201 protein-coding genes and 2 pseudogenes (2 of these 203 cut by a window edge) are annotated in these 230686 nt (G+C 44.4%); 81 read left to right on the forward strand and 122 right to left on the reverse strand.

The window, feature by feature from the left end; genetic code table 11:
• The 4 genes from QUF19_RS12805 to zipA all read right to left on the reverse strand — a co-directional run.
• Nucleotides 1-505, reverse strand: the 5' portion of a protein-coding gene (locus tag QUF19_RS12805; protein ID WP_286294360.1) for a multidrug transporter. The gene continues 887 nt to the left of window position 1, outside the view; the window shows 505 of its 1392 coding nt (coding positions 1-505); its start codon is at nt 503-505; its stop codon lies beyond the left edge, outside the window.
• Nucleotides 486-641, reverse strand: a complete 156-nt coding sequence (locus QUF19_RS12810) for a hypothetical protein (RefSeq protein ID WP_004734257.1) — start codon at nt 639-641, stop codon at nt 486-488. The genes QUF19_RS12805 and QUF19_RS12810 overlap by 20 nt, the downstream gene beginning before the upstream one ends.
• A 390-nt stretch (nt 642-1031) precedes the next feature.
• Complete coding sequence (ligA, locus tag QUF19_RS12815; protein WP_286294361.1) at nt 1032-3044, reverse strand: NAD-dependent DNA ligase LigA; 2013 nt, start codon at nt 3042-3044, stop codon at nt 1032-1034.
• Between the two features lie 92 nt (nt 3045-3136).
• On the reverse strand, nt 3137-4195 hold the full coding sequence (gene zipA / locus QUF19_RS12820; protein ID WP_286294363.1) for a cell division protein ZipA: 1059 nt from the start codon (nt 4193-4195) through the stop codon (nt 3137-3139).
• 229 nt (nt 4196-4424) lie between these two features.
• On the opposite strand from zipA, the gene cysZ reads away from it, so the two are divergent.
• From cysZ to crr, 5 genes are all read left to right on the forward strand, one after another.
• Complete coding sequence (cysZ, locus tag QUF19_RS12825; protein WP_286294364.1) at nt 4425-5183, forward strand: sulfate transporter CysZ; 759 nt, start codon at nt 4425-4427, stop codon at nt 5181-5183.
• A 223-nt stretch (nt 5184-5406) separates the two neighbouring features.
• A complete protein-coding gene (gene cysK, locus QUF19_RS12830; protein ID WP_017061934.1) occupies nt 5407-6375 on the forward strand; it encodes a cysteine synthase A in 969 nt (322 codons plus the stop codon).
• 302 nt (nt 6376-6677) lie between these two features.
• The gene (locus QUF19_RS12835) at nt 6678-6935 is read left to right on the forward strand and encodes an HPr family phosphocarrier protein (RefSeq protein WP_004734263.1); all 258 of its coding nucleotides are present in this window, start codon (nt 6678-6680) and stop codon (nt 6933-6935) included.
• Between the two features lie 137 nt (nt 6936-7072).
• The gene (gene ptsI, locus QUF19_RS12840; protein WP_017106090.1) at nt 7073-8797 is read left to right on the forward strand and encodes a phosphoenolpyruvate-protein phosphotransferase PtsI; all 1725 of its coding nucleotides are present in this window, start codon (nt 7073-7075) and stop codon (nt 8795-8797) included.
• A gap of 106 nt (nt 8798-8903) precedes the next feature.
• Nucleotides 8904-9413 (forward strand): PTS glucose transporter subunit IIA, encoded by a 510-nt coding sequence (crr, locus tag QUF19_RS12845; RefSeq protein WP_004737851.1) that lies wholly within the window; start codon nt 8904-8906, stop codon nt 9411-9413.
• 619 nt (nt 9414-10032) lie between these two features.
• Here crr and QUF19_RS12850 read toward each other — a convergent pair.
• The 4 genes from QUF19_RS12850 to QUF19_RS12865 all read right to left on the reverse strand — a co-directional run bounded on the left by QUF19_RS12850 (nt 10033) and on the right by QUF19_RS12865 (nt 14170).
• Nucleotides 10033-11166 carry a flagellin gene (locus tag QUF19_RS12850; RefSeq protein WP_004736189.1) on the reverse strand — a complete coding sequence of 378 codons (1134 nt, stop codon included), beginning with the start codon at nt 11164-11166 and terminating at the stop codon, nt 10033-10035.
• A gap of 297 nt (nt 11167-11463) precedes the next feature.
• Entirely contained in the window at nt 11464-12597 is a 1134-nt protein-coding gene (locus QUF19_RS12855) for a flagellin (RefSeq protein ID WP_286294432.1), read from the reverse strand.
• A 122-nt stretch (nt 12598-12719) separates the two neighbouring features.
• Nucleotides 12720-13643 (reverse strand): Dyp-type peroxidase, encoded by a 924-nt coding sequence (locus QUF19_RS12860; RefSeq protein WP_286294433.1) that lies wholly within the window; start codon nt 13641-13643, stop codon nt 12720-12722.
• A gap of 65 nt (nt 13644-13708) precedes the next feature.
• Nucleotides 13709-14170 carry a DUF2919 domain-containing protein gene (locus QUF19_RS12865; protein WP_286294434.1) on the reverse strand — a complete coding sequence of 154 codons (462 nt, stop codon included), beginning with the start codon at nt 14168-14170 and terminating at the stop codon, nt 13709-13711.
• Nucleotides 14171-14279: 109 nt separating this feature from the next.
• Here QUF19_RS12865 and QUF19_RS12870 point away from each other — a divergent pair, with 109 nt between their 5' ends.
• The gene (locus QUF19_RS12870; protein WP_286294436.1) at nt 14280-14624 is read left to right on the forward strand and encodes a DUF2956 domain-containing protein; all 345 of its coding nucleotides are present in this window, start codon (nt 14280-14282) and stop codon (nt 14622-14624) included.
• A gap of 12 nt (nt 14625-14636) precedes the next feature.
• Nucleotides 14637-14981 (forward strand): DUF4156 domain-containing protein, encoded by a 345-nt coding sequence (locus tag QUF19_RS12875; protein WP_286294437.1) that lies wholly within the window; start codon nt 14637-14639, stop codon nt 14979-14981.
• An 80-nt stretch (nt 14982-15061) separates the two neighbouring features.
• Here QUF19_RS12875 and QUF19_RS12880 read toward each other — a convergent pair whose 3' ends face one another.
• Nucleotides 15062-15349 (reverse strand): winged helix-turn-helix domain-containing protein, encoded by a 288-nt coding sequence (locus QUF19_RS12880; protein ID WP_029223467.1) that lies wholly within the window; start codon nt 15347-15349, stop codon nt 15062-15064.
• A 205-nt stretch (nt 15350-15554) separates the two neighbouring features.
• Here QUF19_RS12880 and QUF19_RS12885 point away from each other — a divergent pair, with 205 nt between their 5' ends.
• The 4 genes from QUF19_RS12885 to QUF19_RS12900 all read left to right on the forward strand — a co-directional run bounded on the left by QUF19_RS12885 (nt 15555) and on the right by QUF19_RS12900 (nt 18075).
• Nucleotides 15555-15902 carry an ArsC family reductase gene (locus QUF19_RS12885; RefSeq protein ID WP_017110361.1) on the forward strand — a complete coding sequence of 116 codons (348 nt, stop codon included), beginning with the start codon at nt 15555-15557 and terminating at the stop codon, nt 15900-15902.
• A 97-nt stretch (nt 15903-15999) separates the two neighbouring features.
• The gene (gene dapE, locus QUF19_RS12890) at nt 16000-17136 is read left to right on the forward strand and encodes a succinyl-diaminopimelate desuccinylase (RefSeq protein ID WP_286294441.1); all 1137 of its coding nucleotides are present in this window, start codon (nt 16000-16002) and stop codon (nt 17134-17136) included.
• A 46-nt stretch (nt 17137-17182) separates the two neighbouring features.
• A complete protein-coding gene (locus tag QUF19_RS12895) occupies nt 17183-17857 on the forward strand; it encodes a M15 family metallopeptidase (RefSeq protein ID WP_139685956.1) in 675 nt (224 codons plus the stop codon).
• Nucleotides 17858-17865: 8 nt separating this feature from the next.
• Nucleotides 17866-18075 (forward strand): DUF2897 family protein, encoded by a 210-nt coding sequence (locus QUF19_RS12900; RefSeq protein WP_017107222.1) that lies wholly within the window; start codon nt 17866-17868, stop codon nt 18073-18075.
• A 165-nt stretch (nt 18076-18240) separates the two neighbouring features.
• Here QUF19_RS12900 and bamC read toward each other — a convergent pair whose 3' ends face one another.
• Together bamC and dapA are read right to left on the reverse strand one after the other, a co-directional pair.
• Nucleotides 18241-19287 carry an outer membrane protein assembly factor BamC gene (bamC, locus tag QUF19_RS12905; protein ID WP_017107221.1) on the reverse strand — a complete coding sequence of 349 codons (1047 nt, stop codon included), beginning with the start codon at nt 19285-19287 and terminating at the stop codon, nt 18241-18243.
• 48 nt (nt 19288-19335) lie between these two features.
• Nucleotides 19336-20214, reverse strand: a complete 879-nt coding sequence (gene dapA, locus QUF19_RS12910; RefSeq protein ID WP_029223468.1) for a 4-hydroxy-tetrahydrodipicolinate synthase — start codon at nt 20212-20214, stop codon at nt 19336-19338.
• Between the two features lie 375 nt (nt 20215-20589).
• Here dapA and QUF19_RS12915 point away from each other — a divergent pair, with 375 nt between their 5' ends.
• Nucleotides 20590-21132 carry a glycine cleavage system transcriptional repressor gene (locus QUF19_RS12915; protein WP_102435049.1) on the forward strand — a complete coding sequence of 181 codons (543 nt, stop codon included), beginning with the start codon at nt 20590-20592 and terminating at the stop codon, nt 21130-21132.
• A gap of 12 nt (nt 21133-21144) precedes the next feature.
• A complete protein-coding gene (gene bcp / locus QUF19_RS12920) occupies nt 21145-21615 on the forward strand; it encodes a thioredoxin-dependent thiol peroxidase (protein ID WP_017079430.1) in 471 nt (156 codons plus the stop codon).
• A 157-nt stretch (nt 21616-21772) separates the two neighbouring features.
• Here bcp and QUF19_RS12925 read toward each other — a convergent pair whose 3' ends face one another.
• Nucleotides 21773-22849: an AI-2E family transporter gene (locus QUF19_RS12925; protein ID WP_286294448.1), complete on the reverse strand. Its 1077-nt coding sequence runs from the start codon at nt 22847-22849 to the stop codon at nt 21773-21775.
• Nucleotides 22842-23081 carry a sulfurtransferase TusA family protein gene (locus tag QUF19_RS12930; RefSeq protein ID WP_076656902.1) on the reverse strand — a complete coding sequence of 80 codons (240 nt, stop codon included), beginning with the start codon at nt 23079-23081 and terminating at the stop codon, nt 22842-22844. Before QUF19_RS12930 ends, QUF19_RS12925 begins: the two co-directional genes overlap by 8 nt.
• Nucleotides 23082-23258: 177 nt before the next feature.
• Between QUF19_RS12930 and bepA the strand changes: the two genes are divergently transcribed.
• From bepA to QUF19_RS12950, 4 genes are all read left to right on the forward strand, one after another.
• On the forward strand, nt 23259-24713 hold the full coding sequence (bepA, locus tag QUF19_RS12935) for a beta-barrel assembly-enhancing protease (protein WP_286294452.1): 1455 nt from the start codon (nt 23259-23261) through the stop codon (nt 24711-24713).
• Between the two features lie 125 nt (nt 24714-24838).
• Nucleotides 24839-25189 carry an arsenate reductase (glutaredoxin) gene (gene arsC / locus QUF19_RS12940; protein ID WP_286294453.1) on the forward strand — a complete coding sequence of 117 codons (351 nt, stop codon included), beginning with the start codon at nt 24839-24841 and terminating at the stop codon, nt 25187-25189.
• Between the two features lie 6 nt (nt 25190-25195).
• On the forward strand, nt 25196-25789 hold the full coding sequence (gene wrbA / locus QUF19_RS12945) for an NAD(P)H:quinone oxidoreductase (RefSeq protein ID WP_286294455.1): 594 nt from the start codon (nt 25196-25198) through the stop codon (nt 25787-25789).
• On the forward strand, nt 25786-26223 hold the full coding sequence (locus QUF19_RS12950) for a DUF2069 domain-containing protein (RefSeq protein WP_017107212.1): 438 nt from the start codon (nt 25786-25788) through the stop codon (nt 26221-26223). Before wrbA ends, QUF19_RS12950 begins: the two co-directional genes overlap by 4 nt.
• A 114-nt stretch (nt 26224-26337) precedes the next feature.
• Here the strand turns inward: QUF19_RS12950 and QUF19_RS12955 are convergent, their stop codons facing one another.
• On the reverse strand, nt 26338-27597 hold the full coding sequence (locus QUF19_RS12955) for a DUF2066 domain-containing protein (protein ID WP_286294462.1): 1260 nt from the start codon (nt 27595-27597) through the stop codon (nt 26338-26340).
• A 277-nt stretch (nt 27598-27874) separates the two neighbouring features.
• Here QUF19_RS12955 and QUF19_RS12960 point away from each other — a divergent pair, with 277 nt between their 5' ends.
• Entirely contained in the window at nt 27875-29113 is a 1239-nt protein-coding gene (locus tag QUF19_RS12960) for a uracil-xanthine permease family protein (RefSeq protein ID WP_017107211.1), read from the forward strand.
• Nucleotides 29114-29274: 161 nt separating this feature from the next.
• Here QUF19_RS12960 and upp read toward each other — a convergent pair whose 3' ends face one another.
• Nucleotides 29275-29901 (reverse strand): uracil phosphoribosyltransferase, encoded by a 627-nt coding sequence (gene upp, locus QUF19_RS12965; protein ID WP_017060716.1) that lies wholly within the window; start codon nt 29899-29901, stop codon nt 29275-29277.
• A 169-nt stretch (nt 29902-30070) separates the two neighbouring features.
• Between upp and purM the strand changes: the two genes are divergently transcribed.
• On the forward strand, nt 30071-31111 hold the full coding sequence (gene purM / locus QUF19_RS12970; protein WP_286294468.1) for a phosphoribosylformylglycinamidine cyclo-ligase: 1041 nt from the start codon (nt 30071-30073) through the stop codon (nt 31109-31111).
• Between the two features lie 120 nt (nt 31112-31231).
• Nucleotides 31232-31918 carry a phosphoribosylglycinamide formyltransferase gene (gene purN / locus QUF19_RS12975; RefSeq protein WP_286294469.1) on the forward strand — a complete coding sequence of 229 codons (687 nt, stop codon included), beginning with the start codon at nt 31232-31234 and terminating at the stop codon, nt 31916-31918.
• A gap of 119 nt (nt 31919-32037) precedes the next feature.
• Here purN and QUF19_RS12980 read toward each other — a convergent pair whose 3' ends face one another.
• The gene (locus tag QUF19_RS12980; protein WP_017079424.1) at nt 32038-32883 is read right to left on the reverse strand and encodes a class II glutamine amidotransferase; all 846 of its coding nucleotides are present in this window, start codon (nt 32881-32883) and stop codon (nt 32038-32040) included.
• Nucleotides 32884-32948: 65 nt separating this feature from the next.
• A complete protein-coding gene (gene lpcA / locus QUF19_RS12985) occupies nt 32949-33524 on the reverse strand; it encodes a D-sedoheptulose 7-phosphate isomerase (RefSeq protein WP_017063379.1) in 576 nt (191 codons plus the stop codon).
• A 327-nt stretch (nt 33525-33851) separates the two neighbouring features.
• On the opposite strand from lpcA, the gene fadE reads away from it, so the two are divergent.
• Nucleotides 33852-36317: an acyl-CoA dehydrogenase FadE gene (gene fadE, locus QUF19_RS12990; RefSeq protein ID WP_286294475.1), complete on the forward strand. Its 2466-nt coding sequence runs from the start codon at nt 33852-33854 to the stop codon at nt 36315-36317.
• A 221-nt stretch (nt 36318-36538) separates the two neighbouring features.
• Here fadE and QUF19_RS12995 read toward each other — a convergent pair whose 3' ends face one another.
• Entirely contained in the window at nt 36539-37786 is a 1248-nt protein-coding gene (locus QUF19_RS12995) for a TIGR03503 family protein (RefSeq protein ID WP_102435057.1), read from the reverse strand.
• Between the two features lie 9 nt (nt 37787-37795).
• On the reverse strand, nt 37796-38584 hold the full coding sequence (gene dnaQ / locus QUF19_RS13000) for a DNA polymerase III subunit epsilon (protein ID WP_170960633.1): 789 nt from the start codon (nt 38582-38584) through the stop codon (nt 37796-37798).
• Between the two features lie 56 nt (nt 38585-38640).
• Here dnaQ and rnhA point away from each other — a divergent pair, with 56 nt between their 5' ends.
• Nucleotides 38641-39105 carry a ribonuclease HI gene (rnhA, locus tag QUF19_RS13005; RefSeq protein ID WP_004734327.1) on the forward strand — a complete coding sequence of 155 codons (465 nt, stop codon included), beginning with the start codon at nt 38641-38643 and terminating at the stop codon, nt 39103-39105.
• Nucleotides 39106-39183: 78 nt separating this feature from the next.
• Here rnhA and QUF19_RS13010 read toward each other — a convergent pair whose 3' ends face one another.
• Nucleotides 39184-39966 (reverse strand): class I SAM-dependent methyltransferase, encoded by a 783-nt coding sequence (locus QUF19_RS13010; protein WP_102435059.1) that lies wholly within the window; start codon nt 39964-39966, stop codon nt 39184-39186.
• 53 nt (nt 39967-40019) lie between these two features.
• Here QUF19_RS13010 and gloB point away from each other — a divergent pair, with 53 nt between their 5' ends.
• From gloB to QUF19_RS13025, 3 genes and pseudogenes are all read left to right on the forward strand, one after another.
• A complete protein-coding gene (gloB, locus tag QUF19_RS13015) occupies nt 40020-40778 on the forward strand; it encodes a hydroxyacylglutathione hydrolase (RefSeq protein WP_102361945.1) in 759 nt (252 codons plus the stop codon).
• A gap of 70 nt (nt 40779-40848) precedes the next feature.
• Complete coding sequence (locus tag QUF19_RS13020) at nt 40849-42420, forward strand: LysM peptidoglycan-binding domain-containing protein (RefSeq protein ID WP_286294482.1); 1572 nt, start codon at nt 40849-40851, stop codon at nt 42418-42420.
• Nucleotides 42417-43108: pseudogene (locus QUF19_RS13025) on the forward strand (YIP1 family protein). Before QUF19_RS13020 ends, QUF19_RS13025 begins: the two are co-directional and overlap by 4 nt.
• Before the next feature lie 128 nt (nt 43109-43236).
• Here the strand turns inward: QUF19_RS13025 and QUF19_RS13030 are convergent.
• The 21 genes from QUF19_RS13030 to rpsB all read right to left on the reverse strand — a co-directional run bounded on the left by QUF19_RS13030 (nt 43237) and on the right by rpsB (nt 66005).
• The gene (locus QUF19_RS13030; protein ID WP_286294484.1) at nt 43237-44079 is read right to left on the reverse strand and encodes an endonuclease/exonuclease/phosphatase family protein; all 843 of its coding nucleotides are present in this window, start codon (nt 44077-44079) and stop codon (nt 43237-43239) included.
• A 61-nt stretch (nt 44080-44140) separates the two neighbouring features.
• Nucleotides 44141-44479, reverse strand: coding sequence for a nitrogen regulatory protein P-II (gene glnB, locus QUF19_RS13035; protein WP_004738609.1), 339 nt, complete (start codon nt 44477-44479; stop codon nt 44141-44143).
• Between the two features lie 130 nt (nt 44480-44609).
• A complete protein-coding gene (locus QUF19_RS13040) occupies nt 44610-44921 on the reverse strand; it encodes a c-type cytochrome (protein ID WP_286294503.1) in 312 nt (103 codons plus the stop codon).
• Between the two features lie 58 nt (nt 44922-44979).
• A complete protein-coding gene (gene tilS / locus QUF19_RS13045) occupies nt 44980-46326 on the reverse strand; it encodes a tRNA lysidine(34) synthetase TilS (RefSeq protein WP_286294504.1) in 1347 nt (448 codons plus the stop codon).
• A gap of 124 nt (nt 46327-46450) precedes the next feature.
• Nucleotides 46451-47410 carry an acetyl-CoA carboxylase carboxyl transferase subunit alpha gene (accA, locus tag QUF19_RS13050; protein ID WP_004734336.1) on the reverse strand — a complete coding sequence of 320 codons (960 nt, stop codon included), beginning with the start codon at nt 47408-47410 and terminating at the stop codon, nt 46451-46453.
• 45 nt (nt 47411-47455) lie between these two features.
• A complete protein-coding gene (gene dnaE, locus QUF19_RS13055) occupies nt 47456-50935 on the reverse strand; it encodes a DNA polymerase III subunit alpha (RefSeq protein WP_286294508.1) in 3480 nt (1159 codons plus the stop codon).
• Between the two features lie 159 nt (nt 50936-51094).
• Nucleotides 51095-51715 (reverse strand): ribonuclease HII, encoded by a 621-nt coding sequence (rnhB, locus tag QUF19_RS13060; RefSeq protein ID WP_286298894.1) that lies wholly within the window; start codon nt 51713-51715, stop codon nt 51095-51097.
• Nucleotides 51716-51748: 33 nt separating this feature from the next.
• Nucleotides 51749-52945, reverse strand: coding sequence for a lipid-A-disaccharide synthase (lpxB, locus tag QUF19_RS13065; RefSeq protein ID WP_286294510.1), 1197 nt, complete (start codon nt 52943-52945; stop codon nt 51749-51751).
• Between the two features lie 123 nt (nt 52946-53068).
• Nucleotides 53069-53857 (reverse strand): acyl-ACP--UDP-N-acetylglucosamine O-acyltransferase, encoded by a 789-nt coding sequence (gene lpxA, locus QUF19_RS13070; RefSeq protein WP_248372466.1) that lies wholly within the window; start codon nt 53855-53857, stop codon nt 53069-53071.
• A gap of 1 nt (nt 53858) precedes the next feature.
• On the reverse strand, nt 53859-54311 hold the full coding sequence (fabZ, locus tag QUF19_RS13075) for a 3-hydroxyacyl-ACP dehydratase FabZ (protein WP_017107190.1): 453 nt from the start codon (nt 54309-54311) through the stop codon (nt 53859-53861).
• Nucleotides 54312-54404: 93 nt separating this feature from the next.
• A complete protein-coding gene (lpxD, locus tag QUF19_RS13080) occupies nt 54405-55436 on the reverse strand; it encodes a UDP-3-O-(3-hydroxymyristoyl)glucosamine N-acyltransferase (RefSeq protein ID WP_102361938.1) in 1032 nt (343 codons plus the stop codon).
• A gap of 5 nt (nt 55437-55441) precedes the next feature.
• Nucleotides 55442-55942, reverse strand: a complete 501-nt coding sequence (locus QUF19_RS13085) for an OmpH family outer membrane protein (RefSeq protein ID WP_029223473.1) — start codon at nt 55940-55942, stop codon at nt 55442-55444.
• A gap of 27 nt (nt 55943-55969) precedes the next feature.
• Entirely contained in the window at nt 55970-58375 is a 2406-nt protein-coding gene (bamA, locus tag QUF19_RS13090) for an outer membrane protein assembly factor BamA (RefSeq protein ID WP_017107187.1), read from the reverse strand.
• Between the two features lie 48 nt (nt 58376-58423).
• Nucleotides 58424-59782 (reverse strand): sigma E protease regulator RseP, encoded by a 1359-nt coding sequence (rseP, locus tag QUF19_RS13095; RefSeq protein WP_286294520.1) that lies wholly within the window; start codon nt 59780-59782, stop codon nt 58424-58426.
• The gene (gene ispC, locus QUF19_RS13100; protein ID WP_286294522.1) at nt 59779-60987 is read right to left on the reverse strand and encodes a 1-deoxy-D-xylulose-5-phosphate reductoisomerase; all 1209 of its coding nucleotides are present in this window, start codon (nt 60985-60987) and stop codon (nt 59779-59781) included. The genes rseP and ispC overlap by 4 nt, the downstream gene beginning before the upstream one ends.
• 50 nt (nt 60988-61037) lie before the next feature.
• Complete coding sequence (locus tag QUF19_RS13105) at nt 61038-61880, reverse strand: phosphatidate cytidylyltransferase (RefSeq protein WP_192889230.1); 843 nt, start codon at nt 61878-61880, stop codon at nt 61038-61040.
• Nucleotides 61881-61895: 15 nt separating this feature from the next.
• Nucleotides 61896-62648: an undecaprenyl pyrophosphate synthase gene (gene uppS, locus QUF19_RS13110; protein WP_102314158.1), complete on the reverse strand. Its 753-nt coding sequence runs from the start codon at nt 62646-62648 to the stop codon at nt 61896-61898.
• Between the two features lie 98 nt (nt 62649-62746).
• Nucleotides 62747-63304, reverse strand: a complete 558-nt coding sequence (frr, locus tag QUF19_RS13115) for a ribosome recycling factor (protein WP_029225913.1) — start codon at nt 63302-63304, stop codon at nt 62747-62749.
• A gap of 97 nt (nt 63305-63401) precedes the next feature.
• The gene (gene pyrH / locus QUF19_RS13120; protein WP_009847418.1) at nt 63402-64133 is read right to left on the reverse strand and encodes a UMP kinase; all 732 of its coding nucleotides are present in this window, start codon (nt 64131-64133) and stop codon (nt 63402-63404) included.
• A 156-nt stretch (nt 64134-64289) separates the two neighbouring features.
• Nucleotides 64290-65135 (reverse strand): translation elongation factor Ts, encoded by an 846-nt coding sequence (tsf, locus tag QUF19_RS13125; RefSeq protein ID WP_017107181.1) that lies wholly within the window; start codon nt 65133-65135, stop codon nt 64290-64292.
• 138 nt (nt 65136-65273) lie between these two features.
• A complete protein-coding gene (gene rpsB, locus QUF19_RS13130; RefSeq protein ID WP_032500394.1) occupies nt 65274-66005 on the reverse strand; it encodes a 30S ribosomal protein S2 in 732 nt (243 codons plus the stop codon).
• A gap of 458 nt (nt 66006-66463) precedes the next feature.
• Between rpsB and map the strand changes: the two genes are divergently transcribed.
• From map to QUF19_RS13145, 3 genes are all read left to right on the forward strand, one after another.
• Nucleotides 66464-67342, forward strand: a complete 879-nt coding sequence (map, locus tag QUF19_RS13135; protein ID WP_286294531.1) for a type I methionyl aminopeptidase — start codon at nt 66464-66466, stop codon at nt 67340-67342.
• A gap of 138 nt (nt 67343-67480) precedes the next feature.
• Nucleotides 67481-70102 (forward strand): bifunctional uridylyltransferase/uridylyl-removing protein GlnD, encoded by a 2622-nt coding sequence (gene glnD, locus QUF19_RS13140; RefSeq protein WP_102435073.1) that lies wholly within the window; start codon nt 67481-67483, stop codon nt 70100-70102.
• A gap of 164 nt (nt 70103-70266) precedes the next feature.
• Nucleotides 70267-70650, forward strand: coding sequence for a DUF3461 family protein (locus tag QUF19_RS13145; protein WP_017107178.1), 384 nt, complete (start codon nt 70267-70269; stop codon nt 70648-70650).
• A gap of 125 nt (nt 70651-70775) precedes the next feature.
• Here QUF19_RS13145 and truC read toward each other — a convergent pair whose 3' ends face one another.
• Together truC and QUF19_RS13155 are read right to left on the reverse strand one after the other, a co-directional pair.
• Nucleotides 70776-71534: a tRNA pseudouridine(65) synthase TruC gene (truC, locus tag QUF19_RS13150; protein WP_286294532.1), complete on the reverse strand. Its 759-nt coding sequence runs from the start codon at nt 71532-71534 to the stop codon at nt 70776-70778.
• Nucleotides 71525-71839: a YqcC family protein gene (locus QUF19_RS13155; RefSeq protein ID WP_286294534.1), complete on the reverse strand. Its 315-nt coding sequence runs from the start codon at nt 71837-71839 to the stop codon at nt 71525-71527. Before QUF19_RS13155 ends, truC begins: the two co-directional genes overlap by 10 nt.
• An 87-nt stretch (nt 71840-71926) precedes the next feature.
• Here QUF19_RS13155 and QUF19_RS13160 point away from each other — a divergent pair, with 87 nt between their 5' ends.
• Complete coding sequence (locus tag QUF19_RS13160; protein ID WP_286294535.1) at nt 71927-72967, forward strand: DUF3549 family protein; 1041 nt, start codon at nt 71927-71929, stop codon at nt 72965-72967.
• Between the two features lie 98 nt (nt 72968-73065).
• Nucleotides 73066-73374, forward strand: coding sequence for a DUF3301 domain-containing protein (locus QUF19_RS13165; protein WP_019821602.1), 309 nt, complete (start codon nt 73066-73068; stop codon nt 73372-73374).
• Here the strand turns inward: QUF19_RS13165 and QUF19_RS13170 are convergent.
• Nucleotides 73340-73858 carry a GNAT family N-acetyltransferase gene (locus tag QUF19_RS13170; RefSeq protein WP_192889235.1) on the reverse strand — a complete coding sequence of 173 codons (519 nt, stop codon included), beginning with the start codon at nt 73856-73858 and terminating at the stop codon, nt 73340-73342. The genes QUF19_RS13165 and QUF19_RS13170 overlap by 35 nt on opposite strands.
• A gap of 767 nt (nt 73859-74625) precedes the next feature.
• Between QUF19_RS13170 and QUF19_RS13175 the strand changes: the two genes are divergently transcribed.
• From QUF19_RS13175 to QUF19_RS13185, 3 genes are all read left to right on the forward strand, one after another.
• Nucleotides 74626-74913: a hypothetical protein gene (locus QUF19_RS13175; protein WP_102435078.1), complete on the forward strand. Its 288-nt coding sequence runs from the start codon at nt 74626-74628 to the stop codon at nt 74911-74913.
• A 38-nt stretch (nt 74914-74951) separates the two neighbouring features.
• Nucleotides 74952-75395, forward strand: a complete 444-nt coding sequence (locus QUF19_RS13180; RefSeq protein ID WP_004734361.1) for a YaiI/YqxD family protein — start codon at nt 74952-74954, stop codon at nt 75393-75395.
• 119 nt (nt 75396-75514) lie between these two features.
• Complete coding sequence (locus tag QUF19_RS13185; protein ID WP_286294541.1) at nt 75515-76270, forward strand: MipA/OmpV family protein; 756 nt, start codon at nt 75515-75517, stop codon at nt 76268-76270.
• A gap of 105 nt (nt 76271-76375) precedes the next feature.
• On the opposite strand, the gene QUF19_RS13190 is transcribed toward QUF19_RS13185, so the two are convergent.
• The 3 genes from QUF19_RS13190 to QUF19_RS13200 all read right to left on the reverse strand — a co-directional run bounded on the left by QUF19_RS13190 (nt 76376) and on the right by QUF19_RS13200 (nt 78734).
• On the reverse strand, nt 76376-77962 hold the full coding sequence (locus QUF19_RS13190) for an AbgT family transporter (protein ID WP_102435081.1): 1587 nt from the start codon (nt 77960-77962) through the stop codon (nt 76376-76378).
• A gap of 386 nt (nt 77963-78348) precedes the next feature.
• Nucleotides 78349-78474 carry a type B 50S ribosomal protein L36 gene (ykgO, locus tag QUF19_RS13195; RefSeq protein ID WP_081008126.1) on the reverse strand — a complete coding sequence of 42 codons (126 nt, stop codon included), beginning with the start codon at nt 78472-78474 and terminating at the stop codon, nt 78349-78351.
• The gene (locus tag QUF19_RS13200; protein ID WP_004734366.1) at nt 78474-78734 is read right to left on the reverse strand and encodes a type B 50S ribosomal protein L31; all 261 of its coding nucleotides are present in this window, start codon (nt 78732-78734) and stop codon (nt 78474-78476) included. Before QUF19_RS13200 ends, ykgO begins: the two co-directional genes overlap by 1 nt.
• A gap of 124 nt (nt 78735-78858) precedes the next feature.
• On the opposite strand from QUF19_RS13200, the gene tsaA reads away from it, so the two are divergent.
• From tsaA to QUF19_RS13230, 6 genes are all read left to right on the forward strand, one after another.
• Nucleotides 78859-79554 carry a tRNA (N6-threonylcarbamoyladenosine(37)-N6)-methyltransferase TrmO gene (gene tsaA, locus QUF19_RS13205; protein ID WP_286294545.1) on the forward strand — a complete coding sequence of 232 codons (696 nt, stop codon included), beginning with the start codon at nt 78859-78861 and terminating at the stop codon, nt 79552-79554.
• Between the two features lie 101 nt (nt 79555-79655).
• Complete coding sequence (locus QUF19_RS13210; RefSeq protein WP_286294546.1) at nt 79656-81374, forward strand: proline--tRNA ligase; 1719 nt, start codon at nt 79656-79658, stop codon at nt 81372-81374.
• A 216-nt stretch (nt 81375-81590) separates the two neighbouring features.
• Complete coding sequence (locus QUF19_RS13215; protein WP_286294547.1) at nt 81591-82286, forward strand: tellurite resistance TerB family protein; 696 nt, start codon at nt 81591-81593, stop codon at nt 82284-82286.
• A 204-nt stretch (nt 82287-82490) separates the two neighbouring features.
• On the forward strand, nt 82491-82694 hold the full coding sequence (locus QUF19_RS13220) for a YaeP family protein (RefSeq protein WP_102435085.1): 204 nt from the start codon (nt 82491-82493) through the stop codon (nt 82692-82694).
• Between the two features lies 1 nt (nt 82695).
• Nucleotides 82696-82887, forward strand: coding sequence for a DUF4250 domain-containing protein (locus QUF19_RS13225; protein WP_102435086.1), 192 nt, complete (start codon nt 82696-82698; stop codon nt 82885-82887).
• A 233-nt stretch (nt 82888-83120) separates the two neighbouring features.
• On the forward strand, nt 83121-83447 hold the full coding sequence (locus QUF19_RS13230; protein WP_017107167.1) for a hypothetical protein: 327 nt from the start codon (nt 83121-83123) through the stop codon (nt 83445-83447).
• A gap of 331 nt (nt 83448-83778) precedes the next feature.
• Here QUF19_RS13230 and glyA read toward each other — a convergent pair whose 3' ends face one another.
• The gene (gene glyA, locus QUF19_RS13235; protein ID WP_017106297.1) at nt 83779-85029 is read right to left on the reverse strand and encodes a serine hydroxymethyltransferase; all 1251 of its coding nucleotides are present in this window, start codon (nt 85027-85029) and stop codon (nt 83779-83781) included.
• Nucleotides 85030-85376: 347 nt separating this feature from the next.
• Between glyA and QUF19_RS13240 the strand changes: the two genes are divergently transcribed.
• Nucleotides 85377-85979, forward strand: coding sequence for a YitT family protein (locus tag QUF19_RS13240; protein WP_102435087.1), 603 nt, complete (start codon nt 85377-85379; stop codon nt 85977-85979).
• Between the two features lie 180 nt (nt 85980-86159).
• Here QUF19_RS13240 and treC read toward each other — a convergent pair whose 3' ends face one another.
• The 5 genes from treC to gmhB form a co-directional block, all read right to left on the reverse strand.
• Nucleotides 86160-87845, reverse strand: a complete 1686-nt coding sequence (gene treC, locus QUF19_RS13245) for an alpha,alpha-phosphotrehalase (RefSeq protein ID WP_286294556.1) — start codon at nt 87843-87845, stop codon at nt 86160-86162.
• A gap of 140 nt (nt 87846-87985) precedes the next feature.
• Nucleotides 87986-89410, reverse strand: coding sequence for a PTS trehalose transporter subunit IIBC (gene treB / locus QUF19_RS13250; protein ID WP_286294557.1), 1425 nt, complete (start codon nt 89408-89410; stop codon nt 87986-87988).
• 204 nt (nt 89411-89614) lie between these two features.
• Nucleotides 89615-90559, reverse strand: coding sequence for a trehalose operon repressor TreR (treR, locus tag QUF19_RS13255; protein ID WP_102435091.1), 945 nt, complete (start codon nt 90557-90559; stop codon nt 89615-89617).
• 87 nt (nt 90560-90646) lie between these two features.
• Nucleotides 90647-90988 carry an MliC family protein gene (locus tag QUF19_RS13260; protein ID WP_286294558.1) on the reverse strand — a complete coding sequence of 114 codons (342 nt, stop codon included), beginning with the start codon at nt 90986-90988 and terminating at the stop codon, nt 90647-90649.
• A 77-nt stretch (nt 90989-91065) separates the two neighbouring features.
• Nucleotides 91066-91617: a D-glycero-beta-D-manno-heptose 1,7-bisphosphate 7-phosphatase gene (gmhB, locus tag QUF19_RS13265; protein ID WP_017110402.1), complete on the reverse strand. Its 552-nt coding sequence runs from the start codon at nt 91615-91617 to the stop codon at nt 91066-91068.
• A 240-nt stretch (nt 91618-91857) separates the two neighbouring features.
• On the opposite strand from gmhB, the gene metN reads away from it, so the two are divergent.
• The 3 genes from metN to QUF19_RS13280 all read left to right on the forward strand — a co-directional run bounded on the left by metN (nt 91858) and on the right by QUF19_RS13280 (nt 94441).
• Nucleotides 91858-92892, forward strand: coding sequence for a methionine ABC transporter ATP-binding protein MetN (gene metN / locus QUF19_RS13270; RefSeq protein ID WP_102435093.1), 1035 nt, complete (start codon nt 91858-91860; stop codon nt 92890-92892).
• Nucleotides 92882-93565, forward strand: a complete 684-nt coding sequence (locus QUF19_RS13275) for a methionine ABC transporter permease (RefSeq protein ID WP_004734372.1) — start codon at nt 92882-92884, stop codon at nt 93563-93565. The genes metN and QUF19_RS13275 overlap by 11 nt, the downstream gene beginning before the upstream one ends.
• A 66-nt stretch (nt 93566-93631) precedes the next feature.
• Entirely contained in the window at nt 93632-94441 is an 810-nt protein-coding gene (locus QUF19_RS13280) for a MetQ/NlpA family lipoprotein (protein WP_102384777.1), read from the forward strand.
• 92 nt (nt 94442-94533) lie between these two features.
• On the opposite strand, the gene QUF19_RS13285 is transcribed toward QUF19_RS13280, so the two are convergent.
• From QUF19_RS13285 to QUF19_RS13295, 3 genes are all read right to left on the reverse strand, one after another.
• Nucleotides 94534-95739: a carbohydrate porin gene (locus tag QUF19_RS13285; RefSeq protein ID WP_286294577.1), complete on the reverse strand. Its 1206-nt coding sequence runs from the start codon at nt 95737-95739 to the stop codon at nt 94534-94536.
• 395 nt (nt 95740-96134) lie between these two features.
• Nucleotides 96135-96911 (reverse strand): Zn-ribbon-containing protein, encoded by a 777-nt coding sequence (locus QUF19_RS13290; protein ID WP_102435095.1) that lies wholly within the window; start codon nt 96909-96911, stop codon nt 96135-96137.
• A 244-nt stretch (nt 96912-97155) separates the two neighbouring features.
• The gene (locus tag QUF19_RS13295) at nt 97156-106857 is read right to left on the reverse strand and encodes a VCBS domain-containing protein (RefSeq protein ID WP_286294579.1); all 9702 of its coding nucleotides are present in this window, start codon (nt 106855-106857) and stop codon (nt 97156-97158) included.
• 366 nt (nt 106858-107223) lie between these two features.
• Between QUF19_RS13295 and QUF19_RS13300 the strand changes: the two genes are divergently transcribed.
• The 3 genes from QUF19_RS13300 (at nt 107224) to QUF19_RS13310 (ending at nt 111169) form a co-directional block, all read left to right on the forward strand.
• Entirely contained in the window at nt 107224-108537 is a 1314-nt protein-coding gene (locus QUF19_RS13300; protein ID WP_102435096.1) for a TolC family outer membrane protein, read from the forward strand.
• A complete protein-coding gene (locus tag QUF19_RS13305; RefSeq protein WP_286294582.1) occupies nt 108537-109148 on the forward strand; it encodes an OmpA family protein in 612 nt (203 codons plus the stop codon). The genes QUF19_RS13300 and QUF19_RS13305 overlap by 1 nt, the downstream gene beginning before the upstream one ends.
• Before the next feature lie 362 nt (nt 109149-109510).
• The gene (locus QUF19_RS13310; protein WP_286294584.1) at nt 109511-111169 is read left to right on the forward strand and encodes an ABC transporter substrate-binding protein; all 1659 of its coding nucleotides are present in this window, start codon (nt 109511-109513) and stop codon (nt 111167-111169) included.
• A 104-nt stretch (nt 111170-111273) separates the two neighbouring features.
• Here the strand turns inward: QUF19_RS13310 and syd are convergent, their stop codons facing one another.
• Nucleotides 111274-111819 (reverse strand): SecY-interacting protein, encoded by a 546-nt coding sequence (syd, locus tag QUF19_RS13315; protein WP_102435099.1) that lies wholly within the window; start codon nt 111817-111819, stop codon nt 111274-111276.
• A gap of 131 nt (nt 111820-111950) precedes the next feature.
• Between syd and queF the strand changes: the two genes are divergently transcribed.
• The 6 genes from queF (at nt 111951) to QUF19_RS13345 (ending at nt 120929) form a co-directional block, all read left to right on the forward strand.
• A complete protein-coding gene (queF, locus tag QUF19_RS13320) occupies nt 111951-112796 on the forward strand; it encodes an NADPH-dependent 7-cyano-7-deazaguanine reductase QueF (RefSeq protein WP_286294585.1) in 846 nt (281 codons plus the stop codon).
• Nucleotides 112797-112854: 58 nt separating this feature from the next.
• On the forward strand, nt 112855-115113 hold the full coding sequence (locus QUF19_RS13325; RefSeq protein ID WP_286294586.1) for a tetratricopeptide repeat protein: 2259 nt from the start codon (nt 112855-112857) through the stop codon (nt 115111-115113).
• Between the two features lie 118 nt (nt 115114-115231).
• Nucleotides 115232-116797 carry a GGDEF domain-containing protein gene (locus tag QUF19_RS13330; protein ID WP_286294587.1) on the forward strand — a complete coding sequence of 522 codons (1566 nt, stop codon included), beginning with the start codon at nt 115232-115234 and terminating at the stop codon, nt 116795-116797.
• 353 nt (nt 116798-117150) lie between these two features.
• Nucleotides 117151-118515, forward strand: a complete 1365-nt coding sequence (gene ppnN / locus QUF19_RS13335; RefSeq protein WP_102435103.1) for a nucleotide 5'-monophosphate nucleosidase PpnN — start codon at nt 117151-117153, stop codon at nt 118513-118515.
• 219 nt (nt 118516-118734) lie between these two features.
• Entirely contained in the window at nt 118735-119508 is a 774-nt protein-coding gene (gene xni, locus QUF19_RS13340; protein ID WP_281053421.1) for a flap endonuclease Xni, read from the forward strand.
• Between the two features lie 180 nt (nt 119509-119688).
• A protein-coding gene (locus tag QUF19_RS13345) for an IS3 family transposase (RefSeq protein ID WP_434784918.1) occupies nt 119689-120929 on the forward strand; the annotation gives its coding sequence in 2 pieces (ribosomal slippage) (nt 119689-120061 and nt 120061-120929; 1242 coding nt in all).
• 96 nt (nt 120930-121025) lie between these two features.
• Here the strand turns inward: QUF19_RS13345 and QUF19_RS13350 are convergent.
• The 8 genes from QUF19_RS13350 to pomA form a co-directional block, all read right to left on the reverse strand.
• A complete protein-coding gene (locus QUF19_RS13350) occupies nt 121026-123056 on the reverse strand; it encodes a TonB-dependent receptor plug domain-containing protein (RefSeq protein WP_286294589.1) in 2031 nt (676 codons plus the stop codon).
• 420 nt (nt 123057-123476) lie between these two features.
• Nucleotides 123477-124568: a 23S rRNA (cytidine(2498)-2'-O)-methyltransferase RlmM gene (gene rlmM / locus QUF19_RS13355; RefSeq protein ID WP_029223477.1), complete on the reverse strand. Its 1092-nt coding sequence runs from the start codon at nt 124566-124568 to the stop codon at nt 123477-123479.
• Nucleotides 124565-124963 (reverse strand): DUF423 domain-containing protein, encoded by a 399-nt coding sequence (locus tag QUF19_RS13360; protein ID WP_004734382.1) that lies wholly within the window; start codon nt 124961-124963, stop codon nt 124565-124567. Before QUF19_RS13360 ends, rlmM begins: the two co-directional genes overlap by 4 nt.
• The gene (locus tag QUF19_RS13365) at nt 124953-125576 is read right to left on the reverse strand and encodes an alpha/beta fold hydrolase (protein WP_286294591.1); all 624 of its coding nucleotides are present in this window, start codon (nt 125574-125576) and stop codon (nt 124953-124955) included. The genes QUF19_RS13360 and QUF19_RS13365 overlap by 11 nt, the downstream gene beginning before the upstream one ends.
• Nucleotides 125569-126477, reverse strand: coding sequence for a transcriptional regulator GcvA (locus QUF19_RS13370; RefSeq protein ID WP_017106275.1), 909 nt, complete (start codon nt 126475-126477; stop codon nt 125569-125571). Before QUF19_RS13370 ends, QUF19_RS13365 begins: the two co-directional genes overlap by 8 nt.
• A 673-nt stretch (nt 126478-127150) precedes the next feature.
• Nucleotides 127151-128599, reverse strand: coding sequence for a tRNA uracil 4-sulfurtransferase ThiI (thiI, locus tag QUF19_RS13375; RefSeq protein ID WP_065110890.1), 1449 nt, complete (start codon nt 128597-128599; stop codon nt 127151-127153).
• 326 nt (nt 128600-128925) lie between these two features.
• Nucleotides 128926-129873: a flagellar motor protein MotB gene (locus tag QUF19_RS13380; protein WP_029223478.1), complete on the reverse strand. Its 948-nt coding sequence runs from the start codon at nt 129871-129873 to the stop codon at nt 128926-128928.
• A 15-nt stretch (nt 129874-129888) separates the two neighbouring features.
• Nucleotides 129889-130653, reverse strand: a complete 765-nt coding sequence (gene pomA, locus QUF19_RS13385) for a flagellar motor protein PomA (RefSeq protein WP_017106271.1) — start codon at nt 130651-130653, stop codon at nt 129889-129891.
• A gap of 297 nt (nt 130654-130950) precedes the next feature.
• On the opposite strand from pomA, the gene xseB reads away from it, so the two are divergent.
• The 3 genes from xseB to dxs are packed head-to-tail and all read left to right on the forward strand — an operon-like array spanning nt 130951 to nt 134003.
• A complete protein-coding gene (xseB, locus tag QUF19_RS13390; protein WP_004734405.1) occupies nt 130951-131193 on the forward strand; it encodes an exodeoxyribonuclease VII small subunit in 243 nt (80 codons plus the stop codon).
• Between the two features lie 20 nt (nt 131194-131213).
• The gene (ispA, locus tag QUF19_RS13395; protein ID WP_286294606.1) at nt 131214-132098 is read left to right on the forward strand and encodes a (2E,6E)-farnesyl diphosphate synthase; all 885 of its coding nucleotides are present in this window, start codon (nt 131214-131216) and stop codon (nt 132096-132098) included.
• Between the two features lie 21 nt (nt 132099-132119).
• Complete coding sequence (gene dxs, locus QUF19_RS13400) at nt 132120-134003, forward strand: 1-deoxy-D-xylulose-5-phosphate synthase (RefSeq protein WP_286294607.1); 1884 nt, start codon at nt 132120-132122, stop codon at nt 134001-134003.
• A 129-nt stretch (nt 134004-134132) separates the two neighbouring features.
• On the opposite strand, the gene QUF19_RS13405 is transcribed toward dxs, so the two are convergent.
• The 16 genes from QUF19_RS13405 to vcdP form a co-directional block, all read right to left on the reverse strand.
• Nucleotides 134133-134492: a putative quinol monooxygenase gene (locus QUF19_RS13405; RefSeq protein WP_102437309.1), complete on the reverse strand. Its 360-nt coding sequence runs from the start codon at nt 134490-134492 to the stop codon at nt 134133-134135.
• Nucleotides 134493-134542: 50 nt separating this feature from the next.
• Nucleotides 134543-135049 carry a phosphatidylglycerophosphatase A gene (gene pgpA / locus QUF19_RS13410; RefSeq protein WP_108110896.1) on the reverse strand — a complete coding sequence of 169 codons (507 nt, stop codon included), beginning with the start codon at nt 135047-135049 and terminating at the stop codon, nt 134543-134545.
• The gene (thiL, locus tag QUF19_RS13415; RefSeq protein WP_286294608.1) at nt 135049-136023 is read right to left on the reverse strand and encodes a thiamine-phosphate kinase; all 975 of its coding nucleotides are present in this window, start codon (nt 136021-136023) and stop codon (nt 135049-135051) included. The genes pgpA and thiL overlap by 1 nt, the downstream gene beginning before the upstream one ends.
• Before the next feature lie 115 nt (nt 136024-136138).
• Nucleotides 136139-136606: a transcription antitermination factor NusB gene (nusB, locus tag QUF19_RS13420; protein WP_004734399.1), complete on the reverse strand. Its 468-nt coding sequence runs from the start codon at nt 136604-136606 to the stop codon at nt 136139-136141.
• Nucleotides 136606-137076: a 6,7-dimethyl-8-ribityllumazine synthase gene (ribH, locus tag QUF19_RS13425; RefSeq protein WP_004734398.1), complete on the reverse strand. Its 471-nt coding sequence runs from the start codon at nt 137074-137076 to the stop codon at nt 136606-136608. Before ribH ends, nusB begins: the two co-directional genes overlap by 1 nt.
• Before the next feature lie 280 nt (nt 137077-137356).
• On the reverse strand, nt 137357-138466 hold the full coding sequence (ribBA, locus tag QUF19_RS13430) for a bifunctional 3,4-dihydroxy-2-butanone-4-phosphate synthase/GTP cyclohydrolase II (RefSeq protein ID WP_017060784.1): 1110 nt from the start codon (nt 138464-138466) through the stop codon (nt 137357-137359).
• A 108-nt stretch (nt 138467-138574) separates the two neighbouring features.
• Entirely contained in the window at nt 138575-139231 is a 657-nt protein-coding gene (locus tag QUF19_RS13435; protein ID WP_004734396.1) for a riboflavin synthase, read from the reverse strand.
• A gap of 84 nt (nt 139232-139315) precedes the next feature.
• A complete protein-coding gene (gene ribD / locus QUF19_RS13440; RefSeq protein WP_286294613.1) occupies nt 139316-140440 on the reverse strand; it encodes a bifunctional diaminohydroxyphosphoribosylaminopyrimidine deaminase/5-amino-6-(5-phosphoribosylamino)uracil reductase RibD in 1125 nt (374 codons plus the stop codon).
• 10 nt (nt 140441-140450) lie between these two features.
• The gene (nrdR, locus tag QUF19_RS13445; RefSeq protein WP_004734394.1) at nt 140451-140900 is read right to left on the reverse strand and encodes a transcriptional regulator NrdR; all 450 of its coding nucleotides are present in this window, start codon (nt 140898-140900) and stop codon (nt 140451-140453) included.
• A gap of 155 nt (nt 140901-141055) precedes the next feature.
• Complete coding sequence (locus QUF19_RS13450; protein WP_286294614.1) at nt 141056-142306, reverse strand: glutamate-5-semialdehyde dehydrogenase; 1251 nt, start codon at nt 142304-142306, stop codon at nt 141056-141058.
• Between the two features lie 111 nt (nt 142307-142417).
• The gene (gene proB, locus QUF19_RS13455) at nt 142418-143602 is read right to left on the reverse strand and encodes a glutamate 5-kinase (RefSeq protein WP_434784911.1); all 1185 of its coding nucleotides are present in this window, start codon (nt 143600-143602) and stop codon (nt 142418-142420) included.
• Nucleotides 143603-143678: 76 nt separating this feature from the next.
• Nucleotides 143679-144068, reverse strand: coding sequence for a sigma factor-binding protein Crl (crl, locus tag QUF19_RS13460; RefSeq protein WP_017091097.1), 390 nt, complete (start codon nt 144066-144068; stop codon nt 143679-143681).
• 144 nt (nt 144069-144212) lie between these two features.
• Nucleotides 144213-145466 (reverse strand): esterase FrsA, encoded by a 1254-nt coding sequence (frsA, locus tag QUF19_RS13465; protein ID WP_286294616.1) that lies wholly within the window; start codon nt 145464-145466, stop codon nt 144213-144215.
• A gap of 89 nt (nt 145467-145555) precedes the next feature.
• Entirely contained in the window at nt 145556-146020 is a 465-nt protein-coding gene (gene gpt, locus QUF19_RS13470) for a xanthine phosphoribosyltransferase (protein WP_017084190.1), read from the reverse strand.
• 84 nt (nt 146021-146104) lie between these two features.
• Nucleotides 146105-147394, reverse strand: coding sequence for an NCS2 family permease (locus QUF19_RS13475; protein ID WP_076668253.1), 1290 nt, complete (start codon nt 147392-147394; stop codon nt 146105-146107).
• 519 nt (nt 147395-147913) lie between these two features.
• Complete coding sequence (vcdP, locus tag QUF19_RS26545) at nt 147914-148000, reverse strand: small protein VcdP (RefSeq protein WP_016767614.1); 87 nt, start codon at nt 147998-148000, stop codon at nt 147914-147916.
• A 456-nt stretch (nt 148001-148456) separates the two neighbouring features.
• On the opposite strand from vcdP, the gene QUF19_RS13480 reads away from it, so the two are divergent.
• A complete protein-coding gene (locus QUF19_RS13480) occupies nt 148457-149929 on the forward strand; it encodes an aminoacyl-histidine dipeptidase (RefSeq protein WP_286294617.1) in 1473 nt (490 codons plus the stop codon).
• Nucleotides 149930-150265: 336 nt separating this feature from the next.
• Here QUF19_RS13480 and QUF19_RS13485 read toward each other — a convergent pair whose 3' ends face one another.
• On the reverse strand, nt 150266-150805 hold the full coding sequence (locus QUF19_RS13485; protein ID WP_102339886.1) for a DUF3332 family protein: 540 nt from the start codon (nt 150803-150805) through the stop codon (nt 150266-150268).
• Nucleotides 150806-151076: 271 nt separating this feature from the next.
• Here QUF19_RS13485 and QUF19_RS13490 point away from each other — a divergent pair, with 271 nt between their 5' ends.
• Nucleotides 151077-152123 carry a succinylglutamate desuccinylase/aspartoacylase family protein gene (locus QUF19_RS13490; RefSeq protein WP_102437294.1) on the forward strand — a complete coding sequence of 349 codons (1047 nt, stop codon included), beginning with the start codon at nt 151077-151079 and terminating at the stop codon, nt 152121-152123.
• 134 nt (nt 152124-152257) lie between these two features.
• Here QUF19_RS13490 and QUF19_RS13495 read toward each other — a convergent pair whose 3' ends face one another.
• Complete coding sequence (locus tag QUF19_RS13495; RefSeq protein ID WP_102437292.1) at nt 152258-152572, reverse strand: DUF3622 domain-containing protein; 315 nt, start codon at nt 152570-152572, stop codon at nt 152258-152260.
• Nucleotides 152573-152934: 362 nt separating this feature from the next.
• On the opposite strand from QUF19_RS13495, the gene QUF19_RS13500 reads away from it, so the two are divergent.
• Nucleotides 152935-153942, forward strand: a complete 1008-nt coding sequence (locus QUF19_RS13500) for an adenosine deaminase (RefSeq protein WP_286294618.1) — start codon at nt 152935-152937, stop codon at nt 153940-153942.
• Between the two features lie 126 nt (nt 153943-154068).
• Here QUF19_RS13500 and QUF19_RS13505 read toward each other — a convergent pair whose 3' ends face one another.
• Nucleotides 154069-155253 (reverse strand): NnrS family protein, encoded by a 1185-nt coding sequence (locus tag QUF19_RS13505; protein ID WP_286294620.1) that lies wholly within the window; start codon nt 155251-155253, stop codon nt 154069-154071.
• A 288-nt stretch (nt 155254-155541) separates the two neighbouring features.
• On the opposite strand from QUF19_RS13505, the gene QUF19_RS13510 reads away from it, so the two are divergent.
• Nucleotides 155542-156096: a gamma-glutamylcyclotransferase family protein gene (locus QUF19_RS13510; protein ID WP_286294621.1), complete on the forward strand. Its 555-nt coding sequence runs from the start codon at nt 155542-155544 to the stop codon at nt 156094-156096.
• A gap of 114 nt (nt 156097-156210) precedes the next feature.
• Here the strand turns inward: QUF19_RS13510 and QUF19_RS13515 are convergent, their stop codons facing one another.
• A complete protein-coding gene (locus tag QUF19_RS13515) occupies nt 156211-156543 on the reverse strand; it encodes a tRNA-binding protein (RefSeq protein WP_102437284.1) in 333 nt (110 codons plus the stop codon).
• A gap of 152 nt (nt 156544-156695) precedes the next feature.
• Nucleotides 156696-158480 (reverse strand): SgrR family transcriptional regulator, encoded by a 1785-nt coding sequence (locus tag QUF19_RS13520; protein ID WP_286294622.1) that lies wholly within the window; start codon nt 158478-158480, stop codon nt 156696-156698.
• A gap of 406 nt (nt 158481-158886) precedes the next feature.
• On the opposite strand from QUF19_RS13520, the gene ptsG reads away from it, so the two are divergent.
• Both ptsG and QUF19_RS13530 read left to right on the forward strand, forming a co-directional pair.
• The gene (ptsG, locus tag QUF19_RS13525) at nt 158887-160296 is read left to right on the forward strand and encodes a PTS glucose transporter subunit IIBC (RefSeq protein ID WP_286294623.1); all 1410 of its coding nucleotides are present in this window, start codon (nt 158887-158889) and stop codon (nt 160294-160296) included.
• Nucleotides 160297-160673: 377 nt separating this feature from the next.
• The gene (locus QUF19_RS13530; RefSeq protein ID WP_286294624.1) at nt 160674-161675 is read left to right on the forward strand and encodes a substrate-binding domain-containing protein; all 1002 of its coding nucleotides are present in this window, start codon (nt 160674-160676) and stop codon (nt 161673-161675) included.
• Nucleotides 161676-161814: 139 nt separating this feature from the next.
• Here the strand turns inward: QUF19_RS13530 and galM are convergent, their stop codons facing one another.
• From galM to galE, 4 genes are all read right to left on the reverse strand, one after another.
• Nucleotides 161815-162894, reverse strand: a complete 1080-nt coding sequence (gene galM / locus QUF19_RS13535; RefSeq protein ID WP_286294625.1) for a galactose-1-epimerase — start codon at nt 162892-162894, stop codon at nt 161815-161817.
• 137 nt (nt 162895-163031) lie between these two features.
• Nucleotides 163032-164192 (reverse strand): galactokinase, encoded by a 1161-nt coding sequence (galK, locus tag QUF19_RS13540; RefSeq protein WP_286294626.1) that lies wholly within the window; start codon nt 164190-164192, stop codon nt 163032-163034.
• Between the two features lie 193 nt (nt 164193-164385).
• Nucleotides 164386-165438 (reverse strand): UDP-glucose--hexose-1-phosphate uridylyltransferase, encoded by a 1053-nt coding sequence (locus QUF19_RS13545; RefSeq protein WP_286294627.1) that lies wholly within the window; start codon nt 165436-165438, stop codon nt 164386-164388.
• A 281-nt stretch (nt 165439-165719) separates the two neighbouring features.
• On the reverse strand, nt 165720-166730 hold the full coding sequence (gene galE, locus QUF19_RS13550) for a UDP-glucose 4-epimerase GalE (protein ID WP_286294628.1): 1011 nt from the start codon (nt 166728-166730) through the stop codon (nt 165720-165722).
• 395 nt (nt 166731-167125) lie between these two features.
• Between galE and ebgR the strand changes: the two genes are divergently transcribed.
• The 7 genes from ebgR to ygjK all read left to right on the forward strand — a co-directional run bounded on the left by ebgR (nt 167126) and on the right by ygjK (nt 179512).
• Entirely contained in the window at nt 167126-168109 is a 984-nt protein-coding gene (gene ebgR / locus QUF19_RS13555) for a transcriptional regulator EbgR (RefSeq protein WP_286294629.1), read from the forward strand.
• Nucleotides 168110-168433: 324 nt separating this feature from the next.
• Nucleotides 168434-171550: a beta-galactosidase subunit alpha gene (gene ebgA / locus QUF19_RS13560; RefSeq protein WP_286294630.1), complete on the forward strand. Its 3117-nt coding sequence runs from the start codon at nt 168434-168436 to the stop codon at nt 171548-171550.
• A gap of 3 nt (nt 171551-171553) precedes the next feature.
• The gene (locus tag QUF19_RS13565; RefSeq protein ID WP_102437264.1) at nt 171554-172006 is read left to right on the forward strand and encodes a beta-galactosidase subunit beta; all 453 of its coding nucleotides are present in this window, start codon (nt 171554-171556) and stop codon (nt 172004-172006) included.
• Between the two features lie 168 nt (nt 172007-172174).
• Nucleotides 172175-173599 carry an amino acid permease gene (locus QUF19_RS13570; protein WP_286294631.1) on the forward strand — a complete coding sequence of 475 codons (1425 nt, stop codon included), beginning with the start codon at nt 172175-172177 and terminating at the stop codon, nt 173597-173599.
• Nucleotides 173600-174197: 598 nt separating this feature from the next.
• Nucleotides 174198-175631 (forward strand): amino acid permease, encoded by a 1434-nt coding sequence (locus tag QUF19_RS13575; protein ID WP_102437260.1) that lies wholly within the window; start codon nt 174198-174200, stop codon nt 175629-175631.
• Between the two features lie 419 nt (nt 175632-176050).
• Nucleotides 176051-177115: a protein YgjJ gene (gene ygjJ, locus QUF19_RS13580; RefSeq protein WP_286294632.1), complete on the forward strand. Its 1065-nt coding sequence runs from the start codon at nt 176051-176053 to the stop codon at nt 177113-177115.
• A 15-nt stretch (nt 177116-177130) separates the two neighbouring features.
• On the forward strand, nt 177131-179512 hold the full coding sequence (gene ygjK / locus QUF19_RS13585) for an alpha-glucosidase (RefSeq protein ID WP_286294633.1): 2382 nt from the start codon (nt 177131-177133) through the stop codon (nt 179510-179512).
• 174 nt (nt 179513-179686) lie between these two features.
• On the opposite strand, the gene QUF19_RS13590 is transcribed toward ygjK, so the two are convergent.
• From QUF19_RS13590 to QUF19_RS13605, 4 genes are all read right to left on the reverse strand, one after another.
• Nucleotides 179687-182827 (reverse strand): beta-galactosidase, encoded by a 3141-nt coding sequence (locus QUF19_RS13590; RefSeq protein ID WP_286294634.1) that lies wholly within the window; start codon nt 182825-182827, stop codon nt 179687-179689.
• A gap of 169 nt (nt 182828-182996) precedes the next feature.
• Entirely contained in the window at nt 182997-184223 is a 1227-nt protein-coding gene (locus tag QUF19_RS13595) for an ABC transporter substrate-binding protein (protein ID WP_114633945.1), read from the reverse strand.
• 187 nt (nt 184224-184410) lie between these two features.
• On the reverse strand, nt 184411-185262 hold the full coding sequence (locus tag QUF19_RS13600; RefSeq protein WP_004734435.1) for a carbohydrate ABC transporter permease: 852 nt from the start codon (nt 185260-185262) through the stop codon (nt 184411-184413).
• Complete coding sequence (locus QUF19_RS13605; RefSeq protein ID WP_102437246.1) at nt 185262-186182, reverse strand: carbohydrate ABC transporter permease; 921 nt, start codon at nt 186180-186182, stop codon at nt 185262-185264. The genes QUF19_RS13600 and QUF19_RS13605 overlap by 1 nt, the downstream gene beginning before the upstream one ends.
• Before the next feature lie 296 nt (nt 186183-186478).
• Here QUF19_RS13605 and QUF19_RS13610 point away from each other — a divergent pair, with 296 nt between their 5' ends.
• The 3 genes and pseudogenes from QUF19_RS13610 to QUF19_RS13620 all read left to right on the forward strand — a co-directional run bounded on the left by QUF19_RS13610 (nt 186479) and on the right by QUF19_RS13620 (nt 189929).
• Nucleotides 186479-187561, forward strand: a complete 1083-nt coding sequence (locus QUF19_RS13610) for an ABC transporter ATP-binding protein (protein WP_286294639.1) — start codon at nt 186479-186481, stop codon at nt 187559-187561.
• Between the two features lie 277 nt (nt 187562-187838).
• A complete protein-coding gene (locus tag QUF19_RS13615; protein WP_286294640.1) occupies nt 187839-189179 on the forward strand; it encodes an MATE family efflux transporter in 1341 nt (446 codons plus the stop codon).
• A 447-nt stretch (nt 189180-189626) separates the two neighbouring features.
• Nucleotides 189627-189929: pseudogene (locus tag QUF19_RS13620) on the forward strand (DUF1330 domain-containing protein).
• Between the two features lie 238 nt (nt 189930-190167).
• On the opposite strand, the gene QUF19_RS13625 reads toward QUF19_RS13620, so the two are convergent.
• Both QUF19_RS13625 and QUF19_RS13630 read right to left on the reverse strand, forming a co-directional pair.
• Nucleotides 190168-191865, reverse strand: coding sequence for a solute:sodium symporter family transporter (locus tag QUF19_RS13625; RefSeq protein ID WP_286294643.1), 1698 nt, complete (start codon nt 191863-191865; stop codon nt 190168-190170).
• A gap of 99 nt (nt 191866-191964) precedes the next feature.
• A complete protein-coding gene (locus QUF19_RS13630; RefSeq protein WP_286294644.1) occupies nt 191965-194067 on the reverse strand; it encodes an alpha-galactosidase in 2103 nt (700 codons plus the stop codon).
• 248 nt (nt 194068-194315) lie between these two features.
• Between QUF19_RS13630 and QUF19_RS13635 the strand changes: the two genes are divergently transcribed.
• Together QUF19_RS13635 and QUF19_RS13640 are read left to right on the forward strand one after the other, a co-directional pair.
• A complete protein-coding gene (locus QUF19_RS13635; protein WP_286294645.1) occupies nt 194316-195389 on the forward strand; it encodes a LacI family DNA-binding transcriptional regulator in 1074 nt (357 codons plus the stop codon).
• Nucleotides 195390-195663: 274 nt separating this feature from the next.
• Nucleotides 195664-196785: a phosphatase PAP2 family protein gene (locus QUF19_RS13640; protein WP_286294646.1), complete on the forward strand. Its 1122-nt coding sequence runs from the start codon at nt 195664-195666 to the stop codon at nt 196783-196785.
• Here the strand turns inward: QUF19_RS13640 and QUF19_RS13645 are convergent.
• A complete protein-coding gene (locus QUF19_RS13645) occupies nt 196772-197701 on the reverse strand; it encodes a LysR family transcriptional regulator (RefSeq protein ID WP_286294647.1) in 930 nt (309 codons plus the stop codon). The two genes, QUF19_RS13640 and QUF19_RS13645, sit on opposite strands and share 14 nt — an antisense overlap.
• A 100-nt stretch (nt 197702-197801) precedes the next feature.
• Between QUF19_RS13645 and chrA the strand changes: the two genes are divergently transcribed.
• Nucleotides 197802-198947 carry a chromate efflux transporter gene (gene chrA / locus QUF19_RS13650; protein ID WP_286294648.1) on the forward strand — a complete coding sequence of 382 codons (1146 nt, stop codon included), beginning with the start codon at nt 197802-197804 and terminating at the stop codon, nt 198945-198947.
• A gap of 131 nt (nt 198948-199078) precedes the next feature.
• Here the strand turns inward: chrA and QUF19_RS13655 are convergent, their stop codons facing one another.
• From QUF19_RS13655 to QUF19_RS13725, 15 genes are read right to left on the reverse strand one after another with little or no spacing between them, the layout of a single operon-like run.
• A complete protein-coding gene (locus QUF19_RS13655; protein ID WP_102450339.1) occupies nt 199079-200095 on the reverse strand; it encodes a tetratricopeptide repeat protein in 1017 nt (338 codons plus the stop codon).
• Nucleotides 200092-201063, reverse strand: coding sequence for a type II secretion system F family protein (locus QUF19_RS13660; protein ID WP_102437225.1), 972 nt, complete (start codon nt 201061-201063; stop codon nt 200092-200094). Before QUF19_RS13660 ends, QUF19_RS13655 begins: the two co-directional genes overlap by 4 nt.
• Before the next feature lie 3 nt (nt 201064-201066).
• On the reverse strand, nt 201067-202032 hold the full coding sequence (locus tag QUF19_RS13665; protein WP_102437222.1) for a type II secretion system F family protein: 966 nt from the start codon (nt 202030-202032) through the stop codon (nt 201067-201069).
• Nucleotides 202033-202042: 10 nt separating this feature from the next.
• Nucleotides 202043-203494, reverse strand: coding sequence for a TadA family conjugal transfer-associated ATPase (locus tag QUF19_RS13670; protein WP_286294649.1), 1452 nt, complete (start codon nt 203492-203494; stop codon nt 202043-202045).
• Nucleotides 203495-203526: 32 nt separating this feature from the next.
• Complete coding sequence (locus tag QUF19_RS13675; RefSeq protein ID WP_017076273.1) at nt 203527-204741, reverse strand: AAA family ATPase; 1215 nt, start codon at nt 204739-204741, stop codon at nt 203527-203529.
• Nucleotide 204742: 1 nt separating this feature from the next.
• On the reverse strand, nt 204743-205243 hold the full coding sequence (locus tag QUF19_RS13680) for a TadE family protein (protein WP_017076274.1): 501 nt from the start codon (nt 205241-205243) through the stop codon (nt 204743-204745).
• Nucleotides 205243-205671, reverse strand: a complete 429-nt coding sequence (locus QUF19_RS13685) for a TadE/TadG family type IV pilus assembly protein (RefSeq protein ID WP_065110856.1) — start codon at nt 205669-205671, stop codon at nt 205243-205245. Before QUF19_RS13685 ends, QUF19_RS13680 begins: the two co-directional genes overlap by 1 nt.
• 2 nt (nt 205672-205673) lie before the next feature.
• Nucleotides 205674-206939: a pilus assembly protein TadG-related protein gene (locus QUF19_RS13690; protein ID WP_286294655.1), complete on the reverse strand. Its 1266-nt coding sequence runs from the start codon at nt 206937-206939 to the stop codon at nt 205674-205676.
• 14 nt (nt 206940-206953) lie between these two features.
• On the reverse strand, nt 206954-207223 hold the full coding sequence (locus QUF19_RS13695; RefSeq protein WP_102437216.1) for a hypothetical protein: 270 nt from the start codon (nt 207221-207223) through the stop codon (nt 206954-206956).
• Nucleotides 207213-208670, reverse strand: a complete 1458-nt coding sequence (locus QUF19_RS13700; protein ID WP_286294656.1) for a type II and III secretion system protein family protein — start codon at nt 208668-208670, stop codon at nt 207213-207215. Before QUF19_RS13700 ends, QUF19_RS13695 begins: the two co-directional genes overlap by 11 nt.
• 8 nt (nt 208671-208678) lie before the next feature.
• Complete coding sequence (gene cpaB / locus QUF19_RS13705; protein WP_017110456.1) at nt 208679-209428, reverse strand: Flp pilus assembly protein CpaB; 750 nt, start codon at nt 209426-209428, stop codon at nt 208679-208681.
• Nucleotides 209421-210770 carry a DUF8689 domain-containing protein gene (locus QUF19_RS13710; protein WP_102437212.1) on the reverse strand — a complete coding sequence of 450 codons (1350 nt, stop codon included), beginning with the start codon at nt 210768-210770 and terminating at the stop codon, nt 209421-209423. The genes cpaB and QUF19_RS13710 overlap by 8 nt, the downstream gene beginning before the upstream one ends.
• Before the next feature lie 39 nt (nt 210771-210809).
• On the reverse strand, nt 210810-211340 hold the full coding sequence (locus tag QUF19_RS13715; protein WP_102437210.1) for an A24 family peptidase: 531 nt from the start codon (nt 211338-211340) through the stop codon (nt 210810-210812).
• Between the two features lie 4 nt (nt 211341-211344).
• A complete protein-coding gene (locus tag QUF19_RS13720) occupies nt 211345-211497 on the reverse strand; it encodes a hypothetical protein (protein WP_017108790.1) in 153 nt (50 codons plus the stop codon).
• Nucleotides 211498-211509: 12 nt separating this feature from the next.
• Nucleotides 211510-211689 (reverse strand): Flp family type IVb pilin, encoded by a 180-nt coding sequence (locus QUF19_RS13725; RefSeq protein ID WP_017088257.1) that lies wholly within the window; start codon nt 211687-211689, stop codon nt 211510-211512.
• A 192-nt stretch (nt 211690-211881) separates the two neighbouring features.
• Here QUF19_RS13725 and QUF19_RS13730 point away from each other — a divergent pair, with 192 nt between their 5' ends.
• Together QUF19_RS13730 and QUF19_RS13735 are read left to right on the forward strand one after the other, a co-directional pair.
• Nucleotides 211882-212625, forward strand: a complete 744-nt coding sequence (locus QUF19_RS13730) for a helix-turn-helix domain-containing protein (RefSeq protein WP_286294661.1) — start codon at nt 211882-211884, stop codon at nt 212623-212625.
• Nucleotides 212626-212708: 83 nt separating this feature from the next.
• Nucleotides 212709-214397 carry an AMP-binding protein gene (locus QUF19_RS13735; protein WP_286294662.1) on the forward strand — a complete coding sequence of 563 codons (1689 nt, stop codon included), beginning with the start codon at nt 212709-212711 and terminating at the stop codon, nt 214395-214397.
• Between the two features lie 122 nt (nt 214398-214519).
• Here the strand turns inward: QUF19_RS13735 and QUF19_RS13740 are convergent, their stop codons facing one another.
• From QUF19_RS13740 to QUF19_RS13755, 4 genes are all read right to left on the reverse strand, one after another.
• Entirely contained in the window at nt 214520-215902 is a 1383-nt protein-coding gene (locus tag QUF19_RS13740; protein WP_286294663.1) for a vWA domain-containing protein, read from the reverse strand.
• Nucleotides 215903-215913: 11 nt separating this feature from the next.
• On the reverse strand, nt 215914-216471 hold the full coding sequence (locus tag QUF19_RS13745) for a TadE/TadG family type IV pilus assembly protein (RefSeq protein ID WP_017108786.1): 558 nt from the start codon (nt 216469-216471) through the stop codon (nt 215914-215916).
• A gap of 11 nt (nt 216472-216482) precedes the next feature.
• Nucleotides 216483-216977 carry a TadE/TadG family type IV pilus assembly protein gene (locus QUF19_RS13750; RefSeq protein WP_017108785.1) on the reverse strand — a complete coding sequence of 165 codons (495 nt, stop codon included), beginning with the start codon at nt 216975-216977 and terminating at the stop codon, nt 216483-216485.
• A gap of 525 nt (nt 216978-217502) precedes the next feature.
• Nucleotides 217503-217694 carry a hypothetical protein gene (locus tag QUF19_RS13755; RefSeq protein WP_286294664.1) on the reverse strand — a complete coding sequence of 64 codons (192 nt, stop codon included), beginning with the start codon at nt 217692-217694 and terminating at the stop codon, nt 217503-217505.
• Between the two features lie 99 nt (nt 217695-217793).
• Between QUF19_RS13755 and QUF19_RS13760 the strand changes: the two genes are divergently transcribed.
• Nucleotides 217794-218699 (forward strand): LysR substrate-binding domain-containing protein, encoded by a 906-nt coding sequence (locus QUF19_RS13760; RefSeq protein ID WP_286294665.1) that lies wholly within the window; start codon nt 217794-217796, stop codon nt 218697-218699.
• A 56-nt stretch (nt 218700-218755) separates the two neighbouring features.
• Here QUF19_RS13760 and QUF19_RS13765 read toward each other — a convergent pair whose 3' ends face one another.
• On the reverse strand, nt 218756-218962 hold the full coding sequence (locus tag QUF19_RS13765) for a DUF1127 domain-containing protein (protein WP_286294666.1): 207 nt from the start codon (nt 218960-218962) through the stop codon (nt 218756-218758).
• 103 nt (nt 218963-219065) lie between these two features.
• Between QUF19_RS13765 and QUF19_RS13770 the strand changes: the two genes are divergently transcribed.
• The gene (locus QUF19_RS13770; RefSeq protein WP_286294667.1) at nt 219066-220016 is read left to right on the forward strand and encodes a LysR substrate-binding domain-containing protein; all 951 of its coding nucleotides are present in this window, start codon (nt 219066-219068) and stop codon (nt 220014-220016) included.
• Between the two features lie 45 nt (nt 220017-220061).
• On the forward strand, nt 220062-220274 hold the full coding sequence (locus tag QUF19_RS13775) for a VF530 family protein (RefSeq protein WP_286294668.1): 213 nt from the start codon (nt 220062-220064) through the stop codon (nt 220272-220274).
• 231 nt (nt 220275-220505) lie between these two features.
• Here QUF19_RS13775 and fusA read toward each other — a convergent pair whose 3' ends face one another.
• Together fusA and radA are read right to left on the reverse strand one after the other, a co-directional pair.
• A complete protein-coding gene (gene fusA, locus QUF19_RS13780) occupies nt 220506-222593 on the reverse strand; it encodes an elongation factor G (protein WP_017106964.1) in 2088 nt (695 codons plus the stop codon).
• Between the two features lie 234 nt (nt 222594-222827).
• Complete coding sequence (gene radA, locus QUF19_RS13785) at nt 222828-224210, reverse strand: DNA repair protein RadA (RefSeq protein ID WP_102437794.1); 1383 nt, start codon at nt 224208-224210, stop codon at nt 222828-222830.
• Nucleotides 224211-224371: 161 nt separating this feature from the next.
• Between radA and QUF19_RS13790 the strand changes: the two genes are divergently transcribed.
• Entirely contained in the window at nt 224372-226720 is a 2349-nt protein-coding gene (locus QUF19_RS13790) for a PilZ domain-containing protein (protein WP_286294674.1), read from the forward strand.
• 127 nt (nt 226721-226847) lie between these two features.
• On the opposite strand, the gene serB is transcribed toward QUF19_RS13790, so the two are convergent.
• Complete coding sequence (gene serB / locus QUF19_RS13795; protein ID WP_286294675.1) at nt 226848-227828, reverse strand: phosphoserine phosphatase; 981 nt, start codon at nt 227826-227828, stop codon at nt 226848-226850.
• 109 nt (nt 227829-227937) lie between these two features.
• Here serB and QUF19_RS13800 point away from each other — a divergent pair, with 109 nt between their 5' ends.
• Nucleotides 227938-228549 (forward strand): YtjB family periplasmic protein, encoded by a 612-nt coding sequence (locus QUF19_RS13800; RefSeq protein ID WP_286294676.1) that lies wholly within the window; start codon nt 227938-227940, stop codon nt 228547-228549.
• A 245-nt stretch (nt 228550-228794) separates the two neighbouring features.
• Here QUF19_RS13800 and deoD read toward each other — a convergent pair whose 3' ends face one another.
• Both deoD and QUF19_RS13810 read right to left on the reverse strand, forming a co-directional pair.
• Entirely contained in the window at nt 228795-229514 is a 720-nt protein-coding gene (gene deoD / locus QUF19_RS13805) for a purine-nucleoside phosphorylase (RefSeq protein ID WP_286294677.1), read from the reverse strand.
• A 63-nt stretch (nt 229515-229577) separates the two neighbouring features.
• On the reverse strand, nt 229578-230686 hold the 3' portion of the coding sequence (locus tag QUF19_RS13810) for a phosphopentomutase (protein WP_286294678.1). 112 nt of this gene lie beyond the right edge of the window; 1109 of the gene's 1221 nt are visible here — the last part of the coding sequence; the start codon falls outside the window, past its right edge; its stop codon occupies nt 229578-229580.

Raw genomic sequence — 230686 nt, forward strand, 5'->3', positions numbered from 1 at the left:
CAAGTTTCGCTGTAACGCTATCACCAAACTTGAATTTAGCATTTGCTGTAGCAAACGAAACGCCGTTATCAGTACAGTCAGAATCCCAAGTACCTGAACAGCCGCTATCAGAAGGGTTCTTATCATACGGGTTATCAACACCCCAGAAGTTCATCTCATGGTCTGGACCACCATTGTTCCACATATCAAATGTTGAATAGATAACAACATCGGCACCCGCAACACCACCTACATAACCAGAGTTAAAGCCTAAATTAGCAAAGACAGAACCATGATCCAAGTTAGTGGTCTTCTTCGTGTTGTTACCATTCGCATCGACATTACCGCGATCACGAGCACGCATCATGAAGTTGAGGTTGCCGCTAATTGTAGATTCAGAGAAGAACTCAGATACTTCACCAGAATACTCAGGGCCGATTGGATCTTCAGCCATAGCTGGAGCAGCAGAAAGTGCACCTACCATTGCTGCAGTAATCGCAGATACTTTAAAAAATTTGTTTTCCATGGAATAAAACTCCTAAAAATGGATATAGCTGTTTGAATATTCCCCGCCTAAAGTTGGCCGCCGTAGAGAGAAATACCTTTTCTTGTTTGAGAACCCTAAACTCTGAATTCTCTATTTCCTTTCTGGTTATACACATCATGTGCATCCATGGCATTAAGACTAACTTCGCCCTCAAAAAGATCAATGAGAACTTAATTTTCATCTAAAAAAATATGAGTTGGTGCAAATTTAGTAGGTACTTAGTGATCCAGATCGACAAATAGAAAAATCCTCACCAAAACAAAATCAATACCAATAAATTCAACAACTTGAAGAAATATTCACTTTATAAAAATAGATATGACTCGCAATTATGATACAACTGGAATGGTATTTCATTAATGTTGAGCGGCATCACTGTCCCTTTTTGAGAGTTCGTATAGGTACAAAATTCTCAACAATTAAAAAGACATCTAATTTGCAGCAGACACAAAAAAAAGCACTCCCTTTAAAGGAGTGCTTTTGAGCTTTTTTTACCTTGGTTTACTTACGAAATAAGTGCAATTAGATCTTCTTCTGTTCTTATTTCGATACCTAAATCTTGTGCTTTAGTCAGTTTAGAACCAGCCGCTTCACCCGCGAATAAGATATCCGTTTTCTTAGACACGCTACCGGTTACTTTTGCACCTAAAGCTTGCAACGCGGCTTTCGCTTCACTGCGCCCTAATTTAGACAGTGAGCCCGTCAACACAACCACTTTACCTTCTAACGGTAGCTCTTGGTCATCCGCAACAGCTTCGATTGCAGGCCAGTTAACACCAAGCTCTAGCAACTGCTCGACTACGGCTCTGTTTTTCTCCTGCGAGAAGAAGCTCGTGAGGTGACTTGCGACGATGTCACCAATATCTGACACTTCAACCAACTGTTCATGGGTTGCTGCTTGAACCAACTCCAGCGTCTTAAAGTGTTGAGCTAAGTTCATAGCCGTCGCTTCGCCCACTTCTCGAATCCCTAGAGAATAAAGGAAACGCGCTAATGTCGTATCTTTAGCTTTATTAAGCGCACTCACTACATTCTGTGCCGATTTAGGCCCCATTCTATCAAGAACCGTAATCACGCCCGCACTTAACTTAAAGAGATCAGCTGGAGTTTCTACCATTTCACGGTCGACAAGCTGCTCTATCACTTTTACGCCAAGGCCATCAACATCCAACGCCTTTCTAGACACAAAGTGCTTAAGCGCTTCTTTACGCTGTGCCTGACACACTAAACCGCCAGTACAACGCGCTACTGCTTCGCCTTCGACGCGCTCAACGGCAGAACTACACACAGGGCAAGCATCCGGGAATACAATATCTTTTGCCGACTCGGGACGACGATCGAGCACCACAGCCACAATTTGAGGGATAACGTCACCAGCGCGACGGATAATCACGCTATCGCCTACCTTCACACCTAAACGAGCGATCTCATCGGCATTGTGTAGCGTGGCGTTACTCACCGTCACACCACCGACAAAGATAGGTTCAAGCTTAGCAACGGGCGTAATAGCGCCTGTTCGGCCTACTTGAAACTCAACATCGTTAAGCAGAGTGATCTCTTCTTGAGCTGGGAACTTATAAGCAATTGCCCAGCGAGGTGCTCGTGCAACAAAGCCGAGAGTTTCTTGTGCGGCAATGTCGTCAACCTTAATCACCACCCCATCAATTTCATAAGCGAGAGCATCACGACGAGTCATGATATCTTGGTAGTACGCCTTTACATCCTCAAGCGAGCTTAGCTGCTTAGTTTCAGGACACATAGGCAAACCCCAACCTTTCAACTGCAGAAAGCGTTGATAGTGGCTATTTGAAAGCTCAGCGCCCTCTACAACACCGACACTGTATGCGTAGAAAGCCAAGGGACGTTTAGCTGTAATACGAGAATCTAGCTGACGTAGACTACCTGCGGCAGCATTACGTGGGTTCACAAAGACCTTCTCGCCTTTCTTCAATGCCAGCTCATTCAATTTGTCGAAGCCCGCTTTTGGCATAAACACTTCGCCACGTACTTCGATACGTTCTGGCCAGCCTTCGCCTTGTAACTTAAGCGGAATCGAGCTGATCGTACGCACGTTTTCAGTAATATTTTCGCCCGTCGCACCATCACCACGCGTCGCTGCCTGTACTAAGGTGCCGTTTACATAGAGTAGGCTCACAGCTAAACCATCAAGCTTAGGCTCACAACAGAAGGTCTTTAGGTTCGCAGTTGGCGCTCGATCAGACATGCGCTTGTTAAATGCATCTAAATCATCGTCAGAGAATGCATTGTCGAGCGAAAGCATTGGGATTTCATGAGCCACTTGCGTAAACCCATCTAAAGGCTGCCCACCGACACGTTGGCTAGGCGAATCCACCGTCACAAGCTCTGGATTCTCTTCTTCGATTTTTAGCAACTGTTGCATTAATCGATCGTACTCAACATCAGGAACCTCGGGGCTATCTTCTACGTAATAACGAACGGCATGATAGTGCAGAGTTTCTCTTAACTGCTCTAAGGTAACTTGAATCGATTCTTTCATATCATTCTCTGTCGTGATTGAAATATCAAAAAGGGCTCCCTTAGGAGCCCTTTTCTATAAATATAGATTATTTATAAGGCTAAACAAGACGGCTAGGCATTGGCTGCCGTCATAAAGTCTCTGATTTGTTTACGGTAGTCAGACAAGCGATTGGGTGTCATTAAGTTACGTGACTCGTCCAAAACGTTTCCGCCCATATCATCTGCAATCTTCTGAGCTGCACTTAGCATTACATTGAAGTTCTGATCAGCTTGACCATAACAAGGCAGCGTCATGAAGAACGAAATACCTTTCGTTGTAAAATCAGCAGGATCATCATGTTCTAGCGTTCCCGGCTGCATCATGTTCGCAACACTGAAAATAACTTTTGGCTCATCGCTAGATTGTGCAAAGCAGTGGTAGATAGACATCTCACCATAAGTTAAGCCGTTATTCTCCATGCTACGGAAAAGTTCAGTACCTACGAATGGGATTTCTCCAGCACAGTGAACATTGAGAACAATAACGTCTAGGCCAAGTTCTTCATCTGGCTTAGCTTCTTCAGTAGGCGCTGCGTTTTGTGGAGCAACGACTTCTTTAGCAACGTCTACGTGAGTAACAAGCGGTTCACTTGGCGTCAGTGCTTTGTTGGGAGCTAGCGGCTCAGTAACGGTATCAGTACTTTCTGCAAACGAACCGTATTGCTCTTTAAAACCGGCGTGGTTTTCTTTTTGTTCGTCAGTCAATTCGAAGTTTGGAACCTCAGGTTCGGCGACTTCTTCGATCTCTTCTGGCTCACTTTCGATCTGAACTGGCTCTTCTTTAACACTGAAAGAAGGAAGATCATTCAATTCGATGTCGTCTTCGATAACTTCTTTCGTTTGTGGTGCTGTTAGTGGGTCAGAGTCAATCAGCGGATCCGTAGCAGACGGTGAAACCGCAAAGTCCGGCTCTTTACGCTCTTTTCTGATTATCTCAAAATCATCTTCTGGGGCGAATGAACGGTTTGGGATCGTTTCAGACTCATCTAAGCTATCGTTATCAAGCTTACCAAGCGGCTTATCTCCAAACTTTGCTTTCCCTTCTTTTTTACTCGTCCATAGACCATGGAACAATAATGCGGCGATAGCTAACGCGCCAACAATAATGAGTACAAATCGCAATTCCTGCATTTTTCGCTCTCAGCTTTCTTAGTCAACTAGCTATATAGAAGCTGTCACTAAGTTGGGTTAATTTGGCCAATCTCACTACTCTATCAAAAGTAGCCACTGTTTTAGAACAACTTAATACAATTAGTTCCTTACATGGTGTGATTTTCGCCACGCTTTTTTTCTTAATTTCGGTCGAGTACACTAGGGATGTTTGCTATTTAACCAAATTCACATGTGACCTAATTTAAATATGACTATTGAATCCATTCCACGCTCAGGCTTTGGCTATTTTATTTTCGGAATAAAAATCGCTTTGTCACCGAGTATTCGTAAGTTTGTTTTACTTCCACTCATCGCTAACGTGTTACTCGTTGGTGGTGCTTTGTTTTATATCTTCTCCAACCTCAACACTTGGATTGAAGGATGGATTGGTGCATTGCCAAGCTTCTTGTCGTGGTTGTCATACATTTTATGGCCGCTACTGGTCATAACCGTCTTGGCCACATTTTCGTATTTCTTTAGCACGCTCGCTAACTTCATTGCTGCGCCGTTCAATGGATTACTCGCAGAAAAGGTAGAAGAGCTGCTTAGTGGCAAAAAAGTAAATGACGATGGTTTTCTTGATGTCCTCAAAGATACGCCACGTATATTAGCGAGAGAATGGCGCAAGCTTGTCTACGTTCTGCCAAAAGCGATAGGTTTATTCCTACTTTTGTTAATTCCAGCACTAGGACAAACCGTTGCACCGTTTTTATGGTTCATCTTCACTGCCTGGATGCTCGCTATCCAGTACGCTGATTACCCATTTGATAACCATAAAATCAAATTCGATGATATGAGAAATATTTTGAAACAAAAACAAGGTAAGACCTACAGCTTCGGCGCGCTTGTTTCTGTGTTTACGACAATCCCTATTTTAAACCTCATCGTGGTACCTGTTGCTGTTTGTGGTGCCACAGCCATGTGGGTTGTTGAATTCAAAGAACAAGCATTACACTCTCGTCGATAAACGAGCCAACTTACCTTTCCGCGCCTATCTTTTGAGGATTCACTTACCAATAAAGATAGGCGTGAACTCTGCTACATATCTATATGATATAACTTTTTAATCCTTTTACCTTTTTTTCAAGTTGTTTAATCTAAATTCAAGCTGAACAAACATCGAAAGACACTAGACGGTAAAGTGATTGATATACTACGTTTAGTTCTGTCATTAAATGAAGGAATATCGCATGAGCAAGATCTACGAAGACAACACCCTAACGATTGGTAACACACCGCTAGTCCGCCTTAACAAAGTAAGCAAAGGTAACGTCCTAGCTAAGATCGAAGCTCGTAACCCAAGCTTCAGTGTTAAGTGTCGTATCGGTTCAAACATGATCTGGGAAGCAGAAAAAGCAGGAACTCTGAAACCAGGTATCGAACTTGTTGAACCGACCAGTGGTAACACCGGTGTTGCTCTTGCATTCGTAGCAGCGGCGCGCGGTTACAAGCTAACGCTGACTATGCCTGAGTCAATGAGCCTAGAACGTCGTAAGCTGCTTAAAGCGCTTGGCGCAAACCTAGTGCTAACTGAAGCACCAAAAGGCATGAACGGCGCGATTGCTAAAGCAGAAGAGATTGTTGCTTCAGACCCAGACAAGTACCTACTACTACAACAGTTCAACAACCCAGCGAACCCACAAATTCACGAGCAGACAACGGGCCCGGAAATTTGGGAAGCAACAGACGGCGAGATCGACGTGTTTGTAGCGGGTGTTGGTACGGGCGGTACTATCACTGGTACAAGTCGTTACATTAAAGGTGAAAAAGGCAAAGCCATCACTTCAGTAGCGGTTGAACCAGCAGAGTCTCCAGTTATCGCACAAGCGCTTGCAGGCGAAGAAATCAAACCTGCTCCGCACAAAATCCAAGGTATTGGTGCAGGTTTCATCCCCGGAAACCTCGATTTAGAGATTATTGACCGAGTTGAATCGGTAACTTCTGAAGAAGCGATTGAGATGGCTCAACGCCTAATGAAAGAAGAAGGTATCCTTGCTGGTATCTCATCTGGCGCAGCTGTTGTTGCAGCAAACAGAATCGCAGAACTACCTGAATTTGCAGGGAAAACTATTGTTACCGTACTACCAAGCTCTGGTGAACGTTACCTGAGCACAGCCTTGTTTGCAGGCATCTTTACGGAAAAAGAGAACCAACAGTAATATGTGGTCAAATCAATTTTTCGTCCAAAAAAGCCCCGTTTAGGGGCTTTTTTGTTGATCCCTGCCCCACCTTTGGTAATATCAGCTCTGTTTTATTTTTCGCTTCAAAATAAAAGAAGCAATAAACAGATTCTGAAAGTCATGAGTACTCAACAAAAGACGACCATGGCTGGATAAAAATTTATAATCAGTCTAAGTTCTAACACGAACATAGCGTACTAGCCTCTAGCGAACTTACGTTAAAGCAGTTAAGCTGAACTGGTTACAAACTTACAAAAAATAAATTAATTGGGGTATATCAAATGTACGAGAAGCAAGTAGAAATCACAGCAGAAAACGGTCTTCACACACGTCCAGCTGCACAGTTCGTTAAAGAAGCAAAATCTTTCGATGCTGACATCACAGTGACTTCTAACGGCAAAAGCGCTAGCGCGAAAAGCCTGTTCAAGCTACAAACTTTAGGCCTAGTAAAAGGTACTAACGTTACTATTTCAGCTGAAGGCCCTCAAGCTCAGCAAGCAGTAGACCACCTAGTTGCTCTTATGGATCAACTACACTAATACGGTCTCCTTCTTTCAAAGCCATTTTGCACAGAAAAGTGGCTTTGTTCGAAATAGATAGCGATAAGCGCGACATTTAGTCGACGACTTAAAGTCACACATTCTCCCGTTTACAGTTGAACAACTAAGGTAAGGCTATGATTTCAGGCATCCTAGCATCTCCTGGTATTGCTTTCGGTAAAGCACTACTACTTCAAGAAGATGAAATTGTCCTAAACACTCAATCTATCTCAGACGATCAAGTTGAAGCAGAAGTTCAGCGTTTTTTTGACGCTCGTAACAAATCTTCTCAACAACTTGAAGTTGTAAAGCAAAAAGCACTTGAAACTTTTGGCGAAGAAAAAGAAGCAATCTTTGAAGGCCATATCATGCTGCTTGAAGATGAAGAGCTAGAAGAAGAGATTTTAGCACTCATCAAGAAAGACAAAATGCACGCAGACAACGCGATCTACACAGTGATCGAAGAGCAAGCTGTTGCACTAGAGTCACTTGATGATGAGTACCTAAAAGAACGTGCGACTGATATCCGTGATATCGGTACTCGCTTCGTTAAAAATGCACTAGGCATCAACATTGTGTCTCTAGCAGATATCAATGAACAAGTTATCCTAGTTGCTTACGACCTAACGCCATCTGAAACTGCACAAATCAACCTAGACTACGTTCTTGGTTTCGCTTGTGACATCGGCGGTCGTACATCTCATACTTCAATCATGGCACGTTCACTTGAGCTTCCAGCTATCGTTGGTACTAACGATATCACTAAGCAAGTTAAGAACGGCGACATGCTTGTGCTAGACGCGATGAACAACAAGATCATCATCAACCCTTCTGACGCTGAATTAGCAGAAGCTAAGAAAATCAAATCTGATTTTGAAGCAGAAGCGGCTGAACTAGCAAAACTTAAAGACCTACCAGCTATCACGCTTGATAACCATCAAGTAGAAGTTTGCGGCAACATCGGTACAGTTAAAGACTGTGACGGTATCTTGCGCAACGGTGGCGAAGGTGTTGGTCTGTACCGTACTGAATTCCTATTCATGGACCGTACTGCACTTCCTACTGAAGAAGAGCAATACGTTGCTTACAAAGAAGTAGCGGAAGCAATGCACGGTGAGTCAGTGATTATCCGTACAATGGATATCGGTGGCGATAAAGATCTTCCATACATGGATCTTCCAGAAGAAATGAACCCGTTCCTAGGCTGGCGTGCAGTACGTATCAGCTTGGATCGTCGTGAAATCTTACGTGACCAACTACGCGGCATTCTTCGTGCATCTGCACACGGTAAGCTACGCATCATGTTCCCAATGATCATTTCTATTGAAGAGATCCGTGAACTGAAAAAAGCAATCGAAGAGTACAAAGTTGAACTTCGCGCTGAAGGTCATGCATTCGATGAAGACATCGAAATTGGCGTAATGGTTGAGACTCCAGCAGCAGCTGCAATCGCACACCACCTTGCTAAAGAAGTCGCTTTCTTCTCTATCGGTACTAACGATCTAACGCAATACACTCTTGCAGTTGACCGTGGTAACGAGATGATTTCTCACCTTTACAACCCACTATCTCCAGCGGTTCTTCTTGTAATCAAGCAAGTAATCGATGCTTCTCATAAAGAAGGCAAATGGACAGGTATGTGTGGCGAGCTAGCAGGCGATGAGCGTGCAACTCTACTTCTTCTTGGTATGGGTCTAGATGAGTTCTCTATGAGCGGTATCTCTATCCCTAAAGTTAAGAAAGTAATCCGTAACTCTAACTTCGCAGAAGTTAAAGCTATGGCTGACGAAGCACTATCTCTACCTACAGCTGCAGAAATTGAAGCTTGCGTAGAAAAGTTCATCGCTGAGAAAACTCAGTAATCACCAAGAGCTTAATAAAGTTAGACGGCTAAAAATAGTCGTCTAATTTGTTAGATTGGTATAGTATATTCTACAGAATAAAACTAAACGTTAGGAGCATGACACAATGGGTCTGTTTGACAAACTGAAAAAGCTAGTATCTGACGACAGCGCTGACGCTGGTGCAATCGAAATCATCGCACCTCTATCTGGCGAAATCGTAAATATTGAAGATGTGCCAGATGTTGTTTTCGCTGAAAAAATCGTTGGTGACGGCATCGCGATCAAACCAGCTGGCGACAAAATGGTTGCTCCAGTTAACGGTACTATCGGTAAGATTTTCGAAACTAACCACGCATTCTCTATCGAGTCTGACGACGGTGTTGAGCTTTTCGTTCACTTCGGTATCGATACTGTTGAACTTAAAGGCGAAGGCTTCACTCGTGTAGCTGAAGAAGGTCAATCTGTTAAAGCTGGTGACACTATCATCACTTTCGACCTAGCGCTTCTAGAAGAGAAAGCGAAATCTACACTTACTCCAGTTGTTATCTCTAACATGGACGAAATCAAGGAGCTGAACAAGCTTTCTGGTTCTGTAACTGTTGGCGAAACTCCAGTTCTTAAAGTAACTAAGTAATTTCGATTACTTAACTGCTTTAATTAAAACGCTACCTAAGGGTGGCGTTTTTTGTGCCTACTATATTGATCCAGCCGCTTAACCAACGGTTCTGACTGCCGCTCTTCACCTCGTTGTAGACAGCCCCTCAATAAGCCACAGCAATACCAATCCTTAATTACCAACTAACCCACCCTACTTTGTTATTAAACCAAGTTAAACGCCATTCTAGGCGCTGCTCCTGCATGTTAAATCATAAGGGATGACTTTCGACCACAACAAAAGCCCTGACATCTAATTCGAATCAAGTTGCCACCAAAAGAGATCCCTGATATCTCGTTCTACTCGATTCTGAGATGACGACCAACGACTTCGATTCAAGTAGGCAATGAGTCAAATACCTCTCTATACCGTCATTCCCTACAGCGAGGGACGAGCGTGATAGGGAATCACGTTTTTGCTCCTTTCAGTACTACGGTACTTTCTCCAACGACACCCTTAACTAAATAACAGGCAATAAAAAACCCAGCCGAAGCTGGGTCTGTTTAGCGCTCATCTCTCACCACGAGCTAATTTGTGGAAGCCTAACGTCAACGTTTATGAGCAACAACGCTTTTAGTCAACGTGGCTTTTTAATCGATTAACCTAGTAGGCTAAGTGCCGAGTTCGGAGCTTGCTTCGCTTGAGCAAGAATCGAGCTTGAAGCTTGAGAAAGGATCTGAGATTTAGTCATCTGAGTCGTTTCTTTCGCGAAATCGGTATCTTTAATACGGCTCTTAGATGCGTTAACGTTCTCGTTAATGTTGTCTAAGTTGCTGATAGCGTGGTCGAAACGGTTTTGGAAAGCACCCAGTTCAGCACGGTGGCTGTCTACGTACTTAAGTGCCGCATCGATTACTGCTACAGACTCTTGTGCACCGCCAACTGATGTTACGTCGATAGTATCAACCGTTACATCTTTGCCAGGTTGCATGCCTAGTTCGCCAGCAAGGCTGCCAGAGAATGCCACTTCGCCTTCAACTTTGTTGTTACCAGTAAACATTTGTAGCTTACCGTCTTCAGTTACAGACGCTTTAACAGAGTCTTGTTGACCGTTGATGTAAGTTGCTAGCTCTTCGATGTCGTCGCCCGCTTTCGCAGACACATCGATTTCTTGTGCTTGGCCGAAGTTATCAGTGAACGACATTTTTAGGTCGTTTGCGCCAGCTTGAACGTTCCAGTCTTTGTCTTTCGCGTTCTCAGTTTGGTAGCTCTTACCACCCATCTGAGCGTTATCAGAACGCATGTCTTTCAGTTGAAGCATTACCGCTTCACCGTTATCCGCACCGATTTGGAATGATTTCGTACCGTGAGTACCGTTAAGCAGTTTGTTACCACCAAAAGACGTGGTTTCCGCAATACGGTTCAGTTCGTCGTTTAGTGCTGTTACTTCTTCTTGAATCGCTACACGCTCAGATTTTGAGTTTGAGCCGTTTGAAGATTGTAGAGACAAATCACGCATACGTTGCAGGATGTTTGTTGTCTCGTTCATTGCACCTTCAGCAGTTTGTGCAATTGAGATACCGTCGTTCGCGTTACGAACAGCAACATCAAGACCACGACTCTGAACGTTCAAACGGTTCGAGATTTGTAGGCCCGCAGCGTCATCTTTCGCGCTGTTGATTTTAGAGCCTGAAGCTAGACGCTCCATTGATGTTTGTTGTGCGCTGTTTGCGTTGTTTAGGTAACGTTGTGCTGTCATCGCTGAAACGTTGGTATTTACATTCACTGCCATGGTGACTTCTCCAATTGATTTTCCGGTATAGCGGTTTCCGACGTCTCGGAAAACCAAGTAGTTATCTCTAAGTTACTATTAATAACGGCGTGAATACTGAAACCTTTAGGAAAAAAACAATAAAATTAAAGAAATAGCGAGAAAGCGGAAGAAAGCGTGACTAGCCGTAAAATTATCAAAAAAAGATGAGAAAAACGCTAAAGTTGTCGAGATGTCAGTCGAGCGAAAAGTTGTATTTTTATTAACCAAAGGGCTTTAGTTAAGCTGAATTACCTTTATGAAATTCGAGGCGATTTATTAACCCAGTAAGGTTAAAGCAAGATTCGGCGCTTGCTTTGCTTGAGCCAATATTGTGGTACTCACTTGCTGCAGTATTTGCTGCTTGAGCATTTGAGTGGTTTCTTTGGCGTAGTCGGTATCTTTGATTCGGCTGTTGGATGTAGCCAAGTTCTCATGAACGTTTTCGAGATTGTTTATTGCATGGTCAAAGCGGTTTTGCATCGCGCCGAGTTCGGAGCGGTGACTATCCACATACTTCATCGCTGTATCCAAAATAGAGACAGCACGCTGCGCGCCACCCACATCGGTCACATTGATGTCATCGACTGATTCGTAATAACCCGCCGACATCGAAAGCTCACTGGCTAACGAACCTGAGAAAGAGATCGTGCCGGCCGTCTCTTCGCCTGACATATAGATCTGAAGCTGTCCTTCATCATTAACTGAAGCCGAGATCTGATCCGTTTGACCATTAATGTAAGTCGCCAACTCTTCAATATCATCGCCCGCTTTCGCGTTGATGGTTATCTCTTGTGGCTGACCAAAACGGTCGGTAAACGACATCGTCATATCATTCTGGTTGGATTTGACTTCCCACGAGTCACTTGCCATGCCATTGGCGACATAGCTAAAACCACCCATGTTGATGTCATCGGTACGCATGTTTTTCAAACCTATCTGCACCGCTTCACCAGAACTGCCACCGATTTGAAATGACGAGCTACCAAAGCTACCGTTAAGGAGTTTTTTACCGCCAAACGAAGTCGTTTCAGCAATTCGATTCAACTCATCATTTAAGGCGGTCACTTCTTCTTGAATAGCCGTCCTTTCCGACTGGCTATTCGAACCATTACTCGCTTGCAGCGACAAATCTCGCATGCGTTGCATGATATTAGTGGTTTCATTCATCGCTCCTTCTGCCGTCTGCATAATGGAGATTCCATCGTTCGCATTTCGAACCGCGACATCAATGCCGCTCATCTGCGCTTCTAATCGATTCGAAATTTGTAAGCCAGCCGCATCGTCTTTTGCACTATTAATACGACTCCCTGAAGCTAAGCGCTCCAAAGATTGGTTCAGCATGTTGTTGGCGTTCGACAGATTCCTCTGAGCCACCAGCGCTGAGACATTTGTATTAACAGTTATAGCCATAGACCTTCACTTACAAAAAGATGAATAAAACTCACGATTGCTCTTATATCGACCAATCTATCTAAAGCTTTAATAAAAAAGGAGCCCTGAGGCTCCCTTTGTTTATTCTATTTTGAGACGATTTACTTAACCGTTAATGCACTCAACATGTCAGTTGAAGGAGCAAAGTAGTAAGCGCCTGTCACCGCTTTAGTAAAACGCAGCAGTTGGTCTGTTTTACCATCTGTCACGCCGTACATGCTCTCTAACATCGCATCAAAGTTATGACGGACATTACAGTAAGCAATGAACAATAGGCCGTGATCGCCCGTTGCTGTACCGTAAGGCAAGCTGTGACGAACAATTTTAAGGCCCTTGCCTTCTTCTTTGATATCCACACGACCAACGTGAGACGCCGCAGGAACATCGTCTAGCTCAATTGAATCGGGCTTAGTGCGACCAACGACTTTCTCTTGTGCCGATACATTCAATCGGTTCCAAGCAGGTAGGTTATGCACAAAACGTTGCACCATCACATAACTACCGCCAGCAAATTCACCCTCAGGTACAATCGCCACTTCAGCGCGCTGTGCGTCTTTCGGGTTTTCTGTGCCATCAACGAAATCGGTCATGTCACGTGAATCTAGGAAGCGGTAACCGTAGGTTTCATCAACCACTTCAACGTCTGCCGCTACTTCAGATAGCAATTTACGTAGGATGAAGAAATGCAGATCGTGTCGATTTGAATGACAATGAATCAGAACATCAGACAATGTGCTCGGTGCTGTGATATCACCTTCACCAAGCGCTGGGAAATCAATGAGGTCAGACGGAGCAGCTTGCTCGAACTTATCCCAAAAAGCCTTTGAGAACGCAACCGACGCCGTTAAGTTCGCATCTGGTTGAGTTTGGTTGAGCTCTTCGATTAGCGAAGGAATCTTTTGAATTTCTGCTAGTACGTTAGCAGTGTTAGCATTCACTTTTAATTGAACGTAAAGAGCAAAAGGCCCAGCTTCTGGCAAGATAGCACTTTGAACGTTAGGCTGCTCATTTGAGACATTAAGCATAGATTATTCCTTCCAGTTTTAGCTTCTAAGTATAATTGTGAATGGGACAAATGTTTTGATGAGAATCAGTCTTCGTGCTCAACCACTTTAAAGCAATCCCTCGCGGCATGACTATTGGTTAGAAAAAGCGCTAACCACAGGAGCAACAACAAGGTGATGCCGTTTGACCAGCGGAACCATCCGTTATCCAGATAGATTAAATAAATGGTATGAGACCCCTGTGCCAAGATAGCCATCATGGTGACCCAACGCCCCCAAGATACAACTTTATTGAGACGCTTTCTCTCTGGTGTTCTGAGCCCAAACAACCACATCAGTAGCAAGCTAGGGACACTCAAAGCAATTCCGACATAAAACATCTGGTGATCTGGATAGATGATCTCGAGGATATCCGTTCCCGACTCTCGGCTTGCGCCCGCAACAATGAAAACGACCAAGGCTTTCGCAAGAAACAGCCAACCTAACCATAGTAAGATTGGGGCTTTCAAAAAGCCGTGTTTGTCGTATTGTTCTATGGAGTACCGCACAAATCTCACTTTCACTTATTTTCAAACCAACACTTTAACGCAAATCATTCATACTTAACTAGGTTTGCGTTATCTTATTGGTTAATCCGTTTTAATTATCGAACTCAGTATGAAAAATAAAACTAATACACCGTCTGTTGAATCTCAACAAGAAGCACTGAAGATAGCCAAAGCGACGCAAAAACCAGCTCAAACCAAAGAACACACAAAGTTGATTGCTCAGGGTATCGAGAAAGGCATCGCACTTTACAAGAAACAGCAAAAAGAACGCAGTCGCCAAGCTGATAAAGCAAAAAAACGCGTACAGAAAGAGAAGCAGACTCAACAAGCTAATCTAGACGAAGAGAACAATGTAGACGCAAGTATTGAAACAACATCAAATCACGCCAGTAAATTGCCGTGGTTACTATTGATCGCAAGCTGGGTTGGTTTCGCGATTTATTTGATGAAATAGCAGGGTTAACGTATGAAAAAGGAATTAGTCGCTTTAGCTATGACTGGCATATTATTAGGGTGCACGACACCGACGACAGTCCCACATAGCGAAGCTGACCAAGTACAAATGGATTATCACGGACTGATTGATATCAACAAGTGCGAGTACAAAGGGGAAGTCACAGGCAGCGAAGGCCACTGGTACAGCTACCTATTCTTCCCAAATGACACTCTGATTCAAGGCGCAATGAACGAATTAAAATCCAACGCCATTGAATTAGGAGCAAACACCATCATATTTACCCTTCCCCAAGACTTTAGTACTTCCGTCACTATGCTTGGTACAGCCTACCTGTGTAAGAGAGAAAGTGTGTAAGAGAGAAAGTTAATCAGTAAATCGGCATCTCGTTATGGTTTGATTTTACGACGCCCAAAAGAAAGCCAGCTTTCGCTGGCTTATGCACTAAATCCAAGGCTTGTTGCTATATCGCCTTTACGTTCGATAACCCATTGACTATCAAATGGCCCCCAGTCGGATAACTGGTAATAACCATCATTATGACGTCGCCCATCTTGAACAAACATAAGTTCGATACCGATCCCCGGTAACGCCTTGAGTACATCTTGAATAGTACGACGAGGCCAACCCGTTTTTTCGATGAGTTTAGGCACATTTGGCCTATCAAGGCTTTCCACTAACAATGCTAAATATAGCCGCCTTGCAAAAACAGGACTCAACTCCATTGACACCTCCTATATATGTGCAACTCAATTATTTCTTTTTTCGCTGACAACATGTTGAGGCTGATCAATAAGTCTCCAATAGTGACATTTTCTTACTGTTTTTTTTCACTCTATGAAATATTCCTCACTCTATTTTGTCTGAATTGCAGCTTCCTGATAGGATTCAACTCATAACAACGAAATAAAATCACCCAAAGGAAGAATAATGACTATCACTATGTTTGGCATTCCGAACTGCGACACCATCAAAAAAGCAAAAAAATGGCTAGAAGCTGAAGGTATCGAGTTCGAATTTCACGATTATCGTAAACAAGGCATCACTGAAGAGTTAGTAACAAGCTTCTGTTCAGAGCTTGGTTGGGAGTTGGTGCTAAACAAACGTGGTACGACTTATCGCCAACTTACTCAAGAACAAAAAGACACGCTAACGGAAGAAAAAGCCGTGGCTCTGCTTGTTGAACAACCAGCAATGATTAAGCGCCCAATCTTGAAAGTGGATGGCAAGCTTCATATTGGCTTCAAAGCTGACCAATACGCTGCTATTTTCGCATAATCAGCAGTATTAGAACAAATAACAAAGCGTTGAACCTCCCCTGTTCAGCGCTCAACAATTAATGACTAGACGTTTTATTTAAACAAGGAATTCAAGGATGACAGATAGCCCAACTTTGGCTCTGGCAAAAGACCTCATTAGCCGTCAATCGGTAACCCCTGAAGATGCAGGTTGCCAAGACCTGATGATTGAACGCTTAAAAGCATTAGGCTTTGAAATCGAAGTGATGGTATTTGAAGATACGACGAACTTCTGGGCTCGCCGTGGTACAGAAGCGCCTCTATTTGCTTTTGCTGGCCACACAGATGTTGTACCTGCAGGCCCAATTGAGCAGTGGAACACTAAACCATTCGAACCGACTATTGTAGATGGTTTCCTACATGGTCGCGGCGCGGCAGATATGAAAGGTTCTCTAGCTTCAATGATCGTTGCGGTAGAACAGTTCATCGCTAAGCACCCTGATCACACAGGCTCAATCGGTTTCCTTATCACGTCAGATGAAGAAGGTCCTTTCATCAACGGTACAGTACGTGTTGTTGAAGCGCTGATGGCTCGTGGCGAGAACATCGACATGTGTATTGTGGGTGAACCATCAAGTACTGAGTACGTCGGTGATGTCGTGAAAAACGGCCGTCGTGGTTCTATCACTGGCGATCTAACGGTTAAAGGCACACAAGGTCATGTTGCTTACCCTCACCTAGCGAACAACCCGGTACACAGCTCTCTGCTTGCGATCAACGAACTAACAACGACCGAGTGGGACAAAGGTAATGACTACTTCCCGCCGACCAGCTTCCAGATCCCCAATGTAAGTGCGGGTACTGGTGCGTCAAACGTAATTCCTGGTGAATTTAATGTTCAGTTTAACCTTCGCTTTAGCACAGAGTTAAATAACGACGTCATCGTTGAGAGAATCACAACTACACTCGACAAGTACGATTTCGAATACGATTTGAAATGGACATTCAATGGCGACCCGTTCTTAACAGACGCAGGCTCACTGCTTGATGCTATTGTGGATGCCGTTGGCCACGTTAATGACGTAAAACCAGCACTACTGACTACAGGTGGTACATCTGACGGACGCTTTATTGCGCGCATGAAGGGGCAAGTGGTAGAACTAGGTCCAGTTAATGCAACCATTCACAAGGTTAACGAATGCGTGAAAGTAGCTGACTTAGAGAAGCTAACCGACATGTATGAAAGAACACTAGTGAATCTGTTCGCTAAATAGTTCTTTCATCAGCTATTGATAGCATCCAATTATTGAGAGACGCGTTATGACACCAGAGCAGCTTACCGGACAATCAGATTCTCATCTGGAACCTAGCCTGATTGGCACCAAGACCTTCTTGGTCCACAGTGACGTCAAAGATGATCTGAACAACTTGATTGAAGCTGCTCAACTCGCTGGTTTTAAAATGGAGATTGCCAGTGGCTTTCGCGACTATGAAAGGCAATCTCTGATTTGGAACCGCAAGTTTTCTGGTCAAGCACCGATATTAGACTCAGAAAGCCAACCACTGGATGCTTCAACACTCAGTGAACATCAAAAGTTGTCGGCGATCCTGAGATGGTCTGCGCTTCCTGGGGCGAGTCGTCACCATTGGGGTTGTGACTTTGATGTCTTTGCTCGTAATCATTTACCTGAAGGCGCGCAACTACAGCTGGAACCATGGGAATACCTTACTGGCCACCAGCAAGCGTTTTACCAATGGCTTGTTGCCAATGCATCTCAATATGGGTTCTTCTTTCCTTACAGCCAAGACCTCGGCGGTGTGGCGATAGAACCTTGGCATATTAGCCACCGTAAAGTTTCACAGTTGTGTTTATCACAGTTATCTCCCACTTTACTTGGCAAGCAACTCCAATCTAAGCCAATATTAGGGTATGAGATAATTATGGAGCAGCTAGACGAGATCTATGCGCGCTTCGTGGCGAATATCAGTCATTAGGAGCGCTTATGTTGGAGTGGCTTACAAACCCTTGGGTTATCATCATCATCGTGGTTAGCGTTGTGGTGGGTAATATTGCTGCGCTCAAACAGACCGCCAATATGGATCTGACAGGTCGTAACAAAACAGAGAAAGACTTAGACAAGCTCAATCAATTGGATAAACAGAACCAAGAGAAAGCTCAAGAAGATAAGTCCACAGAGAACAAAGACACTTAACCTAATGCCTTTGATACTCTAGCTCCAACAAGTCAGTTGTGTTGTTATCCCTTGCTAGCAAATAAACAACACAAATAGACAACAGATAGATAAAACGCTGACAAACAGACATAAAAAAGAGGACACAGTGTGTCCTCTTTTTATTTGTCAAAATCAGCTCAGGGCTTATTCCGCTTTTGCTTCTTTCTTATCTTTGGTTTGATCAGCAACGTGTGCCAATACCGGAACCATTGACTTCAGTAGCTCTTCTTCTACTGGCTTACCTGATGCATCCGTTACGTTAATTGACGTACGGTTACCAAGATCACCAAATAAGAAGGTGTAAGTACCTGGCGCTAGATCAATAGGTTGTAGGCCAATTGTTTCCCAGAATTCATCATCAGGCGCTGCGTATTTCGCTTTCACGGTACCTTGAGACTGGTTACGCTCTTCAAGCTCGAAGCCCATTTGAGGTAGCAGTTCAGGCAAGCGTTGCCACAATACGTTGTAAGGCGTACGCGCGATAATCACAGGGAAACCACTGCGGTCAGCACCCATTGAAATAGGGATACGTTTCACTAACTCTTGCGCTTTCAGTGCAGCTTCAGCACGAAGATTTTCATCGTACTTAGCCATCACAAGGTTCGTTAGGAACGCGTTGTAACGCTCTTTATTGGTTGCCGATACAGGTTTCTCTTCAGAACCTTCACGCCAATCAATCAGGTTAATCTTGAAGCCATGACGATTGTTCGCTTGGAAACGAGAGATAGAATAGCGGCTGCCAATCTCTACTTCTTCGTCTTCAGAAACCCAAGTTACCCAATCGGTCTCAATGTCGTTCTCTGATTGCTCACGAATGCCAATGCCACGCTGAGCTAGCATGTCTACCGCGGTTTGCCACACTCGGTCCGCTTCTTCAGCACGAAGAAGCCATAGTGTCACTTCACCGTTTTGACGCTCAGCTCGAGCACCTGGGATCAGTTCAAGAACCTGTTGAGGCGGACGAATATCCACTTGACGACCTGTACCACCACTGAATTCACCGCTTGGGATATCAAAATTTGGGTAGAACTGAGGTTGAGCATCTTCAGGCAATTGCCATTGTGAAAACTCAGGTGTTTCTAAGTATTCGAAATCATCTTTGGCTTGGCGACGTTGAGTCGGGCTGCCAGAACATGCTGTAAGAACGAAAACAGCCAGTGACCCAATCACTAGCTGGTGAGAATACTTCATTTATACTCCTAAATGCCGAAGGTTCGCTTCGGCATCATTTCATACGTTTTAGTAAATACACGCTTCAGTCATTGCTTGAGCAACAACAGGTTGAGCTGGCTTTGACAATTCAGTCAGCGGTAGACGTAAGCCACCTTCAGCAATCAGACCCAATTTGTGAACCGCCCATTTTACGGGAATAGGGTTAGATTCAACGAACAAGTTTTTGTGAAGAGGCATCAAACGCTCATTGATCGCTTCTGCTTCTTCAAACTTACCTTCTTTCGCTAGTTTGAACATGGTTGCCATATCAGCAGCTGCAACATTATTGGTTACAGAGATAACACCATCACCACCACGCTTAACAAATTCTAGACCTGTTAAGTCATCACCACTTAGTAAGATAAAGTCTTCGCCACAAAGTTCACGGTGAATTGCAATTCTGTCGAGATCACCCGTCGCATCTTTAAGTGCAACGATGTTTTCGATCTCAGCAAGGCGAGCAACCGTTTCTGGTAACAAGTCAACGGCAGTACGACCCGGAACATTGTATAGGATTTGTGGAACGTCACTAACTTCAGCAATCGCTTTGTAGTGTTGGTACAAACCTTCTTGAGTCGGTTTGTTGTAATAAGGCGTTACGCTCAGGCAACCAGCAATACCAGAACCGTTCAACAAACGGCTGAATAACACTGATTCGTGAGTGGCATTTGCGCCTGTACCTGCGATAACAGGGATACGACCATCGGCAAATTCAACGATCTTATTGACGACTTTGACATGCTCTTCAATAGTGAGCGTAGAAGACTCACCTGTTGTGCCAACCGCAACCAGACCATCACTACCTGCAGCAACATGGTACTCAACCAACTTTTTAAGGCTGTCGAAATCCACTTCACCATCTGTATTAAATGGCGTAACTAGCGCAACGATACTTCCTGAAAACATGTCTATCTCCCTTAATTTATTCTTTTTGCATGTTACTGTAAGCCGATCAATAAACACAAGACATTAAAGTGGCTTACTGGCAACAACTGCATTAAATATTGTCGTATGTTTGAGGTAAAACGACTTCTAACGTCGTTCTATCTGAAAATTTAGGTCATCTACGCTCAATCTAACGGATAGGGCCAAACTAGATGTCAGTAACAGGTAAGCTGTCGCAGCGCAGCGTTATCTTGTTTTTTTAGCCTCCTCGATATTCCTAACATTTGTTGCGCACCGGAAGGCGAACGCCTGATAAAAGCCCCCCTCGCACACTTATTCCTCTTGTTAACTGTGCTAACATGCATGCATCAATGGAATATATAGAGACGTGATTTTATGACTCAACATCTAGTAATCACAGCTGTGGGCACTGATCGCCCAGGTGTATGTAACCAAGTGGTTCACTTGGTCACCCAATCAGGCTGTAACATTATTGATAGCCGCATCGCCCTATTCGGCGAAGAATTTACGCTTATCATGCTACTGTCTGGAAAGGCAAACAACATCACTCGTGTTGAAACCACTCTGCCTTTGCTCGGTCAGGAGCACGACTTGATTACGATAATGAAGCGCACCTCAACTCATGATGTGATTGAGAACTCTTATACCGTAGAGGTCTTCGTTGAGTCAGAAGATAAAATCGGCCTTACCGAGCAGTTCACTCAGTTCTTTGCTGACCGCAACATCGGACTCGACTCGCTGAGCGCCCGAACCATCAATAAGTCCAAGGTTCAGCTCGACAACGACCAATTCCATATCTCTATTACCGCTTCTGTGCAATCAGAATGTAATTTGATGCAGCTACAAGAAGAATTCGACGCGCTGTGTCAGAGCCTATCCGTACAAGGCTCGCTCAACTTTATTAAAAACAGTCTCTAAAAAGGAAATGTCATGAATACGCTAACGGCTGGTGTTCCAGCACCTGCTTTTTCTCTTCCAGATCAAGATGGCAATATCGTATCTCTTGGTGACTTCAAGGGTAAAAAAGTACTTTTCTACTTTTACCCAAAAGCAATGACCCCAGGTTGTATCGTGCAAGCGGAAGGCCTGCGTGATATCAAAGCACAACTTGATGACCTCAATGTCGTGGTTTTGGGTGTGAGTGTTGATCCAGTCAAACGCCTACCAAACTTCGTTGAGAAAAAATCTCTGAACTTCACTCTATTATCAGATGAAGACCACAGCGTTGCTGAACAGTTTGGCGTTTGGGGCGAGAAGAAATTCATGGGCAAAGTATACGATGGTCTGCATCGTATTAGCTTCCTCATTGATGAAGAAGGTCAGATTGAACACGTCTTCAACAAGTTCAAAACCAAGACTCACCACGAAGTGGTTTTAGATTACTTCAACCCAGAAGCTTAATCTCGATTTCAGAGAGTTGATTCTCTAAGTTCATACCTAGCGAATCTAAATACACCACTCATTAAGCCAAATGTAAAAAGGCGACTATCATCGATAGTCGCCTTTTTTATACTTATTCAAATTAATAGCTTGTTCAATTACTATTGGCTTTCAGAGGCTACTGCTGATGTTCAGGGTCATCATCGAGAGCATGACTCGGTAAGGCATTCCAAACCGCTTTCACTAACGTCGCCAGCGGGATTGCAAAGAACACGCCCCAGAACCCCCACAGTCCACCAAACACCAATACCGCAACAATAATAGCGACTGGGTGCAGGTTCACTGCTTCAGAGAACAGAACCGGAACCAACACGTTACCATCTAGCGCTTGGATGATGCCGTACGCAAGTAACAGCCAGTAGAACTGAGGTTCTAGCCCCCATTGGAACAAACCAACAATCGCCACAGGTACCGTTACCGCTGCCGCACCGATATAGGGAATCAATACAGAGAAACCAACCGCGACCGCTAACAAGACTGAATAGCGAAGATCTAAAATCGCGAAGGTTACATAACTCACACCACCAACGATTAAAATCTCGAGAACCTTACCGCGAATGTAATTGGAGATTTGCTGGTTCATCTCTACCCATACTTTGGTCGCCAAACGACGATTTCGAGGAAGCACTCCACTTGCCATTCTGATCATCTCTTCTTTATCTTTCAGTAAGAAGAAAATCAGCAGCGGTACAAGAATCAGGTAAACCGCCAGTGTCGCCAAGCTGACAAGAGACGCTAAAGAACCTTTAACAACGCTTTCGCCAAAGCCTAATGCTTTGTTCTTCGCGTTAGACATAACTGACTCAACAATCTGCAAGTTAGCCAGTTCAGGGTAACGCTCTGGAATCGTCGCGATGAACTTTTGTAGGCTGCCATACATGCTTGGAATATCATTGATTAGGTTGCCCACTTGCTCCCAAATGGTCGGTACCAAACCAAATATCGCCAATAGCATCACGCTAAAAAATATTAGGATAACCAACATCACCGACGGTGTTCTTGGAACACCTAACCGTTGAAGTTGGGTAACAGGCCACTCAAGCAAGTAAGCCAACACAATTGCCACCAATAATGGCGCAATTAGGTGACCAAAGAAGTAGATCGTAATAAAGCCGAATAGAATGATGGCAACCAAACTGACAGCATGGGGATCAGAGAAACGTCGTTTATACCAACGATTGACCATTTCAAGCATCTGACTGCAATTCCTTTTTAGTGACGAGGAGATGATGGTAATTAGAGCAAACCTCAGTGATGACGTCATAGGCTTGCTTAGACAAAAAAGTAACAATATCTTTCATCGAGCTATTATCAGAGACATAAATTGACAATGACTGTCCGACTTCTAACTTTACACTGTGACGCTTGGCTAATAATAAAGCCATTGGACATCGCTCTTGGCGTAAATCTAGAATATTAGGTGTCATTCTTGGGCTCGATGCTTATTATAAGGGTCGTATTGTAATCTGTTTTTGAAAACGCGCCATCATTCATTCACTACCTTCATGATAGCGCACGCACTTGGTAAAGGTTAAATCAGATAAAGAACCAATTTGCATTGCACTTGTCTTACTGTCAGATGAAACGGAGTATTACTGACTAATATGTTTAAACGCGCTCGTTCAATTGCTTGCTTATGCATCGCAGCCACATTAAGCACACCAACGTTGGCGAATACCAATGGTTTGGAGCTACCGGATATCGGCACCGCTGCTGGCGGCACACTCACTATCGACCAAGAACTTATCTATGGTGATGCCTACATGCGCATCATCAGAAGCAGCCAGCCCATCGTCAACGACCCTGTTCTCAACCAATATATCGATACGCTCGGCCATCGCCTTGTCGCGAACGCGAATGATGTAAAGACCCCTTTCCAGTTCTTTATGATCCGTGACCGCAACATTAACGCCTTCGCTTTTTTTGGCGGTTACGTGGCGCTGCACTCAGGTCTGTTCCTGCATGCTCAATCAGAAAGTGAACTCGCCTCGGTATTAGCGCACGAAATCGCGCACGTTACCCAACGTCACTTAGCACGTAGTATGGAAGACCAAGCTCGTCGTTCTCCTGCGACTATCGCAGCACTTGCAGCTTCTGTATTACTGGCAATTGCAGCCCCTGAAGCGGGTATTGCTGCATTAACCGCAACAACGGCGGGTAACATGCAAAGCCAAATCAACTACACCCGTAGTAATGAAAAAGAAGCCGACCGCTTTGGTATCAACACGCTCGCAAAAGCTGGATTCGATGTAAATGCGATGCCACGTTTCTTCGGTCGTTTGGCTGATGAATACCGCTACGCAAGCACACCACCACCAATGCTGCTAACTCACCCATTACCAGAAGACCGAATCACAGATTCTCGTGCCCGTGCTCGCAGTTATCCGCCACTTAAACTGGCTCCTTCATTAGATTACCACCTAGCGAGAGCTCGTATTGTCGCGCGCTATGCGGGTATCAACAATGATGCGGCCTTAGATTGGTTTGAACGCAAACTGAAGAAAGCACCGAAAGCCATGGTGCCTTCATTAGAATATGGCCAAGCACTGGTTTATCTAGATTCTAAAAAATTGGATAAAGCTGAGCCGATTCTGACCAAGCTCATCAACAGCGATCCAACCAACCTGTTTTATTTAGATGCAATATCAGATCTGCACATTGAACAGAAAAAGCCTGAGATTGCGATTAAAGAACTTGAATCAGCACTGGTTCGTCAACCAAACAACTCGGTTCTGACCATTAACTACGCCAATGCGCTGATTGAGAATGAAAATTTCCCAGAAGCCGTTCGCGTATTACAGCGTTACACGCACGATAATCCGAACGACACCAATGGCTGGCACCTACTTTCAAAGGTAAATACGAGCTTAGGTAATAGCGACGAAGATCTTGCCGCTCGCGCAGAAATTTTGGCACTGCAAGCCAACTGGAACAAAGCGATTCAGTACTACACGCAGGCCAGCCAAATCGCAGAGCTCGGCAGCCTAAAACAAGCACGTTATGATGCTCGAATTGACCAGTTAATGATTCAGCGCGAACGTTTCTTATCGCTGCAATAAGCTTGTTTTATTAGCCGTCATTCTTGGTAAAAGAATAAAAACAACGCTCAACATTACATAATAAAGAAGCCATTCAGGTGGCTTCAACTGAACAACTAAATCAAAAATAATAATGAGGAAGAACCATGTCTGTCGTGATTTATCATAACCCACGTTGCTCAAAGAGCCGTCAAACTCTCGAACTACTTGAAGCAAACGGCGTACAGCCTGAGGTTATCAAATACCTAGACACACCTTTAACTGTCGAACAGCTTAAAGTGCTTTTCACTCAGCTTGGTTTTACCAGCGTGCGCGAGATGATGCGCACTAAAGAAGCAGATTACAAAGAAGCAAATCTTGGTGATGCAGCGGTGACTGATGAAGCTCTTTTCTCAGCAATGGCAGCAAACCCAAAACTGTTTGAACGCCCTGTTGTTGTCGCGAACAACAAAGCAAAAATTGGTCGCCCACCAGAGCAAGTACTAGAGATTCTGTAAGCCAATATGAGCATTAACATTCTTGTTCTCTACTACAGTCGCCACGGCAACACACAAGCGCTAGCAAGACAAATCGCACGAGGGGTTGAATCTATCCCGAACTGCGAAGCCATGCTGAGAACGGTAAACGACGTGTACACGGTAGAAGAGCAGCCTGATTCGCGTTATCAACCGACAGATCCTATCGCGACCTTGCAAGAGCTTCGTTCTTGCGATGGTTTAGCACTAGGCAGCCCAGTTTGGTTCGGCAATATGGCTGGGCCAATGAAGCACTTTTGGGATAGCACGACATCAATGTGGATCAATGGCGATCTCATCGATAAGCCAGCTTGTGTCTTTACTTCTTCCTCATCACTGCATGGTGGTCAAGAGACGACACAGCAAAGCATGATGCTGCCTCTACTTCACCATGGCATGTTAGTCGTGGGAATCCCCTACTCAGAACCTGCGCTGCACACCACTCAAACCGGTGGCACACCCTACGGTGCAAGCAGTACTGGAGAGAGCGCTTCATTAAGCAAAGAAGAAATTGAGTTAGCGCAGAACCTAGGTAAACGCTTATCACGCATAGCTATCAACCAGAAGGGAATCTCTCAATGATGTATATGCCAGAAACGGCTATGTCTCCCAAAACCAAGCTCTTTCGCTACCTAGCGTTAGCAGGTAACTTGCTGCTTTTATTTTGGGTAGTGGCTTGGCAGATGACGCTTTCACCGCACCCGCACCTTAGCAATGTCACACTTGCGATTGCTTGGGCTGTACCGCTGTTACTGCCATTACCGGGCATTCTAGCAGGCAAGCCTTATACGCACGCTTGGGCGAATTTCGTCTTAATGCTCTACTTCCTACACGCGTTAACGATTATGTATGTAGACGGTGGAGAGCGTTTGTTAGCAGCTGTAGAACTACTCCTGACTAGCCTAGGCTTCGCAGGTAATATCTTGTTTACCCGTTTTAGAGCCAAAGAGTTAGGTATTAAGCTTAAGCGCCTTTCTGAAGTAGAAAAGAAAGAGAAAGCGAAATTCGAGCAATAATATTGATTCGATGCTTTAGAGCTTACATAACACCAGAACAACAAAAAGCCCTGCGAGATAACTCTTGCAGGACTTTTTCATAATGTCATTTCAATCAGTCATTTTGGTAGACGATTACGAGCGAACCCATTCATATACTAGGCTTGGCTTAGCGTGTACTGGTGCTGTTACAGTAAGTTCTTCTTCACCAGATTCGTCTAACGTTACATCAGAAGTACCTGTTGGCTCAGCATCCGTAGATACCTCACTGCCTTTAATCACCTGAACGCTTGAGTCAATCTCGCTACTCTCAGCATCAACAGCGTCTGTTGAATCATCGCCGACAGACATGGAGTTGTCTTGCGTTTCAAATTCAGGGCTCACTTCAGGTTCAATGTAAGACTCTTCAACCTTCGCGACTTGGCGAATGCTTTCAACTTCTTGCTCAAACTCTTGTTGAGTCGACAATAAGTGAATTCGGAAGGTCACTTCGTTGTTTTGAATCTTAAGGATATCTAGGCTTGCCACTGAGTTTAAACGCTTAAGTGCACTCTCCAACTGGAAGAAATCTTGCGCGTTATTCAGGCTAATAAACTGCGTTAAGATTGATTCCGAAGATTCACTCGCAACCGTTACTGCGCTCTTACTCGCGTAGTAGTTACTGATTTGGTCAACAAGCTTCTTAGAAGTCGTCGCACTGTTGCCCGATACTGAACCACTGACTGGCGATTTTGGTGCGCTCGTCAGTTGGTTTGGTTTTTGGTCATACAGAGTCCAGCGTAATCCAGAAGATTGAGCCTTAATCACCAATACAGCATCAACCGGGTAACGCTGACTCGCTTTGCTGATTGGCGTAACAAAGCTACCCCAAAGATCAGAGGTCGCAATACCAGTAATATCGTCAAAATCACCGACTGGTAACGTCAGGGGTAAGCCGCGCTCTTTTGCGTTCGCTTGTAAGCCTGCAGCCAACTGTGAGTTCGAATGTTCCCACACAATGTTCTTGTCGTAGTTCTGCTCTTCTACTAGCCAAACAAGGATGTTTGAACGCGTGTCAGGCCAGTACGGCAACTGTGCTTGCGTCAATAGAGAACGGATTTGAGCACCGTTAAAACGCATACGCAACGTTGATTGGTCATTGCTCTCGCCAAAACTCATTTGAGACATGTACTGCGAACTCTTACGCATCGCCTTTTGAATCGTCTCATTCGAAGCGACATCGGTTTGGCCAGTCGCACGTATTAATACCTGCTCCATACCTGTATTTCTTGCCACTTGCTCTGGCTGTTTGTTTTCAGCGTTAATCGCAACTTCAGCACTAAAAATATCTACTTGAGTTAAGGCATAACTCGGAGAGGCTAATAGTCCCATCAACAACAATGCTATGTAGCGCATACTGATCCTAATATTCAAATCTTGTGCCTAGATGATAAGCAACTATGGATTGAGGGGCAAGGTCGATAGCGCCCACTGTGTTTAATAACCTTAAAATATCACCTGGCCATGATAAATCGCTCACTTATAAACTGAGTTTTTCGGGCGACGATGGATATAAAACATCACTAAGATAAATAAATTTGATCTATTTGGTGTGGCAATCGATTGCTAAGTGATAGAATCCCGCGAATTTTATTTTTCACTTTTCATATAACGACCATTTTAAGGACATAACATGAAAAATGCTCTGCAAGGTGCGCAAATGCTGTTTGTAGCGTTTGGTGCGCTTGTACTGGTGCCGCTACTAACAGGACTTGATCCCAACGTTGCACTCTTTGGCGCAGGTATCGGTACCCTTTTATTCCAACTTATTACACGCCGTTCAGTACCAATCTTCTTAGCATCTTCTTTTGCATTCATCGCCCCTATCATGTTTGGTATTCAAACTTGGGGTGTAGGTGCAACCATGGGCGGCCTAATGGCAGCCGGTGTTGTGTATGTATTAATGGGTGCGTTGATTAAAGTACGTGGCGTAGCCTTCATCCATAAGCTGCTTCCACCCGTCGTGGTTGGCCCTGTGATCATGGTGATCGGTTTAGGTCTTGCTCCTGTTGCGGTAAACATGGCGCTAGGTAAAACAGGCGACGGTGCAGTCCAGCTTATCGATGCAGACGCAGCATTGTGGATTTCATCTATTTCATTGCTAGTGACGATTGTCATCAGTGTGTTCTCGAAAGGCTTCCTTAAGCTACTACCTATCTTTGGTGGCATTGTCGCGGGTTACATCACAAGCTTGGTTTACGGTGTCGTTGATTTCACACCAGTTGCCCAAGCTGCTTGGTTAGCTCTACCTAACTTCACCGCGCCAGAGTTCAATATCAACGCTATCTTCTTTATGGTGTTTGTTGCGATTGCACCGGCCGTTGAACACGTTGGCGACATGCTTGCTATCTCTAACGTAACCGGCAAAGACTACCTTAAAAAACCAGGTCTACACCGCACGATCACAGGTGACGGTGTGGCGACGATTGCAGCTTCTATGCTGGGCGCGCCACCAAACACAACCTACAGTGAAGTAACAGGTGCGGTAATGCTGACGAAAGCATTTAACCCAGTAATCATGACTTGGGCTGCAGTAACAGCGATTGTTCTAGCACTGGTTGGTAAGTTAGGTGCTCTACTTCAAACGATTCCAGTTCCTGTAATGGGCGGCATCATGATTCTACTGTTTGGTTCAATCGCAACAGTCGGCCTGAACACCCTAATTCAGAGCAAAGTTGACCTACACAAATCACGTAACCTTGTGATTGTCGGTATTACTCTAGTATTCGGTATTGGCGGCATGGCATTTGGCATCGGTGACTTTAGCCTTCAAGGCGTAAGCTTATGCGGTATCGTGGCGATTCTACTGAACCTAGTCCTTCCTGAAGAGCTAGGCGACAACACCGTTGTAGATAAAGCGCAAATAGACTAACTGCAAATCAACGAACTAATAGAGGCTTGTTATACTCAGTAAAGAGCATCACAAGCTAGCAAGATCAAAAAAGGGAGAGCATCGAATGCTCTCCCTTTTTATTAATACGGCTAATTCAGCAAGTTAAGAAACGGTTTAGAGTCACTTACGCTGAAACCGAATTACTTAGTACCGAAGATCTTATCACCAGCATCGCCAAGACCAGGAACAATGTAGCCCTTGTCGTTTAGCTTCTCATCGATTGCAGCCGTGTAAAGCTCAACGTCTGGGTGCGCTTTTTCTAGAGCAGCGATACCTTCAGGAGCCGCTACAAGCACAAGAATCTTAAAGTGCTTACAACCTTTCTCTTTCATTAGGTCGATCGTTGCAATCATAGAACCACCTGTCGCAAGCATTGGATCTACCACTAGAGCAATACGCTCGTCGATGTTAGATGCAAGCTTGTTGAAGTATGGTACTGGCTCAAGCGTTTCTTCGTCACGGTAGATACCAACAACGCTGATACGTGCACTTGGGATGTGCTCAAGAACGCCGTCCATCATGCCTAGACCAGCACGCAAGATTGGCACTACAGTTACTTTTTTACCTTTAATTTGGTCAACTTCAACTGGACCGTTCCAACCATTAATAGTTACACGCTCAGTTTCAAAGTCTGATGTCGCTTCGTATGTTAGAAGGCTACCCACTTCTGTCGCTAGCTCACGAAAACGCTTAGTGCTAATCTCACCTTCACGCATCAGGCCAATTTTATGTTTTACTAGCGGGTGTTTCACTTCAACAACTTTCATTTCCAACTCCGGCAATATTTAAACAAACCTGTAGATTATACACGAACTCTAAGGTTATTTCAGAATCTTTATTCTAATAAAAAAAACCGCGCAAACGTTTGCTCTTGGTAATCAAGCCCTGTTAGAATAGCGCCGTTTTCACATCCAACTTAAGTTCGAGGACTATCCCGTGAGTGGTAATACTTCTTCTCTAAGCTACAAAGACGCTGGTGTTGATATCGACGCAGGTAATGCACTAGTAGACCGTATTAAAGGTGCCGTTAAACGCACTCGTCGCCCTGAAGTAATGGGCGGTATTGGTGGCTTTGGCGCCCTATGTGAACTTCCAACGAAATACAAAGAGCCAGTGCTTGTTTCAGGTACTGATGGTGTTGGTACTAAACTTCGCCTTGCTTTGGATATGAAAAAACACGACACCATTGGTATCGACCTAGTGGCAATGTGTGTGAACGATCTAATCGTTCAAGGTGGTGAGCCGCTATTCTTCCTAGACTACTACGCAACAGGTAAGCTAGATGTAGATACAGCAGCAGACGTTGTTTCAGGTATTGCTGAAGGTTGTGTTCAAGCAGGTTGTGCACTAATCGGTGGCGAAACGGCTGAAATGCCAGGCATGTACGAAGGCGACGACTACGACGTTGCTGGCTTCTGTGTTGGTGTTGTAGAAAAAGCTGACATCATTGATGGTACTAAAGTAGCAGCAGGCGACGCACTTATCGCTGTTGGCTCAAGCGGTCCACACTCAAACGGTTACTCTTTGATTCGTAAAGTTCTAGAAGTTTCTGGTGCTGATAAAAATGAAGAACTAGAAGGTCGCACTATCGGTGAGCACCTACTAGAACCTACTAAGATTTACATCAAATCGGCACTTAAGATGATTGCAGAGCATGACATTCATGCTATTTCGCACATCACAGGTGGTGGTTTCTGGGAAAACATCCCACGCGTACTTCCAGAAAGCACTAAAGCAGTGATTGATGGCAAGAGCTGGGAATGGCCTGCTATTTTCAGCTGGCTACAAGAGAAAGGAAACGTGGAGACATTTGAAATGTACCGCACTTTCAACTGTGGCGTAGGTCTAATTGTTGCTCTACCTAAAGATCAAGCAGACGCTGCTGTTGAACTACTGAAAGCTGAAGGCGAAAACGCTTGGGTTATCGGTGAGATCGCAAACGCTGAAGCTGGCGAAGAGCAAGTTGAAATTAAATAAGTGATACGTTCACTTACTTAGTTAATAAATGAGGACCTATTGGTCCTCATTTTGCTATTTAGCCCGCAGAAAACCTTAGTTTATGTAGGTAAATTGTAAATACTTTAGTTAACCAATCGCATGACCCACTCTATGAAGAACAGCCATTCTATGAATAACAGTCACTCTAAGAAAAACATCGTCGTTTTAGTCTCAGGAAGCGGAAGCAACTTACAAGCTATTTTGGATGCCTGTGACAACCACACGATTGACGCCTCTGTTAAGGCCGTTTTCTCAAATAAAGAGGATGCTTTTGGTCTAGAGCGCGCAAAATCAGCAGATGTTGACGCTCACTCGGTGAATCCAAAAGAATTTAACTCGCGTGAAGAGTTTGATCATGAATTGATGGTTCAGATCGATGCTTACCAACCCGACCTGATTGTACTCGCTGGCTACATGCGCATTCTGAGTTCAGAGTTTGTTCGTCATTACGCGGGTAAAATGATCAATATCCACCCTTCTTTGTTACCTAAATATCCAGGGCTGCACACCCACCAGCGTGCTATTGATGCTCAGGACAAAGAGCATGGCACCAGTGTCCACTTTGTTACCGAAGAGCTCGACGGTGGCCCTGTAATCTTACAAGCTAAGGTACCAGTATTTGAAGGGGATGATGCCGACATGCTAGCAAGCCGAGTGCTCACCCAAGAACACTGCATTTACCCTATGGTCTGCAAATGGTTCGCGGAAGATCGTTTATCAATGGCAAACGGACAAGCAATCTTAGACGGTAAACCATTAGGCAAGCACGGTTACGCAGAAGAGTAATTCGTCAGAAATCAAATCAAATCAAATCAAATCAAATCAAAAAAAGGCCGCTTACTGATTTATTAGTTCAGTAAGCGGCCTTTCTTTTATGCGTTTCAAAATAATACTATTCGGAATACTTAGCTCAATGGCTCAGTTGGTGCTTGGCTTGCAACCTTTTTAGGTGCGTAAGCAACATCTTCCAACGCTTTATGGTTATTGCCGATCAGCTCACCAAAATGAAACAGTGCGTATTCGCCTGGCTTCATCCTAAACCACTCTTCATTGCATGTTAGAGGCTGTGTTGCAACGACCGTAACCACATCATTTGGCGTAGTCTCTTCTTGGAAGTTTATCTCAACGTCTTCATCAATCAGGCTAGCATTACCAAAAGGCGCACGTCTTGTTATCCAGTATAAGTGATTCGTACAGTAGGTCATGACGTACTCACCATCGCTGAGTAGCATGTTAAAGACGCCTTTCTCACGCAACTGGTCACAACATTCCGCAACAAAGCGAAACATGCCTTCCATGTCTTGTGGTGGTTCAGGAAAACGATCTTCTAGTTGTTTCACTAACCAACAGAAAGAAAGTTCACTGTCGGTCTCACCGACAGGTCTGAAACGTCCACTAACCAGATCATCGTAATCCGTTAATTGGCCATTGTGAGCGAAGGTCCAGTATCGCCCCCAAAGCTCACGGGTAAATGGGTGAGTATTTTCTAGATTAACGCCACCACGATTGGCTTGACGGATATGACTGACAACAGCTTGGCTTTTAATTGGGTAGTTTTGAACTAACTCAGCAATCTTTGATTCACAGCTAGGGTTAGGATCTTTGAACGTTCGAAAGCCCTTCCCCTCATAAAAGGTGATTCCCCACCCATCACGATGCGGTCCGGTATTACCTCCACGCTGCATCAGGCCGGTGAAACTAAAACAAATATCAGTTGGCACATTCGCGCTCATACCGAGCAATTCACACATGGTTTAATCTACTCCCTTTTAAAACCAATGGAGCCTAAGCTGGGCTCCAAATGTCTGTAAAACTATTATTCCATTTCTTTTTCGACAAGCTGAATCACAATGTGAATGATCTTAATGTGAATCTCTTGGATGCGGTCAGCGTAACCAAAATGCGGAACTCGGATTTCGATATCAGCACAACCTGCCATTTTACCGCCATCTTTACCGGTTAGCGCGATGGTTTTCATGCCTTTAGCTTGAGCAGCTTCAATCGCTTTCAAAATGTTGGCAGAGTTACCTGAAGTCGACAAACCAAACAACACGTCGCCCTTACGACCCACGGCTTCTACATAACGAGAAAAGACATGGTCGTAACCAAAATCATTACTGACGCAAGATAAATGACTCGGATCTGAAATCGCAATACCAGCGTAGCCTGGGCGATTTTCACGGTAACGACCAGTTAGCTCTTCCGCGAAGTGCATCGCATCACAGTGTGAACCACCGTTACCACAAGAAAGCACTTTGCCTTCTTGTTTAAATGAGTCAGCAATCAATTTTGCCGCAGCTTCAATTTGAGCGATATTGTGGTCATCGCTCAAAAACTTGTTAAGAACGTCAGCAGCTTCGTTCAATTCACTTTTGATTAGGTCTTGGTACATAAGGCTTATCTCTTATATTTTTTGACGCAACTTGAAGTGCGTGAAATGAGAACTGAGGGTTTTCCCCTCTTTATCACTGAGTTTACCCACAAACATGAAATAGTGTCGATACTTAAGCCAAAAGATTGCCACCTTAATTAACCTCTCACTGCAGAACCGTCCAATTATTCACCACCAACCTCTCACAATTAGAATTTTAACTCTATTAAGATCACTTTTTACCCAATTTAGAGTTTTACAAATATTTAATATTTTGTTTACACTTAACTGGTTAGACCTCTCACCTAAAATCATAACGATAAGTGATCTCTGAAAAGGAAATCGATCATGAACATATTGCTCTCCCTACTTGCCATGACAACCATCTTTGGTGTCTGCCTTTACCATAGAGTTAGTCTGGTACGTGCTTTAATCGTATTAACCGGGTCAATGGTTGTACTGACATTGTTTGGCGGCGTAGCTGTCACTGGCTGGCTTTGTTACCTTTTGGCCGTTGCAATGCTTGCTGTACCTGCAATTCGTCAAACCATCATCAGCCAAAAAGCGCTTTCTTTGTTTAAGAAAGTACTCCCGGCAATGTCTCAGACAGAAAAAGAAGCATTGGAAGCGGGTACCGTTTGGTGGGAAGCTGAGCTGTTCAAAGGCAAGCCAGAATGGAAGAAGTTGCAAGACATTGCAGACCCTAAGTTATCTGAAGCTGAACAAGCCTTTTTAGACGGGCCTGTAAATCAGGTTTGTGAAATGGTGAACGATTACCAGGTGACGCATGAGTTAGCGGATCTACCACCAGAAGTTTGGCAATTCCTAAAAGACCACAAATTCTTTGCCATGATCATCAAAAAGAAATACGGCGGTTTAGAATTCTCAGCTTACGCTCAATCTTTGGTTCTACAGAAGCTAACGGGTGTTTCGAGCGTATTATCATCGACCGTTGGCGTACCGAATTCACTAGGCCCTGGTGAGCTATTGCAACACTACGGCACAGAAGATCAAAGAAACCATTACCTGCCGCGCTTAGCTGAAGGTAAAGAGATCCCTTGTTTCGCACTGACCAGTCCAGAAGCAGGCTCAGACGCTGGCTCTATCCCTGATTACGGTGTGGTTTGTAAAGGTGAATGGGAAGGTGAAGAAGTATTGGGCATGCGCCTAACTTGGAACAAGCGTTACATCACCTTGGCGCCTGTCGCGACTGTTTTGGGCTTGGCCTTTAAACTGCGTGACCCAGATGGCCTACTTGGTGACCAAAAAGATCTTGGTATCACCTGTGCGCTTATCCCAACAGATTTGAAAGGTGTTGAGATTGGTAATCGCCATTTCCCACTCAATGTTCCATTCCAAAATGGTCCAACTCAGGGCGACGACATCTTCGTACCGATCGATTTCATCATTGGTGGTCAGAAAATGGCAGGCCAAGGCTGGCGTATGCTGGTTGAGTGTTTGTCGGTTGGTCGTGGTATCACGCTGCCTTCAAACTCAACAGGTGGCATCAAGTCAGCAGCGCTGGCAACCGGTGCTTACGCTCGCATTCGTCGCCAGTTCAAACAACCGATTGGTCGCATGGAAGGAGTTGAAGAGCCACTAGCACGCCTAGCGGGTAATGCATACGTAATGGACGCTGCGAGTAACTTGACCGTTGCAGGTATCGACCTTGGCGAAAAGCCTTCAGTTATCTCTGCTATCGTTAAATACCACTGTACTCACCGTGGTCAACGCAGCATCATCGATGCGATGGATATCGTCGGTGGTAAAGGCATTTGTTTAGGTCCATCAAACTTCTTAGCGCGTGGCTACCAAGGTTCGCCAATCGCGATTACCGTTGAAGGTGCAAACATCCTGACTCGTTCAATGATCATCTACGGTCAAGGCGCGATTCGTTGTCACCCTTATGTTCTAAGCGAAATGGAAGCGGCTTATTCTGAAAGTAGCGATGCACTGGATAAGTTTGATTCTGCGTTAGCTGGCCACGTTAGCTTTACGCTCAGCAATCTCGTTCGCAGTTTGTGGTTTGGTTTAACCGATGGCCGCGGTTCTGATACGCCAACGCCAGCCAATAAAACCGACAAACAAACACAGCGCTATTACCAAAAATTGAACCGCTACAGCGCTAACCTAGCGCTACTGTCTGATATTTCAATGGCAGTGTTGGGCGGTTCTTTGAAACGTAGAGAGCGTCTATCTGCAAGACTGGGCGACATCCTAAGTCAACTGTACTTAGGGTCTGCAACACTTAAGCGTTTTGAAAGTGAAGGCAGCCACGCTGAGGATCTACCGCTAGTACATTGGGGGATGCAAGATAGCTTACGTCAAACTGAAGTCGCGATTGATGAGTTCCTAGCAAACTTCCCTAACCCGGTAATTGGTCGTCTACTTCGTGTTGTGTTAATGCCATTTGGTCGTATTCGCCGTGCACCTAATGACAAACTTGACAGCCAAGTAGCGAACATCCTGCAAACACCAAGTGAAACTCGTTCACGTATTGGCCGCGGTCAATACTTAGAAGCAACGGAATACAACCCTGTTGGTAAGATCGAGAAAGCACTAGAAGTGATTCTGCAAGCCGAACCTTTATTCGATAAAGTTTGTAAAGAGACACATCAAAAACGCGCTTTCTTGAGACTCGATCTTGTTGCTCAACTAGGACTTGAGAAAGGTATTCTAAATGAGCAAGAAGCCGCGTTGCTTGTTAGCGCAGAAGAGCACCGTCTGTACACGATTAACGTTGACGACTTCGCGCCAGAGGAACTCGCAGCAAAGTCACAATACCCAGGTCAATCGATTGATAACGTAGCCTAGCCAAAGTATCAGTTGTAGCGGTATGTAATTAAGCAACTCAGTTACGAAACCAGATACACGAGATAGACCAAAAGTAAAAACGGGACTCATAGAGTCCCGTTTTTTTATATCTCAATCAAGTAGTCGCAATGTTACATCCATGAGCAGCTTATATCGATGAGCTACTTACATCGAAGAGCTAAAGCGAACGCTGAATGAACTCGTCAGCGACGACTCCTGTTTTATTTAGGAGCTCTTAGCTGCATCTCAGGCTGAGCTTGTTTCTTTGCCGTCACTTTACGAATCACAAACCAGATCAACAAGCCCAATAGAATCGCGACAACATTACCGATAGCAATAATGATCATACTGCGTTGTCGGTCATCTTCACGTTTCTGAAGAATCATCAACTCTGTCGCAATACGTTTTTGCTCGGCTAGCGCTTCTTCTTGAAGGCGTCTTGACTCCGCTAAATCGATATCTTCAACAACGCTGTATGATTGCTCTGTAATTGGAAAGATCAGTGGACGTTGACTTGAAGCATCGGTGGCGTAAACCATTCCTGACCAACTATAAATCCCCAAATCACCATTGTAAGGCACCTCTAAAGGCACTTTCATCGCATCGACTTCAGCTTGGCCTTGCTTATACGTTACATACTCATCAGGGGCTTTATGCTCAACATGAACGGCTAATGAGCTTGGGGCTATCATGCCCGGTTCACCTGATACGACAATAGTATGAGGCAGCCCTTCTTTACGAGACTGAATAAACGTCGTGGTGAGCGGTGTTGGGTAGACCAATACCTCTTGTTCTTGTGCTCGAAGGAACACACCATTACCAGAAGTAATACGCGCGCGGTATTTACCCGGCTCAATATCAATCGGCAACGACACAGTAAAAACGCCATCTCCGGCTTGTTCATCAAGACCACTGCCATCGTCGGCAAACTCGCCCATCACAACCGGAACGGGGCGCGCCTCTCTCACCAAAGATTCTTCATTTTCAACGAACTTAGTAAAAGTGACCTTAAGCTTTACACGATCTAAAAAATCACGCAGCACCAAAGGCTTGCCGTCAGAGGTCAAACGAGCCGTAAATTTAATGTGTTCGGTTTGGTACAGTTTGTCAGGGAAGTCATTGGCATCTAAAACAAGGTGAGACAATAGCTTGATGTTGTTCTTAGGTGAGACCTTACCAACCGCCTGCCAAGGGCCTGGCATCGGATTGTCGATAGATATGATGTCCATTGACGACTCTTCGTACCAACGGACATTATCGGCATTGCGCCAAGCGTAGTATTTCTTGCCGTCAGGGCGAACCAAAACGACAGGTTTAGAGTTATCGGCTCGATAAATCACAAAGGTGACTTGTTCAATACTGGGATCAACGCGAAAGCGGTTGTCCAATAAACTCATTACGGATTCCGTTGCCGCATGTAAGCTAAAGCTTAACAGCAATAAGTAACCGGTAGCCAATACCCTTAACATACTTTCTCCCTACTGACGCCAGAGACAGCTTCCGCTTTTCTCGACGAGGTCTAAACGACTTTGATGCGCTTCTACTTCATCGGCCGTAGCTCGTAAAACCTTTAGGGATTTTCGACCACTTTCTGCTCTTCGGATGCTTTCTGCACCGCCATCTTGTTGGCCAGCGTTAAATTGCAGCGAAGTTTGTCCACCTGTCATCAATAAATAGACGTCAGCTAGAATCTCCGCATCGAGTAAAGCGCCGTGGAGAGTACGGTGTGAATTATCAATACCATAACGGTCACATAAGATATCTAGGTTATTTCTTTTACCTGGGAATATCTTTTTCGCCATCGCCAAGGTATCGGTAACTTTACAGTAGTCATCCGTTTTACCAATCGCAGGGTTAAGCTTCTCAAACTCATAGTCCATAAAACCCGTATCGAAGGGCGCATTGTGAGCCACCAGCTCAGCACCTTTGATAAAGTCGAGAAACTCTTTGTGTATATCTTGATACTCAGGCTTATCTACCAAGAACTCATCAGTAATACCGTGAACGCCAATCGCCTCTTCTTGAATGGCACGATCGGGCTTGATGTAGACGTGGAAATGACGTCCGGTCAATCTACGGTTGATGATTTCGACGGCACCGATCTCTACGATGCGATGGCCCATGTAGTGAGGGCCACCTTCCGTGTTCATACCGGTTGTTTCGGTATCGAGTACAATGATGCGCTTGTTTTCTGCGTTCGCCCCATTTTCTGATTTGGAGTTCGCTGCTGCGTCAACGCTTTGTTCTGGAGTGCTACTGGTATTCATAAGGATATCTGTGTCAGACTATGCCGATAATGTGCTTGAGGTAATAGTATCAAATCATGACGAAACAAGTTGAAATTTTCACTGATGGTTCTTGTTTAGGCAATCCAGGTCCTGGTGGCTATGGCATCGTACTTCGCTATAAAAAAGTCGAAAAGACACTAGCAGAAGGCTTCACACTGACGACCAACAATCGAATGGAAATGCTCGCCGCAGTCATTGCGCTTCAAGCACTCAAAGAACCCTGCTCAGTGATTCTAACAACAGATAGCCAATACGTACGTCAAGGTATCACCCAGTGGATCCATAACTGGAAAAAGCGTGATTGGAAAACAGCTGATAAGAAGCCGGTTAAAAACGCCGACCTTTGGCAACGGCTAGATAAAGAGACCGCGCGTCATAGCGTTGATTGGCGTTGGGTAAAAGGACACGCAGGGCACAGAGAGAACGAAATGTGTGATGATTTAGCAAGAAACGCAGCGGAAAATCCGACTCAAGAAGATACGGGGTATCAGCCAAGCTAATCGTCTTTTAAACTAGACGTACATTTCAAAAACTGGTTTATGATTGCTTAAACTAATTAATAGATGAAAAGCCGACTACTAGTCGGCTTTTTCTGTTTTTAGCGGATATGAAGCCTTGTTTGAATGCTGCGTGGGACGGCTATTGGTTCTAAAGCTTGCTCCAACAGGAGAAAAGCGTCGTTTAAGGTGCCAATGAGGCTTAATCGGTTTGAGCGGGTAAGTACGCTTACGAGCAACAATAAAATATTGGCTTCCCGCAAAGGAAGCACAGCCACCCAAGCTGTTCTCTAACCACGTCCACACTGCCTGATATTTACTCATAGGAAACAGCGCATAGGTATCGCAATGAATCACTTCATAGTTCAATACCCCTAACCAGTCTTTAATTCGGTTTGGCGTATACATACGTCCACTCCAAGGCAAACTATTCTTACGCCAAGGCAGTAAACTTGCGAGTCCGGTAATACTAAACGGATTGAAGCCAGTAATGATGATATAACCATCGTCCATCATTACTCGATCGACCTCTCTCAATAATCGGTGAGGGTCGTTGCTATAATCTAATTGATGACTGAGCACCACAACATCAAAGCTTTTCTCTAAAAAGGGTAAATTATAGCCATCCGCTATCACATTATGTAATGGGTTCTGGATATCTAGGTTTACTTGATGTTGAATGTTGCATGTGCAGCTAGAAATCTCACTACTGAGGCCGCCGAGCTTGAGCATATGGTAACCAAATAGCTTTGGACACCACTCATCGAGTCGAGTTTGAATAGATTCTCTCAACCAGTCCCCATTGTGCAACTGTGCCCAAGTGTAAGGACACTCAAACTTTTTTCTGCTACGTGCTGGCTTCATCAATAATCTGTCTCACTTATTCTGTCTCACTAAAAGTGACTGGAGAACCAATAATGTTACATATCAAAAGCATACCTGCATTTAACGACAATTACATCTGGCTGATTGAAAATAGCGATCGCCGTTGTGCTGTCGTCGACCCTGGTGATGCTGCTCCAGTATTAGAGTACTTAGCACATCATGAGCTAACTTTAGATGCAATCTTGATTACACACCACCACCATGATCACATTGGTGGCGTTCCAGAATTAGTCAGACAATTCCCAAGCGTAGACGTCGTTGGCCCTAGAAATGAGCCAATTCCAACCCTGACTCATCCAGTCGATGACGGTGACCAGTTGGAGCTGTTTGGAGAAGTGTTCCTCGTGCTAGGGCTTAGTGGCCATACTGCAGGACACATTGGCTATGTGGGTGATGCTAAGCTATTTTGTGGTGATGTGCTGTTTTCAGCAGGCTGCGGCCGAATCATGGAAGGCACACCACAACAGATGTTTGATGCACTGAACAAGATCACAGCGCTACCTCAAGAAACCGAAGTCTATTGTGCACACGAATACACAGCCGCCAATATCGCTTTCGCACTGGCTGTTGAACCTGATAACCAACATTTGCAGCAATATCGCGACCAAGTGAACCGACTGCGCGCGCAAAATAAGTCGACCATCCCCACAAATTTGAGACAAGAGAAGTTCGTGAACCCTTTCTTACGTTACACCGAACCAAGTGTAATCAAATCAGTCTCTAACCGCACCGAAAACACCGATCCTCTGTCAGTGTTCACCGCTTTACGTACGTGGAAGAACGAATTTTAACAAATCCAGACTTGTCACTCATAGGGGGTGGCAAGTATTATCATCGGCCGTTTATTAAAAAGGCTGTAACATGCGAGTTAAGTACAGCTGGGCTTTGGTACTACTACTTTCTGGTTGCCAATTAACTCAGTCAGAGAATCCAGACCAAGCTTCCGAGCAAACCAACACATCTCCTACTAAAGAAGTTTCTCAAACGAACGTTTCATCAGAAGCGACCAAAGAAGAACCAAAAGTTGAAGCACCTGTCGTTACCCCACAAACACAAGAAGATGTTTGGAAACGTATTGCGATGCAACTTGAAATGGAAGTACCCGACCAAAAGAAGGTCGATTACTACCGAACTTGGTATCTAAAGCACCCTAGTCATCTAAAAACCGTCTCACAACGTGCTGAACCCTTCCTTTATCTAATCACAACTAAGATTGAAGAAAAAGGCTTACCACTAGAATTGGCATTGTTGCCGGTTGTAGAAAGTTCTTTCGATGCGTTCGCCTACTCTCATGGCAGCGCTGCAGGTCTATGGCAATTTATTTCTGGCACAGGCAAAGATTACGGACTAGAACAGAACTTCTGGTACGACGGTCGTCGTGATGTCGCCGCTTCTACCGACGCTGCATTGGATTTCCTGTCAGACCTTAACAGACGTTTCGATGGCGATTGGAATCATGCCATTGCTGCCTATAACAGTGGCGGTGGTCGTGTAAGCAGTGCTATCCGCAAAAACAAGAAGCTGGGTAAGCCAATCGACTTCTTCTCTTTGGATTTACCAAGAGAAACCAGCAGCTACGTGCCAAAACTACTTGCACTGGCTGACGTGATTGCCAACCAAGAAAAGTATGGCATCGACATTCCTGCAATCCCTAACAAGCCGGTATTGACTCTGGTTAACCCAGACGAACAACTTGATCTGGCGATTGCGGCAAACTACGCAGGCATTCCGGTAAAAGAGCTGCAAGGCTACAACCCAGCTTATAACCAATGGGCGACGGCACCAGAAAAGCATCAGCAATTATTGCTTCCTCTAAGCTCTGTTGAGAAGTTCAACAAAGAAGTGGCGGCCAATAAAGGCAAAGGCATGAAGTTGGTGCGTTATAAAGTGCAATCTGGCGATAGCATCAGCGTCCTAGCGAGTAAATACAACACCACCAGCAAAGTGATTCGTTCTGCAAACGGGATGAGCAACAACAATATCCGTATTGGTCAGCACCTACTTATCCCAACCTCAACCAAAGACGACAAAACGTACGCACTAAGCGCTTCAAACCGCCTAGCAAGCACACAGTCGAAGAGTCGAGGCCAATATAAGCTAAGCCATACGGTAAGAAGTGGAGACAGCCTGTGGACGATTGCACGCGCAAATAAGGTGTCTCACCAATCACTGGCTAAGTGGAATGGCATGGGACCACGCGACACACTGCGTATTGGTCAAGAACTGGTCATTTGGAAGAATGGTTCAGATGGTGCCATCATCCGCACTATCTTTTATAACGTAAGATCGGGTGACACAGTCAGCGGTATTGCATCAAAGTTCAAAGTAAAAAGTACAGATGTTGTAAAATGGAACACTTTGCAGAACAAAAAATACCTACAGCCAGGACAGAAACTGAAGCTGTATGTTGATGTAACTAAGGTAAGTGTATGAACCCGTCAAGTAACCCACTCGTCATGCTGTTGGATATTTTCCGAGCACCAACAGCTTGTTTCTTAGCGCTTTATCAGCGAAGTGCTTGGGGATGGCAACCCTACGTCGTATTAATACTCAGTCCATTTTTATTTTGGGGTGCCTATTTTTCGAATGTAGATTTTGCATGGTTGAGCGCAGAGTTGTCACAACAACTTGCTCAAACTAACCCGGATCAATTGGCGTTACTTGACAGCAATACCCTACTCGCGAGTGAAATCATCAGCGATGTGTTTGGCCGAACGTTAACCATCGCTCTGTTGGCGTTTTGGTTTAACCTAGCAACCAAACCAAACCAAGCCAACATCAGCACAGTTACTGGCGATGGTTTGCAGCTTCGTCTGTTGTGATGTTCCCAGCTGTTTTAGGTGATGTGGCGAGCTACGCAAGCCTAATACTCAAGCACGGACATGTGATGAACTACGCTGCTGACTTGAACAGCTTAAACGGCTTAATCAAGTTACCGCTCACTAGTGACTGGTCGCAGTTTGCTAGCTCATTACCACTATTGCTGCCATGGTACATCGTGCTGGGTTATGCCGCGGTATTAACATGGACTGAGTTTGAACGCGGGCAAGCGCTTGTGATTTCAGGCTTACCATGGGTTGGCTATTACCTAATCTGGGCTCTCTACATTTTAATATTTTAAGTTGAAGAGATAAGGCTAGCGAAAACTCTCTAGCCTATTTATTCCATAAAACTACCCAACGTAACCACAGTGTGAATGGCAAACAGCTAAGCTCCTATGACTAATAGCCAATAGCCAATAGCTTCTTACTATTTAGCCTTAAAGGTCACTCGCATAGGGTTATGATCAGAAGCGTCCGTGATGGGCGCTTTTGCTTTTTCTACTTCTAAGCCACGATAAAACACATGGTCTAGCACCAACCCCGTAATAAATTGGGTGCGGTTATCGGGTTCAAAAGCGACCTCTTTCAAGCCTACCTTTTCCAGTTCAGTTTTTAATACAGAAAAGCGCGCCTCACTCCAACTGTTAAAGTCGCCAGCAAAAACGACAGGCCCACGATATTGCTGCAGGTTATCAGTCAAGCTCTCGAGTTGAGCTTCGTAATCTTCAGTACCAAACGTAAAGTTCACCGCGTGGATATTGATGATCGCTAACTCTTCACCATTGCTCAACTGATAACGAGACCAAAGCGCCGATTTAGGCAGTTGAAGCCAAGGCTCTTCATGAGTATAAGCACAAGCTTCGATCGGCAAATGTGTCGCTAGATTGAGTACACCAGCACTTTGCTCAAAGGCTTCGAACGCATTCACTCGAGTACTTCCCCACTGGCCACTGGTCACCCATTGACGAAGCCCTTCTGTCATACTCGCTTCTTGCAATAAAACCAAATCGCTTCCTGCCGAAAGTTTATTTAACTCACTCTGCCAGTTACTGCGGTTTTGCTTGTAAATATTCCACACGGTGAGGCTCAATCCGTCAGACACATCAATCGCCTTCGGTTTCGAGTTTTGGTAGCAGCTATAAATATCGTTGCTAGTGTTTTGAGAGGAAGTGATCAGATTCGGTTTATTCGGGATCACGAAGATAATATGAAAACTAGCAACAGCAAGTGTTATCAAGACTGCGATAACAATGACGGTTTTCTTAAACATACAGCACCCTACCAGAAATGAAAAAGGAGCGATAAACGCTCCTTTTAGGGTAATAGTTTTTTTATACGGCGTCTTCGTCTTCTTCGCCAGTACGAATACGTACCACACGTTCAACGTCAGTAATGAAGATCTTACCGTCGCCGATTTTACCTGTTTGCGCTGTTTCGATAATGGTATCAACACATTGGTCAGCCACTTCGTCAGTCACAACAATTTCCAATTTCACTTTAGGTAAAAAGTCGACCATGTACTCTGCGCCGCGGTATAGCTCAGTATGACCTTTCTGGCGTCCGAAGCCTTTAACTTCAGATACTGTCATACCCGTAATGCCCACTTCTGCAAGTGCTTCACGTACATCATCAAGTTTGAATGGCTTGATAATGGCTTCAATCTTTTTCATGTTCATCCCTTAAACTGTGCGAATGGCTCATTATCGGTTAGCTATAGTAAACATTCAATGAAAAAAGCCAGAGCTTTAAAGCTCTGGCTCGAAATTTATCATCTTGTTTAATCAACGCTTTGCGAAGATTTTACTTAAGGCTTGCGTAGTAAGCAGCTAGATTCGCGATATCTTCATCACTCAGCATGGAAGCTTGAGCCTGCATTACAGCAGCCAAACCGCCGGTACGCTGACCATTCTTATATGCGTTAATTGATGAAGCTATGTATTGCTCGTTTTGACCTTTAAGGTTTGGGTAACCTGGGATCATTGCGATACCGTCTGCACCATGACATGCTGCACAGATTGCTGCTTTAGCTTGACCCGCAGCAACATCACCCGCCAGAGCGTTACCACTCAATAGTCCAAATCCAAGAACTAATCCTAGTGTAATTTTCTTCATTGCATATTCCATTAATTATTTTTATTAAAGTGACGTCGAATTGTGACACAAACTTTTTTTACTTGCTCCAAAGCGCTTCACAATCTTGACCTTCGTAGTTTTTATCTACGAATAAGCCCATAACAGCGATCACTCGATCGCCATCCATTAATATTGGCGTTCTGCGTCTCAACCAACTCGGCACTTGGTATTCTTGAAAAAGTTTTTTGAGCTTTCTGCTATGCCCGCGCCCAACAGGGTGAGCCGAGAGTCCCTCAGGGTTAAAGATGACTCGTAGTGCTCCTTGAACACCCGTCAGGCTAAAACTTTGCGCATCACGGCTGTTAGTAACAGCATCACTCGTCACTGACTTTAAGTGGATTATTCCTAAGCCATCTGGCAACTCTAAGTTCTCACCAATCGAGAGGCCACTTTGCCAGCTCGACAAATCTTTGGTGTCTTGTACCAAATATAGCTGATGATTAAAGCGTCTAACTTCGGCATCATTCAATACCAGCTTAGGGTTGGCGTCAGCCTGAGCACATGCGACTTCATCCCAAATAAGCTTGAGCTGTTTTTGACTCGGCATCGATTGCTTACAGTGGCTAAGCCACATTCTTATCAGCCGTGCTCGTAACAAATCAGAATGTTGAGATAACGCCTTAATGCTTAAGCTTTGGCTTTGGCTTTCACTGCTACTTAGTGCTTTCTTGAAATGTGATTCAAGCAACTCATCGAGCAGTAACTCTTGCTCTGCGCAAAGCTGAGCACTGCGACTGACCGATTCCCGAAAGCTTGGCCAGCGATTTGTTAATGTTGGCGCGACTTGATGGCGAATGAAGTTTCTGTCAAAGCGCAGATCCTGATTACTCTCATCTTCGACCCAAGTTAAGCCCTTATCGCGCGCATATTTTTCAATATCCGCTCGAGTCACCGACAACAAAGGTCTCACAATGAACGCCTCTCCAAATGGCATCACTTGAGCCATTGAAGAGAGTCCTTTCGGGCCACTGCCACGTTTTAACGCCAACAAGAAAGTCTCAAGTTGGTCGTCAATGTGCTGGCCTGTAGCAAGCACATCATCTTGTCTGATGTGCTGTTGAAGAGCTTGGTATCGAGCATCTCGAGCAAGCTTTTCAATGCTCTCACCACTGTTGATATCTAGCGAGACCCTTTCTACTGCTAACGAAACCGACAAAGCATCACACCACTCTTGGCATTGATTCGTCCAGCAATCGGCATTGTCGCTTAGACCATGGTGAACATGTACCGCTCGGCACTCAATGTTATGCGTTTTCGCGTACTGCGCAGCTAACTCTAACAAGACTCGAGAATCAACACCGCCACTGAAAGCCACGATCAACCGACTAGGCTTGAGTGCACTGTGATGAAGTACCGATGTGAAGGTTTCGATTAAGTGAGTCATGAGCGAGTGAACCATGAGAGTAGGTTTGAAGAGGGAATGTTCTAATAATAAAAAAGGGTTGGCACTGAGTCCAACCCTTTCATCATCTTGTTACTTGAAGCTACCTCATTTCAAGGTACGCTTATCAGCAGTAACCGTAGCTCATTAGGCGTTGGTAACGACGCTCAAGTAGTGCTTCGTTATCAAACTGCTCTAGCTCTTCTAGCTGTTTAACTAGCATGTCTTTCATGTTCTGAGCCGTTTGTACTGGATCGCGATGCGCGCCACCTAGAGGCTCAGGAATGATTTCGTCGATAAGCTCAAGATCTTTCAGACGAGGAGCAACTAGGCCCATCGCTTCAGCAGCTTGTGGTGCTTTATCTGAATCACGCCACAAGATTGAAGCACAACCTTCTGGAGAGATTACTGAGTACGTAGAGTACTGAAGCATGTTCACGTAGTCGCCAACACCAATCGCTAGTGCACCACCTGAACCGCCTTCACCAACAACGTTACAGATAACTGGTACAGATAGGCCAGCCATAACTTTAAGGTTCTTTGCGATAGCTTCAGATTGACCGCGTTCTTCAGCACCAACACCTGGGTATGCGCCCGCTGTGTCGATGAAAGTAATGATTGGCATGTTGAAACGCTCAGCCGTTTCCATTAGGCGAAGTGCCTTACGGTAACCTTCTGGCTTTGGCATACCAAAGTTACGAATCACTTTTTCTTTAGTCTCACGACCTTTCTGGTGACCAATAACCATAACAGGACGACCATTTAGACGAGCCATACCACCCACAATTGCTTTGTCGTCAGCGAAAGCGCGATCGCCCGCCATCTCTTCAAATTCTGTGAAGGCATGCTCCAGGTAATCTTTGGTGTACGGACGTTGCGGGTGACGAGCAAGTTGAGCTACTTGCCATGCACCTAAGTCACTAAAGATTTTCTGTTTAAGCTCTAAGCTTTTTTTCTCTAGTTGTTCAATTTCTTTGTCTAGATCTACCGCTGTGTCACCACCGTGACGTGAAACGTCACGTAGCGCTTCGATTTTTGCTTCAAGTTCAGCGATAGGCTTTTCAAATTCTAGAAAGTTCAGGCTCATCTATGAATCCTTGTTGATTCAGCTCCACAATCATGGAGCTAAATTTTAGTTAAATTCGAGTTCTACTTGGCTATTTCCAAGCAGCTGTTTTAATTCGTCTAGTAATGTATCACTTGGCGTCACACGCCATTCTGTGCCCAATGTTAACCGCGCTCTAGCGTCGGCACGCTGGTAGTATACATTGACTGGGACCGTTCCGGCTCTATAAGGTTCTAAGATTTGACTAAATCGTTCAAAAAATTGACCATTAATTTGGGATTGGTCGATAGATATCGACACCCCACGAGCATATTTCTCACGGGCGCTTCCTAAGTCCATGACCTCGCGCGCGGACATTTTAAGCCCGCCATTGAAATCATCAAAGCTGACCTGTCCAGAAACGACCACTATTTTATCTTTTTCGAGCAATTCAGCGTAGCGATCGAGCGCATCCGAGAACAACATCACTTCCATTCGCCCCGATCGGTCGTCGAGGGTCATCAAACCAATTCGAGTTCCGCGCTTCGTGGTCATTACCCTAGCAGCAATTACCAAGCCTGCAATCGTTAAAGACTGATCACGACGTGTCGGCGTCGCATCTTTCAAGCGACAGCTTGTGTATTTCGCGAGCTCTTTAATGTACGCATTAACCGGGTGACCAGTTAAATACAAACCTAACGTCTCACGCTCACCTTCAAGCCAAACCTTTTCAGGCCACTTCGGTACTTGGGTGTACTTGTGTTCCACCTCTTCCGGAGCGTCGGTCAAAACACCAAACATATCCGATTGACCAAAAGACTCAGCGTGGTGATGTTGGCTTGCCGCCTTAACCGCATCTTTCAATGAGGCCATCATCGCTGCTCGGTGAGGACCTAATCTATCTAAGGCGCCCGACAGAATCAACTTTTCGATAACACGCTTGTTCACTTTTTTCAGATCAAGTCGTGCACAGAAGTCGAACAAGTCTTTAAAGTAACCGCCCTTGTTACGCGCTTCAATAATGGCTTCAATTGGGCCTTCACCCACCCCTTTTATCGCACCGATACCATAAACAATCGCGCCATCTTCATCGACATTAAAGCGGTATAAACCAGAGTTAATATCAGGTGGAAGAAGCTTGAGCTTCATACGGAAACACTCATCGACAAGGCCAATAACCTTCTCGGTGTTATCCATATCCGCGGTCATTACTGCCGCCATGAATTCCGCAGGGTAGTGCGTTTTGAGCCATAGCGTTTGATAAGAAACCAGTGCGTATGCAGCCGAGTGAGATTTGTTAAAGCCGTAGCCCGCAAACTTCTCTACCAAGTCAAAGATCTTCATGGACAGTTCGCCATCAACACCATTGGCTTCAGCACCTTCTTTGAAGGTACCACGCTGTTTTGCCATCTCTTCAGGTTTTTTCTTACCCATCGCACGACGCAGCATATCGGCTCCACCAAGCGTATAACCTGCAAGGATCTGAGCGATTTGCATTACCTGTTCTTGATACAGGATGATGCCGTAAGTCGGTTCTAATGTTTCTTTTAACGATTCGTGTTGCCACGTTTCATCAGGGTAAGATACCGCCTCTCGTCCGTGTTTACGGTCGATAAAGTTATCTACCATGCCTGATTGCAGAGGACCCGGACGGAACAAGGCCACCAATGCGATGATATCTTCAAAACAGTCGGGCTGTAGACGCTTGATCAGGTCTTTCATACCGCGAGATTCCAGCTGGAATACCGCCGTCGTTTCAGAGTTTTGTAATAAGTTAAATGACGCTTGATCATCCAGAGGAATCGATTCAATACGAACCGGAGCCTTACCCTCTTTAGCCAAACGCGGGTTCACTAGGCCTAACGCCCAGTCGATGATGGTCAGTGTACGCAGACCCAAGAAGTCAAACTTAACCAAGCCAGCAGTTTCTACGTCATTCTTATCGAATTGCGTTACTGGGAAGTTACCTTCAGCATCGGCATAGATAGGTGCAAAATCAGTAATCGTGGTCGGTGAGATTACAACACCACCTGCGTGTTTACCTGCGTTTCGCGTACAACCTTCTAGAATTCGACATTTATCAATCAGCTCACGAACTTCTTCATCACCATCATAGAGTTCAGGCAATGCAGGCTCAGCGAGGAATGCTTTCTCTAGCGTCATACCCGGATCAGGCGGAACCAGCTTAGAAATACGGTCAACGAAGCCAAATGGGTGGCCTAACACACGACCCACATCTCGGATTACCGCTTTCGCCGCCATGGTACCAAAAGTGATGATCTGAGATACCGCATCACGACCGTACATTTCAGCCACGTGATCAATAACTTGGTCACGCTTATCCATACAGAAGTCGATATCGAAATCGGGCATAGATACACGTTCTGGGTTCAAGAAACGTTCGAACAGCAAGTCGTATTCAAGTGGGTCAAGATCGGTGATATCCAATGCGTAAGCCACCAAAGAACCGGCACCAGAACCACGACCAGGACCTACTGGCACGTCGTTATCTTTTGACCACTGGATGAATTCCATTACGATCAAGAAGTAACCAGGGAAACCCATGTTGTTGACAACTTCGAGCTCGATCTTGAGTCGATCATCGTATTCAGGCCTGCGTTCAGCTCTGACTTTTTCATCAGGGAATAGAAACGCCAAACGTCGCTCAAGACCTTCTTCTGATTTTTTAATCAGGAAGTCTTCAATCGCCAAACCTTCGGTCGGGAAGTTAGGCAAAAAGTATTCGCCCAATCGAACGGTGACATTACAACGCTTAGCGATCTCAACACTGTTTTCCAGAGCTTCAGGAATGTCTGAGAAAAGCTCACACATCTCTTCTTCGCTACGTAGATACTGTTGTGGACTGTAGTTTTTCGGTCGACGTGGATCAACCATGGTAAAGCCATCGTGAATCGCCACACGAATTTCATGAGCGTCAAACAAGTCTTCAGAAATAAATACCACTTCGTTGGTCGCGACAACTGGCAGGTCTTCTTGCTCGGCCAGTTCCAGCGCAAAGTGCAGATAAGACTCTTCATCCGGACGTCCTGTACGGATCAGCTCCAGATAAAATCGGTCGGCAAAGTATGTTTTGTAAAACTCGACACTACTTGCAACCAACTCACGGTTGCCTTTTAGCAACGCCTTACCAATCTCACCTTCTTTCGCACCCGATAAAAGAATCAAGCCTTCGGCATGTTCAATCAGCCACTCTTTATCAATCACTGGTTGATGCTGTACATGGCCGCGAAGGTAAGCTTTTGAAATCAATAACGTTAGGTTGTTGTAACCTTTGTTACTCGTTGCAATAACGGTGAGTTTAGTCAATTCGTCGCCAAACTCTGGAGATTGCATCAGGAAGTCAGCACCAATAATGGGTTTAATCCCGCACCCGTGGGCAGTACCGTAGAACTTCACCAAACCACATAGGTTAGTAAAGTCGGTCAGTGCTAGTGCGGGCATACCCATCTCAGCAACTTTCTTAACCAGTGGTGGTACCTTTGACAGGCCATCAACCATAGAGAAGTCACTGTGTACGCGAAGGTGAACAAATTTTGGATCTGACATTATTTTTCCTGAGTTCTAGGCTTGAGCCTAGGATTACAACTGTGTGTATTCTATTTTTTTCTACTGCAAGTAGGCAACTTTATTCGATAGCCCGCTCCAATCAATAAGAAGCCACTATCAATAAGAAGCCAGAGCAATATAAAGTTTAATCAACGCGCTCTAATCAATGCCAAGAATACGTTTTACTGGCTTAAAGCTTTTGCGGTAATGCTCTGTGACACCATGTTTTTCAATCGCTTCGAAATGCGCCTTGGTCGGGTAACCTTTATGTTGAGCAAAACCAAACTCTGGATGAAGTTTATCAAGTTCTTCCATCTCTTGGTCACGAACCACTTTAGCGATGATAGACGCTGCGCTGATTTCAGCAACTCGCAAGTCCCCTTTCACAATAGCCAAACCATCCATAGGTAATTCTGGAACACGGTTACCATCGATCAGAGCCATGTCTGGCTGAATGCTAAGCCCTGCAATGGCACGCTGCATCGCTACCATGGTTGCTTGTAGAATATTTAACTCATCAATTTCTTGTGGAGAGCAACGACCCACCGACCATGCCAGTGCTTTCTCTTTTATCTCAGGAAGCAGCATAAGGCGCTTCTTCTCAGACAATTTTTTTGAGTCGTTTAAGCCTTCAATGGGATTATTAGGATCGAGGATAACGGCCGCAGTCACGACATCACCCACTAATGGGCCACGACCTACTTCATCCACACCAGCAAACAACTGGTAACCTTGAGGGTATTCAAACGGAGGAAGCTCTTTTTTCTCTTTTACTGCCATCATTATTCTCTTAATGTTCTGTAAACAAGCGCTTTATGACTCAACAAACGGTCGGTTAATCAGTTTCAATACCGCGTTAGCCGCTTGTTTATCCGCGTCTTTACGGATCCAGTGATGCATTTCAGTAAAGCGCTCAATCAGTGGAGTATTATCCGTTGAAAGCATCTTATCGACCGATGGGAAAAGGTAATCTGGGTGACACTCTTCAAGAATGTGTTCTTTTACGATTTCTTCACCCGCTAGGATATTCGGTAACGAGACAAATTCTGTGATCGACAATTTCTTCACGATATAGCCGGTGAGCTTGTTGACCTTGTAGCCTACAACCATCGGACGCTTAAGCAACATACATTCAAGCGCAACGGTACCAGAAGCTAATAGAACTGAGTCGGAAGCGGTAATTACGTTTCTCGCAGTATCTTCAACTAGCGTGAATTCCAACTCAGGCGCCGTCGCTTGCCAGATCTCGATAAACTGATTCTTACGCTGCTCATTAACCAAGGCAACAACAAAATTAATATCAGGGTACTTCTGCTTAATACGCTGGCAGGTCTCGATAAATGGTTGAGCAATCAAGCTCATTTCACCACCACGGCTACCCGGTAATACCGCTAGCCACTGCTTATCTTGATCTAAGCCCAACAGTTCTCGAGCGTCTCGTTTACTCGGCTCCAAAGGAATCGCATCCGCCAACGTGTGGCCAACGAATTCACAGGCAACGTTATATTTATCATAAAACGCTTTTTCGAATGGCAGGAAAGCTAGGACTAAGTCAGTTGCCTTATCGATTTTAAAGATACGCTTTGGACGCCAAGCCCATACTGAAGGACTCACGTAATGCACTGTTTTGATGCCAGCGTTCTTAAGATCTAACTCAAGTCTCAGGTTGAAGTCAGGCGCATCAATACCAACAAACACATCGGGTGGATTTTGAGTGAAATACTTAACCAATTCCGCTTTCACTTTGAGTAAACGAGGCAAACGTCCAAGTACTTCAACCAACCCCATCACAGCAAGCTCTTCCATTTCGAAAAGAGACTCACAACCAAGGGCTTTCATCTTGGGGCCGCCAATACCGACGAACTCGGCATTTGGGTATTGTGATTTAATCGCTTTAATAAAGCCTTCACCCAATGTGTCGCCAGAAAGTTCCCCAACAACGATGCCCACACGCAGTGGCTCGTTCGAAACAAAGTTCGAGGTGTTAGTTTGTGTATCTTGCTGTGCCATAGTTTTCCCTTCTAGCCTAAAGCAAAAAAGACCGCCTAATGAGTAGCGATCTTTTTGTTATACCAATCTGAATAAGTAATTATTGTCATACTTGCGCTGATTGGTACACAATCACATCAAGTATTAACGAATAATACCGCGCTCAGAGTTCTCTAGCATTTCTAGCATAGGAGTAACCGAAGTAAACTCTTTCGCCATTTCAACTAAAGCCGCTTTCGCTTCTTCAAGTGTTTTACCTGAACGGTATAACTCTTTGTACGCTTTCTGTAGTGCACGAATCTCTGGTTTCTCAAACCCGTTACGCTTCAAGCCAACAAGGTTCAAACCAAATGGAGCTGCGTGGTTACCTTGAGCAAGTACGTAAGGGAGTACATCTTGAACAACCGCAGAACAACCGCCAATGTACGCATAAGCGCCAATTGAACAGAACGGGTGAATCGCAGACAGTGCCATTACACCAGCGTAGTCGCCAACCGTCACGTGACCGCCAAGGATAGCGTTGTTACCAATGTGAGTGTGGTTTCCAACGATTACATCATGCGCTACGTGAGCGTTTACACAAAGTAAGTTGTCGTCACCAATCACTGTGGTTGCTTTATCTTGAGTCGTACCACGGTGGATCTGAACGGCTTCACGAATCACGTTGCGATCACCGATCACTACTGTTGTTTCTTCGCCGCCATACTTCTTGTCTTGGTTTTCTTCACCAATCACAGCATGCGGGAAGATACGGTTTTCTTTACCAATGGTTGTGTGACCTTTAATCACAACGTGCGACATAATTTCTGTGTCGTCACCAATAGTCACAGTACCAGCAATGTAAGTGAAAGGCCCAACCGTCACGTTAGCACCGATAGTTACATCACCTTCGATTACTGCTGCCGGGTGAATTTTCGCTGTTTCATGAATCATATTAAAACTCTCTACGAGCACATTTAAGTTCAGCTGAACACACTACAGCGCCGTCAACTTTAGCCACACCGTTAAATGATGCAATACCACGACGTTCTTTTAGGAACTCAACTTCGATAACCAATTGGTCACCAGGTACCACTGGCTTACGGAATTTTGCTTTATCGACACTTGCGAAGTAGTAAAGTTCGTTGCCAGAAGGCGCACCAAAAGATTTAAATGCAAGAAGACCTGTAGCTTGAGCCATTGCTTCTAAGATCAACACGCCCGGGAATACAGGAAGCTGTGGGAAGTGCCCTGTGAACTGAGGCTCATTAACAGAAACATTCTTAATCGCGGTCAGTGTTTTTTCTTTTTCAAAGCTAGTCACACGATCAACCATTAAGAATGGGTAGCGATGAGGTAATAGTTCCTGAATTTCAGTAATGTTCATCGTTGTCTGTTCAGTAGTCAAAGTCGTATTCCTATATATATTCTTTATTTAATTAGAAGGATTATAAACGAAAAAGACTCGCTGTACGCGAGCCTTTTATTAGAAATGCTGGAATTATGATTCCGCGCTCTTCTCGATAAGTTTTTCAACGGTTTTCAAACGCTTGTTCATTTCATCAATTCGATGTACACGCGTTGCTGTTTTACGCCAATCTTTGTTTGGCTGTAAAGGAATACCTGAAGAGTACATACCTTTCTCAGTGATGCTGCGCATTACCATCCCCATACCGGTGATTGTAACGCCGTCAACGATTTCAATGTGACCATTAATCACACAACCGCCACCAATAATACAGTACTTACCTATCGTAGTGCTGCCAGCCACAATAGTACCACCCGCAAGGGCTGAACCATATCCGATGTGAACATTGTGAGCAATTTGTAGTTGGTTATCTAAGATAACGTTGTCTTCAATCACTGTATCGTCCAACGCGCCACGGTCGATGGTAGTACACGCGCCAATTTCTACACGATTACCAACGCGAACCGAACCGACTTGAGGGATCTTAACCCACTCACCTTTCTCGTTCGCATAACCAAAGCCATCAGAACCAATCACGGTACTTGATTGAATCAGACACGCAGTGCCAATGATCACTTCATGATAAATGCTTACATTAGCCCAAAGCTTAGTGCCTGCGCCAATTTGAGCATTCTTACCAATAAAACAACCAGCACCAATGATCACGTCATCACCAAGGACAACACCAGATTCAATCACAGCATTTGCACCAATAGACACGTTTTGTCCAATGGTTGCATCACCAGAGATTGAAGCTGAATCAGCGATAGCCGCAGCCGGTGCAGGGGTAATGTCCAGCGCTTGAGCAACTTTAGCAAAAGCAACATAAGGGTCATTAACCACTATTACATTGGTTTTACACAGTTCGCGTTCACTCTCTTTAACCATAATAGCGGATGCTTTACAGTCACCTAGGTGTTTGCTGTACTTCACGTTAGAAAGGAACGTAATGTTTCCTTCTAGCGCTTTATCCATAGGAGCAACCGCTGAAACAGTAATAGTACCGTCTCCGTGTAGCTCTCCCCCGGTAATCGTTGCCAGTTCGGCTAAAGTCAGATTCTTCATAAAACTTATTTCAGTGCTTTAATTACTTTCTCAGAGATGTTGTATTCTGGCTTGCCATATTGCAGAGCTTGAATATCAACAATCATGTCGTAGCCTTCTTTCTCTGCAACTTTTGTTACAGCATCTTGAATCACTTTGAATAGCTTCTGCTTCTCTTGTGCTTCACGACGTTGGCTTGCTTTTTCTAGTGCTTGAGCTTTGATTTTGTACTTGCTGTCGAGTTGACCAACTTCGATACGAAGCTTTTCAATTTCATCAGGACCTAGCAATTCACCATCACGCTTAAGCTTTTCGATCTTGGTCTTCGCTTCAGCTTGGATGCTTTGAAGCTCAGCCGCTTTATCTTTGAACTCTTCCTGCATTTTTTGAAGAACAACTTCACGCTGAGGTAGAGCCTGGAATACTTGTGCAGTGTTTACATAACCCACTTTTTGCGCAGCTTCTGCAGCTGTTGCAAAGAAAGAAGAGCTAAGAACTACAAGGCCTAAACCTGCTGCTTTAATCATATTTTTCAAAATATTGTCCTTTAAATATTAGAAAGTTCTACCAATGGTAAATGTGAAGAATTCCTCATCATCACCTTCGTAAATTTTAACTGGTTTCGCTAGAGAGAAAACCAGTGGGCCCATCGGAGACATCCACTGAAGGGCTGCACCATAAGATGAACGGTAATTGGTTGGATCTGAGTAATCGTAGTAGTACTGGCTGCCACTGTTAGGTGCGCCACGGTCTACGAACTCGGTATCCCATACACTTGCCATGTCGAAGAAGACACTGGTTCGAATTTGGCTACGCGCTTCATCAGAAGCAAACGGTGTAGGTACAATTAACTCTAAACTCGCCAAAGCAACCGCGTTACCACCAACCGAGTCATCGGTAGCAGAATCGTATGTAGGGTTGTTACCCGTGCTGTTTCCGTAAACGGCTTTTGGACCAGCTGAGTTAGAACCAAAGCCACGCAGCGTCGTAAAACCACCCGCGTAGTAGTTCTCGTAGAATGGGAACAAGTTATCATTACCATCCGTTTGACCATAACCATTACCATAGCCTAATCGGCCACGCATCAATAGTGTGAACTCATGCTTTTTGGTCAGCGGGATGTAATGTTTTACATCGTACTGCGCTTTGAAGTACTTAGCATCAGAGCCCGGTACCGTCATTTTAGCAAAAGCACGTTGGTGGTTACCTTCTGTAGGGAAGAAACCACGGTTAAGGTTGTTACGAGTCCAAGAAATATTGATATCGAAGTCATCGGTTAGGATGTGTTCGTCACCATATTGGTCAATACTTCTCGCGAACTGTTCAACTTGGATATAAGTCGGAACGTTACCGATCTTGTTGTGCGTGTAGCCTACGCCAAATTCGATACGGTTAAGCTCATCCACAGGGAAACCCCATGTTAGGCTCGTACCATAACTTTGGTTGGTATAGTCGACGATACCCGCTTCAGATGCTTCAAACTCGTTGTAGAAGATCTTACCGCCCAAACTCACACCATCAAGGTTCCAGTATGGGTCACGGTAGTCCAAGCTCACGTTCTTTTGGTAATCGTTCATCATTGCGCTTACGCCAACGCGGTTACCAGAACCAGCAAAGTTGTCTTGTTGTAGACCAACTTGGAAGCTCACACCCGATTCAGTACCGTAGCCGACACCAAAGTTAATGCTGCCTGAGTTTGCTTCTTTAACGTTGTAAACCAAATCAACTTGATCGTCACTACCAGGAACACGTACTGTTTGTACATCAACCGTTTCGAAGAAACCTAGACGGTTAAGTCGGCTCTTACCTGTATCAATCGATCGAGAGTTAAGCCAGCTGCCTTCCATTTGACGCATTTCACGACGTAGAACTTCATCTTTAGTCGAGTTGTTACCCGTAAATCGAATATCACGAACGTAGATACGGCTGCCCGCTTCGACATTGATAACAAGCGAAACTTCTTTGGTCTCATCATCGAATTCAGGAATAGTACGAACTTGTGGGTAGGCATAGCCTGACTCACCAAGAATTCGCTTAACGCCTTCTTCTAAAGACGTTACAGAAGAGCCGTTGTACGTGTCGCCATCTTCAAATGGCACTAATGCATCAAAGTCAGCCTCACGGCCAATTAGCTCACCACGAAACGCGACATCTTTAACTGTGTATGCTTCGCCTTCATCAATACCCAGCGTGATGTAAACGCCTTTCTTGTCTGGAGAGATCGCTACTTGTGTCGAATCCACCTTAAACTTAAGGTAACCACGGTCAAGATAGTAAGATTTCAGAGCTTCGATATCACCCGCTAACACTTGCTTCTGGTATTTTTCATCGGCAAGGAAGTTCCACCACGCAACATCTACGTTTAGGTTAAAACGGCTAAGAAGTTCAGCATCAGAATAGACTTCGTTTCCGATAAAGTTGATTTGCTGAATCTTCGCAGATACGCCTTCAGTGAACACAAACTTAAGGTCAGAACGGTTACGTGGCAATGGAGTCACAACCGCTTTTACTGTCGCGTTGTATTTACCTACGCTGTAATAAAAATCTTCTAAGCCTTTCTCGATGTTACTCAGCGTTGTACGGTCAAGCGCTTCACCTTCACGAACACCAGATGCATCTAGGTTCTGTTGAAGTTGCTCTTCTTTAATCGCTTTGTTACCCGAGAATGAAATGCTTGCGATGGTTGGTCGTTCTTTTACTTGAACAATCAATACACCTTCATCACGGAGTACTTTAACGTCCTCAAAGTTACCGGAAGCATATAATGCACGAATGATCTCAGATACATCGCCTTCTTCTACTTGATCGCCAATACGCACCGGCATTTTCAGTAGAGCAGCACCAAGTGCAACACGCTGTAAACCTTCGATCTTAATATCTTGAACTACAAAGTTTTGTGCTCCGTTCGCAGCCACACTAGTGGCCAATAGACTTGCGAACAGAATTTGCTTAATCGCCATACTTATTCTAATTATTCCTTGCTACTAACAATGTCTGTAAGAAACCATTTACAGACGAGTAAAATCGTTAAATATTGCCAGAGCCATCAAAGAGAAGATAATTGCACTTCCCAGTCGATACCCTATCTCCTGAACTTTCTCAGGAACGGGCTTACGAGTAATGGCTTCAATAGCGAAAAAGAGCAAATGTCCGCCATCAAGCATAGGCAGCGGAACCAAATTAATGATACCTAAGTTAACACTGATCAAAGCCAAAAAGCCCAAGAAGTAAACCAGACCATAATCGGCGGTTGTACCTGCACCTTTGGCAATCGAAATTGGGCCACTTAGGTTATTTAAGCCAACATCACCAACGATGAGCTTTTTAAGCATTGTCAGCGTCAAACCAATGATCTGACCTGTTTTATCAAATGCTTTTCCTACAGACTCAATTACACCAAATTGTAACTCAAAGCGATAATCTTCTGGCCATTCTGCGACTTCTGGAGCAATACCCGCATAGCCGATTGTTGAACCATCAGAAAGCTCGCGACTTTTTGGAGTAAGAACCAATTGCTGCTTCACACCATTTCGCAACACGCTGACGTTTATCGAGGTTTCCGGATTCGCTCGAATTAACTCAACTACCGATTGCCACTGTTCAATAGGTTGATCATTAATTTCGACAATTTTATCACCCGCTTCGAATCCTGCAGAGTATGCAGCACCGTCTTCAATAATTTGAGCGAGCGTTGTCGATATTTCTGGCGAATACGGTCTAAAACCAAGCGTTGTCATTGCAGATTCAGTTTCTGGGTTAAACGACCAGTCTGAAATGTCCAATGTCATTTGTTGCTCAAAGCCAATATCATCTGGAGAAGAAACCGTTACAGTCATGGATTGATCACCAATATGTGATATCAAACCCATGTTTACTGATTCCCAATCTGCGGTTTTGATTCCTGAAATAGATTTAAGTTCCATTCCACTTTCAATTCCGGCTTGTGCCACGATAGATTGAGGAATGACTTCTCCAATTACCGGTTTAACCGCTGGTACACCGATCAAAAATACTAACCAATACGCAAACACCGCAAAGATAAAGTTAAATGCAGGACCTGCACCCACTATCGCTGTTCGTTTCCATAACGGCTTCTTATCAAAAGCGTATTGCTGCTCTTCGTCAGAAAGGTCGTCAACACGACCATCAAGCATTTTAACGTAGCCGCCTAATGGAATCACTGACAAGCTGTATTCCGTGCCATCACGGCCAACTTTGCTCCAGATTGATTTACCAAAACCAATCGAAAATTTTTCGACTTTTACACCACAACGGCGAGCAACCCAGAAGTGTCCAAACTCATGAACAGCGACCAGAATGCCAAGCGCTACAATAAAAGATGCGAAGTTCCACAGAATTCCACTCATGCTAGCTGCTCTTTAATAAATTGAATGGCTATTTGACGAGACATATTATCGAGCTCAAGAAGGCTTTCCAAGCTATCTAAGCCCTCAGAGTTATATTGTTCACATACTTTGCTCATAACATGCTCGTTAATGATAGCAATATCGGTAAACTTCACTTGATTGTTCAAGAAAGCATCGACTGCAATTTCGTTTGCCGCATTAATTGCTGTTGTCGCATGCTGACCTAAGTAGCACGCTTCGATCGCTAATCTCAAACATGGGTAACGAGTTAAATCAGGCTCTAAGAATGTCAGCTCGCCAATCTTAGTGAAGTCCAACGGCTTAACACCCGCTTCAGTACGATCAGGGTAAGACATAGTCAGAGCGATGGGTGTCGCCATATCGGGTTCGCCCATTTGAGCCAGTACCGAGCCATCTTTGTACTGAACCATAGAATGAATCACAGACTGAGGATGGATAATGACTTTGAGTTGCTCTTGAGAGGCATTAAATAACCACTTAGCCTCAATGTACTCTAAGCCTTTATTCATCATAGTTGCTGAATCAACAGAGATCTTAGGTCCCATTGACCAGTTAGGGTGTGCAATAGCACGCTCAGGCGTAACGGATTCAAGCTCTGCAACATCGGTATAGCGGAAAGGACCACCAGAACCCGTCAAGAGAATATTGTTGATACCGTTCTCTTCCAGATTACAACGACCTAGATTGGTTTGTACGTTTTGCGGTAGGCATTGAAAGATAGCATTGTGCTCACTATCTACAGGAAGTAGCTCAGCGCCATATTTTTCTACTGCGTCGATGAACAGCTGCCCTGACATTACTAAGGCTTCTTTATTAGCCAGTAAGATACGTTTGCCAGCTTTAACTGCCGACATAGTAGGAAGCAGACCTGCCGCCCCAACAATCGCGGCCATTACAGTATCGACTTCTTTTAAAGAAGCGACCTGACACATCCCTTCAGGGCCAGAGAGTACCTCTGTTTTAGGATGGCTGGCAGACAAAATTTCAGCTAATCGAGACGCTGCATCTGGGCACGCCATAGCTACATAGCTAGGGTTCCACTTTTCAACTAACGCCAACATCTTGTCGACATTCGAACCTGCTGCTAGTGCGACAACTGAATAGAGCGTCGGGTTTTTCTCGACCACTTTCAGTGTACTTGCACCAATAGAACCTGTAGCACCAAGGATAGTTAGATTTCGCATCGCATATGACCGTAGAAATGTAATAAAGGGCAGAATCACTGCCCTTTCTATTAGAATGCTAAATAAAGCAGAGCAAAGACAGGGAATGCAGCCGTTAAGCTATCTATTCTATCAAGTATACCACCATGACCAGGAATCAGATTACTGCTGTCCTTGACCCCGGAAACACGCTTAAACATGCTTTCAACAAGATCACCAAGAACAGAGATAACAACCGTCACGAGGGTGATAACAATCATGTGAAGAGGACTGGTAAACTGGATATCAAACAAATCAGCAAAGATCCAAGCCACGATCACCGCAGTAATAATACCGCCAATAAGACCTTCAATCGTCTTATTTGGGCTTACCGCTGGCGCCATCTTACGTTTACCAAAACTCTTACCTGAGAAGTATGCGCCGCTATCTGCAGCCCACACGAGCAAGCAAACAAACATCACTAGCTTTGCACCATGGTAAGGATCTGCATCGATACCGTTAGCACGCAGAATCACCACACTCCAAAAGAATGGCAGCAGAGTAAGTAATCCAAAGCCGTGTCTAAGAATAGAAGAATCTTTCCATGCTGGCATAGACTTAGGATAAGTCACCGCCATACCACTCGCTATCACCCACCAAATCGAGCCAATACTAAGAATGGCGTAGTGAGCACTAGAAAGGTTGTTAAGGCTAAATGCATCAAAAGGGATAAAAGCAAAACTGGCAGCACTAACCACAACCGTTGGAATCAACGCTAAATAGCGCGATTTGCTTTCAACAAACTGAGTCCACTCCCAAAAGCCCAATAGCGTAATGACCGCTAATGAAAGTATAAATGTGGGAAGTGATAACTCGAAAATACCTAGAATAACTAGGGGAGCCAAAATCAACGCCGTAATAATTCGTTGTTTCAAACCAAAAAATCCTTATTAACTGTCCATCAGAGCTTTAATCTGCTCACCAGTGCATCCAAAACGACGCTCACGGTTTACAAACCAAGTCACAGCTTCTACTAAGCTGTCTTCATTAAAGTCTGGCCAGAATTGTTCAGTGAAATACATTTCAGCGTAAGCCAATTGCCAAAGCATAAAGTTACTAATGCGACATTCACCACTGGTGCGAATCAGCAGATCAACCTCAGGAATATCAGACATTGTTAGGTGCTGTGTAATCATAGCTTCATCAATGTCTTCTACATTAATATCACCAGACTTTACCTGCTGAGCAATAGAGGTCATTGCTTGCTGAATATCCCATTTACCGCCGTAGTTAGCAGCAATATTGATAACCATACCGGTATTAGCGCTAGTCAAAGCCTCAGCTTCTTCTATCTTCTTTTGTAGTCGATCATTGAAACGACTTTTATCACCAATAACACGAAGTTGTAGATTATTTTTATGAAGCTTTTTTACTTCACTAGAGAGGACTGAGATAAACAGTTCCATCAAAATACCGACTTCTTCTTCTGGTCGACGCCAGTTCTCGCTGCTAAATGCAAAAAGTGTAACAGCTTTGATGCCAAGTCTGGCAGCAGAAGAGATGGTTTTTCGAACGGCTTGAACACCGTTTTTATGGCCAAAGACGCGAGGCTTGCCCTGAGCTTTTGCCCAGCGGCCATTACCATCCATAATGATAGCAATGTGTTTAGGAAGAGAGTCTGTGAACGCTTGAGAATTATGCATAAAAGAGTGAATCAAATTCTAATAGTCGAACAGAGTAGCATAAAAAAACGCTGAACAGTGAGTACAGCGTTTTTCCGGTAAGTAAAGAATATGGGAAATTAAACTTCCATCAACTCTTTTTCTTTCGTCGCTAGAACTTCATCTACGTTCTTAACAGCAACGTCAGTTAGCTTTTGAATTTCGTCTTGTGCTTTACGATCTTCATCTTCAGAAATTTCTTTGTCTTTCAAAAGTGCTTTAAGATCGCCATTCGCGTCACGACGGATGTTACGGATAGCAACACGGCCACCTTCAGCTTCGCCACGAACGATTTTAACTAGGTCTTTACGACGCTCTTCCGTTAGCGGTGGAAGTGGAACACGGATAACTGTACCAGCAGACATAGGGTTTAGGCCTAGGTCAGACGACATGATTGCTTTTTCAACAAGAGGCGTCAGTGTTTTATCAAATACAGTGATCGCTAGAGTACGTGCGTCTTCAGCAATAACGTTAGCAACTTGGGTCAAAGGCGTTGGTGCACCGTAGTACTCAACAGTCAGACCAGAAAGTAGGCTCGGGTGTGCACGACCTGTACGAATCTTTTGCAGGCTGTTTTTTAGTGCATCAACACTTTTTACCATGCGCTCTTGAGCGTCTTTTTTGATTTCGTTAATCACAATTTCACCTTGATTATGTTCTTTCTTCAAGAAAGCTTTTTATTTGGAGTGATAAGGATAAGCTTACCAAAGCATAAACCTCAGTAAGCCCGAAAAATTAGTCAGCATCGCTGATTAATGTACCTTCAGTTTCACCCATAACCACGCGGCGTAGTGCGCCTGGTTTATTCATGTTAAATACACGGATTGGCATTTTGTGATCACGTGCTAGCGTAAATGCAGCCAAATCCATTACTTTCAATTCTTTCTCAAGAATCGTGTTGTAAGACAAAGTATCATACAGCTCTGCGTCTGGGTTTGCTACTGGGTCAGCAGTAAATACACCATCTACTTTCGTCGCTTTTAGAACTACGTCAGCTTCGATTTCGATACCACGTAGACACGCAGCAGAATCTGTAGTGAAGAATGGGTTACCAGTACCTGCAGAGAAGATCACAACGCGACCTTGACGTAGTTGGCTGATTGCATCTGCCCAGTTGTAATCGTCACACACACCTTTAAGAGGGATAGCAGACATTACACGTGCGTTTACGTAAGCACGGTGTAGAGCGTCACGCATTGCAAGGCCGTTCATTACCGTTGCAAGCATACCCATGTGGTCACCAACAACGCGGTTCATACCTGCTTCAGCAAGGCCTGCACCACGGAAAAGGTTACCGCCACCGATAACAACACCTACTTGAACACCTAGTTCAACCAATTCTTTTACTTCTTGAGCCATACGATCAAGGATCGTCGGGTCAATACCAAAACCTTCTTCGCCTTGTAGTGCTTCACCGCTAAGTTTTAACAGAATACGTTGATACGCCGGTTTAGGGTTCGTAGTCATGGAGTTTACCTTCCAAAGAGTTGATGATTAACAGTCATGGATAAAAACTGATTAGCTCAGTTCGCATTCATAACAGCTAAAAGCCAAAAATAATCCACTATTCATAAAAAGACCGCAGCATTTGCCACGGTCTTTTTTCAATCAATACGCTAAGGATTAACCTTGTTGTACCGCTGCAACTTCGTCTGCGAAGCTCATTTCAGCAGCTTTCTCGATACCTTCACCAACTTCTAAACGAACGAAGGTAGTAACTGATGCGCCTTTCTCTTTAAGAATGTCAGCAACAGTTTTCTTAGGTTCCATGATGAAAGCTTGACCAGTAAGAGATACTTCGCCCGTGAATTTCTTCATACGGCCGATAACCATTTTCTCAGCGATCTCTTGTGGTTTGCCTTCGTTCATAGCGATTTCTACTTGAACAGCTTTTTCTTTTTCTACTACGTCAGCAGGTACGTCAGATGGGTTAACGTACTCAGGCTTAGAAGCAGCAACGTGCATAGCGATGTGCTTAAGCGTTTCAGCTTCGCCTTCACCAGCTACAACAACACCGATTTTCTCGCCGTGACGGTAAGAAGCTAGTGCAACACCTTCAACAAGCTCAACACGACGGATGCTGATGTTCTCACCGATCTTAGTTACTAGAGCGATACGTGCATCTTCAAATTTAGCTTGAAGAGCAGTGATGTCTAGACGTTCAGCTAGAGCCGCTTCAGCAACTTCGTTAGCGAATGCAAGGAAACCTGCATCTTTAGCTACGAAATCAGTTTGGCAGTTCACTTCAAGAAGAGCAGCAACGCCAGCTTCTTCTTTAATGATGATTGTGCCTTCTGCAGCAACGTTACCAGCTTTTTTAGCTGCTTTCGCTGCGCCAGATTTACGCATGTTTTCAATTGCTAGCTCGATGTCGCCTTCAGCAGCAACAAGCGCTTTTTTACATTCCATCATGCCCGCTGCTGTGCGTTCACGAAGTTCTTTAACTAGAGCTGCAGTTACAGTTGCCATTCTCTATTCCTTAGTAAATTCTAAAAAAGATAAAAAACAGGGGCCTAATTAATTGGCCCCTGATATTGACTGTATTCAGTCCGTTAAGCCATCGATTATGACCGCTTAATATGAACTAAATATGGCTCAGAGCCGCTATTATTCAGCTTCTACAAAACCGTCTTTTTCAGCAGCTACAGCAGCAACATCTTTGTTACGACCTTCTTTAACCGCGTCTGCAGCAGCGTTTAGGTAAAGCTGTACTGCACGGATTGCATCATCGTTACCTGGGATAACGAAGTCAACGCCGTCTGGGTTAGAGTTAGTATCAACTACAGCGTAAACTGGGATACCTAGGTTGTTTGCTTCTTTAACTGCGATGTGTTCGTGATCAGCATCGATAACGAATAGAGCGTCTGGAAGGCCGCCCATGTTCTTGATACCACCAAGAGATTTCTCTAGCTTCTCCATTTCACGAGTACGCATTAGAGCTTCTTTCTTAGTAAGCTTGTCGAAAGTACCGTCTTGAGCTTGCGCTTCAAGTTCTTTCAGACGCTTGATAGACTGACGAACAGTTTTGTAGTTCGTTAGCATACCGCCTAACCAGCGGTTGTTAACGTAGAACTGGTTGCTGTTGATAGCAGCTTCTTTAACAGCTTCAGATGCAGCGCGCTTAGTACCAACAAAAAGAACTTTACCTTTCTTCTCGCCAACTTTAGCAATTTCAGCTAGAGCTTCGTTGAACATTGGTACAGTTTTTTCTAGGTTGATGATATGAACTTTGCTACGAGCGCCAAAGATGAATGGCTTCATTTTTGGGTTCCAGTAACGAGTTTGGTGACCGAAGTGAACACCAGCTTTAAGCATATCGCGCATTGATACAGTTGCCATTTTAAAATCCTCTATGGGGTTAGGCCTCCACACTCCCCATGAATCCGACCCCTAACAACTAACCACTTTTTCAGCCGTTATCTGTGTTGTTGAGGCACCCCGGAACATGTGTCGGAATGTGTGTGATTTAAAGATATAAGTTAGTGGACACGAAGCTTGTTTCGCCAATTGGAGAAAACAGTCCTGATGTCCGGCGCGCTTTATACCATATTTTGTCCATCTATGGCTAGAAAAAAATATAAAAATGGCGGTTGCTATACTGATCTTTGACGCTGTATTTCTCTTATAAATAGTATCAATAACGCAAGAGGCAATCGGCTTAAAGTTGAACACTATTCAATCACGCTTAGTAGTATCCACCAGCATTATATGGGTATCAGAATGTTGCGCTAAAATGCTGCACTGCTAGAATACCCCCAATATGCACACTTAGGTGCTACCAAATTAAGAGATATGCAATGGCTGTAAAAATTAAAACTGCTGAAGAAATTCAAAAAATGCGCGTTGCCGGTAAGCTGGCTTCTGAAATTCTAGAGATGATTGAACCTCATATCCAAGTAGGTACAACGACAGAAGAACTGAATAAAATCTGTCATGAGTACGCTCTAGAAAGAGGCGCATACTCAGCACCACTTGATTACCACGGTTTCCCTAAGTCAATCTGTACGTCTATCAATCACATCGTATGTCACGGTATTCCAGCATCACAAGATGAGACTGGTAGTACAGGTCAATTCAAACCTGCTGTATTGAAAGATGGCGATATTCTAAACGTTGATATCACTGTGATTGTTCCTGATGACGAAAATGCTGACCTAAGCACTCGTCCGCAAGGTTACCACGGTGACACATCTAAGATGTTCCTTGTGGGTGAAGTTTCTCCAGCAAACAAACGTCTATGTATGGTTGCTCAAGAAGCACTTTACGAAGGCATGCGCCAAGTAAAACCAGGTGTTCAGCTTGGTCAAATCGGTACGGCTATCGAGAAGTACATCAAAACAAACAATAAGAACAACCCACGCTCTAAGTTCTCTATTGTTAAAGATTACTGTGGCCACGGCATCGGTTCTGAGTTCCACGAAGATCCACAAGTGGTTCACTACAAAAACAGTGACCGCACCGTACTGAAAGCTGGCATGTGTTTCACAATCGAGCCAATGATCAATGCTGGTAAGTTTGGCTGCCGTCTTGATGACGAAGATAGCTGGACAGTGTACACAGCAGACAGCAAGAACTCTGCACAGTGGGAACACACGCTGGTTGTAACGGAAACAGGTTGTGAAGTACTAACACTACGCAGCGACGATACAATTCCACGTATCATGAAGAACGCTTAGTTCAACAAGCTGAATACATCAGACTTTTAAAAATATCCCCGCATTGTCGGGGATATTTTTTATCTGCGTAATTTCGATTTTCCATCACCTTCTGTTAAATTGTTAAATACTCTCATTTGCTTGCACGGATAGCAGACTATGCCTTATCAATGCCCTATTACGTTCAATGACGAACAAATTGAAATCTGCGAATTAAAAAACCAACTCGAAATCTTCACGCAGTATCAGAAAGATGAATTTCTCAATCATCACCCAGTGACAGACTTAGTGCTTCTACGCTCTGAATATATGGATCTGCTCCTCAACCGATTATGGGATCATTTTGGATTCAGCAAACTGCCTCATATTGCGTTGGTCGCTGTGGGTGGTTATGGTCGCGGCGAACTACACCCGTTATCCGACATTGATATCTTAATCGTATCGCAAAAGACGCTGCCTCCAGCGCTTGGTGAAAAAGTCAGTCAGTTCATCACGCTACTTTGGGATTTGAGACTCGAAGTTGGCCATGCGGTGCGTACCATTGCCGAGTGCATTGAGATTGGTAGTGACGATTTAACGGTAGCGACCAACTTGCAAGAGTCGCGCTTACTGTGTGGTAGTGAAGATACCTTCCAAGAGCTGAAACTAAAGATTCATTCCGATTCATTTTGGCCAAGTGAGACGTTTTACAAAGCCAAGATTCAAGAACAAAGAGAGCGTCATGCTCGCTACCACGACACCACCTACAATCTAGAACCGGACATCAAATCAACACCCGGCGGGTTAAGAGACATCCATACTCTGAGTTGGGTAGCACGTAGACACTTTGGTGCTACCTCTCTACTGGAGATGAGCAAATACGGATTCCTCACCGATGCTGAATATCGTGAGCTCGTTGAATGCCAAGATTTCTTATGGCGCGTTCGCTTTGCATTGCATATCGAACTGCGCCGTTACGACAACCGTCTTACCTTCGCGCATCAGGCTCAAGTAGCCGAACACCTTGGTTATACCGGTGAGGGCAATCGTGGCGTAGAAATGATGATGAAGGAGTTCTACCGCACACTTCGTCGTGTAGCAGAGCTCAACAAGATGCTGCTTAAATTGTTCGACCAAGCGATCATTAACGGCGGTCAAACACAAGAAGCCGAGATTCTCGACAACGACTTCCAACGTCGTGGATCACTGATCGAAGCGCGTAAGCCTGCCCTATTCCAAGCGCGACCAGAAACGATTCTCGATATGTTTATCCATATCGCGAATGACTCGACGATCGAAGGGGTAAGCCCACCAACCTTGCGACAACTGCGTACGGCACGTCGCCGGTTAAACCGCTTCCTGCATACCATTCCTGAAGCCCGTGACAAGTTCATGGACTTGGTTCGTCACCCAAATGCACTGCACAAAGCTTTTAGCTTGATGCATAAACTGGGTGTGCTATCGGCCTATTTGCCACAGTGGAGTCAGATTGTTGGTCAAATGCAGTTTGACCTGTTCCACGTTTACACCGTAGATGAGCACAGTATTCGTCTGCTCAAACACATCAACCGTTTTAACCAAATTGAAAACCACGATAAGCACCCAATTTGTTGTGAAGTGTACCCGCGAGTTCAGAAGAAAGAGCTGCTGATCCTCGCCGCTATCTTCCACGACATAGGCAAAGGTCGCGGTGGTGATCACTCGGAAATCGGCGCCGTTGAGGCTTACTCATTCTGTATTGAACATGGGTTATCAAAACCAGAAGCAAAACAAGTTGCATGGCTCGTTCAGAATCACCTATTGATGTCAGTGACTGCTCAACGCCGTGATATCTACGACCCTGATGTCATCACAGAGTTTGCTAAAAAAGTCCGTGACGAAGAATCATTAGAGCTACTGGTGTGCTTAACCGTCGCCGATATCTGTGCGACTAACCCTGAATTATGGAACAGCTGGAAACGTACCCTGCTAGCCGAGCTATTCCACTCTACACAGAGAGCACTACGTCGTGGCTTAGAAAACCCCGTCGATGTCAGAGACCGTATTCGTCACAATCAGCAGATGGCATCAGCTCTGTTACGTAAAGAGGGGTTCACTGCTCGTGAGATTGAAGTGCTTTGGCAACGTTTCAAAGCCGATTACTTCTTACGTCATACACACAAGCAAATCGCTTGGCACTGTGAGCACTTACTTCGTCTAGAAGACCCAAGCCAACCGTTAGTTTTGATCAGCAAGAAAGCGACACGTGGTGGCACTGAGGTGTTTGTTTACTGTAAAGACCAAGCTGCACTTTTTGCGACCGTAGTGGCTGAGTTGGATAGACGTAACTTCAACGTTCATGACGCACAGGTCATGGTCAGCAAAGATGGCCATGTTTTGGATACCTTTATCGTACTCGATCAACATGGTGAAGCGATTGATGAAGCGAGACACAAAGCCGTGGCTAAACATTTAACTCATGTTCTGGCTGATGGTCGTCCAACTAAAATTAGAACGCGCAGAACGCCGCGTAACTTGCAGCACTTCAAGGTGAAAACTCTGGTCGAATTCCTACCGACCAAGAGTAAGAAACGCACCTTAATGGAACTCAGAGCCCTGGACACGCCGGGATTACTGGCTCAAGTTGGTGCAACGTTTGCTGAGTTAGACATCAATTTGCACGGCGCTAAAATTACCACCATCGGCGAACGTGCAGAAGATTTGTTCATTCTGACCAGTGAAGCGGGAGGAAGGTTGTCTGAAGAGCAGGAACAAGCACTGAGAGAAAGATTAACGGAGCATGTTTCGGAACTCGCGCCCTAAAAAGAGAATCTAATTATCAGATAAGTGTGGGTAAAGATAGAGAGCGATCTTGCCCACAACTTACAATCAATTCCCATATATCAACTATCTAGCTCGTCGTTAGGCTGCTACATTGATCAAGTCAATTACATAAAAGTATTACATTCATAAACTAGAGGTCGCTTATGTATCCAAACCTCACTGGCTTAGGTATCCACGAACCTAAACAGATTGAACGTTACTCCCTTCGCCAAGAAGCTCACAAAGATATTCTTAAGATTTACTTCCGTAAACAGAAAGGCGAACTGTTCGCGAAAAGCGTTAAGTTTAAGTATCCACGACAAGTGAAAAGTGTGCTTGTTAGCGGTGGCAACAATCAATACAAAGAAGTGACCGAGATAAACCGTAATCTCACACTTGTAATTGATGAGCTCAATAAGATCACCAAGCCGATTCCAACCGCAGAAGTTGATGTGAAACAGAAAATTCTTACTGACTTACGCCACCTAGAAAAAGTGGTATCGAGTAAGATCGCAGAGATCGAAGCGGATCTAGAAAAGCTAAAATGATCCCGAGAATAGACAACTAACAACCACATTAGTTGTTCCACTCAGATCACACAGACATTAAAAAGGGCTGATATCACTATCAGCCCTTTGTTTTTCTACTGTCTACGTTGACTAGACACGTGTGTTTACTTAGACAAACGCGCTTCCGTATTCACTAAGTGGGTATCCCACTCAAAGGTTTCAAACAACCTTAACCACGTTTCATCTAGATTGGCCTTCATCACCAACTCTTCTTTAGTAAAAGGGTGGATGAAACGCAACTCAGAAGCATGCAGCAACAGACGGTGCGAATCTAAATCATCACGAAACAGTCGGTTATGCTTACCATCACCATGTGAAGTATCGCCTACAATCGGGTGTCTTAGGTGAGCCATATGACGACGCAGCTGATGTTTACGTCCTGTCTTTGGCATCATCTCAACTAAGCAATAACGACTGGTAGGAAAACGGCCTGTTGAATACGGCACTTCGACTTTCGCTAACGGTTCGTAAACGGTGACGGCTTCTTGTGGTTCTTTATCTTCTTTCGCGAACTTGTCTGCGATCTTATCCAACTCGACCTTGAGTGCATAGTCGAGCGTATCACCCTCTTCTATCCAACCACGGACAATCGCATGATAAGTCTTTTGCATCTCATGGTTGGCGAACATCGGCATCACCTGTGAAGCAACCTCACTCGACAATGCAAACACCAACACACCCGATGTTGGTCGGTCTAAACGATGCAGAGGAAATACGTGCTGACCAATTTGGTCACGCAGTGTCTGCATAACAAACTGAGTCTCGTGTTTATCCAACCATGAGCGATGCACTAGCATACCCGCAGGCTTATTCACCGCGACAAAATACTCATCTTGATAAATGATCTCTAACATTACGCGCATACCTCATCAATGCTCAGAATCGTCACTAGCAGTTCAGCTTTGTCTGCCTCATATTTCCACACTTCACCAAAATAAGGATGAATCGCAAAGCCTTTCGGTAGGCTCATTTTAGCATCCATCATTGCGTTGATCTTTACGATAAAGATCCACTGCAACCACTCTTCTGGCTGTAGCGAGTCAATCGCGAAAGGTTCAGCACTGGCCAGAGCTTCGTCCGAAGGTGGAACATCACTCCACAGAGAACATTGGCGCATTTGTTGTTCTAATTGTTGAAGTAAAAGAGGTAACTTTGTGGCAGCTGTCATTTTTCACCAAGTTATTTATCTAGTGACCTTGAAATTGGGGCATAGAGTACCATCTATTTAGGAAAGAAAGTTAGGAGCTTTATTACTATGGAAACCATTCACACGCTCACTCAGTTGCTAAAGAATAGCGGTTGCCAATACGACATCTACGACCTAGGTCGTCGTATCCAGAAAATCGACAACACCCTATTCTCTGATGTTGAGCAGGGCAAACAGCCATACCCGTTTCCACTTCAGAAACAAGCTCACTTAGCGATTAGCTACTGGAACGAACACAAACAGCCATGGATTTGGTTTCTAAAATTCAAACTGGACGAAAGAGGCTTATTACATCAAGGCGATGTGGGTAATTTTCTTAAGTTTGTTATCGAAGCAATGGGTACACGTTTGAACGGCGATATCAGCGAAGAGCAACAACAAAAGCTGTCAAACAACCCTTATACCTTCAAACCTTCTGAAGACAAAATGGCCGTATTCCATAGCCAAGTAAGAGCTGGTTTAGACCTTGCGACGAGCCAATATTACGAACACGCTCAACATTACTTCACTGGTGAGCTTGGTTGGGATAACTGGAAGACTGTTGGTCTACAAGGCATCACAGATATGTGCGCACGTTTAGACAGCCAACAAAACGGTGTTGCGATTCGTAAAGCCATCAATAAGCTGCCATCAGAACCGCTATACGCGACGTTAGGTGCGCTTGAGCATACACAAATCAATGACAAACTCGCGCAACGCTTACAAGAGCTTGCAGAGAGTGAGATCGCAAGTAAAGAGCCTGATTTGTTCTTACTTTCAGCCTTGGTTCGTGCCCTTTCAGGTGCAGAACAAGGGGTCGCGAATAACATCATTAATCAAGTTCTAGCTAGCCCTCGCTTAAGCCACCAAGAAGTGTTGATTGGTTTAGCCGGTCGCAGCTGGCATGCACTACAAGATCCTGCGATTGCTGAGCAATTCTTGCTGCGTCTCGCACAAACGGGCAATCAAAACCTGTTCAATCAGTTATTTGCAGATTTAGTGATGATTCCGACACTAAGAATGGTATTTTTACCCTTGTTGAATTCGAACCCATCACCTGAGCTCGCAAACGCATTGATTGAGTTACAACAAGCGGCTAAGTCGCAATAACGGACTGACGACTAATTCAAGAGCGGGCTTGCTCTATAGCTCGTTGAAATACGCTGTAATGACAATTGGAATAGAGATGAAAAGGAAGTATGGATTAAATGATAGATAACTTATTGGCTATTTTGTTTCTGTGCTTCTTTTGCTTTTTATTTTGGCAGCAGCGCAGGCAATCCGAGCTTGCGAAAGCTGCCATTGCGAGAAAGTGTAAAGAGCTAGACCTACAATTATTAAGCGTCGCCTTCAGTGGTCATAAACTTAAGATGCGCCATGAGCTAACCACGATTTGGCGCTGGCATACTGTGTACCAATTTGAGTTTTCCGCATTAGGTGATGACCTGTACCAAGGAAAACTGACGATGGTCGGCTTCCGCTCTATGCGGTTTGAGCTACAGCCTCATAGAATGTAACGTCGCAATACGCGGTATAACTATATTCATGAAAAGGGCCAAACTGATCTTGTTTGGTCTCTTTAAATGCAAAGCCTAACTTTTCGAGTAACTTAATCGATGGGTTATGACCGACATTAACAGTCGCGACCACATTCGTTAAGTGCTCTTCAAAGCACACCAAACTAAAGAAAGGTTTTAGCACTTCGCTTGCAAGGCCTTGATTCCAAAACTCCTTGTCTAGAATAAATCCCAGTTCATGCTTCCCTTCCTCAGACGAAACAAACAAATGTCCAAGGTATTCACGAGTCTGGTTATGAATAATGGCACGACAAAAACCGACGTTGTCGTTCAATATTTCTTGAAATAGGTGTTTTGCAGAGGCAATAGAATGCGGCCCGTTCATTTCAGCACGATTAATGGGGCAGCAATTCAACTTGATAAAGTCGTGTTGTAGCTGTTCAGTATAAGGTACTAACAGCGTTCTTGAGGTTGCTATCGTCATAAAACACTCCTTGTGTTGACCATTAGCAGAAAAGCAGATGTTGCGCTCTTAGATAAAAGCTCCTGAATTAAAAAGAGCCCTAGATAGAGAAAAGCCTCAGATAAAGAAAAGCCCCGACACCGAAGTGTCAGGGCTAGGGTCTTACTCGCAGCAGTCCGGCTACTAATAAATGCTCCATGCATCATCCATAATAGTGGCTGTAATCCTTCAGCTCTTTCCTTTACTTCGCCGTCCTAGCGGTGTCCAATCATCCTGAAAGCTAACAATCCTAGTTAGCGCACATCACTTGTTCCGTGAGCGGTGTCCTTTACATCGTCCTGATGCTAATCCAACCCTTTAAATCCTAAAGGTGTCCATTGTCATTCCGTTGCAGCTAACTTCCTGTTAACTGACTGTATCCCTACAATGTCCTTACGCTCCATGCTTGACTACTCAATCCTAAGTAACCAAATCTTCATCCTGAAGATAACCAAATCCTTGGTGCTTTCCTGTTCCGTGTCAGAATCCTTCCGACAAGGTTTAATTTACGCGATTTAGGATTTCGGACAATAGATTTGCATCACATTTTGAATTCAAGAAAGTTGTTAATTATATAAAACAATTAAAATTCAAACACTTGGCTATATGCATATCAATTTCTCTAGAGAACTATTTGTGTTATCTCACAGCCTTTGTAAGAGATCTCTCACACGCGATGGGCGGTTTTATGATTCGCTATCATTCACTGGAGCGAGTAAAATGACAAAATACTAAAAATGGAGGTCAACATGCTAACAAAAGATGTGTCTGAAGAGTTGAAATCAGTGCTTGAAGGACTGCAAGCGCAAGGGAAAGAGCCGACAGTTGCTTTAGTTAAAGCTCGTATGAGCACATCCGTTCCGATGCCAGCTTTAATCATGACTATCAAAAGCTGGAAAAGTGCGAATCGTGTACCTAAAGTGGAAGTCGCGACACAAGAAGAGCCGGCACTTGATCGTGTTAGCCAACTGGAAAAGCAAATCCTTGAACTTACCGCTCGCGTTGCCACGCTTGAGGCTAAGTTAACTGAACAATAAGTTGACCGATAAATAAGCTAACAGAGAAATAGAACACTATGAAGATATGGGTTGATGCGGACGCTTGTCCCAAGGTTATCCGAGAAACAATCGTACGCGCAGCTGAACGCACAGGGGTCGAATGTACCTTTGTCGCGAACCATTTGGTTCCCGTTCCCAAGCGTAATAACATTCACTCAATTCAAGTACCAAGCGGATTTGATATTGCAGATGATGAAATCGTAAAACGCACTGAACCCGGCGATCTAGTGATTACCTCTGACATCCCTCTGGCTGATGAAGTGATCACCAAAGGTGCGCTTGCTTTAAGCTCTCGCGGCGAGCTCTACACCAAAGAGACCATTAAAGCACGTCTCAACATTCGTGACTTTATGGATACCATGCGTTCAAGCGGTATTCAAACTGGCGGACCAAGCACCCTTTCTCAAACCGACCGTCGTGAGTTCGCAAACCACCTCGATCGCCTGCTCGCTAAACGTTAACCGCAGTCATTTCTAATGACGACAACTTTAGAAATCGTCACTTAGTCGATACAACCCCGATGAAATTTTAATCGACATACTCCGTTCTTGATATTTATTACAATAACGGAGTATTGCTTATGATTCGTCGAATCGCCCTCTCGCTATCCATTGTTTTTGGCAGCACCCAACTTTCTTTTGCTGATGAAGGCTTTGCCGATGAACACTTTGCTGGTCAAGAGTACGGAATCATCGGAGGCAGCATCACCTATGGTGAAAGTGTTTTCTCGACTAAAAGTGCCCCTCAATTTGGCGCGACACCTAACCTATTCTATTCAGGTCCAAAAGGCTTTATCGATGGTAGCTTAGCCAATTGGCAACTGCTGCCTTACGTCGGGTTATCTGGAAATTGGCGCTTTGCTGAAGTGTCAGACACTTTCGTGAACCTACCTAACGGCATTCAAGATAGAGATGGTAATGGAGAGCTGGGGATAACCTTAGGAACGGTAGGCGCACGCCTCACCTACTTACACGACGTGACTTCAGAACATGATGGCTACGAAGTTCAGCTTCACCTAGGCAGAACGTTAGAAACCTGGACGCAGCCATTCACCATTACACCCTACCTAGAAGTCGATTATCGTGATAAGAAACTGTCCAATCACCTGTATGGTATTTCTAACACCGAATCTTCTGCCTCAGGGTTAAATCAGTTTGATGCGGGTTCGACGTTTGTTTATCAAGCGGGGTTAATCGGGCTCTATGAGTTCACGCCAACTTGGATTGGTATCGCTCGAGCAGACTTGATTCATCACGACAGCGACAGCGCGTTGATACAACGAGACTTGGGCTGGTCATTCGAACTAGGCGTTACCTATCGGTTTGCAGGATTGTAAGTTTACTGACTCAAACAAAAAGAGCCTGCATCAATGCAGGCTCTTGGGTATATCGTCTTATATTCAGTTAATAAGCGAATCGAAATGTTCGCCTATCAAAGTTCACTAAGGCGTGTAGTACGTTGCAGCGCCTGGACCTACTGGTAGACCGAATACGAATACCCATAGGTAGAACAAGATGCTCCAACCGAACATGAATACCATTGAGTAAGGCAACATGGTTGCGATCAGTGTACCAATACCAAGGTTCTTCATGTAGCGAGTCGCTACGGCAAGGATAAGACCGAAGTAGCTCATCATTGGTGTAATGATGTTGGTTGTTGAATCACCGATACGGTAAGCCGCTTGAATCGTTTCAGGTGCGTAGCCTACTAGCATTAGCATTGGAACGAAGATTGGTGCCGTTACTGCCCACTGTGCAGAAGCTGAACCGATCATCAGGTTAATGAAGCCACACATTAGGATGAATGCGAAGAACAACATTGGACCCGTTAGGCCGATATCCTGAAGGAATGTTGCGCCACCTACAGCGACCACTTGACCAAAGTTCGTCCACTTAAAGAAAGCAACAAACTGTGCAGCAAAGAATACAAGAACGATGTACATGCCCATTGAAGACATAGACGTTGCCATTGCATTAATCACATCACGGTCATTCTTCATTGAACCGGTAATTTTGCCGTAAACAAAACCAGGAATAGCAAAGAATACAAAGATAAACGCTACGATACTTTTCAGGAATGGAGAGCCTGAAATCGTGCCCGCCTCTGAACGTAGAACACCGTCAGCAGGAACAACAGTCCAAGCTAAAAGCGCACTCACGATTAATACAGCGACACCCGCAAGTCTAAGGCCTTTCTTCTCAATAGCAGTAAGCTTACCCATTGAGTCATTTGAAAGATCTTCAGACGCGTCTTCGTCATTGTATTTACCCAGTTTAGGTTCAACAATCTTCTCTGTTACCAATGCACCGGCAATCGAGATAAAGAAGGTCGAAATAAACATGAAGTACCAGTTTGATTCAGGGCCAACAGAGTAAGATGGATCAAGCATTTGTGCTGCTGTTTCTGTAATACCAGAAAGCAGTGGGTCAACCGTACCAATAAGTAGGTTTGCAGAATAACCACCAGATACACCAGCAAATGCTGCCGCTAGACCTGCTAATGGGTGACGACCCAATGAGTGGAAAAGCATTGCTGCAAGAGGGATAAGTACTACGTAACCCAGCTCTGAAGCCGTGTTAGAGATAATACCGGCAAATACTACAGTTACAGTAACCATGCGCTGAGATGCGCCCATTACCATGCCGCGCATTGCCGCAGATAATAGACCTGAGTGTTCAGCAATCGCAACACCTAGCATTGCAACAAGCACAGTACCAAGTGGCGCAAAGCCAACAAAGTTCGAAACTAGATTCGTTACGATGAGTTGTAAGCCTTCAGCATTAAGTAAGCTTACAACGTGGATCATGCCATCAGCAGCACGACCGCTAGCACCTTCTGGGCGAGGATCCATTACAGATACTTCGAAGTAACCAGCAATTCCTGAAGAGACTAGGATTGCGACACAGAAGATTGCGAAAAGAGTGATTGGGTGGGGTAAAAGGTTCCCCAAATATTCAACGCCATCGAGAAAGCGGGTAAAAATAGGTTTCTTTGGCGAGTTGTTTTTTATTGAAGCTGATGAACTCATCAGTTCCCTCCTTGTAGTGATTCCTGTGCAATTGTGACAAAAATGTTCAAATTGCCAGCGCAGAGTACGCGACAAAATTATCAATTAGAAATTCAAAATGTTACAAAATGTGTAACAAACGACGACTTTTAACTCTATTTGAACAATTAATTAGCAAATAAATCTATATTAAATACAAAAACTAGATTTATAATTCACAACTACGCATTCACTAGAAATATAACTCACAATATAACCCATTGATTCACTTGAAAATAAAACACATCGTACGCTAAATGCACACTCGATATCCGGTCAAGTTCCTCTCGAAGGAAAAGAAAAACAGACAAATGAATGAAGTTTGACTTTCCCCTCGTTTTTACACACGCGTCACATCATATTGACGGTTATTTTTGAACCGCTTTAAATCTTGGATTGGATTTACAGATGACATAGTGACGCCCTCTACGCTTAACGATCTGGCAATCGGGGTGACGGCTTTTCGCACTTTTAAGTGATTTAATAACTTTCATTACTTAGCTCCCTTACCTAATTGACCAAAGCGACGAGTAAAGTTAGCAACACGTCCCTCTTTATGTAGCACTCTCTGTTTACCTGTATAGAAAGGATGCGATTTTGCAGACACTTCAATCGTGAAATAAGGGTAAGTATTACCATCTTCCCATTCGATAGTACGCTCTGTTTTCAAGGTTGAGCCAATCAAGAAGTACTCATCAACACTGGTGTCGTGGAACACCACTGTACGGTAGTCCGGGTGGATATTCGGTTTCATTGTATTTCCCTAAATAATTAAATTGATACGTTATAACATTGCAAATGATAATTATTATCAAAAGAAAAACAAGCGATTTTATGATATTTTTCCGCCATAGATCGTAATTAGAGAACGTCCACTCATGTACTCCATTGAACCTATTGGCTTTATAGAGTCTCCTTATAAAGAGAAGTTCGCGGTACCAAGGCAGCCTAGATTGGTGCCGACATCTACCTCCAGAGTCAGGCTGGTTGACGCGGCAAACTGTCTTGAGTCTGTTCGTGATATTGAGCAATTTAGCCATGTGTGGTTGTTGTTTTTGTTCGATAAGAACCTTGAAGCAGGCTGGAAACCAACCGTGAGGCCACCTCGACTGGGCGGTAATGAACGCATTGGTGTCTTCGCATCGCGTGCCACCTTTAGGCCGAATGGAATTGGCATGTCTGCGGTTGAACTAAAAGGTGTATCTCAAGAAAAGAGACAAACTTGGTTGGACTTGGGCAGTGTTGATCTCGTTGACGGCACACCTATCATCGACATCAAACCTTATATCCCCTACTCGGATTCGATTCCCGATGCACTCGGAGGGTTTGCCGCCGATGAACCTGAAGTGTTAGATGTGAACTTCTCGCAGCAAGCTCAAAGTAAGCTGTCTGGTCACCCACAGGCGCGCCATATCATTCAGGTGATCAAAGAAGTGCTAGGCCAAGATCCACGCCCCGCCTATAAGAAAGGCAAGCCAGACAGTAAAGAATATGCGGTAAATTTGTTCGATCTTAACGTGAAATTCGTTGTTGAAACGCTTTTCATCAATGTTACCGACATTGAACGCTTTTGAGATCCCAAATAGGCTGATATTATATGCGGCTATATCAGACTTGCTGTCGTCACTAACTGCAGCAAATTTTCTTTTATCAATGATGAAACGGATACCATAGAATGCGTACCAGTAACTACCTTCTTTCTACTCTGAAAGAGACTCCAAACGACGCAGAAGTTATCAGCCACCAGCTGATGCTACGTGCAGGTATGATCCGTAAGCTAGCTTCAGGTTTATATACTTGGCTACCTACTGGTCTACGTGTACTGCGTAAAGTCGAAAATATCGTTCGCCAAGAGATCGATAATGCAGGTGCCGTTGAAATCTTGATGCCCGTAGTTCAACCGTTTGAGCTTTGGGAAGAGACTGGCCGTTCTGAAAAGATGGGCCCTGAGCTACTTCGTTTCACAGACCGTCACTCTCGTCCGTTCGTTCTTAGCCCAACAGCTGAAGAAGTAGTGACGAGCTTAGTACGTAACGAGATCAGCTCTTACAAACAGCTACCTCTAAACCTGTACCAAATCCAGACTAAATTCCGTGATGAACGCCGCCCTCGTTTTGGCGTAATGCGTGCACGTGAATTCTCTATGATGGATGCGTACAGCTTTGATATCGACAAAGAAGGCTTAGAAAAGTCTTACCAAGCGATGCACGATGCTTACTGTAAAGCATTCGACCGCATGGGCCTTGAGTACCGTCCAGTATTGGCAGACTCTGGCGCTATCGGCGGCAGCGGCTCTCAAGAGTTCCACGTTCTTGCTGAAAGCGGCGAAGACCTAATCGCATTCTCTTCTGAATCTGATTACGCAGCGAACATCGAGAAAGCAGAAGCACTAGCTCCTACTGAAGAAGTTGCAGCGCCAACTCAAGAGATGGAACTGGTTGATACGCCAAACGCAAAAACAATTGCTGAGCTTGTAGAGCAACACGGTCTAGCAATCGAGAAGACCGTTAAGACTCTATTCGTTAAAGCGTCTGATGAAGTAGAAGCAGATATCATTGCTCTAATCATCCGTGGTGATCACGAGCTTAACGAAGTGAAAGCAGAAAACCTTCCACAGATCGCTTCTCCACTAGAGATGGCTTCTGAAGAAGAGATTCGTGCACTTGTTGGTGCCGGTCCTGGTTCACTAGGTCCTGTTGGCCTAGAGCTTCCATTCATCGTTGACCGCTCTGTTGCTGTAATGAGTGACTTCGGCGCTGGCGCAAACGTAGACGGTAAGCACTACTTCGGTATTAACTGGGGTCGTGACGTTGAGCTTGCTCAAGTTGAAGACCTACGTAACGTTGTTGAAGGCGACCTTAGCCCATGTGGTCAAGGTACTATCCAGCTTAAGCGTGGTATCGAAGTTGGTCACATCTTCCAGCTAGGTAATACTTACTCTAAAGCAATGAACTGTAACGTGCTTGGTCCTGATGGTAAGAGCGTAATCCTAGAAATGGGTTGTTACGGTATCGGTGTTTCACGTGTTGTTGCATCTGCTATCGAGCAAAACCACGATAAATTCGGTATCACTTGGCCAGACGCACTAGCGCCGTTCCAAGTTGCTATCGTACCAATGAACATGCACAAATCTGAGCGCGTTAAAGAAGCCGCTGAGAAACTATACGCTGAATTAACAGCTATGGGTATCGAAGTACTATTCGATGACCGTAAAGAGCGTCCAGGTGTTATGTTTAAAGATATCGAGCTAGTGGGTATTCCTCACACTATCGTTATCGGTGATCGCAGCATGGACGAAGGTAACTTCGAATACAAAAACCGTCGTACCGGTGATAAAGAAGTTATCGCAATGGACACGGTTATCGAGCACCTTAAAGCTCAACTAGCAAAGTAATCCTATTGCTTGCTAGCTGATAGATAGATAGTTAGTTAGTTAGTTAGATAGATATTGAAAGGCTGCCATTAGGTGGCCTTTTTTGTGCCTGTCGTTTCTCTTCAAACTCCCTTCTATTTATCAGTAGAGTAAATAACGTAAGTTAATCCCCTGTTCATCTTTAAATCCGTATATTGGTTTCAACTACTCTTTGACACATTTACATTGGAGGTATCGATGGATATCAAAAGCTTACTTAACCAAGCACTTAAATCAGATCTCGTTAAACAAGGTACTCAGAAGCTTTCCCAAGGATCTTCGAGTTTAAGCAGCCTTTCTAAAAGCAGTAACAGCGATGGCAAGAGTAGCAGTAAGAGCACACTAGGTGCCTTCGGTGCAGGTGCTGTTGGTGGTGGACTGTTAGGTGCGTTAATGGGTTCTAAGAAGACCAAGAAAATGGGTAAGAAAGCGGCTGGCATTGGCGGCGCAGCAGCACTGGGTGCTTTGGCTTATAAGGTCTACAACGACTATCAGTCTAAACAAGGTCAAACACCGAATATCGAACAGGCTCAATTTGATGAAAATGATGCAAACCACAGCGTTCTGATTCTACGATCGATGATAGCCGCGTCTAAAGCCGACGGGCATGTTGATGAAGAAGAGATGGCTAAGATAGAACAAGCCGTCGAGAACATGGGCGCAGATTATCAGCTGACCAAATTGGTGTCTGAAGAATTGCACAAGCCACTCGATCCAAGCGAGACCGCTCAGCTAGCAACCTCACCTCAACAAGCAAGTGAGATCTACTTAGCCTCTTTAATTGTGGCTGACGAGCAGAACTTTATGGAAAAGGCGTACCTCAAAGAGTTAGCTAAGCAACTCAACCTTGCTGATGAAGTTACTTATCAGCTTGAACAGCAAATATCCGGCTAATCAGTAGATACTAAGCTGCTCAATAAGTACCCGCGAATCGTAAAGATCGACCTAAATGACAAGCTAACCAAGTGATATATCGAGCATCAACAAAATGAGATATTGAGCAAGGACAAACTAACTCTGAACTTAATCAGATCCACTTTGTTTTTGCTTATCTCTATGTGTATATTGAGATCAGTTATCATTTGGTTAGGTATAAAAATGAAAGTATACGATTGTTGTGATTTGGTGCGTGAACTGTATTCTCAAATTGGCAGTGGCGACCAAGGCTATATTCCTAAAGCGATCACCTGCGCTGTAAAAACATTGAATGACCTTGCTGCGGATGAGTCTCTTCCTAAAGAAGCAAGAGATAGCGCTGCATTTGCCGCAGCTAACCTACTGATCTCAGATTTCGAGGACTAATATGAACCTCGCTAACTTTGAAAAGATGGATCCTGTAATGTTGATGAGCATCGTCAACATGAAGCTGCGTGACGACTTCGGTGGTGATTTGGATCGAGTAGTCAACTTCTACGAAATCGACAAAGCCGCATTAATCGCGAAACTCGCGTCGGCTGGTTTTGAGTTCCTTGCCGAAGCCAAACAGTTTCGATAATTAGTTAAAACAAACTTCCTATTAAAAGACCAACCTCTGTGTTGGTCTTTTTTTGTTGGTGATACGTAATAAGTAATCAGGCAGTAAACCCGTTATAAATTATCTGTCTGCACCTATACTTTTATATCTTAGAGTCAACGAACGCTCCTTGAACCGAAGCGTATTGTTGTATAGGCTACCTCAAATAGCATATAAAACTCATCATTCAACTTGATGATAGTGAAGGATTAACAATGAAAAGACTCGGACTTTTAGCCGTTATCGCAGCCACACTCACCGCCGGTTGCGCTTCAAATACTCAGCAAGACAACTTTCGTGAAGCCTCTTTTGAGCTGTGTAATACCGAAGTCGATATCTACTCTGTCAGCCATGATGAAAGAGTACGCATCGTCTGCTCTGATGGCTCTAAATTCGCTTTAAGCAGCGAAGATACGCTAGAAGTAATGCGTGATATCAACATCGATTACTGTGATGGCGAAGGCCTAGGCAAGTTCAATGAAAGCCGCAAGTACTACTCGTTCAAGTGTAAGTCAGGCACCTTGCTCAGCATCAAAAAGTAGAATAGACACAAGCAAACGACAAAGGGTTAATGTGAAAGCATTAGCCCTTTTTAGTACCCGCTCTTTATTACTTAGATAGATAACCTTCAAACGTAAAAAAGGCTCCTATACAGGAGCCTTTCAAATCATATTTTCAATCAAATAGCTTTAGTTCAAGGAAAAGGTGCAGAGTTTACAAACACCTTTATCTAGAAACAAAAAGGCCCCTATACAGGAGCCTTTCAAATCGCATTTTTCAATCAAATAGCTTTAGTTCAAGGAAAAGGCGCGGAGTTTACGAATATAAATGAGCACCTTTGACACAGAAATTAAGCTATTTGAGCCAGAAAAATTAAGCGTAAACAGGTAGACGCTTACAAATTTCTAGAACTTTTGCTTTCGTTGCTTCGATAACAGACTCATCGCCCATGTTATCAAGGATGTCACACATCCAGCCAGCAAGAGCTTTCGCGTCTGCTTCTGAGAAACCACGGCGAGTAATAGAAGGAGAACCGATACGGATACCAGACGTAACGAACGGGCTACGTGGATCGTTTGGTACTGAGTTCTTGTTAACTGTGATGTTAGCTGAACCTAGTGCTGCATCTGCTTCTTTACCTGTGATGTCTTTGTCGATTAGATCAACGAGGAACAGGTGGTTCTCTGTAGAACCTGAAACGATGTTGTAACCACGCGCTAGGAATTCAGCAACCATTGCTTTTGCGTTAGCAACTACGCGAGCTTGGTATTCTTTGAACTCTGGCTCTAGAGCTTCTTTGAACGCTACTGCTTTACCAGCGATAACGTGCATTAGAGGGCCACCTTGGCCGCCTGGGAATACTGCTGAGTTAAGCTTCTTGTAAAGATCTTCACCTTCGTTAGAAAGGATAAGACCACCACGAGGACCAGCAAGCGTTTTGTGCGTTGTAGTCGTTACAACGTGAGCATGTGGAACTGGGTTAGGGTAAACACCTGCAGCGATAAGGCCAGCAACGTGCGCCATATCTACGAAGAAGTAAGCGCCTACTTTGTCAGCGATTTCACGCATGCGCTTCCAATCACAAACTTGAGAGTAAGCTGAGAAACCACCGATGATCATCTTAGGTTTGTGCTCAATAGCTAACGCTTCCATCTCTTCGTAATCGATTTGGCCAGCTTCATCGATACCGTAAGGAATGATGTTGTAAAGCTTACCAGAGAAGTTTACTGGAGAACCGTGAGTTAGGTGACCACCGTGCGCTAGGCTCATACCAAGAACCGTATCGCCAGCGTTTAGTAGCGCCATATACACAGCGTTGTTCGCTTGAGAACCTGAGTGAGGCTGTACGTTCGCGTATTGCGCACCAAATAGTTCACATGCACGTTCGATTGCTAGAGTTTCAACTTTATCTACGAACTCACAACCACCGTAGTAACGCTTACCAGGGTAACCTTCAGCGTATTTGTTTGTAAGTTGAGAACCTTGAGCTTCCATTACACGTGGGCTTGTGTAGTTTTCTGAAGCGATAAGTTCGATGTGCTCTTCCTGACGAAGAGTTTCTTCTTGGATAGCTGCGAATAGATCCGCATCGTAATCAGCAATGTTCATGTCACGCTTAAGCATCTGTATCTCCTGACTCAGATTGTACTGAAAGTTTCAAAAAAACCACACAACGACCGAAAGCAAACGTTTCCGTCACCGTTTTGATGTGACGCATTCTACATAATTTGATCTAGGTCATAAAGAGCTAATTGCAATTTTATCATGCAGTTTTTTCATAATCACATATAAGATTCATCATGGTTATTAAGCATATCCAACCAAAGATGACGCTTACTGTCAATTTTACGATTTACACCCTGTAAAACGCAGATTACATAGGTTTACCTTAATTTTGCCCCTCTAGCTACCGAAAGCTAAGGTTTTTCTCTACTATGCTCGCCTTTATTGGATAGGTAATTATAAAAACGATGGAAAAACACACACGTAAAGAAGATTGGGTAGCAATCCTCACTGGTACGTTTTTAGTGGCGTTAGGCGTCTTCTTTTTACAGTCAGCAAACCTGCTTACTGGTGGCACGACTGGCTTGGCTCTGCTTTTGAGTCAATTTACGCCAGTAACCTTTGGTATTCTGTACTTTATTGCTAACTGTCCATTCTATCTATTGGCATGGAAACGATTTGGCCGTCACTTTGCAATAAGCAGTGCCATCTCCGGCGCTTTAGTGTCTGTGTTTGCCGATCATTTATACTTGGTGATTTCGTTAGAAGTTCATAATGAGATTTATTGTGCAGTCGCTGGCGGCTTATTAATGGGCTTAGGCATGCTGATCCTATTCCGTCATCGCTCAAGCTTGGGTGGCTTCAACGTATTGTGTTTGTTCATTCAAGATCGCTATGGTATCTCGGTAGGTAAAACCCAAATGGCCATTGATGCCTGTATTTTGTTTGCATCCTTCTTCTTTGTATCGCCTTGGGTAATTGCCGTTTCTGTATTGGGTACCGCTGTGCTGAACATTGTATTAGCAATGAATCACAAGCCTACTCGTTATTCGGTCAACTACGCGTCTTAGAGTTCACTACCTGTTCTATCGTCACTGGCTACTCGACACTCTAGTTTCTAGCAGACTCAAGGCACGATAATCCAGATATAACTAAAACAAAAAGGCTTTGGGGAGCACTCCAAAGCCTTTTGTAAAAGCCTAAATCTTTAGGGGGACGTAAGAATTAGGTTTGTTGAAATAGAAACAAGATTAATCTTCAATAAAAAGAATCCGCGTCTCATAAGGTCGTAATACTTGGTGATGAGACTTAACTGAACTCTCGCTCACATGATAATTGGACAACAGGCTCTTAGCCTTCATCATCTCAAAACGCTCAGGTAAAACGCATTCCGTTTCTTCACCATAGTAGTTGTTAATACAAACCAAAGTCTGGTTATCACTTTCGCGAGAATACGCAAATACCGAAGAGTGCTCAGGCAATAGATCTTGATAGTTGCCATGAGTAATCACGGGTACTTCTTTACGTAACTCAATCAAGCTCTTGTAGAAATAGAAAACAGAGTCTTTATCTTCCAATGCTTGCTCGGCGTTGATCTCAGTGTAGTTATTCGCAACATCAAGCCATGGCTGTGATTGTGAAAAGCCTGCGTAAGTTTCATCGTTCCATTGCATTGGCGTACGAGAGTTATCACGAGATTTTTGCGCTAAAATCGCCATCATATCCTGATGAGCCACACCATCACGGTTAACCATGATGTCGTACATGTTGGTGCTCTCTACATCACGATATTGGCTGATGTCGGTATAACCAGGGTTAGTCATACCAATCTCTTCGCCTTGATAGATATAAGGCGTGCCTTGCATCATGTGCACAGAAGCAGCCAGCATTTTAGCCGACTCAACACGATATTGTTTATCGTTACCCAAGCGGCTCACGACTCTTGGTTGGTCATGGTTACACCAAAACAGTGCTCCCCATCCTTTACCGTTCAAGCCCGTTTGCCAGTGATTGAAGATCGACTTGAGCTGTAAGAAATCAAACGGCGCATTGGTCCACTTCTCACCATTGGTGTAATCAACCTTAAGGTGGTGGAAGTTAAACACCATCGATAACTCACTGTTATCAATGTTTGAGTATTGCTGACAATGTTCTAACGTGGTTGAAGACATCTCGCCTACGGTCACACTGCCGTATTTCTGGAATACCGCTTCACTGATCTCTTTTAGATATTCATGCACACGTGGGCCATCGGTATAGAAACGACGACCATCACCAATATCATCATTCGGGAAATCTTGCTGCTTTGAAATCAGGTTGATCACGTCCAAGCGGAAACCATCAACGCCCTTCTCAGCCCAGAAGCTGATAACGTCTTTTACTTCTTCACGTACAACCGGGTTCTCCCAGTTGAGGTCGGCCTGTTCTTTCGCAAATAGATGTAAGAAATACTGACCAGTTGCATCATCCATTTCCCATGCATTACCACCAAACTTAGATTGCCAGTTGGTTGGTGCTTGACCGTTTACTGGGTCTTTCCAGATGTAGTAATCGCGGTATGGGCTGCTTTTGTCACCCAATGCAGACTGAAACCATGCATGCTCTGTTGAAGTATGGTTTACCACGATATCCATCACGATACGGATACCACGTTGATGCGCTTCAGCCAGCAATAAGTCGAAGTCTTCCATGGTGCCGAATTGAGGGTTAATCGCGTAGTAGTCTGAGATATCGTAACCATTGTCGATCATGGGTGACGCGTAAACTGGGGTTAGCCAAATCGCATCCACGCTCAAATGTTTGAGGTAATCCAGTTTCGAAATGATCCCTTTGATATCGCCAGTGCCTTTACTGCCACTGTCACAAAAACTCTTTGGGTAGATTTGATAGATGGTTGCGGTTTTCCACCAACTTTCATCATGCTCAGTCATCGCCATCTCTAACACTCACTTACCAGAAAATATAAATAAAAAATCACCATGTGAATCATGGTCGAATAGCCGTTATAACTAAAAGAAAAAGCTATAACTAAGAGAAAAAGCGATGACTCACTTGAAGTCATCGCTTGCTAAATGCATTACGCGTTGGCGGTTTCTAGCTCGCCTTTCATCTGTGCTCGTTTATAGAAGAACAATGTCAGCGTTATCGGCAGTACAACCGCCACCAGCATCGCGACTAAGTAAACCGACCAATATTGAGGTTGAATCGATAAGATACCCGGTAAGCCACCAACACCGATACCATTCGCCATCACACCTGCACTACCACAGATTGCAGCCGCTGCAGCACTACCGATCATTGCGCTCAGCATTGGGAATTTGTATTTAAGGTTGATGCCGTACATCGCAGGTTCCGTTACACCTAGGTAAGCAGAGATTGCTGCTGGTACCGAGATGTCTCGTTCACCTTCACGTTTACTCAAAATAATGATGCCGACAACCGCTGAAGCTTGTGCGATGTTTGATAGCGCGATCAAAGGCCAGATTGGTGTGCCGCCTAAGTCTTGCATCAGTTGTAGATCCACAGCGTTGGTTGTGTGGTGAATACCCGTAATAACCAAAGGTGCGTAGAGGAAGCCAAAGACCACTGAACCAAGAATCGCGAAGTCACCAGTCATTGCCACTTTAGCCGTGAATGCCACACCATCGCCTAGCATACGACCGAATGGGCCAATGAAAGCGTGCGCTAGAATCACAGACAAGATAATCGAGACAAATGGCACGACAACAAGGTAGAGATAAGAAGGAACAATGCGCTTAAGGTTGGTCTCAATGAAGGCCAAAGCCACACCCGCTAACATCGCAGGGATCACCTGAGCTTGATAACCGACCTTCTCAATCACGAACAAGCCAAAGTCCCACACCTCAGGTACCGATTTACCAATCATGTAAGCGTTCATCAACTGTGGAGAAACCAAGGTCACACCGAGCGTAATACCCAAAATAGGCGTTCCGCCGAGTTTCTTAACTGTTGCCCAACACACACCAACCGGTAGGAAGAAGAAAATCGCTTCGCCAATCAACCATAAGAAAGAGTGAACGGTTGCCCAGAATTGGCTGATTTCAACCAAGGTTTTGCCGTCGAACATGCGAATGTCGCCAATCACATTACGGAAACCAAGAATCAAACCACCAGTAATAATGGCAGGCAGTAGTGGTACGAAAATTTCGGCTAAATGGGAGATACCACGTTCAAGGAAGTTCATGTTCTGGCGAGCAGCCAACTTCGCCTCATCTTTTGATGATGCATCTTTGCCAGTTTGCTCAATCAGAAGTGCGTACACCTCATCAACCTCGGTGCCAATAACCACTTGGAATTGACCTGCGTTAGTAAAGCAGCCTTTTACCAGCTTAAGCTTCTCTAGTTCTGCTTTGTTCGCTTGTTCCGTATCGTTCAATACAAAACGCAGTCGAGTCAGACAATGGCTAACACTCGCAATATTCTCTTTGCCACCGACTAACTCGATAAGACGCGCAACGTCTTGCTTCGCTATCTTACTCATACTACCCCACCCTGGTTTCATTCAATTACTCATCTAAACCATGCAGCTATAACCACTCGGATTTAGATTAATGGGAACATTCCCAATTACGGTTATTATAATGCCCACATAAATGATAAATTAAAATGGGAACAGTCCCATTAATTGAAAGAGATCACACTCTAATTTTAATCTAAGCAGTTCAATTTCGCTTGATTGAGTGGATTATAGAATCGGAGATTGAGTGTGATGAGAGATCTCTGAATTGCCTAAAAGCTGAGATATCAATAGATTAGCGGCCAACTTGCCTGCAGATTGATACCCGGGATCAATGCTAAATACTCGCGGGAACAAGAAAGAGAGAAGATCATTGCCACCGACACCGGTCACCACCACATCTTCACGTTGTAGCTCTTGTAGACGTTTGATTACGCCAAGAGCCAATGTGTCACTGGCACACACAATCGCTTGAGTCGCAGGAGCAAGCACCTCATCCACCAACTGATAAGCACTTTCATGATGAAGTTGACCAGTACGATAGTTGGCGATCGAGCCTGTGACTTCACACCAATCCAGGTAGGCCTTAAGACGAAGCTCACCGGTTGATTTATCGCTAGGATCAACGCCAATGAAGCCAACATCAGAGATCCCCTGATCCGATAGATGCGTTAACGCACTATTGATCACCTGTTGGTTATCGTAGTTAATCGACGTTACGTTCTCGGTATCCAGAGCAATCACTACGGCTTTGTGTTCCCAAGCTTCGATTGCAGGAATATCGCAGTCAGTAAAGCCAAACACAATGATGCCATCTACATTGCGACGCTTAAGAACCTGAAGATGCTCATTGGCTTTTTCTCTATCTAACTGACTTTCCATGATCACCACGTCGTAATCCGCTCGATATAACTCAGCCAGCATGGTGCTAACCGCTTTATTTTCAGAGGGAGAGTCCAGACGAGAAATGATGACACCGATGACTTTTTGACTGCCACCACGCATCGACTGCGCAGACTTTGAAGGCGTGTACCCAGATTCTTGAATTACTCTCTCCACCCTTTCACGGGTTTCAGGTTTCACTTTTGGATCATTGGTCAGAACGCGTGATACGGTTGACTTACCAACACCGGACAGCTTAGCAATATCGAGAATAGTGAGTTTTTTGCTCATAAAAAGTCTAACGTTAAAGGGAAGAGAAGAAAAAGTGAGGGCTAATCCCTCACTTAACTGTTTGTAAATCCTAGCGGTTACTATGACTTACTTTTGGCAATTTCGATAGACGACACGACCAAGTTCTAGACGTGCGTTGTCACCTTTAGTACGTAAAGTGACGCTGTTAATCAGTTCCGAGGTTCCATCATCTAAGATGTATTTCGTCCCTGAACCTGCTGGAACTTGAGTCAGACGGTATTCATTCTCAGGGAGACGTAATACCGCTTTTTCATTATCAAGGTAAGCCACTTCAAACGAAACGTCAGACTCACATTGATAAGTCACGAATTGATTATCCGATGTTGCGCTCTCAGTCTCAGGAGCTGCTGATTTAGAGCACCCGACTAATGCAACTGAACATAGAGATGCTACTAACATAGCTTTCATACTTCGTTCCTCATCTTTATATAGTGGGCAAATATAGTGAACAACACTCATTTGCATACTGAGCGATAGGTCTGTGTTTAGCCTTTCAAATATGCTGGTACATCTTTAATACTATCCAGCACGACACTGGCAAGTGCCTCACCCTTTTCAGTCACGGGTTTACCGGTTCTCACCAACACTCTAGTACCAACACCAGCGGCTTCTGCTGCCATCATGTCTTCAGCTTTATCGCCGATCATGACAGAGTTCGCCATATCAATTTTCAGAAAGTCACGAGCAGAAATGAACATACCTGGTTTAGGCTTACGACATTCACAATCTTGTTTGTAGTCGCCAATGCCGTGTTCAGGATGATGAGGACAGTAATAGATACCATCTAACTCAACGCCATTATCGACAAAGTTCCAATCCATCCACTGTGTCAAAGAAAGAAAACGATCTTCGCTAAACTTGCCACGAGCAATACCAGATTGGTTGGTCACAAGTACCAGTAAATAGCCCATATCTTTAAACGCTTTCGCCGCTTCAAATACACCATCGATGTATTCAAAGTCATGCTCATCATGTACGTAGCCGTGATCAACGTTAATCACACCATCACGATCTAAAAAAACAGCCGGTTTAGACAAAATTCAGTTCTCTATCAACTCTCTATTAATCATTAATTATTACACGCTTTATTTGCTTCATCACTATCTATTTAGTTTTGCGTTCGTTAACGATTTGTTTCTAACCTAGCAACACGATCGACGTTTAGCCGTCTAGACGTAAAAATATCTATTGACTTAGATCATAGAACACCATAGCATCGTCTGTAAATCGAACGAGCTATCGATATATTATTCTGTTTTACCTGCACGAGTTTCCCTATGATTAAAGTGAATCAAGTCAACAAGGTTTTCTATCAAGGCACTAAAGAAATCAATGCCTTAATTGATATCAACCTCCACATTCCTCAAGGTCAAATCTTTGGAGTCATTGGCTCTTCAGGTGCAGGCAAAAGTACCCTAATCCGCTGTGTAAACATGTTGGAAGCCCCGACCTCAGGTGAAGTGATTGTTGACGGTATTGACCTAACAAAACTCAGCAAATCAGAACTCAGCGAAGCGCGTCGTAACATCGGCATGATCTTCCAGCACTTTAACCTGCTGTCTTCTCGTACTGTATTTAACAATGTAGCACTGCCTTTAGAGCTTGCCGGTAAAGATAAAGCGGTTATTGAGGCGAAAGTCAGTGAGTTACTTGACCTTGTAGGCCTATCAGACAAGCGTGATACCTACCCTGCGAACTTGAGTGGCGGTCAAAAGCAGCGTGTTGCGATTGCTCGCGCACTGGCATCTGACCCGAAAGTATTGTTGTGTGATGAAGCGACCAGTGCACTGGACCCTGCAACGACTCAATCTATTCTTGAGCTACTGCGTGAAATCAACCGCAAGCTGAACATCACTATCCTGCTTATTACTCATGAAATGGATGTAGTGAAAAGCATTTGTCACGAAGTGGCGATCATTGGCGGTGGTGAATTAGTAGAGAAAGGCACTGTCGGTGACATCTTTGCACACCCTAAGACAGAACTGGCGCATCAATTTATTCGCTCAACCTTGGATCTGACGATTCCTGAAGATTACCAAGCACGCTTGCAAGAAACTCGCGTAAACAGCAGCTACCCGTTGGTACGTCTTGAGTTTACTGGCGCAACCGTTGATGCACCGCTAATGACACAAATTGCACGTAAATTTAATATCGATGTCAGCATCTTAAGTTCAGACCTAGATTACGCAGGCGGCGTTAAGTTCGGCATGATGGTCGCAGAACTGTTCGGTAATGAAGCCGATGATAATGCTGCTATTCAATTCCTACGCGACAACAATGTAAAAGTAGAGGTACTTGGTTATGTCCTTTAGTTTCAACGAGATTGCTGACTGGATCAGCCTTAACGGTAACCTTCTATTAGGCGCAACAGGCGAAACACTTTACATGGTTGCAGTAGCGGGCATTGTTGGCTTCGCTGTCGGTATCCCATTAGGCGTGATTCTACACACGACTAAAAAAGGTGGTCTGTTAGAGAACACCAAGCTAAACAAAATTCTCGGTGCGGTTGTGAACGTGGGTCGTTCAGTGCCTTTCTTAGTACTGATGGTTGCGATTATCCCACTGACTAAGATGCTGATTGGTACCTTCATCGGTACAACAGCAGCGATTGTTCCATTGACGATTGGCGCTATCCCATTCGTGGCTCGACTTATCGAAAGTGCGCTACTTGAAGTACCAACAGGTCTAGTAGAAGCGGCTCAATCAATGGGCGCAACACCAACACAAATCATCAATAAGGTTCTGCTTCCTGAAGCACTACCGACTATCATCAACTCAGTAACGATTACATTAGTAACGCTGGTGAGCTACTCAGCAATGGCAGGTACCGTAGGTGGTGGCGGCCTAGGTGATGTCGCGATTCGTTACGGATTCCACCGTTATGATGTGACTATCATGGCTGTGACGGTAGTGATGTTGATTGTGCTGGTACAAATTATTCAATCAATCGGTGATTCATTAGTTCGCCGTGTTGACCACAGATAACGACTTACAGACCACACTCAAAGTCGTCTGAACCAAATTAAATAGAGTTATTAAAAGGAGATTATTATGAAATTTAACCTTAAAGGTTTACTTACTATCGCAGCAGCAGCATCAGCGCTAGTACTAGCAGGTTGTGGTGACAAAGAAGTCGACACTTCTAAAGTAAAAGTTGGCGTAATGGCAGGTGCTGAAGCACAAGTTGCTGAAGTTGCAGCTAAAGTAGCAAAAGAGCAGTACGGCCTAGACGTTGAACTAGTGACTTTCACGGATTACGTAACACCAAACGCAGCACTGGATGACGGCTCTATCGACATCAACGCATTCCAACACGCACCGTACCTAGATCAGCAAGTGGCTGACCGTGGTTACAAGCTAACTATTGCTGGTAACACGTTTGTTTACCCAATTGCGGGTTACTCTAAAGAAGTGAAATCTGTAGACGAAATCCAAGACGGTGCTCGTATTGCGGTACCTAACGATCCAACTAACCTAGGTCGTTCTCTGCTTCTTCTTGAGCAACAAGGTCTACTTGAGCTTCGTGAAGGTGCTGGTCTTCTAGCTACCGTTCGTGACATCGTTAAGAACCCTAAGAACCTAACAATTGTTGAACTAGACGCGGCGCAACTTCCTCGCTCTCTAGATGACGTAGCACTGTCTATCATCAACACGACTTACGCGAGCTCTATCAACCTGACTCCGCAAAAAGACGGTATCTTCGTTGAAGACAAAGATTCTCCATACGTAAACCTAATCGTTTCTCGTGAAGACAACCTAAACGCTGAAAACGTACAGAACTTCGTTAAAGCTTACCAAACTGAAGAAGTATACAACGCAGCTTCTGATATCTTCCAAGGTGGCGTAGTTAAAGGTTGGTAATCACCTAAACTACAGCATCGTATAGATACCCGAAGGGGCTGACTCAACGTCAGCCCCTTTTTTATTGATTGCCATTGGCTAAAAGAGTCAGCTTACCACCAAGCTTCCACTTGCATGCCAACACTCATTTCGCTGTTTTTACCTTCACCGAAGGCATTGTCGTTTTCAGCATCGTTTAGGTAAGTCGCAAAAATACGAAATTCAGGACGCGACCAAAAACCCACTTGCGGTACCCAAGCCTGAGCCACAGTAAACTTGCCACCCGCCCCATCTTGGTTATTAATGGTTTCAACAAAACCACCAATTTCAAGGATGGTACGCATGCGCTTGTCCCACTTGTAAAGCGGACGAATGACTGCACTGAAAGAGTCATCATCGCTATTATTCGCACCCACACCCGTCGACATGGCATAACGAACAGTATGGCCAAACTCGATGTTCTCACCAATCGCAAGCACACCCCAGTTAATCAATCGAAAGCCCTCGGCGTCATTATTGTTTGCATCACGTACGATGCCCTTACCGGTACCAAAGGTTGTCATCTGCTCGGCATAGCCAGAGTTAGCGACTTGAAGAATGGTTTTGTTGAAGCCACCAGTAAGATTTTGATTCAAGCTTGCCGTTAGCATTATGCTGTCATCCGCATCCACCGTTTGACCTTGTTTTTCATTGGCGAAGTTCATATCAATACCGACCTCAAGATCCGCATTGTTCCACAGTGGAATTCCTGCATAGCGCACGTCAGCAATCATGGCTGTCGTCTCTTTGCCATCAAAAACATCGCCCGTCACGGTGTCTTGAATCAAAGCGACCGATAATTTACCTGGGCCCATATTGATGTGCTCTACGCCAGCACCAATACCACTGACATCCCAGTAGTAATTATCAACGATGTGTACATCATGACGCTGGTAGTAGCGCTCACCCGCCCAAATTCCAATGTCCTTATCTTCAAAAAGCCCGACCGCTTGAACATTCAATTGCACCACATCAACGCTTTTATCCGCGGCGTTCTCATCTTGGCCTTGCCAGTACGACAACATGGAATCAACTAAAAATGAAACGTCGTCCTCGGCATACACCTCTTTTCTAAAACCAAACTCACCATACAGGTCATTTTCGTTGCCGAGTCGGCCAACTTTACTCACCTCCCATTTGCTATTTGATCCACCTTCATTACTCAGGCCAACGCCGCCGCGCATGTAGCCATTGAACTCCAATGGCGTGGTTTCATCAGCGTATAAATTAGGTGTAAGTAAAGCAGTAGAGAGTGCAGCAGCAATAGGTAACAGTTTCATCGTCCATTCCTTTAAGATCTAGAATTACGTTATTTTTATAAATGGGAACATTCCCATGGGACCGGTCCCATTTATATTGAGAGGAATATAAATTGGAAGAGAACTGATTGATTACTGTGATCCAGTTAACTATTGAAATGATCAAAAGTTGATGGGTGTGGAATTATCTTGGTGAATACTTGAGGGCTACAGAGCGAGAGATAAAACACAGAATGGACGTGTTTAAGTACTAAATTCGTTCGACCAGATTGGTTTTCCCAATACTGATAAACGATCAAAATTAAGGGATAAAAAGAGAAATAAACGGGAAGCTAGCAGGGAGAAAATCAGAGGAACAAGTATCGAAATATTGGCTCATACTTCGATACCTTGAATCTAGAATAGAGCGAAATGGATTACTTAATATGATCCCAAGAGATGTTTGATACCAGACGGCAGTCGTCACACTTGAAATAGAAAATGTCGTGGATCGGCGCATCTAGCAGCCATTCACCACCACATTGCGGACATTTGCGCTCTTTTTCAGCTTTTAAGCTAATGCCACCCACACGGTATAAGTAGTAATACGTTGGGATCTTAGTGAGATACTCAATACGCCCTCTTAAACCCCAACCACGTTTGAACAATACGCTTTTGGTATCACTGATCTCAGTTAAAGTGGCGTGTTCAGCACGACAACCACCACCCATTTGGACTTCATCGCAGGCCTGCCATTCGGTCTGCCATTTCAACACGGCTTTATGGTCGCCATTAAAAGTCGGTGGATTGCGGTACAAAGGGATCGGCAATAAGCTGTCACCACTGCGCAGCGGTGAACAGGTATGAACAAACGTCGTGTACAACACCTGCCAGCTCGGCTCTTCGTCTTCAGCCACTTCTTCAGAGTTAAGATCTCGACCCAGCAAACGCATTTTAGGCGTAAGTAGACTCGCATTAGACAAGCGATCAAAACACACTTTCACGAAATCTGAGTGATTACGTGGGTGTAAGCTGTCTTGCTCAGGGCACACAACGCGAACATAAAACTCACCGTCACCCATCACGATTGGAAACTCACGCCCCAACACTTGCCCGTTATAACGAAGTGCATCCATCAAGCCATTAACTGCCTTGTCGACAGCGCTTACCGTTGTGTTATCAAAACACTCAAATTGAAGTTCTAGTACGTACATAATTTACTATATGTGGTTCTATTAATAGCGTCATTATAACGACTATTTATACGGTTGTACTTAGCTTAATAATACGGATGACTCTGAATCAAATAAACATTCGCTTATGGCTTAACCTTACAGCTTGAAAAACTAGAGCTGGCAGTTATAAATGGGCGTCACAGTAATGAACATATTATCGTCAAGCAAGTAGAAAACCAAGAGGTTGGCTTTCTACTTCATTCAACACAAACTAAACCACTTTTTACGTAAAAGTTTGTTGTTGGAACAGCTGTTCTACAATTTCATTGGATGTTGACATAGCGCTCATATCAAATCCTGATAAATCTAAGTTGGTCATCCCAACTGTAACAGATTGGCCAGATTCCGATTCGATCGCTAACTCAATATTACTATCCGCAGATAATGAGGCTGTAACATGCTCTAGTAGCACTTCCATATCAGCAACATCATCTCCAGTCAGGTCAAGAAGGTCTGTGAGGTCAATATTGTCATGACCAAAAGTGAAATCAGTAATTGTATCGCGTGACAAACCATCCACTGAGCCTTGCTCAAAGACAAAAGTGTCTTTGCCCTCTCCCCCCGTCAATATGTCATTACCTAAGCCACCAATGAGCACATCATCACCTTCACCGCCAAGTAAAAAATCATCTCCTTGGTTGCCATGTAAGGTATCACTGCCTTGCTGGCCGAGTAGAATATCAATACTTTCAGAACCAAGAATCGTATTACCTAACTCATCGCCAGAGAGTGTCACACTATCTTGAATGACAGGGGTTGATCCTTTTTCGGTTAGAACTAAGCTAAATACATTGTCACTGTTTTGCCCTTTACCGTCCGTAACCTCAAAAGCAAAATTCATATTTATTTGTTGACCATTCGACAAATTAAAGTTCTCGTCTTGGGTAAAGTTATAACTGCCGTTTGAGTATACTTCCAAGACACCAAACTCTGTTGTCACACTCAGAACACCATTTTCACTAGCAACAGAAGAGGTCACATCGGGTGGCGTATCAAAGCCCATAAACTCGGTATTCATCAATCTAAAGTCATTAGCTTGAGTAGACACCTGTAGCGTATCACCATCGGGGTCGAAGCTACCCGACAATAACTCACCAGCAATAGGCTCCGGCGTATAATGTTTAAGCAGTTGTCCTAAACTTTCTCCAGAGTCTACATATACGACAGTATCAGTAATGCCATTCATTGCATCCGCAACATTTTCGTCACCACGCGTCGCAATACCAATACCATAAACAGAAGCTTGGTTATCTTGAACATATTGCTCCCAGCGGTCACTTAGGTCATCAGCAACCACAGCCCCGTCTCTAGGGTTCGGAGCTCCATCTGACATGAAGAAGATCGAATCATGACTCTCGATTGGCTGCTCTTTAAGTAAAAGATCCCAATCCAGTTCACCTTGAGCGTTTAGGCCATCCTGCCACGGGAAGCTATTAGAACTATCACTTGGTTCCATTACGGCTTCCAAGGCATCATTGTAATCGGTGTTCATTCCTCTATTGTCGATCCAGCACCACTCATTCACATACTTATTGACATCCGTCAGATAAGTAATGTCTGTCGGTTCACGTCCATCCAGTTCCGGCGGACGTGTCATCTCAAGGACGTCACCAAGTTCAAACCAACTTTGCTCTTCAGTTTCACCTGCAAACTTAACCAAGCGAATGTAGCTATTTGAAGCTCCACCTTGTTGTATTAGATCTTCAACCATTTCATGTAGAGCTTCTGCTGCCTTATACGCTCTTGACTCTGTACGTGAAGCAAGAACTTCATCCGGTAAGTCATTATCTCTATACGTATTCGTCCCATCAAAAGTCCGTGTCATACTGCTAGAAACATCAAACACAACTGTAATCTTATTGATAGGTTTCTCTTCTACTTCAGCAAAACCAACTACTGCGGTGTTCTCCGGCGCCCTATTTTCAACGACATTCAGAGTAACTGTAGTTTGATCTAAGTCGCTGCCATCACTAGCTTCTACGATCAATTCATGAGCTGAAGAAAGATCAAAATCTAAAGCGTCTGAATCTTTTAACCAAATATCTCCCGTATTACTGTCTATGCGGAATTTGTCACTATCATCCCCTTTAAGGGTATAAGTGATCGTATCGTTGTCAGGGTCAAATGCTGCAACTTTGCCAACCAAAATTCCGCTTTCATGTTCAGCAACGTCAAAACTAATGGTGTCGGTGGTTGCTAAGCCGTGTCCATCAGAACCTCGAATCTGATCTTCATCATTTGGAGAAATAAATTCTGGGGCTCCGTCTTTGATATTTATTGTAATATCGTTAGTTGCAATGTCACCATCAGCATCAATGACTTTGAATGCAAAGCTTTCACTTTGATCACCATCGACATTATTCGCTTTATAGTCATACCAACCATTTTCAAAATTAATCGTTAACTGGCCAAAGTTCGTTTCTACTTCAAGCAGAGAATGTTCAGAAACTTGTGAAGATATCCCATTAACACCCGTTTTCGATACTGTGCCTGTTTGTTTATCAAACTGGTAATTTTCACCTTTGATTTCAATAGAATTAACCCATTGAATTTCACCGCCAACTTGTGAAAAAACATCACTTTGAACTTCACCAGGAACGGTAGTCACTAAAACATTCTCTACATTTGACTCGTCAACAACTAATGCAGAACCAGAACTAGTCGCCACTGGTTTGAGATAATTCAAAGAAGCACTATCGCCAATACCAAGCGCCCAAATATTATTAAAGGTATGCCCATTAGCTGACACTCCATTTTCCATCGCTAATTCGAGAATCAACTTTTCTTCGGCATCTGTCGGCGCCACTCGACCAGCTAACAAGTCATCATAATGTGATTGGCTGCTAAAATGCGTCGGGTCTAAGTCATCCATTAAGCTTGTTCGAGCTTGAGAGGAATAGAAATCTTGACGAGTCCAGCCACTGAAATCTGAAGGCTGTCCATCAGAGATAAAGTACAACTGGGTATTAGAACCCGCGACTTGGCTAGAAAAACTATCAGCTGAAACAATGTCTTCAACCTGCTCAATCGCTTCATAATAGGGTGTCCAACCAGATGGAGATACAGTAGCAAAGAAATCTGTAATGTCTTGCTCTGACTCGATCCAACTAGAGATTTTACCGCTTGGAGAACCAGAGTGAGTAGCAATTTGGAACTTCACATCTCCCAGTTCATGGTATTTCTCAAACATACTTTTTATTGAAGTTTGTGCAAGATCCCATCTTGTCGTTTGCACGCCATTTGAATCCAGAACGGTATCCTTCATAGAGTCAGATGCATCTAGTGCAATCACGACCGAGTTAGACTGAGGTTGAACATCTTTTATCGTATGTTGATGAACCCCAGCTTCAGGAACAACATCAACCACTTCAATATTTAGCTGAGCTTGCTCCACTTGATGACCGACATCTAGCGAGATATTTAAATCAAGCATCAATGAATCATTACCCTGTTCTAGATGGTCAAGTGCCGCATGTTGCGATACTTGATACTCACCAGTAACCTGATCAATCTTTGCCGAAAGCACATCAACTCGATGACCATTAACCTCAGTAAACGCACTAAATTCTGTTTGGTCTTGAGAAAGTTCAAACTGGACTACCAGACCGTTACTCGTTAAACCAGAAAGATCTTGTGTACTATCGAATCGATACTCCGCGTCTTCCGCTGAACCAAGATCTGCATCAAGTTCACCTTCGACAAATACGGTCTGATTCGCACCTAAGTCAGATTCTTCAAGAGTAACTGATTCATTATCAAGTGAAATAGATTCTCCGATTATGGTAACGGTGACGCTGGCCGTATCCTGCAACCCATCCTCATCTTGAATAGTGTACTCAAACTCTACAGTTTTAACTTCACCTGCACTTAATGATTGCTCTGTTAACGGTAAGCTATCTAGGTACTTTTCTGCATCAAAAACAAATTGACCGTTTTGAAGCGTTATATAGTCCGCCTGTGGATAATCAACAATAGTTAACTCATCGTTTTCTGGATCACTATCATTGGTGAGCACATCTAAAGTTAATAGGCCGGTTCCGTGTGTGTGATAATTACTATCGAAAGACGTCAAATCAGCAGACACTTCAGTAACGAAATATTCGGAACCTTTAGGGTCAATAACCCCATCTTTGTAGCCAATTGCAGACAACTCAATCGTATCAAAGTACCGTCCGGAGGCATCAATAGAAACTAATTGGCTACCACCACGATTTCCTTCAAATATGCCTGTTGCAATTAATTCACCCTCAAAATAGGCTTTCCATACGCCTTGCTCAATACCTGGTTCCCAGCTTCCATTGTTTGTATCTGTCCATAAGTTTTTAACTTCAACTTGAGCATGATTAGCAAGTTGATTATTAGCAAAAGTGAAACTCATCGCTTCACTCTTCTGAGTTGCATCATCGTAACCAATTTGGCCAGATTGAACACGATCAGAAGGGTTATCAAGATCAGAATGTACACCGTACTTATTGTCACCATCCCCGGTGTAATCTGCCAAAGTTGCATCTGCAACTTTTTCTCCAGTTACACTGTCAATTACATAGACATCGACTTTGATATCGTTGCTGGTTATCCAGTTCGATGAATCTAATGTTTTGGTTTCAGTCGTAATGCCTTTGTCATCTAGAGCGGTTGGACCTTCATTAACGTCACCGACTTTTATATGTACTTGAGCGGTATCTGTCTCTCCAGACTCATCGGCAACGAGCACATCTACACTGTAGCTTTCATTGTCTTCGTAGTTGAGTGATACACCAGATTTCAACGAAATTTCACCAGATACAGCATCAATCTGAAAGAGGTCGGTATGATTGTTCAGAGAATAGGTCAATTGACTTGCGCTATCGATGTCAAATGCCCCGACCTGACCAACAGCTTGACCTGGGCTATTTTCAAGCACAGAGAATGAATAAACATCATCATCAACGAGTCCCAAACTGTTTAGGCCATGCGAGTCGTTGTTGCCACTGACAAATTCAGGCTTATCATCTGAGCCCGTGATGGTCACGGCAATCTCATGCGTGCTGCCATCCGCAGTTTCTACCGTGAAGGTGCGGACAATTGGAGTCGAGTCGGTATCCAGCGCTTGGACATCCGCGTGGTCATTGTTGAGTGTGTACGTCCACTCACCGTCCGCATCGATACTGAACGTGCCGTAGTTGTCATCTTGAACATCGGTCTGCGCGGTAAACACCGCTTCGTCTAAATCGGGATCGTCAACATTGAGGTTGCCACCCGTGGTTAGGGTTACGTCTTCTTGCACGGCGCCTTTATCATCACCCGGAACACTTGGGGTGATAACCGCCGCGTCGTCTGAGCCCGTGATGGTCACGGCAATCTCATGCGTGCTGCCGTCGGCAGTCGCAACCGTGAACGTGCGAACAATTGGAGTCGAGTCGGCGTCCAGCGCTTGGACATCCGCGTGGTCATTGTTGAGTGTGTACGTCCACTCACCGTCCGCATCGATACTGAACGTGCCGTAGTTGTCATCTTGAACATCGGTCTGCGCGGTAAACACCGCTTCGTCTAAATCGGGATCGTCAACATTGAGGTTGCCGCCGGTCGTTAATGTCACGTCTTCTTGCACTGCGCCTTTATCATCACCCGGAACACTTGGGGTGATAACCGCCGCGTCATCTGAGCCCGTGATGGTCACGGCAATCTCATGCGTGCTGCCATCCGCAGTTTCTACCGTGAACGTGCGAACAATTGGAGTCGAGTCGGCATCCAGCGCTTGGACATCCGCGTGGTCATTGTTAAGTGTGTACGTCCACTCACCGTCCGCATCTATACTGAAGGTGCCGTAGTTGTCATCTTGAACATCGGTCTGCGCGGTAAACACCGCTTCGTCTAAATCGGGATCGTCAACATTGAGGTTGCCGCCGGTCGTTAGCGTCACGTCTTCTTGCACTGCGCCTTTATCATCACCCGGAACACTTGGGGTGATAACCGCCGCGTCGTCTGAGCCCGTGATGGTCACGGCAATCTCATGCGTGCTGCCATCTGCAGTCGCGACCGTGAAGGTGCGAACAATTGGAGTCGAGTCGGCATCCAGCGCTTGGACATCCGCGTGGTCATTGTTGAGTGTGTACGTCCACTCACCGTCCGCATCGATACTGAAGGTGCCGTAGTTGTCATCTTGAACATCGGTCTGCGCGGTAAACACCGCTTCGTCTAAATCGGGATCGTCAACATTGAGGTTGCCACCCGTGGTTAGGGTTACGTCTTCTTGCACGGCGCCTTTATCATCACCCGGAACACTTGGGGTGATAACCGCCGCGTCGTCTGAGCCCGTGATGGTCACGGCAATCTCATGCGTGCTGCCATCCGCAGTTTCTACCGTGAACGTGCGAACAATTGGAGTCGAGTCGGCGTCCAGCGCTTGGACATCCGCGTGGTCATTGTTGAGTGTGTACGTCCACTCACCGTCCGCATCGATACTGAACGTGCCGTAGTTGTCATCTTGAACATCGGTCTGCGCGGTAAACACCGCTTCGTCTAAATCGGGATCGTCAACATTGAGGTTGCCGCCGGTCGTTAATGTCACGTCTTCTTGCACTGCGCCTTTATCATCACCCGGAACACTTGGGGTGATAACCGCCGCGTCATCTGAGCCCGTGATGGTCACGGCAATCTCATGCGTGCTGCCATCTGCAGTCGCGACCGTGAACGTGCGAACAATTGGAGTCGAGTCGGCATCCAGCGCTTGGACATCCGCGTGGTCATTGTTGAGTGTGTACGTCCACTCACCGTCTGCATCGATACTGAAGGTGCCGTAGTTGCCATCTTGAACATCGGTCTGCGCGGTAAACACCGCTTCGTCTAAATCTGGATCGTCAACATTGAGGTTGCCGCCGGTCGTTAGCGTCACGTCTTCTTGCACTGCGCCTTTATCATCACCCGGAACACTTGGGGTGATAACCGCCGCGTCGTCTGAGCCCGTGATGGTCACGGCAATCTCATGCGTGCTGCCATCCGCAGTCGCGACCGTGAACGTGCGAACAATTGGAGTCGAGTCGGCATCCAGCGCTTGGACATCCGCGTGGTCATTGTTGAGTGTGTACGTCCACTCACCGTCCGCATCGATACTGAAGGTGCCGTAGTTGTCATCTTGAACATCGGTCTGCGCGGTAAACACCGCTTCGTCTAAATCTGGATCGTCAACATTGAGGTTGCCGCTGGTCGTTAGCGTCACGTCTTCTTGCACTGCGCCTTTATCATCACCCGGAACACTTGGGGTGATAACCGCCGCGTCGTCTGAGCCCGTGATGGTCACGGCAATCTCATGCGTGCTGCCATCCGCAGTTTCTACCGTGAACGTGCGAACAATTGGAGTCGAGTCGGCATCCAGCGCTTGGACATCCGCGTGGTCATTGTTGAGCGTGTACGTCCACTCACCGTCTGCATCGATACTGAAGGTGCCGTAGTTGCCATCTTGAACATCGGTCTGCGCGGTAAACACCGCTTCGTCTAAATCTGGATCGTCAACATTGAGGTTGCCGCCGGTCGTTAGCGTCACGTCTTCTTGCACTGCGCCTTTATCATCACCCGGAACACTTGGGGTGATAACCGCCGCGTCGTCTGAGCCCGTGATGGTCACGGCAATCTCATGCGTGCTGCCATCCGCAGTCGCGACCGTGAACGTGCGAACAATTGGAGTCGAGTCGGCATCCAGCGCTTGGACATCCGCGTGGTCATTGTTGAGTGTGTACGTCCACTCACCGTCTGCATCGATACTGAACGTGCCGTAGTTGTCATCTTGAACATCGGTCTGCGCGGTAAACACCGCTTCGTCTAAATCTGGATCGTCAACATTGAGGTTGCCGCTGGTCGTTAGCGTCACGTCTTCTTGCACTGCGCCTTTATCATCACCCGGAACACTTGGGGTGATAACCGCCGCGTCGTCTGAGCCCGTGATGGTCACGGCAATCTCATGCGTGCTGCCATCCGCAGTTTCTACCGTGAACGTGCGAACAATTGGAGTCGAGTCGGCATCCAGCGCTTGGACATCCGCGTGGTCATTGTTGAGCGTGTACGTCCACTCACCGTCTGCATCGATACTGAAGGTGCCGTAGTTGCCATCTTGAACATCGGTCTGCGCGGTAAACACCGCTTCGTCTAAATCTGGATCGTCAACATTGAGGTTGCCACCCGTGGTTAGGGTTACGTCCTCTTGCACTGCGCCTTTATCATCACCCGGAACACTTGGGGTGATAACCGCCGCGTCGTCTGAGCCCGTGATGGTCACGGCAATCTCATGCGTGCTGCCATCTGCAGTCGCGACCGTGAACGTGCGAACAATTGGAGTCGAGTCGGCATCCAGCGCTTGGACATCCGCGTGGTCATTGTTGAGTGTGTACGTCCACTCACCGTCTGCATCGATACTGAACGTGCCGTAGTTATCATCTTGAACATCGGTCTGCGCGGTAAACACCGCTTCGTCTAAATCTGGATCGTCAACATTGAGGTTGCCGCTGGTCGTTAGCGTCACGTCTTCTTGCACTGCGCCTTTATCATCACCCGGAACACTTGGGGTGATAACCGCCGCGTCGTCTGAGCCCGTGATGGTCACGGCAATCTCATGCGTGCTGCCATCCGCAGTTTCTACCGTGAACGTGCGAACAATTGGAGTCGAGTCGGCATCCAGCGCTTGGACATCCGCGTGGTCATTGTTGAGCGTGTACGTCCACTCACCGTCTGCATCGATACTGAAGGTGCCGTAGTTGCCATCTTGAACATCGGTCTGCGCGGTAAACACCGCTTCGTCTAAATCTGGATCGTCAACATTGAGGTTGCCACCCGTGGTTAGGGTTACGTCCTCTTGCACTGCGCCTTTATCATCACCCGGAACACTTGGGGTGATAACCGCCGCGTCGTCTGAGCCCGTGATGGTCACGGCAATCTCATGCGTGCTGCCATCTGCAGTCGCGACCGTGAACGTGCGAACAATTGGAGTCGAGTCGGCATCCAGCGCTTGGACATCCGCGTGGTCATTGTTGAGCGTGTACGTCCACTCACCGTCTGCATCGATACTGAAGGTGCCGTAGTTGCCATCTTGAACATCGGTCTGCGCGGTAAACACCGCTTCGTCTAAATCTGGATCGTCAACATTGAGGTTGCCACCCGTGGTTAGGGTTACGTCCTCTTGCACTGCGCCTTTATCATCACCCGGAACACTTGGGGTGATAACCGCCGCGTCGTCTGAGCCCGTGATGGTCACGGCAATCTCATGCGTGCTGCCATCTGCAGTCGCGACCGTGAACGTGCGAACAATTGGAGTCGAGTCGGCATCCAGCGCTTGGACATCCGCGTGGTCATTGTTGAGTGTGTACGTCCACTCACCGTCCGCATCGATACTGAACGTGCCGTAGTGGCCGTCTTGAACATCGGTCTGCGCGGTAAACACCGCTTCGTCTAAATCTGGATCGTCAACATTGAGGTTGCCACCGGTGGTTAGGGTTACATCTTCTTGTAAATCACCTTTATCACTTCCAGTGATAATAGCGGCTACTGACTCAGGAATAACATCAATCGTAGAATTCAAAACAGTGTTCAACGTGACTTGTTGAGCTTCAGTCAGCCCCTTGGTCTCAAAGAACGTTTTCGCTAAAACTTCCACCCCATCCCTTTCAATACTTCCAGAGGTTATCAAACTAGAGCCACTAACATCTCCAGCCGCGGTTGCAAATTCACTCCCCAATAAAGTAGGATCTAAGCCGTCTTCAAGAGCATTGAATAACGCAATAACATCAGGTGATATGTCAATATTTTCGTGTTGATCAACAAACGTAATTTCAGGTTCTTTATTACCGTCAAAGGTTTCGACAATAATTTCACCAGGAAATAACTGCTGTCCAGGTTCGACTACTTTAATTTTACCATCTAAACCAATAACAACATGCGTTTCTACTGCTAACTTCATTCTGTCGACCACTGCTCGTACCCCTTAGAAATCATCGATTAGATTCATCAATCAAACCCAACACAACAAGCTCATTTATTGACAATAAAAATAACTGGGTAATTTATCATCAAACAGCCCTTATAAAACACGCACTTTTATAGGCCTAAATTTTCATGTTTTAAATTTGTTTTATTTTTATTCAAACAATAATATTTTATTAAGACATTAACAATCGAAGAAGTGACATATATTTTTCGATTAAAAATAAGTTTGTCAGTTGAAATAGCCTAAAAAATGAATGCCCCCCCTTAAGCATGGTCATTCAACCTAAATCAATAAAAACAAATAATGATTTAAATATTATTAACAAATTGGAGAATTTCTTTGAAGCTAATTTACTGTAGCTTACTGTGCTGTGGGCTTTTATTACCACTACCTTCTTGGGCACAATCGTTAGAGCAAGCGATATCGCAAACCTTTGCTACAAATCCAGAAATAAAAAGTGCGTTTAATGAATATATAAGCAAACGCTATTTAATTGATGCCTCTACAGGAGCCTATAAACCAAGCTTAGATTTAGATGCAGGGATAGGATATGAAGCAATTAATCCGGCTTCCGGAATCGCTCGCGGATCAACTGAAATGACACGTAGAGAAGCAGCTCTTACGCTAAATCAGTTGATATGGGATGGTTCAAAAACTCTGAATGATATTGATCGTGTCTCCGCAGATGCCGAATCAATTCGACTACAGCTATTATCGAATGCACAAAATACAGCACTCGACGTAGTAAGAATTTATATTGAGACTATTGAAGGCTTTGAGATTCTCGCTCTATCGGAAAGTAATCTTGCGACACACGAAAAGATATACATCGACATAAAAAAGCGTACTGATTCAGGTATCAGTTCAACTGCCGATCTTACTCAAATAGAAGCACGTCTAGCAAAAGCTCACAGTAATTTAATCGCAGCTGAAAACAACTTGATTGACTCAAAAACTACTTTCATTCGCCTTGTTGGCGAAGCGCCTCAGTCACTTGTTTTTCCTCGAGCCGATAAAAACTTTATCCCATTAACGTTAGAGCTAGCTCAAGAGCAAGCCTATGAATCTCATCCTGTTATTAAAATATCACAAGTGGATGTTGAGTCTGCGAAATTTCAATATAAACAAAGCCAGTCGAACTACTTTCCAACCCTTTCATTTGAAGCTAAACAGAGCTGGAAGGAGGATGCTGGAGGAATAAAAGGTAGTAGCGATGAAACAACAGCGATGATACGACTTAATTATAATCTTTATAATGGAGGTCGAGATTCAGCTAAGAGTTCAGAAATGGCTTACCAATTAAACAAAGCCAAAGATTTACGGGAGAGAGCATATCGCGCAGTTAAAGAAGAGCTAGAACTGTCTTGGAGCGCTTTAGAAATGACATCTCAACAAAAGGTGTTCCTAGCAGATCATGTGGACTCAGCTTCCGAAACCGTCATTGCTTACGAAAAACAATACTTAATAGGCAAACGTACTTTGCTCGATCTTTTGAATACTGAAAATGAACTTTTCGAGTCACGAAAAGGTTACGTAGAAGCCAAATATTCCGAACAATACGCAAAATATAGAGTCCTTACCTCCACAGGCAACCTATTGAATGCATTGAGAGTTAACTTACCCAAAGAGTGGACAGATAAGGTGGATTACTAATGTACAAACAAACCATTTTTTGGTCTTTTCTATTTTTTACTTTTAACATTCAAGCAAGTGATGAGATTAGTTACATCCCAACCCCTAGTGTAAGTCAAGTTGCAGACCAGTTTGACCAAGATAGTGATGGGGTCATAAATGAAAGAGACCTTTGTCCAGATACCCCTCAATTTGCTGAGATAGACAATGATGGATGTGGCAGCCTTGTTGAGACAGAGGATTCATATGTTATTCGAATCTTATTCAATAATGACTCCGATACAATAAATTCAATTTATGATCAGCAAATCGAAGGTATGGTTAACTTTTTAAAGCAGTATCCGAATACCGCAATTGAGATTCAAGGTTACGCCAGCAACGTCGGAAACCACCAATACAACATGACTCTATCAACACGTAGAGCTAAACAAGTTCGTAACAAAATAATAAATTTAGGTATAAAAGAAAGTCGAATAAGGATTATAGGCTTCGGTGATACTCAACTAAGTTCACCAGGTATTGATGAAATTAGCCATGCTCTAAATAGAAAGGTTACAGCCACAGTCGTAGGGTATAAAGGTGAAGTAAAAGAAGAGTGGAATATATTTACAACTCTTCCCAAAGCACATTAATTCAATAAGATGGAATGTTCTGCATTCCATCTGTTGTCTCAATATTGAGAAATTAACGAAATAAACATTAAAATATTGGTAATCAATATATTTATTACAATCAACAAAACAACACAGACATATTAATTTTATTAACTATGAATTATAAACAGTCACTTTTATCACTACCTTATCATTAGTAAAAAACAATATGAAACTAACAGTACATACAAGCAACCTCATTGCTACCTGTAAAATTTAACAATATAAACGGAAATGTACATGTACTCCCTAAACTACATTTAGGTTAATTAAAATATAGTTCCACGCTTGCATTAAATTTACACCAAAGCCAAAGAAAAACATTATACGGCGATCAAAACATGACTGAGACATGCCTTCGTAGGCTAAACCAATTATTGAGCCACTATGAGCATTCAATACTTTATGATGTAAACTTAGACGATCTAGAAAATGTCTTTGCCACCTCTCGACGTAACACTTCAAATATTCTAAAAATCTTAGGAGATTGCAATTGGATTTTATGGAAACCAGGTATAGGGAGAGGAAAAAATAGCACAATACAAATAACTGTGTCGATGTACCAAGCTATCTATCAAACTCTTAGTCGTGAACTCGTATCAAGTAACTTTGATGCCATTGCTAAAATCTTGTGTACCCATCAAGAAATAGCGGCCAATGCTCTGAACCATGCGATGCTAGAGGCCAATAGGAACAAAGAAAAGTCGCATTCTCTAGTGATATCCCAATACCCTTGGGTTGATGAACTAAACCCCACTTTAACTTACCGATTTTCAGAGCTGCAAGTAACTCGTAGCCTTTACGACACCTTACTTATAGTGAATAAGCAGGGAAAATTAGAGGCACAACTAGCATATGATTACAAAGTCGAAGGAAAACATATTTACCTCTGGATCCGACCAGAGGTGACTTGCCATGATGGCCTCCCTCTAACTATAAATGATGTAATCTATAGCCTAAAAGTACTCAAAAACACTCGAGGCCCAGTTAACCTCTTATTCCAGCAAGTTGAAGATATCTATTTTTCAGAATCTGAAGGAGCTGTTTGCATGCTGTTAGAAAGTGAGAACCCTCTTTTTTTGTACTGTCTCGCTATAGCTAATGCTTCGATCATTACCAGCCGCAATATTTCCTTTTCTAAGAAGAAAGCTATACCAATAGGTACTGGTCCATTTTCACTATCTTGTTGGGATCAAGACAAAATAATACTAAGAAAAAACCCGCATTATTTTTCTAAAAGCGCTTTACTTCAAGAAATCACACTCTCACATCAAGAAAGCAAAATTGAGCACCTTGTACGTTACAATCACCCAGATCTCGAAACGGAAAATCACCTAATTCAAGCCTTTTCGTACGTGGCATACAACATGCGTAATAATAGTGATATATCCCCCAGCATCATCCAAAACCTTTTTAAGTACCTAAAATCAATTCGGAATCAATATAGCGTAAGCGAAAATTTACATCCTATGACACTAAATGAATCTTCGTCATGCTCTATAAATCCGATTTCGACACCTATTTTGAATGGAAATTTAGTGTTCGCGCATCCTAAATGGACAATCAAGTACCTTGAAAATATTTCTAACTGGATAATTCAAAAGATATCCGAAACAGGTATATCGGTAGAAGTCGTTATCTTATCTAATGCTAGCGCACCAGAAATGATTCGGGACAAAGCAGACCTTCTTTTTGTGGAAGAAGTTGTTGAACAGCCTTTGGAGTATGGTCTTTATGAGTGGATGTTAACTAGTACTGCGATTCGATTTATCTACCCTTACGAACAGCTTTTAACACATGCATCAAATCTACATCAGCGGTTAGTTGCTAAAGAGCAGCAGCAACAGCTGATCAAGATGTTTGATCAACTATGTACTGAAGATGTTTTGCTTCCACTTTTTTGGGGAAAAGAAGAGGTTGTCCAAGCGAAACAAGTCAATGGGCTTTATATCGATAAGTCAGGGTACAGTGATTTTTATAAACTTTGGATAAAAAGTTAACCAATAATACACTCAGTCGTCAACCTAGACTTAGGTTGACGACGTTACGCTTCGAGTTTGCTCGAAGTGGTGCTTCACTAAGCGGTACATGAGATGAGATCACATCATACCGCTGGTTGTAACTTTTCTAAGAATTCTGCCAATGTCTCGGCTAGTACATCACGATTTTTGGTGCCTAAGCGCTCTAGAATCACGTTACCCGTCAGGTTACAGATAGAGATAACATCCAATTCAGCGTCAGTCGCTGCGATGAAAACTGTTGGCTTTAACTTCAAACGACGTTGGGTCACTAGGTGACCTAAAATATTTTCTTGCAGGCATTCGAAGTCTTCATCACTCCAAATCTGTAATAACGTCAGATCGTTACCATCAAAGGTTGCGTTCATATCTGCGCTGTATTGTGCGCCGTAGAAAGTTTTGATGTCTTCATGCAGCGTCAACTCGATACCTGTTTCAACGTTAGTGAAATCAGCGAATTGCTCACGTGGATAGTTTTTCCATAACACGGCATCGCCGCTCTTTTCTTCTACGCAAGGCGACACAATATCCACCAACTCCTCATTGCGAGGTAAACTTTGGTGTTGCAGTTGCCACGCGTCAACGTATCGCTGACTAAAAGAAAGTAGTGCGTCTTGAGCACGTTGAGTCATGAAAATCTCCTAAACACAAAATAATAAATAGAATCGGGGACCTTTCCGTGCCGATTAAGCGATGACTTAATGACAGGGTAATGGGGATTCAGTAAAATCGACCCCATTCTAATCGAATTTGAAACGAAAGTATGAGCAAATATTCTGACGCAAAAGAGCTAGCGGGTTTAACCCTAGGCCAAAAAACTGAGTACTCTAACCAATACGATGCAAGTTTATTGCAGCCAGTACCTCGTAGCCTGAATCGTGATGACCTTGCGCTAAACGGTGACCTGCCTTTTGTTGGCCATGATATTTGGACGATGTACGAACTTTCGTGGCTAAACAGCAACGGCCTACCACAAGTGGCTGTGGGTGAAGTTTTCATCCCAGCAACCAGCCCAAATTTAATTGAATCAAAATCTTTCAAGCTTTACTTGAACAGCTACAACCAGACTCAATTTGAAAATTGGAACCAAGTCACTGAACGTCTTACTCAAGATCTGTCGGCATGTGCGGGCGAAACGGTGATTGTGAACGTAAACTCAGTAACGGATTACACCAACCAGCCTATCGTAACGATGGAAGGCGACTGTATCGACAACCAAGACATCCAAATCGCCAGCTACGATTTTGAAGCGTCACTGCTTGAAGGGGCTGCTGGAGAGCAAGATGTTGAAGAAACACTGCACAGCCACCTGTTGAAGTCGAACTGTTTGATCACCAACCAACCGGATTGGGGCAGCGTTGAGATCGCATATTCAGGTAAGCAAATTGACCGTGAAGCTCTGCTACGCTATTTAGTTTCTTTCCGTGAGCACAATGAATTCCACGAACAATGTGTTGAACGTATCTTCACTGATATCATGAAATACTGTGGGCCATCGAAGCTAACCGTGTTCGCACGTTACACGCGTCGTGGTGGTCTGGATATCAACCCATACCGTTCAACAGAGCAAGATAGACCAAGCCACAATAAGCGTATGGCTCGCCAATAATCAGGCGCAAAGCACTTACTCTTATTTGAAACTATCCAATCTTTAAAGGGACATTGAAATGCGTTGGTTATACGTTGTTAGTCTATTTATTTTAAGCTTCAGTACATCGGTCAATGCGTCGGTCTACTCGTCGGCGTTACTCAACGAGGCTAACAACCTTGTAGAGATTGAGCCGAGCCAAGCAAAACAAATGGCCAACAGTTACCTAACGCTGCGTGTCCTTTCTGATCAACGCGAGAAAAGCCCATCAGCGATTTCTCGCGAAGAGACTGACTCTTCGATTCGAACGCCAAACAGCAGCATCGATGCCTACAAAATCTTAGCGAAGGCTGAGTACAACCTTGGCCATACTCACACTGCCATTCAGCACATCGAAGAAGCCTCTGCACTTGCGAAGACTTATAAACTTGAATATCTGAAGCTTGATCTGCAAATACTGAAAGTTAGATTGCTTTGGCTCAGTGATAAAAAGTCGACGAAAGCAAAAACTGAACTCGCCAGTATTGAAGCGAGCCTAGAATCCGTCAACAAAACGCTGCGACTAACGGAAGGCATCACCTATCGGTTAATCATGTTGAAGGCGGAGATCGCCTCTTATGAAAACAAAATCGACGAAGCCGAAAAGTACTACCAAGAGGCAAAAACGTTCCTAGATCAGCGCTACTCTGAAAAAGTCACCATCGATTACCATATCTCTGTTGGTGAGTTTTACCTGACCCACAAAGAATATAACCACGCGCTCTCTGAATTGTTGTATGGCTACTGGAAATCAGTAGAAGGCAACCTGAGCTCACGCTTGGCTAAAGTAAACCGCCTGCTTGCGCAGCTTTTCTTCGAGCGACAAGTTTTAGACAAAGCGCTAGAACACCTTTCTCAAGCCGCTGATTTTTATGATAACTTCGAAAATTCGCCCGTCTTAGCGCAAGTGCTTAAGAAAATGGGTGATGTGTACTTCTTCCAAGGCAAATACAACCTTGCCCTCGTGCATTTCTTCAACGTTCTTGATCACGAAAGTACTGACCGAGATATCCACCAAGTCATTGATATTCGACTCAGTTTATCGGCAACCTATCTGCGTCTTTATAACTACCCATTGGCCGAGCAATACCTAACACGCGCCCTTGAACTGCTTGAATACACAGATATTCCCAAGCTAGAAGGTCGTGCTGCATTGCTCTCTGCAGGGCTCGCTTATCACCTTCAGCAGAGTGAGGATGTGATTAAACATGCCACTCGCGCACTGGAGATCTCGCGCCAGGTTGAGAATATGCGCCTTTCGCAGCGTTCATACTACTTACTCTCTTTGGGTTATGAACAGGCAGGAAAACCGCAACAGGCTTTAGAAAACCTTAAGCAGTACAATAGCTTGGTTTCTTTAGAACAACAGAAGCTGAACCGCGTTGGTGAAGATGCTTTCCGCCAACAGAAAGAGTTCGCCGAGCAAACTCTGCATTATGCCGGACAGGCCCAAGAGCTAGAAAAGTACAAACTGGAACATCGTAAGTTCCAGAAAATATCGTTCGCCCTATTTTTGTTCAGCATTATCTTGTTCTTCTTTGTGCTGCGCCGTGGTTACCTCATTCAAACCTTGGCCAAAGAAGTCGACTCACTGCGAACAGACTTGTTTACACACTCGCGTTCTAAGCTGCCTAATCTCAGAATGCTGAATGCGAAGCTGTCCAACTCACTAGAACAAACCAGCCAGACCTTCGAACAGTGGCAACTTGGCGAGCTCATTCATGAACCATTGAATGACCGTCTGCGCTTCGTGATGATTGACTTACCTTTCCTACGTAACATGTATACGCAGAACGGTTATAAAGCGGGTCTAGAGTTAGAAGACGCTTTCGGTGAGTTCCTAAAATCAAAGCTTGAAGGCCCAGCTCGTGTCTATCATTTCTCCGACGCGAACCTGCTTTACATCGAACCTAACTCAGACCGAGATTCGTCACCCGAGGCGATGTTTAAAAAGATTCAATCTTGGATTACCAACTTTGAACCGAAGCGTAATATCAACCGAACAATTCGCATGGGCATCGCTGACTACCCATTCTTGCCTAGAGCTTACACCGCGATTAACGACCAAGAGTTGTTAGATGTATTGTTAATGTCGACGAACCTAGCGCGTGAAATTAGTCTTAAAGAGCGAAGCAGTCAATGGGTGTATCTCAAAGCCATTGATAATGCGCCCGCAGCAAGCCTTGCAACAGGTAACATAAGAGAAGCTTGTAAACATGCGATTAATCAAGGGTTAATAAAAATACAATCGTCCTACCAGAATGAGGACAACATCAAAAAAATGCTAAAAGATGACTGATTTGCGAGCGGTTGAGACCTGCAACTCGTGACCTTATTTTCAGTTTTGTTATTATCGATGCAATGGAATTTCATCTAAATGATCGTGATCGGTCTACTCGGCGCTAATTAATACATCTATGGGCATTCTCGAACAAGACATTCACGCGCAACTCCACCAGCTGAAAGTTCAGTTGGAACAAGTTCGTTTGACACAGAGAGACACCTCGTTCAAGTTTATTAGAGAGCAAAAAGTTCTAAAGCGTATCGTCACATCATTAAGTGACGCGTGTGTTGGAAGTAACGAACACTTAGATGAAAACCTTATTGCCCTGCGGGAAGAGCTAGAAAAGCAAAAAGACATCAGCTCAATGATCCCAAAGTTGGCAGTCTTAGAAAGGATGCTCAAGCAGAAAACGTTGGCTATGGATAAACAGAACGGATATCTGGACGATAGCATTAAGCATAGTGGTGAAACGCTACAACGCATAACTGGTCTTCCAGCGCAGTTGAAACGCGACCTACGAAACTTACTTAGCTTCTCCGAATGCAATGGCAGTCAGAAAGTTGACCACGCCATGAAGCTTCTCAGTATTTATGAGCGTGCCATAAAGATTATGGCGAACAACTCTCGCACTCATTTTGGCGATACGGCTCAATCTCCTGAGCAAGAATTACTTTCGGACCTTTCCACAGAATTACAGCACTTGATCACTGAACTCGACTTCGAGGGTGAATCAGGTGACTTACTTATCGATATTCGAGCAAAGCTACTGCTGGGTGTTTCAACACAAAACCTACTTGAGTTGTCACTTCAGATCCTCAAACTGGTGATTGAAGGCACTAATTTAGAGCGTAAGAAATCCGAACAGTTTATCGACCAGCTCAATGCATCACTCTCTTCGAGTATCAAAACAGCAGACCAAAATACCGATCAAAGCCAAAGCTATTTTGAACACCGCCAAGGCCTTAACTCAGAGTTAAGCGACCTTGTCGTCAAAAGCCAAAGCTCGGTTGATAAAGCCACTGACATTACTGTCTTGAAACAGTCGATCAATCCGCTGCTTAGCGAGATAGCCTCCCTGTCAGAGCGACTCAATCATGCAGAGCAAAAAGAACAAGCTTTGATCGAGAGAATGAGTTACGGAAAAACTCAATTAGACTCTCTCTACGAAGTGACCCAAGACTACAGAAAACGTCTTGAAGATCAGGCTCAGCGTATGCTGCTTGATCCACTCACTAAGGTCTACAATCGCACCGCTTTTACCGATCGCTTGGAGCTTGAGTACCGTCGTTGGATTCGCGCGCAACACTCGCTGCGAGTCGTGCTATTAGACATCGATAATTTTAAAGCCATTAACGATAGCTTTGGTTATACCGCGGGTGATAAAGCACTTAAGATCATCGCAAGAACCATCACCAAAGAAGTCGGTATTACTGATACTGTGGCTCGTTTTTCTGGTGAAGAGTTCGTCTTGTTACTCCCAGAACAAACGGATGAATATTGCCATCAGGTGATTCAAAACATTCAAGCTCAAGTTAGCCGCCTACCTTTTAAATTCCGCGACCAACAGATCACGATTACTCTTTGTGCGGCAAGCACTCAGTTTAAAGAATCTGATACACCGGAAGAAGTGCTAGAGCGATTAAATAAGACGCTGAATAAAGCAAAACAACGTGGTACCAACCAACTCATATCGCACTAAGCCAGCCCAACGTTTAATTTATTTCATTTTTTCAAATACTTATCACATACCAATTCCCTCAATGTTTGCTAAGCTAATGATTAACATTCGCTTAACAAGCATTTTTGACAAGCAATACGTATATAAGCTTTTAAGTCTCTGTATATATGAACCTAAGAATCAGTGTATACGTACTTAAGCATCTGTATATAGGCTCTTAAGCCATTCTAACTAAGTCATTAAGCAACGCTGTCGTAACCGTTTCGTCTGGTTAACTCTCTCACCTTTAACCAAACACTTTCAACGTTTGCTTCTCACTCTCGAGCCAGAGGGTCACTTCAACGTCCCCCTGCTCTTTTCAACAAGGAGGCACTATGATCACTCATATCAGCCCTGCCGGTAGCATGGATTTACTCTCTCAACTTGAAGTTGAGCGTCTTAAGAAAACCGCGTCTAGTGATCTGTACCAACTGTATCGTAACTGTACGTTAGCGGTACTCAACTCGGGTAGCCACACCGACAATTCCAAAGAGTTGCTCGACAAGTATCAATCGTTTGATGTTGAGGTCGTGCGCCGTGAGCGTGGTATCAAGCTCGAACTGAGCAACCCGCCAGAGCACGCCTTTGTCGACGGTGAAATCATCAAGGGTATCCAAGAGCACCTATTCTCCGTGCTGCGTGACATTGTTTACGTCAACATGCATTTAGCCGATAACCAAAGGCTGAACCTAACCAATGCGACTCACATTACCAACCTCGTGTTTGGTATATTGAGAAACGCTGGAGCACTCACACCCGGCATTGAGCCGAACCTGATTGTGTGTTGGGGTGGTCACTCAATTAATGCCAGTGAATACCAATATACTCGCGAAGTGGGTAATGAATTAGGCCTACGTGAACTGAACATCTGTACCGGTTGTGGACCGGGTGCAATGGAAGGTCCGATGAAAGGCGCGGCGATTGGTCACGCTAAACAGCGTTATACAGACCATCGTTACTTGGGGCTTACCGAGCCCTCAATCATTGCTGCTGAGCCACCAAACCCAATCGTCAACGAACTGGTGATCATGCCAGATATCGAGAAGCGTCTTGAAGCATTCGTTCGTATGGCGCATGGCATCATTATTTTCCCGGGTGGTCCCGGCACTGCCGAAGAGCTGCTGTATATCTTAGGGATCATGATGCACCCAAATAACGTCGACCAACCTATGCCGATTGTATTAACGGGTTCAAAAGAGAGTGAAGCTTACTTCCGTTCGATTGATAAATTTATCGGCGAAACCTTGGGTGAAGAAGCACAAAAACACTATGAGATCGTGATTGATGACCCAGCACGCGCTGCGAAAATAATGAAGCAAGCAATGCCAGATGTGCGCTCTCACCGTAAAGAGACCGGCGATGCTTATAGCTACAACTGGTCGCTGCATATTGAGCCTGAGTTCCAATTGCCATTCGACCCTACCCATGAGTCTATGGCGGCACTCGACCTGCATATGGATCAGAAAACAGAGAGTCTTGCAGCGAATTTACGTAAAGCGTTCTCTGGGATCGTGGCAGGTAACGTCAAAGCCGAAGGCATTCTTGAAATCGAGAAACATGGTCCATTCTTGATTGATGGCGACAAAGAACTGATGACCAAGATGGATCGACTGCTGAATGACTTTGTTGAACAGCATCGAATGAAACTGCCAGGCGGTACGGATTACGTTCCTTGCTATAAGATCGCACCGAGTAACTGATCGACCAAGTAACGGTTATATCTAACGACTGACGTACCAAGTGACTGATAGCAAAGCACTCATTGATCTTAAGGCCTTCATCAGCCCGCGGTCAGAGCTAGTAAGGGATAAAGCTAATCAAGTTATGGCGTTTACGTCGCTAACGTTTCAACTCACCAAGTGATACGTTACTATAAGGGGCTAGCAGCCCCTTTTTTATTGCCTATTTAGTGGAAACTTATGTCTATCCATCTTGTTATTATCGATGCCTTAAACCTCATCCGACGCGTGCACTCTGTTCAGCCGGATCCCACCGATATTACAAGAACCATCACCACAACGGCTCGCACACTAAACCGAATCCTAAACGAATCACAACCCACGCACATCATCGCGGTATTTGATCATCATCTACAAGATCGAGGCTGGCGCGCTGAGGTACTGCCTGCCTATAAGCAAAACCGCAAGCCGATGCCAGAGCCTTTAATGAAAGGGCTCGATGCGATTCAGCAAGCATGGTGGGAACTCGGTATTGATTCATTGCTTTCAGACGGCGATGAGGCAGACGATCTAGTAGCAACACTCGCGAAGAAAGTGGCTGACCACGGTGAAAAGGTCACGATCATTTCTACTGATAAAGGCTATTGCCAACTACTATCACCAACGCTACAGATCCGTGATTACTTCCAACATCGTTGGTTAGATAAGCCCTTCATTGAAGCTGAGTTTGGAGTTAAACCTGAACAACTGGCAGATTACTGGGGATTAACGGGCGTTAGTTCAAGCCAAGTTCCGGGGATCCCAGGAGTTGGCCCAAAAGCTGCCAAAGAGATCCTAACCACGTATCCAGATATTGAAGCGGCATTCTTAGCTGAAGATTTACCGAAAAAGTATCGTAAGAAGTTCGATGAGCATATCGAGTCAGCTCGCGTATGTAAGCTCGTTTCAGCACTCAAAACAGACATCGATTTGGGCTTTAATCTGCAAGATATTCGCTACGAAGCGGTGTCTTAATTCGACGTTACAAGCTCAATCGCTAAAAAGCTCACCGTTAGAGATAGATCAACTATAAATCAATACAATAGCTTAAAAAACCAGTCATTAGAAAGTAGAAAAGCCTTAGTCTGAACTAAGGCTTTTTTTGGTTTCAACTATGTCCCGTCCTGAAATGTGTTTACACATTGAGGACTAATGATGACCATTCCAAATAAACACCACGTTAAGCGCACTCAGCGTGATTACACACTAGGCTTTAAATTACAGGTTGTAGACGCCATCGAAAAGGGCGACATGACCTATAAACAAGCCCAATCAATTTACGGCATACAAGGTCGTTCGACTGTTCTTACTTGGTTAAGAAAGCATGGCAAAATGGATTGGACTACCAACCCAAGGAAGAACACGATGCCTAAATCACCGAGAGCGAATGAAACGCCTGCCCAAAAAATAAAACGACTTGAACAAGAACTCGAAGATGAACGTCTCAGATGCCTTCTTCTCAATAGGGTTGTTGATATTCTTGATGCTGAGCACGGGATGTCGCTAAGAAAAAAGTATATAGCGAAGGAGCAAGAAGCCTTCAAAAAGAGAAGAAAGTAAGCTTAAGTAAAGCTTGTTCATTGCTCAATATATCTCGTCAGTGTGTCTATCAGAGAGAAAAGCGTGAGACCACTCGTCAGGCTGTGCTTGCTCCTGTGAAAGGGATGGTGCTTGAGATAAGACGATTCATGCCTCGGCTGGGAGCTCGTAAGCTCTATTTCTTACTGAAGCCGAAGTTGATAGCTAAGGGAATAAAACTTGGCCGTGATGCTTTGTTTAATTACCTCAGAGAAGAGCGCTTACTCGTTAAGCCGAAACGAAGTTACACCAAAACAACGAACAGCAGACACTGGATGAAAAAACATCCGAACTTGCTAAAAGAAGTCGTTCCGTCAAAACCAGAAGAAGTTCTGGTGAGCGACATCACTTATGTTCAGTCAAACGAGGGCGTTCACTACTTGTCATTGGTTACCGATGCCTTCAGCCGTAAAATCATGGGGTATGAAGTTAGCAATGAAATGAAAGCGAGCGATGTTGTGAAGGCTTTAGATATGACGGTAAAAACTCGATGTTATTGTCATGCGACAATCCATCACTCAGATAGAGGGCTTCAGTATTGCTCAAACCTCTATCAAGAGAAACTTAAAAAGCATGGTATAACTCCATCAATGACTGATGGTTATGACTGCTACCAAAACGCGTTAGCTGAGCGGGTCAATGGTATCCTCAAGCAAGAGTTCTTGCTTACTCAGTGCAAAGATCTTCGCGAGTTGAAAACACTTGTTGAAGAGTCAATATATACGTACAACGAAATGAGGCCACATCTCAGCCTAGGTATGAATACGCCAAATAAGATGCATGAAAAAAGCCAGCAACTTGCGTTACTGGCTTACTAAAATCGTCAACGTATTTTAGGACGAGACACTAAGACGAAACATGTCGCTTATATTGACTAACTTCTATTTCTAGAATGACTTGCAGTAAAGAGTGGATTAGAAGCTATAAGCGATTGAGGCTTTGAAGTTACGACCTGCTTCGTAGCTGGTGTACTTATCTGAACCCCAAGAGATACCAAAGCCAGTATGCTCTGCGTATTTCTTATCGAATAAGTTATCAACACCAAGGTTCATCTCTAGATCCTTAGCAAATGTTGGCGTGTAAGCCGCCCAAATATTGTGTGTGCCGAAGCCTGCACGTTTGATCTGTTCACCATCTTCATCCGTGTAATCATTACCAGGAACAAAGCGAGAGTCCCAACCAAACACAAACTCACTGTTCAGGCTGTAGTTGAAACCCGCCTTGAAATTGTGAATGCCTGTTTTACTCATATGGCTAGTTTTACCATTTTCTAGATCTTTCTGGTCACCATCGGAGTACGAGTGGTTAGCATAAACACTTAGCGCATCTAGCTGATAGCTTAATACCGTTTCAACACCCCACACTTCAACATCATACTGGTTAGCTAATGTTGAGTTGTTCTTGGTTGGGTGCATTTGATTATCAAGGTTGTAGGTGTAAGCTGTGAAACCTAGAATGGCGTAATCCGCCGCAAGTAAGCTTGTCAGTTCGTAATCAAAACCCGCTTCGTAGTTATTACCTGTCATCGCCTTAGTATCAGACTGGTCAACGTCGGATGCCGCTTTCATCGTTAGCGTTTCTGGCAGTGATGCACCTTTAAACAAACGACCGTAACCAAGACGAAGTTTTAGGTTGTCCGTGGTTTGGTATTCCCCCTTGAACTTTGGAGACAGCTGGTCGAAATCACCCGTGTATACACCACCCAGCTTATGAACGTCGTAACGCAGACCTGTGGTTAAACGGAAATCGCTGAATTCATACATATCTTGCACGTAAAGGCCGTACGCTGTAACCGTGCCGCCATCCATACCGTACTTCTTGGTTTCACCTTGCTTTGAACCGCTTTGATAAACGCCATCGCCGGCATCAATCCATTGTTCAGCTTTGTAACCATCAAGGCCGTAAGTAAGCTCATGCTCACCAACCCAAGAGCTATTACGAATGTCACCACCAATGGTCGTCACGTTGTATTCACGATCAGGAATAGCAATTGTGCCGTCTTTAATCCAATCGCCGTTCGCGTCTTTGTCCCAAGCAGTGTCAATAAGCGCGTCACGATCCATGTACTGACGGTTGTAGTAGACGTTAGTTTTCAGATGAACCAAATCACTGCCTGCATCGTATTCGTGCTGCAGTGTCACAGTATCGCGGTTTAGAGAGTGGTAGTTGTGCTCGTCGTCAGCATACAGTGCACCGGCCTTCTCACCAGAAAGCTGACGCTTACCGCCATCACTGTATCGGTTGAACGTTAATTTGAATTCGTTCGCATCATTTGGGATGAAAACAACCTTAGCCAATCCAGACTTCAGCTCACCCTGCTTTGAGGTTACCGCTTTCTGATCGGGAATATGCAGGTCACCATCTTCTGAGTAGTTAGCAATACCCATGAACTGTAGTTTGTCGTTCACTTTTGCGTACACAGCCACGTTAGTTGCAAAGCGCTCGTAAGCCGTTTGGTAGCTTGTTTTTACTCGAGCGCCAATACTTTCACCTGGCTTAAGAAGGTCGCTCGGGTCTTTCGTCTCGTAGCTAAACGAACCGTTGATCGCACCTGAGCCAGATAGCGCAGAGTTACCACCGAGTTCAATTTCGGCGCGTTTAAGCATCGCAGGATCAATCGCTTGGTCGCCTGAGTGGTGGAATAGCTGACCTTCTTGACGAGCACCATCAATGGTCACTACGGAAAATTTATCTTCCATACCACGTACAAACACTTTTCGAGAGTAACGTGCGTTTCCGTCTACCGTTACGCTAGGCATGGTGTTCAGAACATCTTTGATGTCCGATGCTTGTTTCTTTTCAAGGATATCTGAATTGATTTCTGTCTGAACAAGTTGATCAAGAGCGGAACCGATAACGACAACGGTTTCTGTTTCGTCTGCAGCAAGGGCAGTAAATGAAGTCAAGGCAACCGTAACGGCCACTGATAATGCTTTAAGTTTCATATTGTGTTTTTATAATTTATAGAATCAAGTGAGGAAGCGTGAATATTACACACTTTGAATGATAATTCTTATCATTTACATTCTTTACTTACATTCACTTACTTATAATAAAATCACTTTTGGCTAGAATGTTCTTGTCGTAAAACTTACTTAGTTTTGCCGCTGAATTATTAATTAAATCCTGCTTCGTATCACCCCTGAATTAGGTAGCCGTAAGTCTCGATCTCTTACGGCTTTTTTAACTGATGATCGCAGAGGTTAAAGCATAAATCGGCGACGATGACCAAGCGACCAACCAAAAACGTCACCATCTATACCACCAAATTGCAGATACAAAAAATGCCCCATAAAGGAGCATTTTATTGGCCACTGATAGACCGATTAATGACTGATATTAGTCACTCTTCACTGCACTAACAATTAGTACGGTGAGATATTCGAAAGTGACTGAATATGAACCGTGATCTCTTCGCGATCATGATAAAGGTGCTTTGCCTGCATCTTGAATTTAACTTTGTTATCGATAAGGAACTGTTTTAGGTTCTCGATATCTTGCAGTACTTCATCGTAGCGACCTTTCATTGGCAGCTTAAGGTTGAACAGTGCTTCTTTCGCCCAGCCTTTGATGATCCACTCACCCATTAAGTGAGCAACACGTGCAGGTTTCTCAACCATGTCACAAATAATCCAAGTTACGTTCTTACGATCAGGTTCGAACTTAAAGCCATCCACCATGTGGTGCTTAATTTGACCCGTTTCCATTAGGCTATCTGCCATCATGCCGTTATCGACACAGTGAACAAACATAGAGCGCTTAACCAATTGGTAAGTCCAACCACCTGGACACGCACCTAAATCTACGCCCCACATACCCGGAGCCAGACGCTCGTCCCACTCATCACGAGGGATGAATACGTGGAATGCTTCTTCTAGCTTCAATGTAGAGCGGCTTGGCGCATCTGATGGGAATTTCAAACGAGGAATGCCCATGAAGAACTGTGAGTTGTTGGTTGGGTAAGAGTAACCAACAAAGCAGTGACCCGGCGCAATAAAGCATAAATGAAGCACTGGCTTCTTAGCGTTATCTTTCGCAGTCATCAGGCCTTTACCACGCATTGCTTGACGCATCGGCACGGTAAACTTACGGCAGAACTTCAAAAGCTCTTTCGCTTCATTGGTATCTGGCGTTTCAATACGGATATCACCACAACGTGGGAAACCTTCTTTCTCAGAAAGCGCCTCAAGAATTGGAGAGATACGATCGTCTGTTGGGAGATCTTTGATCTCAACAGCAACCGCTAACATTTGACGAGCAAAGATCAGTGATTGGAAATCAACTTCTTTGATCAGCTTATCGGCTTCGCCAGCTTGATAACATTCAAACAATACAAAGCCTGTATTGCTCTTTAAGCGAGGAAAACCAAACACTTCCAGTTGTGTTGCCTTGTCTTGAATTTCGCCAGCACATTCTTTTTCAAAACCAGAGCGACAATAAAGTAGTACGTGTTTCACTGAGTTACCTCTTTTATATTCAAAGCAGCGAAGGAGAAGACTCCCCAACCAATGATAAATAGTAGACCACCAAACGGTGTTATAGGGCCAAACCATTTTATTCCTGTCAGTGCTAGCCCATAAAGGCTGCCACTAAAACAAAGGATGCCGATGATAAAGCAAATTGCCGCAATGAAAAAATATTTTTGTGATTTAGCGCCAAGTTTCATCTGTAGCAGAGCGCCACACGCCAATATCGCGAGCGTATGGATAAACTGGTACTGAACACCGGTCTCAAACACACCTAACAGATACTCAGGTAAAATCGCTTTCAACCCGTGAGCCGCGAAGGCGCCAAGCATCACAGCAATCGCGCCAGAGATGCCAGCAAACGTTAGTAAATACTTACTTCTCATTGAGCACCTCTTTGATAAACGCTGATAACTTCTCAACGGTTAACGCAATATTCTGCTGTTCGGTGTAACCAGAGCTCTTGCGTGGCTTAAAGCTGTGGTCGCCATCGGGAATAAACTCAACACGAATTGAATCCGACAAATCGAAATCAGCGAACTCATCACGCTTACCAAAGGTATCGCGCTCGCCCTGTAGAATAAGGCACGGCTTTGTTAACTCAGCCAAGTGCTCACCTTTGTATTTCTCTGGTTTGCCTGGAGGATGAAAGGGAAAACCCAAACATGCCATTGCTGCCACCTTATCAACTTCAGACAAATGGCTCGCCATACGTCCTCCCATCGACTTGCCGCCAATGACAAGCTTGTCGGCATCAACCTGTTCGATAACCTCTTGGTAAGCTTCAAGCAGCCTAGGCGCTCTGTCAGGTGGACGACGCTTGCCATCTTCAGCTCTCTTAATCATGTAAGGGAAATTGAAGCGAATCACTCGTATTCCTTTAAATGCCAACCCTTTGGCTACCGACTGCATGAACTCATGATCCATACCTGCACCGGCGCCGTGCGCGAAGACAAAGGTTACTGGGTTGTCTTCACCATCAATAATTAGGTTACTCATCGAGTAAGTCCTCTTGTTCGCTTTGTGCTTTCGCTAACATCCAATCTCGGAAGGTCGCAATACGTCCCATGTCGGCCTGTTTCTCATGACACACCACATAGAAGGCATTCTTACTCACCAACACTTCATCAAATGGAGCCAACAAGCGACCGGCCTCGATTTCAGGCTGAGCTAAAACGTTGTTCCCCAGAGCGATACCTTGCCCATGGGCAGCAGCTTGCAACACCATGGTCGAGTGGCTAAAGATAGGGCCGTGATTCACGTTAACGCCATCAATGCCATTTTGTTTCGCGAACTGTTTCCAATCTTTTCGAGAGGTATCGTGCAGTAGCGTATGGCATGCCAAATCGCTTAACGATTCTAGAGGTTTCGTTCCGAGCAATACCGACGGTGAGCAAAGAGGAATTAAGTATTCTTGGTAAAGCTTATCAGCTCTAAGCCCCGACCAATTGCCTCGCCCGTAGTAAATAGCCACGTCTACGTCATCCGTTAGCGAGCCTTCATCCATATCTACGGCTTTGATTCGCACATCGATATCCGGTTCTTGCTGATTAAAGTCAGCCAACCTTGGTACTAACCATTGAATCGCAAAACTTGGCGGTAAGCTGATGGTCAATGCGCCCTTCTCGCTTCGCTCAAGCACCTTGTCTGTCGCCTCAGCCAAAGAAGTGAAGATATCTTTAATATCTAAGAAGTAGCTTTGACCCTCTTCAGTCAGCAACAAAGAGCGGTTTCTTCGGCGAAAGAGCTTTAATGACAAGAATTCTTCAAGCGCCTTAATTTGATGACTTACTGCAGCTTGAGTAACAAATAACTCTTCTGCGGCACGCGTAAAACTCAAGTGTCGAGCCGCGGCTTCAAACACTCTCAAGGAGTTTAATGGGGGTAATCGACGAGACATAGTTACTCTCTAAATTGGCATTAGTTTTTTTTATCTGAAACATTATAATTTGTCCATTGCCTAGCGGCCAGAGAAATTCTATATTTCATCCCGCAGCAGCTAGCCTGAACGGCTTGATTCTCTCCAGAATCAATTGGTTTAGCTCCTGCGATGTTGTGTTTGCAAACTCGTACTTTTCGAGTTGGGTAGAGTTCTACCAAATGTTTTGTTGCAGTTCCATACTGAAACGAGGCATATACTTCCTGTATTTATTTTGACCTGTCTGTCAAATTGGTTTGCACCGCCTTTAAGGCGGTGTTTTTTTATGCCCAAAGCAAAATAACAACAAGTTTATCAATAGCTGTGCTAATTAATCTTTATTATTTTTCATCGCTAATCACAGAATCAGACACCCACTCAAATAATCAACTGAACACATACAAATAGAACCACTGAGTTGCACTAAAAAGTAACAGAATACTTCAAGATACTCACACTTCTTCAGTTACATATAAATCCGTTTAGAGCTCACCATTTCTATCAATCAAAAATTTTAAAGCTGAGCATGACGATAGCACGCCCAAACTCACGCCTCTGTCTGACTACTGTAAATCATTCATAATAGAAAATAAAAAAGCCGCTTACTTTTCAGTAAGCGGCTTTGCAAAATGATTAACGGTTGGTCAACACACCACTATGGGCGGTAAACCTTAACGTTGTGGAAGCCTTGCTCTTGCAAGTAAAGCGCTTGCAGACGGCTCATGACACCACGATCACAGTACAACAAGTACTCTTTCGATTGGTCTAGGTCACCAAACTGAGTTGAAAGCTTGAAGAACGGGATGTGTTTGATTTCAACACCATCGATTTCTAGTGGGCTTTCGTCTTCTTCGTCTGGGCTACGGATATCTAGAACGACAGCGTGCTCAGCAACGGCTTGAACTTGCTCCACTTCTGGTGCCTGTTCTTGGCTCTCTTTCTCGATATCACGAATATCCATAATACGAGCGTTCTCGATCACTTGATCCAGCACTTCGAAGTTAAACTTAGCTTCTTCCGCTTCTAGTTTGCCTTTCTTCGCTTTCACTGTTGGCTTCTTAGAGATAACACCACAGTACTCAGGCATTACTTTAGCGAAGTCTTCAGTACCAATCTTACGAGACAGGTCGATGATGTCTTCTTTGTCCCAGTTGATCAGCGGACGAAGGATCAAAGTATCCGTCACGTTATCGATATGACGTAGGTTAGTTAGCGTTTGGCTAGAAACCTGACCCAATGCTTCACCCGTTACTAGAGCTTCGATACCGAAGCGCTCTGCAACCATACCACCAGCACGCATGAACATACGCTTAAGAACAACGCCCATTTGGCCGTCTTCAACGTTCTCAAGGATCTCTGCAACTACAGGTTCAAAATCGATAGAGATGAACTTCACCTTTGCAGATGAGCCGTATTTATTCCATAGGTAGTGAGAAACTTGCTTAACGCCAATCTCGTGAGCAGGGCCACCAAGATTGAAGAAACAGTAATGCACCTTAGAACCACGTTTGATGTGTAGGTAGCTCGAAACGCCAGAGTCAAAACCACCAGAGATCAAGCTCAGTAGATCTTCTTGAGTACCTAGAGGGAAACCGCCTAGGCCTTTATGACGTTCAATTACTTGGTTTAGCTTGTCGTTCTCGACTTCAACTTTAACGGTAATATCTGGGTTTTTCAGTTTTACTTTTGCTGAGTCAACCGCTTGGTTTAAACCACCACCTACGTAGCGTTCTAGCTCGATAGAGGTAAAGTCATGTTTACCACGACGCTTAGCTCGCACAGAGAAAGTCTTACCTTCAATAAGACTGCGGCTGCGCTCAAGAACTTGCTCGTAAATATCGTGCAGGTCTTTAAATTCTGATTGCTGAACCTCAAGGGAGTGATGAATACCCGGAGTTTGCGTCAATACTTCGAGTGTTTCTTTGAAGTATTTATCGCTCTCAGACGTCACTTCGATGTGGTCGCGACGGTTGAAGACAGCCACAGACTCAGTACGACGCTGAAGAATAGTACGAATATTACGTTCTAGAATCTTTGTGAAGCGCTTACGCACCGATTCACTTTTTACAAAAATTTCCGGGTGGGGCTTAACAATAAATTTCATAGTACTTTCACGCCAATAAGGTTCACAATTTTAATAGGTTCATCACCACGTAAAAGGTCATTTCACATAGTTATTGAAGCAATAATAGATCAATATTAAATCTAAGGGCGCGAATTATACATGAGAAAGTCAAACAAGGAAAAGAGTGCGTGCTTTGGTGCCATTAATAAACTCACCTTGGCGACAAACTACCGTCTCGATTTCATCCAAGCTCATTTCTCGATATCTTCTCTTGTCTGCTTGTTACAAACACTTTTGTGTATCACACAAAGAAAAAGCCCAATCTACGACAGATTGGGCTTTGGAATGCATATTCTTGATAAAGACTATTCAGCGATTGCTGGGACTTCTTCGCTATAGAGCGGCTCACCCTGCATGATACTGATCTCTACGCGGCGATTAAGGCTACGTTGCCATTCTGTATCGTTGGACTCGACAGGCTCTGTATCGGCCATACCACGCACTCTCAAACGTTGATGAGAGAAACCACGGACCTTTTCCATTTCTTGAGCAACAGACACCGCACGTTGCGATGATAAGTCCCAATTAGAACGGTAAAGCTCAGAATCAAGTCGCTGGTTATCGGTGTGTCCTGAGATTCGAACAATACCTGGCACATCTTTAACAAGCTCAGCAACCTGTCGAACTAGTGGTCGGAACTTAGGCTGTAGGAAAGCAGAACCCGATGGGAATGCACCCTTCTCGCGAATTCGAATCACAATCTGCTGGCCAAGATTTTCAACTTCAATCGCACCTTGGTCGATCTCTCGCTCAAGTGCTTTCTTGATGCTTTCCATCAAGGTTTCCATCTCTTGCGATTGAGCCTCAGCTTGCTGCTGTTGCTGGTCTGACTCAGAGTTTTGATTGTCGTGAGTCGACACCTCTGGAGACTTACCTCCGGTCATCTTGCCTTGGTCACGCATCGTACCACCAGCACGCTCAGATTCACCTTCATGAAATTCTAGCGTTTGCTGAGTAATATCAATGGTTTGCTGCATGATCACGTCAATCGGTGTCGGCTCTGGGCGACCAGGGCGGAACTCTTGTGCAATGATGCTAGTGCCTTTAGGAATGTCTTTCACTTCCAAGCGGTTTTGAACACCGAATGCAAACTTCATCGAGCCGGCAATCTGCTTGAACTTCAATACGTCCATCTCAGAAAACGAGAGCAGCAGTACGAAGAAACACATCAGCAGTGACATTAAGTCAGCAAATGTTCCCATCCATTGAGGTAAACCGGGAGGGGGACATTTACATGGATTGTCTTCATCCATCTTCATTCTTCCCCCTTAATCAGTTTCACCATCAAGACTACGCTTACCTTCGTTCAGGTAACTCTTCAGGTAACCGTCAATCACTCGCGGGTTTTGACCATCTTGAATGGCTAATACACCGTCCATTACCAAGCGGCGGTTTAGCGTCTCCTGATCTCGGCGCAATGCAAGCTTGTCTGCGATTGGGAAGAACACCATGTTCGAAAGAATCGCACCATAAAGAGTCGTTAAAAGTGCAACTGCCATCGCAGGGCCGATCGCTTTAGGATCATCCATGTTCGAAAGCATCGCAACCAGACCAACCAAGGTACCGATCATACCCATCGCAGGGGCAACATCACCGAATGCAGAGAACACTTTCGCGCCCTGTTCGTGACGCTCTGTGGTTAACGCAATGTCTTTTTGCAGTGCCGCACGCACCACATCACCATCATGGCCATCGACCAATAGATCGATGCCCTTTTGCATGAAGCTGTTGCTGATTTCCATCTCTTCAAGTGCTAAGAAACCACCTTTACGTGCTGCGTCAGCCATCTCTACAACTTTAGCGATAAGATCTTCAGGCTCGTCAGCTTTAAACATAAATGCTTTGCCAGCGATTTTGGTCGCACCAAAGAATTGTCCCATGGTGAACTTCATCAGAACAACAAACGTTGAACCACCAACCACGATCAAAATGGATGTCGTGTCATAGAACATCCCGAGGCTTCCACCTAGGATCATTGCCATGATTACAAAGGCAAATCCACCAATCAAACCTATTAGGGTTGCTAAATCCACTGAGCACTCCTCATGCTTTTTTGTAGCTCTATGTCGACGATAATCTTCTTATCGGCCAGACTATAAGATCTTTTAGTAAATTCTTGGCCTAAGTATCACACTTTTAGTTTTTTGATCACAACTATTACCCGCTTTGCTCTTATCAACCAGTCATAAACTCGATAAAGGTAGGGTTATTAGATGAAAGTGGCTTGAAGCCTCTTAAAAACGAACTTTCTAGCAAAATTTATTGGTTACATTTGACCATATCAACGGCCTAGGGTAACGTTCGTTCATCTTTCCAAACGCAGATTTATTATGGCTACTAAGAAACCTGAAAATATGAGCTTTGAAGCGGCTATCGAAGAGCTTGATGGCTTGGTTGATCAACTAGAAAATGGTGATCTAGCTTTAGATGATGCGCTGAAAAAATTCGAACGAGGCATCTCCCTCGCTCGTGCTGGTCAAAGTAAACTAAACGACGCTGAACAGCGTGTTAGCATCCTACTGCAAAATGATGAAAATGCAGAACTGAGTGACTTTAACCCACAACCTGAATAACGAATTGTATGAGACCCCCTATGATCGAGACGTTATTGTCTTATCAAGCACGTAATAACGAGCAACTGAACCTTTGGCTTGATCGCCTGCCACACCAAAATCAGAACCTAATCAACGCGATGCGTTATGGGTTACTTTTAGGCGGCAAACGCGCACGTCCATTTCTTGTCTACATTACTGGGGACATGCTCGGTTGCACCGCTGAAGAACTCGACACTCCAGCTTCAGCAATCGAATGTATTCATGCCTATTCTCTGATTCACGACGACCTTCCAGCAATGGACGACGACGAACTGCGTCGTGGCCACCAGACTTGTCACATCAAATACGATGAAGCAACGGCAATTTTAACGGGCGATGCACTACAAACTCTCGCGTTTACTATACTTGCGGAAGGCACATTAAGTGCTGACGGGGAAAGCAATCGCGTTCGAATGATTCAACGCCTAGCAGAAGCCTCTGGTGCACAAGGTATGTGTATTGGACAAGCGCTTGATATTGAAGCTGAAAATCGCTCTGTCACGCTAGAAGAGTTAGAAGAAGTTCACCGTAATAAGACTGGCGCTCTAATGAAGAGTGCGATTCGTTTAGGTGCTCTGGCTGCTGGCGAAAAAGCGTTTGAAGTGATGCCTCAATTAGACAAGTACGCCGATGCAATCGGGTTAGCCTTCCAAGTTCAAGATGATATTTTAGATATCACTAGCGATACCGAAACTTTGGGCAAACCACAGGGCTCTGACCAAGATTTGAACAAAAGCACCTACCCTTCTTTGTTAGGTTTAGAGGGCGCTCAAGAAAAAGCGCAAACTCTGCTACAGGAAGCGCTTCAAGCTTTGGCTGCAATCCCATACAATACCCAGTTACTCGAAGAGTTCGCCCGATACGTCATCGAGCGCAAGAACTAAGACAATAAGCGCGTATTACCTATGACTCTTGATATATCAAAGTACCCAACTCTTGCTTTGGCTGATAAGCCAGAGGATTTGCGTCTACTTCCAAAAGAGACGCTTACACAGCTTTGTGATGAATTACGCACCTATCTTCTTAACTCAGTGAGCCAGTCAAGTGGTCACTTAGCGTCAGGCTTAGGTACGGTAGAGCTAACAGTGGCTCTACACTATGTGTACAACACACCTTTTGACCAGTTGGTTTGGGATGTTGGCCACCAAGCATACCCGCACAAAATTCTAACGGGTCGTCGCGACCGCTTGTCGACTATCCGTCAAAAAGATGGACTGCATCCATTCCCATGGCGTAAAGAGAGTGAGTACGACACGCTTTCTGTTGGTCACTCTTCAACATCGATCAGTGCCGGACTCGGTATGGCGATCAGTGCGAAGAAAGAAGGCAAGAATCGTAAAGTCGTCAGTGTGATTGGTGATGGCGCAATTACTGCTGGTATGGCATTTGAAGCCATGAACCACGCGGGCGATATTCACAATGACATGCTGGTTATCCTTAACGATAACGAGATGTCGATTTCTGAAAACGTAGGTGCTCTGAACAACCATCTAGCTCAAGTTCTTTCTGGCAGTCTTTACACGTCAATTCGTGAGGGTGGCAAGAAAGTGCTATCGGGCGTTCCGCCGATTAAAGAGCTCGTTCGTCGTACAGAAGAACATCTAAAAGGCATGGTTGTCCCTGGCACCATGTTTGAAGAGTTAGGCTTTAACTACATTGGTCCAGTTGACGGTCACGATGTAAATGAGCTGATTAAAACGCTGAAGAACATGAGGGACCTAAAAGGCCCTCAGTTCCTGCATATCATGACTAAGAAAGGCAAAGGCTACGAGCCAGCTGAAAAAGATCCTATTGGCTACCACGGTGTACCTAAATTCGATCCTGCGCATTCAAGTCTGCCTAAGAGCACTAGCTCTAAACCAACTTTCTCTAAGATTTTTGGCGACTTCCTGTGTGATATGGCCGCGCAAGATCCTAAGCTGATGGCAATCACGCCTGCAATGCGTGAAGGTTCTGGCATGGTACGTTTCTCTAAAGAATACCCAGAACAGTACTTCGATGTAGCAATTGCTGAGCAACACGCTGTGACGCTAGCAACTGGCATGGCGATTGCGGGTGATAAGCCGATTGTGGCTATCTACTCGACTTTCCTACAACGTGGCTACGATCAACTGATCCACGATGTTGCCATCATGGATCTACCGGTTATGTTCGCGATTGACCGTGCGGGTCTTGTCGGTGCAGATGGCCAAACACACCAAGGTGCGTTTGACTTAAGCTTTATGCGCTGCATTCCAAACATGGTGATCATGGCACCAAGCGACGAAAACGAATGTCGTCAAATGCTATACACTGGCCACCAGCACACAGGTCCAAGTGCCGTTCGTTACCCTCGCGGTAATGGCATGGGTACAGAGATTCAAAGTGAATTTACTGCGATTGAGATTGGTAAAGGTCGTATCGTTCGCGAAAGCGAAAAAGCAAAAGATGGCTCGAAAGTCGCTATTCTGAGCTTTGGTACTTTCCTTGAAAGTGCACTTCAAACGGCTGACGCTATCGATGCGACGGTTGCTGACATGCGTTTTGTGAAACCGTTAGACGAAGCTTTGATCAAACAAATTGCTGCTGACCACGATGTACTTGTGACAATCGAAGAGAACGCGATTGCAGGTGGTGCCGGCGCGGGTGTGATTGAATTCTTGATGCAAGAAAAGCTACTGATGCCAGTATTGAACCTTGGTCTACCAGACAAGTTTATTGCTCAAGGTACTCAAGGCGAACTGCATGAAGAGCTTGGCTTAGATGCGAAAGGTATTGATAAGTCTATCTCTGACTACCTTGCTAAATAGCTTTCACCAGCAAACGGCATAAGCTAAAAAACAAAAAAGGTTGGCCCTAGGGTCAACCTTTTTAGTATCTGCTAACTCGTTAGCTAAACCTCATATCGCTCAACTAACTTTCGCTAACCCAACCTTATTTCAGCAACAAGGTTTAAGTACTGGTGCGTCGTAATTCTCTGGTTCATCAGAGTAGATAGCAACGTTAAAGTTCTCAACCAAGCCTGTCTCTTCAACACACTGCTCTTGGAAGAACTGTTGAATCTCACGGCGTTGGCAATGCGCTTCAAACGCTTCGTTGTCTGCCCAGATCTCATTGAAAGCAATCGGGAAGCTCTGGCCTTCAGCAAATGGGCTCTGAATGTGACGAGTCACTGTGTATTGAATACAACCATCTTCACGCAGAGTGTTTGGCTCTAGTGATTTTAAAACCTCAAACAGTTCGTTCAGTTTGCCTTCTTTTGGCTGAAATTGAGCGATACAGTAAACCTTCTTAGACATTGTAATTCCTTGTTTTTCTCTATTATTGTTCGTTCTTTGGGTATTGATTCTTAAACGAGCCAGCCTGAAAAATGTGCCACGGCATACAGCGAAATCGCCGCCATAATACCCGCCACAATATCATCAATCATGATACCTAAGCCGCCGTGAACTCGCTTGTCTAACCAACCAATTGGCCAAGGCTTTACCATATCGAAAAAACGAAACAGCACGAAGCCAGCGAATAGCCATTTCCAATCATTAACAGGAATACCCAACAACGGCACCAGGCCCATGGTAATCCAAAAGCCTGCAAACTCATCCCATACAATAGAGCCGTGATCGTGCACGCCCATGTCATCAGAGGTCACTTGGCATATTTTGATACCAATAATACAGCTCACAATCACAAGAATGACATAAATAGGAAAAGGTAACTGAACCAGCAATAGATAAAATGGAATCGAAGCAAGCGTGCCCATGGTGCCGGGAATAATAGGCGATAAGCCACTGCCAAATCCTGTTGCCAATAAATGCCAAGGATTTTTAAGAGAGATTGCAGAAAGTGGATTTGTCATCAATTAACCTTAAAGTGATCGTAACCAGTTAAGTTCCAGCTTAGTGGTTCACCATTATTGTGTAGTTCAAAATATTCTACAGGTCTTATCTGGCCAATGCAGGTGACTTTTGTTCCAGTGTGTGACAAAGCACTTTCCAGTGAACCTTTATTTTCTTCCGGCACGGTAAAGCAGAGTTCGTACTCTTCACCACTGGTAAGCGCATACTGTTGTGCAGAAGTAATATCGGAAGAGAATTGACGTAATTCAGCGGAAATAGGCAACGTACTCACATCAATGCTTGCACCGACCTGAGAACGCTTGAGAATGTGTTTTAAATCAGCAATAACACCATCAGAGATATCAATGGCAGACGAAGCAAGGTTTACTAATGCCTGACCAGCCAAAACTCGTGGAGTGCTCAGGTAGTGTCTCTCTTCAAGCTCTAGCGCATAAGGCTTAGCTTGGTTCTGTTCTGGGTCTAATATCACCTCTAGGCCCGCTTTGCTGTCGCCTAAGTTGCCCGTTACGTAAATCCAGTCACCCACTTTCGCGCCATCTCTGCGTAGTGCTCGGCCCTCTGGTACAAATCCTTGCACAGTCAATGTCAAACTCAGCGGTCCTTTGGTCGTGTCACCACCGATTAGTTGAATACCAAAGTAGTCTGCAAGTTTGAAAAAAGAATCACAAAATGGGGCAAGCCACGCTTCATCGACTTCAGGCATGGTTAACGCAAACGAAACCCAAGCAGGTGTCGCGCCCATAGCCGCAAGATCACTGATGTTCGAAGCCAAGGCTTTGTGTGCTACCCAAGCTGGATTCGCTTCCGCTAAGAAGTGAGTGCCCGCCACTAAGGTGTCCGTACTGATCGCGATCTGAACATTACTTGGCGCTTTGACCAAAGCACAGTCATCGCCCGCTGCCAGATGTACGTCTTTACGTTGTGGTTGTCGATTTACAAAATATTTTTCAATCAGGTTAAATTCGCCAGACATCACATGCCCTATCTTTAGTCTTCATACAAATCCCCGTAATAATTGGTATTACAGAAATTTAGTTACAAAAAAGGCCAGCATAAAAGCTGACCTTTAGATTCAATATACGAACGTCTTATTTCTTACGAACGTGCGGTGCAGCTTTATCAAGCACACCGTTAACAAACTTATGGCTGTCTTCTGCTGCGAATACTTTCGCAAGCTCGATAGCTTCGTTGATAACCACTTTGTATGGTACATCTTCGCGACGAGTCATCTCGTACATGGCTAAACGTAGAAGCGCTAGTTCCATCAAATCCAGATCTTGCATAGGGCGAGATACGAATGGACGAAGCTTGCTATCAAGTTCCATGTGGCTAAGAGCAACACCAGTTAGCAGGTCGCGGAAGTATGCAACGTCTGTTTCTGGCATAGCAAGTGCAGGTTCTGCAGCATGATGCTCTTCTTCATCATACTTACCACCAGATAAGAACTGTTCTTCAACGGTAGCAATATTTTCTTTAGTAATTTGCCAAGAATAAATTGCTTGTAGAGCAAATTGACGTGCGTTACGACGTGCGGCTGGTTTCACACTGGCCCCCATTAGGAATCGATTTCAGAAAGAACGTTGATCATCTCAAGTGCGCTAAGTGCTGCTTCTGCACCCTTATTACCAGCCTTGGTTCCTGCGCGTTCAATAGCTTGATCGATCGTATCAACAGTAAGAACACCAAACGCTACTGGAAGAGAAAATTCCAGAGACACTTGTGCCAAACCTTTATTACATTCACTACAAACATAGTCAAAGTGAGGTGTACCGCCACGGATTACTGTACCAAGAGATACAATCGCATCGAACTTACCCGTTTTTGCAACGCGCTGCGCTACAAGTGGAAGTTCTACTGCACCAGGGCAACGAACAACAGTGATGTTGTCTTCGCTTACTTGTCCATGACGCTTTAAAGTATCGATTGCACCAGAAAGTAAACTTTCGTTAATAAAACTGTTGAAACGAGCAATAACGATAGCAATTTTTGCATTTGGCGCTGGGAAGCCACCCTCGATCACTTTCATAAGCCTTCCTTTAACTATTTTCATCAAGTGAGAATCGCCGGATTCTAGCACAAAACTGTGAGCAATATCTAATGCTAATTTAGAAGAACAGACACCGGAGATGTAAAGATGATAACGCAGCGCTGCTCCCAAGCTTATGGGAACAACAAGTCGCTAAGCTCACGTGTTTAACACGCTGTAAATCTGGCTTAGCGACTTTGCTCTTTTGGTCTGATTGGTTATCAAAAGAGCTATCGGCGTCATCATTGATTTATGTTGCTACAAACTCATAGGCAAGTGACTACTCGCAAACGTATTCAACAACGTTAAGACCAAAGCCGCCCAATGCGTGGTAACGCTTGGTGCTTGAAGAGAGCAAACGCATATCGTGAACGCCTAGGTCTTGTAGAATCTGAGAACCCACACCAACACGACGAGAAGTACCTTGCTTCTTAGCCATGGTAGGTTGCTCATTCTTATCTTGCGCTTCGAACGTCTTCACTTTGTGGATCAAAGAATCAGACGACTCTTCGTTACCCAGAATAACCAACACACCGCCTTCGTCGCCAATGCGCTTCATCGCTTTATCTAGCGACCAGCTACGCTCAGTACCACGGTCAGAATGAAGCAGATCGGTAAACGTATCATGCAGGTGAACACGTACTAAAGGAGCACCTTCAGACAGGTCACCTTTTTGCATCGCATAGTGGATCTGGTTATCAATCGTGTCACGGTAAGTTACGAGCTCAAAGTCACCAAACTCTGTTGGCAGATGGCACTGTGCGACACGTTCAATCGTCGTTTCTGTGTTGTTGCGGTATTCAATCAAGTCAGCAATGGTGCCTAGTTTGATGTCGTGTTTTTCAGCGAAGACTTCAAGATCAGGGCGACGTGCCATGGTGCCATCGTCATTTAGGATCTCAACGATAACCGATGCTGGCTCACAGCCCGCTAGACGTGCTAAATCACAACCTGCTTCGGTGTGTCCAGCGCGAGTCAGAACACCGCCGTCTTGCGCTGTCAGTGGGAAAATATGACCAGGTTGAACAAGGTCAGCCGCTTTTGCGTCTTTTGCCACAGCCGCTTGAACAGTAACGGCGCGGTCTGATGCAGAAATACCCGTTGTTACGCCCTCAGCAGCTTCAATTGAAACCGTAAAGTTCGTCGTGTATTGAGCGTTGTTGTCTTGAACCATAGGCGCTAGACCCATGCGATTTGAACGCTCTTTGGTCAACGTTAGACAGATTAAGCCACGGCCATACATAGCCATAAAGTTAATCGCTTCTGGCGTGACATGTTCTGCTGCCATGATCAGATCGCCTTCATTCTCGCGATCTTCATCATCCATCAGGATAACCATTTTTCCTAGGCGAATGTCTTCAATAATTTCTTGAGGAGTACTAATTGGCATTGTTCTATATCCTTTGAAATGGTTCTGCTTCCTAGAACCGACACTATTTAAACCTGATGATATTGCTCGCTTTTACAAAGTGATGTTTAGTGCACTTTGTACCAACGGTTAGGCAAAACCATTCTGCTGTAAGAATTCCATCGTCAATCGAGATTCAGGCTCAGACTCTTGCTGCTGGCCTTGCAGTAAACGCTCCATATAGCGCGCTAATACATCAACTTCTAGATTCACTTTACGACCAACATTGAATTGATCGATGGTCGTTTCTGAAGAGGTGTGGGGAACGATAGTCAGCTTAAAGGCATTCTTGCGTAAATCATTCACAGTCAGGCTAATACCATCTACGGTGACTGAACCTTTTTGAGCCACGTACTTTGAGATCTCTGCTGGCATTTCAACCCAGAACTCAATCGCACGACCAACTTGGTTACGCTCAACAATCTCACCCACGCCATCAACGTGACCCGATACAATATGACCACCGAAACGCGTGGTCGGTAGCATTGCTTTCTCTAGGTTGACCTTATCGCCAGCTTGGTAATCGACAAAACCCGTTTTTTTCAGGGTCTCAAGCGAAAGATCTGCACTGTAGCTGTGGTCGTTATACTCAACAACCGTCAAACAAACACCATTGGTAGCGATACTGTCGCCTAACTTAACGTCAGCCATATCAAGATTACCAACATTAACCGTTACGGTGATGTCTTCTCCGCGGGGAGTGATTGCACTCAATGTACCTACGGCTTCTACAATTCCTGTAAACATTTTAAAACTCTTTTTGTTGTCAACGACACGTATGTAGTTGGAGTAACTATTTCCACAGTGGTTTCGTCACGATTTGTTTCGCGACTATTGGCTAGCCACAATTGGTTTCGCAATAATAGGTTTCGCGACAATGCGAATATCCACGCCAACCTGTCGAACATCTTTAATTTCTAGGTCAATTACATCAGACATTGAAGTGAGCCCTAATGCGCCCATCAAACCTCTTCCGTCACTGCCCATAAGTTTAGGCGCTAAATAGAGGATTAGCTCATCCACTAACTGCGCTTCAATCAAGCTTTTTGCCAATGTCGCGCCCGCTTCGACCCAAATATGATCAATATGGTTCGCTGGCAATTGACGCATCAAATCGTGTAAATCAAGCTGACCAGCATCCGTTGTTCCGACCTCAATATCAGCAGAGGTTTCAGCAACTCTCAATACCGAAGTTGGAGTCTGGAATAACTTGAGCTCAGGATACAGTTGATTTTGGCGATCAAGAATCACGCGAATCGGCTGACGCAGCTCGTCTTCAACGTAATTTGTTTTGGCACTGCTTGGCAACTCTGCCCAGCGAACATTCAGTGACGCGTTGTCTTCAATCACCGTTTGGCTGGTTGATAACACCGCGCCTGATTTGGCTCGGTAGTTCTGAACGTCACGACGCGCTTCTGGCGACGTGATCCACTGGCTTTGACCATTGTTCAATGCCGTTTGGCCATCAAGGCTAGCCGCCATCTTTAACTGAACAAATGGCATACCCGTTTGCATACGCTTGATAAATGCAGGATTTAAATCGAGAGCATCTTGCTCTAACAAGCCGATTTCAACCTCAATACCCGCATCGCGTAACATCTTGATACCACGGCCCGCGACTTTAGGGTTTGGATCCTGCATGGCACAAATTACTTTTGAAACTTGAGCCTTAATCAAGCCTTCAGCACAAGGTGGTGTTCGACCATAGTGCGAACAAGGTTCTAGCGTGACATAAGCGGTCGCGCCTTTTGCCTTGTCGCCCGCCATTCGCATAGCGTGCACTTCAGCATGAGGTTCGCCCGCTTTGGCATGAAAACCTTCGCCAACGATCTGACCGTCGGTTTGTACAATGACACAACCCACATTTGGGTTTGGCGCAGTGGTGTAAATGCCGCGTTTCGCTAATTGAATAGCACGCGACATCATTTGAAAATCTAAGGGAGTAAAGTTAGACATGATTGAGGGGTTAGTCCTCTAATTTAGCGATTTCTTCGCCAAACTCTCGGATGTCTTCAAAGCTGCGATAAACAGAGGCAAAACGGATGTACGCCACTTTATCCAATTCTTTCAATTGGCCCATAACAAGATTACCGATCATCTCGCTTGGTACTTCACGCTCACCAGTCGCACGGAGTTGTGACTTAATCGTACTGATCGCAAGTTCAATGGCATCAGCACTCACTGGGCGTTTTTCTAGGGCACGCTGAACACCACCGACCATTTTATCTTCATTAAATGGTTCGCGGTTTCCATTCGACTTAATGACTTTAGGCATCACAAGTTCTGCCGATTCGAAAGTAGTAAAACGTTCACTACATGCAAGGCATTGACGGCGACGACGAACCTGATGGCCATCGGCTACCAGTCTTGAATCGATTACTTTAGTGTCGTTCTCTGAACAAAAAGGACAATGCATATCACCTCCAAATAATTGAATATCAGTGTAACGGAATTGCCAAACGTTAGGAAAGAAAAAGGGCCAATTAAGGCCCTTTTGTGTGGTGATTCATTAATTATTGCTACGCGATAGCAATTTCTAAAATGAGCTGAGGAGTAAAATTAACGAGAACGTTAACCACGAACTAAATAGTTCGCCTTACCCACCCATTTGTAGCTTGTCAGTTCTTCTAAGCCCATTGGACCACGAGCGTGTAGTTTCTGGGTAGATACTGCAACTTCTGCACCCAAACCAAACTGTGCGCCATCGGTAAATCGTGTTGATGCATTCACATAGACCGCAGCTGAACCGACCGAATTAATAAAGCGCTCTGAGCTCTCTAGACTATTCGTCATGATCGCGTCTGAATGGCTCGCGTTGTGTACGCGCATGTGGTCAATCGCTTCTGCCACATCCGCGACGACTTTCACGCCTAACGTGTAGCTTAGCCATTCAGTGTCAAAGTCACCTTCAACTGCATCACGTTGGTCTTCAAAACCCGCTATCAGTGATTTTGCGCTAGTGTCAGCAACCAAGGTAACCTTACCCGCTAAACGCTGTGTTAGCTTAGCTAAAAAGGCTTCAGCAACCGCTTCGTGCACTAATAGTGTATCTAGCGAGTTACACGCAGATGGGCGTTGAACTTTAGAGTTTTCAACTACATCAACAGACTTTTCAAGGTCAGCGCTTTCATCAACAAAGATATGGCTGATACCGAAGCCGCCAATGATTACTGGAATGGTGCTGTTCTCTTTACACATATTGTGCAAACCAGCGCCACCACGAGGAATGATCATATCCACGTAGTCATCCAACTTAAGCAGTTGAGAAACGAGTTCACGATCCGGTTTCTCAATGTACTGTACTGAAGCAGCAGGAAGTTCCGCTTTCTCTAATGCAGACTGGATGACTTTAACCAGCTCCATGTTTGAGAAGAATGTCTCTTTGCCGCCACGTAGGATGCTTGCGTTACCAGTTTTCAGACACAGTGCCGCAATATCAATAGTTACGTTTGGACGCGCTTCATAGATAACACCAACTACGCCAAGCGGCACACGACGACGAGACAGTGACATACCGTTTTCCAGTACCTTGCTATCAATCTCGCTGCCAACAGGGTCATTCAGGCTAATCACGTTACGTACATCGTTAGCGATACCCGTTAGACGTTCTTCGTTGAGCAATAGACGATCAAGCAGTGCGTCGGTCAGACCCGCTTCACGACCAAGTTCGATATCTTTCGCGTTCGCTTCTAAAATCGTTGCTGCATTTGCTTCTAACTCATCAGCGATGATTGCCAAAGCCTTGTTCTTTTGCGCCGTTGAAGCGGTCGCTAGGTGGAAAGCAGCGTCTTTTGCTGCAATACCCATGTTAGTTAAATCCACGTTTAACTCTCCCTAAATTCTGTCTGTCTTTGGATGTAAAAAGGCGATTCACGATGTCTAGAGCTGTATAGCTGGAGCTAAACCCGCGGTTCATCGCCTTATCATCACGAACTACTCTTGAATCACAACCAAGTCGTCACGGTGAATGACTTCTGACCCGTAATCGTAACCAAGAATGTCGCCAATATCTTTACTGTGCTTGCCTGCGATTTTTGCTAGGTCTTGGCTTGAATAACTGGCGATACCACGCGCAATGACTTTGCCTTTGCTGTTGGTAACTTGAGTGACTTCACCACGAGAAAACTCGCCTTGAACTCGAATCACTCCTTTCGCCAACAAGCTACTGCCTTTGGTGTTAACGGCATTTACCGCACCATCGTCGACCACGATGTCACCAGCAGAAGCTGGGCCTGCTAAAATCCAGCGCTTACGGTTTTCAAGCGCTTCTGCTAACGGCAAGAAACGCGTGCCTTGTGGGTTATCACTCAATGAGTCAAACACCACATTTTCAGCACTGCCTGCTGCAATGATCACTTCAATACCCGCACGACGAGCAATATCAGCCGCCTGCAGTTTTGTCGCCATGCCGCCAGTACCTAGCGTAGTACCACTGCCGCCTGCGATCTTACGCAGTGTGTCATCAATGGTTTTTACTTCTTTGATGAGTTCAGCGTTTGGATCTTTGCGAGGGTCAGCGGTAAACAGGCCTTTTTGGTCGGTTAATAGCAAAAGCTTATCAGCGCCGCATAAAATACCAACCAGTGCCGACAAGTTATCGTTGTCGCCCACTTTAATTTCGTTGGTGGCTACTGCATCGTTTTCGTTTACTACCGGAATAATATCGTGTTCAACGAGTGCGTTGATCGTGTCACGTGCATTCAGAAAACGCTCGCGATCATCGAGATCTGCACGAGTCAGTAGCATCTGGCCAATTTTAAGGCCATAGATCGCAAACAAAGACTCCCAAACTTGAATCAACTGACTTTGCCCAACTGCCGCAAGCAATTGTTTGCTCGCCATCGAGTTGGGAAGTGCGGGGTAACCAAGGTGCTCACGTCCGGCTGCAATTGCACCAGACGAAACCATAACCACAGAGTGGCCTTGTTTTTTTAATTCAGCACATTGACGAACCAACTCAACCATGTGAGCGCGGTCTAATGCCAATGTTCCACCAGTTAAGACACTGGTACCCAGTTTAACAACGACAGTTTTACTCTGTGTTGTTGTCCCGCTTTGATGATTTGTTGTCATGAAGTCTTTTATGAATAAAACAAATAAGAGGTGATGTTTTAGCAATCAACAAGAGAATTCACAAGCAGAAAAGGTGCGAAATCGCACCTTTTTGCTTTATAGAGAAGAGTAACCTTTAAAATCAGACGAATTCGACAGACTCTTCGTCTAACTGAACGCCGATTTCAAATTTCTTTTGAAGTTCGTCAACCAGCTTTTGGTGAAAGGCTTCTTGAGTTCGAGAGACCTCAGCGACCGCCTTTTTAGGTAATGGCAAAGGATCCCAGTTACCATCGATGTTGTATTTACCCGTGTTGTACTTCGCAGAAAATCCTTCTTCCGACTTATCCAACTCTAGCCACCATCCCCAGAACTCGCGCTCTTCTGGTGACTTTTTATCGTTCACACACACAGACAAGCAATCAAAAATATAGTGGCCTTCTTCTGATTGCGGCTCCCTCAAGTACGGGCCAATGGCCTTTAAAACGTTTAACAAGCGATAATGTGTCGGTTGCTGTGTCACTTCTGACATATTGAATCTCCATTTTCAATGTTAAGAATGACTTTACTCAGACTGCAATACGTAGAAAGCACGCAGTTGGATTTTATAAATTTTCTCTGAGTATCAGGTACTTACTTTGTACACTTTTCATGCTTAACTAATTTAGGAGAAATGTCATCTAAATAATTCATCCTCAAGCCACTTTATCGCTAATTCGAGGGATTGCTCATACCCCTGTGTAATTGATTTAGTTTTGATTTTCTTCGCTTTGCCGTAATCACTGTAAATAGCAACCAGTTGATTATCCAGATGCGGTGAAACAGGGTCACCTTCTAAAGCCAAAGCCAAAATAGGAACGCTGGTTTTGCTGTTAGCCAGCAAGCCTTGCACCTTCAATGACCAAGCCATCAGCTGCCCAGAAAGGCTATTGATATCCACCGCCCCTTTGCCAAGGCGAGAAGCCAACACGTCCAAATGCATCTTAGGCATCTGCTTGAGTTTGTCCGCATGAACAAAGATATCGTGGATCGGAGCGCCAAGAGAGATACAGGCTTTGAGTTTGTGTTGCTCAAGGAAGGATAACCTCACCATCGCGTTACCACCGAAACGGAAACCAAACAGACCGACTTTATGATGGTCCACCCATGGGATATTAGGCAGTTCATTCAACACGGCTTGATGCAGGCAAGAAGAGTCTTCGGTTAGTGGCCAATGTGAACTGTGCCCTATCGACGGCATATCAATCGTTAGCATCGCAATGTTTTTCGGTGCTAGGTAATCTCTAAACAAACGCCACATATCAGTTTGCAAGCTATCTAAGCCAGCACTCACGATCACGACAGGTTGTGGTTTGTCTGTTTTGGTTAGATGTAAGTTCGCCTTAATCTTTTTGTTTTGATACGGCACTTCGATTTGTTTGACGATCAATTTGGTGTGTTTGATCGCTTCAGAATACGCAGCGTTCGCTAATACCTGTGCCTGAGCAGCAAGGTTATCGTTCTTTAGATGTGGGTAGCCCGCAATACTGAAACACAAAGAAGCTGAGAAAAGCTCTTCAGCCATCTCTTCCCCACTCTTCTCATTAGAGCGATTTTGGTGCTGCATACCCAGCTTGGTCCACTCGTATGCCCAGTTACCACTGCGGTAGCCCATCACGGTATCTAGCCACTCATCGGTGGTACGAGAATTATCGGATGAGGCGATGCGTGCCAATACCGCTTCTTGCTCTATCGGGTTTACGCCTTGCCATACCCACTGAAGACGTCTTAGGTTTCGATACCAAGATGAGTTCTGCTCTTCACGTTTTTGATCCAACAGTTCTTCTGAACTTGGCATGTAACGCGTGAGCATTGAGGTCTCTTTGGCCTGCTTATGTTTTACAAACAAGGTTTCCGAAAGGTTCGAGCTCGTTTCTTCTGATTCAGACATTGGGATACTTAATAAGAAATGGTTGTTACTAATCATATAAAAAAAAATGACCCTATAAAGGGTCATTTCTCAAAAAACTAAGTTTACACTTATTTTGACTTGCGATTTACCGGCTCAACGAAGCTTAGGCTAGTATCCCAAGGTTGCTCAATCCATGTGTCTTGAGCGATATCAACGATGTATTCGTCTAACAAATCTGCGCCAGATGGTTTTGCACATACAGCGATCAGTTTCGCTTTAGGGTACATTTCGCGAAGCTTGCGTGCAGTGTCACCACTATCAACAAGATCTTCAACGATTAGGAAACCTTCGCCGTCACCTTCAGGAGCTTTAACGACTGTCATATCACGTTGGTGATCGTGGTCGTAGCTAGAAATACAAATCGTATCTACGTGACGAATACCTAGTTCACGAGCCAAGATTGCACCAGGAACCAAACCACCACGGCTTACTGCCCAGATACCTTTCCACTGTTCTGCTGGCATTTGCTTTTCAGCTAGTTGACGGCAGTAAGTCTGCATGTTGTCCCAAGTGATAACGAATTTGTTGCTCATAGTATAAAACCTAATAATTTTGTCATGTTATTAGAGGCTATGCCTTACATAGCCTCTTCAGCGATTAAGCAGAAATCTAGACGATTAAGCGAAAATGTATTTAAGAATAAAGATAACCGACATTACCCACACAGCAGGTGAAACGTCGCGACCTTTACCACTTAGCAGCTTAATTGCAGCGTAAGCGATGAAACCTAGTGAGATACCCTCAGCGATAGAGTACGTCAGCGGCATAAGCAGGCATGTTACCACGACTGGTGCAGCTTCCGTAAGATCACGCCAATCAATGCCAACTAGGCCTGACATCATCAGAATGGCTACATAGAAAAGTGCACCTGATGTTGCGTAAGCCGGAATCATACCTGCAAGTGGCGAGAAGAAAAGAGCCAGTAGGAATAAGATACCAACTACAACCGCAGTTAGACCGGTACGACCGCCTTCAGCAACACCCGCAACACTCTCAACGTAAGATGTCGTGTTTGATGTACCTAGCAATGCACCGATAGACGTTGCTGTTGAGTCAGCAAGTAGTGCCTTGTTTAGACGAGGCAGTTTACCGTCTTCTTTGATTAGGTTTGCTTTCGTAGCAACACCAACCAGAGTACCCGCTGTATCGAACAAATCGACGAACAAGAATGCGAATACCACTGAAATCATACCAATTTCAAATACAGCAGAGAAATCAAGCTGCATGAACGTTGGCGCTAGGCTTGGTGGAGTAGACATGATGCCGCCGTATTGAACGTCACCAATTGCAATGCCGATAGCCGTGATTGCTAGAATCGCAATCATTACAGCACCTTTCACACCGCGGTGAACAAGAGCAATAGTCAGGAAGAAACCAAGCGCACCTAACATTGGCGCTATCGCAGTGATATCGCCAAGTGAAACCTTAGTCGCAGGGTTAGAAACAACGATGCCTGCATTACCAAGTGCGATGAACGCAAGGAAAAGGCCGATACCCGCAGAGATACCAACACGCAGAGACATAGGAATCGAGTTGATGATCCATTCACGTATCTTGAAAATGCTTAAGAAAATGAAGATGACGCCAGATACGAAAACCGCTGCCAAAGCAACTTGCCACGTGTAACCCATGCCCATAACAACAGCGTAGGTAAAGAAGGCATTCAGCCCCATACCTGGTGCTTGTGCGATTGGGTAGTTAGCGACAAAGCCCATAATGAAACAGCCAATAGCTGCCGCTAAACAGGTTGCTACAAATACAGCGCCATGGTCCATACCAGCATCAGCTAGAATCATTGGGTTTACAAAAATGATGTAAGCCATTGTTAGGAAGGTTGTTAGACCTGCGATGATTTCAGTGCGCACATTGGTGCCATTTTCACTGAGTTTGAATAGCTTTTCGAACATTATCGAATCCTATAAGGGTAAAAAGTAAACGGTTGCGTAAACGATTGGCTGTGGATTATAAAGTTATCAAATAACAAATTCCAGATAGAATTAAGGCTCTAATCGATATTTATCAGAATGCCGTATGAAACAAAGCGATTAAAAAGACAGGAACCAAAGATTAAAAACCTGTAAAAACAACAAATTATATAACAAAAACACGATAAGATTACTTGGTTATTTTTTCAACCATCGGTTATTTCCATTGAGAATGTAGCCATCATATTCTCAATTTAAACCCACAAGAGTTGTGTATTTTTCAACAGGATCAGTAATAATACGCAAATTGATATTTTAGCGTTTAAAAAACAACCACTGTGAATAACAAAAAATGATGAATTTAACAGGTAGGTAAAAGTAGCAGGCAAAAAAAACGCCACTCAAAACTGAGTGGCGGTAGAATCTGTCAACCAAAAGGGCTGTAAAAGAATTCCAATATATAGGGGTGAACAAAACTGTTCGAGTTACATGCTTACGGTATTAGTAACCGAAGCTTGTAGGGTATGCAAAGTTGCTAGTGTAAACAGAGCTGTTAAGCCAGAACATTGCAGATGGTAAACCTTTCATAACTATCACCTTAATAAATCAATAAAAAACGAATTTGATTTCTCGGTTCCTTGGAGGCGATAAAACGGACTCATCCTTTGAGCATTTACTCTTCACTTCAGAAGTTGGTTATTAATATACCCGAAAGAAAAAAGATTACAAGTATTTTTTGCTGTACGTCACACTTTTGGCTAATTCTGGTTATTTAAGAAACTTAATTTTGTAATTAAATTACAAAATAGACTTAAACAAACGTTTGCTTACACCATTTATAAGCATCAACACACTTACTTGTGATCAAATGAACAAGACCGCTTTCAAAAATTGAAACATTTGACGTTTAGAAGCGCTACTCGTCAAAAGCCTCAAGTGGTATGCTGTTGCCATCAAAACAGACCCATATTTTAGATTTTTGTTCTAGGTTTTTACTCATAAGAATCCTAAATATATGGTTACCAAATAAAAAAGGAGTCATCCGTGTCTGAATTCCATTCTGAGATCAGTAAATTATCCCCTGCCCCTATTTGGCAGTTCTTCGATAAGATTTGCTCAATCCCACATCCTTCTAAGCATGAGGAAGAGCTAGCTCAATACATTATTGCTTGGGCAACAGAGCAAGGTTTAAATGTACGTCGCGACCCAACGGGTAACGTATTCATTACTAAACCTGCAACGCCAGGCATGGAAAACAAAAAAGGTGTTGTGCTACAAGCGCACATCGATATGGTTCCACAAAAGAACGAAGACACGGTTCACGACTTCGCTAAAGATCCTATCCAGCCATACATCGATGGTGAGTGGGTTACAGCAAAAGGCACAACACTTGGCGCTGATAACGGCATGGGTATGGCTTCTTGCCTAGCGGTTCTTGCTTCAAACGAAATCAAGCACGGCCCTATCGAAGTTCTACTAACCGTAGATGAAGAAGCGGGTATGACGGGTGCTTTCGGTCTTGAAGCGGGTTGGTTAGAAGGTGATATCCTTCTTAATACCGATTCAGAGCAAGAAGGCGAAGTGTACATGGGTTGTGCTGGCGGTATCGACGGCGCAATGACTTTCGACATCACTCGTGATGCAGTCCCTGCTGATTTCGTTACACGTAAGCTAACGCTAAAAGGCCTTAAAGGCGGTCACTCTGGTTGTGATATTCACACAGGTCGTGCAAACGCAAACAAATTGCTTGCTCGTTTCCTAGCGGGTCACGCAAAAGAGCTAGATCTTCGTATCGTAGAGTTCAAAGGTGGTAGCCTTCGTAACGCTATCCCTCGTGAAGGCTTCGTAACGGTGGCAGTACCGGCTGCAAACCAAGACAAACTGGCTTCGCTATACAACTACTACACCGAGCTTCTATCTACTGAGCTGGGGAAAATCGAAGACAGCATCGTAACATTCAACGAAGAAGTAGCCGTTGAAATGGGTACCCTTGCTCAAGCAGAACAGGCTCGCTTTATCGCAGCACTTAACGCATGTCCAAATGGCGTGATTCGTATGAGTGATGAGATTGAAGGTGTTGTTGAGACTTCTCTAAACGTTGGTGTTATCACAACAGAAGAAAACTCAATCACGGTACTTTGCCTGATTCGTTCACTGATCGACTCTGGCCGTAAGCAAGTTGAAGGCATGCTTCACTCTGTTGCTGAACTGGCTGGTGCGAACATCGCGTTCTCTGGTGCTTACCCAGGTTGGAAGCCAGACGCTGATTCAGAAATCATGCACATCTTCCGCGATATGTACGAAGGCATCTACGGTCACAAACCAAACATCATGGTTATCCATGCTGGTCTTGAGTGTGGTCTATTCAAAGAACCTTACCCGAACATGGACATGGTTTCTTTCGGCCCAACGATCAAGTTCCCTCACTCTCCAGATGAGAAAGTGAAGATCGACACCGTTGAGCTATTCTGGAACCAAATGGTTGCACTGCTTGAAGCAATCCCAGAAAAAGCTTAATTCGATAAGCTATGTGTTTTTCAATAAATGGTGTTTTCCAATAAATGGGCTCTTCAATAAATAGTACTTTTCAGTAAGCACCGTTTATCCGAGACAAAATAAAACAGGTACTCAATGAGTACCTGTTTTTGTATCTAACCTTTGTCATCGACTATTTGTGACTAAAGAAGCAATACCAATCACAGTAAGTAAGTGTTCAGAAATAGCGCAGGAAAAAGGCTTGAGAACAAGGCGTGATTTTCTGATAAGTAGTTATTCTACAATCAAAAATCACAACGCAGTTATCGAGATTTTTAACAAGCTAGGGTGACCAGTTATTTACTACGATTGGTATAACTAAGCGCGCGTAGCCGCGTAGCTCTCTAGCTCATCAATTGAAGTTTGTGCCACAACTTCACCATCGATGAAGTACGTCACCATCTCGCCATCGCGAACACCGATTAACGTCGCACGCTCACCAGATTGGTAAGTAATATCCATTTGGATCGTGTTTTCATCAATCTGCTGCATTTGACCTTTCTCAATCACATCAGCACTCGTAATAGGGCCTACTGGCGCTTCCGTTAGAGACGGGTCAAGTTGGTTATTGATGTCTAGGTACGTATCAGTTTTAGTATCAAAGATGTGCGGAGAACCAGTTAGTGGGTTGCTACCAGTCCAGAACTCTAGTGAGTTGAATACCAGGTAATCGGCAGCAACCGTTAGGCCGTAAGCAGGCGCTAGTAGCATGTTCAAGCCACCGCGTGCGTAACGGTTATCAACAGCCTTAACGTTAAACTTCATTAGGTAACCCGTTACTGCGTTACTACCAACACAGCCAGATAAAGCGACAGAAACCACCGCCAGTGCAACGACTTTTGAAATTGTTTTTTTCATTTTTATCTCGATATATGAATTTGGCCGCCAAAAAATGGCGATGGATAATACCAATCAACTGAATGATAAATATCAGAGTTAAATCAATGTATTGTCAGAAAATTCACAATTTGAAACACCCTCTAATTAGCCAAATCAAAAACAGAAACCAATTCAGAAGCCCCTTCATAAAAAACTTTTGTCGTGACCGTAAAGTGATTGATTCGTACTAAAAATCAACGATTGATACATTCCGTGTTAACGAATTATCACCATGTTGAGAACAACCTAAATGGCAAGACTAAAACCTAATCAACCATTCGAATTACTTGGTTATACTGTTCAGCCAGGACAACGAATGGAGATTGAACTGCAAGCAGCTCAGCTTTATACCCATTCTCCACTTTCGATCCCGATTGAAATCATTCACGGTCGCCAATCAGGTCCAACTCTGATGGTGAACGCAGCGATCCACGGTGATGAGCTAAACGGCGTCGAAATCGCAAGACAGCTCACCAACGCTATCGAACCTAAAAAACTGAAAGGTACGCTGATTGTTGTGCCTATCGTTAACGTGTTTGGCTTTATCCATAAATCTCGCTATCTACCAGACCGTCGTGACCTAAACCGTTGCTTCCCTGGCAGTGAGAAAGGTTCGTTAACATCACGCATCGCTTACACCTTCTTCGAGAACGTAGCGAAACACTGTGATTACATTCTGGATCTACACACCGGCGCGATTCACCGTACCAATCTGCCACAGATTCGTGCGAACCTATCGAACCCAGAAACACTGCGCATCGCAAAAGCGTTTGCAACACCAGTGATCATTGATTCTCCATTGCGTGACGGTTCACTCCGTAGCGAAGCAGAAAAGCTTGGTATCCCTGTATTAACTTACGAAGGTGGTGAAGCACTGCGCTTCGATCACCTAGCGATTCGTGCAGGTTACCTTGGCGTGCATCAAGTGATGAAAGAGATCGGCATGCTGCGTCCTAACCGTAAGAAGTTACCAGAGCCAGTATTGAGTAAATCCACCAGCTGGATCCGTGCTGAATCAGACGGTATTTTGCGTAACATGGTAAGACTTGGCGAACAAGTTGAAGCGGGACAAACCCTTGCTTACATCAGCTCTCCATTGGGTCACCAAGAAGGCCAAGTGATCACGACCAAAGGTGGTATCGTGATTGGTCAACAGACTCTGCCTTTGGTAAACGAAGGTGATGCGGTGTTCCACATCGCTTACTTCAAGCAAGACGATGAAGAAGTAGGACAATCAGTAGAGAGCTACATTGAAGAAGTGGCAGAAGACGATTGGCTAACTGCGCTGAATAACTAACTGCGCTAAATAACTAAGCTTGCAGAGTCCGTTAACTGAATAACGCTCAGAAATGTAAAAGCCCCAATATAGGTGACTATATTGGGGCTTTTTTCTGCTCTTCTTCAAACAAGAAGAGCATAAATTATTGCGACTTACTCGTCGTCTAGCTCTTCTGCGCGAGCTTTTGCACGTGCTTCACGCGCTTGCTCAGCTTTAAGCTCTTTAGTGTGACGAATTTCATCACGCTCTTTACGCTGCTCTGATTTACGATCGTTACGCTCAGCTTGGTTTGCAATGAAAGAAGCCAGTTCTTTCTCAGCCCACTCTTGTGCTAGAGCTTCAGTTTCGAAACCAGCTTCACGCTTAGAAACTGTTGTGCTGCGAGACGTTACTTGACGAGTAATCTCTGCACACCAACCGTTGCGTTTTTCTGTAAGGCGGATATCAAATTTTTTGTTCTTAGACATGTTCTATTTATTCCTAAGGGAGATCATTAAGGGATCGGTCAACTTTGATAACTCCATCTAAGTGAGCATCTTTTAACACCATCCCTTGGTAAGCGCGGTATTAGAGCACAAATCAATGAATATTGCTGCAAATATTTGCAGCGGATCACACTCCATTGCTGCAAATCGTTTGCGGCTCATTTCAATTCCTCCATAACCCTCCATTCACCAGCAATTTCAGCGCTGTTTTATCGACAACATTATCGACAACAATGAAATGAACTATGCTCAAACAGAGATAAATGAATCGCCTAAGGCTTCATATTAATAGGCACTAATACCTCACCTACTCCGCCCATAATTAAAATAGCTAAGGAGTTGCTATGGATAGCTTTATCAAAAATTTACCGAAGGTTGAGCTGCACTTACACATAGAAGGCACACTAGAACCCGAATTGATGTTCGATCTCGCCAAGCGCAATAAGGTGTCGATACCCTTTGAGAGCCCAGTCCAAGTTCGTGAAGCCTATCAATTTCACAACCTGCAATCCTTCCTCGATATCTATTACCAAGGTGCCAACGTGCTGCTCCACCAGCAGGATTTCTACGACCTGACTTGGGCTTACCTATTGAAATGCCAGCAAGACAACGTGGTTCACACCGAAATATTCTTTGACCCACAGACTCACACCGAACGTGGAATAAGTTTCGACACAGTTGTTGGTGGCATTACCCAAGCTTTACAGCAAGCTGAGCAGGAACTAGGGATAAGCAGCCAACTGATCATGTGTTTTCTGCGCCACCTTGATGAAGACAGCGCATTCGAGACGCTCAAACAAGCCCTGCCCTACAAAGATAAAATCATAGCGGTTGGACTAGATTCATCGGAACAAGGCAACCCGCCAGAAAAGTTTAAACATGTCTTTCAAGAGGCCATCAACCAAGGTTTCCTAACCGTGGCCCATGCAGGAGAAGAAGGCCCAGCGCAAAATATTAGTGACGCTCTGAACTTGTTAGGCATCACCCGAATTGATCATGGGGTTCGTTGTGCAGAAGATCCTGAGCTGATGGCAGAACTGGCTGTAAAGCGCATTCCACTCACAGTTTGCCCGCTGTCGAACACCAAACTCAAGGTCTTCGACACCATGCAGCAACACAACATCGTAGAGCTCTTAAGAAAAGGTCTGTGCGTCACCATCAATTCAGATGACCCAGCTTACTTTGGTGGGTACATGAATGATAACTTCCTTGCTGTCGCCAATGCTCATCCACTGACGAAAAACGAATTGGCACAGTTCAGCATCAATGCCATTGAAGCAAGCTTTGTTTCCCCTCAAGTTAGACAAGCACTCTCCGCGCAAGTGCGCCAATATCTCACCGAGAATATTTAACGACCTAATAGTTAACGAACGAGCAGAGAAAGTAGAGAAAATGCACTTTCAGCGCGATCAAAAAAGGGAAGCTCATTGCTTCCCTTTCATTATCTGCAGGCTTAACTAATAGGCTCAATGCACTGATTACCCCGGATGACCATCCACTCGCGGAGTTAATAGCATCATGCCGAATTTCCAGATAAACAGACCGAACGCCAACGTCCATAAACCCGCGCTGATGTTAACCATCTCAAATAAGTAAGCCGGGAAGAAGGTCACACCCAAACTGCGCACTAACGCGGCAATGAAAATGGCTGCGAACGCTAATGCCATGCTTGGCCCTTTGTAAATCGCACGGCCTGTGTGCCCCATGGTCACACGAGTAATCATAGCGAGAATCAGACCACTCAAACCGCCAATCGCAAACAGGTGTAGCATGTTATGACTAGCAAATGGGTTGTTTAACAAACCTCTTAGCAACAAGCTTAAAGGGATACACAAGTAAGCCGCATGCAGTGACCACACTAATGGCTCAGATAACGTCGTCCAAGGCTTCCAACGAACAAAGCGCACCAACTGAGTAACACCCGCAAAAACCATCAACTCATTGCCCACTTGAGCAAAGGTTAACGGGAAGAAGCTCAGAACAAACAATCCAACCAAAGGTAGATTAGCCAGCCATTCCAACCAAACCAAAGGTTGCGCTTTCTCAAAGTCAAAGCGACGTGCCGTGAAGAACGGAATCACTCGCCCGCCCATTACCGACAATAGCAAAGTAAACCACCACAACATCGCTTGCCATACTGCAGACGACGGGAATGGAGGCATGCCCTTAATGGTCGCGTAGCTCGCAAAGTTCGCCACGATAGCCAGTATAAAGAGCGGGATAAAGAACAGATTCTTCCACCCTTTCGATTTTACAACTCGAAAGCCAATCTCGTAAGCGGCGAAGATTAAGAACAGCGCCTCAACCGATGAGATCAGCCATAACGGTGCTGGTGTCCAAAACAAGATACGAGGTGCCAACCACAAGCCGACTAACACGGCTAATCGGTGATGCTTAGTGCCATTAACGCCAGTCCACGTTTGTACAGCGGTTAAAACAAAACCCACCACAATCGCCATGGCAAAACCAAATAACATTTCGTGTACGTGCCACCACAACGCTGGCACTGTTAATATCTCAGGCTGGCCGTTTTGAAACATGATGACCCATGCCACAATGGCAATCACGGCATAGAGACTGCCGAGGAAGAAGAAAGGTCGAAAGCCTAAACGCAGGTAAGCTGGAATCGCGTCTTCTACACTTTTATCTGTGATATTTAACAAACTCGCTCCTAATTCTCAGATAAGCGGTCAAGGGATTACCTAAACCAAATTTGGTGTGCATCGGAATCGATGCAATATGCTGATCACACTGCATGAAACGAGCCAAATAGATAAAGCCAGTAAAAACAACCACTCGCAGAGTTCACTCACCAATAAACAAGTCAAAAAAACACAACCTAAAGAGTCATAAAGACCTATAGATGTGTAAATATAAACTTACTGACTTTTGCCATGGCGACACATATAGTAAGACTAGACTTAAATGGAAGAACTCAGATAAGGAACGCGATGTATATTTTTGGTTATGGCAGCTTGATCAACTCTTCTTCACGTCAACTTACCGGTCAAACTGGGCAAGCGATCCCTGCGATTGTTCATGGCTTAGTGCGTCACTGGAGTAAGATCGATGACAGCTATGTATTATCACCCTTGATCGTCAATCTTGGTGAGGGGCAAGTGAATGGTGTTTTGCTTGAGGTCGATGATGTTGCATTGGCTGAATTTGATCGTCGTGAGCGTGGTTATCACAGAATCGAACTCAAAGCCGATCAGATAGAGAGCCAGACTGAGTTCAAGCAGGATCAATCGATCTGGGTATACATCAAAGACGAGATTCAAGCACCTTGTGAAAACAGCCCTATCGTTCAAACCTATGTGGATACCGTCATGGCAGGATGTTTAGAAGTGTCTGAAAGCTTTGCCGCACATTTTGTGGAACATACTCAGGGTTGGCACCATCCATTAGAAAATGATCGTCACCAACCAAAATACGGCAATCTTGCCGGGGTGTCGGATCACCACCACAGTGTCATCGATGGTTTGATACTGACCGTTCGTAGCTAGTCTTTGAGGGCTTTGGTTATTTTGAAGCTTTAGTTATTTTGGAGCTTTGAGAGCTTTGAGAGCAGATAAGTCGATGAGCTTATAACGAACAAGCTCACCGACTAAATGGATGATTTAAACGACTCGAATACCCGCTGGCATCGCACGTTCTGGTGTCAGCAATACGCTTTCAGATTCATCATCCGTTTCCGCACAAAGCAGCATGCATTCAGAAGTGTGGCCTCTCATCTTGGCTTTCGCTAAATTACACAGTACAACAACCTGCTTGCCCATTAACTCTTCTTCTGTGTAGTAAGGGACTAGGCTAGTCACTGTTTGTAGCGTCTTCTCACCCACATCCACTTGCACGATGTACAGCTTGTCTGCGTTTTCATGACGCACAACTTCGATGATCTTACCCACTCGCATTTCTAACTTAGCAAAGTCACCATAAGAGACAGTATCCATTTCTCACTTCCTATATTGATTCATTTTTTACTTGCTGATAATTTACTAAAATTCAGTAAAACACAAATCTAACATTAGCAGTAAGCCTAATAATTACAAGCGGTAAAGATCTCATTCTGGTCAATAAAGATCATAAAAGTTGTCAGTGACTGTTACCAAATCTCACTCAATTTAGGCCAACCCCAAGCCGTGATCTCCACGCCTTTAAAGATATCTAAGAAGCTGAGTGTTTGCCTATGGTGGAGCATCGGAGTAATCAAACCTTCGTAGATAAGCACAGAGCCCAATTGCTCAAGCTGATTAAGGTATTCATTGGGTGAGAAATCCTCTCGGATACGGTTAAGTTCAGCCACCAGCCATTCACTCACGTCAGATCCAATCGTGGCATGCAGCACAGGATCACTCAAAAAGTACAACAGAGCCGACACTTGGCGATTGTCATCAAGGTTAAGGCTACTTAAGACGATCTCTTCACTGAAACCATCACCCTGCGCTTTCTCTATAAAGGCTTCAAATGAGTAAAGATTGATCTGCGCTTCAATGCCTTCTTTCGCCAATATTTGCACCGCGGCTTTGGCACTGCGTTGAACACCTAAATGTGAATAGCAGGCAATCCGAACTGAGCGAGGTAATTCGATCGGTTGGCTTCTGATGTGTTTAACGTTATGCCAGAAAGGGAAGAAGTTGTGCGCTATTTCGGCGCCAAAGGTCGTTTCATTGAGTTCGAGTTGACGCCAGATTTCTTCTCCATTCAGTCGTTCACTCAACCAACGACGCTGAAGGTAAGACAAGCTAGAGTTGTTCTGATTGAAAATAACAAACAGGCACCCTTCCTCTATTCGAGCTCTTGATGCGGTATGTTGCGAGTCTGGCGTATTGCTGTTTTCCAATGCTCTCTCATTGGGCTCACTGCTCGCGTTGGTGATGATTTTCTTAGAATACTGCTCTGTGTCAGGAAGCGTCTGTGAATCGCCAGAGGCTTGGTCATGGTTCGCCGAGGCCGTGTTTAAAGACCAAATCGTCACTTTATCCGTCAAAGATCGGAAACCATGAAAATACTCATTAGCCGCTAGGGTCAGCTTGCTATCTGAGTGCAATTCAAGGGCAAAGATGCCGCAACCGACAACATTAGATGATGAGTTTTTGAGTTGTTCTGGAGGTTGAAGTGAATATTTTAAGTCACTCATTAACGCCGCAAAGCCCTTGTCACTGCGACTGAGTTGAACAGAAAATCGATAAGGGGTTTCAACCGTGATGGCTTCAAGGTGGTCGAGTTCATTTTGATAATAAGGAAGTGCTTGCAGCTCAAGTAAGAGTTGCGAGATAACCTCAGCATCGACTTTGTCCCCAGAATGGAAGCTCACAGAGGGGCGAAGATAAAACGTCCACACTTTCCAGCTTTCATCCGCTTCCCAATGGTGTGCGATATTAGGAATTAACTCACCCTCAGGGCTCATTGAAACCAAACAAGAATGGATCTGACGAATCAAATAGCGCTCACTATTACGATGTGGTCTTGTTGGGGAGAGAGAAGCAAACGGGCGATTATAAGTCAGCTGCACACTCACTTTGCCTTCTGTCACTTGTGCTCCAGAAGTCTGCTTCAATAATTGTTCGAAAACCACTTGGTTGTATTCAAGAAACTCCAGAGCGCGGTCGTATTTGCTCCCTTTGATCCACTCCAAGGCAATCGAGCGCTTCACCTCGGTGCGGTCGATGCGACGAATCAGAGTCGAACGCTGATTTCGTCCTACTCGTGGTATCCAAGCAATCCACTTTAGCTCACTCATCTGCTTGAGAATGGCGCGCGCGTGTCTTGGGCTGGTGCACATCTTGCCTGCGGTCTCAGCAAGCGTGACGGCATGCTCAACCAACAATTCAAATTCTTCTAGGCGTTCGTAGTATCGAAAAAGGTTAATGCTCTCCAAAACAGGCACTCCAAAGCTAAGTTTGAGTTCCTTATATTAGCTCACCAGTACTTAACTCAAGTAAAAAGGTCTAAAAACTTCGTTATAAGGAACTTAAAATCTAAAAATCACACTCTTTTTCCCTGCCTCATTTTTAGCAAAAATAGCCTCAGATTCTAGCGCAGCCCTACGGTTGAGTATTTCAGGCGAAGATAATTCATCGATAGTTGAGTGCAAAAAAGCATTCACAAGAAAAGCCTCCCTCCATCACTGGCAAATTCACATTTTAAAAGCTTTAGCGATAGCAACCTACTTTATGTTTATGCTCCTACCCCCTGCAAACCATAATCTCGATGCTATCGCTAATCCCCCTTTTGCCATGACTCACCGATGATATTGCGCCCCCAAATTTTATATAACAAATTGGAGTATATGTATGTTTGCTAACTTTTTTGCCAACCTGTCTAAGGTCGGTAAAGCCTTGATGTTGCCCATAGCCTCAATGCCCGCTGCGGGTATTTTGTTGGGTATTGGCTCGGCGCAATTTGGGATTATCCCACCTGTGGTTTCTGAATTAATGGCAGAAGCCGGTGGCGCTGTCTTTGGTAACCTGCCACTGATTTTTGCATTAGGTGTAGCGATTTCATTCACCAACAATGACGGTGTTGGTGCGGTAGCGGCAGGTATCGGTTACTACGTTTTGGTGGCAACACTGAAGGTAATGGCGGGCGTACTGGGTGTTGACCATATTGATACTGGTGTACTCGGCGGCATCATCTCTGGTGCAGTTGGCGCTTATATGTTTAACCGCTTTTACACCATTAAGATGCCAGCCTACTTGGCCTTCTTTGCGGGTAAGCGATTTGTCCCAATCGTGACCTCATTTTCTATGCTGTTCTTGGGTATCGCGATTGCCTTTATCTGGCAGCCGATTGGCGCAGGCATTGATTGGTTTGGCGCTTGGGCAACAGAGCAAAATCCACTGATGGCCTTTTGGGCTTACGGCACCGCTGAACGTGCATTGATTCCATTTGGTTTACACCACGTCATCAACGTGATTATTCAGCTGCAAACGGGCGAATTCATTAATTCTGCTGGCCAAGTATTCCACGGTGAAATCCCACGTTTCTTCGCCGGCGATCCAAATGCAGGCAACCTAGCAGGTGGCTTCCTATTCAAGATGTTCGGCCTTCCTGCCGCAGCCATCGCGATTGGTCGCGCAGCGAAACCTGAGAACCGTACCAAGGTTATGGGCATCATGATTTCTGCAGCATTGACGTCATTTCTTACGGGCATCACAGAGCCAATCGAGTTTGCGTTCATGTTCATCTCACCGTTGCTCTACGTGATTCACGCGATCATTGCCGGCCTTGCTTACCCACTGTGTATTCTACTGGGTGTTAAACACGGCTATAGCTTTAGTGCAGGTTTGATCGACTATGTGACCTTCTTCGGTATCTCAACCAAAGGCTGGATGATCATCCCGCTAGGTCTGGCATACGCGGCACTTTACTACGTTGTATTCACTTGGTTCATCAAGACGTTCGACTTGAAAACGCCAGGTCGCGAAAAGCAAGACAACAGCACCGCCATCAATGATACGAGCTCTGAATTCGCCAGTGAATTAGTAAGCGCGTTTGGTGGTAAGCAGAACATCTTAAGCACTGACGCTTGTATTACGCGCTTAAGAATCCAAATCGTCGAGCAAGACAAAGTCGACGAAGCGAAACTGAAACAGCTCGGCGCTGCAGGTGTGGTAAGAGTCGGCACTGGCGTACAGGCTATTTTCGGTGGCAACAGTGATGTTTACAAAACTCAAATGGTCGACTGGATGAACAATAACTAGTTCAAGACCAGATAGCTCCCCAAGAGCTGAGCCTTAAGCTTTCGCTCTCTAATTCGCGGTCGACGTTGTTGACCGCGATTTTCGCTGTTTCAGATGTATTCGCTGTTTCAGATGCATTAGCGGTTAATCTGTCATTAATTAAACTGTAATTGGTTTAGCTGTATTAACTGTTTAGCCGTTAAAAAAACCTCACAATCTAACAACTTCCCCCATTCCTACCCGCCCAATCAAGACAACGTTTACACTTCACATATTATCAATAAATTCATACAGTAAGCGAACTGAAATGAAATATAAAAAAGACACCAATTGCACTTATTACACAATGGGTGTTTAATACTTCAGTTAACATTTTTTTAGCCCAAGAAAGGTCCCTAATGGCAACAATCAAGGATGTCGCAAAAGAATCAGGCGTATCAGTCGCTACCGTATCTCGCGTGATCAACAAGTCTCCGAAGGCAAGCGCAAGCTCGATTGAATCCGTAACCAAAGCGATGGTTAAACTGGGTTACCGCCCGAATGCGAATGCTCGTGCGCTAGTCAGCCAAAGTACCAACACAGTCGGTGTCTTGGTCGGCGATATCTCCGATCCTTTCTTTGGCACGCTAGTAAAAGCGGTTGATAACGTTGCGCGAGAAAATGGTAAACATATCCTTGTCGGCAATGGCTCTCACGATCGTGAAGAAGAGAGACAAGCCATTGAATTACTGATCAATAGTCGCTGTGATGCCTTGGTGATCCATTCAAAGGGATTAACCGATGAAGAGCTCATAGCCTACGCAAAAGAAGTAAAGGGCCTTGTGTTAATCAATCGCTATATTGCCGAAATTGCTGAGCGTTGTATTTTCTTAGATAACAAGAAAGGCGCGTACCTTGCCACTGAATATCTGATTCGTCACGGCCATAAAAACATCGCCTGCATCGCCTCTTCTCACAGCATTGAAGATGCCGATGAGCGCGTGCAAGGCTACCTAGCGGCATTAAACGATTACAAGATCGAGTTATCTGAAAGCTATATCGAATATTCGGCGCCGACCAGTGATGGTGGTGAGTACGCGATGACCAACCTATTAACCAAGTCTCTGCCGATCACTGGCCTTGTCGCTTACAACGATTACATGGCAGCAGGCGCGCTCTCAGTGCTTGATGAGAATGGAATTCAAGCGCCAGACAAAGTTTCTATTGTTGGCTTTGATGACGGCTTAATTGCTCGTTATGTTCATCCTAAGCTGACTACGATCCGTTACCCGATTCAAATGATGGCAGAAAAAGCGACTCGCTTAGCGCTTGTCCTAGCGAAAGGTGAAGGCGTGTCATCAGAGCCGATGATGTTCTCTCCGACTCTGGTTCGTAGAAACTCGGTTGAGAAAGTCGTCTAGCCGTTAGCATTAAATACAGAAAACAAAAAAAAGCCCTAACAGAAGTGATTCTGTCAGGGCTTTCTTACCTTACTCTCCCCAACAATAATTCCCTTTGTTAGGCGCCAATTTGGCATAAACCATTTTGAGCTAGAGCGGACTAGTTTGAATAATCCCCCGAAAATTCAAACTGATAACAGGTTCGGTAGCGGTATTCTTGTTCAGGCCTAAGAATACAACTGCCCTGTTTCCACTCTGGATGGTTAGGTGAGTCGGGTAAGAACTGGGTTTCCAATGCAATTCCTGCGTAGTCTTCGTAGCTGCCACCGTTTCGATTAGGTGTTCCGCCCAACCAATTACCGGTATACAGCTGCATTGCTGGCTTGGTTGAAAAGACTTTCAGATTGACAAGTGCATCAGGCGAAGTCACTGTAGCCGCACATTGATCGCGTTTACAGCCTTCCGCTAAAAGAAAAGAATGATCATAACCTTTGGCCGCTTTTTGCTGTTCATCACCCAGTAAGCGTTCAGAGATCATCATCGGTTGGTTGAAATCAAAGCTGGTTGATTTCACCGATTTCAAATTACCTAATGGGATACCCACCTTATTCGTCGGTAGGTATTGCGAGGCATTGATGCTGACAATATGAGACAAACAGTCGTGATCACTGTTTGCACCAAGTAAATTAAAATAAGCGTGGTTAGTTAGGTTCACGACCGTTGCTTTGTCGGTTGTCGCAAAGTACTCGATAGACACTCGGTTGTCTTCGGTTAGCTCGTAACTCACAGACACATTCAGCAACCCAGGGAAGCCTTGGTCACCATCAGCAGACACTAAACTATAAACAACCGACATAGGTGTTTGAGCGGTTAGCTGCCAGCGGCGTTTATCAAAGCCATCAGAGCCACCGTGTAAAGTATTACCAGCTTGATTCGCATCGAGTTTATAACCCGTGCCATCAATTTTAAAACGACCATTAGCAATGCGGTTGGCATAACGCCCGACCGTCGCACCTAGATAACTGGCTTGTTTCTGAAAGTTTTCCATTGAATCGACACCCAACAGAACTTCTCGTTGGTTTCCCTTTACTGGCAGGATACAACTCAACCAAGTCGCGCCAATATCCATGAAAGTTACTTGCATGCCATGCTTGTTGGACAAGGTAACTAACTGAGCAGGTTGACCATCGTAGGCTGCCGTTTGTGTCATGGATTGATGCAAGTTCTGCTCTGATGTCATTCTAAATTCCTTCCTAGTGCCAACAAAAAGCCTCTACATTTAAGTAAAGGCTTTACCTTTTGGCCTACCATGATCTTTTTACTTGGTAAGCTCTATCTTTCAAGCATGAAATCTCGAAACGCTAAATATTGAAACAGTTAGATTACTTCAATTAGGCCAGCGCCGTCTTTCGCTTGGCACACATAAATCGATTCTTTTAGGCCAGTCGCTGCTTGGTATTTCTGTTCTACCGTTGTTTTAATTTCATCCACTAAAGCAGGCGGAACCAATGCCACGATGCAACCACCAAAACCACCGCCCGTCATGCGCACGCCACCTTGGTCACCAATCACGTCTTTGACCATATCAACCAGAGTGTCGACTTCTTTGACTGTGATTTCAAAATCGTCTCGCATTGAAGCATGAGATTCAGCCATCAACTCGCCCATACGCTTCATATCATGAGTGCGCAGAGCTTGAGCCGCTTCAACCGTACGGTCATTTTCTGTAATCACGTGACGAGCGCGCTTAGCGACCATCTCATCAAGTTCAGACTCTTTGGCATTGAACTGTTCAATCGTCACATCACGCAAGGCTGGAACACCAAAGATGCGTGCAGCTTCTTCACATTGTTCACGACGCGTGTTGTATTCACTGTCGACCAAACCACGTTTCTTGTTTGAATTGATGATAACCACCGCCATGTCTTCAGGCATTGAAACCGCTTGAGTCTCTAGGCTACGACAATCCAACAGCATCGCATGGTTTGCACGACCTTCAGCTGAGATCATTTGATCCATGATGCCGCAGTTACAACCAACGAATTCGTTTTCCGCTTGTTGACCATTCAGAGCAACTTCAGCTTGGCTGATCTCTAGGTTATACAACACCTTAAATGTCTGACCGATGACAACTTCTAATGCCGCAGAAGAACTTAAACCGGCACCTTGAGGCACGTTGCCCGTTACCGAGATGTCTGCACCTTTAAACTCAAAGCCACGACCCATTAGGCACTTCACAACACCACGAATGTAGTTCGCCCACATCTTGTCCTGTTGGAATGTGATCTCTTGAGTGATATCGAATTCGTCTACTGCATTGTCATAGTCAACAGACACAACACGAACGATGTTGTCGTCACGCTTCGCTGCTGCAACAACCGTTTGGTAGTTAATGGCACACGGTAGAACAAAACCATCGTTGTAGTCAGTGTGCTCGCCAATCAGGTTCACACGACCCGGAGCTTGCACGATGTGAGTCGCTTGATAACCAAGGACTTGCTCAAAAGATGCTTTCACGTTTTGGATTAGATCAGACATAAGTAAACTCTCTGCTTAAACTCTTTAATCAATTGGTTATGGCCCCTTTACGGCACCACTTTAATTCTTTTAGATTACCAACTCCTTTGTTCCTCACTCTCGGGATTGACGCTAAACGTTTCAATGAAACTGTCATTCCAGAATCGAGGAACGAGATATCAGGAATCTCGCTCGTTATCTACGAAGCAACGTATTACTGCTCTTTGTAATGAACGTCACTCAAATCACGAAGACGTTGCGCGGCTTGTTCTGCGGTTAAATCACGTTGAGATTCAGCCAACATTTCGTAGCCCACCATGAACTTACGAACCGATGCGCTACGCAGTAGCGGCGGGTAGAACAAAGCGTGCAGCTGCCAATGATCGATGTCGGTGCCTTCTTCGAAGAACGGCGCATAGTGCCAACCCATCGAGTACGGGAATGAACACTGGAACAAGTTGTCGTAACGGCTAGTCAGCTTCTTGATTGCCAGCGCCAAGTCATCACGCTGCTCGTCCGTCAATTCACTCATGCGGCGGATGTGCGTTTTTGGTAGCAACATGGTTTCGAATGGCCACGCCGCCCAGTAAGGCACTACAGCAATCCAATGTTCAGTTTCAACCACAGTGCGAGAGCCGTCTTTCATTTCAGCTTCAACGTAATCGACTAACAGGTTCGAACTTTGCTGGTCGAAGTACTCTTTCAGTAGCTTTTCTTTACGTTCAATCTCGTTTGGCAGAAAGCTGTTCGCCCAAATTTGACCGTGTGGGTGAGGCTGAGAACAGCCCATGGTCTCGCCTTTGTTCTCGAAGGCTTGCACCCATAGGTAATCTTTACCCAGCTCTTCAATCTGTTCATTCCAGGTATCGATAACACCACGAATCTTATTTACCGGGAGCTCCGGCAGCGTTTTGCTATGGTCCGGAGAGAAACAGATAACACGGCTCAACCCGCGAACACCTTGAGTCTTGAATAGAGGGTTTTCAGACTCTGGAGCGTCAGGTGAATCAGGCATCAACGCCGCGAAATCATTACTGAATACATAAGTGCCGTCGTAATCTGGGTTTTCGTCACCCGAGATACGTGTGTTAGTTGGGCACAAGAAACACTCTTTCTCATACGCTGGAAGCTGCGCAGTCGATGGCTTTTCATCTTGGCCACTCCACGGACGTTTTGCGCGGTGCGGTGATACCAAGATCCACTGACCCGTTAATGGGTTATAACGACGGTGCGGGTGGTCTACTGGGTTAAATTCAACTTTTGACATGTTTAGATTGCTCTCAAATTTTGTGTCTTGGTCAATTCACCAAGATGAATAATTCTTCTACAAGGAGATTCCCTATCACGCTCGTGCCTCGCTGTAGGGAATGACGTGTAATCTCGTTGTGCTATTTGTGCTAAGGCAACCGCTTCATAGCCTTATGCTCATCCGTCATTCCAGAATAGAGGGACGAGATATCTGGAATCTCGCTTTTCTCATCTCTTATCTCTGCTTTCCCAAAGAAATCGGAGATGCAGCCAACAACGCTGTGGCTTCAATTACACAGGCTAGTAACCGTTCGGGTTATTCGACTGCCAGTTCCACGTATCTGCCGTCATTTCCATCACGCTGCGTGTCGCTTTCCAGCCTAGCTCGCGTTCCGCTTTTTCTGTGCTTGCCCAACATTCGGCAATGTCGCCAGCGCGGCGCGGACACAGTTCGTAAGGAACAGGCTTACCCGATGCTTGTGCAAAGGCTTCTACCATCTCAAGTACACTTGAACCCTTGCCAGTACCTAGGTTGTAAATATGCAGGCCAGCTTTCTCACCCACGGCTTTTAACGCAGCGACATGGCCGTCAGCCAAATCCATTACGTGGATATAGTCACGAACGCCCGTACCATCAACGGTTGGGTAATCGTTTCCAAAGATAGAAAGTTTGTCTCTGCGGCCTACTGCTACTTGAGCAATAAACGGCATTAGGTTGTTTGGGATACCTTGTGGATCTTCGCCCATGGTGCCTGATGGGTGTGCGCCAACAGGGTTGAAGTAGCGCAGTAACGTCACGCTCCAGTCGTTTTCAGCGTTGAACAAATCGCTCAAACACTCTTCCACCATATATTTGCTGCGGCCATAAGGGTTGGTCGTGTCACCGGTTGGTGAGCTTTCGGTAATTGGTACAATCTCAGGGTCGCCGTAAACCGTTGCTGAAGAGCTAAATACGATGCTTTTCACGCCTGCTTTTTTCATGCTACGCGCCAATACCAGTGAGCCATTGACGTTGTTATCGTAGTATTCCAGAGGTTTAGCGACCGATTCCCCTACCGCTTTAAGGCCAGCAAAGTGAATCACGGCTTGAATGTCGGTTTCTGAAAATACTTTATCTAGAAAAGATTCATCACGAATGTCACCAAGGTAGAAAGTTGGTCGCTGTCCGGTTAACGATTCAATTCGTTCCAGTACCAGCTCTTTACTGTTGCAAAGGTTATCGACAATGATTGGTTCCATGCCTGCCTGTATCATTTGAATGCATGTATGACTTCCGATGTAACCCATGCCGCCCGTAACCAGTACTTTCACAATCAACCTCTCTTTGTTGTCATTCTTGGCATCATTCGAACCGATACTCGGTGGATTGGCGCCGTGTTATAGAAATAGTAGCAGTCATTTTGGCTACAATTCTGTGATCAAAACCACGAAGTGTAAACGTTTACACTAACTTTCACAGAGCATAGAGACCAACACATAGAAATAACCAATGGGCATTTACATCTAATTCATTGAATTTTAATAAGATAATTATAGATAGTTGAATTTGCGATATAGGGTGGGAGTTAAGGATTTATTTTACTAAAAGTTAATGCAATGACGTCCAGTTTGATTACAATAGGTCAGTAGAATAAAGAGGTGCATTGCATTTTTTACTAAAGATGTATTTTCCAAGCAACGCAATGTTCCAATAACAGGAAGTGAGTATGGCAACGTTAAAAGATATCGCGACTGAAGCAAATGTTTCATTGGCTACAGTTTCACGGGTTCTCAATGAAGATCCTACATTAAGCGTCAAGGAAGAGACCAAAAGGCGTATCTTTGAAATTGCCGAGAAGCTGGAATACAAAACCAGCAGCTCACGAAAAACCGTTAGCAGTAAAAAACAAAATCACCACTTCCTTGCCTTGTATAACTACAAGCAAGAAGCCGAGGTTAACGACCCTTACTACCTATCGATTCGCCATGGCATTGAAACTCAATGCGAAAAAATGGAAGTTGGCCTAACCAATTGTTATGAAAGCAAAATACAGGTTAACTCTAGCAATATTACTGGTGTTTTATTAGTCGGTAGAATGACAAAGGAAGTTATCGAGCAAGCAAAAAAGCTGACCGATAATATTTGCTACGTCGACTTTACGGATCACTCAGAACCTTATGATTCTGTCGATATCGACCTTGCTCGTATCAGCAAAGAGATCACCAACTTCTTCATTAACCAAGGTTATCAACGCATTGGTTTCATTGGTGGACAAGACGACATCAATACTTCAGACATTCGTGAAGTGGCTTTTGCTGAATACGGTGGCCTTAAGAACGTCGTCAGTGAACAAGATATCTATCGCGGTGACTTCTCTAGCTCGTCGGGCTACGACCTAGCGAAGAAAATGCTAGAAAGCGAGAACTACCCGAAAGCCATGTTTATTGCATCAGATTCCATCGCTATTGGCGTTTTACGAGCGATTCATGAGCACGGATTGCGCATTCCTGAAGACATTGCGCTGATCAGTGTAAATGACATCCCAACCGCTAAGTTTACCTTCCCGTCTTTATCAACGGTTCGTATCCATTCTGAACTGATGGGAATTCAAGGTGTTAACCTGCTGATAGAGAAAGCGCGCGACGGAAGAACCATCCCACTTAGAGTCTATGTCCCAAGTAAACTCAAGCTGCGTGACACTACAAAATAATCATATAAATCAAATATATAAAATAAGGTCACCTTTATTGAAGGTGGCCTTTTTTATGTCTTTCATATACGCCTACATACGCATATATCCCTTCTCAAATACTCACCTAAATCACCAAATGGCATTCTTTTAAGTGGATCACACACCACTGTAAAAAGCCCACAAAAAACGTGATGGAGTTAAAGTAAAACGTTTTCACTAATTTCATTTAGTAAAACTTTTACTAATAATTACCTCAGTCCAAAAATACTCGTATTCACTACGACCCAATTACGCATAAGAACGTCGGTCAGCAAATTGCATCTAGGCCGAGAGAGAGGCAACGTGAACAACTGGGAAAACTTCCTGAACTTACATGAGAACCGTATGGCACCGCGTGCATACTTCTTCTCATACGCATCAGAAAAGAATGCAAAAACGTTTCAGCGTGAACTTAGCAGCCACTTCCAACTATTGAGTGGCCAATGGAATTTCAGCTATTTCACCAATCCACTATTGGTTCCTGAAGAGTTCTACTCTCAAGAAATGAAAGACTGGGGCCACATTACGGTTCCAAACATGTGGCAAATGGAAGGCCACGGCGATCTTCAATACACAGATGAAGGTTTCCCATTCCCAATTGATGTGCCTTTCGTCCCATCAGACAACCCAACGGGCGCATACCAACGCTCTTTCTTCCTTGGCGAAAGCTGGGATGAGAAACAAACCATCATCAAATTTGATGGCGTAGAGACATACTTCGAAGTTTACTTAAACGGTGAGTACGTAGGTTTCAGCAAAGGCAGCCGCCTAACCGCTGAGTTCGATATATCTAGCCACGTAAAAGCAGGCAACAACCTGCTTTCTATTCGTGTGATGCAGTGGGCCGACTCAACCTACATTGAAGACCAAGACATGTGGTGGACGGGCGGTATCTTCCGTGACGTTTACCTTGTGGGCAAAGAGCAACTGCACGTTCAAGATGTAACGGTTCGAACTGACTTCGACGACGCTTACCAAAGCGCTACCCTTTCGTGCAACGTTGCCCTAGAAAACCTAGCAGCAGCGACAAACGCAACCCTTGAGTACGCATTGCTTGATGGCAGCCAAGTTATCTCGCAAGGCTCAGTAGATAACCTAGCCGTTCCTAATAGATTGACTGACGGCAATGCGAATACTCAATTCTCTATTGATGTGGTTAACCCAGTTCAATGGAACGCTGAAAACCCTTACTTATACCAACTGTTGCTTACGCTGAAAGACTCTGACGGCAAGGTGCTGGAAGTGATTCCACAACGCGTTGGTTTCCGTGATATTAAAGTTCGTGATGGTCTGTTCTACATCAACAACAAATACGTGATGCTGCACGGCGTGAACCGCCACGACAACGACCACCTAAAAGGTCGTGCTGTTGGCATGGATCGCGTAGAGAAAGACTTGGTACTGATGAAGCAACACAACATCAACTCAGTACGTACCGCGCACTACCCGAACGACCCACGCTTCTACGAACTGTGTGACATCTACGGTCTATTCGTGATGGGTGAAACCGATGTCGAAACACACGGTTTTGCTAACGTTGGCGACCTAAGCCGCATCACTAACGATGCAGCATGGGAAGCGGTGTTTGTTGAGCGTATCGAACGTCACATTCACGCTCAAAAGAACCACCCTTCTATCATCATGTGGTCGCTGGGTAACGAGTCAGGCTACGGCTGCAACATCCGTTCTATGTACGACGCAGCAAAAGCGATTGATGACACGCGTTTGGTTCACTATGAAGAAGACCGTGATGCTGAAGTGGTCGACATCATTTCAACCATGTACTCACGTGCTCAACTGATGAATGCCTTCGGCGAATTCCCACATGAAAAACCACGCATCATCTGTGAATACGCACACGCAATGGGTAACGGCCCGGGCGGTTTAACCGAATACCAAAACGTGTTCTATAAGCACGATGCGATTCAAGGTCACTATGTTTGGGAATGGTGTGACCACGGCATTCTAGCGCGTGATGAAGCAGGTACAGAGTTCTACAAGTACGGCGGTGACTACGGTGACTACCCGAACAACTACAACTTCTGCATGGACGGTTTGATCTACCCAGACCAAACACCAGGTCCAGGCTTGAAAGAGTACAAACAAGTAATTGCTCCAGTGAAGCTTCGCGATTTCGATGCACAAACGGGCACCTTCACCGTTGATAACAAACTGTGGTTCTCAAACATTGATGACTACACCATCACTGCGGAAATCCGCGCTGAGGGTGAGACCATTGCTGTAGAGCACATCAAAGTGGAAGAACTGGCTGAAAACTCTAGCCGCGAACTGACACTTAACTTGCCACAGCTTGATGAGCGCGAAGTGTTTGTGAACTTTACTGTTCGCAAAGATTCTCGCACGCCTTACAGCGAAGCGAACCACGACATCGCGGTTTACCAATTCCAAGTGAAAGAGAACACAGCACAGCTAGAAGCTTTCACCAACAACAATGCGACAGCACTGAATGTTGAAGAATCTCGCCTCGCTTACCTAATCAAAGGCCACAACTTTGCACTGAACTTCTCGAAAGTGAACGGCAAGCTGACGTCATGGTTAGTGAACGGTGAAGAACTGATTAAGTCAGAGCCAAAGCTGAACTTCTTCAAGCCAATGATCGATAACCATAAGCAAGAGCACGATGGTTACTGGGAGCCTGCACACCTACAGATCATGCAAGAGCACTTCCGCACGCTAAACGTTGAGCAAGTTAACGGCAAGGTAGAGATCACCACCACCAGCATCGTTGCTCCACCAGTATTTGATTTCGGCATGCGTTGTGAGTATCGCTACCAAATCAGTGCTGAAGGTCAACTGAACGTTGAGCTAAGTGGCGAACGTTACGGTGATTACCCTCACGTGATTCCAGTAATTGGTTTCGACATGGGCATTAACGGTGACTTCGACCAAGTTCAATACTACGGCCGCGGTCCTGAAGAGAACTACCAAGACAGCAAGCAAGCCAACATGATTGATGTTTACCAATCAACGGTGGCTGACATGTTCGAGAACTACCCGTTCCCACAAAACAACGGCAACCGCCAACACGTTCGTTGGGCTGCGCTTTCAAGCCGCGCGGGTAATGGTATTGCAGTAAAACCACAGCAAGAAATCAACTTCAGCGCATGGTTCTACACCAACCAAAACCTGCACCAAGCACAACACACCATTGAGCTAGAGAAGAGCGGTTACATCACCCTCAACCTAGACCACCAAGTGATGGGCTTAGGCTCGAACTCTTGGGGCAGTGAAGTGCTCGACTCTTACCGAGTTTACATGGACGAGTTCCGCTATGGCTTAACTCTGATTCCATTCCAAGCAGGCGATTGCGATGCGCAACACCTAATCAGTCACAACTTTGGCGATGAGTTTTTTACGGCGAATACACCGAAAGCTCAACCACAAAAGAACGAGGCATAAGCGATGATCGTTTTAGAGAACTTAGAACAATTTAAAGTCGTTTACCGCGACGGTCGTAAATGGCAACGCTGTGTAGAAGCGATTGAAAACATCGGCAACATCAAAGATGGCGTGATGTATTCAATTGGTGACTCACTGGCTTACATGATTGAAGACGGCGTGGCTCGTAACACAGAAAACTTTACAGGAAACCGTCGTTACTTCGACGTGCATTACTACCTAGAAGGTCGTGAAACCGTCGAGTTCGCAGCCAAATCAGAGCTAGAGCAAATCCAAGCTTACAGCGATGAAACCGACCGTGAACACCTAATAGGTAACGGTGAAACTCGTGAGTTAGTTGAAGGCCAAGTAGCGATATTTGATAACAGCAAAGCTTACCGCTTCCACGGTGATCATCGCGTTCGCAAAGTGGTGCTAAAAGTGACCATTGAAGACGGTTACTTCCTTAATAAATAAGCTACTGAAGCCAAACAGCCGAAAGCAGCAACAACAAGATCTATTCACAGTGTGTACCGAGCCTTGCCGTTCAAGGCTCAGTCACACTGCATAACGCCTTTACGCTTCTTCCCTACAAGGAAGCTTAAAGAAATAACGACTATAATTACGTGACCCTTGGAGGACACTATGTCTGAATCTGTACGCGGTAAGTTAGGTAAATTTGCCTTGCTCTCCATGACATTTGCAGCGGTATTTAACGTTCGCAACATTGTAAATAACAACATCGAATTGGGATTGAGTTCAGCCCCTATCTTTTTGCTTGCGACTCTTATTTACTTCATTCCATTCGTATTCATTATTGCTGAATTCGTATCAGCAAATAAAAATTCTGAGTCAGGCATGTATGACTGGCTTAAACAACCTTTGGGATCAAAAGCCGCCTACTTAGGTTCATTCCTCTATTGGTTCGTTAACCTATTCTGGTTTGTATCACTGCTACCTAACGTTATCGCATACGCGTCTTACGCAATGCTTGGCTACGAGTACGCCTTCTCTCCTATTGTGACATCGGCAATCTCAATTGGTCTATTTGCGGCGGCAACGCACATCTCTACTAAAGGCGCGAGCTGGTTAGGTAAGATTGCAGAGATCGTGGCATACGGCGTATTTGCACTGTTCGCGGTTTACGTTATCGGCGCCATGATGGCACTCGGTGGTAACCATGAACCTGTAGAGCCAATCACGCTTGAAGCAATGACGCCAACCATCAACTGGGCAACGTTAGGCATCATGTGTTGGATCTTCCAAGCAGCCGGTGGTGCAGAAACTGCAGCCGCTTACCTAAACGATGTTAAAGGTGGCCATAAGTCTTTCATCAAGGTGATCATCAGCGCGGGTATCGCTATCGGTATCATGTATGCAGTCGGTTCTCTATTAGTGAACGTGTTCGTTGCTCGTGATGAACTTACTTATGCTGGCGGCATGGTTGAAATCTTCACAGGTATGGCGAACTACTTCGACATTTCACAATCTCTGACAGGTCGCTTCGTCGGTATCATCCTATTCGTTGCAATGTTCGGTTCGATGATGATGTGGACAGCAGCGCCAGTAAAAATTCACTTCTCTGAAATCCCTAAAGGTGTTTACGGTGAGAAAACGACTGAGCTTAACGAACACGGCGTGCCAGTACGTGCAGCATGGTGGCAGTTTGCGTTCGTATTCCTAATGCTAGTGATTAATGGCTTCGGTTCTGAGTCTGTACAAGACATGATGAACACAGCGATTAACCTAACAGCAGGTACGGCAATGTTACCGCCTATCTTCATCATGGTGGCGTACTTTGTATTCCGCTTGAAGCATGACGATACGCCACGTGACTTCCGCATGGGTACTCGTGTTCAAGGTATGAGTGTTGTATCTGTCCTTATCGGTATCTTCGTTGTGAGCATGACGGCATCGGCATTCCCAACGGGTGTTGATCTAATGCAAGCGTTCTTCGTCAACGTATTTATGACGGCAGTGTTCTCAGCTATCGCTTGGTGGTGGATCTCTCGCTTTGAAAAGAAGCAAGCAGGTAAAGACGCAAAGCTAGAAGCTGCTAAGCAATCGTAGGTTCAAAGCTTCGCTAGATGATGAATCTATAAAAATCGTACAAATCAATAAGCGCCTTCGTGGCGCTTTTTTTTGTTTTAAATCAGACAATTAAAACCTCGCTTTCAAAAAATAAAAACGCCATTCCGTCAAGGGTTCACTTCACGAAAAACGTTAGTTAATTCGCAATAAAACCCGAACAAAAATCAAGGTAAAACATTAACTAAAATTATTTACTCAATGTCACATATTCGATCAATTTAGATTAACTTCCCGCCGCTTAATCTTTAATCTTCTTGCTGAAGAGACAAACAAATTCATAGAACAAAAAACGACATAAAGCCCTACAAGCCTGCTACATCGTCGTACATGAGAAAGCCAGTCTCTTCGATGAATGCCTTAGTGTTGTGTTTGTAATCCCAGTAATAAATTTACTGAAACCAACAAGCTCAACGCCAAGAAATTCGTTCGTAAATCAATACAAAAATAATAAATGAGCCAAGCCTGACTTCATAAAGCGGGTGTTTGCCAAACCAACATAACAATAAAAACACGGCCTAGATTTCCCTCTCTAGGACCTAGTAATAACGATCATCAACGTGATTCACCGGAGAACATCATGTCCGATAATAAACGCAGTACGATAGGCAAGTTTGCCCTACTGTCTATGACCTTCGCGGCGGTATACAGCTTCAATAACATCATAAACAACAACATCGAGATCGGCCTTTCCTCAGCTCCGATGTTCTTTTTAGCCACCATCTTTTACTTTGTGCCATTTTGTTTGATCGTGGCTGAGTTCGTATCATTGAATAAAGACTCTGAGGCGGGTGTTTATTCTTGGGTTAAAAGCTCTCTAGGCGGTCGCTGGGCGTTTATTTCAGCTTACACCTATTGGTTTGTTAACCTCTTCTTCTTCACATCTCTACTGCCTAGAATCATCGCTTATGCGTCGTATGCTTTCTTAGGCTTCGAGTACATATTTACGCCGATAACCACGGCGATCTTGAGCACGATTCTATTTGCGGTTGCGACGCACATTTCAAACAACGGTGCGAAGCTACTTGGCCCAATCACCTCCCTAACCTCGTCGCTCATGCTATTGCTGACTCTGTCTTACATCCTGCTTTCTGGTGGCGCACTGATCGGTGGTATCGAGCCAGCTGACCCAATCACCATTGAAGCGATGACACCAAGCTTTAACTGGGCATTCCTTGGGGTAATCACTTGGATCTTCATGGCGGCAGGCGGTGCTGAATCGGTTGCGGTTTACGTCAACGACATCAAAGGCGGACACAAGTCTTTCGTTAAAGTGATCATCATTGCCGGTATCTTTATCGGTGCGCTTTACTCAGTTGGATCTGTGCTTGCGAACGTGTTCGTTGCTCGTGAAGAGTTGAAGTTTACTGGCGGTTCGGTGCAGGTATTCGAAGGACTAGCAAGACACTTTGGATTGTCTGAAATTCTAATGAATCGCTTTGTTGGCGTGGTTTCATTCACTGCGATGCTGGGTTCCCTGCTGATGTGGACTGCGACTCCGGTTAAGATTTTCTTCTCTGAAATCCCTAAAGGTATTTTCGGTGAGAAAACGGTCGCACTCAACAAACAAGGCGTGCCAGAGCGTGCGGCTTGGGTTCAGTTCTTCATCGTTATTCCACTGATGTTCATCCCAACATTAGCGTCTGACACCGTACAAGATCTGATGAGCACCATCATTAACATGACCGCTGCAGCCTCTATGTTGCCGCCATTGTTCATCATGATCGCTTACTTGCACCTGCGTGTGAAACTCGACCATCTGCCACGAGATTTCCGCATGGGTTCACGCCGAGTGGGTATCACAGCGGTGTCGATTCTTATCGCTATCTTTACAGTGGGGTTCTTTGCATCGACCTTCCCGACTGGCGCAGACATCATGACCATCATCTTCTACAACGTGGGCGGAATAGTGATCTTCCTTGGCTACGCGTGGTGGAAGTACGGTCAATACGAGAAAAGCTTATCTCCAGAAGAGAAGAAACTAGAAGCAAAACCGGAAGCGGCGAACGCCTAGTGTTCTCTTTACCTTGGTTTTAACCTTGACTTTGGCTTTAATCTTGATTTGAACTCTCTTAGGCACTCACTATTTGGCGAGTGCCTTTTTATTCGCTTCCCTTTTTTCTTATCGCAGCTCCCCACATCCTATTTATCGAGCTATTCCTTTCATTAGAATTAGATTCACAACACCGATACATCCCTCGCCTGATATTTGTTTATAAGTTCAACTAAAACCCAAAATAAATCACAAGTAAACATTTACTAAAAACAGATCACACTTTTAGGTTTATTTAATTTTAAACACAAAAATAATCATTAATATTGGTTTTGCGATCGTAAGTGACCTGACCATATACGCCTTGAAGAGCACCCCATATTAGAAGTCAGAACTGCTTACGAAGCTTCATTTATAACCCCGACACAGAAGTGAACAAAATGAAAAGTAGTTTTACTAAAAAGACTCTTATTACAAGCTGTATTCTTGCTGCCCTTACGGCGAATGCGCACGCTGATGAAACCGCGGCTAACCACGGCGACACTCAGCCCCCTAAAACAGAATCTGAAACGCTGTTTAACTTTTACGGTGAGCTTGGCCTTGGTGGTCATGTGGCACTCGAAGGTGATGATAAGGGTCGCTACGCAGACGGCACTTACATTGAAGCAGGTTTAGCTATCGAGCATGGTAATTGGTTTGGTCTTGCTTACATGGAAGGCTGGACAGTACAGGCCGATGACGAAGGTAATGCTTGGGCGACAGGCCACGGCTGGGGCGGCTTCGAAGGTGGTTTTAACCGCTTTTACGCTGGCTACCGCACCGACGCAAAAACAGAATTTATTGTCGGTCGTATGGACTCGTCACTGGATGACGTTCAATGGTGGGGTGACCCAACAGTCGAGTACGGCTACGCAATCTCAAACACGCGTGACGTACACGTCGGTGTGAAGATTCAAAACCTAGAAGGCAAACTTCGCTACAGCGTTTCATTCGCGCCTGAATCTGACTTCTCTGAAGACGATGCCCTACTTCACTTCGGCAAGTACGATAACTTTGCAGACCAATGGAAAGACAAGAATGCCATGGTCAACGGTTACCTCCAATACGACCTCACTGACGACCTAACCCTAATGGGTGGTGGTGAAGTACGTAATAACGATGGCGGTGAGCTTCTACTATTAGGTGCTGAATACAAAAACTTTGCCACTCGTGTTTGGCACGATACCGACAAAGGCAACCAAGAGTCTTTCGGTAGCGAATCAGGTATTCAAACTAGTGCATGGTACGAAGCCGCACAAGGCGTTTACCTATCAGCAGCCTACAACTACGCAAACTTTGACGGTGACAATGGCGACAAAGAGATCACCTCTTACATCAATGCCGGCGTTTGGTACGAATACGGAAACGGCGCATTTGCTACTGCGTTCGACAGCCGCTTTGGCGTAGGCAGCGACACTGAAATCGGCGACGCGCAAGTGTTCGCAATGCAATACTTCTACTGGTAATAACAGGAACTCATCATGAAACTGAATAAATCATTCGCAGCTCTCGCTATCGGCGCAGCACTTGTTGTTACTGGCTGTACATCAAACTCAAGCTCTGACACAGAGCAACTGCAAGCAAACGAATTTAAGAACGTTATCGACCGCACTGGCTCACCAGAATACATGCGTGACTACGACTTCGATGACCACCAGCGCTTCAACCCATTCTTTGACTTAGGTGCATGGCACGGTCACTTGCTGCCAGACACAGCTGAAGGCATGGGCGGTTTCCCAGGAACGGCACTGCTTACTGAAGAATACATCAACTTCATGGCTGATAACTTTGACCGCCTAAGCGTGTTCAAAGATGGCAAAAAAGTCGTATTCACCATGGAAGCTTACAGCCTACCGGGCGCACTGGTTCAGACACTAAAATCTGACGATGTAACGGTAGAAATGACGATGCGTTTTGCTTCAAACCGTACCTCTCTGCTAGAAACCAAAATCACTACCGACTCTCCTGTTGAATTGGTGTGGGATGGTGAACTGCTAGAAAAGACCCATGCGAAAGAAGGCGTGGCACAAACCGACAAAACAATCGCTGAAACTTACCCTGAGTATGACCGTCAAATCGTCGCAACCGACGATGGCCTGAAGGTCACCTTTGGTAAAGTGCGTTCAACGTGGGATCTGCTGACTTCAGGTGAGTCTGAGTACCAAGTTCACAAATCGATTTCAACGCAAACTACAGTGAATGGCCTAACGTTTACTTCAACGGCAAACATTGAAGAATCGACCACCATTTACACCACTTACTCGCACGTTCTAACGGCAGAAGAAGCACAAGCTGAACAGACTGAAATCAAAAAGATCATGGAAAACCCAACCGATTTCTTAGCAGCATCTGCAGAGCGTTGGGAAGGCTATCTTGAGATGGGTTTAACCAACCCGAACGCAACACCAGAACAAGAGCGTGTTGCAGTTAAAGCGATGGAAACCCTAAACGGTAACTGGCGTGGCGCTGCAGGTGCGATGGAGTTTGACTCAGTGACACCATCAGTGACCGCACGTTGGTTCTCAGGTAACCAAACTTGGCCGTGGGACACATGGAAGCAAGCTTACGCAATGGCTCACTTCAACCCAGACGTAGCGAAAGACAACATCCGCGCGATGTTCGCTTACCAAATTCAGGCTGACGACGCTGTTCGCCCTTGGGATGAAGGCTACGTGCCCGATCTATTGGCTTACAACCTAAGTCCAGAACGTGGCGGCGACGGTGGCAACTGGAATGAACGTAATACCAAACCAAGCTTAGCTGCATGGGCGGTAATGGAAGTCTACAAGACCACCAGCGACGAAGCTTGGCTTGAAGAGATGTATCCAAAACTAGTGGCATACCATGATTGGTGGTTACGCAACCGTGATAACAACGGCAACGGTGTACCTGAATATGGCGCTGCTCGCGACAAAGCACACAACACACCTGAAGGCGAAATGTACTTCACTGTGGTTCGTGGTGATAAGCATGAAACCGTCGTAGGCCAAGCAGCACTCGATAAAGTCGTGGCTGAAGGTAACTACGATTACATCGAAAGCCCAGCTCAAACGGCAGCGTCTTGGGAATCAGGTCGTGACGATGCAGCCGCATTTGGTTTCATCGATAAAGATCAGTTAGACGCGTATGTCGCGAACGGCGGTAAGCGCAGCGATTGGGATGTTGAGTTCGCTCAAAACCGCGCTGAAGATGGCACGTTGTTGGGCTACTCATTGCTGCAAGAGTCTGTCGACCAAGCAAGCTACATGTACAGCGATAACAAGTACCTAGCAGAAATGGCTGACATTCTTGGTAAAGATGCAGAAGCGAAAGAATTCCGTGAAAAAGCGGAGCACCTATCGAACTACATCAACACCTGTATGTTCGACGAAGGCACTAACTTCTTCTACGACATTCGCATTGAAGACAAACCATTAGCCAACGGCTGTGCAGGTAAACCGATTGTAGAACGTGGCAAAGGCCCTGAAGGTTGGTCACCACTGTTCAATGGTGCAGCAACACAAGAACACGCTGATGCAGTCGTAACGGTGATGAAAGATACGGAAGAGTTCAACACCTACGTTCCACTAGGCACTGCGGCGCTGTCTAGCCCAGCATTTGGCCCAGATATTTACTGGCGTGGACGTGTATGGGTAGACCAGTTCTACTTCGGCCTAAAAGGCATGGACAGCTACGGTTACCGTGACGATGCGATTGAAATGGCAGGCGCATTCTTCGACCACGCCGATGGCTTGGTGCAAGACGGCCCTATCCGTGAGAACTACAACCCACTGACTGGTGAACAACAAGGTGCACCAAACTTCTCTTGGAGTGCTGCTCACCTATACATGCTTTACAACGATTTCTTTACTGACGCAGAATAAATCGAACCTATACCTGTCTTCTGGAATTCAATGAAAAGATAACCTCATAAATTTCAGGCTTTGGCACTCAGTATCTCGCTGAGTGCCTTTTTTATACCTGAAGCTAAATAAGCGAACAAACAAACAGTTAGACTATTTGGCCTACCATGATCCTTTTACTCTATTCGCTGCACGTTAGCCTATATCACCACAATGAAAACGCACCTGATAATGGTAACGCTCTTCCAATAATTTGAATTCATCATGTACGCTTGGCGTCCAAGAATCATCCCCACCAACTCCCATGTGAAAACCATCGATGTACACAAACAATTGCTCTTGCTCAACTAAATCACAGGTGTGCTTCGCCTGCTGCAATTGCTGTTGTCCAAATCGACTGACAGAAAAGTGGAAGTTTCCTTTCAGTTCAAATCCACCAATCTTAGCCTCACGAACATCACAGCGTAAGCCGCTGTCTGAAGGGAAAATATAAGGAGTGTGCATTTGATTTATACTCTGCTGATGTGAGCCAACGTGTGCTGACATCTTTCTATCGGGATAATTTTCATGGGGTCCGCGACCGAACCAACTCACGCCATCGGGGATGTTTTTCAATGTGAATGTGAACCCCACTCGAGGTAAAGACGGTAAGCCTTTCGCCGCTTGCACATCCACATCTAACTTGACCTCACCATCAGCAAATAATTGGTATTGCCAAGTCGACAACAAACGAACCTGCCCTTCAACTAAGTGAGCAATTCTGGCCGTCACCGAGACTGAGTTTTGCTGAGTGAAGTGGGAAAATTCAATACATTCAGGGGTAAGCGAATCGAGCCCCATTGCCTGCCAGCGTGCTATCCATGAATTGGGATCCACTCGGTTTGCTTCACTGACACCGATGTCGTTATCGAGAGGTGCTCGATAGAAGTTATCTTTGAGACCACTGACTAACTGTTCAACACCCTTCACTTGCCAACGGTCTAAAGCCCCCGTTAGCACATCAAACTCAACTTGATAATCATCGCCTATCACAGACAATCGGTCCTCCGTTTCACTGACTTTCGGAGGGTAAATCGAGATATTCGCATCAAGTACAAGTTGCGATAAGGTGGGTAAGCTCAGTTGTTCAATGGCCGTTACATGTCCTTTATCAGCCCACCGCGTCGCGGTATTCAGCACCACTTCTAGGTTTAAGTAATTAAGGCTATTTGGTTGGCAAACAACGTTGGCTCCATCAAGCTCAAGCAACACGCTCGATTGCGACTTCACAAGTAATTCGACGCTTCCATTACTCTGAATAACGCCATTTTGCGTGATGTTCCAATTAAGCGTTTCGATAAGCTCGGCATCAAACAAATACTCACTGGTAATCTCGATCACCAATGGTGATGCAGAAACCAACTTGAACTGATAAAACTGCTGCGCTTTTTTAACTTCATGTAAGGTTGGATGAACCGTTCTATCAGGGAAAACCAATCCATTAATACAGAATTGGCGGTCGTTAATCTCATCGCCGAAATCACCGCCATACCCCCAGTATTTCTGTCCGTTCGAGTCGGTTTTGGTTATCCCCTGATCGACCCAATCCCAGATAAAGCCACCTTGCAGCTTAGGATTGTCTCTGAACGCTTGCCAGTATTTATCGAAGCTACCAAGGCTATTTCCCATCGCATGTGCATATTCACACAAGATCAACGGACGCTGCTCGTTAGGCAGAGCAATGGATTTACGAATACCCACTCTAGGAGTGACTTCAGGCTGGCTCTCGACCACAGGCAGATCCCAATCAACACGTGCGTACATCGGGCACAAGATATCAGTCGCTGCGGTATCTGCACCGCCGCCTTCATACTGAACCGGTCGGGTTGGATCGGCTTGTTTCACCCATTGATACATCGCATGATGATTACGCCCGATACCTGACTCATTACCTAACGACCAAATGATCACGCTGGCGTGGTTTTTATCGCGCTCAACCAGTCGAGTCATACGGCGCATATAAGCATTTAACCATGACGCATCATTTGAGAGTCGGCACATAGGAAACTGGCCATGAGTTTCAACATTGGCTTCGTCAACCAAATACAAACCGTATTCATCACACAACTCATACCACAACGGATGATTGGGATAGTGAGCCGTTCTTACTGCATTGAAGTTGTTCTGTTTCAGTAATTTGATGTCTTGAATCATGCCTTCACGTGTCATGGTATGACCCAGTTCAGGATGATGTTCATGTCGGTTAACACCACGGATCAACAGAGGTTTACCGTTAACCTTCAGTAAGCCACTGCTTATCTCAACGGTTCTAAAACCGACATCGTAAGCCTCACAATCTATAAGCTCATCTTGTTGATTGAGTAACGACACCACACAGCGATATAAGTAAGGTGACTCAGCACTCCACTTATTCGGATTGACGACTGAAATACTGTGTTCAGCGATTTCAGACCAAGGCCCTTTCTCATCCACCACTCGCTCACCCAAGACAACAGTTTGAGATTCAGAGATGAGTTGCCCCTGCGCATCAAACAGTTCGACTTTAACCCGGTTTATTTGTTGATCTTGGTTAGCTTGATTATCTTGAGCTGATGGATTTGGTTTCGATATTTGTGTCGAAACCTTCAAACACGCATCTCGATAACAAGCGTCCAGTTGAGTTTCAACCCGCACATCTTCAATGGCGACTTTAGGTTTTCTTAATAAGGTGACGTCGCGGAAGATACCACTCAGCCACCACATATCCTGATCTTCAAGATAAGAGCCATCTGACCAACGCAGCACCATCACCGCTAAGGTGTTGTCTCCCGCCTGTAGGTAATCAGACACATCAAATTCAGCAGGTAAACGGCTATCTTGCGAATACCCAACCCACTTGCCGTTACACCACAAGTGGAACGCTGAGTTAACGCCATCAAAGGTGAGTCGATGAGTGTCTAATAACGCGTGCTCTGTGCAATTAAAACGCGTGCGATACAGCCCTGTTGGATTGTCGGTTGGCACAAAAGGCGGTTTGTCATCGAACGGGTATTTCACATTGGTGTATATCGGTTTATCAAAACCCTGCATCTGCCAATTGCTTGGTACTTCGATCTTCTCCCACAATGAATCATCGAAATTTTCAGACACCGACTCCTCAGTCACAAACTCAGGCGCATCGAACAATTGAAATTTCCATTCACCATTAAGGGAAACTTTACGTGGTGAATTTTTGGTGAGCGCTTGTACGAGTGAGGTGTAAGCATTAAGAGGAGCGTGAGCCTCAATGACATTGTGGTGAGTTATATGTTGGTTTTCCCATTCACGGGCAGAGATGACTTGAGAGAAAGTTCTCATGGAGTGTTCCTTACGATAAACCGTTCAAAGTGAATCATTGCAAGTAATACTTAGTGCAGAGTGCTTAAACCGCGCTTGGGACGCGACAAACGCCGACGAAATAACACTAGCAATGACAAACTTAGAAAAAGTAGAAGCCGCAGCGAGAACCGCTGCGGCGAATAACACATTATTTAAAGGCGCGCTTACTCACCTTATCGAGTTTCTTCAATATTTTTTCGATGCGATCAGGGTGAACCATAAACTCTTGGAAGCCCTTCATGCCTTCTTTGGCCATCGCAGGATCGGTATCGCGGTCATAGAACTGAGCCGTACCATCGGTAGAAGCCAGCATTGCCACGCCTTTATCTAAGAACGGATCAGACTTTGCTTTGGCTTTATTGTTGGTCGGGATTTGTAGCAGCATCTCATTGATAAGTTGCTGATTTTCCGCACGCGCAACAAACTCTAGGAACTTACGCGCATCTTCCTTATTTTTCGCTTTAGAAGGGATGTGCAACGTATCCATTGGCGCATCTTCTGACATCGGAACACTTGGATCGATCACTGGGAATTGGAAGAAGTCCATCTTGCCATCTAATTCAGCCGGGAAGTTTGGCGTAATGAAGTTACCCATTAGATACATCGCTGCCTTGCCGTTGTACAAGAATGGTTGAGCTTCTTGCCAAGAATAAGAAGCGTGATTTTCTAAGTAGTAACCAGGCTCAACAAGCTCTGCCCAGTTAGCGAACGTTTTCTTCACTCGCTCGTCAGAATAAGGCACCTTGCCTTCCATCAACTGAATGTGAAAATCCAAGCCGTTGGTACGCATGTTGATGTAATCAAACCAACCTGCTGCAGTCCACAGGTACTTAGTACCAATCGCAAACGGTGCAACCCCATTTTCTTTAAGCGTTGCCGATGCCGATTTCAAATCATCCCATGTTTTAGGTTCAGCAATTCCATACTGCTCAAAGATATCTTTGCGGTAGTAGATACCCCATTGATAATACGTATATGGCACACCAAATTGCTTGCCGTTGACCGTCATTGCAGGTGCGGCTGACGCAAAATCTTGCTGCATATTGTTGTCAGCCCAAATGTCACTCACATCTTCGAACAAGCCACGGTCAACGAATGCTTTCATTCGGTTACCCGCATACCAAAAAACCACATCCGGCGGCGAAGTGACCAACCAATTACGAATCGTTGTTTTATACGACTCGTGATCGTACAAGTTGTACTTGACCGTAATATCTGGGTTTTCTTTTTCAAAGCGGTTGATGATTTCACCCCACGCTTCTTTCGGCGCAGGATCAGATGCATCTGAGTTAATGACTAAGGTTCCTGCAAACGCTGTTGTAGAAACGGAGGCAGCAAGCACTGCCGTAGCAGCGATATGTTTCACGTATTTCATATTGAGGTCCTTGTTATAGAGCTAAGCTCACTAAGTCCAATTTTTATTGTTTTGTCTCGTAGGGTTATGCGTGTTTTATCTTGTTGTTTAGTGTTGTTGGGTGTCGCTGTTTAGTGTTCATCAAAGATGAATTGATTGGCTTAGAGGCAACAATAATTTGCTGCCTCTACTCCGGTTTATTTAGTTTCTAACCTTTAGTCGCACCAAGCGTCAGGCCAGCAATAAAATGTTTCTGCATGGTGAAGAACAGCACGACTGGTGGAATGGCTGCCACGACCGCTCCGGCAGACATAAACTGCCAAGACGCCAACCACTGGCCTTGCAGTGAGCTCAACCCCGCAGTTACCGGGCGAACGTCATCACTCTGAACCAGTACTAGTGCCCAGAAGAAATCGTTCCAAATAAAGGTAAACACCAATACTGCTAGCGCAGCTAATGCAGGGCGAACCAAAGGCAGCACCACGTGCCAGAATATTTTCCATTCACTCACCCCTTCAACACGCGCTGCTTCAATCAAGGCATCGGGAATGCCAACAATAAAGTTCCGCATGAACAAGGTACAAAAGCCGGCTTGGAAAGCGATATGGAAGAAAATCAACGCCCAGTGGGTATCGTAGAGACCAAGACCAATAGTTAAATCACGTACTGGAATCATCAAGATTTGGAACGGAACAAAGTTGCCCGCGATGAACATCGCAAAGATCCACACATTGGCTTTGAAGTTGTATTTCGCCAAGGCGTACCCGGCCAAAGTCGAGAGTGCGACAGCCCCTGCGACCGCTGGCAGTGTGATGATCAAGCTATTGATTAAGTACTGCCCCATTGAGGTCGAGGTAAAAACTTGGGTGTAGTTCTCAATGAACTGAATCTCGCTCGGCCAGCCCCAGTAATTACCTTTGTTGATGTCATCCATCGAACGAATCGACGTCATCATCACGGCGATTAGCGGTAATAACCACATCACGATCGAGATCGGTAACGCGACTCGATAGCTAATATTAGTAAAGCGACCGGCTTTTTGAATTGGTTGCGGAAACATTATTTTTCACTCCTTAACATGCGCCACAAGAAGTAAGCGATATAGATATCCATAATCAGAAACAGCACCACAGACACCGCCGCACCGTAACCCATTCGATAGTTAAAAATAGACTCTTCATACATTTGATACGCCAGTACCGTCGAGCTTCCCCAAGGTCCACCCGCCGTCATGGTTGCCACTAAATCGAAAGAGCGAAGAGCACCAATCACGGTCACGACCACAGCAATAAACGTCGCGGGTCTTAGTTGAGGAAGAACTACATACCAGAGCATGCGCCACTTCTTTGCACCATCCAGTCGCGCCGCTTCTAATTGCTCTGGGTCGAGATTGTTCAACCCCGTGAGATATAAGATCATGCAATAAGAAATTTGTGGCCATAGGCCCGCGGCAATGATTCCGTAGGTCACATAGTCTTCATCAGCAAGTATTGAAACGGGCTCAAAACCGAAGGCACCCAGTACCATGTTGAAAAGACCAAATGACGGGTCATAGAACCAAGAAAATACGAGGCCGACCACCACTTGAGAAATAACAAAGGGGAAAAAGAATAAGGATTTAACGACACGAATGCCTTTCACTTGTTGGTTTAAGAAAAGGGCAATCGCCAAACCACAAGGTGGCGCGAGCATAAAAAAGATCAACCAAAGAAAGTTATTCGTTAAGGAGGTGTAGAACGCCTCTGAGTCAAACAGCTCGCGATAGTTCTCTAGCCCTACCCACTCTTTCTCACCGAGCCCGTCCCACTCAAAGAAACTGAGCCAAATGCTGTCCAAGATCGGATAAACAACATAGAGAGAAAAGATGGCGATAGCAGGTGCCAAGAACAACCAAGGCGATACCTTAGAACTAATACGTCTTTTCTTCTTAGCCGATGGGATGCGATTTTCTGGGTATATCGTTTTCACAGATTGCTCCATTTCCCGGAATTCCTTGTCTTCAAAGCTTCATTTACTATTTGATAAATTTCCACCTAGATTTCTAAATTTAATCTAGCAACTCAGCATTTATGGTAATTACGTTCAAATATTAGGCTTATTGATAATATTACGCACAGTTATGTTTTAATTTTGTAAACGTTTCCACAAAAATCAGTATGATTTGTAAAATTTGTATGACCCCGATCAATAATTTATCCGAGGCATCTAACAAATTTCTGATGAAAGCGTATGTTTTAAAGGCAAAGTGATGTAGTCCAACGAAGCAAGGAGAGAGCATGGCTGATATCAGCTTAAAACAGGTCATCAAACGATATGGTGATGTTCAAACGATCCATGGTGTTGATCTAGAAATAAGTAACGGCGAATTCGTAGTATTCGTTGGACCGTCTGGTTGCGGTAAATCAACCCTCTTACGCTTAGTTGCTGGCTTGGAAGAGATTACTGAAGGTGAGATCCATATTGGCGATGATCTTGTTAATGATGTCGATCCTGCCGAGCGTGGCGTGGCGATGGTATTCCAATCCTACGCGCTCTACCCTCACATGACCGTTGAAGAAAATATGGGCTTTGGCCTTAAAATGAACGGTGTTGCCAAAGAAACCGTCGAGAAACAGGTCACCAGTGCCGCGAAAACGCTTCAGCTAGAACCTTTATTGAAACGTAAACCTAAAGAGTTATCGGGTGGACAACGTCAACGTGTCGCTATCGGTCGAGCGATAGTTCGCAACCCAAGAGTGTTCTTATTCGACGAACCTTTGTCTAACTTAGATGCAGAACTTCGTGTCGATATGCGCTTACAAATAGCCAAATTGCATCAAGATCTGCAAAATACCATGATTTACGTAACGCACGATCAAGTGGAAGCAATGACGCTTGCAGACAAAATCGTCGTGCTGAGAGACGGTCGAGTGGAGCAAGTCGGCTCACCTCTCGAACTGTATCACTCCCCTCAAAATGAATTTGTGGCAGGCTTTATTGGCTCTCCAAAAATGAACTTCTTGCCATGTTTGGTCAATAGCACCTCTGACACGCATGCCCAACTGACCGTTAATGGCCTGAGTAAAATTACTCTGCCTTTGCCAAGTGATGGCCTTGCTGAAGGACAAAAGCTGACGCTTGGTATTCGACCAGAACATTTGGAGATCAATGGCGATTCTGATATCACGATTGAATTCCAGAGTGAGGTAGTAGAACGATTGGGCAACAGTACTTATATGTTTGGCCAATCATGTGGTGTTGATAGCTTTAAAGTTCACCTCCCCGGAGATCAAGAGGTCACACGTTATCAGTCTCTCAATCTAAATTTCGCATCAAAAGATTGCCATCTGTTTGATGCTGAAGGTCAGCGTATTAACTAGACTTTTCAAACGGTAAAGCTGGTTAGAAAGGCTAGCTTTACCTCGTTATTAATTCACCGTTATCACCTCTTCTTTATTGCTTACCTCTCTTCTTTGCTTATTGTCGATCTATGAAACGATTCAAAAAGTTTCATGCACTCTACTTAGTTTTTGGGTTTAACGACCTTATTGGTATTTTCTTTATCCTTAACCGCTATCCGGACATTAATTTGATAGTCGTTTACTCAATAATGGCTAAACTATAGTGTCGCCTCCCCCTTTTTTTGAGAAAACCTAAATGCCTAATGCTGATTCCACCCTAAACAAACGCATGGGAATCGTTGCGCTCACCTGGCCAATTTTTATCGAAGTTCTTCTAAGAACTGCACTCAACACCAGTGATGTATTCATGCTGTCGGGATACTCAGACAAAGCCGTGTCTGCCGTTGGTGTTATCTCTCAGATATCCTTTTTTCTGATCATCGTATCCACCATGGTCAGCAGTGGCACAGGCATCCTCATCGCTCAATACAACGGTGCATCTCGAACTCAAGAGAGCGCTCATGTGGGCGTGGCGAGTATTATCTTAGCCATTGTTACTGGCGTGTTGTTGAGCATTATCGCCGTTCTTGGCGCTGAATATTTTATCCCGCTCTATCAACTGGAAGCTCAGGTCGAACAGTACGCTCAAGAGTATCTGTTCATCAGTGGCGCACTCACCTTCAATGTGACGATAGGTGTTGTTCTCACCACAATTCTACGTAGCCATGGTTATTCGAAATCGCCAATGGTCATCAATTTGATTGCTGGTGTTATCAACGTATTCGGCAACTACTGCGCACTCTACCAACCATTTGGACTGCCTGTTTACGGCGTACAAGGGGTGGCTACCGCAACTGTGATTAGCCAATTAATCGGCATGTTTATCTTGATTGGTGTGGTGAGAAGTAAAGGCATTGAGCTGCCGATGAAGCAGTTCAAATCTGTGCCTAAAGCCATCTATCAAAAAATCATTAAAATCGGCTCAATGAATGCGGGAGAAGTACTCTCTTACAACATGGCGCAGATCAGCATTACCTTCTTTGTGGTGCAAATGGGCACTTCTTCATTGGCAGCGTTTACCTACGCGCAAAATATCGCTCGCCTCTCTTTTGCTTTCGCGTTGGCCATTGGTCAGGGTAGCCAAATTCAAACTGGATACTACATAGGCAAAGGTTGGATAGATGAAATAGCCAACCGTGTACAACGCTATTTTGTGGTTGGTTTCATCGCCTCTATCAGCATTACCTGCGTGGTCTATATTTTCCGATTCGAGATTTTGGATCTCTTCACTCAAGATCCAGAGATCATCGCACTGACTGCCGCACTCATCGCTGGCTCGATACTTTTAGAAGGTGGTCGCGTATTTAATTTGATTTTCATCTCTTGCTTGAAAGCCGCAGGCGATATTAAGTTTCCTATCAAAATGGGAATACTCAGTATGTGGGGCATTGGCGTCGCGATGAGCTACTTGCTTGGCGTGCATTGGGGTTATGGCGTGTTAGGAGCGTGGATGGCGATCGCAATGGATGAATGGTTCCGAGGGATCATTATGGCGTATCGTTGGAGAACAAGAAAATGGACTCGCTTCTCTTTATAGCCCAACAAATACAATAATCCATCATGGATAGATTTACTTTCGATACAATACGTTAGGCATCTCAGTTATCACAGCTGAGGTGCCCTGATAGTATTTGGCCTATGATGTTCCTTTCCCTATTTTCGCTGTACTGCCTTTATCAGCCTTTATCTGCCGCCGAACAATACGCCCTGCCTGTAATCACCCAGCCTCTAGTCACCCAACTCTCTTCTTCACCCTTTATCTAATATAAAAACGGCTACTTGAAAGCCGAATTATCAACATTTCCTATATAAAGATTCTGCAATCGTAGGGATTATCAAACAGGTTCTCTCGAACTACTATTATTCCATCGGCTAGCCAAAACGTTAGCAAAATAGCTATCAATTACTATCCATAATTACCAATCACTACCAATAACTAAAGTGCGCATGCTCGCTCAGAGTGCACAACGTGGAGAACATCATTATGTCTTACTACTCAGTATTAGAAGTCACACCCACTACAGACGCATGGGTTGCAGATTACATTGCCCCTGCAAACAAACTGGTGGCGCAATACGGCGGTAAATATCTAGCGCGCACTTCTAGCCACGAACGCCTTGAAGGCGACGCAGAACAACCTGCACTTCGCATCATCATTGAGTGACCATCAAAGCAAGCCGCGGTAGATTTCATGAACGATCCAGGTTACGTACCACACCTAGCTGCACGTACTGCGGGTTCGGTTAGCCACCACGCACTTATCGAAGGCAAAGACGACCTAGCGTAATTGAGAGTCTAAATTCTGGTTAACGGTTATCGCTCAAAATAGCTGTTTCCAAATATATAAAAGCCGCACCATCATTTGATGGTGCGGCTTTTTTGTTGGCGTTAATTCTTACTAAGATTGAGAGCTATGAGTGTTAATAACTATTACGCATAACAGTAATTGGCCTATGATAATCCTTTTACTTCTCACACTATGATTAACTCAAATTATCAAACAGTTAAGAGTTATACTTGGGAAGTTAAACCGTAGCTTCAACGCCCTTCTTACGCTTTGCCAATCGTGCAGCGATTCCAAACAACATCACAATGCCACATACACCGTACACTTGCATGATGGTTGGATCATCCGAGACAAAACCAACATCAGAGAACATCACATAAGCGCCTAGCACCATGTAAAGAATGATCGCTGAAGCTTCGAAGCGGAATGCCCAAGGCGTAACATCAATGTTTTCATTCACAGGCATCACATAATCATCTTCACGTGGCATAAAGTAGCCAATGATGAACATCAACGCCGTACATACAACAAACAGAATCGCCAGTTGGTGTAAGAAGTGAATGGGCGTTTTGAACACCAACTGCATAGCGGCGTATGAGCTAACAAACACCACTAGCGCAACTTTAGCCGCCACAGCAGGTACACGTTTAGAGACATAACCCACAAACACAATCGTAAAAATTGGCACGCTGAAGAAGCCCGCTACCATTTGTAGGTATTGGAACAAGCCTTCAGGCGCATACATGATGAACGGTGCAATGCACACAGAGATAATCGCGATCACAACGCCGAAGATACGGCCTTTACCCACCAATTCTTCATCCGTTTTACCTTGACCAAACAAAGGCTTGTAGACATTCAATGCAAATAGAGTAGTCGAACTGTTAAGCACACCATTAAATGTACTTAGGATGGCACCAAACATAACTGCGACGAAGAAACCGACTAATGGTTTAGGCAACACTTCGTTTACCAAGCGTGTGTACATGGTGTCTGGATTACCAGCATCTGCGCCAAACATGTGGAATGCAATGATACCTGGAATGATAAGGAACAACGGAGAGATAACCTTAATTGCCCCCGCAAGAATCACCCCTTTCTGGCCTTCTTTTAAGTTCTTAGCACCCAATGCGCGCTGGATGATTGATTGATCCGTACCCCAGTAGTAAAGATTCACAAGTAGAAGACCGGTAAACAAGGTTGAGAACGGCAGTGGATCGGTCTCAGTACCGACCGATTGCAGTTTTTCTGGCGCAGCGTACAACAGCGTATCTAAGCCAGCACCAAAACTGCCCTCCCCTAATGCCATCAAGCCAAAAACAGGGATCATCAAGCCGCCAATAATAAGACCCACACCATTAATAGTATCGGCAATCACAACCGCTTTGAGTCCACCATAAATCGCGTAAAAGAAACCAAGTAGACCGATCGTCGCTGAAATTAGGGCTATCGAGCTGAACTCTGAAATATTAAGCAGAGCTTGAACATCAAAGATCTCACCGAGAACAACGGCACCGGCATAAAGTGTGGTTGGCAAGATATTGATGACGTACTGGCACAAGAAAAGTAACGTCACAAACTTCTTCACCGACATGTCGTAACGACTCTCTAAGAAGTCTGGAATCGTCGTGATCCCTTGCTTCAGGTAACGCGGTACTAACATCAGAGCGATGATCACTAAGGTGACACCAGACGCCACTTCCCAACCCATGACACTCATGTTGTGGGTGTAAGCTTGTGCACTCATGCCAACAAAGCTAGTCGCGCTTAAGTTGGTCAAAATTAGGGAGCTGGCAATCAAACCACCGGTTAAGCTTCTTCCACCGAGAAAGAAACCGTCTTGTGAGGTGTTCTTGTCATTTTTAACTTTGTTGTAGGTAAACGCGACAACAAAACCAGTAAATAACAAGAATGACAGCAGAACTGTAATAGACATTTTGTTTTCCTTAAGTTTAGTTATTGCGACAGCAATTCCTCGCTGCCGATTATATTTTTATATTTAGAATTTTATGTAGGGGTACTCAGAGTTAGCGCTTCATATCTTTTTCAGATGAACAATCAAGGCTGACTCTGGGTCTAGAATCGGTAAGGTCAATCCAATCTCCTTGAGGTTATCGCCACTCAGGGTTAACGTTTTGTCGAGCCATTGGGGGCGCTGTTTCATCAACTGGAAACTGGTTTTTGGCATGTCCACTAACTTCACTTGATACATCGCGTTGTCTTCCACGCAGCTAATACGAAGTGGCGAAGGCAGAGCATATTCAGGCATCGCTAATTGGCACACGGTGATCAACATTTCATCGTCATTTTCAACGCCATAAATGTTCTGATTTTTGTCCGAAGGATCCATTCGGAAACTACGACCAGAATGCAAAACATGACGAAATTGCTTATGCAGTGAAATGTAATGTGAGAATGCTTGTTTCTCTTCCGGTGACTCTTTAACAGGGTCAAGCTCAACACCCATGTGCCCCATGAGTGCAGTTACACCACGCATATTGATGCTGTGACGACGGTTTGTTGAGTGGCATTCTGCTGGGCCGATGTGCGCCCCCATTACTTCTGGAGGGAAGAAGTAACTCATGCCTTTCTGAATGGCTTGGCGCTCTAAGGCATCATTACAATCCGATGCCCAGAAACGATGTGTTCGTTTTAGAATTTCAAAATCGATACGGCCGCCGCCCGAAGAACAAGATTCAATCTCGACTTCTGGGTGCGCTCGATTCAACTCATCAACAAGGCGATATAGCGCTTTCGTTTGACCATGCACCGCGGCCTTACCTTGATGCCCAGGTTGAACCAACTCTCGGTTCATGTCCCACTTAAGGTAAGTGATGTTGTATCGAGTCAGCAGCGCATTAAGGCGTTCATACAAGTAGTTAAAGCACGCTTCATTTTGTAGGTCTAACACGTATTGCCAACGACCAGACGGTTGATGGTACCCTTGTAAACCAAGCACCCAATCAGGGTGATTTCGGTAAAGATTAGAGTCTTGGCTTACCATCTCAGGTTCAACCCAAAGGCCAAACTCCATACCCTGTTGATTTACATGTTCAATGACAGGTTCTAAGCCATTTGGATATTTCACCTCATCCAAATACCAGTCGCCCAGTGCGGTACGTTCACCATCACGCCCCACAAACCAACCATCATCAATAATGAAACGTTCAACACCCATCACGCCCGCTTCTGTTGCCATCTTCATGATGTATTCAGGCTTGTGATCAAAGTAGATCCCTTCCCATGTATTCAAGTGAACGGGACGAGGTTTATCGGTTGGGAATTGAATTATGTTGTCGCGAACAAATTGCTGAAAGCGTTGCGCGATGCCATTTAAGCCTGAGTTGCTGTAACAACCGAACAGCCAAGGCGTCTGGTAGCTTGCTTGAGATTCCAGAATGGATTCGCCTGCTAGTAACAACTCTCCAGCCTGAACAAAGCGGCGACCATCACTACGAACATCGGCGCGCATTTGGTGGTTACCGCTCCAACCCAAATGAAATCCCCACACCAAACCATGTTGCTCTGAGAACCCTTGAGTCCCTGCAAACATGCCTGGGAAATTTTCATGTGAAGTACGACCACGACGGTTTTCTTGCATGAAACCACCGTGTTCAAAGTGTTGGCGCTGCGTTTGGAACTCATGACACCAACGGCCATGGAACGTCATGAGTTCGTTGGCATGATTCGGTAATGGCAATGTGGAAGAAAGCTTATTCAGGTAGTATTTATTGCTACCGTTATTGGTGACGGTTACACGCTTTTGGACGACGTCAGATTCGAAATCCAGTTTGAACTCAACCTTAAGCTCCAATAGAGCAACCTTGTCTTCAAGGAAAAAACTCACTTCTTGATCTTGAGCATCGTAACGAACGGTCTTAAAGACGGGAGCCCAATCAAGTCCTTCTCGATGACCTTCAATGCCCGGAGCGTTAAAGTGTCCACTGCCTAACTCAGGGCAAAGAGAAAGTGGCACATCCACATCAAGTCGAGCTTGAGAAATCGGCCTTTCTGTCGAAAGCAGAAGATCTTCATCAATACTTGCGATCTTTGCCCCCCAATGCAAAACCTCTGGAACACGCCCTGATTTAATGATCAAACTATGATTTTTACTCTTTAAATGAATAAATTCGTTCATTACTAATCTCTATTGTTTTCGTAAACATAATATAGAAATAATAGTGAACCCATCACGCTAGATTAGTATCCAATATCGACAAAATCGTGATGTAAATTGGCTTTAACATTCGTAAAACTTGCACAAGATCGACTGTTTCCGGAAACATTTTTAATGTTTTAAAAGACATTTATTTGAAAGTGAGCAGAGTTTAGTTTGGTAAATTTCGGTAGGCTTATTTCACTCTAAAATATTCGATGAGCAGAGCGATGAGTATCACCTTCAAAGACGTAGCAAAACTGGCAGGGGTATCCACCCAAACGGTATCTCGAGTAACCAATGGCTCACAAGACGTCGCGGAATCCACCCGCAACAAGGTTAACGCCGCCATAAAGCAACTTGGTTATGTACCCAATAAAGGTGCTCAAATGCTCAGTCGAGCCAAGTCCACCAGCGTTGGCTTAGTCACTCTCGATATGGCACTGCATGGCGCAGCAATGATCGCAAATGGCGTACGAATGCAGGCTCACGACATGAGTTATGGCGTCGCTTTCTCTGTTGTTTCCGAGCCCAATCTCGCGAATACCCGTGAGGCCATTCGTGAACTGATGGCTCAGCAGGTCGACAGCATTATTCTGAATGTGCCTTTAAAGAGTGCCGATGCAGAATTGTTAGTGGAACAATATCAACACCTCAACCTAATCTTCATTGATGTCCCTTCTAACAGCCAAGTGAACTATGTTTGCGGTGATCATGCGGAAGGAGCAAAACTGGCGGCTCAACATCTACTTGAGAGCGGACGAACGGACTTCCTACTGATCACTGGCCCAAACGAATCCAGTGCCTCAAAGATTCGTCATCAAAGTTGGTTAGCCGCGTTATCAGATGCAGAAAGTAAGGTGCAGTACCAATATCAAGGAAACTGGCAAGCAGAAAGTGGTTATCTTGGCGTTCGAGAAGCTGTCGCTAAACAAGCCGTATTTGATGCCGTGTTAGTGGCAAGTGATCAGATGGCATTAGGGGCTTTACGTGCGCTGCAAGAACTGCAAATTCCAGTCCCTGACAAAGTTGCGGTCGTCGGCTTTGATGGTATCGAAGACAGTGCGTTTTTTAATCCACCACTGACCACCATCAAACAAGACTTCACCACGATTGGCCGACAAGCTGTGGTACTTGCAGAGAAGCTCAACGCCAACTCACAAGATGCCTTACTGCAGCACCATATCGAAACGGCATTACTCCCAAGAGAAAGCAGCCAACCTAAGGTGACAGCTCACTATGAAAAACAGGAGATCGAGCAACTGCTAAAAAGGATTCAGACCCTTTTGCCAGAATCGAAATAAAAGAAAAAGCGCTAGGGGGAGCTAGCGCTTTAAGACCAACTAAGTCCGTTTAGCCTGGTAGTTTTTTAAGCTATATCATGAAGATATAACCAATTTTTTTACTTAGGTAAATCAAAAAGCCTATTCTATACGACTGCTTTGAGTCGTAAATTAAGTATAGTCGGGTTGTGAAAAATGGAAGGATTTATTTCGTTTATTTTTACCCCAGACACAAGGTTGAAAAGTAGAAAACCAGCTCAAATGAACTAACCTTTAATCATGATAGGAAATCTTGATGAAGGGCTATATGGATTCAGAGACGACAAGCGCCAAACCCGTTCCTCAAAAAGAAAGCTCGAACTTGTTATCGTCTTTACTTCATGAATTCAGAAGAAACAAACTGATTTTGTATTATGTGGCATTTACGACACCGTTAACGTTAGTTGTTAATTATTTCGTGCCTCATGAAGTTCGATACAACATATATACCTACTTAGAGATCTTAGCCACGGTCTGTTACGTCACCTTTATTTTATGGGCGACATACTACTACTGCCATTTATTGTTCAATCGAGAAAAAAGACCCACTAAACAATTCATCAATAAAATCAAAACTCTGTTGTTTCCAGTATCAAAGCCGATCTACTTTATTTTATTAATGCTCGTCTTAAACATCTCATTCTCTAGCTATACCTTCTTAAAATCAGTCATTCCTTACCTCAATCCATATTTTTTAGATCTCGATTTTTACCATTTAGATAAATGGTTGCACTTTGGCATTTCACCTTGGGAAATCACCCACTTTTTTTTACCGAATTCAATAGCTTCACTCGCCATCAACATCTTGTACAACTTGTGGTTTTTTATCATGTGGGGAATGCTGCTTTATTTTGTCATTTACCGTAAAGATGACCAACTTCGCAACCAGTTTTTACTCACATTCTTAAGTTCATGGTTTATCATTGGGAACATAATGGCGACCCTTCTGTCATCAGCTGGCCCTGTTTTTATTAGTCACTTCAATGACCAAGATTTGTATCTTCCTTTGATGCAAAGATTAAACATGCAGAGCGCAGAACTCACTGAACGTGGCTTTATGTCTTTGTGGGCACTCAGTACTCAAGATGCGCTTTGGGCAAGCTACGTTGGAGGTATTGGAGATATAGGGACTGGCATCTCAGCCATGCCCAGCATGCATGTAACCATATCCGTTCTGATTGCGATGACATCATTCAAATTGAATAAAAAACTCGGTTACATAGCTTGGATTTACGCCTTCTTTATTCAGGTTGGCTCGGTACATTTGGCATGGCATTACGCTGTTGATGGTTATGTGGGTGCAATACTGGTTGTAGCTCTCTGGCACTTGATCGGTTACTTACTCCGAAGGAACACGCCCTCAATTACTCGGCAGTAATAACAATCTCAACCGCTTGAGAGATCACTTTCCTCAAGTGAGTGTTTTTGTCGTCTAATTGCTTTCCCTTACGATAAACAAGCTGTATATCGAAGTCTGGAACTTCTATCGGTGGAGCAACTGCTATCAATGAGCTATCGACATTAGGGGCGTTTCTAGCGACTAGCTTAGGCACAATACACAATAGCTTTCTGCCACTGATCAATCGCTTTACGGTTAAGAAGTTACTCGATGCGATTGCCACTTTTCTGGTGTAGCCCAATTCAGACAATTTACCATCAACTGCCGTTTTTAAGGCACCATTAGGGGACACTAAGGCGTGCTCCACAGAGACAAATGATTGTAATGACATAGGCAACTCAACATCCAAAACGGATGTATCAAGCAAGCAAACATGTTGCTCGGTATAGAGATGTTCAATGCCATATAGCTTAGGCACTTCACCAAAGCTGCCTATCGCAATGTCTAGCTTAGCCTCTTCAAATACCTGCTGGTAATTGGTTCGATTAACGTTAAGAAATGCAACTTGAGAGTTTGGCGAAGCTTGTTTAATAAAATCGAAGATCATTGGGCCAAACATCTGTTCCGCGTAATCGGTAAGTCCGATCTTCCAGCTGCCTTTATAACTATCAACTTCGAACCTTTTGGACAACAGAACTTCAGATTGAATAGTATTAAGCAACGCATCGACGGTGCTTGATAATTCAATCGCTCGTTCGGTCGCTTCCATCTTACTACCGACACGCTCAAACAAAGGGTCATCAAACAGCTTTCTCAGTCTTTGTAAGCTATGGCTCATTGCTGATTGGCTGACATAACAACGTTCAGCCGCTTTGCTCACACTGTTCGTTTTATGCAATGCCTGTAGTGCAATCAATAAGTTAAGATCAATTCCTTTCCAGTTAAAGTCAGCCACAAACCAATCCCATATCTTTCATAGTTATAATTAAAACAATTAATTTGAATCATAGTCCAACTCCACCTAAATTACGCTAAACATTTATCTGGAATCGATCATGCTTTCAATTTTTAAAACCTTTTTCTGGCTTGGCTGGATTAGCTTTGGTGGACCAGCAGCACATATTGGCTACTTCCGTAAAACCTTTGTTGAGAAACTGAATTGGTTATCCGACGAAGAGTACGGGCAAATTGTCGCCCTCAGTCAATTTTTACCAGGTCCAGGCTCAAGCCAAGTTGGCTTCGCAGTTGGCTATAAAAAAGGTGGCTTAACCGGTGCGATTGCCGCATTTGTTGGCTTCACCTCCCCTTCTGTCATCCTAATGTTGATATTGGCCTTAGTGAGCAACCAGTTGTTGGAAGCGCCGCTTTTCATTTCAATCATCCACGGACTTAAGCTGCTCGCGGTCGTGGTTGTAGCTGACGCCACTTTCGGCATGTACAAAAACTTTTGCCAATCAAAGGTAGCAACAGCACTGTGTGTGATCACCGCTATTGTTCTACTTTTGATTCCCGGGATCTGGCCTCAAGTCTTAGTGCTCCTATTTGCAGCAATCATTGGCAGCAAATTTTTAACCTCACAAGACTTAAAAACAACGCCTTCGACACATAAGATATCCATAACGCCGCTTGTTATTTTTGTAGCACTATTAGTTGGTTTACCTCTGTTCAGTGCATATTCTCAAGGCATCGAAGTGTTTGGGTTATTTTACCAAGCAGGCAGTTTGGTATTCGGTGGCGGTCACGTGGTTCTTCCGCTGCTACAGAATGGTATTGGCGACCAACTGTCTCAAGATACTTTCCTAACAGGCTATGCTGCTGCACAAGCGGTTCCTGGCCCGATGTTTACATTAGCGACTTACCTCGGTTATGTCTTAATGCCATCGGCACCGATTACAGGCGCACTGCTCGCAACAATTGCCGTGTTCTTGCCAGGCTTCTTGTTGTTACTGGGTGTACTGAAGAACTGGCAGGCAATTGCGAGTAAGCCTCTAGTTGCTGGTGCGCTTACAGGTGTGAATGCAGCAGTTGTTGGTCTATTACTTGCAGCTCTATACCAACCCATCTTCACAAGCGCAGTGAGCAGCGGCATAGACTTCGCTCTGATCATTGCTGGTGTTTGGCTACTGAAAACCGTGAAGATGCCGATTGTAGGTTTAGTTGGTACCTTTATCGCAGCTGGTGCGATGCTTAACTATTTATAATTAAGTACTTAGATACACAACTTTAGATACAAAACTGAGTGACAAATATTAGCCCCTGATAAGGACACTCATCAGGGGCTAATTCATTTGTGCTATTTACCATAAGGAGAGTAACTCTTCACAGAACAATACTATATTGGTGTGCTCGCTTTCATTTCTCTCACCTCAGCTAAGGCTCGATTTAGGTTTTCATTGGCGATTTTGTAATACGAAGGTTTTTTGTCGATGGCTTGTTGCAGGTAAGGAATCGCTTCATCAGGTCGACCTTGAATAATTAAAAAGTAACCGACATTATTCAGAGCTTCCGGCGCATCCATATGACGCATAAACACATTTATTGCTTTTTTTACATCACCTGATGCCAAATAAATGAGAGCAAGGTTATTCTGAGCCTTCTCATTGTTAGGTTCGATCTCTAAAGCCGAACGAGTGTATTGATACGCTTCTTTGTAGTTGCCGTACATGTAATGGGAGTAACCCATGTTCAGTAGAGCCTTCACTGAAGTCTTATCGATAGTCAGCGACTTTTTAAAATACTCTTGGGCTATCTGATGTTTACCTTCTACATCTTCCAAGACTCCGATTCCCATGTAAGCCAAAGCAGGAGACATACTGTCAACTTTCAAACCTGCCACTTCACTTTGACTTAACGCTTGGTAGTTTTTAATCGTTTCACTGCTTTTTAAACGAACTTGGTCTGCATTGATCGCTTTAAAGAAGTAGCTTCGACCTTCATCTGTACGGCGTTGTTTGGTATATAAAACACCTAACTGCTCTAATACTTCAGTATGCGCAGGGTTAAAATCTAATGCCGCCAAATACGCTTTTTCAGCGAGAGCGTAATTACCTCTCGATGAGTGAATTCGACCGATCGTAAATAGCGTTTTGTCGTGAAACTCTTGTTCAGGAAAAGACAGAGATCGGATGTACTCATAAAGAGCTAAATCGATGTTGTTGTCTCTCAAAGCGACATCACCACGCATGATTGCTTCTTTTTCACTGACCGGCGGATCGTCACTGGTTAAGGTGTCAATTGGCTTCCCCGAATACAATTCGGCATCAAACTGATTGGTAGGCTCATCAGAAGAAGCGCAACCGAGAATTACTAACGGCAGTAAAAGTAAAACCATTCTATTCATTCGCATCATAAACTCGCTCCTGGAGATGTCAGTGCATCCATTACAATCATCATTCCGGGCCCAAGAGCAACGATAAAGAAGCAAGGCCAAATGAACAACAACATGGGAAATAGCATTTTGGTAGGGATTTTTGCTGCAATTTCTTCCGCAGCTTGTTGGCGTTTGTCTCGAAAATCTTCGGTATAGTCACGTAAGGTTTGAGCTAAACTGCCCCCCATTCTTGAAGCATGCGAGAGCAAAGAAACAAGCCCTTCCAACTCACGAAGCCCCGTTCTTTCTACAAGTTGACTCAAAGCATCTGGCATGGTGACACCCGCTTGAATTTTAGCAAACACAGTATCTAGCTCATCGGCAAGTTCGGGCTGTGAAATGTATAACTCGTTAGCGACACGCCCTAGTGCAGCATTAAAACCAAGGCCTGATTCCGTACACACCACCAAAAGATCTAAAGCATCAGGGACACCGTTTCTGATTTTTCTCTGTCTCTCTTTTTGCATTTTACTCAATATAAAATTAGGTAAGAATGTGCCGACAAAAATACACGTCACAATCAGCAAGTTGTTATAACTATCACCTATGTCTAAATAAAACACTGTGAATGCACAAACAAACCCTATCAAAGTTGAAAGCACTTTGAAGGCGTAAAATACCGAGAGTGCACTTTTTTCATGGTACCCAGCATGCATTAGCTTTTCTGAATACGTTTCGTTATCTTTTTTGTTCCCTCGGCCAATAAATGGCGTCAGCGACTCCAAAGTATTGGTAAAGTCATAAGGTTTGCGACTACCAGTATGATTCCCTCCGGAAATCTGTTTTAACTTTTTATCCAACGGGGAACGAGTACCAACAAAAAGAAACCCTAAAGTAAGAGTAAGTAGCATAGTGGTAAGCAGAATCATTCCGTACAGCAGAATTTGACTGCTGATACCGAACTCAGAGAGTGTTTGTTTCCATACTTCTAAATCAAAGAATTCCATAATCTATATCTCGATATTTATTATTTTTCTTATCCACAATGCCCCAATCGCCAACAAAATCACGCCGACACTGACCATAGATATACCTCTAGGATCGCTGTACAAAGGTTCGATGTATTCAGGGTTTACGAATTTAAGACCGAAAAACAGGGCAAAAGGAGAAAGCGTCAGTATCCAAGCAGAAAGTCGACTCTCAGCTGAAAGGGTTTTGATTTTTCTTTCTAGCTTAAAGCGGGCTCTTAATACTTCAGATACTTTTTGTAGATTCTCAGAGAGATTACCCCCCGTTTCTTTCTGCAACATGACCGCACTTGAGAAAGCCAGCATCGATACCGTCGGTACTCTTTCTGTCATTTGTAAAATAGCGAGCCTTAAGTCGTAACCATAGTTCAGTAAGTTATAAGTATTCTTAAACTCAACCCCAATAGGCTCTGGCATCTCTTCGCCAACCTCATTAAAAGACTGAACTAATGGCTGACCCGCTTGTAAGGCTCTTCTTATGATGTCCAAGGCGTCTGGTAACTGCTCCTCAAACCTTGCCATTCTGTAGGTCACTCTGTTTTGAACAAACAGATAAGCAACAACCCAAACAAAGACAAAAGCGGCAACACAAATGAACCACACCTGATTGAAAACCAAAGCAATCAAAGCCAATAACGTTCCGCACAAAAATACGATTAATAAGAAGCGGCTTAATGTGAGCTTGAGACCTGCTAACTCAAGCATGCGCTTTAGATCGGCAAAGAAAGGAATAACGATCAACTTCCGATCGAGTGGTGATAACTCTTTGTTGTAATGTTCTTTTAAGAGAGACAAGCTCTCTTCATCAATATTTCTTTGCGTCTCTTTTAAGCGACGAGATAACTCTTTGTGCTTGGCTTTTTTCCCGGCAGCTGGCAATAACAAGGCTTGCGAAATAAACAACACTGCGACAAACAATAGGGCCAACGATACAGTTACGTTATCCATAATCGGCTCCTCAACTATGTGATTCAGTAAAGAGCTCAAACGGCAAATCAAGACCACGCTTAACTAACTGGTCGTGAGACTGAGGTACCACGCCTGTTGCAGTGTAATAACCTATGATATTGCCATTCTCGTCTATACCTTGACGCTGGAAGTGGAAGATCTCAGACATAGTGATAACCTCTCCTTCCATCCCGTTGATCTCTTGGATACTGACCATCCGACGCTTACCGTCTTCTTGTCTCTCCATTTGAACCACTAAATGAATAGCAGAAGCAATCTGCGCTCTGAGATTTTTCGTTGAAATATTCCAACCCGCCATCGAGAACATATTCTCAACACGGCTTAGAGCATCACGAGGTGTATTCGCGTGAATCGTGGCAAGTGAACCATCATGACCCGTGTTCATTGCCGCTAACATATCGACAGCTTCGCTACCACGCACCTCCCCGACCACAATACGGTCAGGTCGCATACGCAAAGTGTTTTTTACCAGCTCTCGCTGACTAATCTCACCTTTACCCTCAAGGTTTGCTGGGCGTGTTTCTAAACGAATCACGTGTGGCTGTTGCAGTTGTAACTCTGCGGAATCTTCTATGGTAATAATCCGTTTATCTCTAGGAATAAACCCAGAAAAAATATTCAACGTCGTCGTTTTTCCTGAACCTGTACCACCAGAAATAAGGATATTGAGCTCACCCTTTACTGCAGCTTCAATGAACTTTGCCATTTGTGGAGAGGCTGACTTGTATTCCAGCAGATTATCCATGGTTAGGCTGTCTACCGAAAAACGTCGTATCGAAACGGAAGGGCCATCTAAGGCCAAAGGGGGAATAATGGCATTCACTCGTGAACCATCAACTAATCGAGCATCCACCATCGGCGACGCTTCATCAATCCGGCGTCCAACCTGACTTACGATACGGTCAATAATGTTTCTTAAGTGACGATCATCTAAAAACGTATACGGTGTTTTTTCTAATTTGCCTCGGCGTTCGACATAAACACTTTTAGGTCCGTTGACCAAAATATCGGACACCGTTTTATCGGCTAATAATGGTTCAAGTGGACCAAGGCCGAATACTTCATCTTCAATTTGTTTGATGACTCGCTTACGCCCCTCAGCACTTAATGCGTGGCTTTGGTCATCCGCCATTAACTGAACGATCGCTTCATGAAGGTCTACTTTGGCGCGCTCTTTATCCAAACTAGAAAGTAGCCCCAAATCTAATGTTTCAAGTAGTTGTTTATGAAAGTAGTGTTTAATCGACAATTCTTGCTCTAAGACTTTTTTCGCCTCATTCACCGACTTCTCTTGCTCCTCACTCGCCTCTAAACTCTTAGCTTCATGAGATACGTTAGCTACTTTTTGAATGAGGGGCGATACAACGCCGTCTTCCTCTTGGGAAAACTGTTCTACTTTCTTTTCAAACTCCGGATTAATATTTTTTCGTTTAAAGAACATAACGATCCCTCATATATGCTGTAACAAACGTGTTATGAAAATATTTTTTTAAGCCAACCTTTCTCTTCTTGTTCTGGCGGAGAAAGGATATGAGACAAATCAATAATCGACCGTGTAATCGAGCTCTTTTTCTTCGATTCAACCAACGGCAAACCTAAATTGGCGCTCTCAAGAGCCACCTTAAAATCATTAGGCATTAAATGGATGTCATGCTTTCCAACGGTTTGTTCTATGTCTGTTAGCTTGATGGTTTGTCGCTTTTCATAACGATTCACAATGATCTCAATTGAGTCCTGCTGCAACCCGTACTCAAACTTGAGCGTTCGAATTAATCGATTACTATTTTTAACCGAAACCAAGGTTTGTTGAGCAACAAGTAACACCTTAGTCGCAGGAGAGATAGCCGATGCAAAAATATGATCCAACCCTCGAGAAAAATCGATAATAATATAGCGATAGAAGCGACGTAATACGGGCAGTAACTTCCCGATTTTCTGAGCATGTTCATAATCATCTGCGTTATTTTCATGCTTGAAACTTAAAACATGTAACCCTGATGTGTGCTTATTCACTAAGCTACTCAAAGACATCTCATCCAAGTCATTGGAGCTATCGATAGCATCTGAGATGCTGTAGGTCGGCGTGATATTCAAATATTCAGGAATAACACCAAACTGGAGGTCAATATCGAGCAACAGCACCTCATTCGGATGATAACTTGCTATTTCTACGGCCGTATTGAGCGCTAAGGTTGTCGCCCCCATACCACCTTTAGTGTTGATAAATAAGAACACTTCTCCGTAGCTAGAGTTTTCGATTTTCTCTGCCGCTGTTTTCTTTAGTAAGGGGAGAAGACCAGAAATAGATATATCGTGAGACAGAAAATCTGAAGCACCGAGTCTTAGCGCTATTTTTAATGACCCATTGTCACTTTCATCACCAAACACAACCAAAGATAAATCATGCTCTTCTAACTGAAGATTGTAGCTTTGCAAATCCACCATTTTCTGAGCCCAGCCACCGCTTGCTTCAACAAAGATTAAATCTGGGGCATCAATATTCTTCACATACTCTTCAGTCATACCTAACAAAGAAAAAGACTCAATATGCACGTTTCGACAACGTTTCAATTGCTGTCTCATATGAGCGTGAAAATTCTCATTGTTGTAAATCAGCCATACATTCAAGTTAGTTTTAAGGCGAATCGCATCGTCTTCATTAGGTAAAATATCAATTGCTTCGCCCATGCTACTCACCCTGTATTTGTTTCGGACATCTTGTCCTAGTATTTGAATTCGCTCTTATCACACCTAAGTTCTCAGACGGTAAAATTGTCTCAAATGCAGGTGCAGCCAAAAAACCATTCGTTCCTAAAAAGCTTAGGTTACTGATCAGTTGAATGCCATAACCTGTCGCTCTTGCTCGTACAAACTTAATCGCACTCAGGTTTGCTTCCAGATCAGAAGTAATCTCAGCGCCTGCAGCATCCAAATACGCAACCTCCAAATTACTATCACTAAAGCCTAATATGGGTATATCTTCTACAACAACCCCTGCAATATTATCTCGATCCAACACGTAACAAACGGTGGCTAACCTTGCTGCTTTTCTTGTCGCTTCGTTCACTATTTGCAGGGAAAATACATAAGCCCCTAAGGCAACAATCAAAAAAATCAGCAAGAATATCAACCAAGAAACAATCGTAAACTCAATGATGGCTAAACCGTTTTGTTTCTTGATTAACTTCATCAGAAAACCCTCATCACGGACGATACGCTCAAAGGAACCGATAAACTTTCCGATGAAAATGGGATAGATAAAAAGTGCGGAACATAGTTGTAATTAACCGTTACTCGCACGTAACTATCGCCAGAAGGAGGGGTAATTGTCACATCAGAAGTGACAAGGCTCGAGAGTATTGCAGTACCGACTGTATTCTTCCCATAAACCACTATGTTTTGAATTTCTGCAGTAGGCGCTACTGTTCCACCTTGTGTTCCATAAACCTCAGTAACCGCATAACGGGCCCCATTTTGAACAGATTTTGAGATGATGTTGTAGTGGATTAAAATGTTTCCCAGCTCAAGAACCAACACCAAGAAAAACAGTAACACCGGTGTCGCAATCATCATTTCAATCGCAGCAAAACCTTGCTGTTTTTTGAATTTACTATTCATAACTACGACCCCTCTCCATCAGGATCCTTATACAACACAATCGTATATGGACCTTCAGTGGATGACTCTGAGCCACTAGAGCCACCAGCGACACTGCAAGAGTGTATAAATTCACCAAACACAGCAGGCGTGCCAGAATTGTTTGTTGGCGCTTTTTGCAATAAGAAGAAACACCCTATTTTCTCAACAGTAAAAGTGGTTACTCCACCACTTTTCCCTGAACAGTCGACCATAGGAATTGGGAGGATACGTCGCCATGCAGTGCCACCGGAAACGCAACCAGAACCGTTATTAACAATGCATGCGTTTGTAGCGGCCTCATATTGCGCATAGGTATAAGAACCATCAAAGTCTATATCGCCCGTTTTGCTGTCTATCGTAATTTTAGAACTAGGTTCTGTCGTTACGTAATCGGAAGGATAATCTGAACTCGCCAATCCTCCACCGTAATCACCAAAACGAGTGTTCAGCCCTTGACCTGTAGGGCCAACCGTTCCTCCGGGCTTAGTTGTGACATCATCGCCAATCGCAACTGAGTAATCATAGTATCCAGCCAAAGCTTCTCTAACTGTGCTCCCACCAGATCCAAAGTCCAGCAAGTGGTAGTTACCATTCCCCATCTGAGACAGCTTTTTGTCCCCGACTTTAAGCGCCTGAACACTACCGACTTCATAACCAAATACGTTGGTAATTTCCGCGCCAGTAGTATCGTGATAGCCATCTTCATTTACATCATTATCTGAGGTTCCATCACCAATACACACTCCAATCGGTACAATGTTGTTTACGACTTGTTGACCAGAACTTGGCCCTGCAACAGCGGTTGCAGATACACTTTTGGCCAAGCCAAACATCTGAATAAAGAATTCATCCATATCCAATGAACTGACATTGACTCGCACATAAACATCGTCATCAGCACCGAACGTTGCCACTCCAACAAAATCTTGCGGATCATTCGAGTACTCTACGGTTATTACAGCAGTCGAAAAATCAAATTCATGATTGCCAGAAGATCCCGCCATTGCATTTAATGTTGATGTAACTTCTGTTGATACCGCGGTTTGATCTTTGCTGCTATCTAAAATTGTCGCTGCTGCTAAAGCCGCTGAGTCAACCGCATTCTGCAGGCGAGTTTTATTCACTAACATATGGTTTATATCCACCGCTAAAGCAGATACAGCTAGGAAAACTAACAGCGCAATGGTCACAAATATGACCACCAACCCGCCCTGTTTTTTAGGTGTTCTTGATACTTGATACAACATAAAGTACCTCCAAACTAATTAACGCTCTTTAAAACCTGACTGCTACTTCCGGAAAGCTCTTCATCACCTTTACCCACATACTTATCGTAGCCAGCTTGCATGCGTTCCCCGGTACCATCAGGTAAAACCTGTAAGTTCTCTTGAGTCGCATTAGGGTTGTACGTTTGTTCTGTTTGCAGCTTAGCAACCGACTGACCCAAAGGTGCGTCATTCGCGCAACCCGCTAATAGAATGACGAGAAAGACCATCATTGTTCTAATCATATCTATCTCCTTATAAATCATGACCAAATGAACCTTCACTACCACCATCAGTTGGCGCGATTCCTTTGTCTGAATTTGTATTGCTGCTGTCTTCAGAATCAGAAGGCTCAGCAATGTAAGCACTTCTACCTAATAAGTAATATTCCAGATCATTAGGATCAACAAAGGCATCCGTTGGCAGTGTAATTTTACTTCTATCCACCGGCTTGGCGAGTCGAGGTGTGACAAGAATGACCAGCTCGGTTTCACCCGATATGTATTCCTGACTATTGAAAAGCTGACCTAAAATCGGTACATCACCAATACCCGGCATTTTGTTACTGACATCTCGAACATTCTCACTCAACAACCCTGCAATACCGATAGTTTGACCATCAGCAAGTTCAAGCGTAGAAGAAGCGCTTCGACGTGTGATTGGTGGGATAAAATAAGTCGCATTCGTCGACCCAGGATCAATAGTCAATGAACTGCTGTTGGCAATCTCACTCACATCAACCGCTAGATTAAGATTGATTTTTTTATCGCTGAGTACGGTAGGTATGAATTTCAACCCGACCCCGTATTCCTTGTACTCTATGGTAATTCCATCGTCGTCTGGAACAGGAATAGGAAACTCACCACCCGCTAAAAACTCAGCTTTTGAGCCACTCAATGCGGTTAAGTTTGGCTCTGCTAATACCTTAGCCACACCGTTTTGCTTCGCGACATCAAGAGCAAAAGTAAACAAGGTATTACTATCGATGAAAGAACCTAGAATTCCGTAATCGGTAGAGGTTGGGATATCGAAAATTGGCGTTGCGCCCAATACACCAGCAGGGACGGATGAAGCGCCCCACGAAAAGTTAGAACCACTGGTTTGGAAGAAATGGAAGTTAGCATCGAACTTTCTCACTAAGCTTCGCTGAACCTCGGCTACCGTCACTTCAAGCATAACTTGTTGTGCGCCACCAATAGACATCAAGTTGATCACACCCGTTGCGGCTGCTTGCTCACTGCCACTCTCTTTAGCATCATCCGCGGCTTGTCCTGCCGCATAAGTTTCGGCAATTCGCATCGCCACATTCATTTTTTGTTGATTACTGATTTGCCCACTTAACAGCAAACGGTTTTGCGCACTATGAACCTCAATCGTCTCATCAGGAAGAAACTCGTATAGCTTTGACTTTAAGCTATTAAGATCATGGGTAACTTCGATGTTAATCGACTCAATCAACTGACCTCGCGAATCCCAAGCCATCAAATTTGTCGCCCCTAATTTTTTACCAATTAAGAACAACTCATTAGATTTCAAAATCACAATGTCTAAGACTTCAGGATCACCAAGAGAAACCTTCGCCGCTTTTCCCGACAGCACCACATGCGTAGATTTGTGATGTGGAACCGTGACCGTTTTTCCCGTCTGTAGTGCAGCAACACTGGTTGCCGAAAAACAAATCAGGCTAAAAACACACGCTAATAATATTTTCATATCTCACCTCAATCCTTGACGCGCACACTAGATGTTTCTGTACCTTTGATAATGGTGACACTTGGTCTAGGCACATATCGACGAACCACTTTTTTCTCTACTTCATGTGGATTTCTCAAGGTCAGCTGAATACTACCTTTGCTTTTAGCCGTGAGAAGCTTCTCCGCCTCTTTTGGCGTCATCTCAAGTGTTACCGCACGAACGATAATCGGACTGTTTTCTTTCGTTTTAGCCGTTTGGTCGACGGCTAAAACCTTAATATCTTTTAATACCGTTTGAGTCGCTGCAGAATTTTTTCCGTAAGAAACGGTATTGAGAATATCAACCTTATTCCCCGGTAATAAGAAACCGGCCACACCAATAACATCATCAACACGTATCGTTACCGCACGTTTATTTTCAGGGATGAGAGCAGCAAGTGTTGACCCCTCTCCTGGCACAGTAAAACGTAACTTGTGAAGCACCTCTCCGGAATAAATAGTATTGGCGACTACTTTTCCGATAAGCTCCGCTTTATCCGAATAGTTGTTTTCATTGATCCAATCAACTTCCATCAACTTCGTTGTTAAATATTGCTCTTCAATTATGGTTCCAGCTTCAATTTCTTGAGATGCCACTACAACCGGATGACGCTCAACTTGCTCGACTTCAATCGTCGGTTGAACTTGATTGTCCATCCATTGTTTAGCGAAAAATACAGCGGCTAAACCGAATACTACGGACAGTAAAAACAGTAGGAAAACTTGACTCTTATTCATTATTCTCTTCCTCGTGTCCATCAGAGGTAAAATAGACTTTCCATGCCATGGCTAGAATGTCGAATGTGATAACGGGTGGGAGTTGCTCAAACGAAAGAATATCTTTGCTAATACCAACAAGGTCTTTCGGTAAACAAGGGAAAAGCGGTACTTTGTGCAGCGTATGCATTTGAGACAAACGCTCAAAGAAACCATCTTGCAGCTCTATCTCTTTATCAACAGTTACGCTCACCCACAGCGCTTCATAATCTTGCTGATTCAGAGGCTTGAATTCTATTTTATAGCCCAAGCGACGTAGAAAGGCAGGGTCACTGATCTTTTCAGGATTCAAATTGGTAGAAAATGCGAGCGTTAAAACGAATGGCATGGTGATTTGTTGCCCATTCGGTAATGACAGGTGATCAAAGAAGTACTCCATTGGTACGATCCAGCGGTTGAGCAAAGCATCCACTGGCATGGGTTGGCGCCCCAGATCATCAATAACAAAAATGCCGTTATTAGCCATCATTTGTAAAGGTGCTAACCAAACGCGATTGTGCTCGGAATGATTGACCTCAAGCATATCCATGGTGAGCTCCCCACCCACTTGGATATTAGGACGTTCACAATTGAGCCATCGCTTATCGTATTGATCTCGGAGAGAAACGGTCTGCTCACTGCCATTACGATCTAACGGGGTATGATGTTGCGCAGAGAAAACCTTAATGACATTCCCTAACGCGTAAACGGCATAAGGGATAAAAACTGAAGTATGAAGCGCGTTCACGATACGAGACGCTACAAAAGTTTTACCTGTCCCAGCGTGCCCATACAACAACAGCGCCCTACCCGAATTTATTGCAGGCCCTAACACCGAGATCATTTTTTGTACGCCGTAAACATCACTCAATGCAGCTTCCACATCAGGACGAGTAACAAGTTCCGCCCTTAAATCTTGTTGCTCTACAATTTCAGTATATTGTTTAAGAGAAACAGGAACTGGACCTAAATAAGCATCTCGTTTGAATGCAAGGTCGGCCTCTTCTAAGCCTTTCTCTGACAAGGAATAACGGACGTGACTATGAGAAGACGATTCCAAAGACAAAGCAGAAGTAGGTTGAAATACTTCGATAAGAGATTTATTTCTGAGTGTGGCTAGTCCATTTTCTATGACATGTGTAACAACACATAAATAGTTAGACAAATCTAACACATCAGATTTAGGGTAAGCTGATAGGTGCTTGAGCAATAGGTTCTCAACAACAACCTCAGGAACACCAAGCATTTCGATGGAAGTCGGTACCACTGGAGCTGATATTTGAGGCTTTAAATTGCTCGGGGAAGATATCCCTCTCATATCCATATGTCCTCTCCAACACATCGATTAGTGATTTAGTTTGATCTATGTAAAATAACTGTACATCGCTAAACCTATAACAACGGAAGGAGCAAATGGCATGGTTACTTTATTTGAGTACCGAGAATGCACAACAGGCTTACCTTTAATATCAGGTGATATCCCGCTAACTAGCATTAGTTTTTCTTCAAAGTATCGTCTAACTGTCATCTCACTATTATTGGCTCGATTATAAAGTAAATATAATGTTCCTATTATTCCGGCAGCGATGAGTATGTAATAAGACACATCAAGTAATGAGCCCCACCCAATATACAACCCAATAACACCTAATAATTTCACATCCCCTGCAGACATGGCCTTCAGAAAATACAAAATCAAGCCTGAACAGAAAAGAACTACAGCACCTATAAATGAAGTAACTAATACATCTAAAGAAAACCCACTATTTAACACTGATAAAAAGTATAAAAACAAAAATAAAATCAGAACCTTATTTGGTATACGATGTTTCTCAACATCGTATACCGAAACAATAATAAGCAATGCCCAAAACACTAAAGATTCACTTATCATTAATTTAGATACCCGCCACAATAGAAAGAAACTTACTGATTAGAGCAGTTGCTATTCCTGAAAATATTAACCAAGCGAGAATGACAAGTGAAGCAGCTCCAATGACATATTCCACCACAGTTAATCCTTTCTGGCGCCCCACTCTTTTAAAGTTCATTTTGGTAAACTCTTATGAGGTACTAATTTGATCAACGATTGTACTTAGTTTCGTTGATAGCGCAGTACCAATACCAGTAAATATTGTCGTTAACCCCAATACGAGCATAGCAGCACCAATTACGTATTCAATGACAGTAAGACCTTCTTCATCATTCATGAATTCTTTACAATTTTTCAAAAACTTACTCATGAGAATCTCTCCTTGATTTACATTACAGGTTTATTTACCTGTAAACTAAATCTAGAGCTGAACAATATATTCGGTTAGGATTTTCTTGCCATTTACTTGCACTTTTTTGTGGTACTTCTAATCTATTTAATAAATACCATTTTTACATTTATTTCTTACTGTTTATTTTGATATGACACAGGTTCAATACCCATGGAAATAATAACACCACTACTTTCTGATATAGACAGTGATTTCAACTCAATTATTACCAATAAAATTAGTCACTACTTCCCTATTGAGAACTATAAACAAGACATATCTATAATCAGTAACTTAGATGTAAGGTTAGTATTCTATATATTGAATCGAACGGATGAACTTCAACTACTTACAATGGCACTGTCTATTTGCGAAAATCTAAACAAGCGAATAGTCATTATTTGTGCAGGTCAGATACCTAATATCGTTCGAAATCATAAGAATATATTCTTTATAATAGAAACGAGCAGTAATCATCTGACCAGTAAGTTCGAAGAACTACAGCGTAAAACGCAACATATCTTCGAGCCTCACTTTGATCTAGACCGAGATACGAACAACAATAATCAACTACCTGCAAAGCTGTTTACATCTGAAGTCGTTAACTTTGTTATGGACAACATCAACAAAGAAATCAGAGAAACCGAGATTGCGGAAAAGTGCCATTGTTCAACAACCTACTTTTCTAAGAAGTTTCATCTACACTTTGGAGTAAGCTTTAGAGACTTTGTGTGCGATAAACGAATCCTGTTAGCCAAAAAGTTAATCGAAGCCGATACCGAATCAAAAATCGCTGTTATTTCTTACCAATGTGGATACAAGGATGTGTCGTATTTTTCAAGAATCTTTAAGAAAAGGACCGGAGTAACACCCGCAAGTTACAGACGTGCCTGCACGGATAACAGAAAACGCTAATTTTACTCCCTAAAAGAAAAAATCATGGTACATTTAACATGATTTTAACAAAAATAACTTAGCGAAAAACATGGAGTTAGACAATGATTCAGCCTAACGAGTTTAGCCAAGAAAAAGCAACAGCTCTCCCTACACCCAATGACATGATTTTAAAATGGGCAGAAGAACGCCCAGATGAAGTCTATTTAAAACAAATAATTAACCGCAAATTTGTTGAATTCACTTATAAAGAAGTGGCCGACAAAGCACTAAAACTGGCGTCAGCATTAGAAGGACTCGGAGCCCAACCCGGCGATCGAGTCGCTCTCGTTTCAAAAAACTGTGCAGAGTGGTTTATCTGTGATCTTGCCATGATGTTAGGAGATTTTGTCAGCGTCCCAATCTTTCCAACAGCAGGTGCAGATACCATTCAATACTGTATTGAACACAGTGAAAGTAAGATCGTAATTGCAGGTAAGCTTGATGATCCTGCAGCTACACAAAAAGTACTCGATGATAATCCGAGCTTAGTCAGTATCTCGTTACCCTACGATACTGCGGCGAAGTGCCAACATACTTTTGAGCAGCTCATAGAGACACATGAACCATCCACTAAACGACCTCAGCATCACGATGATAAGCTAATGTCGCTTGTGTATACATCGGGTACATCTGGGTTACCTAAAGGCGCAATGCTCACGTATGGTGCCTTTACATGGTCAGTTCAGAGATTAATCGATCACATTGGTATCCAACCCGGCGACCGTCTGTTTTCTTATCTGCCCCTTGCCCATATCACAGAACGAGTGTACATCTTTGGTTCGTCCGTAATGGGTGGTGTGGTCACTGCTTTCCCTGAATCTTTAGACACGTTTATTGACGATGTGAAAATGCATCGTCCAACTTTGTTTATTTCAGTTCCTCGTTTATGGACTCTATTCCAACAACGAATCCAAGATAAGCTGCCACAGAAAAAACTGAACTTCTTACTTAAAATTCCATTTGTGAATAACATCATTAAGAAGAAACTGGCTGATGGTCTGGGTTTAGACCAAGCTCGCGTTCTTGGTTGTGGTTCAGCGCCAGTATCACCGGCTTTACTCGCATGGTATGAAAGCGTTGGTTTGCACATCACCGAGGCATGGGGAATGACAGAATCATTCGCCTACAGCACGCTCAACTATCCATTTAGAGCAGACAAAATTGGTAGTGTTGGTAATGCTGGTCCGGGTATCGAGCTCAAAATAGCTGAAGACGAAGAGATTTTGGTTCGAGGCAAAGGGCTATTCTCTGGCTACTACAAAAATGATATTGCGACTCAAGAGTCTTTTGATTCTGAGGGTTGGCTACATACGGGTGATATTGGTGATATTGACAGCGAAGGCTATTTAACGATTCGTGGACGTAAGAAAGATACCTTTAAAACCGCTAAAGGTAAGTTTGTTGCTCCCGTTCCAATCGAGAACAAACTCTTTGAATACAGCCGCGTAGAAATGATGTGTTTGATAGGCTTAGGCTTACCAGGTCCTATCCTGCTTGTTGTACCCCATGACTTCCCTAACTTTGATCGAGCTCGTTATGAGAAAACGACCAAGCGTGTTATCGAGAAGATGAACGAACAACTCGCCTCACACGAGAAGATCAAAGGCGTATTAATGATTAAGGAACCGTGGAGCATTGAGAATGGCGTGTTAACACCAACGCTTAAGATAAAGCGACATATCCTTGAGCAGAAATATCACGAAGTCGGCCATAACTGGCCAAAAGATAAATTGGTGGTTTGGGAAGAGTAATCAACGACAAAAATACACATAGCATTGAGAGGGAGCCAAAAGCTCCCTCTTTTATTTTTCTAATCTCTCGATTGAGATCCCTTTAACCTATCAATATGTAAAAGTGCTAAACCAGAAAGACGTTACAAAGTTAAACGGATAATCACATCCAACATCTCGTCGAAGCAAGGGCCTAATGCTTCCTCATCGATGGCATGGCAATACACACCTTCTAGTTGGGCTGGGTCATAATCTGCACTTAAGTCTGGATCATCCAAAAGCGCACTAGAATTTGCCATTCGTAACAGTAAGTCTTCTCCAAACTCACTATCAGGTCCGGTTGCCGATGTTAATGATGAACCTAACCCCAAGGTAAAGACGTAAATATCTTCTCCTCTTGCAGCCTCAGCAATGTCTTCCACCAAGTTACGAGCAACTCTATTCACCCGCGTATACAAGTCACCAGCAGAATGACTATCAGGATCATACTGTGACACTGGCCGTACTGAATGTGTCGGATTCAGAATATTGAACTCTGTAGCGCTTGAATCATGAGTGGTATAGTAGTCGGGCATCTCGCTGATATGATCATCAATATCACGCCCCTCATAACCTCCACTTAACGTCGTTGCAATCGAGTCATGTCTCCAAAGCCCTCGAGGTGTACCACTGCTGCCATCACTCGATCGAATAGCTCCCGTATGCGAATCACCGTCCTCAAAATCAAACGTTGTCGCAAAGGTATTTGGCGCTCCATCGGTGAAGAACACGATCACTTTCAAGTTAGCGGGATCGGTAACCGTTCTAAGCTCATTTAAAGCACGATAGATCCCCTCCGATGCATTGGTATATTGTGCATTAGACGTACTACCAAAATTAAAACTGTCTATTTCAGATTTGATAGTACTTCTGCTATGGCCACGAGTTGCATTAAACCCCACTGGAACCTCGGCTCCGAAAGCAAATTTAACCAATGAAATTCGGTCAAACCCTTCATGGAAATTTTCAACGAATGACTTAGACCTATCAATGACGTCTTGAGTCACATCACCTATGCTGCCAAGCCTCAAGGAAGTTGTGTTATCAATCACTAACACTAAATCGACAGGGCGACGAATAGATTGTGCTGACACGCCAGGGTTAAATGTGTCTAACCCTATTAAAGGTAAAAAGATTGTCGGCACTTGCGCCGTAGCTGAAATATCAATCGAAATATTACCGAATGAATCATAGGAGAAATTGACTGCGCCCAAGCTAGGTGTTGCAGAATAAAAGTCGGCCGGGATATTTGCGGTAAAATATTTTTGAGCAGCAGCACGCCCTGCATCTTCACCATTAGCAACCGCTCTAGCAGCGGCAATACTGGCAGCATCGACTGCTGCAAATAGTTTCGATTTAACGATATAAGCACGTCCAGCATCAACAGAAAGCCCGACAACTAACAGAATAAAAGGCAATGCGATGACTGACATCAAAGCCACTAACCCACGACTGTAATGATATTTGATTGGGGTTCCCTTATCCATTTTAACCTCCCTTACATATATGTTGTGTCGCTCAGAATATATTCCTCATCGAATACTCGACTAAAAATCGGCGAATAGTCATAGAATACTTCTACGCTGTACACGATCTCCCCATCATCAAGCGCAACGGCTAAATTGTTAATGAGTGGAGGATCATCTGCATCCACATCAGAACACTCTCCATCATTTGCCCAATTACTGCAGCTCGACCAAATAGCACTATTTTTACTTAGCCCGTGTTGGTTCCATCGGTATTGGCTTTTAATGTAGGGAGAAGCATCTTCTTGCCCAACGACCTCGGTAATGTAAATGACCCCGTCTTGCGTCAAATCCAATGTTCCCGATGTCGTGGCGATGATGTCCATCACTTCTTGCGGGGTATCTGTATTACTCCGAGAAATAATGTTTCCACCTTCTCGGCTGATACTAATAATGATGTGGTTGGCTTGAATGAGGTGCGTGATATCGACAGCCGCAACAATAAGCAACATAAACAATGGTGCTATTAACGTCATTTCGATTGCCGCAAACCCTTTCTCTGCGGCTTTCTTTATCTGTAAAGGAAACATCCTGTCCCTCCTTAAAAAGCTTCGTTTTTCATTGCCGCGCTAACGGTAAATTTAAACTTCCCGTCATCAAGCAAAACATACATATAAGGATTTACAGATGGCCACTCGCAATCAAGATGAATAGAAATAATGTCTCCTGAGCCACCAAAGCCAGTGACTGCGTTGCCATAGACATCTTCAACACGTATGTTTTGGACATCCATCACTTTGTCGAGCAAACCGCTCGAGGATTGAGAAATTTTTTCTAATATTGCTGCTTCGCGGTCACTCGACGCATCAGGATCCAGATCAGAACGACCTGTGATGGCATATCTTGCGCCCTCTCTTGCCGAATGTTGCATGGTCAATTTAACAAACCCATAAATACCAAGATCGACAACCGTTAAGAAAAGCGCAAAAAACAGGCTCACCACAACCGTAAACTCGATAATAGCGATGCCTTTCATTTTTGATTTTAAACTGCTTCGGAAACGGCTACGCTCCGAAACTCTTAAAATAGATTTCATACAGCCCCCACCCTCTCGTCTTTCCATTCACCTTATCTAGCCCAATAGAAAACCTCAGGAGATATAGAAAAACTGAACACTACATATATAGAACTGACAAATGAGTTACACAAGCGCCATTCAATAAATCAATCTCAACACTATTAATACGGAGATGGATTCAAACTGTTTTTTATTTAATTTAATTTAATTCAATTGCTTATATAAAATTAAAGGGTCTAATAATACATAGTAATTTAATTTTCATTTATTAATCCCCAAAATAACTGTCTGTTTTATATCCATTAGACAAAGAAAGAAAAAAAACATTACGATGCTTGTTTCTATATAAATCAGAGTTTCAGTCTCAAAAATAAGACAACGTAAATTAAAAACTAAGCATTTAGTTTAGTAGGAATAGGATTTTATAAGTACTCGATGATTAATGGGTAAAGTCAGGCTGGATTAAGCGAGTACAAATGAATATTGTGGCCGAGATAGAACCAGCGAGACTAGCCTTCACGCTAATGGCTACATAAGTCATGATTATAAATATTTAGTATAATCAGTTGCATCGTTGTTTTCATATTCTAACCCTATGTCTTCTTTCACTCGACGACTCAGCTGTTCCGCACATAAAGCCTTATTCTGTTTCGCCTTAACTTTACCTACTTTTATATTCTTATTTTTAAATAACTTAGCACCATAAAACCTCGTCCAACTGATTAATACTTCCATAATTACTCTCTTGTATTTGCCATCGTTCTGTCGTTATTATGAAAACAACCTGTTCGATAAGCGAACAACCATTCCTAACAAGAACTATAAGAAGAAGTTATGGACAATAGACTGCGCCACCTTTCCGGACTTCGTTACTTCGAAGTCGCAGCTCGCTTGAGTAGCTACAGCAAGGCAGCAGAAGAGCTGTTTGTTAGCCAAGCAGCTGTCAGCCAAAAGATCCGTCAGTTAGAGGCACAACTAGAGTGCAAGCTGTTCATTAGGAAAGGGCGTGAAATGGCATTAACTCAAGAGGGGCGGACTCTCTTCCAACATGTGTCAGATGGATTTAAAGAGCTTGTTGTCGGATTGAATAAGATTCAGTCTGAACCTTTGCAAGGCGTTATCGTTGTTCGAAGTCCTCCCTCTTTTGCATCTCGTTGGTTGCTGCCGAGGCTTTGGAAATTCTCAGTCAAGCACCCTGAGATACCAATCAAGATCCTCACTGGGTGTGACACACCAAATTTGAAGCATGGTGAAATTGATGTCGCGATTCGACAAGGGGAAGATCTGTGTGTTGAACAAGGTTTAGCACTTGAAGTGCTGTTCAACGAACCTCTATATCCCTTTTGCTCTCCCGAGCTCGCCAATTCTTTGAATTTCACCTCACCAGAACAACTACTTAAGTGTTGGTTAATCCAATTTGAAGGCGGTTGTTTTCCTTGGGAAGAATGGTTCAGACAAGCGAACATTCCAATGCAAGACACCGCAGTTCAATGGATGGAGGTGGGAACCTTTGATATGGGGTTAACGACAGTGATGGCGGGCCATGGGGTTTGCCTGGCAACAGATAGCTTAGCTGGTGACTTTATAGAACGCGGCCTGCTTGTTAAACCGTTTAATATTGGGATGACACCTGGCGTTCAAGTTAACTTATGTTTTGATCCTAGCTCACCGAGAAAAGAGCGTATTGCGGCGTTTACTGAATGGCTGCATGAAGAAGTTTCTGATATCTCAAAGATCTAGCATTGGTTTTGGCGTAACTCCTCCTAAAAAGAAAGAGTTACGTCTGATCATCTTAATCATTCCCAAAATGCTTTTCTCACCTCTTCATTAGCCTGGCCTCGGGTAATACCAACATCTTCAAGCAAATGAGCCGACAGTTCAGCTAGGTGCTTTCTCGTTCTACGGTTCTGAAGATACAGTTTAAATTTAGAATAGAATTTCTTAACTGACAATGATGAAAAGAATGCTTGATGACTATTTTTTCCCGCAGTTATTGTATTCATAACCTTTCTCCTATTGATTGCCTGCTTTGTTATGGTCAATAATCGACCAACAACGTACTTACGACAAACGATAGATACTGGCATTCAGTTAAGGAAAACTAATGTGAGAGAACGCACCCCACCATTCCAAGGGATCTACTATTTTTATACTGCGGCTGAAACTGGCAGTTTTAAGCTCGCAGCAGAAAAGCTATTTGTCACGGCGGCTGCCGTCAGCCAACAAATTCGCCAACTTGAAGAGTGGTTAGGTGCAGACTTGTTTATTCGTCAGCACCGAAAAATAGTACTCACTCATGAAGGTGAAGTGCTTTACCTGCAAGCTAAGAAAGGCTTTGCCCACATTCAAGATGGTGTGAGACGAATTAACCAAGACCCAAACCCTACTCAACTGTCTATTTCAACCGTGCCATCATTTGCCCAACACTGGTTGGTGCCTAGAATTGGCGACTTTCGCGATCGTCACCCAGATCTATCCATGTTGATTGAACCGACCAACAAGCTCGTGACGTTTGAAGATTCTAATGTCGATGTCTGCGTTCGATATGGTCATGGTAATTATCCAAACATTGAATCGCGTTGGTTAATGGACGAAGTGGTTTACCCTGTCTGCCACCCCATCTACCAAGAGAAGCATGGTATTTATGGCATCGACGATCTACACAAAGCAGAGCTAATTGAAGACCGCTGGCCTGATATGGATTGGAATCTATGGTTAGATGTTGTGGGAGCGAAAGCAGGACGCTCATCACTGCAATTTGATGGTTCGCATTTTGTTTTGGAAGGTGCGCTATCCGTTCAAGGTGTCGCACTGGTTAAGCACAGCTTGGTTTATCGGTATTTGCAGGAAAAGAAGCTGGTACGGATAGGTAACATCGCACTTAGGCCCAAATACAATTATTTCCTATGTGCGCCAGCGGGATATTTTCATCGTGAGAAAATCAAACGCTTTGAAGCTTGGATGCAAAGTCAGGTTCAGTTGTTTGGAAATAAAGGTCGAGAAGAACTTTCTATTATCGAGACAGATTACGAGCTGAAATGGTCTGATAATTCATAAAGCGAAACTGATATACTGAGCTCAAATAAATGGCGAGAACATCTCATGACACAAGACAATAATCCACTTCACGGTATCACTCTACAGAAGCTACTGACAGAATTGGTTGAACATTACGGTTGGGAAGAGTTGAGTTACATGGTGAACATCAACTGTTTCAAAAAAGACCCAAGCATTAAATCTAGCTTAAAGTTTTTGCGTAAAACAGACTGGGCTCGTGCCAAAGTAGAGCAGATTTACATTGATTTGAAACGCTAGTCCCTCTCTTTTTAGCTCTATCTAAATTTGTCCCGTACTCACTTAGTACGGGGCTAATCACATGAATGTTGAGCTAATCAACTAAACCCCTGTGTCTACTTTTTAAGGGCCACATCTCGCATCTCGCATCTCGCATCTCGCATCTCGCATCTCGCAGTATGTTACAAGCAACAAAAAGCCCCGCAAGCTTTCACTTGCGGGGCTTTTTTAGTTAATTTAGAAAAGGGCTAATTACTTACCAGCTTCTTTTTCTGCTTTAACTTTAGCGATTACTTCTTCTGCCACGTTCATTGGACATGGAGAGTACTGTGCGAATTCCATAGAGAATTGGCCACGGCCTGAAGTAATTGTACGTAGGTGACCGATGTAACCAAACATTTCTGAAAGTGGTACGTCAGCTTTAATACGAACGCCAGTTACGCCAGCTTGTTGATCTTTGATCATGCCACGACGACGGTTAAGGTCACCGATAACATCACCAACGTGATCTTCTGGAGTAAATACGTCAACGTTCATGATTGGCTCAAGAAGTTGCGCGCCAGCTTTAGGCATAGATTGACGGAATGCACCTTTCGCTGCGATTTCAAATGCGATTGCAGATGAATCGACTGCGTGGAAACCACCATCGTAAAGTTCAACTTCAACGTCTAGCGTAGGGAAGCCAGCTAGTACGCCGTTTTCCATCATGCCAGCAAAGCCTTTCTCAACAGCAGGCCAGAATTCTTTAGGTACGTTACCGCCAACAACTTTTGAAGAGAACGTAAAGCCAGAACCAGGTTCGCCAGGCTTGATACGGTAATCGATCTTACCGAATTGACCAGAACCACCAGACTGTTTCTTATGCGTGTAGCTATCTTCAATTGCTTGAGTGATAGTTTCACGGTAAGCAACTTGAGGAGCACCAACTGTTAGGTCAACGCCGTAAGTACGCTTAAGGATATCTACCTTGATGTCTAGGTGAAGCTCACCCATACCTTTCAGGATAGTTTCGCCAGTTTCTTCGTCAGTTTCAACTTGGAAAGATGGATCTTCTGCAACCATTTTACCGATCGCGATACCCATTTTCTCAGAACCGCCTTTATCTTTTGGAGATACAGCGATAGAGATTACTGGAGTTGGGAAAACCATTGGCTCAAGCGTTACTTGATCTTTAGGATCACATAGAGTGTGACCTGTTTGCACGTTCTTCATACCAACGATCGCAATGATGTCACCAGCTTGTGCGCTAGTTAGTTCGTTACGGTCATCAGCTTGCATCTCAACCATACGGCCAACACGCTCAGTTTTACCTGTGAATGAGTTAAGGATCGTGTCGCCTTTGTTCAATTTACCAGAGTAAATACGAACGAAAGTTAGAGCACCGAAACGGTCATCCATGATTTTGAATGCAAGAGCTTTAAACGTTTCTTCAGTAGAAACGATAGCGTGCTTACCAGTTTCTTCACCGTTCTCATCCATTAGAGGTTGAGGATCAACTTCAGTTGGAGAAGGTAGGTAATCTACAACAGCGTCAAGGATGATTTGAACACCCTTGTTCTTGAATGCAGAACCACAGTAAGTTGGGAAGAACGCTAGGTCACGAGTACCTTTACGGATACAACGCTTGATGTCTTCGATAGAAGGCTCTTCACCTTCCATGTAAGCTTCCATTAGGTCATCGTCTTGCTCTACAGCAGTTTCGATTAGCTCTTCACGGTATTGCTCTACGTCGTCTACCATGTCCGCAGGAACATCTAGGATTTCGTAGTTTTCAGGAAGACCAGTGTCATCCCAAACGTATGCTTTACGGCTTAGAAGGTCTACAACACCCACGAATTCATCTTCGCGGCCGATTGGTAGAACCATAACTAGAGGAGTTGCGCCTAGAACGTTTTTAACTTGGTCAACAACGTTGTAGAAATCTGCACCCATACGGTCTAGTTTGTTAACGAAGATCAGACGAGATACTTCTGATTCGTTAGCGTAGCGCCAGTTAGTTTCTGATTGTGGTTCAACACCACCAGAACCACAGAATACACCGATACCGCCATCAAGTACTTTAAGAGAACGGTATACTTCAACTGTGAAGTCAACGTGTCCAGGAGTATCGATAACGTTTAGACGGTGACCGTTCCAGAAACAGCTTACAGCTGCTGATTGGATAGTAATTCCGCGCTCAGCTTCCTGTTCCATGAAGTCAGTAGTTGATTCGCCATCATGTACTTCACCAGTCTTGTGGATCTGACCAGTTAGCTTAAGGATACGCTCAGTGGTAGTTGTTTTACCCGCATCAACGTGCGCGAAAATACCAATGTTTCTGTATTTCGATAAATCTGCCATTGTCTTACTCTGTTAATAGGATATAAAATGCGCGCAGAGTATATCACAATCTGTGAGGACTGATAGCTTTGCATGCATTTGGGACTAAAAAACTTTGCCTTTTCGTAACAAAAACGAAAAGGCAATCTGTAGAAACAATCTAAATGATTGTTAGGTTTAGTGCTAACCTAAAGCGCAATTAGCGTTCAAGTTAGACTGATTTTCTGCTGTATAGAGTAGCTGAAGTGAGCTCAATTACAACTCATCAAAAGCATTAATTGCCTCTGATAATTTTTTGACCCCGTGGATCTGCATTCCAGGAATGCCGCCTTTAGGCATGTTCGCAGCAGGTACTATCGCCCGCTTAAAACCGTGCTTAAACGCTTCATTCAAACGCTCTTGTCCACTTGGTACTGGTCGAATCTCACCCGCAAGGCCTACTTCACCAAACACAACCACATCTTTCGGTAGTGCTCGGTCTCTAAAGCTAGAAAGTAACGCCATCACTAATGCTAGATCTGCGCTAGTTTCGGTTACTTTAACACCACCGACGACATTCACAAACACATCTTGGTCAGCCATTTGTAAGCCGCCGTGTTTATGCAGCACAGCTAATAACAATGACAGTCGATTTTGCTCAAGACCAACCGCGACACGACGCGGGTTTGCCAGCTGCGAATAGTCCACCAGCGCTTGGATTTCAACAAGAAGTGGACGCGTCCCTTCCCATACCACCATCACTGAACTGCCTGATGTTTCTTCTTCGCCGCGAGACAAGAAAATAGCAGATGGATTGCTGACTTCTTTAAGGCCTTGGCCTGTCATTGCAAACACCCCCAATTCATTGACCGCACCAAAACGGTTCTTGTGACTGCGCAGCGTTCTAAAGCGGCTATCAGTTCCGCCATCCAATAGAACAGAACAGTCAATAATGTGTTCAAGTACCTTGGGGCCAGCCAGTGTACCGTCTTTAGTTACATGTCCAACTAAGAACACAGCAACGTTATTCTGTTTCGCATAGCGCGTTAGTGCGGTTGCTGACTCACGAACTTGAGCAACACTGCCTGGCGATGATTGAACATCAGCGACATGCATAACTTGGATCGAGTCGATAACCATTATCTTAGGTTGCTCTTTCTCGGCGACCTGGCAGATTTTGTCTACGTTGGTTTCAGAGAGCATTTTTAAGTGCTCTTTTGGTAAGCCCAACCGAGAGGCACGCATCGCTACCTGCTGTAAGGATTCTTCCCCAGTGACATAGAGAGTCGGTAATTGCGAAGAAAGCTGACACATGGTCTGCAGTAACAGGGTTGATTTACCGGCACCGGGATTACCACCGATCAGAATCGCAGCGCCAGGAACGACACCGCCACCAAGTACGCGGTCGAGCTCTTTAAAGCCGCTACTAAAACGAGGTACTTCTTGTAGATCAATCTCAGAGAGAGTTTGAACCGAAGATTCCGTTGCGCCACCCGCGTAACCACCACTGAGTCGTTCATTACGCGCAACTTGAGGTGAAGCAGCTAACCTAACTTCGGTAATCGTGTTCCAAGCACCACATGCATTGCACTGTCCTTGCCAACGTGGAAAGTCAGCACCACAGTCATTACACACATATGCTCGTTTTGCCTTAGCCATAAAACCTCAATAATTTACTCAGTTACACAATGATGTTGTCAATTTGTGACTTATTTGACCGTACGGGTGAAAATAAAAGTTGCAGTCATACCACTTATACTTAAAGATCGATTTAAACTAGTCGATAACATAAACGTACCGTCCATTCTAACAAGAAAAGTATGCAGCAATCTGAAATTCTATCTGTAGCAGAGCGACTCATCCCAGCCTATCACGCTGAGGATTTCGACTTCCTTCTTTCTCAAATGACAGAAGGTGAATCCCCGTCTCTGAAATTGCTCGTTAAAATGGAACTGAATCGTATCATGGCTCCGTGTACAAAGAGCATTGATTTACGCGGACGTATTGATAATGAGTGCCGTCAGTTTACGCTCGATGGACGTAAGCACTGGCTTGATGACATTGCGTTAAATGCGTATCAGCGTGGTACCAAAAAGTTTAAAGGCTATACCGAAGGCACGTGGGAGCTAGTCATGACCCCGCGAACTCAACCGCTTCGTAATATTGTTAAAACGTCCTCCCAAGACAACAACGACATCACCAGTGCGAATAGCCCTTATGAAGCCGAGGCTATCAACCTTGGTTATGACCTAAAACGTCAAGAAAACCGACTCAAGATCAGTTCTCAGGTTGAGATCACCACATCCAAAGGCCAAAGCCTACACGGTGTGACAGTCGACATTTCTCCTTCAGGTGCCAAATTCAAAGTACCAAGTGCCTTTAGATATAACCTTGGCGAAATCATCGAAGTAAAATTCACAGAGCTTGTTGAGAAGTCTTTGGAAACAGACAGAAACGACATCGTGGAATTTCGAGTGCTGGGCATTGACGAATCTTACGAAAATAATGCTGTTAAGTTCCTGAGAACGATCAAGATTAGCGATTCAAGCCTCGTTGCTCGCTTGCTTGATGAATCTTTGAATAGCTCTAGCAAGAAAACCAGTCACGAGAATCAAGACCGGTTTATTCGAACTCGTACTCGAGGCATCGAACATACCTATCTCAAGCACACCTGTAACCTTCCGCTGTTCTTCAGTGGTAGCGAACTTAAACTGGCATTGCTAACCGATAACAACCATCCATTGTGGCAATACTGGCACGATGAACGAAACCAGCAAGCGCTCGGGACTCTGTTTAACGAACAACGAATGAACCTGCTTGCTAAGCCTGGCGTTAAAGGCACAAGTAACGTCATCTATTCGTTTACTCATGAGCATCAAAATAAGACTTTGTTCTATTCAATGATGCTACCCGAAGCCTCTCGTGAACAAAGACAGTTGTTTTGGCACATAGGTGGCAAACGCAGCAGTTGGAAAGCGTTTAAGTTCTCGGTATTCGAACTATCGGATACCGAAAGACAAGCATTAGCGAAACACTCAGATACGCTGGCTCAAAGCTCAGCACAATTGACGCACTGTGGCATCTTGCAAGAAATTGGCGACCACGAAAGTGCAGCCGATTACTTATTGAGTGAAAAACCACGTATTCCAAGCAGTGAACTGAATCGCTTTCGTCATCCACGCGCAGTAGTGGGTAATATTCAGAGTATCTACTTTGATTCTCAAACTCGCCGTAAAGAACCGAGATACCAATTTAAATCGCCGCTACAACTGACCTCTCAAGACGGAGCGGCTGCAAATGGAAACACCTTAGACATTTCTAAACGTGGTCTTAGCGTTACCCTTGAACACCCAATGGTTTTGAAGATTAATGACCCTGTGTTGGTGAACTTCAATGAGCTGCAACTCTATGACAAAAAGTTACCGCTCAGTACGGTTCCTTATCATGTTATTCGAGTGAGCCCCAACGGTCGTAATGTGCAATTGGTTATCGCTGAGAACGCCAAAACAATGCGTACCATCGCATTCTTAAATGGCCTGATCGATCAAAACCAAAGCAAACTGGTTAAGAAACAAGAGATATTGCCAACCCACTCGCTCCTTGAATCTCTGCATAATATTCTGTTGAGCAAGATGGTCAGTAACCCAATATTCATTGATAAACCAAGTTCAACACTGCGTTGTAAGATCATTGGTGTGAACTTCCCACTGAATAAGCATCTAGCACTGCTCGCTAAGCTTGGTCACAACCAAAAGTTTTCACTGGAACCGATTTTCAAAGGCCACTCTAATTCGCTATTAGCGGAGCCTTTGAAAAAGATTCAAGGTGCTGAGCCTAAGCATCATGATGTGTACATTGCTGCGGTTAAATTTGGCGACAAGATCCAATCCGTTCACACTAAATTGGTCAAAGATTTCGCATCTGCAAAAGAACGCATCTTATTCATTAAGAAGGCACAGCACTTAGGTGATGTGTATGTATTGCGAGTTACGACAGCGCCAATCTTCAACCCTTTGACCAGCTTGTTCCAGTCAGACTTAGAAGAGTTGTCTCGAATCAGTATGCATCAAGCGAAAAAGTTAGAGAACGAGATTACCGCTTTTATAGGCTATGGCGAGATAGAAGATATTACTGATGAAGTGTTGATTCGATTAGAGCTGACTCGCTAATCCAAGCCTCTGGACTATCGATCTAGGTCATCGATATTCCAGAGACAAAAATAGAAAAAGCAGGCTCATCGCCTGCTTTTTTGTATCCGTTGTAAATACGTTTTTGTTTAGCGCTTACCGAATATGACTAAGGCTTCGCTTGCCAGCTGATTTTTTGCTGCTTAGCTAATACGCCAGACAAGATACACAGCACGCCACCTAAACCTGCGTAACGCACAGCGGTTTGAGCTTCTTGCTCTACTTTCGGCTTCGCATGGTAGGCAATACCTAAGCCTGCAGATCGCATCATCACCAAATCATTGGCACCATCACCAACAGCAACCGTGTTGTGCAGTTCCAGTTCATACTCTTCAGCAAGTTCTACCAAGATATCCGCTTTAGTTTGCGCCGAAACAACATCACCTAACACTTCACCTGTCAGTTTGCCGTTAACGATTTCGAGAGTATTTGACTGAGCATGGTCAAGATCAAGCGTATCTTTTAAATAATCAGAGAAGTATGTGAAGCCACCAGAAGCAATCGCCGTTTTCCAACCCAGCTTATTCAGTGTGTTCACGAGTTCTACTAAGTCAGGCATAAAAGGCAGTGATTGACGAACCTGTTCTAAGATAGCTTCATCAGCACCTTTAAGCGCGCCTACTCGCTGGCGTAAGCTCTGTTCAAAATCGAGTTCACCTTGCATCGCTCGTTCCGTGATCTCAGAGACTAACTCTCCAACACCTGCTAGCTTTGCTATTTCATCAATACATTCAATCTGAATCGCTGTGGAATCCATATCCATTACAATCAAACCTGGCTTAGATAAGTCTGGGACCTCGCTAAGGCAAGCATAATCAAGCTTTAAGGCCTGGAGAATTTCTTCGTGCGCTGGGGTTAAATTTCCAGACATCAACGCCACTTCATAATGCCCAACTTTCCACGTATCAAGAATGGTGTTGTAAGTGCCTGTGAAAAAGTCGATGTCATCAAAAGATTGAGGAGACAAGTACTCGCCAAATATAATCCAGTTGGCTTTGGCTTTAGCGAGTTGAGAAGCAAAACGAGTCTCGGGGAGTCGAGTTAATAATGTTGTATGCCTTTTAATCGGCAGATATTTCTGAGCGTCCATGTGTATGATTCCTAATTAACTATGCTAAACGTTAACCTATTGCAATTTGAAAACGCAAGTCTCAATATGTCTTAATCATAACATTTGTTTATTTCAGGCTTCGTGAAACATGAATGAATCATTGTTCTCAATACGTAACGCTTTACGAATGCTAGCCCTCATTTTGCTGGCTACTATGTTCGTTGTAACGATTAAAAATACAGTCGTGATCAGTAAAGGTAACGAGAAGATCCAAGCAAAGCAGCTAGAAACGCTGACTAAATTACTTATCTCGCAGGCCTCACTTTCGGCCAGCAAAGCGATCACGCAACAAGATCAAGAACGGCTGCTTGAGCTAACCAATCAGCTTTCTCAAGATCGACTGGTATTCGATACCACTATCTATGATGCAGAGGGGATTCGACTGGCTTCAAGCGAAAAAGCACTCTCGGTACGCGAGGTTCTTGGCTTAGACACGCCACTTTCAACAGCAAGTATCGGCAGGCAGCAGTTAGTTGAACCTATCTACTCGCCAGAAAAAACCATCATCGGCTTTATTCGAGTGACCTTTGAAACAGGTAAAATGACGGCGATTTCTGATCACCATTATCGCAAGAGTGATCGTTACATGATCGGTATGGTCTTGATGGGCTTCGTCAGTGGTGTGTTATTCATCATGTTGATTCGCAGACGACAAACTAAGTCGGGTGAGAACTTACTGCTTAAAAATGTAAGCTCATAAACTCGTGCATCGTGCCTTGGGCTTTTGACCTTGGAATCATGAAATAAAAACCTCGGATTAGGTAACATGATTTATTTCGATTGAAATCACATAGCCTTCAGAATCCAAGAAATAGCACTCAGTAATAAATCATTACCAATAAAAAGCCCCGACGCTCAAGCAGCGACGGGGCTTTTTGTTATCTGTTGGTTTGGCTAGCTATGTTTATTTGAGAGCTAGAAACGACCTAAACCACAAAGCAACTCTTACTCTTGATCACCAAGAAGCACAGAATCGAGTGCAATAACCATCATGTCGTTGAAGGTCGTTTGACGTTCATCTGATGTGGTTTGCTCACCTGTTTTGATGTGATCCGAAACAGTACAAATCGTCAGAGCTTTTGCGCCGTATTCGGCACAAACACCGTAGATACCGGCCGCTTCCATCTCTACGCCGACAATGCCGTATTTATCCATCACTTCGAACATGTCAGGATCTGGCGTGTAAAACAGTTCAGCAGAGAAAAGGTTGCCGACTTTGACGTCTACACCACGAGCTTTAGCTGCCTCTTCTGCCGCACGCACCATTTTGTAATCTGCGATAGCCGCGAAATCATGACCTTTAAAGCGAATACGGTTCACTTTTGAGTCGGTACACGCACCCATGCCGATAACTACATCGCGTACTTTGATATCTTCACTCACTGCACCACAACTACCGACACGAATGATCTTTTTCACACCAAAGTCTTTGATCAGCTCAGTCGCGTAAATAGAACAAGATGGGATGCCCATGCCGTGCCCCATTACCGACACCTTACGACCTTTGTAAGTACCGGTGTAACCAAACATATTACGAACATCACACACCTGAACCACTTCTTCTAAGAAGGTTTCAGCAATGAATTTAGCACGTAGCGGATCGCCTGGCATTAGAACTACGTCAGCGAAATCACCCATTTCAGCATTAATATGTGGAGTAGCCATTGAAAATATCCTTAATCTCAAAACAAAAAAGAAGAGAGAGGTTTCCCTCTCTCTAGTTAACTATTATAAAAAGCTTGTACCATATCCCATTGGCGATGTGCCGAAGTATGACGCTAAGCTTTGACCGATATCAGCGAAGGTATCACGACGGCCTAGAGAGCCTGCTGGAACCTTGTTACCGTAAACAATCACAGGGATATGCTCACGAGTATGGTCTGAACCCGGCCATGTTGGGTCACAACCGTGGTCTGCTGTCAGGATAAGCACGTCATCTTCTTTCATCATATCGATAATTTCATTGATGCGACCATCGAAGTACTCAAGCGCCGCTGCGTAACCAGCAACATCACGGCGGTGGCCGTAAGCTGAGTCGAAATCAACGAAGTTAGTGAACACGATAGTGTTGTCGCCCGCTTCAGTGATCGCTTCTTTAGTTGCTTCAAATAGTGCTGGGATACCTGTTGCTTTGGTTTTCTGAGTGATACCACAACCTGCGTAGATATCAGAGATCTTACCAATTGAGTGAACGTTGCCGCCCTTCTCATCAACCAGCTTCTGAAGAACAGTCGCCGCTGGCGGCTCAACAGAAAGATCGCGACGGTTACCAGTACGTTCGAATTGACCTTTACCAGCACCAATAAACGGACGAGCGATAACACGACCAATGTTGTAATCAGCTAGCTCTTCACGAGCAATCTGACAAAGGTCTAATAGGTTTTGTAGACCGAATGTCTCTTCATGACATGCGATCTGGAAAACAGAGTCTGCAGACGTGTAGAAGATTGGCAGCCCAGTCTTCATATGTTCTTCACCTAGGTTATCTAGGATTTCTGTACCCGATGAGTGGCAGTTACCTAAAAAGTCAGATAAACCAGCACGCTCAAGGATGCGATCAGTCAGTTCTTTTGGAAAGCTGTTCTCTTTGTCGGTGAAGTAGCCCCAGTCAAACAATACCGGTACACCTGCGATTTCCCAGTGACCTGATGGCGTGTCTTTACCAGAAGACAGCTCAGCAGCATGACCGTAAGCGCCAATGATCTCAGCGTCTGCATCCATACCAGGAGCAAAACGACCTGTAGACTCTTTGTGAGCCATAGCTAAACCTAGCTTAGACAGGTTTGGCAGCGTTAGTGGACCTTCACGATCCGCGTTGTCTGCAAGGCCTTGCTCAC

The organism is Vibrio sp. FE10, from assembly GCF_030297155.1.
GTDB classification, from domain to species: Bacteria; Pseudomonadota; Gammaproteobacteria; order Enterobacterales; family Vibrionaceae; genus Vibrio; species Vibrio apostichopi.

Coding starts and splice junctions, on each gene's coding strand:
- QUF19_RS13760 (WP_286294665.1), top strand. CDS start 217,794: ATGGACAATAGACTGCGCCACCTTTCCGGACTTCGTTACTTCGAAGTC.
- QUF19_RS13165 (WP_019821602.1), top strand. CDS start 73,066: ATGATAGATAACTTATTGGCTATTTTGTTTCTGTGCTTCTTTTGCTTT.
- QUF19_RS13290 (WP_102435095.1), bottom strand. CDS start 96,911: ATGTACGTACTAGAACTTCAATTTGAGTGTTTTGATAACACAACGGTA.
- galM (WP_286294625.1), bottom strand. CDS start 162,894: ATGACATCAGAGCAGAACTTGCATCAATCCATGACACAAACGGCAGCC.
- QUF19_RS13595 (WP_114633945.1), bottom strand. CDS start 184,223: ATGAAATACGTGAAACATATCGCTGCTACGGCAGTGCTTGCTGCCTCC.
- QUF19_RS12900 (WP_017107222.1), top strand. CDS start 17,866: ATGTTGGAGTGGCTTACAAACCCTTGGGTTATCATCATCATCGTGGTT.
- QUF19_RS13175 (WP_102435078.1), top strand. CDS start 74,626: ATGCTAACAAAAGATGTGTCTGAAGAGTTGAAATCAGTGCTTGAAGGA.
- QUF19_RS13725 (WP_017088257.1), bottom strand. CDS start 211,689: ATGAGTAAGTTTTTGAAAAATTGTAAAGAATTCATGAATGATGAAGAA.
- QUF19_RS13530 (WP_286294624.1), top strand. CDS start 160,674: ATGGCAACAATCAAGGATGTCGCAAAAGAATCAGGCGTATCAGTCGCT.
- zipA (WP_286294363.1), bottom strand. CDS start 4,195: ATGCAGGAATTGCGATTTGTACTCATTATTGTTGGCGCGTTAGCTATC.
- thiL (WP_286294608.1), bottom strand. CDS start 136,023: ATGTCTGGCGAATTTAACCTGATTGAAAAATATTTTGTAAATCGACAA.
- QUF19_RS13625 (WP_286294643.1), bottom strand. CDS start 191,865: ATGTCTATTACAGTTCTGCTGTCATTCTTGTTATTTACTGGTTTTGTT.
- treB (WP_286294557.1), bottom strand. CDS start 89,410: ATGAGTAAGATAGCGAAGCAAGACGTTGCGCGTCTTATCGAGTTAGTC.
- lpxA (WP_248372466.1), bottom strand. CDS start 53,857: ATGATTCATGAAACAGCGAAAATTCACCCGGCAGCAGTAATCGAAGGT.
- galK (WP_286294626.1), bottom strand. CDS start 164,192: ATGTCTGATCTAATCCAAAACGTGAAAGCATCTTTTGAGCAAGTCCTT.
- QUF19_RS12850 (WP_004736189.1), bottom strand. CDS start 11,166: ATGGCAGTGAATGTAAATACCAACGTTTCAGCGATGACAGCACAACGT.
- QUF19_RS13610 (WP_286294639.1), top strand. CDS start 186,479: ATGGCTGATATCAGCTTAAAACAGGTCATCAAACGATATGGTGATGTT.
- QUF19_RS12895 (WP_139685956.1), top strand. CDS start 17,183: ATGACACCAGAGCAGCTTACCGGACAATCAGATTCTCATCTGGAACCT.
- dnaQ (WP_170960633.1), bottom strand. CDS start 38,584: ATGAATACCAGTAGCACTCCAGAACAAAGCGTTGACGCAGCAGCGAAC.
- ribD (WP_286294613.1), bottom strand. CDS start 140,440: ATGTCTAACTTTACTCCCTTAGATTTTCAAATGATGTCGCGTGCTATT.
- QUF19_RS13500 (WP_286294618.1), top strand. CDS start 152,935: ATGGATAGCTTTATCAAAAATTTACCGAAGGTTGAGCTGCACTTACAC.
- lpcA (WP_017063379.1), bottom strand. CDS start 33,524: ATGTACCAAGACCTAATCAAAAGTGAATTGAACGAAGCTGCTGACGTT.
- QUF19_RS13635 (WP_286294645.1), top strand. CDS start 194,316: ATGAGTATCACCTTCAAAGACGTAGCAAAACTGGCAGGGGTATCCACC.
- QUF19_RS13660 (WP_102437225.1), bottom strand. CDS start 201,063: ATGGAATTCTTTGATTTAGAAGTATGGAAACAAACACTCTCTGAGTTC.
- treR (WP_102435091.1), bottom strand. CDS start 90,559: ATGAGCAAAAAACTCACTATTCTCGATATTGCTAAGCTGTCCGGTGTT.
- serB (WP_286294675.1), bottom strand. CDS start 227,828: ATGGACGCTCAGAAATATCTGCCGATTAAAAGGCATACAACATTATTA.
- dapE (WP_286294441.1), top strand. CDS start 16,000: ATGACAGATAGCCCAACTTTGGCTCTGGCAAAAGACCTCATTAGCCGT.
- QUF19_RS13365 (WP_286294591.1), bottom strand. CDS start 125,576: ATGAGTAACCTAATTATTGATGGTGAAGACAACCCAGTAACCTTTGTC.
- glyA (WP_017106297.1), bottom strand. CDS start 85,029: ATGCTTAAGCGTGACATGAACATTGCTGATTACGATGCGGATCTATTC.
- QUF19_RS13735 (WP_286294662.1), top strand. CDS start 212,709: ATGATTCAGCCTAACGAGTTTAGCCAAGAAAAAGCAACAGCTCTCCCT.
- ribBA (WP_017060784.1), bottom strand. CDS start 138,466: ATGCCAATTAGTACTCCTCAAGAAATTATTGAAGACATTCGCCTAGGA.
- QUF19_RS13685 (WP_065110856.1), bottom strand. CDS start 205,671: ATGAATAGTAAATTCAAAAAACAGCAAGGTTTTGCTGCGATTGAAATG.
- QUF19_RS12960 (WP_017107211.1), top strand. CDS start 27,875: ATGAAAAATGCTCTGCAAGGTGCGCAAATGCTGTTTGTAGCGTTTGGT.
- lpxD (WP_102361938.1), bottom strand. CDS start 55,436: ATGAAGAATCTGACTTTAGCCGAACTGGCAACGATTACCGGGGGAGAG.
- QUF19_RS12885 (WP_017110361.1), top strand. CDS start 15,555: ATGACTATCACTATGTTTGGCATTCCGAACTGCGACACCATCAAAAAA.
- QUF19_RS13275 (WP_004734372.1), top strand. CDS start 92,882: ATGTCCTTTAGTTTCAACGAGATTGCTGACTGGATCAGCCTTAACGGT.
- QUF19_RS13145 (WP_017107178.1), top strand. CDS start 70,267: ATGTATCCAAACCTCACTGGCTTAGGTATCCACGAACCTAAACAGATT.
- vcdP (WP_016767614.1), bottom strand. CDS start 148,000: ATGAAAGGTTTACCATCTGCAATGTTCTGGCTTAACAGCTCTGTTTAC.
- ptsI (WP_017106090.1), top strand. CDS start 7,073: ATGATTTCAGGCATCCTAGCATCTCCTGGTATTGCTTTCGGTAAAGCA.
- ygjK (WP_286294633.1), top strand. CDS start 177,131: ATGAAACTGAATAAATCATTCGCAGCTCTCGCTATCGGCGCAGCACTT.
- QUF19_RS13720 (WP_017108790.1), bottom strand. CDS start 211,497: ATGAACTTTAAAAGAGTGGGGCGCCAGAAAGGATTAACTGTGGTGGAA.
- QUF19_RS12880 (WP_029223467.1), bottom strand. CDS start 15,349: ATGGAGTTGAGTCCTGTTTTTGCAAGGCGGCTATATTTAGCATTGTTA.
- deoD (WP_286294677.1), bottom strand. CDS start 229,514: ATGGCTACTCCACATATTAATGCTGAAATGGGTGATTTCGCTGACGTA.
- nrdR (WP_004734394.1), bottom strand. CDS start 140,900: ATGCATTGTCCTTTTTGTTCAGAGAACGACACTAAAGTAATCGATTCA.
- QUF19_RS13730 (WP_286294661.1), top strand. CDS start 211,882: ATGGAAATAATAACACCACTACTTTCTGATATAGACAGTGATTTCAAC.
- QUF19_RS13280 (WP_102384777.1), top strand. CDS start 93,632: ATGAAATTTAACCTTAAAGGTTTACTTACTATCGCAGCAGCAGCATCA.
- dapA (WP_029223468.1), bottom strand. CDS start 20,214: ATGTTTTCAGGAAGTATCGTTGCGCTAGTTACGCCATTTAATACAGAT.
- QUF19_RS13655 (WP_102450339.1), bottom strand. CDS start 200,095: ATGATGCGAATGAATAGAATGGTTTTACTTTTACTGCCGTTAGTAATT.
- QUF19_RS13670 (WP_286294649.1), bottom strand. CDS start 203,494: ATGTTCTTTAAACGAAAAAATATTAATCCGGAGTTTGAAAAGAAAGTA.
- QUF19_RS12995 (WP_102435057.1), bottom strand. CDS start 37,786: ATGTTAAGGGTATTGGCTACCGGTTACTTATTGCTGTTAAGCTTTAGC.
- QUF19_RS13570 (WP_286294631.1), top strand. CDS start 172,175: ATGTCTGAATCTGTACGCGGTAAGTTAGGTAAATTTGCCTTGCTCTCC.
- ykgO (WP_081008126.1), bottom strand. CDS start 78,474: ATGAAAGTTATTAAATCACTTAAAAGTGCGAAAAGCCGTCACCCCGAT.
- pgpA (WP_108110896.1), bottom strand. CDS start 135,049: ATGACAAATCCACTTTCTGCAATCTCTCTTAAAAATCCTTGGCATTTA.
- queF (WP_286294585.1), top strand. CDS start 111,951: ATGAGCAAATATTCTGACGCAAAAGAGCTAGCGGGTTTAACCCTAGGC.
- gloB (WP_102361945.1), top strand. CDS start 40,020: ATGTTACATATCAAAAGCATACCTGCATTTAACGACAATTACATCTGG.
- bepA (WP_286294452.1), top strand. CDS start 23,259: ATGTTTAAACGCGCTCGTTCAATTGCTTGCTTATGCATCGCAGCCACA.
- QUF19_RS13515 (WP_102437284.1), bottom strand. CDS start 156,543: ATGGATACTGTCTCTTATGGTGACTTTGCTAAGTTAGAAATGCGAGTG.
- crr (WP_004737851.1), top strand. CDS start 8,904: ATGGGTCTGTTTGACAAACTGAAAAAGCTAGTATCTGACGACAGCGCT.
- rseP (WP_286294520.1), bottom strand. CDS start 59,782: ATGAGTGGAATTCTGTGGAACTTCGCATCTTTTATTGTAGCGCTTGGC.
- QUF19_RS13030 (WP_286294484.1), bottom strand. CDS start 44,079: ATGTTTAAGAAAACCGTCATTGTTATCGCAGTCTTGATAACACTTGCT.
- dxs (WP_286294607.1), top strand. CDS start 132,120: ATGACTCTTGATATATCAAAGTACCCAACTCTTGCTTTGGCTGATAAG.
- QUF19_RS13020 (WP_286294482.1), top strand. CDS start 40,849: ATGCGAGTTAAGTACAGCTGGGCTTTGGTACTACTACTTTCTGGTTGC.
- gpt (WP_017084190.1), bottom strand. CDS start 146,020: ATGAGCAACAAATTCGTTATCACTTGGGACAACATGCAGACTTACTGC.
- map (WP_286294531.1), top strand. CDS start 66,464: ATGGCTGTAAAAATTAAAACTGCTGAAGAAATTCAAAAAATGCGCGTT.
- QUF19_RS13305 (WP_286294582.1), top strand. CDS start 108,537: ATGTACAAACAAACCATTTTTTGGTCTTTTCTATTTTTTACTTTTAAC.
- QUF19_RS13180 (WP_004734361.1), top strand. CDS start 74,952: ATGAAGATATGGGTTGATGCGGACGCTTGTCCCAAGGTTATCCGAGAA.
- ribH (WP_004734398.1), bottom strand. CDS start 137,076: ATGAAAGTGATCGAGGGTGGCTTCCCAGCGCCAAATGCAAAAATTGCT.
- thiI (WP_065110890.1), bottom strand. CDS start 128,599: ATGAAATTTATTGTTAAGCCCCACCCGGAAATTTTTGTAAAAAGTGAA.
- QUF19_RS12925 (WP_286294448.1), bottom strand. CDS start 22,849: ATGCTTGAAATGGTCAATCGTTGGTATAAACGACGTTTCTCTGATCCC.
- ispC (WP_286294522.1), bottom strand. CDS start 60,987: ATGCGAAATCTAACTATCCTTGGTGCTACAGGTTCTATTGGTGCAAGT.
- QUF19_RS13690 (WP_286294655.1), bottom strand. CDS start 206,939: ATGTTGTATCAAGTATCAAGAACACCTAAAAAACAGGGCGGGTTGGTG.
- QUF19_RS13775 (WP_286294668.1), top strand. CDS start 220,062: ATGACACAAGACAATAATCCACTTCACGGTATCACTCTACAGAAGCTA.
- metN (WP_102435093.1), top strand. CDS start 91,858: ATGATTAAAGTGAATCAAGTCAACAAGGTTTTCTATCAAGGCACTAAA.
- QUF19_RS13310 (WP_286294584.1), top strand. CDS start 109,511: ATGACTGAGACATGCCTTCGTAGGCTAAACCAATTATTGAGCCACTAT.
- tsf (WP_017107181.1), bottom strand. CDS start 65,135: ATGGCAACTGTAACTGCAGCTCTAGTTAAAGAACTTCGTGAACGCACA.
- QUF19_RS13085 (WP_029223473.1), bottom strand. CDS start 55,942: ATGATTAAAGCAGCAGGTTTAGGCCTTGTAGTTCTTAGCTCTTCTTTC.
- QUF19_RS13750 (WP_017108785.1), bottom strand. CDS start 216,977: ATGAAATCTATTTTAAGAGTTTCGGAGCGTAGCCGTTTCCGAAGCAGT.
- ligA (WP_286294361.1), bottom strand. CDS start 3,044: ATGAAAGAATCGATTCAAGTTACCTTAGAGCAGTTAAGAGAAACTCTG.
- QUF19_RS13260 (WP_286294558.1), bottom strand. CDS start 90,988: ATGAAAGCTATGTTAGTAGCATCTCTATGTTCAGTTGCATTAGTCGGG.
- QUF19_RS12860 (WP_286294433.1), bottom strand. CDS start 13,643: ATGCTTAATGTCTCAAATGAGCAGCCTAACGTTCAAAGTGCTATCTTG.
- QUF19_RS13680 (WP_017076274.1), bottom strand. CDS start 205,243: ATGAAGTTAATCAAGAAACAAAACGGTTTAGCCATCATTGAGTTTACG.
- QUF19_RS13360 (WP_004734382.1), bottom strand. CDS start 124,963: ATGAGAAGTAAGTATTTACTAACGTTTGCTGGCATCTCTGGCGCGATT.
- QUF19_RS13490 (WP_102437294.1), top strand. CDS start 151,077: ATGGCAAGACTAAAACCTAATCAACCATTCGAATTACTTGGTTATACT.
- QUF19_RS12950 (WP_017107212.1), top strand. CDS start 25,786: ATGATGTATATGCCAGAAACGGCTATGTCTCCCAAAACCAAGCTCTTT.
- QUF19_RS13590 (WP_286294634.1), bottom strand. CDS start 182,827: ATGAGAACTTTCTCTCAAGTCATCTCTGCCCGTGAATGGGAAAACCAA.
- QUF19_RS13230 (WP_017107167.1), top strand. CDS start 83,121: ATGAAAAGACTCGGACTTTTAGCCGTTATCGCAGCCACACTCACCGCC.
- QUF19_RS13510 (WP_286294621.1), top strand. CDS start 155,542: ATGTATATTTTTGGTTATGGCAGCTTGATCAACTCTTCTTCACGTCAA.
- bamC (WP_017107221.1), bottom strand. CDS start 19,287: ATGAAGTATTCTCACCAGCTAGTGATTGGGTCACTGGCTGTTTTCGTT.
- QUF19_RS13155 (WP_286294534.1), bottom strand. CDS start 71,839: ATGACAGCTGCCACAAAGTTACCTCTTTTACTTCAACAATTAGAACAA.
- rnhA (WP_004734327.1), top strand. CDS start 38,641: ATGACGAAACAAGTTGAAATTTTCACTGATGGTTCTTGTTTAGGCAAT.
- tsaA (WP_286294545.1), top strand. CDS start 78,859: ATGTACTCCATTGAACCTATTGGCTTTATAGAGTCTCCTTATAAAGAG.
- syd (WP_102435099.1), bottom strand. CDS start 111,819: ATGACTCAACGTGCTCAAGACGCACTACTTTCTTTTAGTCAGCGATAC.
- bamA (WP_017107187.1), bottom strand. CDS start 58,375: ATGGCGATTAAGCAAATTCTGTTCGCAAGTCTATTGGCCACTAGTGTG.
- QUF19_RS13715 (WP_102437210.1), bottom strand. CDS start 211,340: ATGATAAGTGAATCTTTAGTGTTTTGGGCATTGCTTATTATTGTTTCG.
- QUF19_RS13330 (WP_286294587.1), top strand. CDS start 115,232: ATGGGCATTCTCGAACAAGACATTCACGCGCAACTCCACCAGCTGAAA.
- QUF19_RS13485 (WP_102339886.1), bottom strand. CDS start 150,805: ATGAAAAAAACAATTTCAAAAGTCGTTGCACTGGCGGTGGTTTCTGTC.
- QUF19_RS13605 (WP_102437246.1), bottom strand. CDS start 186,182: ATGGAGCAATCTGTGAAAACGATATACCCAGAAAATCGCATCCCATCG.
- rpsB (WP_032500394.1), bottom strand. CDS start 66,005: ATGGCAACTGTATCAATGCGCGATATGCTTAAAGCTGGTGTTCACTTC.
- dnaE (WP_286294508.1), bottom strand. CDS start 50,935: ATGTCAGATCCAAAATTTGTTCACCTTCGCGTACACAGTGACTTCTCT.
- QUF19_RS13040 (WP_286294503.1), bottom strand. CDS start 44,921: ATGAAGAAAATTACACTAGGATTAGTTCTTGGATTTGGACTATTGAGT.
- QUF19_RS12855 (WP_286294432.1), bottom strand. CDS start 12,597: ATGGCTATAACTGTTAATACAAATGTCTCAGCGCTGGTGGCTCAGAGG.
- treC (WP_286294556.1), bottom strand. CDS start 87,845: ATGGCGATGACTGAGCATGATGAAAGTTGGTGGAAAACCGCAACCATC.
- frsA (WP_286294616.1), bottom strand. CDS start 145,466: ATGTCTGAATCAGAAGAAACGAGCTCGAACCTTTCGGAAACCTTGTTT.
- glnD (WP_102435073.1), top strand. CDS start 67,481: ATGCCTTATCAATGCCCTATTACGTTCAATGACGAACAAATTGAAATC.
- QUF19_RS13755 (WP_286294664.1), bottom strand. CDS start 217,694: ATGGAAGTATTAATCAGTTGGACGAGGTTTTATGGTGCTAAGTTATTT.
- QUF19_RS12930 (WP_076656902.1), bottom strand. CDS start 23,081: ATGACACCTAATATTCTAGATTTACGCCAAGAGCGATGTCCAATGGCT.
- QUF19_RS13675 (WP_017076273.1), bottom strand. CDS start 204,741: ATGGGCGAAGCAATTGATATTTTACCTAATGAAGACGATGCGATTCGC.
- wrbA (WP_286294455.1), top strand. CDS start 25,196: ATGAGCATTAACATTCTTGTTCTCTACTACAGTCGCCACGGCAACACA.
- QUF19_RS13495 (WP_102437292.1), bottom strand. CDS start 152,572: ATGTCTAAGAACAAAAAATTTGATATCCGCCTTACAGAAAAACGCAAC.
- QUF19_RS13220 (WP_102435085.1), top strand. CDS start 82,491: ATGAAAGTATACGATTGTTGTGATTTGGTGCGTGAACTGTATTCTCAA.
- radA (WP_102437794.1), bottom strand. CDS start 224,210: ATGGCTAAGGCAAAACGAGCATATGTGTGTAATGACTGTGGTGCTGAC.
- QUF19_RS13190 (WP_102435081.1), bottom strand. CDS start 77,962: ATGAGTTCATCAGCTTCAATAAAAAACAACTCGCCAAAGAAACCTATT.
- QUF19_RS12810 (WP_004734257.1), bottom strand. CDS start 641: ATGTGTATAACCAGAAAGGAAATAGAGAATTCAGAGTTTAGGGTTCTC.
- ppnN (WP_102435103.1), top strand. CDS start 117,151: ATGATCACTCATATCAGCCCTGCCGGTAGCATGGATTTACTCTCTCAA.
- QUF19_RS13240 (WP_102435087.1), top strand. CDS start 85,377: ATGGAAAAACACACACGTAAAGAAGATTGGGTAGCAATCCTCACTGGT.
- QUF19_RS13285 (WP_286294577.1), bottom strand. CDS start 95,739: ATGAAACTGTTACCTATTGCTGCTGCACTCTCTACTGCTTTACTTACA.
- upp (WP_017060716.1), bottom strand. CDS start 29,901: ATGAAAGTTGTTGAAGTGAAACACCCGCTAGTAAAACATAAAATTGGC.
- chrA (WP_286294648.1), top strand. CDS start 197,802: ATGCTTTCAATTTTTAAAACCTTTTTCTGGCTTGGCTGGATTAGCTTT.
- QUF19_RS13640 (WP_286294646.1), top strand. CDS start 195,664: ATGAAGGGCTATATGGATTCAGAGACGACAAGCGCCAAACCCGTTCCT.
- glnB (WP_004738609.1), bottom strand. CDS start 44,479: ATGAAAAAGATTGAAGCCATTATCAAGCCATTCAAACTTGATGATGTA.
- QUF19_RS13405 (WP_102437309.1), bottom strand. CDS start 134,492: ATGTCTAAGAAGGTTTACTGTATCGCTCAATTTCAGCCAAAAGAAGGC.
- ptsG (WP_286294623.1), top strand. CDS start 158,887: ATGTTTGCTAACTTTTTTGCCAACCTGTCTAAGGTCGGTAAAGCCTTG.
- ygjJ (WP_286294632.1), top strand. CDS start 176,051: ATGAAAAGTAGTTTTACTAAAAAGACTCTTATTACAAGCTGTATTCTT.
- QUF19_RS13370 (WP_017106275.1), bottom strand. CDS start 126,477: ATGTCTCGTCGATTACCCCCATTAAACTCCTTGAGAGTGTTTGAAGCC.
- bcp (WP_017079430.1), top strand. CDS start 21,145: ATGAATACGCTAACGGCTGGTGTTCCAGCACCTGCTTTTTCTCTTCCA.
- QUF19_RS13710 (WP_102437212.1), bottom strand. CDS start 210,770: ATGGATATGAGAGGGATATCTTCCCCGAGCAATTTAAAGCCTCAAATA.
- QUF19_RS13745 (WP_017108786.1), bottom strand. CDS start 216,471: ATGTTTCCTTTACAGATAAAGAAAGCCGCAGAGAAAGGGTTTGCGGCA.
- QUF19_RS12875 (WP_286294437.1), top strand. CDS start 14,637: ATGAAAAAGGAATTAGTCGCTTTAGCTATGACTGGCATATTATTAGGG.
- QUF19_RS13545 (WP_286294627.1), bottom strand. CDS start 165,438: ATGTCAAAAGTTGAATTTAACCCAGTAGACCACCCGCACCGTCGTTAT.
- QUF19_RS13225 (WP_102435086.1), top strand. CDS start 82,696: ATGAACCTCGCTAACTTTGAAAAGATGGATCCTGTAATGTTGATGAGC.
- QUF19_RS13765 (WP_286294666.1), bottom strand. CDS start 218,962: ATGAATACAATAACTGCGGGAAAAAATAGTCATCAAGCATTCTTTTCA.
- fusA (WP_017106964.1), bottom strand. CDS start 222,593: ATGGCAGATTTATCGAAATACAGAAACATTGGTATTTTCGCGCACGTT.
- QUF19_RS13475 (WP_076668253.1), bottom strand. CDS start 147,394: ATGTTCGAAAAGCTATTCAAACTCAGTGAAAATGGCACCAATGTGCGC.
- QUF19_RS13700 (WP_286294656.1), bottom strand. CDS start 208,670: ATGAAAATATTATTAGCGTGTGTTTTTAGCCTGATTTGTTTTTCGGCA.
- xni (WP_281053421.1), top strand. CDS start 118,735: ATGTCTATCCATCTTGTTATTATCGATGCCTTAAACCTCATCCGACGC.
- uppS (WP_102314158.1), bottom strand. CDS start 62,648: ATGCATAATTCTCAAGCGTTCACAGACTCTCTTCCTAAACACATTGCT.
- QUF19_RS13170 (WP_192889235.1), bottom strand. CDS start 73,858: ATGACGATAGCAACCTCAAGAACGCTGTTAGTACCTTATACTGAACAG.
- QUF19_RS13565 (WP_102437264.1), top strand. CDS start 171,554: ATGATCGTTTTAGAGAACTTAGAACAATTTAAAGTCGTTTACCGCGAC.
- crl (WP_017091097.1), bottom strand. CDS start 144,068: ATGTCAGAAGTGACACAGCAACCGACACATTATCGCTTGTTAAACGTT.
- QUF19_RS13600 (WP_004734435.1), bottom strand. CDS start 185,262: ATGTTTCCGCAACCAATTCAAAAAGCCGGTCGCTTTACTAATATTAGC.
- cysZ (WP_286294364.1), top strand. CDS start 4,425: ATGACTATTGAATCCATTCCACGCTCAGGCTTTGGCTATTTTATTTTC.
- xseB (WP_004734405.1), top strand. CDS start 130,951: ATGGCTACTAAGAAACCTGAAAATATGAGCTTTGAAGCGGCTATCGAA.
- purN (WP_286294469.1), top strand. CDS start 31,232: ATGACCCACTCTATGAAGAACAGCCATTCTATGAATAACAGTCACTCT.
- rnhB (WP_286298894.1), bottom strand. CDS start 51,715: ATGGCAGTAAAAGAGAAAAAAGAGCTTCCTCCGTTTGAATACCCTCAA.
- nusB (WP_004734399.1), bottom strand. CDS start 136,606: ATGGGGGCCAGTGTGAAACCAGCCGCACGTCGTAACGCACGTCAATTT.
- QUF19_RS13790 (WP_286294674.1), top strand. CDS start 224,372: ATGCAGCAATCTGAAATTCTATCTGTAGCAGAGCGACTCATCCCAGCC.
- QUF19_RS13380 (WP_029223478.1), bottom strand. CDS start 129,873: ATGGATGAAGACAATCCATGTAAATGTCCCCCTCCCGGTTTACCTCAA.
- QUF19_RS13185 (WP_286294541.1), top strand. CDS start 75,515: ATGATTCGTCGAATCGCCCTCTCGCTATCCATTGTTTTTGGCAGCACC.
- QUF19_RS13160 (WP_286294535.1), top strand. CDS start 71,927: ATGGAAACCATTCACACGCTCACTCAGTTGCTAAAGAATAGCGGTTGC.
- QUF19_RS12915 (WP_102435049.1), top strand. CDS start 20,590: ATGACTCAACATCTAGTAATCACAGCTGTGGGCACTGATCGCCCAGGT.
- QUF19_RS13295 (WP_286294579.1), bottom strand. CDS start 106,857: ATGAAGTTAGCAGTAGAAACGCATGTTGTTATTGGTTTAGATGGTAAA.
- QUF19_RS13200 (WP_004734366.1), bottom strand. CDS start 78,734: ATGAAACCGAATATCCACCCGGACTACCGTACAGTGGTGTTCCACGAC.
- QUF19_RS13695 (WP_102437216.1), bottom strand. CDS start 207,223: ATGATTTATAAGGAGATAGATATGATTAGAACAATGATGGTCTTTCTC.
- ebgR (WP_286294629.1), top strand. CDS start 167,126: ATGGCAACGTTAAAAGATATCGCGACTGAAGCAAATGTTTCATTGGCT.
- QUF19_RS13325 (WP_286294586.1), top strand. CDS start 112,855: ATGCGTTGGTTATACGTTGTTAGTCTATTTATTTTAAGCTTCAGTACA.
- QUF19_RS13010 (WP_102435059.1), bottom strand. CDS start 39,966: ATGAAGCCAGCACGTAGCAGAAAAAAGTTTGAGTGTCCTTACACTTGG.
- pyrH (WP_009847418.1), bottom strand. CDS start 64,133: ATGACTACGAACCCTAAACCGGCGTATCAACGTATTCTGTTAAAACTT.
- QUF19_RS13630 (WP_286294644.1), bottom strand. CDS start 194,067: ATGAACGAATTTATTCATTTAAAGAGTAAAAATCATAGTTTGATCATT.
- QUF19_RS13575 (WP_102437260.1), top strand. CDS start 174,198: ATGTCCGATAATAAACGCAGTACGATAGGCAAGTTTGCCCTACTGTCT.
- QUF19_RS13800 (WP_286294676.1), top strand. CDS start 227,938: ATGAATGAATCATTGTTCTCAATACGTAACGCTTTACGAATGCTAGCC.
- QUF19_RS12835 (WP_004734263.1), top strand. CDS start 6,678: ATGTACGAGAAGCAAGTAGAAATCACAGCAGAAAACGGTCTTCACACA.
- truC (WP_286294532.1), bottom strand. CDS start 71,534: ATGCGCGTAATGTTAGAGATCATTTATCAAGATGAGTATTTTGTCGCG.
- QUF19_RS13615 (WP_286294640.1), top strand. CDS start 187,839: ATGCCTAATGCTGATTCCACCCTAAACAAACGCATGGGAATCGTTGCG.
- QUF19_RS13210 (WP_286294546.1), top strand. CDS start 79,656: ATGCGTACCAGTAACTACCTTCTTTCTACTCTGAAAGAGACTCCAAAC.
- accA (WP_004734336.1), bottom strand. CDS start 47,410: ATGAGCCTGAACTTTCTAGAATTTGAAAAGCCTATCGCTGAACTTGAA.
- cpaB (WP_017110456.1), bottom strand. CDS start 209,428: ATGAATAAGAGTCAAGTTTTCCTACTGTTTTTACTGTCCGTAGTATTC.
- QUF19_RS13350 (WP_286294589.1), bottom strand. CDS start 123,056: ATGAAACTTAAAGCATTATCAGTGGCCGTTACGGTTGCCTTGACTTCA.
- QUF19_RS13665 (WP_102437222.1), bottom strand. CDS start 202,032: ATGGATAACGTAACTGTATCGTTGGCCCTATTGTTTGTCGCAGTGTTG.
- tilS (WP_286294504.1), bottom strand. CDS start 46,326: ATGACTCACTTAATCGAAACCTTCACATCGGTACTTCATCACAGTGCA.
- QUF19_RS12980 (WP_017079424.1), bottom strand. CDS start 32,883: ATGTGTGAATTGCTCGGTATGAGCGCGAATGTGCCAACTGATATTTGT.
- QUF19_RS12955 (WP_286294462.1), bottom strand. CDS start 27,597: ATGCGCTACATAGCATTGTTGTTGATGGGACTATTAGCCTCTCCGAGT.
- lpxB (WP_286294510.1), bottom strand. CDS start 52,945: ATGGCACAGCAAGATACACAAACTAACACCTCGAACTTTGTTTCGAAC.
- QUF19_RS13435 (WP_004734396.1), bottom strand. CDS start 139,231: ATGTTTACAGGAATTGTAGAAGCCGTAGGTACATTGAGTGCAATCACT.
- fadE (WP_286294475.1), top strand. CDS start 33,852: ATGAACATATTGCTCTCCCTACTTGCCATGACAACCATCTTTGGTGTC.
- QUF19_RS12870 (WP_286294436.1), top strand. CDS start 14,280: ATGAAAAATAAAACTAATACACCGTCTGTTGAATCTCAACAAGAAGCA.
- arsC (WP_286294453.1), top strand. CDS start 24,839: ATGTCTGTCGTGATTTATCATAACCCACGTTGCTCAAAGAGCCGTCAA.
- ispA (WP_286294606.1), top strand. CDS start 131,214: ATGATCGAGACGTTATTGTCTTATCAAGCACGTAATAACGAGCAACTG.
- QUF19_RS13215 (WP_286294547.1), top strand. CDS start 81,591: ATGGATATCAAAAGCTTACTTAACCAAGCACTTAAATCAGATCTCGTT.
- cysK (WP_017061934.1), top strand. CDS start 5,407: ATGAGCAAGATCTACGAAGACAACACCCTAACGATTGGTAACACACCG.
- QUF19_RS13740 (WP_286294663.1), bottom strand. CDS start 215,902: ATGGATAAGGGAACCCCAATCAAATATCATTACAGTCGTGGGTTAGTG.